The sequence below is a fragment of the Streptomyces sp. NPDC046557 genome, from assembly GCF_040645975.1.
In the GTDB taxonomy this organism is placed as follows: Bacteria; Actinomycetota; Actinomycetes; order Streptomycetales; family Streptomycetaceae; genus Streptomyces.
Genome location: NZ_JBEYZH010000004.1, coordinates 223235 through 441828 on the forward strand (window position 1 = coordinate 223235; position 218594 = coordinate 441828).

At 73.4% G+C, this 218594-nt stretch carries 197 protein-coding genes and 4 pseudogenes (1 of these 201 cut by a window edge); 92 read left to right on the forward strand and 109 right to left on the reverse strand.

Annotation, left to right across the window (positions count from 1 at the left end; translation table 11 throughout):
- The 3 genes from ABZ934_RS12205 to ABZ934_RS12215 all read left to right on the forward strand — a co-directional run.
- A protein-coding gene (locus tag ABZ934_RS12205) for a glycoside hydrolase family 16 protein (RefSeq protein ID WP_361311913.1) crosses the window boundary here: on the forward strand, positions 1-740 show its 3' portion. It extends 706 nt beyond the left edge of the window; 740 of the gene's 1446 nt are visible here — the last part of the coding sequence; its start codon lies beyond the left edge, outside the window; it ends in the stop codon at positions 738-740.
- A gap of 85 nt (positions 741-825) precedes the next feature.
- Positions 826-1860, forward strand: coding sequence for a LacI family DNA-binding transcriptional regulator (locus tag ABZ934_RS12210; protein WP_361311915.1), 1035 nt, complete (start codon positions 826-828; stop codon positions 1858-1860).
- 164 nt (positions 1861-2024) lie between these two features.
- A complete protein-coding gene (locus ABZ934_RS12215) occupies positions 2025-2180 on the forward strand; it encodes a hypothetical protein (protein WP_361311917.1) in 156 nt (51 codons plus the stop codon).
- 8 nt (positions 2181-2188) lie between these two features.
- Here the strand turns inward: ABZ934_RS12215 and ABZ934_RS12220 are convergent, their stop codons facing one another.
- Together ABZ934_RS12220 and ABZ934_RS12225 are read right to left on the reverse strand one after the other, a co-directional pair.
- On the reverse strand, positions 2189-2575 hold the full coding sequence (locus tag ABZ934_RS12220) for a hypothetical protein (protein ID WP_361311919.1): 387 nt from the start codon (positions 2573-2575) through the stop codon (positions 2189-2191).
- A gap of 182 nt (positions 2576-2757) precedes the next feature.
- On the reverse strand, positions 2758-3168 hold the full coding sequence (locus tag ABZ934_RS12225; protein ID WP_361311921.1) for an organic hydroperoxide resistance protein: 411 nt from the start codon (positions 3166-3168) through the stop codon (positions 2758-2760).
- Between the two features lie 143 nt (positions 3169-3311).
- Here ABZ934_RS12225 and ABZ934_RS12230 point away from each other — a divergent pair, with 143 nt between their 5' ends.
- On the forward strand, positions 3312-3791 hold the full coding sequence (locus ABZ934_RS12230; protein WP_361311923.1) for a MarR family transcriptional regulator: 480 nt from the start codon (positions 3312-3314) through the stop codon (positions 3789-3791).
- A gap of 61 nt (positions 3792-3852) precedes the next feature.
- Here ABZ934_RS12230 and ABZ934_RS12235 read toward each other — a convergent pair whose 3' ends face one another.
- Positions 3853-4305: a MarR family transcriptional regulator gene (locus ABZ934_RS12235; protein ID WP_361311924.1), complete on the reverse strand. Its 453-nt coding sequence runs from the start codon at positions 4303-4305 to the stop codon at positions 3853-3855.
- 137 nt (positions 4306-4442) lie between these two features.
- Here ABZ934_RS12235 and ABZ934_RS12240 point away from each other — a divergent pair, with 137 nt between their 5' ends.
- The 6 genes from ABZ934_RS12240 to ABZ934_RS12265 all read left to right on the forward strand — a co-directional run bounded on the left by ABZ934_RS12240 (position 4443) and on the right by ABZ934_RS12265 (position 9103).
- Entirely contained in the window at positions 4443-5948 is a 1506-nt protein-coding gene (locus ABZ934_RS12240; RefSeq protein WP_361311926.1) for an MFS transporter, read from the forward strand.
- Between the two features lie 205 nt (positions 5949-6153).
- Complete coding sequence (locus ABZ934_RS12245; RefSeq protein ID WP_361311927.1) at positions 6154-6867, forward strand: DUF1524 domain-containing protein; 714 nt, start codon at positions 6154-6156, stop codon at positions 6865-6867.
- Positions 6864-7139 (forward strand): hypothetical protein, encoded by a 276-nt coding sequence (locus tag ABZ934_RS12250; RefSeq protein ID WP_361311929.1) that lies wholly within the window; start codon positions 6864-6866, stop codon positions 7137-7139. Before ABZ934_RS12245 ends, ABZ934_RS12250 begins: the two co-directional genes overlap by 4 nt.
- An 88-nt stretch (positions 7140-7227) precedes the next feature.
- Positions 7228-7419, forward strand: coding sequence for a DUF5302 domain-containing protein (locus ABZ934_RS12255; RefSeq protein ID WP_361311931.1), 192 nt, complete (start codon positions 7228-7230; stop codon positions 7417-7419).
- 175 nt (positions 7420-7594) lie between these two features.
- Positions 7595-8005, forward strand: coding sequence for a rodlin (locus ABZ934_RS12260; RefSeq protein WP_361311932.1), 411 nt, complete (start codon positions 7595-7597; stop codon positions 8003-8005).
- 210 nt (positions 8006-8215) lie between these two features.
- Positions 8216-9103, forward strand: coding sequence for a glycoside hydrolase family 19 protein (locus ABZ934_RS12265; protein WP_361312187.1), 888 nt, complete (start codon positions 8216-8218; stop codon positions 9101-9103).
- 45 nt (positions 9104-9148) lie between these two features.
- On the opposite strand, the gene ABZ934_RS12270 is transcribed toward ABZ934_RS12265, so the two are convergent.
- The 3 genes from ABZ934_RS12270 to ABZ934_RS12280 form a co-directional block, all read right to left on the reverse strand.
- Positions 9149-11914, reverse strand: a complete 2766-nt coding sequence (locus ABZ934_RS12270) for a LuxR family transcriptional regulator (protein ID WP_361311933.1) — start codon at positions 11912-11914, stop codon at positions 9149-9151.
- A 246-nt stretch (positions 11915-12160) separates the two neighbouring features.
- Positions 12161-13924 carry a S8 family serine peptidase gene (locus ABZ934_RS12275; RefSeq protein ID WP_361312188.1) on the reverse strand — a complete coding sequence of 588 codons (1764 nt, stop codon included), beginning with the start codon at positions 13922-13924 and terminating at the stop codon, positions 12161-12163.
- 369 nt (positions 13925-14293) lie between these two features.
- On the reverse strand, positions 14294-15037 hold the full coding sequence (locus ABZ934_RS12280) for a DUF1838 family protein (protein ID WP_361311935.1): 744 nt from the start codon (positions 15035-15037) through the stop codon (positions 14294-14296).
- Between the two features lie 222 nt (positions 15038-15259).
- Between ABZ934_RS12280 and ABZ934_RS12285 the strand changes: the two genes are divergently transcribed.
- The 3 genes from ABZ934_RS12285 (at position 15260) to ABZ934_RS12295 (ending at position 17680) form a co-directional block, all read left to right on the forward strand.
- Positions 15260-16240 carry a DUF1996 domain-containing protein gene (locus ABZ934_RS12285; protein ID WP_361311936.1) on the forward strand — a complete coding sequence of 327 codons (981 nt, stop codon included), beginning with the start codon at positions 15260-15262 and terminating at the stop codon, positions 16238-16240.
- 100 nt (positions 16241-16340) lie between these two features.
- Positions 16341-16943 carry a sigma-70 family RNA polymerase sigma factor gene (locus tag ABZ934_RS12290; protein ID WP_361311937.1) on the forward strand — a complete coding sequence of 201 codons (603 nt, stop codon included), beginning with the start codon at positions 16341-16343 and terminating at the stop codon, positions 16941-16943.
- Positions 16940-17680 carry a zf-HC2 domain-containing protein gene (locus tag ABZ934_RS12295; RefSeq protein WP_361311938.1) on the forward strand — a complete coding sequence of 247 codons (741 nt, stop codon included), beginning with the start codon at positions 16940-16942 and terminating at the stop codon, positions 17678-17680. Before ABZ934_RS12290 ends, ABZ934_RS12295 begins: the two co-directional genes overlap by 4 nt.
- A 211-nt stretch (positions 17681-17891) precedes the next feature.
- Here the strand turns inward: ABZ934_RS12295 and ABZ934_RS12300 are convergent.
- The 7 genes and pseudogenes from ABZ934_RS12300 to ABZ934_RS12330 all read right to left on the reverse strand — a co-directional run.
- Positions 17892-18044: pseudogene (locus ABZ934_RS12300) on the reverse strand (transposase); the annotation flags it as partial.
- 8 nt (positions 18045-18052) lie between these two features.
- Positions 18053-19288 carry a cytochrome P450 gene (locus ABZ934_RS12305; RefSeq protein WP_361311939.1) on the reverse strand — a complete coding sequence of 412 codons (1236 nt, stop codon included), beginning with the start codon at positions 19286-19288 and terminating at the stop codon, positions 18053-18055.
- Entirely contained in the window at positions 19285-20523 is a 1239-nt protein-coding gene (locus ABZ934_RS12310; protein ID WP_361311941.1) for a cytochrome P450, read from the reverse strand. The genes ABZ934_RS12305 and ABZ934_RS12310 overlap by 4 nt, the downstream gene beginning before the upstream one ends.
- Positions 20520-21137: an ATP/GTP-binding protein gene (locus ABZ934_RS12315; protein WP_361311942.1), complete on the reverse strand. Its 618-nt coding sequence runs from the start codon at positions 21135-21137 to the stop codon at positions 20520-20522. Before ABZ934_RS12315 ends, ABZ934_RS12310 begins: the two co-directional genes overlap by 4 nt.
- Complete coding sequence (locus ABZ934_RS12320) at positions 21118-21471, reverse strand: DUF742 domain-containing protein (protein ID WP_361311944.1); 354 nt, start codon at positions 21469-21471, stop codon at positions 21118-21120. The genes ABZ934_RS12315 and ABZ934_RS12320 overlap by 20 nt, the downstream gene beginning before the upstream one ends.
- Positions 21468-21869, reverse strand: a complete 402-nt coding sequence (locus ABZ934_RS12325; RefSeq protein ID WP_136214855.1) for a roadblock/LC7 domain-containing protein — start codon at positions 21867-21869, stop codon at positions 21468-21470. Before ABZ934_RS12325 ends, ABZ934_RS12320 begins: the two co-directional genes overlap by 4 nt.
- On the reverse strand, positions 21866-23434 hold the full coding sequence (locus ABZ934_RS12330) for an ATP-binding protein (RefSeq protein WP_361311945.1): 1569 nt from the start codon (positions 23432-23434) through the stop codon (positions 21866-21868). Before ABZ934_RS12330 ends, ABZ934_RS12325 begins: the two co-directional genes overlap by 4 nt.
- Before the next feature lie 263 nt (positions 23435-23697).
- On the opposite strand from ABZ934_RS12330, the gene ABZ934_RS12335 reads away from it, so the two are divergent.
- Both ABZ934_RS12335 and ABZ934_RS12340 read left to right on the forward strand, forming a co-directional pair.
- Entirely contained in the window at positions 23698-24597 is a 900-nt protein-coding gene (locus ABZ934_RS12335) for a hypothetical protein (RefSeq protein ID WP_361311947.1), read from the forward strand.
- Positions 24594-25406: an alpha-L-glutamate ligase gene (locus tag ABZ934_RS12340; protein WP_361311948.1), complete on the forward strand. Its 813-nt coding sequence runs from the start codon at positions 24594-24596 to the stop codon at positions 25404-25406. Before ABZ934_RS12335 ends, ABZ934_RS12340 begins: the two co-directional genes overlap by 4 nt.
- 45 nt (positions 25407-25451) lie before the next feature.
- Here ABZ934_RS12340 and ABZ934_RS12345 read toward each other — a convergent pair whose 3' ends face one another.
- Positions 25452-26525 carry a DUF2330 domain-containing protein gene (locus tag ABZ934_RS12345; RefSeq protein WP_361311949.1) on the reverse strand — a complete coding sequence of 358 codons (1074 nt, stop codon included), beginning with the start codon at positions 26523-26525 and terminating at the stop codon, positions 25452-25454.
- Between the two features lie 115 nt (positions 26526-26640).
- Here ABZ934_RS12345 and ABZ934_RS12350 point away from each other — a divergent pair, with 115 nt between their 5' ends.
- Positions 26641-27120 carry a hypothetical protein gene (locus ABZ934_RS12350; protein WP_361311950.1) on the forward strand — a complete coding sequence of 160 codons (480 nt, stop codon included), beginning with the start codon at positions 26641-26643 and terminating at the stop codon, positions 27118-27120.
- A gap of 288 nt (positions 27121-27408) precedes the next feature.
- Here the strand turns inward: ABZ934_RS12350 and ABZ934_RS12355 are convergent, their stop codons facing one another.
- Complete coding sequence (locus ABZ934_RS12355) at positions 27409-28218, reverse strand: hypothetical protein (RefSeq protein WP_361311951.1); 810 nt, start codon at positions 28216-28218, stop codon at positions 27409-27411.
- A 145-nt stretch (positions 28219-28363) separates the two neighbouring features.
- Here ABZ934_RS12355 and ABZ934_RS12360 point away from each other — a divergent pair, with 145 nt between their 5' ends.
- Positions 28364-29824: a condensation domain-containing protein gene (locus ABZ934_RS12360; RefSeq protein ID WP_361311952.1), complete on the forward strand. Its 1461-nt coding sequence runs from the start codon at positions 28364-28366 to the stop codon at positions 29822-29824.
- On the opposite strand, the gene ABZ934_RS12365 is transcribed toward ABZ934_RS12360, so the two are convergent.
- Together ABZ934_RS12365 and ABZ934_RS12370 are read right to left on the reverse strand one after the other, a co-directional pair.
- Positions 29825-31045 (reverse strand): RNA polymerase sigma factor, encoded by a 1221-nt coding sequence (locus tag ABZ934_RS12365; protein ID WP_361312190.1) that lies wholly within the window; start codon positions 31043-31045, stop codon positions 29825-29827.
- Positions 31046-31114: 69 nt separating this feature from the next.
- Positions 31115-31474, reverse strand: coding sequence for a YciI family protein (locus ABZ934_RS12370; protein ID WP_361311953.1), 360 nt, complete (start codon positions 31472-31474; stop codon positions 31115-31117).
- Between the two features lie 220 nt (positions 31475-31694).
- Here ABZ934_RS12370 and ABZ934_RS12375 point away from each other — a divergent pair, with 220 nt between their 5' ends.
- The gene (locus tag ABZ934_RS12375) at positions 31695-32072 is read left to right on the forward strand and encodes a hypothetical protein (protein ID WP_361311955.1); all 378 of its coding nucleotides are present in this window, start codon (positions 31695-31697) and stop codon (positions 32070-32072) included.
- Positions 32073-32210: 138 nt separating this feature from the next.
- On the opposite strand, the gene ABZ934_RS12380 is transcribed toward ABZ934_RS12375, so the two are convergent.
- Entirely contained in the window at positions 32211-32480 is a 270-nt protein-coding gene (locus ABZ934_RS12380; protein ID WP_361311957.1) for a hypothetical protein, read from the reverse strand.
- Positions 32481-32622: 142 nt separating this feature from the next.
- Here ABZ934_RS12380 and ABZ934_RS12385 point away from each other — a divergent pair, with 142 nt between their 5' ends.
- From ABZ934_RS12385 to ABZ934_RS12395, 3 genes are all read left to right on the forward strand, one after another.
- A complete protein-coding gene (locus ABZ934_RS12385) occupies positions 32623-32961 on the forward strand; it encodes a thioredoxin family protein (protein WP_361311959.1) in 339 nt (112 codons plus the stop codon).
- 130 nt (positions 32962-33091) lie between these two features.
- Positions 33092-34279, forward strand: coding sequence for a cytochrome P450 (locus ABZ934_RS12390; protein ID WP_361311960.1), 1188 nt, complete (start codon positions 33092-33094; stop codon positions 34277-34279).
- Positions 34280-34284: 5 nt separating this feature from the next.
- Entirely contained in the window at positions 34285-34479 is a 195-nt protein-coding gene (locus ABZ934_RS12395; RefSeq protein ID WP_361311962.1) for a ferredoxin, read from the forward strand.
- Positions 34480-34545: 66 nt separating this feature from the next.
- On the opposite strand, the gene ABZ934_RS12400 is transcribed toward ABZ934_RS12395, so the two are convergent.
- A complete protein-coding gene (locus tag ABZ934_RS12400) occupies positions 34546-35559 on the reverse strand; it encodes a BtrH N-terminal domain-containing protein (protein ID WP_361311964.1) in 1014 nt (337 codons plus the stop codon).
- Between the two features lie 125 nt (positions 35560-35684).
- Positions 35685-35891 carry a cold-shock protein gene (locus ABZ934_RS12405; RefSeq protein WP_081524690.1) on the reverse strand — a complete coding sequence of 69 codons (207 nt, stop codon included), beginning with the start codon at positions 35889-35891 and terminating at the stop codon, positions 35685-35687.
- 465 nt (positions 35892-36356) lie between these two features.
- Here ABZ934_RS12405 and ABZ934_RS12410 point away from each other — a divergent pair, with 465 nt between their 5' ends.
- Positions 36357-37733, forward strand: coding sequence for a DEAD/DEAH box helicase (locus tag ABZ934_RS12410; protein WP_361312191.1), 1377 nt, complete (start codon positions 36357-36359; stop codon positions 37731-37733).
- Between the two features lie 19 nt (positions 37734-37752).
- On the opposite strand, the gene ABZ934_RS12415 is transcribed toward ABZ934_RS12410, so the two are convergent.
- The 4 genes from ABZ934_RS12415 to ABZ934_RS12430 all read right to left on the reverse strand — a co-directional run bounded on the left by ABZ934_RS12415 (position 37753) and on the right by ABZ934_RS12430 (position 41209).
- The gene (locus tag ABZ934_RS12415) at positions 37753-38685 is read right to left on the reverse strand and encodes a class I SAM-dependent methyltransferase (RefSeq protein WP_361311966.1); all 933 of its coding nucleotides are present in this window, start codon (positions 38683-38685) and stop codon (positions 37753-37755) included.
- Positions 38686-38884: 199 nt separating this feature from the next.
- Positions 38885-39382, reverse strand: coding sequence for a hypothetical protein (locus ABZ934_RS12420; RefSeq protein WP_361311968.1), 498 nt, complete (start codon positions 39380-39382; stop codon positions 38885-38887).
- A gap of 108 nt (positions 39383-39490) precedes the next feature.
- A complete protein-coding gene (locus tag ABZ934_RS12425) occupies positions 39491-40021 on the reverse strand; it encodes an SRPBCC family protein (RefSeq protein ID WP_361311969.1) in 531 nt (176 codons plus the stop codon).
- 96 nt (positions 40022-40117) lie between these two features.
- Complete coding sequence (locus tag ABZ934_RS12430; protein WP_361311971.1) at positions 40118-41209, reverse strand: NUDIX domain-containing protein; 1092 nt, start codon at positions 41207-41209, stop codon at positions 40118-40120.
- Positions 41210-42052: 843 nt separating this feature from the next.
- Between ABZ934_RS12430 and ABZ934_RS12435 the strand changes: the two genes are divergently transcribed.
- The 3 genes and pseudogenes from ABZ934_RS12435 to ABZ934_RS12445 form a co-directional block, all read left to right on the forward strand.
- Entirely contained in the window at positions 42053-42823 is a 771-nt protein-coding gene (locus tag ABZ934_RS12435; RefSeq protein ID WP_361311973.1) for a DUF2625 domain-containing protein, read from the forward strand.
- Positions 42824-42862: 39 nt separating this feature from the next.
- Positions 42863-43828, forward strand: coding sequence for a prolyl aminopeptidase (gene pip / locus ABZ934_RS12440; RefSeq protein WP_361311975.1), 966 nt, complete (start codon positions 42863-42865; stop codon positions 43826-43828).
- 371 nt (positions 43829-44199) lie between these two features.
- A pseudogene (locus ABZ934_RS12445) lies at positions 44200-44463 on the forward strand (response regulator transcription factor); the annotation flags it as partial.
- Between the two features lie 12 nt (positions 44464-44475).
- Here ABZ934_RS12445 and ABZ934_RS12450 read toward each other — a convergent pair.
- Positions 44476-45432, reverse strand: coding sequence for a WYL domain-containing protein (locus tag ABZ934_RS12450; protein WP_361311976.1), 957 nt, complete (start codon positions 45430-45432; stop codon positions 44476-44478).
- A 102-nt stretch (positions 45433-45534) separates the two neighbouring features.
- Here ABZ934_RS12450 and ABZ934_RS12455 point away from each other — a divergent pair, with 102 nt between their 5' ends.
- The 3 genes from ABZ934_RS12455 (at position 45535) to ABZ934_RS12465 (ending at position 51039) form a co-directional block, all read left to right on the forward strand.
- Positions 45535-46155 (forward strand): TIGR03086 family metal-binding protein, encoded by a 621-nt coding sequence (locus ABZ934_RS12455; protein WP_361311977.1) that lies wholly within the window; start codon positions 45535-45537, stop codon positions 46153-46155.
- A gap of 115 nt (positions 46156-46270) precedes the next feature.
- Positions 46271-48157 (forward strand): RNA ligase family protein, encoded by a 1887-nt coding sequence (locus ABZ934_RS12460; RefSeq protein ID WP_361311978.1) that lies wholly within the window; start codon positions 46271-46273, stop codon positions 48155-48157.
- Positions 48157-51039, forward strand: a complete 2883-nt coding sequence (locus tag ABZ934_RS12465; RefSeq protein WP_361311979.1) for a poly(A) polymerase — start codon at positions 48157-48159, stop codon at positions 51037-51039. The genes ABZ934_RS12460 and ABZ934_RS12465 overlap by 1 nt, the downstream gene beginning before the upstream one ends.
- Before the next feature lie 21 nt (positions 51040-51060).
- Here ABZ934_RS12465 and ABZ934_RS12470 read toward each other — a convergent pair whose 3' ends face one another.
- The 3 genes from ABZ934_RS12470 to ABZ934_RS12480 all read right to left on the reverse strand — a co-directional run bounded on the left by ABZ934_RS12470 (position 51061) and on the right by ABZ934_RS12480 (position 54009).
- On the reverse strand, positions 51061-51978 hold the full coding sequence (locus ABZ934_RS12470) for an NADP-dependent oxidoreductase (RefSeq protein WP_361312192.1): 918 nt from the start codon (positions 51976-51978) through the stop codon (positions 51061-51063).
- 114 nt (positions 51979-52092) lie between these two features.
- A complete protein-coding gene (locus ABZ934_RS12475; protein ID WP_361311981.1) occupies positions 52093-52848 on the reverse strand; it encodes a peptidoglycan-binding protein in 756 nt (251 codons plus the stop codon).
- An 840-nt stretch (positions 52849-53688) separates the two neighbouring features.
- Positions 53689-54009, reverse strand: coding sequence for a hypothetical protein (locus tag ABZ934_RS12480; protein ID WP_361311983.1), 321 nt, complete (start codon positions 54007-54009; stop codon positions 53689-53691).
- 95 nt (positions 54010-54104) lie between these two features.
- On the opposite strand from ABZ934_RS12480, the gene ABZ934_RS12485 reads away from it, so the two are divergent.
- Entirely contained in the window at positions 54105-54563 is a 459-nt protein-coding gene (locus ABZ934_RS12485; protein WP_361311985.1) for a hypothetical protein, read from the forward strand.
- A 112-nt stretch (positions 54564-54675) separates the two neighbouring features.
- On the opposite strand, the gene ABZ934_RS12490 is transcribed toward ABZ934_RS12485, so the two are convergent.
- Positions 54676-57414, reverse strand: a complete 2739-nt coding sequence (locus ABZ934_RS12490) for a DNRLRE domain-containing protein (RefSeq protein ID WP_361311987.1) — start codon at positions 57412-57414, stop codon at positions 54676-54678.
- A gap of 1203 nt (positions 57415-58617) precedes the next feature.
- Here ABZ934_RS12490 and ABZ934_RS12495 point away from each other — a divergent pair.
- The 3 genes from ABZ934_RS12495 to ABZ934_RS12505 all read left to right on the forward strand — a co-directional run bounded on the left by ABZ934_RS12495 (position 58618) and on the right by ABZ934_RS12505 (position 60257).
- Positions 58618-58920, forward strand: coding sequence for a hypothetical protein (locus ABZ934_RS12495; protein WP_361311988.1), 303 nt, complete (start codon positions 58618-58620; stop codon positions 58918-58920).
- A gap of 206 nt (positions 58921-59126) precedes the next feature.
- Entirely contained in the window at positions 59127-59588 is a 462-nt protein-coding gene (locus tag ABZ934_RS12500) for a cyclic nucleotide-binding domain-containing protein (protein ID WP_361311989.1), read from the forward strand.
- Between the two features lie 207 nt (positions 59589-59795).
- On the forward strand, positions 59796-60257 hold the full coding sequence (locus ABZ934_RS12505; protein WP_361311991.1) for an SSI family serine proteinase inhibitor: 462 nt from the start codon (positions 59796-59798) through the stop codon (positions 60255-60257).
- A 54-nt stretch (positions 60258-60311) separates the two neighbouring features.
- Here ABZ934_RS12505 and ABZ934_RS12510 read toward each other — a convergent pair whose 3' ends face one another.
- The 3 genes from ABZ934_RS12510 to ABZ934_RS12520 all read right to left on the reverse strand — a co-directional run bounded on the left by ABZ934_RS12510 (position 60312) and on the right by ABZ934_RS12520 (position 62679).
- A complete protein-coding gene (locus ABZ934_RS12510; protein WP_361311992.1) occupies positions 60312-61154 on the reverse strand; it encodes a GNAT family N-acetyltransferase in 843 nt (280 codons plus the stop codon).
- 10 nt (positions 61155-61164) lie between these two features.
- Positions 61165-62088, reverse strand: coding sequence for an ATP-grasp domain-containing protein (locus ABZ934_RS12515; RefSeq protein ID WP_361311994.1), 924 nt, complete (start codon positions 62086-62088; stop codon positions 61165-61167).
- 141 nt (positions 62089-62229) lie between these two features.
- The gene (locus ABZ934_RS12520; protein ID WP_361311996.1) at positions 62230-62679 is read right to left on the reverse strand and encodes a hypothetical protein; all 450 of its coding nucleotides are present in this window, start codon (positions 62677-62679) and stop codon (positions 62230-62232) included.
- A gap of 184 nt (positions 62680-62863) precedes the next feature.
- Between ABZ934_RS12520 and ABZ934_RS12525 the strand changes: the two genes are divergently transcribed.
- Complete coding sequence (locus tag ABZ934_RS12525; RefSeq protein ID WP_361311997.1) at positions 62864-63589, forward strand: Sir2 family NAD-dependent protein deacetylase; 726 nt, start codon at positions 62864-62866, stop codon at positions 63587-63589.
- A gap of 140 nt (positions 63590-63729) precedes the next feature.
- Here the strand turns inward: ABZ934_RS12525 and ABZ934_RS12530 are convergent, their stop codons facing one another.
- The 7 genes from ABZ934_RS12530 to ABZ934_RS12560 form a co-directional block, all read right to left on the reverse strand.
- On the reverse strand, positions 63730-64218 hold the full coding sequence (locus tag ABZ934_RS12530) for a VOC family protein (RefSeq protein ID WP_361311999.1): 489 nt from the start codon (positions 64216-64218) through the stop codon (positions 63730-63732).
- 136 nt (positions 64219-64354) lie between these two features.
- Positions 64355-67915: a bifunctional glycosyltransferase family 2 protein/CDP-glycerol:glycerophosphate glycerophosphotransferase gene (locus ABZ934_RS12535; protein WP_361312000.1), complete on the reverse strand. Its 3561-nt coding sequence runs from the start codon at positions 67913-67915 to the stop codon at positions 64355-64357.
- A gap of 175 nt (positions 67916-68090) precedes the next feature.
- Positions 68091-68465, reverse strand: a complete 375-nt coding sequence (locus ABZ934_RS12540) for a hypothetical protein (protein WP_361312002.1) — start codon at positions 68463-68465, stop codon at positions 68091-68093.
- A 48-nt stretch (positions 68466-68513) separates the two neighbouring features.
- Positions 68514-68945 (reverse strand): roadblock/LC7 domain-containing protein, encoded by a 432-nt coding sequence (locus ABZ934_RS12545; protein ID WP_361312193.1) that lies wholly within the window; start codon positions 68943-68945, stop codon positions 68514-68516.
- 86 nt (positions 68946-69031) lie between these two features.
- Complete coding sequence (locus tag ABZ934_RS12550) at positions 69032-69823, reverse strand: transcriptional regulator (RefSeq protein ID WP_361312004.1); 792 nt, start codon at positions 69821-69823, stop codon at positions 69032-69034.
- The gene (locus tag ABZ934_RS12555) at positions 69820-70248 is read right to left on the reverse strand and encodes a hypothetical protein (protein ID WP_361312006.1); all 429 of its coding nucleotides are present in this window, start codon (positions 70246-70248) and stop codon (positions 69820-69822) included. Before ABZ934_RS12555 ends, ABZ934_RS12550 begins: the two co-directional genes overlap by 4 nt.
- Before the next feature lie 188 nt (positions 70249-70436).
- Entirely contained in the window at positions 70437-70679 is a 243-nt protein-coding gene (locus ABZ934_RS12560) for a helix-turn-helix domain-containing protein (RefSeq protein ID WP_361312007.1), read from the reverse strand.
- Positions 70680-70960: 281 nt separating this feature from the next.
- Here ABZ934_RS12560 and ABZ934_RS12565 point away from each other — a divergent pair, with 281 nt between their 5' ends.
- Positions 70961-72151 carry a helix-turn-helix domain-containing protein gene (locus ABZ934_RS12565; protein WP_361312008.1) on the forward strand — a complete coding sequence of 397 codons (1191 nt, stop codon included), beginning with the start codon at positions 70961-70963 and terminating at the stop codon, positions 72149-72151.
- A 53-nt stretch (positions 72152-72204) separates the two neighbouring features.
- On the opposite strand, the gene ABZ934_RS12570 is transcribed toward ABZ934_RS12565, so the two are convergent.
- The 3 genes from ABZ934_RS12570 to ABZ934_RS12580 all read right to left on the reverse strand — a co-directional run bounded on the left by ABZ934_RS12570 (position 72205) and on the right by ABZ934_RS12580 (position 77121).
- Entirely contained in the window at positions 72205-74154 is a 1950-nt protein-coding gene (locus ABZ934_RS12570) for an APC family permease (protein ID WP_361312010.1), read from the reverse strand.
- Between the two features lie 211 nt (positions 74155-74365).
- Positions 74366-74821 carry a (2Fe-2S)-binding protein gene (locus ABZ934_RS12575; protein WP_361312011.1) on the reverse strand — a complete coding sequence of 152 codons (456 nt, stop codon included), beginning with the start codon at positions 74819-74821 and terminating at the stop codon, positions 74366-74368.
- A 65-nt stretch (positions 74822-74886) separates the two neighbouring features.
- The gene (locus ABZ934_RS12580) at positions 74887-77121 is read right to left on the reverse strand and encodes a molybdopterin cofactor-binding domain-containing protein (protein ID WP_361312012.1); all 2235 of its coding nucleotides are present in this window, start codon (positions 77119-77121) and stop codon (positions 74887-74889) included.
- A 300-nt stretch (positions 77122-77421) separates the two neighbouring features.
- Here ABZ934_RS12580 and ABZ934_RS12585 point away from each other — a divergent pair, with 300 nt between their 5' ends.
- Positions 77422-77670, forward strand: coding sequence for an SCO4226 family nickel-binding protein (locus tag ABZ934_RS12585; protein WP_361312013.1), 249 nt, complete (start codon positions 77422-77424; stop codon positions 77668-77670).
- A 183-nt stretch (positions 77671-77853) separates the two neighbouring features.
- Entirely contained in the window at positions 77854-79281 is a 1428-nt protein-coding gene (locus tag ABZ934_RS12590; protein WP_361312014.1) for a SpoIIE family protein phosphatase, read from the forward strand.
- Positions 79282-79362: 81 nt separating this feature from the next.
- On the opposite strand, the gene ABZ934_RS12595 is transcribed toward ABZ934_RS12590, so the two are convergent.
- On the reverse strand, positions 79363-80847 hold the full coding sequence (locus tag ABZ934_RS12595; protein WP_361312015.1) for a hypothetical protein: 1485 nt from the start codon (positions 80845-80847) through the stop codon (positions 79363-79365).
- Positions 80848-81078: 231 nt separating this feature from the next.
- On the opposite strand from ABZ934_RS12595, the gene ABZ934_RS12600 reads away from it, so the two are divergent.
- Both ABZ934_RS12600 and kstD read left to right on the forward strand, forming a co-directional pair.
- Positions 81079-82203, forward strand: coding sequence for an aminoglycoside phosphotransferase family protein (locus tag ABZ934_RS12600; protein ID WP_361312016.1), 1125 nt, complete (start codon positions 81079-81081; stop codon positions 82201-82203).
- Between the two features lie 193 nt (positions 82204-82396).
- Entirely contained in the window at positions 82397-84193 is a 1797-nt protein-coding gene (kstD, locus tag ABZ934_RS12605) for a 3-oxosteroid 1-dehydrogenase (protein ID WP_361312018.1), read from the forward strand.
- A gap of 26 nt (positions 84194-84219) precedes the next feature.
- Here kstD and ABZ934_RS12610 read toward each other — a convergent pair whose 3' ends face one another.
- From ABZ934_RS12610 to ABZ934_RS12635, 6 genes are all read right to left on the reverse strand, one after another.
- Positions 84220-84720, reverse strand: coding sequence for a hypothetical protein (locus ABZ934_RS12610; RefSeq protein WP_361312019.1), 501 nt, complete (start codon positions 84718-84720; stop codon positions 84220-84222).
- Positions 84721-85681: 961 nt separating this feature from the next.
- Complete coding sequence (locus ABZ934_RS12615; RefSeq protein WP_361312020.1) at positions 85682-85921, reverse strand: DUF397 domain-containing protein; 240 nt, start codon at positions 85919-85921, stop codon at positions 85682-85684.
- A 123-nt stretch (positions 85922-86044) separates the two neighbouring features.
- Complete coding sequence (locus ABZ934_RS12620) at positions 86045-87226, reverse strand: thiolase domain-containing protein (RefSeq protein WP_361312021.1); 1182 nt, start codon at positions 87224-87226, stop codon at positions 86045-86047.
- Entirely contained in the window at positions 87223-88293 is a 1071-nt protein-coding gene (locus tag ABZ934_RS12625; RefSeq protein WP_361312023.1) for a thiolase domain-containing protein, read from the reverse strand. The genes ABZ934_RS12620 and ABZ934_RS12625 overlap by 4 nt, the downstream gene beginning before the upstream one ends.
- Complete coding sequence (locus ABZ934_RS12630; protein WP_361312025.1) at positions 88293-89270, reverse strand: OB-fold domain-containing protein; 978 nt, start codon at positions 89268-89270, stop codon at positions 88293-88295. The genes ABZ934_RS12625 and ABZ934_RS12630 overlap by 1 nt, the downstream gene beginning before the upstream one ends.
- Positions 89271-90162: 892 nt before the next feature.
- Positions 90163-90963 (reverse strand): crotonase/enoyl-CoA hydratase family protein, encoded by an 801-nt coding sequence (locus ABZ934_RS12635; protein ID WP_361312026.1) that lies wholly within the window; start codon positions 90961-90963, stop codon positions 90163-90165.
- A 186-nt stretch (positions 90964-91149) separates the two neighbouring features.
- Here ABZ934_RS12635 and ABZ934_RS12640 point away from each other — a divergent pair, with 186 nt between their 5' ends.
- Positions 91150-92781 (forward strand): acyl-CoA synthetase, encoded by a 1632-nt coding sequence (locus tag ABZ934_RS12640; protein ID WP_361312027.1) that lies wholly within the window; start codon positions 91150-91152, stop codon positions 92779-92781.
- 19 nt (positions 92782-92800) lie between these two features.
- Here ABZ934_RS12640 and ABZ934_RS12645 read toward each other — a convergent pair whose 3' ends face one another.
- The gene (locus ABZ934_RS12645) at positions 92801-93448 is read right to left on the reverse strand and encodes a DUF2278 family protein (RefSeq protein ID WP_361312028.1); all 648 of its coding nucleotides are present in this window, start codon (positions 93446-93448) and stop codon (positions 92801-92803) included.
- A gap of 184 nt (positions 93449-93632) precedes the next feature.
- On the opposite strand from ABZ934_RS12645, the gene paaK reads away from it, so the two are divergent.
- From paaK to ABZ934_RS12660, 3 genes are all read left to right on the forward strand, one after another.
- The gene (gene paaK / locus ABZ934_RS12650; protein WP_361312030.1) at positions 93633-94985 is read left to right on the forward strand and encodes a phenylacetate--CoA ligase PaaK; all 1353 of its coding nucleotides are present in this window, start codon (positions 93633-93635) and stop codon (positions 94983-94985) included.
- A 187-nt stretch (positions 94986-95172) separates the two neighbouring features.
- The gene (locus ABZ934_RS12655; RefSeq protein WP_361312195.1) at positions 95173-95949 is read left to right on the forward strand and encodes a YhjD/YihY/BrkB family envelope integrity protein; all 777 of its coding nucleotides are present in this window, start codon (positions 95173-95175) and stop codon (positions 95947-95949) included.
- A 66-nt stretch (positions 95950-96015) separates the two neighbouring features.
- Positions 96016-96879: an oxidoreductase gene (locus ABZ934_RS12660; protein WP_361312032.1), complete on the forward strand. Its 864-nt coding sequence runs from the start codon at positions 96016-96018 to the stop codon at positions 96877-96879.
- A gap of 38 nt (positions 96880-96917) precedes the next feature.
- Here the strand turns inward: ABZ934_RS12660 and ABZ934_RS12665 are convergent, their stop codons facing one another.
- From ABZ934_RS12665 to ABZ934_RS12675, 3 genes are read right to left on the reverse strand one after another with little or no spacing between them, the layout of a single operon-like run.
- Complete coding sequence (locus tag ABZ934_RS12665; RefSeq protein WP_361312033.1) at positions 96918-98093, reverse strand: ionic transporter y4hA; 1176 nt, start codon at positions 98091-98093, stop codon at positions 96918-96920.
- Positions 98094-98128: 35 nt separating this feature from the next.
- Entirely contained in the window at positions 98129-99676 is a 1548-nt protein-coding gene (locus tag ABZ934_RS12670; protein ID WP_361312034.1) for an acyl-CoA synthetase, read from the reverse strand.
- A gap of 5 nt (positions 99677-99681) precedes the next feature.
- Positions 99682-100800 carry a nitronate monooxygenase family protein gene (locus tag ABZ934_RS12675; protein WP_361312036.1) on the reverse strand — a complete coding sequence of 373 codons (1119 nt, stop codon included), beginning with the start codon at positions 100798-100800 and terminating at the stop codon, positions 99682-99684.
- Positions 100801-100945: 145 nt separating this feature from the next.
- Here ABZ934_RS12675 and ABZ934_RS12680 point away from each other — a divergent pair, with 145 nt between their 5' ends.
- Positions 100946-103027 (forward strand): serine hydrolase domain-containing protein, encoded by a 2082-nt coding sequence (locus ABZ934_RS12680; RefSeq protein WP_361312037.1) that lies wholly within the window; start codon positions 100946-100948, stop codon positions 103025-103027.
- Positions 103028-103121: 94 nt separating this feature from the next.
- Positions 103122-103574 carry a nitroreductase family deazaflavin-dependent oxidoreductase gene (locus ABZ934_RS12685; protein ID WP_361312038.1) on the forward strand — a complete coding sequence of 151 codons (453 nt, stop codon included), beginning with the start codon at positions 103122-103124 and terminating at the stop codon, positions 103572-103574.
- Between the two features lie 38 nt (positions 103575-103612).
- On the opposite strand, the gene ABZ934_RS12690 is transcribed toward ABZ934_RS12685, so the two are convergent.
- Both ABZ934_RS12690 and ABZ934_RS12695 read right to left on the reverse strand, forming a co-directional pair.
- On the reverse strand, positions 103613-105205 hold the full coding sequence (locus tag ABZ934_RS12690) for an NAD(P)/FAD-dependent oxidoreductase (RefSeq protein WP_361312039.1): 1593 nt from the start codon (positions 105203-105205) through the stop codon (positions 103613-103615).
- Positions 105202-107271 carry a serine/threonine-protein kinase gene (locus tag ABZ934_RS12695; RefSeq protein ID WP_361312040.1) on the reverse strand — a complete coding sequence of 690 codons (2070 nt, stop codon included), beginning with the start codon at positions 107269-107271 and terminating at the stop codon, positions 105202-105204. Before ABZ934_RS12695 ends, ABZ934_RS12690 begins: the two co-directional genes overlap by 4 nt.
- Positions 107272-107582: 311 nt before the next feature.
- On the opposite strand from ABZ934_RS12695, the gene ABZ934_RS12700 reads away from it, so the two are divergent.
- Entirely contained in the window at positions 107583-108071 is a 489-nt protein-coding gene (locus ABZ934_RS12700) for a helix-turn-helix domain-containing protein (protein WP_361312042.1), read from the forward strand.
- Entirely contained in the window at positions 108064-108456 is a 393-nt protein-coding gene (locus ABZ934_RS12705) for a DUF4180 domain-containing protein (protein WP_361312043.1), read from the forward strand. Before ABZ934_RS12700 ends, ABZ934_RS12705 begins: the two co-directional genes overlap by 8 nt.
- Before the next feature lie 40 nt (positions 108457-108496).
- Here ABZ934_RS12705 and ABZ934_RS12710 read toward each other — a convergent pair whose 3' ends face one another.
- The 4 genes from ABZ934_RS12710 to ABZ934_RS12725 form a co-directional block, all read right to left on the reverse strand.
- Positions 108497-109987: a chloride channel protein gene (locus ABZ934_RS12710; protein WP_361312044.1), complete on the reverse strand. Its 1491-nt coding sequence runs from the start codon at positions 109985-109987 to the stop codon at positions 108497-108499.
- Positions 109984-111864 (reverse strand): glycoside hydrolase family 15 protein, encoded by a 1881-nt coding sequence (locus ABZ934_RS12715; RefSeq protein ID WP_361312046.1) that lies wholly within the window; start codon positions 111862-111864, stop codon positions 109984-109986. Before ABZ934_RS12715 ends, ABZ934_RS12710 begins: the two co-directional genes overlap by 4 nt.
- 2 nt (positions 111865-111866) lie before the next feature.
- On the reverse strand, positions 111867-112700 hold the full coding sequence (locus ABZ934_RS12720) for a class II glutamine amidotransferase (RefSeq protein WP_361312047.1): 834 nt from the start codon (positions 112698-112700) through the stop codon (positions 111867-111869).
- Between the two features lie 148 nt (positions 112701-112848).
- The gene (locus ABZ934_RS12725; RefSeq protein WP_361312049.1) at positions 112849-113268 is read right to left on the reverse strand and encodes an arsenate reductase ArsC; all 420 of its coding nucleotides are present in this window, start codon (positions 113266-113268) and stop codon (positions 112849-112851) included.
- 62 nt (positions 113269-113330) lie between these two features.
- Here ABZ934_RS12725 and ABZ934_RS12730 point away from each other — a divergent pair, with 62 nt between their 5' ends.
- On the forward strand, positions 113331-113645 hold the full coding sequence (locus ABZ934_RS12730) for a metalloregulator ArsR/SmtB family transcription factor (protein WP_361312050.1): 315 nt from the start codon (positions 113331-113333) through the stop codon (positions 113643-113645).
- Positions 113646-113847: 202 nt separating this feature from the next.
- Here the strand turns inward: ABZ934_RS12730 and ABZ934_RS12735 are convergent, their stop codons facing one another.
- The gene (locus ABZ934_RS12735; protein ID WP_361312051.1) at positions 113848-114219 is read right to left on the reverse strand and encodes a metalloregulator ArsR/SmtB family transcription factor; all 372 of its coding nucleotides are present in this window, start codon (positions 114217-114219) and stop codon (positions 113848-113850) included.
- A 149-nt stretch (positions 114220-114368) separates the two neighbouring features.
- On the opposite strand from ABZ934_RS12735, the gene ABZ934_RS12740 reads away from it, so the two are divergent.
- Complete coding sequence (locus ABZ934_RS12740; protein WP_361312052.1) at positions 114369-115733, forward strand: NAD(P)-binding domain-containing protein; 1365 nt, start codon at positions 114369-114371, stop codon at positions 115731-115733.
- Here the strand turns inward: ABZ934_RS12740 and ABZ934_RS12745 are convergent.
- Genes ABZ934_RS12745 through ABZ934_RS12760 form a run of 4 tightly spaced genes read right to left on the reverse strand, consistent with a single transcriptional unit; the run spans position 115634 to position 120508 of the window.
- Entirely contained in the window at positions 115634-116752 is a 1119-nt protein-coding gene (locus ABZ934_RS12745; RefSeq protein WP_361312054.1) for a GNAT family N-acetyltransferase, read from the reverse strand. The genes ABZ934_RS12740 and ABZ934_RS12745 overlap by 100 nt on opposite strands.
- Positions 116749-118002, reverse strand: coding sequence for an MFS transporter (locus tag ABZ934_RS12750; RefSeq protein ID WP_361312056.1), 1254 nt, complete (start codon positions 118000-118002; stop codon positions 116749-116751). Before ABZ934_RS12750 ends, ABZ934_RS12745 begins: the two co-directional genes overlap by 4 nt.
- Positions 117999-119240 (reverse strand): ATP-grasp domain-containing protein, encoded by a 1242-nt coding sequence (locus ABZ934_RS12755; RefSeq protein WP_361312058.1) that lies wholly within the window; start codon positions 119238-119240, stop codon positions 117999-118001. Before ABZ934_RS12755 ends, ABZ934_RS12750 begins: the two co-directional genes overlap by 4 nt.
- A gap of 14 nt (positions 119241-119254) precedes the next feature.
- Positions 119255-120508, reverse strand: a complete 1254-nt coding sequence (locus ABZ934_RS12760) for an ATP-grasp domain-containing protein (RefSeq protein ID WP_361312059.1) — start codon at positions 120506-120508, stop codon at positions 119255-119257.
- Positions 120509-120724: 216 nt separating this feature from the next.
- Between ABZ934_RS12760 and ABZ934_RS12765 the strand changes: the two genes are divergently transcribed.
- Together ABZ934_RS12765 and ABZ934_RS12770 are read left to right on the forward strand one after the other, a co-directional pair.
- A complete protein-coding gene (locus ABZ934_RS12765) occupies positions 120725-122164 on the forward strand; it encodes a radical SAM protein (RefSeq protein ID WP_361312060.1) in 1440 nt (479 codons plus the stop codon).
- Positions 122161-123213 (forward strand): DUF1152 domain-containing protein, encoded by a 1053-nt coding sequence (locus ABZ934_RS12770; protein WP_361312061.1) that lies wholly within the window; start codon positions 122161-122163, stop codon positions 123211-123213. Before ABZ934_RS12765 ends, ABZ934_RS12770 begins: the two co-directional genes overlap by 4 nt.
- 61 nt (positions 123214-123274) lie before the next feature.
- Here ABZ934_RS12770 and ABZ934_RS12775 read toward each other — a convergent pair whose 3' ends face one another.
- The 3 genes from ABZ934_RS12775 to ABZ934_RS12785 all read right to left on the reverse strand — a co-directional run bounded on the left by ABZ934_RS12775 (position 123275) and on the right by ABZ934_RS12785 (position 126556).
- Positions 123275-124465, reverse strand: coding sequence for an acyl-CoA dehydrogenase family protein (locus ABZ934_RS12775; protein ID WP_361312062.1), 1191 nt, complete (start codon positions 124463-124465; stop codon positions 123275-123277).
- 355 nt (positions 124466-124820) lie between these two features.
- Complete coding sequence (locus ABZ934_RS12780; RefSeq protein ID WP_361312063.1) at positions 124821-125657, reverse strand: class II fructose-bisphosphate aldolase; 837 nt, start codon at positions 125655-125657, stop codon at positions 124821-124823.
- Positions 125654-126556 (reverse strand): sugar isomerase, encoded by a 903-nt coding sequence (locus ABZ934_RS12785; RefSeq protein ID WP_361312065.1) that lies wholly within the window; start codon positions 126554-126556, stop codon positions 125654-125656. Before ABZ934_RS12785 ends, ABZ934_RS12780 begins: the two co-directional genes overlap by 4 nt.
- A 149-nt stretch (positions 126557-126705) precedes the next feature.
- Here ABZ934_RS12785 and ABZ934_RS12790 point away from each other — a divergent pair, with 149 nt between their 5' ends.
- On the forward strand, positions 126706-127494 hold the full coding sequence (locus tag ABZ934_RS12790) for a DeoR/GlpR family DNA-binding transcription regulator (protein WP_361312067.1): 789 nt from the start codon (positions 126706-126708) through the stop codon (positions 127492-127494).
- Between the two features lie 28 nt (positions 127495-127522).
- On the opposite strand, the gene ABZ934_RS12795 is transcribed toward ABZ934_RS12790, so the two are convergent.
- The 3 genes from ABZ934_RS12795 to tdh all read right to left on the reverse strand — a co-directional run bounded on the left by ABZ934_RS12795 (position 127523) and on the right by tdh (position 131337).
- The gene (locus tag ABZ934_RS12795; RefSeq protein ID WP_361312068.1) at positions 127523-128437 is read right to left on the reverse strand and encodes a LysR substrate-binding domain-containing protein; all 915 of its coding nucleotides are present in this window, start codon (positions 128435-128437) and stop codon (positions 127523-127525) included.
- Positions 128438-128944: 507 nt separating this feature from the next.
- A complete protein-coding gene (locus ABZ934_RS12800; RefSeq protein ID WP_361312070.1) occupies positions 128945-130147 on the reverse strand; it encodes a glycine C-acetyltransferase in 1203 nt (400 codons plus the stop codon).
- Positions 130148-130308: 161 nt separating this feature from the next.
- Positions 130309-131337 (reverse strand): L-threonine 3-dehydrogenase, encoded by a 1029-nt coding sequence (gene tdh / locus ABZ934_RS12805; protein WP_361312071.1) that lies wholly within the window; start codon positions 131335-131337, stop codon positions 130309-130311.
- A 216-nt stretch (positions 131338-131553) separates the two neighbouring features.
- Here tdh and ABZ934_RS12810 point away from each other — a divergent pair, with 216 nt between their 5' ends.
- Entirely contained in the window at positions 131554-132462 is a 909-nt protein-coding gene (locus ABZ934_RS12810; protein ID WP_361312073.1) for an alpha/beta hydrolase, read from the forward strand.
- 119 nt (positions 132463-132581) lie between these two features.
- On the opposite strand, the gene ABZ934_RS12815 is transcribed toward ABZ934_RS12810, so the two are convergent.
- On the reverse strand, positions 132582-133289 hold the full coding sequence (locus ABZ934_RS12815; protein ID WP_361312075.1) for a class I SAM-dependent methyltransferase: 708 nt from the start codon (positions 133287-133289) through the stop codon (positions 132582-132584).
- Positions 133290-133504: 215 nt separating this feature from the next.
- Between ABZ934_RS12815 and ABZ934_RS12820 the strand changes: the two genes are divergently transcribed.
- Together ABZ934_RS12820 and ABZ934_RS12825 are read left to right on the forward strand one after the other, a co-directional pair.
- Positions 133505-135556 (forward strand): GAF domain-containing SpoIIE family protein phosphatase, encoded by a 2052-nt coding sequence (locus ABZ934_RS12820; RefSeq protein ID WP_361312197.1) that lies wholly within the window; start codon positions 133505-133507, stop codon positions 135554-135556.
- Positions 135557-135854: 298 nt separating this feature from the next.
- The gene (locus ABZ934_RS12825) at positions 135855-137291 is read left to right on the forward strand and encodes an APC family permease (protein ID WP_361312076.1); all 1437 of its coding nucleotides are present in this window, start codon (positions 135855-135857) and stop codon (positions 137289-137291) included.
- A gap of 86 nt (positions 137292-137377) precedes the next feature.
- Here ABZ934_RS12825 and ABZ934_RS12830 read toward each other — a convergent pair whose 3' ends face one another.
- Both ABZ934_RS12830 and ABZ934_RS12835 read right to left on the reverse strand, forming a co-directional pair.
- Positions 137378-139171, reverse strand: a complete 1794-nt coding sequence (locus tag ABZ934_RS12830) for a glycoside hydrolase family 15 protein (RefSeq protein WP_361312078.1) — start codon at positions 139169-139171, stop codon at positions 137378-137380.
- Positions 139172-139204: 33 nt separating this feature from the next.
- A complete protein-coding gene (locus ABZ934_RS12835) occupies positions 139205-139783 on the reverse strand; it encodes a DoxX family protein (RefSeq protein WP_361312079.1) in 579 nt (192 codons plus the stop codon).
- A 111-nt stretch (positions 139784-139894) separates the two neighbouring features.
- On the opposite strand from ABZ934_RS12835, the gene ABZ934_RS12840 reads away from it, so the two are divergent.
- Positions 139895-140359 carry a MarR family transcriptional regulator gene (locus ABZ934_RS12840; RefSeq protein ID WP_361312080.1) on the forward strand — a complete coding sequence of 155 codons (465 nt, stop codon included), beginning with the start codon at positions 139895-139897 and terminating at the stop codon, positions 140357-140359.
- 51 nt (positions 140360-140410) lie between these two features.
- Here ABZ934_RS12840 and ABZ934_RS12845 read toward each other — a convergent pair whose 3' ends face one another.
- Both ABZ934_RS12845 and ABZ934_RS12850 read right to left on the reverse strand, forming a co-directional pair.
- Positions 140411-141055 carry a fasciclin domain-containing protein gene (locus tag ABZ934_RS12845; RefSeq protein ID WP_361312082.1) on the reverse strand — a complete coding sequence of 215 codons (645 nt, stop codon included), beginning with the start codon at positions 141053-141055 and terminating at the stop codon, positions 140411-140413.
- 65 nt (positions 141056-141120) lie between these two features.
- Complete coding sequence (locus tag ABZ934_RS12850; RefSeq protein ID WP_361312083.1) at positions 141121-142686, reverse strand: molybdopterin-dependent oxidoreductase; 1566 nt, start codon at positions 142684-142686, stop codon at positions 141121-141123.
- A 257-nt stretch (positions 142687-142943) separates the two neighbouring features.
- Between ABZ934_RS12850 and dhaK the strand changes: the two genes are divergently transcribed.
- The 3 genes from dhaK to ABZ934_RS12865 all read left to right on the forward strand — a co-directional run bounded on the left by dhaK (position 142944) and on the right by ABZ934_RS12865 (position 145072).
- Positions 142944-143942, forward strand: a complete 999-nt coding sequence (dhaK, locus tag ABZ934_RS12855) for a dihydroxyacetone kinase subunit DhaK (protein WP_361312198.1) — start codon at positions 142944-142946, stop codon at positions 143940-143942.
- A 111-nt stretch (positions 143943-144053) separates the two neighbouring features.
- The gene (gene dhaL, locus ABZ934_RS12860) at positions 144054-144665 is read left to right on the forward strand and encodes a dihydroxyacetone kinase subunit DhaL (RefSeq protein ID WP_361312085.1); all 612 of its coding nucleotides are present in this window, start codon (positions 144054-144056) and stop codon (positions 144663-144665) included.
- A complete protein-coding gene (locus tag ABZ934_RS12865) occupies positions 144662-145072 on the forward strand; it encodes a PTS fructose transporter subunit IIA (protein ID WP_361312087.1) in 411 nt (136 codons plus the stop codon). Before dhaL ends, ABZ934_RS12865 begins: the two co-directional genes overlap by 4 nt.
- A gap of 34 nt (positions 145073-145106) precedes the next feature.
- Here the strand turns inward: ABZ934_RS12865 and ABZ934_RS12870 are convergent, their stop codons facing one another.
- Positions 145107-145484, reverse strand: a complete 378-nt coding sequence (locus ABZ934_RS12870; RefSeq protein ID WP_361312089.1) for an RNA-binding S4 domain-containing protein — start codon at positions 145482-145484, stop codon at positions 145107-145109.
- 133 nt (positions 145485-145617) lie between these two features.
- Between ABZ934_RS12870 and ABZ934_RS12875 the strand changes: the two genes are divergently transcribed.
- From ABZ934_RS12875 to ABZ934_RS12885, 3 genes are all read left to right on the forward strand, one after another.
- Positions 145618-146013: a helix-turn-helix transcriptional regulator gene (locus tag ABZ934_RS12875; RefSeq protein WP_361312091.1), complete on the forward strand. Its 396-nt coding sequence runs from the start codon at positions 145618-145620 to the stop codon at positions 146011-146013.
- Positions 146014-146140: 127 nt separating this feature from the next.
- Positions 146141-146962 (forward strand): molybdate ABC transporter substrate-binding protein, encoded by an 822-nt coding sequence (gene modA, locus ABZ934_RS12880; RefSeq protein ID WP_361312093.1) that lies wholly within the window; start codon positions 146141-146143, stop codon positions 146960-146962.
- A 184-nt stretch (positions 146963-147146) separates the two neighbouring features.
- Positions 147147-149087 (forward strand): ABC transporter permease, encoded by a 1941-nt coding sequence (locus ABZ934_RS12885; RefSeq protein WP_361312095.1) that lies wholly within the window; start codon positions 147147-147149, stop codon positions 149085-149087.
- Between the two features lie 7 nt (positions 149088-149094).
- Here ABZ934_RS12885 and ABZ934_RS12890 read toward each other — a convergent pair whose 3' ends face one another.
- The 3 genes from ABZ934_RS12890 to ABZ934_RS12900 all read right to left on the reverse strand — a co-directional run bounded on the left by ABZ934_RS12890 (position 149095) and on the right by ABZ934_RS12900 (position 155732).
- A complete protein-coding gene (locus ABZ934_RS12890; RefSeq protein ID WP_361312097.1) occupies positions 149095-151818 on the reverse strand; it encodes a phosphodiester glycosidase family protein in 2724 nt (907 codons plus the stop codon).
- 353 nt (positions 151819-152171) lie between these two features.
- Positions 152172-154250, reverse strand: a complete 2079-nt coding sequence (locus ABZ934_RS12895) for a SpoIIE family protein phosphatase (RefSeq protein ID WP_361312099.1) — start codon at positions 154248-154250, stop codon at positions 152172-152174.
- 12 nt (positions 154251-154262) lie between these two features.
- The gene (locus tag ABZ934_RS12900) at positions 154263-155732 is read right to left on the reverse strand and encodes a DUF6777 domain-containing protein (protein WP_361312199.1); all 1470 of its coding nucleotides are present in this window, start codon (positions 155730-155732) and stop codon (positions 154263-154265) included.
- 90 nt (positions 155733-155822) lie between these two features.
- Here ABZ934_RS12900 and ABZ934_RS12905 point away from each other — a divergent pair, with 90 nt between their 5' ends.
- Positions 155823-157106: a streptophobe family protein gene (locus ABZ934_RS12905; RefSeq protein ID WP_361312100.1), complete on the forward strand. Its 1284-nt coding sequence runs from the start codon at positions 155823-155825 to the stop codon at positions 157104-157106.
- Positions 157107-157212: 106 nt separating this feature from the next.
- Complete coding sequence (locus ABZ934_RS12910; protein ID WP_361312101.1) at positions 157213-157581, forward strand: hypothetical protein; 369 nt, start codon at positions 157213-157215, stop codon at positions 157579-157581.
- Between the two features lie 35 nt (positions 157582-157616).
- Here the strand turns inward: ABZ934_RS12910 and ABZ934_RS12915 are convergent, their stop codons facing one another.
- From ABZ934_RS12915 to ABZ934_RS12925, 3 genes are read right to left on the reverse strand one after another with little or no spacing between them, the layout of a single operon-like run.
- Positions 157617-158633, reverse strand: a complete 1017-nt coding sequence (locus ABZ934_RS12915; RefSeq protein WP_361312102.1) for a serine/threonine-protein kinase — start codon at positions 158631-158633, stop codon at positions 157617-157619.
- Entirely contained in the window at positions 158633-159277 is a 645-nt protein-coding gene (locus ABZ934_RS12920) for a hypothetical protein (RefSeq protein WP_361312103.1), read from the reverse strand. The genes ABZ934_RS12915 and ABZ934_RS12920 overlap by 1 nt, the downstream gene beginning before the upstream one ends.
- A 13-nt stretch (positions 159278-159290) precedes the next feature.
- Positions 159291-161642 (reverse strand): FHA domain-containing protein, encoded by a 2352-nt coding sequence (locus tag ABZ934_RS12925; protein ID WP_361312104.1) that lies wholly within the window; start codon positions 161640-161642, stop codon positions 159291-159293.
- Between the two features lie 151 nt (positions 161643-161793).
- Between ABZ934_RS12925 and ABZ934_RS12930 the strand changes: the two genes are divergently transcribed.
- The 5 genes from ABZ934_RS12930 (at position 161794) to ABZ934_RS12950 (ending at position 167180) form a co-directional block, all read left to right on the forward strand.
- Positions 161794-162840 carry a cation diffusion facilitator family transporter gene (locus ABZ934_RS12930; RefSeq protein WP_361312105.1) on the forward strand — a complete coding sequence of 349 codons (1047 nt, stop codon included), beginning with the start codon at positions 161794-161796 and terminating at the stop codon, positions 162838-162840.
- Between the two features lie 30 nt (positions 162841-162870).
- Positions 162871-163404, forward strand: a complete 534-nt coding sequence (locus tag ABZ934_RS12935) for an NUDIX domain-containing protein (protein WP_361312106.1) — start codon at positions 162871-162873, stop codon at positions 163402-163404.
- 37 nt (positions 163405-163441) lie between these two features.
- Entirely contained in the window at positions 163442-164698 is a 1257-nt protein-coding gene (locus tag ABZ934_RS12940) for a Tm-1-like ATP-binding domain-containing protein (RefSeq protein WP_361312108.1), read from the forward strand.
- 164 nt (positions 164699-164862) lie between these two features.
- The gene (locus ABZ934_RS12945) at positions 164863-166479 is read left to right on the forward strand and encodes a serine/threonine-protein kinase (RefSeq protein ID WP_361312109.1); all 1617 of its coding nucleotides are present in this window, start codon (positions 164863-164865) and stop codon (positions 166477-166479) included.
- Positions 166476-167180 (forward strand): hypothetical protein, encoded by a 705-nt coding sequence (locus ABZ934_RS12950; RefSeq protein ID WP_361312110.1) that lies wholly within the window; start codon positions 166476-166478, stop codon positions 167178-167180. The genes ABZ934_RS12945 and ABZ934_RS12950 overlap by 4 nt, the downstream gene beginning before the upstream one ends.
- A gap of 186 nt (positions 167181-167366) precedes the next feature.
- Here the strand turns inward: ABZ934_RS12950 and ABZ934_RS12955 are convergent, their stop codons facing one another.
- The gene (locus ABZ934_RS12955) at positions 167367-168656 is read right to left on the reverse strand and encodes a bifunctional GNAT family N-acetyltransferase/ATP-binding protein (RefSeq protein ID WP_361312111.1); all 1290 of its coding nucleotides are present in this window, start codon (positions 168654-168656) and stop codon (positions 167367-167369) included.
- A gap of 283 nt (positions 168657-168939) precedes the next feature.
- Between ABZ934_RS12955 and ABZ934_RS12960 the strand changes: the two genes are divergently transcribed.
- Positions 168940-169707: a trypsin-like serine protease gene (locus tag ABZ934_RS12960; protein ID WP_361312113.1), complete on the forward strand. Its 768-nt coding sequence runs from the start codon at positions 168940-168942 to the stop codon at positions 169705-169707.
- Between the two features lie 3 nt (positions 169708-169710).
- Here ABZ934_RS12960 and ABZ934_RS12965 read toward each other — a convergent pair whose 3' ends face one another.
- The 6 genes and pseudogenes from ABZ934_RS12965 to ABZ934_RS12990 form a co-directional block, all read right to left on the reverse strand.
- Entirely contained in the window at positions 169711-170199 is a 489-nt protein-coding gene (locus ABZ934_RS12965) for an NUDIX domain-containing protein (protein WP_361312114.1), read from the reverse strand.
- 37 nt (positions 170200-170236) lie between these two features.
- Complete coding sequence (gene lnt / locus ABZ934_RS12970; protein ID WP_361312115.1) at positions 170237-171838, reverse strand: apolipoprotein N-acyltransferase; 1602 nt, start codon at positions 171836-171838, stop codon at positions 170237-170239.
- A 46-nt stretch (positions 171839-171884) separates the two neighbouring features.
- Entirely contained in the window at positions 171885-172400 is a 516-nt protein-coding gene (locus ABZ934_RS12975) for a hypothetical protein (protein ID WP_361312116.1), read from the reverse strand.
- 73 nt (positions 172401-172473) lie between these two features.
- Positions 172474-173099: pseudogene (locus ABZ934_RS12980) on the reverse strand (FAD-dependent monooxygenase); the annotation flags it as partial.
- Positions 173100-173431: 332 nt separating this feature from the next.
- Positions 173432-173779 carry a VOC family protein gene (locus ABZ934_RS12985; protein WP_361312118.1) on the reverse strand — a complete coding sequence of 116 codons (348 nt, stop codon included), beginning with the start codon at positions 173777-173779 and terminating at the stop codon, positions 173432-173434.
- Positions 173780-173901: 122 nt separating this feature from the next.
- Positions 173902-174693 carry an aspartate/glutamate racemase family protein gene (locus tag ABZ934_RS12990; protein ID WP_361312119.1) on the reverse strand — a complete coding sequence of 264 codons (792 nt, stop codon included), beginning with the start codon at positions 174691-174693 and terminating at the stop codon, positions 173902-173904.
- Positions 174694-175303: 610 nt separating this feature from the next.
- Between ABZ934_RS12990 and ABZ934_RS12995 the strand changes: the two genes are divergently transcribed.
- From ABZ934_RS12995 to ABZ934_RS13020, 6 genes are all read left to right on the forward strand, one after another.
- On the forward strand, positions 175304-176476 hold the full coding sequence (locus ABZ934_RS12995; RefSeq protein WP_361312121.1) for a glycosyltransferase: 1173 nt from the start codon (positions 175304-175306) through the stop codon (positions 176474-176476).
- A gap of 267 nt (positions 176477-176743) precedes the next feature.
- Entirely contained in the window at positions 176744-177274 is a 531-nt protein-coding gene (locus ABZ934_RS13000; protein WP_361312122.1) for a DUF6643 family protein, read from the forward strand.
- Between the two features lie 57 nt (positions 177275-177331).
- A complete protein-coding gene (locus ABZ934_RS13005; protein WP_361312124.1) occupies positions 177332-178156 on the forward strand; it encodes an MOSC N-terminal beta barrel domain-containing protein in 825 nt (274 codons plus the stop codon).
- A gap of 222 nt (positions 178157-178378) precedes the next feature.
- Entirely contained in the window at positions 178379-178993 is a 615-nt protein-coding gene (locus tag ABZ934_RS13010) for a hypothetical protein (protein WP_361312125.1), read from the forward strand.
- 127 nt (positions 178994-179120) lie between these two features.
- A complete protein-coding gene (locus tag ABZ934_RS13015; protein WP_361312126.1) occupies positions 179121-181577 on the forward strand; it encodes a right-handed parallel beta-helix repeat-containing protein in 2457 nt (818 codons plus the stop codon).
- A 104-nt stretch (positions 181578-181681) separates the two neighbouring features.
- The gene (locus ABZ934_RS13020; protein WP_361312127.1) at positions 181682-182158 is read left to right on the forward strand and encodes an SRPBCC family protein; all 477 of its coding nucleotides are present in this window, start codon (positions 181682-181684) and stop codon (positions 182156-182158) included.
- Between the two features lie 46 nt (positions 182159-182204).
- Here the strand turns inward: ABZ934_RS13020 and ABZ934_RS13025 are convergent, their stop codons facing one another.
- Positions 182205-183332, reverse strand: a complete 1128-nt coding sequence (locus ABZ934_RS13025; RefSeq protein ID WP_361312129.1) for a PLP-dependent cysteine synthase family protein — start codon at positions 183330-183332, stop codon at positions 182205-182207.
- Positions 183333-183650: 318 nt separating this feature from the next.
- On the opposite strand from ABZ934_RS13025, the gene ABZ934_RS13030 reads away from it, so the two are divergent.
- Positions 183651-184193 carry an ATP-binding protein gene (locus ABZ934_RS13030; RefSeq protein ID WP_361312131.1) on the forward strand — a complete coding sequence of 181 codons (543 nt, stop codon included), beginning with the start codon at positions 183651-183653 and terminating at the stop codon, positions 184191-184193.
- 76 nt (positions 184194-184269) lie between these two features.
- On the opposite strand, the gene ABZ934_RS13035 is transcribed toward ABZ934_RS13030, so the two are convergent.
- Both ABZ934_RS13035 and ABZ934_RS13040 read right to left on the reverse strand, forming a co-directional pair.
- A complete protein-coding gene (locus tag ABZ934_RS13035; RefSeq protein ID WP_361312132.1) occupies positions 184270-185568 on the reverse strand; it encodes an ROK family protein in 1299 nt (432 codons plus the stop codon).
- A 40-nt stretch (positions 185569-185608) separates the two neighbouring features.
- Positions 185609-186259 (reverse strand): alpha-ketoglutarate-dependent dioxygenase AlkB, encoded by a 651-nt coding sequence (locus ABZ934_RS13040; protein WP_361312133.1) that lies wholly within the window; start codon positions 186257-186259, stop codon positions 185609-185611.
- A 51-nt stretch (positions 186260-186310) separates the two neighbouring features.
- Between ABZ934_RS13040 and ABZ934_RS13045 the strand changes: the two genes are divergently transcribed.
- Positions 186311-187063, forward strand: coding sequence for a maleylpyruvate isomerase family mycothiol-dependent enzyme (locus ABZ934_RS13045; protein ID WP_361312135.1), 753 nt, complete (start codon positions 186311-186313; stop codon positions 187061-187063).
- Positions 187064-187073: 10 nt separating this feature from the next.
- Here the strand turns inward: ABZ934_RS13045 and ABZ934_RS13050 are convergent, their stop codons facing one another.
- Both ABZ934_RS13050 and ABZ934_RS13055 read right to left on the reverse strand, forming a co-directional pair.
- Positions 187074-187424 (reverse strand): spherulation-specific family 4 protein, encoded by a 351-nt coding sequence (locus ABZ934_RS13050; RefSeq protein ID WP_361312200.1) that lies wholly within the window; start codon positions 187422-187424, stop codon positions 187074-187076.
- A 613-nt stretch (positions 187425-188037) separates the two neighbouring features.
- Positions 188038-188745, reverse strand: coding sequence for a TetR/AcrR family transcriptional regulator (locus ABZ934_RS13055; RefSeq protein WP_361312136.1), 708 nt, complete (start codon positions 188743-188745; stop codon positions 188038-188040).
- 166 nt (positions 188746-188911) lie between these two features.
- Here ABZ934_RS13055 and ABZ934_RS13060 point away from each other — a divergent pair, with 166 nt between their 5' ends.
- Positions 188912-189376 carry a nitroreductase/quinone reductase family protein gene (locus tag ABZ934_RS13060; RefSeq protein WP_361312137.1) on the forward strand — a complete coding sequence of 155 codons (465 nt, stop codon included), beginning with the start codon at positions 188912-188914 and terminating at the stop codon, positions 189374-189376.
- 518 nt (positions 189377-189894) lie between these two features.
- On the opposite strand, the gene ABZ934_RS13065 is transcribed toward ABZ934_RS13060, so the two are convergent.
- Positions 189895-191085, reverse strand: a complete 1191-nt coding sequence (locus ABZ934_RS13065; RefSeq protein ID WP_361312202.1) for a geranylgeranyl reductase family protein — start codon at positions 191083-191085, stop codon at positions 189895-189897.
- A 269-nt stretch (positions 191086-191354) separates the two neighbouring features.
- Between ABZ934_RS13065 and ABZ934_RS13070 the strand changes: the two genes are divergently transcribed.
- Both ABZ934_RS13070 and ABZ934_RS13075 read left to right on the forward strand, forming a co-directional pair.
- Positions 191355-192719 carry a dipeptidase gene (locus tag ABZ934_RS13070; RefSeq protein ID WP_361312139.1) on the forward strand — a complete coding sequence of 455 codons (1365 nt, stop codon included), beginning with the start codon at positions 191355-191357 and terminating at the stop codon, positions 192717-192719.
- A gap of 135 nt (positions 192720-192854) precedes the next feature.
- Positions 192855-193562 carry an MBL fold metallo-hydrolase gene (locus ABZ934_RS13075; RefSeq protein WP_361312140.1) on the forward strand — a complete coding sequence of 236 codons (708 nt, stop codon included), beginning with the start codon at positions 192855-192857 and terminating at the stop codon, positions 193560-193562.
- Positions 193563-193686: 124 nt separating this feature from the next.
- Here ABZ934_RS13075 and ABZ934_RS13080 read toward each other — a convergent pair whose 3' ends face one another.
- Complete coding sequence (locus ABZ934_RS13080; RefSeq protein WP_361312142.1) at positions 193687-194724, reverse strand: NUDIX domain-containing protein; 1038 nt, start codon at positions 194722-194724, stop codon at positions 193687-193689.
- A 221-nt stretch (positions 194725-194945) separates the two neighbouring features.
- On the opposite strand from ABZ934_RS13080, the gene ABZ934_RS13085 reads away from it, so the two are divergent.
- A complete protein-coding gene (locus tag ABZ934_RS13085) occupies positions 194946-195932 on the forward strand; it encodes a LacI family DNA-binding transcriptional regulator (RefSeq protein ID WP_361312203.1) in 987 nt (328 codons plus the stop codon).
- A gap of 32 nt (positions 195933-195964) precedes the next feature.
- Here the strand turns inward: ABZ934_RS13085 and ABZ934_RS13090 are convergent, their stop codons facing one another.
- The 5 genes from ABZ934_RS13090 to ABZ934_RS13110 form a co-directional block, all read right to left on the reverse strand.
- Positions 195965-197263, reverse strand: coding sequence for an aldolase (locus tag ABZ934_RS13090; RefSeq protein ID WP_361312143.1), 1299 nt, complete (start codon positions 197261-197263; stop codon positions 195965-195967).
- 175 nt (positions 197264-197438) lie between these two features.
- Positions 197439-198401 carry an electron transfer flavoprotein subunit alpha/FixB family protein gene (locus tag ABZ934_RS13095; RefSeq protein WP_361312145.1) on the reverse strand — a complete coding sequence of 321 codons (963 nt, stop codon included), beginning with the start codon at positions 198399-198401 and terminating at the stop codon, positions 197439-197441.
- A 225-nt stretch (positions 198402-198626) separates the two neighbouring features.
- Positions 198627-199412, reverse strand: coding sequence for an electron transfer flavoprotein subunit beta/FixA family protein (locus ABZ934_RS13100; protein ID WP_361312146.1), 786 nt, complete (start codon positions 199410-199412; stop codon positions 198627-198629).
- Positions 199413-199613: 201 nt separating this feature from the next.
- Positions 199614-200150 (reverse strand): flavin reductase family protein, encoded by a 537-nt coding sequence (locus ABZ934_RS13105; protein WP_361312147.1) that lies wholly within the window; start codon positions 200148-200150, stop codon positions 199614-199616.
- Between the two features lie 264 nt (positions 200151-200414).
- Positions 200415-200741 (reverse strand): thioredoxin family protein, encoded by a 327-nt coding sequence (locus ABZ934_RS13110; protein WP_361312148.1) that lies wholly within the window; start codon positions 200739-200741, stop codon positions 200415-200417.
- 222 nt (positions 200742-200963) lie between these two features.
- On the opposite strand from ABZ934_RS13110, the gene ABZ934_RS13115 reads away from it, so the two are divergent.
- Together ABZ934_RS13115 and ABZ934_RS13120 are read left to right on the forward strand one after the other, a co-directional pair.
- Entirely contained in the window at positions 200964-201686 is a 723-nt protein-coding gene (locus tag ABZ934_RS13115; protein ID WP_361312149.1) for a lysophospholipid acyltransferase family protein, read from the forward strand.
- 89 nt (positions 201687-201775) lie between these two features.
- Positions 201776-203017 (forward strand): MFS transporter, encoded by a 1242-nt coding sequence (locus tag ABZ934_RS13120; RefSeq protein WP_361312151.1) that lies wholly within the window; start codon positions 201776-201778, stop codon positions 203015-203017.
- On the opposite strand, the gene ABZ934_RS13125 is transcribed toward ABZ934_RS13120, so the two are convergent.
- The 5 genes and pseudogenes from ABZ934_RS13125 to ABZ934_RS13145 form a co-directional block, all read right to left on the reverse strand.
- Positions 202953-203555 carry a transglutaminase family protein gene (locus ABZ934_RS13125; protein WP_361312152.1) on the reverse strand — a complete coding sequence of 201 codons (603 nt, stop codon included), beginning with the start codon at positions 203553-203555 and terminating at the stop codon, positions 202953-202955. The genes ABZ934_RS13120 and ABZ934_RS13125 overlap by 65 nt on opposite strands.
- A 43-nt stretch (positions 203556-203598) precedes the next feature.
- Positions 203599-204675, reverse strand: coding sequence for a low specificity L-threonine aldolase (locus ABZ934_RS13130; RefSeq protein ID WP_361312153.1), 1077 nt, complete (start codon positions 204673-204675; stop codon positions 203599-203601).
- Entirely contained in the window at positions 204672-205433 is a 762-nt protein-coding gene (locus tag ABZ934_RS13135) for an SDR family oxidoreductase (protein ID WP_361312155.1), read from the reverse strand. The genes ABZ934_RS13130 and ABZ934_RS13135 overlap by 4 nt, the downstream gene beginning before the upstream one ends.
- A 26-nt stretch (positions 205434-205459) precedes the next feature.
- The gene (locus tag ABZ934_RS13140; RefSeq protein WP_361312157.1) at positions 205460-206866 is read right to left on the reverse strand and encodes a DUF6421 family protein; all 1407 of its coding nucleotides are present in this window, start codon (positions 206864-206866) and stop codon (positions 205460-205462) included.
- Between the two features lie 153 nt (positions 206867-207019).
- A pseudogene (locus ABZ934_RS13145) lies at positions 207020-207725 on the reverse strand (LLM class flavin-dependent oxidoreductase).
- Between the two features lie 326 nt (positions 207726-208051).
- Between ABZ934_RS13145 and ABZ934_RS13150 the strand changes: the two are divergent.
- Positions 208052-208735, forward strand: a complete 684-nt coding sequence (locus ABZ934_RS13150) for a glycerophosphodiester phosphodiesterase family protein (RefSeq protein ID WP_361312158.1) — start codon at positions 208052-208054, stop codon at positions 208733-208735.
- Positions 208736-208755: 20 nt separating this feature from the next.
- Here ABZ934_RS13150 and ABZ934_RS13155 read toward each other — a convergent pair whose 3' ends face one another.
- Positions 208756-209295, reverse strand: a complete 540-nt coding sequence (locus ABZ934_RS13155; protein ID WP_361312159.1) for a GNAT family N-acetyltransferase — start codon at positions 209293-209295, stop codon at positions 208756-208758.
- Between the two features lie 131 nt (positions 209296-209426).
- Between ABZ934_RS13155 and ABZ934_RS13160 the strand changes: the two genes are divergently transcribed.
- From ABZ934_RS13160 to ABZ934_RS13180, 5 genes are all read left to right on the forward strand, one after another.
- Positions 209427-210014 carry a DUF5134 domain-containing protein gene (locus ABZ934_RS13160; protein ID WP_361312160.1) on the forward strand — a complete coding sequence of 196 codons (588 nt, stop codon included), beginning with the start codon at positions 209427-209429 and terminating at the stop codon, positions 210012-210014.
- A gap of 79 nt (positions 210015-210093) precedes the next feature.
- Complete coding sequence (locus ABZ934_RS13165) at positions 210094-211032, forward strand: M56 family metallopeptidase (RefSeq protein ID WP_361312161.1); 939 nt, start codon at positions 210094-210096, stop codon at positions 211030-211032.
- A gap of 22 nt (positions 211033-211054) precedes the next feature.
- Positions 211055-211474 (forward strand): hypothetical protein, encoded by a 420-nt coding sequence (locus tag ABZ934_RS13170; RefSeq protein ID WP_361312163.1) that lies wholly within the window; start codon positions 211055-211057, stop codon positions 211472-211474.
- A gap of 120 nt (positions 211475-211594) precedes the next feature.
- Complete coding sequence (locus ABZ934_RS13175; RefSeq protein WP_361312165.1) at positions 211595-212227, forward strand: helix-turn-helix domain-containing protein; 633 nt, start codon at positions 211595-211597, stop codon at positions 212225-212227.
- Positions 212228-212383: 156 nt separating this feature from the next.
- Positions 212384-213739, forward strand: coding sequence for an FAD-dependent oxidoreductase (locus ABZ934_RS13180; RefSeq protein WP_361312166.1), 1356 nt, complete (start codon positions 212384-212386; stop codon positions 213737-213739).
- A gap of 19 nt (positions 213740-213758) precedes the next feature.
- Here the strand turns inward: ABZ934_RS13180 and ABZ934_RS13185 are convergent, their stop codons facing one another.
- Together ABZ934_RS13185 and ABZ934_RS13190 are read right to left on the reverse strand one after the other, a co-directional pair.
- Positions 213759-214118, reverse strand: a complete 360-nt coding sequence (locus ABZ934_RS13185; RefSeq protein ID WP_361312167.1) for a helix-turn-helix transcriptional regulator — start codon at positions 214116-214118, stop codon at positions 213759-213761.
- 130 nt (positions 214119-214248) lie between these two features.
- Complete coding sequence (locus ABZ934_RS13190; RefSeq protein ID WP_361312169.1) at positions 214249-215349, reverse strand: NADH:flavin oxidoreductase/NADH oxidase; 1101 nt, start codon at positions 215347-215349, stop codon at positions 214249-214251.
- A 232-nt stretch (positions 215350-215581) separates the two neighbouring features.
- On the opposite strand from ABZ934_RS13190, the gene ABZ934_RS13195 reads away from it, so the two are divergent.
- From ABZ934_RS13195 to ABZ934_RS13205, 3 genes are all read left to right on the forward strand, one after another.
- Positions 215582-216673 carry an exo-alpha-sialidase gene (locus tag ABZ934_RS13195; protein WP_361312171.1) on the forward strand — a complete coding sequence of 364 codons (1092 nt, stop codon included), beginning with the start codon at positions 215582-215584 and terminating at the stop codon, positions 216671-216673.
- A 31-nt stretch (positions 216674-216704) separates the two neighbouring features.
- A complete protein-coding gene (locus ABZ934_RS13200; protein WP_361312173.1) occupies positions 216705-217391 on the forward strand; it encodes a uracil-DNA glycosylase in 687 nt (228 codons plus the stop codon).
- Between the two features lie 152 nt (positions 217392-217543).
- Positions 217544-218464: a hypothetical protein gene (locus ABZ934_RS13205; protein ID WP_361312174.1), complete on the forward strand. Its 921-nt coding sequence runs from the start codon at positions 217544-217546 to the stop codon at positions 218462-218464.
- The last annotated feature ends 130 nt before the right edge of the window (positions 218465-218594 follow it).

A 218594-nucleotide genomic window follows, 5' to 3' on the forward strand; every position in this document is an offset into this window, starting at 1 on the left:
CGGTGGAATGGGACCGGTCCACGGCCGTGGAGGAGATGCGCTTCTACCTCGACGGCGTCGACTTCCACACGGTGAAGGCGAATCAGGTCGACGCCACGACCTGGTCCAACGCCACCGACCACGGCTACTTCATCATCCTGAACGTGGCCATGGGCGGCGGTTTCCCCGACGCCTTCGGCGGCGGCCCCGACGCCGGTACCGAGCCCGGCCACCCGATGGTGGTCGACTACGTGTCCGTACTCCAGAAGACCGGCGGCTCCACCACTCCCCCCACCACCCCGCCGACGATCCCACCCACGACGCCGCCGACCACGCCGCCCGCCGGGGGACGGAACGCCTACGCCGCCATCCAGGCCGAGTCGTACGACGACCAGGCCGGCACGGCCAAGGAGACCACGTCGGACACCGGCGGCGGCCAGGACCTCGCCTCGCTCGCCAACGGCGACTGGGCCCTGTACAAGGGCGTGGACTTCGGCACCACCGCGGCCCGGCAGTTCTACGGGCGGGTCGCGAGCGGTGCGGCCGGCGGGGTCAGCGGGCTCGTCGAAGTCCGCCTCGACAGCCGGACGAGCCCGCCGGTCGGCAGCTTCTCCGTCGCCGGGGCCGGTGGTTGGCAGAGCTGGCGTACGGTACCGGCCAACATCAGCGCCGTCACCGGCACCCACGACGTCTACCTGACCTTCACCAGCGGCCAACCGGCCGACTTCGTGAACGTCAACTGGTTCGACTTCGGCCACTGAGCGGGCCGTACCGCCGGGGACCCCCGGCGGTACGGGTTAACCTGCTGCGCGGCAAGGCAACGCCCGGCCCGCGTGAGGAGCACCCGTGCCCGAACAGCTTCGTGTTCCCGGGGACCGCCCCACCCTGGAGGCCGTGGCCGCACTGGCCGGGGTGTCCCGCGCCACGGTCTCCCGGGTCGTCAACGGCGGCGACGGGGTCCGCGCGCATCTGGTGGACAAGGTCCGCGAGGCCGTGCGCGAGCTCGGCTACGTACCGAACCACGCGGCCCGCACCCTGGTGACCCGGCGCACCGGGGCGGTGGCCGTGATCATCCCCGAGCCGGAGATACGGATCTTCTCCGACCCGTTCTTCTCGCGCCAGATACGCGGTATCAGTCGGGAACTCACCGCGCAGGACACCCAGTTGGTACTGCTCATGGTGGAGGACCGGGGGGACTACGAACGGATCGGGCGATACCTGGCGGGAGGCCACGTCGACGGGGCGCTCGCCTTCTCCCTGCACACCGACGATCCGCTGCCCGAGATCACCCGCCGGATCGGCATGCCCACGGTGTACGGCGGCCGGCCGGGTTGGACGGCCGGCCCCGGCGAGCTCGGCGCCCCCTACGTCGACGCCGACAACCGGGGCGGCGCGCGGGAGGCGGTGCGTCACCTGCTCGCCCGGGGCCGGCGGAGCGTGGCCCACATCGCGGGCCCGCTCGACCAGACCTCCGCGACGGACCGGCTCGACGGCTACCGGGACGTGGTGGTCGGGGGCGATCCCGCGCTGGTAGCGGTGGGTGACTTCACGCCGGCGGGCGGGGCCCGCGCGATGCGGGAACTGTTGGAGCGCCGACCGGCCCTCGACGCGGTGTTCGCCGCGAACGACCTGATGGCGACGGGCGCCCTCGCGGTGCTCCGCGAACGGGGCTTCGACGTGCCGGGGGACGTGGCGGTCGTCGGCTTCGACGACACCGAGCGGGTGGCAGAGGCGGCGGATCCGCCGTTGACCACGGTCCGCCAGGACGTCGAGGGTATGGGCCGCCTGATGGCACGGCTGCTGCTCGGCACGCTGGGCTCTCGGCGACCGCCGCAGCCGGTGATCACACCGACCGTACTGGTGCGGCGGGCCTCGGCCTGAGGCCGGTGGAGCCGTCAGTCCGGGGCGGTGGTGCCGGTACGGGCCTCGGCCCGGCCCGACTCCGCCGAGACGGTCAGGGTGTGCGGGGAGGACGGGTCCCGCAGGGCCGGCCACCCGCTTGCGCGTCGATGCCCGCGCGGGCTCGGGCATCTGCGAGGTCGGCCGTGGACGCCTGGTTCGACGTCACGAACGCGCTCGTGACCGGCGGACAGGGGCTGGTGCTGCTGCCGGCGGCGGGTGCGGAACTGCCGCTCGCGGTGGCCTGCGCCGCGGTCGCGGCCCGGGGGCCGCGCCCCGGTAGGCGTGCGGCGCCCCGATAGGCCACCGGTCAGACGAGGCCCAGTCCGCGGGGCGGGACGAAGAGGTGCGCGGCCCGGTGTTCGGCGGCCACCTGGGCGGCCGCGAGAGCGAACTCCGTGCCGTCGGCGTGCGCCAGTCTGCGTTCGTGGTCGCCGCAGCGCTCGCATTCGGGTGCCCACTCGGGCAGCAGGCTCTCGTGGCTGACAGCCAGATGGCGGGCGAGCCGGATCCGCGAGCCGGGTCCGCTGTCCGCGGGGTCCGGGTCGACCCCCCGCGGCCCCGTCAGCCACATCTCCTCGGTGACCCGCTCGATGCGCTTCATGGACCGGTAGAGGCGGAAACAGTCGGTGCAGTCGAACATCCAGGCCGGCGGCAACGGCCACACGTCCCGGGGGTCGAGTTCATCGGCGCTCATGCCGCCACGGTAGTGGTGGGGCGCTGCCGCGTGCAGCCGATCCGGCACACTTCCACTCCCCCAACCAGGCGCGCCGTGCGGCGAGTTGACCGGAGCCGCAGACGCCTCCGGCGCCCCCGTGGACGGAGGCGCCGGATGGGCCGTCGCGGCGGGTGCGGCGCCGCGAGGGGCGCGGGGACCTTCTACTCGATGACGAGCTCGACGGGGATGTTGCCGCGGGTCGCCTTGGAGTACGGGCAGACCTCGTGCGCCTGCTTGACCAGCAGGGCGCCGGTCTCGCCGGCGAGGGACTCGGGGAGCTCGATGCGCAGGGTGACGGCCAGTCCGAAACCGGAGCCGTCCTGGCCGATGGAGGTTTCGGCGGTGACGGAGATGTCACCGGTGTCGACCTTGGCCTGACGGCCGACGAGGCCGAGCGCGCTGGCGAAGCAGGCGGCGTAGCCGGCCGCGAAGAGCTGCTCGGGGTTGGTGCCCTGCCCGTTGCCGCCGAGCGCCGGGGGCATGGCCAGCGCGAGGTCGATCTGGCCGTCGGAGCTGACTGCGCGGCCCTCACGGCCGTTGGCGGTGGCGACAGCGGTGTACAGCGCGTCCATCGGAGTTCCTCTCGGGAGGTGGCGAGGCGGTTCGAGGGTGAACCTCTGCGGCCGGTGAACCGACCGCTTCCACCAATAGACCACACAATTCAGTTGTACACAACTCAATGGCACGCAAGTACCCAACCGGTACACTGGCCCACATGACCCAGCAGCCCACCCCCGACCTCCGTGACCAGGACTTCCTGCGCCTGGACGGGCAGATCTGCTTCGCGCTCAACGCCGCGAGCCGCGCCTTCGGCGGCCTCTACCGGGTGGTCCTCAAGGACCTCGGCCTCACCTACCCCCAGTACCTGGTGATGCTGGTGCTGTGGGAGCACGGCGCGACGCCCGTCAAGCAGCTCGGGCAGCACCTGCGGCTCGACTCGGGCACGCTGTCGCCGCTGCTCAAGCGGCTCGAAGGGGCCGGCCTGGTGCGGCGCGAACGCAGCACCGAGGACGAGCGCTCGGTCCACGCCGTACTGACCGAGGAAGGCGCGGCGCTGCGCGCCCGCGCCGTGGAGGTGCCCCGCCGTATCGCGGTGGCGACGGGGTTCGAGCTGGAGGAGATCCGCGACCTCCAGGCGCGCCTGAGCCGTCTCACGGCGGCGCTGGACGCCGCCGCCCTCGACGAGGAGCTCTAAAGCCCTCGGAAACCCTCGGGCCGGCCGGGTCCGCCGGCTCCGCCCCCTCCGAGCGGCCCGCTCAGGCGTCCTTCTCCATGGCGGGCCGGAGCCGCTCCAGCAGGGCGTAGAGCGTCGCGCCCTCTTCCTCGTCGAGGGTGTCGAGCGCGCCGTGCGTCGCCTGCATCTCCTCGCGCACCCGCCTGATGATGTCCCGGCCCTCGTCCGTGGCGACCACGTGCTTCACGCGCCGGTCGACCGGGGACGGCTGGCGCCGCACCAGCTCGCGCGCCTCCAGCCGGTCGACGATGCCCGTGACGTTGGACGCGTCACACACCAACAGGGTGGCCAAACCTCGCATCGGCACGGGCCCCTCCAGCTGCGCGAGGACTCTGGCCTGGGTGGAGGTGAGCCCGTACCGGGCGGCGGCCGCCGCGAAATCCCGCCACTGGGCGGTGCCGATGGCGGCGAGCAGTTCCAGAAGCTGGAGCTTGGTAGGGCGGTGGGGGACGACCGGTCCGATGGTGGCACTCATACGCTCGAGCGTACGCAAGAAGGTTGGCATTATCAATTGTTTACTTGACCTCCTTAACTATTGGCGTCTACCTTCATCCATGTACTTGATGAGCTAAAACATCTGCGATCTGAAGCGTTAAGAAGGTCCTGCCAGCCATGAGCACCGCCGCATCCACCCCCTCCGCCGCCAGACCCGGGAACGAGACGGTCATCGTCTTCGCCCTGAGTCTCGCCGCCATGGTCGTGTCGATGATGCAGACCCTGCCCGTCCCGATCCTGGGCCTGATCCGCAACGACCTCGGCACCTCGACCGCCAACGTCAGCTGGGTGACCACCGCCACCCTGCTGTCCGCCGCCGTCTTCACCCCCCTGCTCGGCCGCTTCGGCGACCAGCACGGCAAGAAGCCGACCCTGGTGGCCGTACTCGCCGTCATGGTCGCGGGTTCCGTCGTCGCCGCCCTCGCGACCTCGCTGCCGCTGCTCATCCTGGGCCGGGTCCTCCAGGGCGCGGCCACCGCGATCTTCCCGCTGGCCCTCTCGGTCCTGCGCGAAGAGGTCCGGCCGCAGAAGCTGCCGGGTGCCATGGCGCTGGTCAGTGGCACGCTCGCGTTCGGCAGCGGCTTGGCGCTGGTCGCCACCGGCCTGCTGACCTCGGGTGACGGCGCCGACTACCGCAATGCCTTCTGGATGGCGACCGGCTTCGCCGCCCTCGCCCTCCTGGCGGTCGTGTTCCTGGTTCCGGCGACCCGCCACAAGACCGGCGGCCGCACCGACTTCCTCGGCGCGCTGACCCTGGGCATCGCCCTGCTCCTACTCCTGCTGCCCATCTCCCAGGGCCACGAGTGGGGCTGGTCCTCCGCCCGTACGCTCGGCAGCTTCGCCGGCGCCGCCGTGATGACCGTCGTGTGGGTCCTGGTCGAGCGCAAGGTGCGTGAGCCCCTGGTCGACATGCGGATGTTCGTCCACCGCCCGGTGCTGATGGCCAACCTCGCCGGCATCCTGGTCGGGTTCGGCATGTTCGCGAACTTCCTCGGCGTCTCCTACCTCGTCCAGATGCCGAAGGCGCTGACCGGGTACGGATTCGACGCGTCGATCCTGCGCGCCTCCGTCCAGTTCCTGCTGCCCGGTGCGATCGTCTCGCTGCTCGCGTCGCCCATCGGCGGCCAGTTGGTCCGCCACCGCGGCCCGCGCGTCGCACTCGCCCTGGCCGCCGGGCTCGGCGCCGTCGGCTTCGGCTGGCTGGCCGTCGACCACGGCCACACCTTCTCGGTGATCGGCGCCGGTGTCGTAGTCGGCGCGGCCGTCAGCTTCGGCTACGCCGCCATGCCCGCCGTCATCATGTCGAGCGTCCCTCACCACCAGAGCGGCATCGCGAACGGCATCAACTCGATCTCCCGCTCGACCGGCAGCGCGATCGGCAGCGCCATCGTCACCACGATCCTGGCCTCCAAGACGATCGAGCACCTCCCGCCGGGCGTTCCCGCCCTGCCCGCCGAGTCCGGTTTCACCCTCACGTTCGGCATCGGCGCGGCGGCCTTCGCCCTGGTCGCCCTGATCAGCTGGATCGGACTGCGCAACGGGCACGGCCCCCGCGTGTCGGAGCCCGTGGCCTCCGGCGAGACCCCGGCCCTGAAGGTGGCGGAGACGGCCGACGCCGTCTGATTCCCCCGCCCGTGCACCGAACCGCCCCCGGTCCTCTCGGCCCGGGGGCGGTTCGCGTCCTGCGCGGCGATTCGGTCATAGCCGATGTGCGTGATCCGGGTGAGGTCCCGTCACACCGCGGTTCGAGGGCGCCGGGCCGGTGGGAGGGGCTCGGCTGGGTAGGCTTCCCCGGGACAGCGCGCGGAGTTCGGGGCGGGGTGGGTTCATGGGTCGTCAGGCGGGGCAGCGGGGCGTGGCGGTGGCCGTGGTGCTGCTGTTCGCACTCGCCGGGTGCGGCGGGAGCGCCGGGAGCGCGGACGGCAAGCGGGACGGGGCGGGCGGCGGGCCCGCGGCCGGCGGCGCCGCGAAACCCGTCGCCGGCGACGTACTGCCCGGCATGGTCGGCGCGGCGGAGGCCCGGACGCGACTGGCGGCCCTGGTGGTCGCCAAACCGGGCACGATGGCCGGCTACAGCCGGGACAGGTTCACGCACTGGGCCGAGCAGGGCGACAAGTGCGACACCCGTGAGGTCGTCCTCAGGCGCGACGGCAAGAACGTCACCCAGGACGCGCAGTGCCGGGCGGTGTCCGGCACCTGGAAGAGCCTGTACGACGGCGCGGACATCACCGACGCCGCGAAACTGGACATCGACCACATGGTCCCGCTCGCCGAGGGCTGGCGTTCCGGCGCGGCCGGCTGGGACGCCGCCAAGCGCAAGGCGTTCGCCAACGACCTGACGCGCCCCCAACTGCTGGCCGTCTCGGCGGCCTCCAACCGTTCGAAGGGCGACCAGACCCCTGACCTGTGGCAGCCGCCGGACAAGTCGAGCTGGTGCCAGTACGGACGCGCCTGGACCACCGTCAAGTCCTTCTACAAGCTGACCGTCACCCCACCGGAGAAGGCCATGCTCACCACGATGATCGACACCTGCGCCTCATGAGTGCGCCCCGGCGGTGGGAGGACCACGTCCTCGCCGGACCCGGCGGCGCCATGACCGACGAGGTCGGCGTGATCACCGGCGACCTCACGCTGCGCACCGTCGCGGGAGCGGACGGCAAGGTCCGCTTCGAGATCCAGTACCTGGACGCCGACGAGTGGTACACCCTCACCGGCAGTCCGGTCGCCCACGGAGACCCCTACGCGCTCCACCTGGCGGCCCTGCGGGCCGTCCGTACGGGCGGCGGCGCCGGGGCTCCGCGACCCCGCGCCTGACCGGTCCGCCGCCCCGCGCGGGAACGCGCTGGTCAGCGCGGCTGTGGGCTGACAGACTGAGGTGGCTTCATCACTCCCAGGAGGACCTATGGCCGACGAGACCGACACCCCGCAGGACGAATCCCCCGCCGAGGAGGCCAAGCGCAAGTTCCGCGAGGCCCTGGAGCGCAACGCGGCGAACGCGCACGCCCAGCAGTCCCACCAGAGCCGGGCGAAGGTGCAGGGCTCCAGCAGCGGCCCCGGCGGCAAGAACAAGAAGGTGCGCCGCAAGACCGGCTGACGCGTTCCGCCGGGCGGTCCGGACCCCGCGCGGGGTGCGCCGCCCAGCGGACGCCGTCGCGTGGTTCCCGGATCGTTGGGCCGCATGGGTGACGGGTGATAACCCCCGGGCAGGTCGGTAGTTGATCTGGACGTACCCGCCGGGGACAGCTCATGCGACAGAAGGATTCCTCACCATGCTCAAGAAGTTCATGGCAACCGCCGCGGTCACCGCTTCCGTCATCGGCGCCGGGGCCGTCGCCGCCTCCCCGGCGATGGCGATCGGCAACGACAACGGCGTGAACACCGTCAACGGCAACGGTGCCGCGCAGATCTACGGCAACCAGAAGACCGATGGCGCCATGAGCCCGCAGCTGAGCCTGGTCCAGGGCTCGCTGAACAAGCTCTGCGTCGGCCTGCCCGCCAAGGTCAACGCCCAGTCGCTGGTCGCCCTGGTCAACGTCGGCGTCCAGGACATCAACGTCCTGTCCAACCCGCAGAACCAGCAGTGCACCGAGAACTCCACCCAGGCCAAGGGCGACGAGTCCCTCTCGCACATCGTGGACAACATCCCGGTCCTGTCCGGAAACCTGTCCGCCGGCAGCTGATCAGTTCTCACCCCGGACCGGCGTGACGACCTTCGTCGTCACGCCGGTCCCGTGTGTGCGCAGCCGAACACGCCAAAAGCAACAGCTTTGGTCTAGACCTTGACAGGTTCAGACCACTTTCGCTTCAGTGGCCGTAGTCGTCCCCACGACAACTCCCCCCACTGAAGGAGCACTTCCGTGATCCGTGCGCTACGTCGCCGCGCCCTGTCCATGGCCGCGGCCGCCGCCGTGACCCTCGGCCTCGCCGTCGCCCTGCCCGCCTCCCCCGCCGCCGCGGCCCCCGCCTGCGCGGGCTCCTGGACCGCCTCCGGCGTCTACACGAACGGCATGAGCGCCTCGTACGCGGGCCACAACTGGCAGGCCAAGTGGTGGACCCAGGGCGAGACACCGGGCACCACCGGACAGTGGGGCGTCTGGTCGGACCAAGGCGCCTGCGGCGGCGGTGGCCAGGACCCGGACCCGGGCACCGGCGACCCCTCCGGATTCGTCGTCAGCGAAGCGCAGTTCAACCGGATGTTCCCGAACCGGAACCCCTTCTACACCTACAACGGGCTGGTCGCGGCGCTCTCCGCGTACCCCGCCTTCGCGCACACCGGGGACGACACCGTCAAGCGGCGCGAGGCCGCCGCCTTCCTCGCCAACGTCTCCCACGAGACCGGCGGCCTCGTCTACATCGTCGAGCAGAACACCGCCAACTACCCCCACTACTGCGACGCGTCCCAGCCCTACGGCTGTCCGGCGGGCCAGGCCGCCTACTACGGCCGCGGCCCCATCCAGCTGAGCTGGAACTTCAACTACAAGGCGGCGGGCGACGCCCTCGGCATCAACCTGCTCGCCAACCCCTACCTCGTCGAGCAGGACCCGGCCGTCGCGATGAAGACGGCGCTCTGGTACTGGAACACGCAGAACGGCCCGGGCACCATGACCGCCCACGCGGCGATGGTGAACGGCGCCGGCTTCGGCGAGACCATCCGCTCGATCAACGGCTCCCTGGAGTGCAACGGCGGCAATCCGGCGCAGGTCCAGAGCCGGGTGAACGCCTACCAGAGCTTCACCCAGGTGCTGGGCGTCACCCCGGGCGACCACCTCACCTGCTGACCCGGCCCGGGAGAGGACCGGTACACAGCCGAACGCGGCCCGTACTCAGCGCGCGCGCAGGGCCGTCGCCAACTGCGCCCGCGAACGGACGTCGAGCTTCTGGTAGATGCGGGTCAGCCGGGACTCCACCGTCTTCACGCTGAGGAAGAGCTTCGCGGCGGCCTCCTGGTTGCTGGCGCCCTGGCTGACGAGCAGCGCGAGGCGGGTCTCGGCCTCGGTCAGGGCCGCCACCCCGGGGTGCAGGGCGGCGGCCTCGGGAGCGCTCTCGCGGGCGAGGTCCAGCCAGGGTTTCGCCCCGGCCCGGTCGAACACCTCGGCCGCCTCCCGCAGCGCGGTACGGGCGGGGGCTCGGCGCCGGCGGCGGCGTTCGACGCGGGCCAGGGCCAGGAGCGTACGGCCGCGTTCGAGGGGCAGGCCGAGTTCGTCGAAGCGTCGGGCCGTGGCCTCCAGCAGGGCCACGGCCGCCTCCGCGTCACCCCGCGCGGACAGGCACAGGCCCTGGGCCCGGTCGAGGGCGGCCAGCACACCGGTGCGTCCGAGCGCGCGCGCCACCGTACGGACGGAGTCCAGCAGTTCGGCGGCTTCACCGGGGGCGTCGGCCGCGACCAGGGCCTCGGCGAGTTCCCCGTGCCAGCGCAGGATCGAGGGGTCGACCACCTGCTGGGCGTCTTCCAGGCCCGCGACCCGGCGCAGCGTGGCCACCGCCTTCGCCGCCTCCCCCGTGGCCAGTTCCACCGAACCGAGGGCGAAGAGGGCGCGGGAGAGGAACACCTGGTCGTGTTCCTCCTCGGACGCCTGGATGCCTCGGCGGGCGTAGCCGGCGGCGCGGGCGAAGCTGCCGCCGGTGGCTTCGGCCGTCGCGGCGACGTACCACGCGGGGCCGGGCGAGAGGCCCGCCTCGATGGTCAGTTCCAGGGCGCGCCGGGCGTGCGCGGCCCCGGCCGCGCACCTGCCGCGCCGCAGTTCGACCTCGGTGAGGCTGCGCAGCACTTCGAAGACGTCCTCGGAGGATCCGGTGCGCTGCACGGCGGGCAGCAGGACGAGCAGTTGCCGGTGGGCTTCCTCCAGCCGGTCGTCGAAAAGGGCGTGCCGGACGGCGAGGTACTGCGGCGCGTTGCGCATGCCGAGCGGCACTTCGGGGACCGGCAGGGCGAGCGCCTCCGCGAGGATGTCCTCGGCTCCCGGGTCGCCGAGGATACGACCCATCCGGGCCCGCACGGTCAGGGCCATGGCCTCGGCCACCTGGTCGCCGCCGAGCGCGGCGAGGGCTCCCGCCTCGGCGGCCGCGTCGCGGGAACGTACCGGGTCGCCGTCGCTGAGGTTGTGCTTCCAGGCGACGCGCAGCCGGACGGCGGCCAGCAGGGCGGGGTCCCCGGCGGCGTCGTCGATGGCGTAGGCGAAGGTCTCGTCGAGGTCGGCCAGCGCCTGCCCGGCGGCGTCGATCACGGCGAGGCGGGCGCGGACCCGGTCGGCGGGTGAGGCGTCGCGGGCGAGGACGGCGCGGGCGGCGCGGCGGGCGAGGTCGGCGCGCCCGGCCCAGCCCGCGTCCTCGGCGGCCGTGACGAGCCGGGCCAGTTCCTCCTCGGGCCGGTCGCCGGGGGTGCGTTCGGCGGCGAGCAGTCCGAGTTCGGCGGCGAGGGCGCGCTGGCCGCGGCGCCGGCAGGCCGCGGCGGCCTCGGTGATCTCGGCGGCGAGTCCGGCGTCGGGGGTGTCCACCGCAAGGGCCCGGTGCCGTACGGCCTGGACGGGGTCGTCGACGGCGGCGGCGAGCGCGGCGTGCCCGGCGGCCCGCTCGGGCCAGCCGGCGTCGGCGGCCAGTGCCGTGGGCAGCGCGCCGGCGGTGAAGCGGACGGCGCCGTCCTCGCCCACGGTGACCAGGGCGGCCCGTTCCGCCTCGGCCAGTTCCGCCTCGGCGTCGGGGCTGCCGGCCCGGCGCAGCAGGGCGGTCGTGGGGCGGGAGGCGAGGGCGGCGAGGAGCAGGGTGCGCCGGGCCCGTGCGGGTGCTTCGGCGAGCAGCCGCCGGGCGACTTCGCGGGCCTGCCCGGAGACGGGCAGGGTGTCGGCGTGGTGGGCGCCGGGGCCGCCGTCGCGGGATCCGGCGGCTTCGGTGAGGGAGTGGCCGAGGGCGAGGGCCAGGCGCGGGTTGCCGCCGCTGGCCTGGTGGATGCGGCCGGCGAGGCGGGCGGGCAACCCGTGCCGCACGAGCAGTTCGGCGACTTCCTCCGCGCCGAGCGGGGGCACCCGCACGGTGGGGGTGCTGGGGCCGCAGAGCGATACGGCGACGGGGGCGCCGCCTTGGACGCATTCGGCGACGAGGACCCGGACCCGGGGTGGGGTGAGGCGCAGGGCGAAGCGCAGGAGGTCGGTGCTTTCGGCGTCGAGCCACTGGGCGTTGTCGACGACGAGCAGGACGGGATTGCGGGTGGCGAGGGTGCGCAGTACCTCGACCACGGCGAGGCGCAGTGCGACGTGGTCGCGGCCGGCGCCCGGGGTGTCGGTCTCGCGGCGCAGCAGGGCGATGGCGGTGCGCTGGGGTCCGGCGAGCCGGTCGAGGGCGGCGCGGGGTACGGAGGCGAGCAGGGCGGCGGCCGATGCCTCGGGTATCCACTGGTCGGCGGCTTCCGGGGCGAGGTGGAGCACGGTCTCGCGGCGGGCCTCGGCGCCGGCCGCGACGGCGCGCACCACTTCGGTCTTGCCGGCTCCGGCCGGCCCGGTGAGGATCGCCCGGCCGTGGGTGGTCAGCGCGCGGTCGACCGCCTCGATGAGTTCACCGTGTCCGACGCTTGTGTCAGCGTTCCCCGTCGCCGCCACGCACAGCCACCAGCCTTTCGCGCCCCTGCCCTGTGCCTTTCCTGTGAGACGCGACAATACGAGGTCGGCCGGGGGGTGGACCCTCTTTGTGACGCAGAAATCAGTCGGTCGGCCGGAATGCCCGAGGGACCTGCCGGTACGTGGGGTACCGGCAGGTCCGGGGGCTGGTGTTGGTCCGTACCAGCGGGTCCGTCAGGGCCGGGTTGGGGGCTCCGGTGGCCTGACGGGCCGGGGTGGGGGCCGGGCTCAGAAGCCGAGGCTCCAGGAGTCGATGTAGCCGGTGTCGGCGGCGGCGACGTCCTGGACGCGCAGCTGCCAGGTGCCGTTGGCGGGCAGGGCGGAGGCGTCCACGGTGTAGGTGGTGAGGATGTTGTCCGCGCTGTCGCCGGAGGAGTTCTGCAACCGCTTGACGGTGCCGTTCGGCGCGACCAGGTCGATGACGAGGTCACCGCGGTAGGTGTGCTTGATGTCGACGTTCACCTTGAGGGCGGCCGGGGCGTTCCCGGTGATGCCGGAGACGGTGACCGAGGAGGAGACGGCGCCGCCGTTGTCCGGAATGGCGACGTCCGTGGTGTTGGTGAACACCGGGGTGACCGGGGCGGAGATCACGGCGTTGACGGTGGCTGCCGCGTCGGCGAGGCCGGCGCCGCAGCCGCCGGTGCAGGTGCCCGCGAGCGGGCGGGCGTTGGCCTTGATGGCCGCCTTGACCTGCGCCGGGGTGAGGGACGGCTTGGCGGCCACCAGGAGCGCGGCGAGGCCGGCGACGTGCGGGGAGGCCATGCTGGTGCCCTGGTACGGCTTGTAGATCTCCGCGCCCGGGGTGGTGGCGCCGTCGTTCAGCGAGGAGAGGATGCCGTTCTCGGGGGTGGTGACGGTGCCGGGCGTGTCGGTGGCGCGGCGGGTCTCACCGCCGGGGGCGGTGATGTCGATGCGGGTACCGAAGTTGGAGTAGAAGGAGCGGTCGCCGGTGCGGTTGGAGGCGGCCACGGTGATCACGTTGTTGCAACTGGCGGGGGTGAAGCCCGCCGCGTCGGCGTTGCTGTTGCCGGCGGCGACCACGACGGTGGTGCCGCGGGCGACGGCCGCGTTGATGGCGTTCTGGTAGCTGGTGCCGCAGGTGCCCGAGCCGCCGAGGCTCATGTTGATGACCTTGGCGGGAGTGGCGTTCGCCGGGACGCCGGGGACCGAGCCGCCGGAGGCCCAGGTGATGGCGTCGACGATGTCCGAGGTGGCGCCGCCGCACTTGCCGAGGACGCGGACGGGCTGGATCTTCGCGTTGTACGCGATGCCGGCGACGCCCTTGGCGTTGTCGGCGGCCGCGGCGATCGTGCCGGCCACGTGGGTGCCGTGCCAGGAGGAACCGCTCGCCGCGGAGCCGGTGCCGCACTCGCCCGCCGCGCTCCAGTCGCCCTGGTCGGCCGGGTTGTTGTCGCGGCCGTTGCCGTCGCGGGCGGCGGTGGAGTCGCTGATGAAGTCGTAGCCCGCGACGATGTTGGGGGCGACGTCGGAGTGCGTCACGTAACCGGTGTCGATCACGGCGACGGTGACGCCGGAGCCGGTCGTCTTGTCCCAGGCGGCGGGCACGTTCATCCCGGCGGTGGGCTCGAAGAGGTCCCACTGCTTGGCGTACTCGGTGTCGTTCGGGGTGGCCATGGCGTAGGCGCGGGAGTCCGGTTCGACGTAGGCGACGTCGGGGTCGGCGCGGAACTGGGCCATCACGTCGGCGGCGTCGGCGGGGGCGGTCGCACCGCCCAGGTTGACGAGCGCGGCACCGGTACCGAGACGGCGGTCGAACTTCGCCTTCTTGCCGGCCTTCTTGCCCTTGGCGGTGGCGTCGGCGGCGGCGGCGGTGTTGGAGCCCGCTTCGGCGGCGGAGGGCTTGTAGCCGACGATCAGGTTCTGCACGGGCGCGGCGGCGGGGGCCGCGGCGGCCGGGAGGGTGGTGGCGGGGTCCGAGGAGGCCACGGCCACGGCGGCGGTGGCGGAGCCTGCCAGCAGCGTGACGGACATGGCCACCACGGATATGAGCCGGCGTCTGGATGCGTGCACGTGTTCCCTTTCGCGGGCCGTTTCCGGGCAGGCCGGAGCGGCCGGTTCGAGCTGTGTGGGAGGTGAGCCGGCGGCCGGGCGGGTCGGGAGCGGGCTGGTCAGACCCGCTCCGGACACCACCGCGCGCCGCGTTGCCCGACCGCGACGGCGGGGCAGGGCAACGGCGGTACCGGCGATCCCACCCGGCCTCGGAAGGCTTCACACCATGTGGGGTTGGTGCGGGGGCAGTTCGTGACGGGGGAAGACCGCCGGTGGGCAGACAGTAGGCAACGCCCGGATGAACTCGATACGGGGAAAACCCTTGTCCGGCCCCTCTCCTGGGTGAAGAGGCTACCGGGGCGGGTGGAGTGCTCGGAAATACGTCCAGCTGGTCTCGTTCGGCTCGGTCCACTTCTCCGGGGCGTGCGCGAACTCGGGGTGGTGGGCTGCGATGTACGCGCGGGTGCGTTCGGGGGCGTCTTCGTAGGAGGTGAGTTTGCGACCGCGACAGTGGAACGTGAGGCCGCCGGGGCGCGCTCCCTGTTCCATCCAGGGCAGCCACGGGGACATCCGGGTCCAGGACATGGTGGCGGGAACGCTCGGCGCGTCGGTGGTCAGGGCGGTCGTGGGCGCGAAGAACTGGAACAGTTCCAGGGCCCGGTAGGTGTCGTCGGCCGAGTTCAGCGGGTACTGCGCGACGGACAGGGGCGAGGGGTAGGCCAGGGGGATCTCCAGGCTGAAACACACCTGGTCGCCGAGTTCCGTCGCGGGCACGGGGAAGGGCCGCCACCTCTGGTTCGCCGGGTCGTTCCAAACGTGGGCGACCGGCTTGTCCTCCCACGTCTCCAGGATCTCGCGGCTCCCCGGGTCCAGGTAGAAGGCGGCTTCCCTGGTGAGCAACCGGTACGCGCCCTCCTCCTCGCCCTCGCCGATGACCAGCCGGGCCACGTTGAGGCCCTCGAAGCCGAAGAGGCGGCGGTAGGGCTCACCGGGCGCCCAGGAGTACACGTCACCGGTCCACCAGAAGGTCACCTCGGCGCCGTCGAGCGAGGCGCGGGTGCGGGCGAATGCCTGGAAGCGTTCCGCGGGAGTCATACGGGGTACTGTGCGCGGTCGCCGGCCGCGCGGGCAAGGGACGCCCCGGCCAACCGGCTTCGACGCCGCGGGACGCGCGCCGGGACGCGCGACAGGATGTGCAAGGGGATGGCGACGGCGCCCGTGCGCGGGGGCCGACGGGGTGCCCCCGGGAGGGCGTGGCCGTCCGCCCTGCGGATGCCCGGTTGACGCGGGTGGCGGCCGGCGGCAACGGTGACCGCCATGGGGAACGAACAGCGACTGCTCGCGCTGCTGGTCTGCCTGGTGCTGGGTGGTGGGTTGACGGCCGCCGTGGTCGGGGCGTCACGGGCGGCCCGACCGCGCGCGGGCTCCGTCGCGGCGGATTTCGCCACCCCGCGCGACATGCTGCCCGAGCCGGGACGGCCGGCCGCCGGTCCGGACGCCTCGACCGGAACGATGACCGTGGATTGCGGTCGCAATGGTGAAGGGCACTACAACCAGGACAACCTGGTGGTCTCGCCTGGGCTGCGGGCCGGCGCCCACCACACCCATTCCTACGTCGGGAACCTGTCCGCCGACGCCCTGTCCACGGACGCCTCCCTCGCCGCCGCCCCCACCAGTTGCGCGGGCGGTGACCGGTCGACGTACTACTGGCCGGTGCTGCGCCGCACCGACCGCCCGGGGCGGGACCCGCACGAGAACGGGGCGGGGCACGGCAACGCGGGCGAGATCATGCCCGAGGCGGCGGTGACGGTGGAGTTCCGCGGCAGCCCGGTCGGCAAGGTGGTGCCCATGCCGCGCTTCCTGCGCGCGGTGACCGGCGACGCGGTCGCGTACACGGCGGGCGCAGAGGCGGACGTCCGGGCCCGCTGGGGGTGTTCGGGCTCGCCGGGGCTCGCCTCCCCGCACTATCCGCGGTGTCCCGCCGGGCAGCGCGTCACCCGGACGCTGGTCTTCCCGAGCTGCTGGAACGGCTTGGACACCGACAGCCCCGGCCACCGCTCACACCTGCGGTTCCCCACCGCGAGCGGCGTCTGCCCCGCGGACACCTTCCCCGTGCCGCAACTGCGCGTCTCGCTGGCGTACGACGTGCCGGCGGGCACGCCCTTCGCGCTCGACGCCTTCCCCGAGCAGATGCACAGCCCGAAGACGGACCACGCGATGTTCGTGAACGTGATGGCCGACGAGCGGATGAGGGTCGTCGTGGACTGCCTCAACGAGGGCCGCACCTGCCGGACCTGAGGCGCCGCGGCCGCCGAGTGACGCGGGTCACATGAACCCGGTTCGGCCGGGGCTCGTGTTCGGACCGCACCACGCAAGCGAGGAAGACGGAGAGGGTGAGATGGCCGGACCACTGTGGCCCCGCACTCGGCGGGGCTCGACCGATGAGGCACTGATCACATCGGTGTACGAGGAGCACGGCCATGCCCTGCTCGCGTACGCCACCCGGCTCACCGGGGACCGGGCCGCCGCCGAGGACGTGGTCCAGGAGACCCTCCTGCGGGCCTGGCGGCACTCCGAGGTCCTGGTCAACGGGAAGGGTTCGGTGCGCGGCTGGCTGCTCACGGTCGCCCGGAACATCATCACCGACCGCTACCGCGCGAAGGCGGCCCGGCCGCCGGAGGTGTCGGGCGCGGCGGCCGCTCCCCCGGTCGAGGTGGACCACGCGGACTCCGTGGTCGACGCCATGACGGTGCTCGGCGCGCTGGACCGGCTGACTCCGGAACACCGGGACGTGCTGACCGAGTTGTACTACCGCGAGCGCAGCGTCGCCGAGGCCGCCGACCGGCTGGGCATCCCGGCGGGCACGGTCAAATCACGCGCGCACTACGCGCTCAAGGCCCTGCGCGAGGTCTTCACGGAGGGCGCCGGGGAAGGCAACAGGAGCAAACGATCGGGCAGGCCGCCCCAGCAGCCCGGCGGACTGCGGGAGGTGGTGGCATGAGCCGGCAGCGGCACGAGGAGGAACTGCTCGGCCCGTACGTGCTCGGAGTCCTCGACGAGGCGGACGTACGGCGCGTCGAGGAGCACGTCGGCGACTGCGTGCAGTGCCGGGAGGAGGTGGCCGCGTTGCGCGAGATGGAGACGGCCCTGGGCGAGGTTCCCCCGGAGGCGTTCCTCGACGGACCCCCACAGGGGGGTGACCTGTTGCTGCGGCGCACGTTGCGGCAGGTCCGCGGCGAGCGGGCGGCCCGGGCCCGCCGACGCTACGGGATGGCGGGACTGGCGGCGGCCGCCGCGTTGGCCGCGGTGTTCTGGGCCGGTACGCAACTGGGCACGGGCGGCGCCGAGAACGTCGCGCGGCCCGCGCCGCCGTCCCCGACGCTCTCGCCGGCGCCGGCGCCGGCGCCGTCGGCGGTGCCCGGGACCCGGGTGGCGTCCGCGACGGACGGGGGCAGCGGTGCGCGGATGACGGTGCAGGTGGTGCCGGCTGCGGCGTGGGTGCGGGTGCACGCGGCCGTGACCGGTGTGCCCGCGGGCGAGCGCTGCCGGCTGGTGGTGGTCTCGCGGGACGGGACGCGCAGCACGGCGGGCGGTTGGGTCGTGGGCACGACGGAACATGGTGAGGGCAAGGGTGCCTCGCTGGACGGTTCGGCGGCGGTCGCGGCGGCCGACATCAAGGAGGTCCTGGTCGAGAACGAGGCGGGGAAGACCTTCGTGTCGGTGCCGGTACGGGCATAGCCGGGGCGTGACGGAGCCCGGGAGCGTATCCAGCTCCCGGGCTCCTGTGGTGCCACCCGATTGCGCGCACCGGCGGCGTTTGAGAATCGCGGAAATCGACTTGTTCTACCTCTGATCTTGGCCAGTGCTCCGCCCTTCAGGGCGGGGGTGAAGGCCCTCTTTGGCCCGGAGGCGCGGAGCGCCGGAGTGCCCTGCGTCTCCGGGGTGACGGTCAGAGGGGACGCTGCTGGTTTTCGATGTACTGCTTGACGACGGTCAGGGGTGCGCCGCCGCATGATCCCGGGAAGTGGGAGCCGGACCGGAAGTGTCCGCCCCACAGGTAGCGGCGGACGTGGCTGTCGTACTCCTGGCGCGGCCTGCGGGAGCGGGCGCTCAGCGCAGGCGGACCGGGAGGTCGAAGAGGTCGTTCTGGGTCAGGATGGGCTTGTTGCGCAGTTCCTCGCGCGGGACGGCGAGCGCGAGGTCGGGGAAGCGGGCGTAGAGCGCGGGGAGGGCGACGAGCGCCTCCAGGCGGGAGAGCGCCGCGCCGGGGCAGACGTGCGGGCCGTGCCCGAAGGAGATGTGCCGGTTGGGGGTGCGGGTGACGTCGAAGTCACCTGCGTCCAAACCGTGTTGGCTCTCGTCCCGGCCGATGGCGCCGAAGGAGACGATCAGGCCCTCGCCCTTCGGCAGGGTCCGGTCGCCCACCTCGATGTCCTCGGCGGCGAAGCGGATCAGGACGTGCGAGGTCGGGGTGGACCAGCGCAGGGTCTCCTCGATGACGTTCTCCCACGGCACCTCGCCCTTGAGGACGCGTGCGCGCTGCCCGGGGTGGGTTTCCAGGGCCACGACGGCGTTGACGATCAGGCTGATGGTGGTCTCGTGACCGGCCGCGACCATCAACTGGAGGGTGTTGGTGATCTCCTCGGTGGTGAGGTGGTCGCCGTTCTCCGAGGCCGCGAGCAGGGCGCTGGTCAGGTCGTCGCCAGGGTTCTTCCGCTTGGACTCCACGATCCGGGAGAACAGCGCCGACAGGTCGGCCATCATCTGCGGCACCTCCTCCGGCAGCGTCTGCGTCGAGAAGAACTTCTCGAACAGCGCCTTGAGGCGCGGGTGTTCCGCGGCGTCCACGCCCATGAGCTCGCTGATGACGTTCATCGGCAGCGGGTAGGCGAACTCCGCCTTGAGGTCCACGGTGGCTCCGGCCGGGTGCTCGGCCAGCCGGTCGAGCATCCCGTGCGTCAGGGCCTCGATGCCCGCGCGCAGCTTCTCCACCCGGCGGACGGTCAGGGCCTGCGCGACGAGGGTGCGCAGGCGCCGGTGCTCGTCGCCGTCGACGGTGAGCATGGAGCGGCCGGGGTTGGCGAGGCCGATCAGCGGCCAGTCGGCGGGTATCTCGCCGCGCTGCCAGGCGCCCCAGACGTTGATGTCCTTCACCAGCCGCGAGTCGGTCAGCAGCGCCCGGGCCTCGGCGTGGCGGGTGACGGCGTGGACGGCGACGCCGCCGGGCAGGACGACCCGGGCCAGCGGTCCGGCGGCGCGCAGCGCGGCGCTCTCGGCGTCGAGGTCGGCGACGAAGGGGTCCAGGGTGATGGCGGCGGGTCCCGTGTGGTCGATCGGGCACGTCATCCGGAGGCTCCAAGGGCGGGGGTCGGGGTGTAGGTCACGGGCAGCGCGGAGAGGCCGCGCAGCCAGGGCGAGGGCCGCCGGGCGAGGTCGGCGGCGGGCACGGCGAGGTCGACGTCCGGGAGCCGGTCGAGGAGGACCTCGATGCCGGTCCGGGCGATGGCCTCGGCGATCTCCTGCGCGGGGAACGGACAGCGGTGCTCGCCGTGGCCGAAGGAGAAGAAGGCGTTGTTGCCGCCGGTCAGGGCCCCCGCGTCGGTGCGTACCTGCGGATCGGCGTTGGCGGCGGCCAGACCGAGCAGCACGAGGTCGCCCCGGTTGATGCGCTGTCCGCCGAGGCGGGTGTCCCGGGAGGTCCAGCGGCCGGCCACGTTCTGGGTGGGGGTGTCCTCCCACAGGACCTCGTTCATCGCTTCGCCGACGCTGTGCCGGCCGCCCGCGAGGGAGGCGGCGAAGCGGTCGTCGGTGAGCATGAGGCGCAGCGAGTTGCCGATCCAGTCGGCGGTGGGCTGGTGGCCGGCGGCCAGCATCACCATCAGGTCCTGCGCGATCTCCTCGACGGTGAAGTCGCCGCGTCGGGCGAGCATCCGGGAGACGACGTCGTGTTCGGGGCGCACCAGCTTGTCCGCGATCAGCGCGAACATGGACTCGGCGAGGTGGCGCTGGCCGTCGAGGGCGCCCTCCCTGCCGTTGATCATGTCGTTCATGGCGGTGACCAGGCCCGGACCCTGATCGTCGGAGAAGCCGTAGATCCGGGCGAGGACGCGCAGCGGCAGCAGCATCGCGTACTCGCCGACGATGTCGCACTCGCCCTTGCCGCACAACCGGTCGATCAGCTCGTCCGCGAACCGCTCGGCGTGCCCCTTGAGTTCGAAGGGGTCGACGGCTTCCAGCGCGCCGGAGACGACCGCCGCGCGCTCGCGATGGCGTTCGCCGACGGTGTAGAGGATGGAGGGCTGCTTGCGGCCGATCATCGGGAGCAGGGGCCAGTCGGCGGGGATGCGGTCCCACTGGTTCCACAGGTCGGAGTCGCGGGAGAAGAGCTGCGGGTCGCTGGTGACCTGGTGCAGTTCGCGGTAGCCGAGGACCAGCCAGGCCGGGACGTCGCCGTCGAGGACGACCGGGGCGACCGCGCCGTGGTCGCGCCGCATCTCCCGGTACAGCGCGAGCGGGTCGGTCTGGAACCGCGGGCCGCCGAGGTAGACGGGCTGCGGTGCGCGGTCGGTGGGGGTGGTCACGGGGTGGGCTCCGGGGTGTGGGGCGGGGCTGCCGTCTGGAGATGGCGGACGAGGGAGATCAGGACGTCCTTGCTGGACGCGCGCGAGCGGGCGTCGCAGAAGACGAGCGGCACCTCGGGCGGCAGGTCGAGGGCCTCGCGGATCTGTTCGGCGGTGTGGCCGGGGCCGCCGAAGTCGTTGCAGGCCACCACGAAGGGCGTGCCGTGGTGTTCGAGGCGGTCGATGGCGTACCACGAGTCGGCGAGACGGCGCGTGTCGACGAGGACGACCGCGCCGAGGGTGCCGGAGAACAGCCGGTCCCACAGGAACCAGAAACGTTCCTGCCCCGGGGCGCCGAAGAGGTAGAGCACGTTGCGCGCGTCGAGCGTGATCCGGCCGAAGTCGAAGGCGACCGTGGTGGCGCTCTTCCCGATGACGCCGTCGGTGTCGTCGACGCCCTCGCCCGCCTTGGTCATGGTCTCTTCGGTGTTCAGCGGCCGGATCTCGCTGACCGAGCGGACCATGGTGGTCTTGCCCACGCCGAAGCCGCCCACGATGACGATCTTCAAGCCGTTGTCGGCGGTGCTGCTGAGGGTCTGCCGGGTTTCACGCCGGTCAGAGGTTGCGGAGTCCAACGAGCACCTGCTCCAGGATGTCGGGGTCGGGAAGGCGGTACGCCGCACGCGGGTGTCGGGCGCTGATCCGGCCGGTGCCGAGGAGGTCGGCGAGCAGGATCCGTACGATCGACACCGGTAGGCCCAGCTCGGCGGCGATCTCGACGACCGCCGTCGGGTAGTGGCACATCCGCAGGATCGCCGCGTGCTCCGACTGCATGCCGGGCACCGGATCGCATTCGGCGACGATCAGCGTGACGAGGTCGAAGGCGTCCGAACCGGAGCTGCTGCGACCGCCGGTGAGGGTGTAGAGCCGGTCCGGGGAGTCGTCCCGGCCCGGCCTGGTCCGGCTCAACCCCGGGGCCTCGCGATCAAATGCTCGCTGAGCTGCTCCACCAGTTCGGACATGTTGTGGCCGACCAGGCCCGCGTCGGCGTCCTCGGCGGCGACGAGCGCCAGGTGCGCGCCTTCCCCGGCCTCGACGATGAACAGGATGCCGCCGTAGAACTCGGCCATCGCGGAGCGCACTCCCCCGGTGCCGTCGCCGAACTCGATCGACGCGCCGTGCGAGAGGCTCTGGATACCGGCGGCGATCGCGGCGAGCTGGTCGGCCTGGTCGACGGAGAGCTCGGGGGTGCGGCACAGCTTGAGGCCGTCCCGGGACAGCACGAGCGCGTGGCGGGCGCCGGGGGTGCGTTCCAGGAGTCCTTCCAGGAGCCAGCTGAGCGTCTCGTCGGTCGTGGAGCCGGTCATCGCGTGTTGCCTTCCGGGTGCGGGGTGTGCGGGGGCTGCTGCGCCGACGCGCCGCGCACGGCCTGCCGGAAGCTGCCGAAGCGGGCGGCGGACTGGGAGGCGCCGGTCGGGGCGGCCTGGGTACGGGACGCGCGGGCGGCGGCCTCTGGGCCTTCGGGGTGGGCGGCGGCGAGGGTACGGCCGCGGCGGCGCCGGGGCAGTTCCGGGTCACCGGGCCGGGGGTCCCCGTCGGCGGTCGCGGGGTCTTCGGCGGGGGCCGTGCGTACGGCGTCCGGGGCGTCGCCCGCCGTCCAGCGGGTACGGTCCTTCGCGCGCCCGGCGCCACCGGTGTCCGCGCCGTCACCGCGCGGGCGGGACCCGTGGTGCACGGCCGGTTCCCCCGTCCGCTCGCCGGCGGCTCCGGCCGGAGCGGCCACGAGGGCCGGTGTCGGCCCGGCGTCGGCCGGGGCGCGGCTGATCAGCTCCTGCGGCAGCATCATCAGCGCGCCGGTACCCCCGCGCGCGGAGGGTCGGAAGGACACCGTCAGCCCGTGCTTGCGGGCGAGGCGGCCGACGACCGCGAGACCGAGGCGGGTCCCGGAGAGCCCGGCCAGGTCCAGGGACTCGCCCGCCACGGCCTGTTCGGCACGGCGCAGCTGGACCTCGCTCATGACCAGGCCGCTGTCCTCGACGGTGATGCAGACCCCGGCCGGCACCTCCTCCACGTAGACGTGGACTTCGGCGGTCGGCGGGGAGAAGTTGGCGGCGTTGTCGAGGAGTTCGGCGAGGGCGTGCATGACGCCTTCGGCGGCGTGCCCCGCGACGGCGGCGTCACTGGTGGAGTGGAGCCGGACCCGCTGGTAGCCGCCGATCCGGCCCATGGCGCCGCGCAGGATCGACTCCATGACGATGGGCTTCGCCCAGCGACGGCCCGAGCGGGCTCCGGTGAGGACGGCGATGGAGTCCGCGAGGCGACCCGCCTGGGCGGTGCGGTGGTCGAGGTGCAGCAGGTCGCCGAGTACGTCCTCGTCGGCGTGGCGGTGTTCCATCTCGCGCAGGTCGGCCAGCATGCCGGTGGCGAGCGCCTGCATCCGGCCGGCGGCGTTGGCGGCGGCGGCCATGGCGGCGGCCCGTCCGGACTCGGCGCGCCGCAGTTCCTCGCCGAGCCGCTCGCGGTCGGCGAGCCGCGCGACGGTCACCAGGTCGAGCTCGACGGTGTGGGCGGTTTTCAGCCGCTCCAGTTCCGTGGCGTGCTCCAGGGTGAGGCGTGCGTGTTCGGCGGTGCGCGCGGCCGCGTCGCGGGCGGCGTCGGCGGTGAGCCGGGCGAGGTGGCCGTCACGCGTCGCGATGTCGGCGCCCAAGGCGGCGATGCGGCGGCGCAAAAGGCGGCTGGTGCGCGTCAGCCAGGTGACGGCGAAAGCGGCGACGGAGAGCAGCAGCACCCCGAAGACGGAGAACCAGCCGAGGGGGACGCGAACGGTCGACGGGGCCGCGGCCACCGCCGCCGTGCAGAGCACTCCGGCCGGCACGGCCGTGACGAGCAGCGCGAGCGCGGAAGGGCGAAGGGGGGAGGGCGACGCCGTCATCAATCAAAGCCTCAAACCGGGGCGTAAATGGAAGAGAGGGTTCCTGTGGCAACAAGCCCTCACTATAAGAGAATTGTTGATCAGTTTGGAAAGTTCTTGGCGACCGTGACGCTGAGTAATGGCCACTTAAGGCAGTTCTCATGCGTTTTCTGCGGAATCCCCCGCCGCCACCGGACGATCATCACATTGCGGCCATGGCATCCTGTGACGTCACAACTCGCCGGGCGGGATCGGCGGACGTCCGGAAAATATGGGGAAGGTCCATGAGGCTCTGCTTCCTGGTGGAGGAGCACTACCGCCACGACGGCATGCCGAACGAGGTGATCCGGCAGCTGACCGCATGGGGCCACCAAGTGGACGTGCTGCGGCCGGGCGGCTCGCTGCTGCGCATGACCGACCTGGTGCGTACCGGGGTTCACGACGCCTGGGTGCTCAAGACGGTGTCCGGCGGCCCCGGGCTGACCCTGCTCGAAGCGGCCGCCGCCACCGGCATGACCACCGTCAACGACGCCCGGTCCATCCGCGGCGTACGGGACAAGGCGCTGGCCGCCGCCCTGGGACGTGCCCGGGGCCTCCCGCTGCCGCCGACGTACGCCGTGGCGCGGCCCGAGCTGCTCGCCGAGATCCCGGCGTCCGAGTACCCCCTGGTCGTCAAACCCGCGGACGGCAGCTCCGGCCGGGCGGTGCACCTGGTGGCTTCCCCCGACCGGCTCGCCGCGCTGCTGCCCCGGCTTGCCGGCGAGGGCATGCTCATCGCCCAGCCGTACGTGCCCAATTCGGGCACCGACATCAAGGTGTACTGCGTCGGCGGGGAACTGTTCGCCACCGAACGCCGCTCACCCCTGCACCCGGACCGTTCGGTGCGCGAGCGCCGGGTGCCGCTCCCCGCCGAGGTGGCCGCGATCGCCGCGCAGGTGGGCGCGGTGTACGGACTGGACCTGTACGGCCTGGACGTGCTGCTGGGCCCCGAGGGGCCGGTGGTGGTGGACGTGAACGACTTCCCGAGCTTCCGTCAGGTACCCGAGGCCGCCGCCCGCGTGGCCCGGGCCGTCCTCGACCTGGCCCGATCCGGTGGTGCGGGGCCGTGCCCGCCACCGCTTCCCACGTCCCTCCGCCTGTCGATCCCGGCACAGGTCGCGGCCCGGGCGGGTGACGGCGCATGAGGGTCGGTCTGATCACCGCCGACGCCGGGCATCCCCTGCTGGCGGGGGCGGCGGCCGCGCTCGGCCCCGCCCACGATGTGGTGGTGGTGGATCCGCGCGATGCGCAGGGACGGGCGCCGGAGGCCGGGGCATGGGCCGACGTGTACCTCCTCAAGGCCCGCGATCCCCGCGCGCTGGAACTGGCGCGGGCGCTGGAGGGTCGGGGCGCGCCGGTGGTGAACACAGCGGCGGCCACGGCCCGCTGCCAGGACCGCAGGGACATGGCGGAGCTGGCCCGCCGGGCCGGGCTGCCCTTCGCGGCGACCACGGCCTTCCCCTCCCTGGACCGGCTGGCCCGGCAGGTCGGTGCCGGGCCGGGGCTGCCGGGGTTGCCCTGGCCCCTGGTGGTCAAGAGCCGGCGCAGCCGCAAGGGCGACCTGGTGGCACGGGTCGACGACGCGGCGCGGCTGCGGGCGCTGGCGGCCGGGTGGGGCGAGGAACCGGTGGTGGTACAGGGCTTCGCCCCCAACAACGGCTGGGACCACAAGCTGTACGCGATCGGCGACCGGGTGTTCGCGGGCATCCGGCGCTCGGAAATGGCCGCAGATGACCCGGAACCCGCCCTCATCCAGGGGGAGCCACCCTCGGCCTGGACCGAGTTGACGCTCCGCGTCGGCGAGGTGTTCGCGCTGGACGTCTACGGGGTGGACATCATCGACACCGGCGACGGGACCCCGCTGATCGTGGACGTCAACGCCTTCCCGGGCATGCGCGGCCGCCCCGGCGCCCCGGAGGCCCTGGCGGCCCTGGCCCTGCACCGGGCCGGCTAGTGCTGTGACCGGCGCGCCCGGCCCCAGCCCGGGCGCGCCGGGGCACTACGTCCCGGAAAGGGGCCGGACGCTCCGGGCGCCGCGGCGCTTGGCCCGGAGCGCGAGGAGCAGGACGAGGGCCGCCGCGAGCACGACCGCCGCCACGGTGAGGAGCCAGGCGGCGACGCCGCCGACGGTGAGGAGTTCGTCGTGGTAGACGGCCCGCCGGTACGGGGTGTCCTTGGCGGTGGCGCGCAGTTCGTGGTCGCCGTCGATGCGGGCCGGTTCGGGGAACTCCTGCTCGATCGCCGTGAGGAACACCGGCCCGGTGCCCCCGGTGAGTTCCGCCACCGAGCCGCTCGGGGTGACGGTCCCGGCGAAGGCCACCTTCGGCGCGGCTCCGCCGATCGGGGAGACGGGCTCCATCCGGTGGTCAGCGAGGACGTACAGCCCGAGCGACTGGGGCTTCTTGGCCCGCCGGGAGAGCCGCATCGGGTAGACGAGCCGGTCGCTGTCGAAGCGGATGCTCAGCGGGTCCAGGTCCCCGCCCAGCGCCTTGGTCCGGTCGCGGGGGGCGAGGCGGACGGCGACGTACTCCCACTTCTGGTCGACGTACGGTTTGAGCTCGGCGGAGAGCCCGTCCGGCAGTTTGAAACCGTTGGTCTCCAGCCACCGCCGCAGGGCGTCGGGGTCGGTGGCCGTCAGCCGCGCGACATCGAAGTCGCCGAGCTGCTCGCGTCCGACGACGCCCACGGACGGGGCGCCGGCACCGGGCATCGGGGCGCCGACCGCGTCACCGCTCCCGGAGGAGAAGGGCCAGTCGTTCTCGCGCGGCCAGAAGTAGCCGCGCGTCCTGCGCTCGGGCACGGTGAGCCGGGCGAGGTCGGTGAACAGCTCCGCCTTGGCCGTCTCGACCGTGGCCCGCCCGGGCACCGGCATGATCCAGGCGGCCTTCTTGGCGTCCCCGTCGACCCTGAACCGCATCACGATCTGTTCGGTCCGGCCGTCCCAGCGCAGGACGGAGGTCTCCCGGGCGACACCGATCCGGGAGAAACCGTCGGGGATCATGGCTCCGCAGCCGCAGGCGTACGCCGGGCCGACGAGGGACCCCAGTTGCGTCGCGAGCAGGGCGAACACCAAGGTCAGGACTCTTCGTCTTATCTTTGCGTTCCACACGGCCACTGGGACGAACGACCACCGGATCCGGTTCCTCGCCCCCTGGTACGGCCGGGTGCCGGGATCTCATAATTGCGCCATGAGACGGACGGACAAGCCGCTGCGCAGCCCGCTGGTACCCGAGGCGGTGGAGGCCGAGATCGCGCGACACGACTGGGAGTCCCTCCTGTGCGGTTGCGGGCGTTCCGCAGGTCATCTGGAGGAGATGTTGTGGGACGCGGCGGAGGGGCATCCGGCCGCCTTCCACGCCCTGGCCGGTCATGTCTTCACCGAGACCAGGCTCCAGCCGCCCGCGCCCGCGGCCTGTGGGGTGCTGATGGCCGTGTGGGCGGCGGGCCCGCCGCGCGAGACCACCCGGGAAGCCCTGCTCTGGACCCTGCTCGCCCTCCTGGGCACGGAGGACGACGGGGGCTCCCACGAGGCCGGCCTGTACGGACAGTGCGCGGCCTTCGTCCGCAGGGCGCTGCCCACGCTGCGTCGGGAGGCCGCGACCGGCTCCGGCTCGGTGACCGGGGCGTACGCGAAGGGCGTGGTGGAGATCCTCGACCTCTGCGCCTGACGGCTCGGCCCGTCCGTACGGTGGCCCTTCCGGGTGCCGGACCGTACCGGCGCGGTGTCCGTCGTCCGCTGCGGGGGCTGCCGGCCGCCGCCGAACCGACGGCGGCGTTCGGCGGATCGGTGGCCGGTGGCCGGTGGCCGGATCGACGGTGTTCGGCGCCGGGCCGCGCCGATCAGGCCGCCGACCCGGCCCGGTGCCGCTCGACCCGGCCCCGCTGCCGGTGGCGGCCGGTCAGACCGGAGCGCCCCCGTGCGCAGCCGGGCCGGGAGGCGGTGTGGCGGGGGGCGCCTACCGCCGGTCGGTGCGGTGGCGGGGGTGTCGTGCGGCGCGGCGGCGCTTCTCCGCCTCGGCGAGGTCCGCGTGGGCCTGGTCCCGCGCCGCGCGGGCCCGGGCGGCGTCCCGTTCCAGCCGCTCCACCTCCGTGTCCGCCTCGGCGACCCGTTCCAGCGCCCGCTGCCGGGCCTCCTCGGCCGAGCGCAGCTCCTCCTCCCGGCGCTCCTCCTCCCGCCGCGCCTCGGCCTGCCGTTCCGCCTCCCGGGCTCGGGCCGGCGCCCGCTCGGGCCCGGGCCCGGGGCGGGTCCCGGCGGCCCGCGCCACGGCGTCCGGGGAGGCCACCGGGAACGCCGTCCCCACCGCCGGAGCCTTCGTCAGCCGCCCCGACGCCCAGTCCTCGGCCACCCCCGGATCGCCGAGGACCGCGTGCAGGATCTGCTCGACCTCCCGCTCCACCGCCTCCGACACCGGTGTCCCCGCCTCCTCGGCCAGCCGTACGGCCTCCCGCGCTAGCGCCCCGATCACCACGTGCTGCTCGTGCGAGAGGCTTCGTAGCTGCTCCCCGTCCAGGGCCCGGTGCGCCTCCCGCAGCGCCTGGCCCAGCTGCAGGAACTGCTCGGCCTCCTCCGGATCGGCCCGCACCAGCGTGTTCGACGCCCAGGCGGCCAGCGTCGGCCGCCGCAACCCCGCGACCCGTTTCGCGGCGGCCTTGTCCCCCGCCGCCTTCAGCCGGGCCGCGGCCGCGTCCCGCGCAGCGGTGAACCCGGCCGGCGCCGACACGTACAGGGCGTCGATGACCTGCTCGACCTCGTCAGAAGCTTCCACGCCGACCACTGTCGGTCATCACCGCCCTGGTACGACGGATCCCGTCCCCCGCGCGCCGCCCGGTGCGCCACCCCCGTGCGTCACTTCCACGGGTCGGGTGTCGTTAGGCGCACGGGGTTGACTCGGGGGGCGAAGGGATGACGGAATGCGGCAGTTTCCTCTGGAGATGCACACCTTGGCGCCCGGACGGGTGGTCGAGTGGCGGGTGCGGTCCACGGCCGCCCAGGCCACCGGCCCGGGCGGCCCCGCGGGCAGGAGGGCGTCCTTCAATCAGGACAAGCACTTCACGGTGGCCGAGGAGAGCCGTGGCGCCGACCACCCGGTGGCGTCCTGGCTCGCGGTGACGTTCGATGTTCGGGGTCCGCTCGACGAACGGGCCCTCGCCCAGGCCCTGCTGGCGTTCGTCCGCCGGCACGAGGTGCTGCGGTGCGAGTTCCGCCGGCTGGCCGGGGAGTTGGCGTGCGAGCCCCTCGCGGCCGACGAACTCACCCTGGACGCCGTACCGGTGGGCGACTTCCCCACCACCGAGATGCTGCGCGCCTTCCTCGTGGAACGGTTCCGGCGGAGCATCGACACCCTGTCGTGGCCCCTGTTCACGATGGGCGCGGTGTCGCGCGAGGACTCCGCCACCGTCTACCTCGCCTTCGACCACATCGTCTGCGACGGCATGTCGATGCCCATCGTGGTGAACGAGGTGCTCACCTCCTACGAGGCGCTGTGCCGCGGCGAGCGCTCCGCCCTGCCCGCCACCGCGCCCAGCTACCTCGACTTCGCCGAGGAACAGCGGCGCCGCTACCTCTCCATCGACGCGAACGACGAACGGCTCGGCTACTGGAAGTCCTTCATCGCGCGCAACGGCGAGTTCTTCCCGAGGTTCCCGCTGGACCTCGGCGTGGAGCCGGACCGGATGTACCCGATCGTCAACGAGGCGTCGCCGTTGCTGGACGCCGGTGAGGCCGAGGTCTTCGACAAGTCCTGTCTGGCCGTCGACGGCAAGCCGTTCATGGGGGTGCTCGCCGCCGTCGCGCTGGCCCTGCGGGAGGCCGGCGGGCCGGGCGTGTACCGGGGTTTCATGCCGGTCAGCGAGCGCGGTCGCGAGGGCTGGTCCGACTCGGTCGGCTGGTTCGTGAACACCATGCCCATCGAGTTCGACGCCTCCCCCGGGCGGGACTTCGCGGAGGTGATGGCCGGGATCCGGTCGGGGTTCCGGGAGTTGCTCCGCAACATCGACGTGCCGTTCGTACGGGCGTGGGAGCTGCTGGCACCGCAGGAGTTCGCGGCCCGTTCCTGGCCCTACCCGGTGAACTTCTTCTCGTACATCGACATGCGCAAGTGCCGGGGCGCCGAGCGGCACGAGGACTGGCGGCCCGCCACGCACGTGTGGTCGGCGCGCGCGAACGGGGCCTGCTCCTGGTACCAACGCGACGCGGACGGGCTGCACATGAACTCGATCTACGTCGACACCCCGGCCGCGCGCCGCACGATGGGCGCCTTCCAGGAGGCGCTGCGCGAGACGGTACGGGACATCGCGCGCTCCGGCGGTTTCCGGCGCCCGATCGCGCTCACCGCGCCCCGACGGCCATTGGACGCACCCGTCCGGGTCTGATCACAGGGACCGGGCCCGGCCCAGCAGCAGGTCCCGCTCGCGCGCGTTGCGCGTGAGGGAGGCGGCCCGCTCGAACTCGGCGCGGGCCTCGGCGCGGCGGCCGAGCCGCTCCAGCAGGTCCCCCCGTACGCTCGGCAGCAGGTGGTAGCCGCGCAGCGCGGGTTCCTCCGCGAGGGCGTCGACCAGCGGCAGGGCCGCCTCGGGGCCCTCGGCCATGGAGACGGCGACCGCCCGGTTCAGTTCGACCACCGGTGACGGGATCAGCCGGACCAGGCCGGCGTAGAGCGCGGCGATCGTCCGCCAGTCGGTGTCCTCGTACCGGACGGCCGTGGCGTGGCAGCCGGCGATGGCCGCCTGGAGGGAGTAGGGGCCGGTGCCGGCGCGGCTCACGGCCTCGAACCCGCGCCGGACGAGCATGCGGTTCCACTTGGTCCGGTTCTGGTCGGCGAGCAGGACCGGCTCGCCGTCGGGACCGGTGCGGGTCGCCATGCGGGAGGCCTGGAACTCCAGCAGCGCCACCAGGCCGTGGACCTCCGGTTCCCCGGGCATCAGCCCGGCCAGTACGCGCGCGAGCCGCAGGGCGTCCTCGCACAGCGCGGGGCGGACGAGGTCGTCCCCGGCGGTGGCCGAGTAGCCCTCGTTGAAGACGAGGTAGATCACTTCCAGGACGGAGGCGAGCCGCTGTTCGCGGTCGGCTCCGTACGGGACCTCGAAGGGCACGCCGGCCTTGGCGAGCGCCCGTTTGGCGCGGACGACGCGCTGGGCGACGGTGGCGTCGGAGGTGAGGAAGGCGCGGGCGATCTCCTGTGTGGTCAGGCCGCCGACCAGGCGCAGGGTGAGCGCGATCCGGGCCTCCGCGGCCAGGACGGGGTGGCAGGCGGTGAAGATCAGGCGCAGCAGGTCGTCGTCGATGTCGTCCGGGGCCGACGGTTCTGGCGGGGGCGGTACGTCCTCCAGGGCGCGGCCGACCTCCGCGAGCTTGCGCGCGTAGGTCTCCTTGCGGCGGACGAGGTCGACCGCGCGGTGCCGGGCGGTGGCCATGAGCCAGGCGCCCGGCTTGTCGGGAAGCCCGTCCCGCGGCCACTGTTCGAGCGCGGCGACCAGGGCGTCCTGGGCGAGCTCCTCGGCGATGCCGACGTCCCGCACGATCCGGGCCACGCCGGCGATGATCCGCGCGGACTCGATCCTGAACACCGTCTCGACCGCTTGGGCCGGGGTCACTGCCGTCACGGCCACCCATCAGAGCAGCCGTGACGAGGCGGGGCAAACACGGCTCGACCCGTGGCGGGATCAGCCCTCCGCGATCTGCCGGAGTTCGGCGCCCACGGTCCAGTGCTCGGGGTGGACCTCCAGGAACCGCTTGGTCCACTCCAGGGCCTCGGCCTTGTCCTTGGCCTGGAGGATGGCGTAGCCGCCGACGACCTCCTTGGTCTCGGTGAAGGGGCCGTCTGTGTAGCTGAGCTTGCCTCCGGACCAGGTGACGCGGGTCCCCTCGGAGGTCGGGAGCAGCCCGGCGGTGTCCAGCATCACTCCCGCCTTGGTGATCTCCTCCAGCAGGGCGCCCATCCGCTGCTCGAAGTCCGGCGGGAAGGCTGTGTCCGCGGGGAGGCTCTGCTCGTCGATGCGGATCAGGGAAAGGAAGCGCGGCATGGTGACTCCTCGGTCGGTTCGGCGGGGCTTTCCCGCCTTTCACTCCTGTGTCGAACGGGAGACGTCCGGATCGACAGCTCCCGGGAAAGTTCTTCGGATTCTTTCCGGGCCGCCCGGGCAGTTCCCCATCACAGCCGCTTCCTACCGGCGAGTAGGATCGCGGGGCCGCCCTCCCGCCCCTCAGCTCCACCGCCCTCCGTCCCCCTCCGAGAGGAACCTCATGCCGCGCATTCCCTCCTCGCCCGTGCTGCTCGCCGGCCTGCTGGCGACCGCGGCGGTGGCGCACGCGGTCGCGCCCAAGCAGTTCGACGCGATCGTCCCGCGCTCCCTGCCCGGCACCCCCCGCCAGTGGACGTACGCGAGCGGTGTGGCGGAACTCGCCCTCGCCGCCGGGGTCGCCCATCCGCGCACCCGTCGGGTGGCGGCGCTCGCCACGGCGGCGTTCTTCGTCGGCGTCTTCCCGGCCAACGTCAAGATGGCGGTCGACGCCCGCCGCGGCGCCCCCGCCCGACGGGCCGTGACCCTGGCCAGGCTGCCGCTCCAGGTGCCACTGGTGCTCTGGGCGCGCAAGGTCGGCCGGAGTGCCACGGCCGTCTGACGTCCGGCGCATCCGATCCGGCCCCCGCGGCGGAAGTGCCGCGCAGAGCCCCCGGTCACACGTCGGCGGACCGGGGGCTCGCCCCACGCCCCGCGCCCCCTCCCCCTCCACCCCTTGCCACATCTCAGGGGCCCCACCTCAGGGGCCGTCCCCCGACCAGTCCCAGTGCCTCGGGTCCGCCGCCCGGCGCCGGTAGTGGGCGCGGCCGCCCGCCCCGTAGCGGCCTATCTCCGTGGGGAGGCGGGCCTCTTCGGCCAGTTGGGGCCCGCTCCAGCCGGTGACGTCGAGCAGGAGACCGTCGAGCGGGCCGCCCACGAGCTCGCCGTAGACATGGCCGGGGCGCGGTCCCGGGTCGGGGTCGTCGTGGTCGGCGCCGTAGACCCGGCGCCGCAGCATCCTGTCGTCCATGGGTCCAGGCTGCCGGCCACCACTGACAACGGGCCGCCCCACCGGGGGGATGATGAGGGGCGCGGACCGCCACGAGGAGCCGACCGCGCGGGACACACCGGGACACGGCGGCAGACGCCGGGACGCACAGGGAGCAGCACGCATGGCACGTCGGGTACACCAGCCGCTGGAGGACCAGGAGTTCGATTTCATCCTGGACATGTCCCCGGGGCCGGTTCTCGCCTACTTCACGGGCACCTGGCCCAAGGCCGTGGCGGCGTGCCGGGCCATGGACGTACTGGTCGGCGAGCTGGCGCAGGAGTACGGGACGCGTCTGACCGCCGTACGGACCGACATCACCCGCTGTCCGGGCCCGACCAGGCGTTACGGCGTGACGGGCGCGCCGACCACGGTCCTCGTCAAGGACGGCGAGGCCGTGGCGACCCACGCCGGCCCGATGACCCGCGACGAGTTCCGGGCGTTCCTCGAAGCCCACCTCTGACCCGGCCCGACGGGCCGCTGGGCCCTTCGAGGGACTTGCGCCCGGTCTGGCCGAAAGTGGCATAGGTGAGATAGGTGCCTGGGGCATGTAATGGAGCCGGCAAGACGGACCATCGCTCGCGAGGTGCTGCATGACCGAAACCGTTGCCTTTCCTCAGGACCGAACCTGTCCCTACCACCCTCCGGCGGCCTACGCGCCCTTGCGGGAAACCCGGCCGCTCTCCCGCGTCACCCTCTTCGACGGCCGCTCGGTGTGGGTGGTCACCGGCCACGCCGAGGCGCGAGCCCTGCTCTCCGACAGCCGGCTCTCCTCCGACCGCCGGAACGCCGCCTTCCCCGCCACCACCAAGCGCTTCAAGGGGCTGACAACCCGCCGGACCGCCCTGCTCGGCGTCGACGACCCCGAACACAACGTCCAGCGCCGCATGTTGATCCCGAGTTTCTCCGTCAAGCGCATCGCCGCCCTGCGCCCGCACATCCAGCGGACGGTGGACCGGCTGCTCGACGAGATGACCGCCCAGGGTTCACCGGCGGAGCTGGTCGGCGCCTTCGCCCTGCCCGTGCCGTCCATGGTGATCTGCGCCCTGCTGGGGGTCCCGTACGAGGACCACGAGTTCTTCGAGGCCCAGTCGAGGCGGCTGCTGCGGGGGCCGGAACTCGCCGACGTGGAGGACGCCCGCCGCAACCTCGACGGCTACCTGGGCGAGCTGATCGCGCGCAAGCGCACCGACCCGGGCGACGGGCTGCTGGACGAGCTCATCGCGCAGCGCCTGGAGACCGGCCAGACCGATGTCGAGGAGCTGGTCGCCCTGGCGGTCATCCTGCTCATCGCGGGACACGAGACCACGGCGAACATGATCTCGCTGGGTACCTTCACCCTGCTGCGCCACCCGGAGCAGCTGGCCGAGTTGCGCGCGGACCCCTCGCTGATGTCGGAGGCGGTGGAGGAACTGATGCGGTTCCTGTCGATCGCCGACGGCATGCTGAGGGTGGCGACGCGGGACATCGAGATCGGTGGGGTCACCATCGGCGCCGACGACGGGGTGGTGTTCTCCACGTCCGTCATCAACCGCGACGAGTCGGTCTTCGCGGACCCCGACTCCCTGGACTGGCACCGCCCGCCCCGCCATCACCTGGCGTTCGGCTTCGGCATCCACCAGTGCCTGGGCCAGAACCTGGCCCGTGCCGAGATGGAGATCGCGCTCGGCTCGCTCTTCGCCCGGCTCCCCGGGTTGCGGCTGGCGGCCGAACCGGAGCTGATTCCCTTCAAGCCCGGCGACACGATCCAGGGCATGATCGAACTCCCCGTGGCATGGTGAGGCGTATGCGGATCTCCATCGACCAAGGCGTCTGCATCGGCGCCGGACAGTGCGCGCTGACCGCGCCCGAGGTGTTCACCCAGGACGACGAAGGCTTCAGCGAGCTGCTGCCGGGCCGCGAGGACGGCCACGGCAGCCCGCTGGTGCGCGAGGCCGCCCGCGCCTGCCCTGTCGCGGCCATCTCCGTGGAGGATGCCTGACGGGGCGCGCGGGTCGTGCCGGACGACGGCCCGGCGCGGCGTCGCGCCGCTCCACCGGGCAGCGGCCTACGGAGCGGTCGTCTGCTTGGCGAGGACCTCGACGGCGTCGCGTTCGAGCGCGGCGCAGCGGTCCACCAGTTCGGCGCAGGCGTCGAACAGGGTGCGACGCTCCGCCGCGCCGGCTTCCGGCGCGGCGGAGCGGGTCAAGGCGGCGAGTTCCGACCAGTACCGGCCCGATTCCCGGAAGAGCCCGGCCGCCTCGGGTCGGCCGGCGAGGTCGAGGAAGTCGGCGTAGAGCGGCCGGGTGGCTCCGGGCGCGGTCCACTCCTCCTCCAGGGAGGCGCACAGCCGCCGGGTGGCGGTGCGGAAGGCTGCCGGTGAGGCGCCGAACCGCTGCTCCCAGCCCGCGGCGGTCTCGGCGTCGCGCAGGTCCGCGGCGAGTCGGTCCATGCCCGAGAAGCCGAAGTTCACGTCGAACTCGTTGCCGAGCACCGGTCCGGTCAGGCGGGTGACGGTGGCGGCGACGGCCCCGTCGACGTCCGGTTCCGCCTCGGCCGGCCCCGTGGGCACGACCAGCTGGTGGCGGGCCGTGGGGTGGGCGCTCCAGGCCGCGCCGAACTCCTCGCGGTCGATCCGGTACGGCGCCGCGGCGCCGTCCTCGACGAAGAGGTCGTCGCCCTCGTACCCGGCGATGACCACGGTGTACGCGTCGGCGCCAGGCATGGGGGCCACCGCTTCGTGCCAGGGCAGCGAGGCACGGTCGACGACACAGAAGACGGGCTGCCCCTCGTCGAGCGCGGCGCGGACCCGGCCCCAGCGGGGTTTGGTGCTGCGGGTGGCGTCGTAGGGGACGTGCAGCCGGCCGAGGGCGACCTGCACCCACGGCTCGGGGTGGGCCTGGGCGACGATGGTGGCGACCGGCGGACGCTGCGGGTACTCGAAGACGAAGTACATGAAGCCGATACCGCCCGCGAGCCCCGCGACCAGCGCCTCGTCGTGGGAGTTGCCGAGCGCGTGGCGGATCAGCGAGCTCTCGCGGTGGCGTCCGGTACCGAATTCTTCGTACAACAGCACAGTCATGCGCTCAGCGTAGTCGCGCGCGGGGCCCCGGCCGCCCGGCCCGGGTGATCGGCCGTGGACGGCGTGGGCCCCGCCGGATGGTGCTTCCGGCGGGGCCCACGGACGGCTCGGCTCGTGAAGCGGGGTCAGCCGATGGGGACCACCTGCTCCGCCTGCGGGCCCTTGGGGCCCTGGGTCACGTCGTACTCGACCTTCGCGCCCTCCGCCAGCTCCTTGAAGCCGGTGGTCTGGATCGCGGAGAAGTGCACGAACACATCAGGACCGCCGTCGTCCTGCTGGATGAACCCGAACCCCTTCTCCGAGTTGAACCACTTCACGATGCCAGTTGCCATGGGTACTGATCCTTCTCAACGTGCCTCTCGGGCCGCATACGCGGCCGTCTCGATAGTGCCCAACCGCCCCGCGCGCCACACCCCAGGCGCGGCCAACCGGGGTCGTTCGAACATCTGGTCGCCTTGTCGGTGGTAGGAGTGATCACTCCCTCCGGCGGAGGCCCTCACCCCGCGACTGGTAAAATGGGCGGGAAACTTGATGCGCGGGCCGCTCTCGCCCGGTGCGGACGTGTACGACGAGCCGGGGCCCGTACCGAGGGGTACGGGCCCCGGCTCGTTGCCGTCCGGTGACGCCGCCGCGCGCACTCGCTCTCGTCACAGACTCCTCACGGAAGGTTCTGCATGAAGAACCCGTCAGCTCACGGGCGTTTCGGCGTCAAGGCCGGAGCCAAGGCAGGCGGCAAGCCGGGCGCCAAGGGCGCCGGCAAGGCCCCTCGGACCCTCGGACCGCAGGGCGAGTTCGCCATGCCCAAGACGGTCTCGCCCGCGCTGGCGCCGGTGGCGTCGTTCGCGGAGCTCACCCTGCCCGTCGAGCTGGTGAAGACGATGGCCGACCAGGGGGTGCGCGAGCCGTTCCCGATCCAGGCCGCCACGCTGCCGAACTCGCTCGCGGGCCGCGACATCCTCGGCCGCGGTCGGACGGGCTCCGGCAAGACCCTCGCCTTCGGGCTGGCCCTGCTGGCCCGTACGGCGGGGCAGCAGGCAGACCCCAAGCGTCCGCTGGCCCTGGTCCTCGTACCGACCCGTGAACTGGCGCAGCAGGTGACCGAGGCGTTGGACCCGTACGCGAGGGCCCTGAAGCTGCGGTTGGCGACGGTCGTCGGCGGTCTCTCGATCGGCCGGCAGTCGGGCGCGCTGCGTACCGGCGTCGAGGTCGTGGTGGCCACCCCGGGACGGCTGAGCGACCTCGTGGGTCGGCGTGACGTCCACCTGGAGCGGGTGCGGATCACGGTCCTCGACGAGGCCGACCAGATGTGCGACATGGGGTTCATGCCGCAGGTCACGGAGATCCTGGACCAGGTGCACCACGCGGGTCAGCGGATGCTGTTCTCCGCCACCCTGGACCGCAACGTTGACCAGTTGGTGCGCCGCTACCTGAAGGACCCGGTCTCCCATTCGGTGGACCCGCAGTCCGCCTCGGTGGGGACGATGGACCACCACGTGCTGCACATCCACGCGGCGGACAAGATCTCGGCGGCGACGGAGATCGCCGCGCGGGAGAATCGGGTGCTGATGTTCCTGGACACCAAGCACGGCGTCGACCAGTTCGTGAAGCACCTGCGGGCCATGGGCGTACGCGCGGAGGGCCTGCACAGCGGGAAGTCGCAGCCCCAGCGCACCCGGACGCTCGGGCAGTTCAAGGACGGCCTCGTCAACGTGCTGGTCGCGACGAACGTCGCGGCCCGCGGCATCCACATCGACGACCTCGACCTCGTCGTCAACGTGGACCCGCCGGCCGACAGCAAGGACTACCTGCACCGCGGCGGCCGCACGGCCCGGGCCGGCGAGTCCGGCAAGGTGGTCACGCTCGTCACTCCGAACCAGCGGCGCGACATCGTCCGACTGATGGCCGACGCCAAGATCCGGCCGACCATCACGCAGGTCCGCTCCGGCGAGGCGGCGCTCAGCCGGATCACCGGCGCCAAGGCCCCGTCCGGCGTCCCGCTGGCCGGCTCGGCGCCGACGGACGCCAAGGGCCGGCCGAGCGGCTCGGACCTCGGCTTCCGGGGCATCGGGACCCGCCCGGGCCGGCCCGGCAAGGGCAAGGAGTCCCGTAAGACCATCGAGGCCCGGCAGGCCGCCGAGGCCCGCCGCGCGGCGCGGGTGCGCAAGGGCATCTGACGCCGCGCGGTGGCCTCGCTCAGCGGCGGCGGCGCCGTGCGGCCACGATCGCCCGGGTGACGACCGGCGGGAGCAGGTCCTTGGCCAGTTTGCGCCAGCGGGCCGTGGGCCTGCGGACTCCGGCGGGGGCGGCCGCCGCCACGGGCGGCGCCTCCTCGGCCGGCCGCAACGGCTTCGGCGGGGCGAGCGGGACCACGCCTTCGTCGCCGATCCGCACGAGCGGACCGCCGGCCACGATGTCGACGCCGTGCCACAGGTCGGAGCGGCCCTCCAGCCAGCCGAGCAGCGCGGCCTGGTGGGGCGCTGGGTCGCCCCAGGTGGCGTAGAGCTTCGACGCCGATACGGCGATCACCCGCAGGCCCTCGGTGACGACGGCGGCCCACACCGCCGCGGCGACGCCGGGACAGTGGGCGGAGCGGTAGTCGTCGAAGACGACCACCGCGTCCGGGGCGGCCACCAGCCGGGAGGACGCGATGTCCTGCACGACGTGTTCGTAGAGGTGCGAGGCGTCGATGTGGATGAAGCGGCAGCTCTTGGCGCGCACCCGGTCGGCGACCACGGAGGTCGGGGCCTGGATGAGGGTGGGCAGCTTCTCGTGGAAGGCGAGGTAGTTGGTCTCGAAGCCGCGCCGGGTGAGCGTGGGGTACGAGTCCCGCACCTCGCTGAGGTTGTCGTCGTCCGGCGGGGGCGAGTCGAAGAGGTCGCAGACGGTGAACTCCTCACCGTCGCGGAGGTATCCGGCCAGGAAGATCGCGCTCTTCCCCATGAACGCGCCGAGCTCCAGGAGGTCGCCCGAGGAGGCGGCGTCACTGTTCTGCCGGGTCAGGAACCAGTCGAAGAGCACCTGATCATAGGCGGAGAACCACCCCTTGACCTCGCTGAAATCGCGGGGGGTGGGCGGAGTGGGCTCGGCCTCCGAAGTGCTGACGGGAGCCTGTGAAAGGTGCGACACGGAGAGTCATCCTCCAGCGGAATGGCATGGTCCAACGCTGATACCCGGCCAGGTGAGCCGACCTTAAGCCCCCGAACGCGCGTGTGACGAGGCCTCGGTGAGAGAGCGTCCGCAATCCGTGCCCCGGGCGCGCCGATACATGCTTTACATTCCAGTATGTCCGGTTCGCTCCACCGCTGCCCGGACGGCCCGTCCTCGCTCAGACGCCGGCGCGTCCGCGCAGCCGCCGGGCGGCGGCGGCGCGGACCCGGTGGGTACGGGCGGAAGCGGCGAGCACACCGAGCGCCTCGTACGAGGACGACGTCTGGGCCGCCGTGCGCTGGCACCAGTCGGAGGCGGCGGTGAGGTCCGCCGCGGACCAGGGCTCGTCGGCGGCTATGGCTTTGAGCAAGGTCCATTCGCGCAGCCGCCGGGACGCGAACGGCCGGCCGTGGAGCGCCGTCTCCATGGCCCGGGCCCAGGCGGGGAACCCCGCGTCGGCGAGCAGGCGTACGGCCCGCCGGTCCAGGTGCGTGACGACGGCGCTCTCGGCCATCACCGGGTCCGGGTCCCGCAGGACCACGGCGACCGCCGCGGCCTCGGCCGCTTCGCCGGACGCGGCCGCGAGCGCCACGATGTGGCGGGCGTAGCGCCACCGCTCCGGCGGCTCCTGCGCCCCGCTCCCCGCGCGGCGTATCTCGTGCTCACTGCTCCCCATGCCCCCATTCCACACGACGCGGGCGACCGTGCGCCGCCCAGGGGTGCGGGGCCGGGTCCCCGGCCCGCGCTCGCCCGCGCGGGGACGCACGGGGGCCGAGGTGCCCGGTCAGCGTTCGTAGGTCTCGTGGCCGCCGCTGCCCTGTTCGCCCTCGTGGCCGGGTTCGGGCAGCGGGGCGCCGGTTTCCAGCAGGGTCTTGAGGCTGGAGGCGAGGAGCGGCCAGGCCCGCGAGCACATCCCGATGAGGGTGCCGCCGGGTTCGAACCCGTCGTGGATGACGGTCAGTCGGGCGAGCGTGTCACCGACCGGCTCGATCTCGTACGTGACCTTCGTGCGCCGCTCGCGGGCCAGCTCGGCGCGCAGCTCCTCGCCGATGCCCACCGAGGCGGCCCACTGCGGCGTGAAGGTGTGCCAGGTGTAGGACAGCCTGCGGTTCGGGACGCATTCGAGCACCACCTGGGCCGGGTCGCCGGTGCGGGCTCCGCGTTCGATCCAGTCCATGCGCGAGCCCACCGCCCAGTCGGTCTCGAAGCTCACGCCCCAGTAGCGGCGCGTGAGGGCGGGCTCCGTCAGCGCCTGCCAGACGCGGTCGGGGTCGGCCTGGATGTAGACGGTGTAGGTGATCGCGCTGTCGCTCATGGGCTCCATGCTGCGGGACCGCGCCCCGCGTGACCAGGATTTGCGGACGCGGCGGCGCCCCGGCCCCCTCGGCGCCCTTTCGCCTCGTTCGCCCCGTCACCAGCGCGCGCCCTCGCGGGGCAGTTCGGTGGGCGGGACACGGGGTGGGGCGGGGAGCGAGAGCTGCGCGCGGGCGGCGTGGACGGCCGCCAGTTCGGCCCGGCCGGCGGCGCCCCAGTCGCTGAGCTCGCGGACCTGTTCGGGGGTGGCGAGCAGCCGCGCGTACGCGGGGTCGCGGTGCGCGGACACTGCCGTGAGACGGGCGACGGTACGGGCGTGCGCGCCCTGGTCGGCGTACCGGTACCCGAGCGGGACGGCCCCGGCGGTGGGTTCGGCGTTCGGGGGCGGCAGGTGCGCGGCGCCCGTCGCGCGGGCGATCAGCAGCAGCACCCGACCGTCAGGGGCGAACAGCCATCCGGAGCGGTGCCGTACCGGCAACCCGGCGGGTACCGGGCCGGGATGCCAGGCGCCGCGCGCGGGGGTGCGGCGGGTGCGCAGCACGCCGAGCCGGTCGAGGGCGGTGGGGGCGATCGGCCGGCCGTCCTCCAGCAGCACGGGGCCGGCGCCGGCGATCCTGGCGCGCAGGGCGGAGAGGGTCCGGCGGGCGTCGCCCGCGTCCATCAGGGCCGGCAGGTCGGCGGGCTCGGCGAAGTCGATGCCGGTGATCTCCTGGGCCGGGAGACGGACGGTCCCGATCCGGTCGGGGGTCCAGGTGCCGCCGTCGTAGACGTACAGGATCTCTCCGGGGAAGCGCATCTCGGGCGGGAACCCGGGGGTGTGGGCGGGGATCCAGTCGACGGCGAGCCCGCGCGGGTAGTGGCCGTCGACGCCGAGCTCCTCACGCACCTCGCGGGCGGCCGCGGCGGACGGCGACTCGCCCGCGTCGACGGCGCCGCCGGGCAGCAGCCGGTCGGGCCGGTAGTCGACCGTCTGGACGAGTACGCGGCCGTCGGGGTCGGTGACGAGGACCACCGCCCCGGTCCAGAGCGCGGCGCGCGAGGCGCCGTATTCGGCCGGGGTCATCCAGGTGCCGGCCTGAACGGTCTGCCGCCTGCCGGCCTGGCCGCCGGCTTGCCCGCCCGACTGGCCGTTCGACTGCCCGGTGGCCTGCCCGGCGGCCTGGCCGGTGTCATCGGTCAGCTCGGGCATGGGGACTCCGTTTCGCCGTGGGGGGACCCGCCGGCTGTGCAACAGCGCCCGCCGACGTCCGGTTACGGCGCACCGCGCGGATACGGAATCGTCTGCGCCACTTTGCCGCGCCGATACCTCCTTATGGCCGGATTATGTCGATCTTGCTAGCTTCCCTGATGCGGACAGGCGGCCTGAAAACCGCCCGTCCGACCACGTGACCGGCCAGTGGGGGCGCAGCCGGGTGTGAGGAACGCCGACGGTGGGACGACCGTCGGCGGACGGCGCGGCCGGCTTCCGCCAAGGCGCAGCGGACCGAGCGTCTCGGGCGGCTCGGGCGGCTCGGCCATCGATGCGAAGGGTCCGGCCCGTCGCCGCGTCGATCACCGTGCTGCCGCCCAAGGCCGTACGGAGCGCGAGACTCACCGGCTCCAGCCTGATGTCGGCCGGGCAGACCTTCACCGGGCCTCTCCCGCATGCGGACCGACAGCGCCAAGGTGACCGACGTACCCGACACACTGCCGTCGAGCCGCCCCTCCTGACACCCCCCCGACGGGCATCACGGTGGTGAGCGTCCGCCCGTCCTCCCACAGTCGCACCGCCCGCCGGGTCGCGGAGGAGGGAACGGAGACCGGGCCGTCCGCCACCCCGGGCACCGTCCCGCAGGCAGCCAGGGCGAGTCCACCGGCGAGGACGGCGGCCATACGGGCACGGGCACGGGTACGTGACGGTCGGGACATGGCACTCGGACGCGTCGACGGCGCTCCCGGTTCCCCATGCCGGAAGGCTGCGCCGGGTTCGTGCCGTCCGGGGCTTTCCGGCCCCGGGCGGAGGGAGTTCGGCCGGCGCTGCGAGGATGTGCGGATGCGAGGACTGACGGAGCTGGTCGATGTGGACGACCCGGCCTGGCCGCCGCTGCTGGAGGCGTTCGCCGCCAGTGAGACGCCGATCGAGGTCCTGCCGGGCGACACCGAGCAAGGAGGTGCCTGCCTGGTCCAGCTACAGGTGAGCGCCCGCTCGTACCTCGGGGCGATGGCCCTGCATTCCGGCGGGATCATCGTCGACGGGGGGTGGCTGCGCGTGTTCGGCGGTGTGGCGGGAACACCCGCCGCCGGGCTGCCGAGCCTCGGTCAGGTCAACCGCTTTCCCCGCGACGTCGACCCCGCGTGGCGGCCGACCCACGGCCTGGTCGTGGCGCACGACGCCCTCGGCGGGGTCTTCGCCCTCAACGGGCATGACTCCGCCGACGCCGGCCGTCCCGGCGCTCCCGGACAGATGGTCTACTTCGCGCCGGATTCCCTGGGGTGGGAATCCTTGGAGGTGGGCTACGGGACGTGGTTGACCTGGCTGTTGTCGGACCGGCTGGAGCAGTTCTACGAGGGGCTTCGTTGGCCCGGTTGGCAGGGTGAGGCATCCCGGTTGACCTCGGACCGTGGAATCTCCGTCTTCCCGCCCCTCTGGTCGAAGGAGGCCCACGCGGATCTCGCGGCCACGAGTCGGAGACCGGTCCGCATGGCGGAACTCCTCGGCGTGAGCCGGGACTTCTGTGCCCAGATGGGACTGCCCGACCCGGGGTTCCTCGGATCCGTCGAGCGGCCGCCGGCCTCCGCACGGGCCGCCCGCGGCGTAATGTGACGGCGCTGTGGTGCGCGGATGTGAAGGGGGGGACCGGTCTTGGCTGAGCTCTACCCGGCGATCGAGCCGTACGACACGGGGATGCTCGATGTCGGTGACGGCAACCTCGTGTACTGGGAGGTCTGTGGCAACCCGGCGGGGAAGCCGGCGCTCGTCGTGCACGGCGGCCCGGGATCGGGCTGTGACCCCGGCGCGCGACAGTACTTCGACCCGGAGCGGTACCGCGTGGTGCTGTTCGACCAACGGAACTGCGGCCGCAGCGCACCGCACGTGAGCGACCCCGGCACGGACCTGCGGTACAACACCACGGCGCACCTGATCGCCGACATGGAGCGGCTCCGGAACCACCTGGGCATCGACCGGTGGCTCCTGCACGGCTGGTCGTGGGGCTCCACGCTGCTTCTGGCCTACGCCGAACGACACCCGCGGCGGGTGACGGAGATCGTCGTTTCCGGCGTCACCACCACCCGGCGCTCGGAGATCGACTGGCTCTACCGAGGCGTCGGCCGGTTCTTCCCCGAGCAATGGGAGTGCTTCCTCGCCGGCGTCCCGGGCACACCGCGCGACGGCGACATCGTCGGAGCCTACGCACGCCTCATGGAGCACCCCGACGACGCGGTCCGCGCCGAGGCCGCGGCCCGGTGGTGTGCCTGGGAGGACGCTGTTCTGTCCGGCGAGACGAAGGGCACGTCCCGCCCGTACGGGGATCGTGCCCCGTCCGCCCGCCTGGCGCTGGTGCGCATCTGCTCCCACTACTTCTCCCACGGGGCATGGCTGGAGGAAGGGGCGCTGCTGCGCGATGCCGACCGTCTGGCCGGCATCCCCGGCGTCCTCGTCCACGGCCGACTCGACATGGCGGGACCGCTCGACACCGCGTGGGAGCTCTCCCGCGCCTGGCGCGACGCGGAGCTGAACGTCGTGGAGGACGCGGGTCATCTGGGGAGTACGACGACCCGCGACCACGTACTCGGAGCTCTCGACCGCTTCGCCGCCGACTCCGCCTGACCACGGACCGCCCTACGGGGCCCCGGCCCGGCCCCGGCCCCGCCGCCGGGTCCTCACGCCGGGTTCGTCGGCCCCCGCTTGTCCTCGACGTGGACGACTTGGAGTTCGGTGCCGTCCCGATGGCGCTTGGCGCGTCCGAACAGTCCGACGGCGATCTCCGTTCACGCCGCGGGGCGCCGACACGGGGCGCGATCGACGCAGCCTTCCTCTCGACGACGGTGCGGCCACGGCCGTTGGGGCCGGGGAAGCCCGGGGCCGCCCGGCCGGTCATGGGGCCGCGGGCGGCAATCGCTGCGCCGACTTCGCCCGCGGGCGTACGTCCCCGGGCCGATGTCGTGCGTACGGCGGCCGGCTAGTCTCACCGCATGGATCGGCTGATCGCGGAGTTCGCCGGGCGCCCCGCCGCCCCGGAGCGCTCACCGCGACCGGTCGAGGGCATCACCGAGCGGGAACGGGAAGTCCTGACCCTGATCGGGCGCGGCCGGTCGAACACCGAGATAGCGGAGGACCTGTTCATCACGGTCGCCACCGCCAAGTCCCACGTGTCACGCCTGCTCGCCAAGCTGGCCGCCCGGGACCGCGTCCAACTCGTCATCACGGCCTACGAGATGGGTCTGGTCACGCCGCCCCGCTGAGGCGGGCGGTGGTCAGGCGGAGGCGTCGGACGCGTACAGCGCCGTCAGTTCGGCGCCGATCCCGGCCAGTGTCCGGCGCAGCTCCGGCGGTTCCAGGACCTCGATCCACGCCCCGAACCCCGAGAGCTGGGCGGCCAGGGCGCGCAGGGCCGGTCCGTCGATGTGGCACTCCGTCCAGCCGTCGGCCGTCGGCTCGCCGACCCTGACCCGGCCACGGAGCAGCCGTTCCAGGCGGGCCAGCGCCTCGGGGGCGACGCGGGCGCGGGCCGTGACCGCGAACATGCCGCTCTCGATCACCTCCGCTCGTTCACGCCACACGGAGGCGAGGTCGAAGTCCGGTGGCCGGACCACCGGTTCACCGGTGGGCTCCACCGACGTGACCCGGCCGAGCCGGAAAGTCCGCAGTCCCGCCTCGGTGCCCGCGACGAGGTAGTCCGCCCCCGCCTTGGCGACGAGCCCGAGGGGGTCGACCACCCGCACGCCCGGCGGCTTGCCGACCCCCGCGTACCCGAGCCGGACCCGCTTCCCCTCCACCACGGCGCTCTGGAGCAGCGCGCGATGGCCCGCCTGCGCGGTGGGGGCGTTGCGGGACCAGTCCGTGTCGTCGGTGACGCCGGCGCGGGCGGCGGCCTCGGCGTCGGATCGCAGCTCCGGTGGGAGGGCGCGTACCAGCTTGCGCAAGGTGGTGCGTAGTTCCGGGGTGGCCGCGAGCGGCCCGGTGAGCAGGAACAGCGCCCGGATCTCGGCGGCGGTCAGGCCGGTGAGGTTGGTGCGCGCCCCGCCGACCAGGGACCAACCGCCGCCCCGGCCGCGTTGCGAGTAGACGGGGATGCCGGAGGCGGCCAGGGCCTCCAGGTCGCGGCGGGCGGTGCGCTGGGACACCTCCAGTTCGGCTGCGACTTCGGGCACGGTGACCCGGCCGCGCTCCTGTAGGAACAGCAGGGTCGCCACCAGACGGTCAGCCCTCATGCCCGCTCCCTCCACACGGCTCACTGCCTCCGGTGGGCACCGGAGCAGAACGGCCCGGAAAACTGGCCGGAAGATGGCCACTTTAGCCGCAAGGATGAATGCATGAACGAGAACACCGCGCAGCTCGCGGCACCGCAGGCCCCTTCCGCTCCTGCCTTCGACCCCCGCCGGGACCTCTCGACGGCCGTCGCCCTCGCCGGACGTACCCTCGCCGCAGTCCGTCCCGACCAGTACGACTCCCCCACTCCCTGCGAGGAGTTCGATGTCCGGCGGTTGTCGAGCCACCTCGTCGCCGTGGTACGTCGGATCGCCGTGATCGGGCGGGGCGAGGACCCGTTCAGCGTGCCGTCCTTCGCCGACGAGCTGCCGGACGGCGCCTGGGCGGCGGCCTGGGCACCGGCCGCCGCCGAGGCGGAGGCCGTGTGGGCGGACGAGGGCATCCTCGACCGGGAGCTGCTGTTGCCGGTCGGGCCCAAGCCCGGAGCGGTCGGCGCGCTGATCTACACCAATGAGCTCACCGTGCACGCCTGGGACTTGGCGCAAGCGACCGGGCAGCGCCCGGTATGGGACACGGCTCTGGTGGAGCGGGTGCTGGAGGTCGTACGCCGGTCCCTGCCCGCCGGCACGCGCGGCGGCCGAGTGCCCTTCGGTGAGGTCGTCACGGTGACCGACGACGCCCCCGCCATCGACCGGCTGGTGGCGTGGGCGGGCCGCCGACCGTAGGCCCTGTCCTGCTTCGACGACAGGGCCCGGCCCCGCCGCTCCGGATATCGGGTGGATTCACGCCCGCCGCCTACCTAGAGTGACGGTGGAGGACGTCGTCGAGCAGGAGCGGATCATGCGCACGCATTACCCCCGTACGGCGCACCTGCCCTGGTCCCCCGGGGCGACCCCTGACGACGTGCGGGTCTCCGGTCCGGTCGCGTTGGCCGGGCGGGAGGTCGTCGTCACGGAGAAGCTCGACGGCGAGAACACCACCCTCTACCGGGACGGGCTGCACGCGCGCTCCCTCGATTCGGGACACCACCCCTCCCGGGCCTGGGTGAAGGGTCTCCAGGGCCGCATCGGCCCGGGGATACCGGCGGGTCGTCGGGTGTGCGGGGAGAACCTGTACGCCCGGCACTCCCTCCCGTACGAGGACCTGGACAGCTGGTTCTACGGGTTCTCGGTGTGGGACGGGGACCACTGCCTGGACTGGGACCGGACCGTGCGCTTCCTGAGGGACCTGGGCGTCCCCACCCCGCGCGTGCTGTGGCGGGGCGTCTACGACGAGCGCGCGCTGCGCAAGTTGCGGATCGACACCGCGCGGCAGGAAGGGTACGTCGTACGGACGGTCGACGGTTTCGCGCGGGCCGACTTCGGGCGGTGCGTGGCCAAGTGGGTGCGCGGCGGCCACGTACGGACCGACACGCACTGGATGTACGCGCCCGTGGTGCCGAACGGGCTGGGGCCGGTCGCCCCGCTGTGGGCGGTCCGGTCGGGGTCCGAGCCGGACCCGGCGGCCCTCCTGGGTGCGCTCGGCATGGATCGGGGGCCGGTGCCCGACAACGCCGAAAACGCCGCGCCGACCGCCGTGGCGGCCGTGGCCCAGGCGGTAGCCGAGGCGGTCGCCGACGTGGCCGCCCGGCTGGACGGGCTGGGGCGGACCGGCGAGAGCCGGCTGACCGGGGTGCTCGCCGCCGCGCTGCACGGCGTGCCGCGGGCCCGGCTGGGCGCGCGCCTGGCGGCGGGGCCGCTCGGGATGCCCGCGGCCCGGCGGGTGGCGGACCTGGTCGGGCTGTATCCGACGCTGCGCCGGCCGTTCCCCGACGCCGAGCGACGGGCCGGCCTGGTGCGCCTGGCGGAGGCCGCCGACCTGGGCGTCCTGCACGCGCTGGCCGGGGCCCTGGGGGACACCGATGACACGGCGGGGCAGGACTGCGTGGAGTGGTCGGCCTTGTACGCGGAGGAGGCCGGGTTGCTGGGGCCGGACCCGCTGGGGCCGTTGCGCGTGGGGTTGCGGGAGGCGTTGGCCGGACTCGGGCAGCGCGCCGCCGACCGCTGTTGGGCGCAGGCCCGGGAGGCGTTCGGGCAGGGCAGGGTGCGCACCGCCGAGGAGGCGGTCGCCGCGACGTGGCGCCGGCGCGACGGCGCCTTCCCGCACCTTCTGCAGTTGTGCGGGCCCTCGGGCAGCGGGAAGAGCACCTTCGCCGGGAGCCTGACCGGGGTGGAGGCGTACGTCAGTCTCGACGATCTGCGCACCGCCCGGGGTTCCCGCTCCGATCAGCGGGCCAACGCCGACGTGCTGCGCGAGGGCCTGAACCGGCTCGACACCGCTCTGGCGGCCGCCGCGCGCTCCGGCGGGACGGTGGTGTGGGACGCCACCTCCCTCACCGGGCAGCAGCGGGGCCTGGCCGGCGCGGTCGCGCGCCGCCGCGACGCGCTGGTCACGCACGCCGTGGTGTGGGTCGAGGAGGCGGAACTGGTGCGGCGCAACCGGTCGCGGGCGCATCCCGTACCGGAGGGGGTACTGGCCTCGCAGGTGCGCCGGTTCGCGCCGCCGTACCCGGGCGAGGCGCACCTGACCTGGTACGTCGGCGCCGACGGGACGGTCGCGGACACCGCCGGGTCCATCGGCCCGGTCGGTGCGGACCTACCCGCGGCGGGCACGGACAAGGCGGATGCGGAGAAGGCGGATACGGGGAACCACGCGGCGCACGCCGCCACACCGGGTGAGGTCGGCTGATGCGCACCAGCGAGGAGCTCTACCACCAGGTCCGCTGGGACCCCCGCTTCGACCCGGCTCGGTTCACGCTCGGGCTGCTCCAGCGCGGAGCCGCCCCCAAGCGGGTGCCGCTGCCGTCCTTCGTGCCGGGCGGCGACATCCCCTGGCACCGGGTGCTGTTCGTCGAGGCGGACGGCGAGCTGGTGTGGGACCGGGCCACCGGTGTGGACCGGATCGACGTGACGCGGGCCGGGCGGGTGCGTGACCCCCGGCTGCTGCGGGCGCCGTTCTTCACCGCCCGTACCCCGCACGCCTGGGACCCGGCCGACGGCGGCGGTTGGCGGCCGGTGGACCCGCCCGGCACCGGGGAGTCGACCGGGCCGGAGCGGGTGCGGCTGCTCACCTGGAACACGCTGTGGGACCGCTACGACGCCCCGCGCATCGCGACCGCCCGGCGCAGGCCGCTGTTGCTGGCCGATCTGGCCGCGGCCGACGCGGACGTGATCGCGCTCCAGGAGGTCGAACCCGCCCTGCTCGTCCTGCTGCTGGCGCAGCCGTGGGTGCGTGCCGGCTACACCCTGGGCACCGACCCGGGGTGCGCCGATGTGGCCGAGAGCGGACTGCTGCTGCTGAGCCGCCTGCCGGTGCGCGAGGCGGCCCTGCATGTGCTGGGTCCACACAAGGCGGTCACCGCGGTGAGCGTCGACACGGCGGGCGGCCCGCTCGTAGTGGCCGCGACCCACCTGACCAGCGACCACACCGAGCACGGCGCGGACCGGCGCGCGGCCGAACTCGCGCGGCTGGCGGAGGGGCTGGGCGGCGTGGCGGCGGCGCTGGCCCTGGTCGGCGACTTCAACGACGGCCGGTCCGGGGCCGAGGGACCGGCGGCCGCGCTGGGGTTGCGGGACGCGTGGAACGACGTGCGCGGGCCGGAGGACGACACCCCCACCTTCGACCCGGTGGTCAATCCGCTGGCGGCGGTGGGTTCCCTGTCGGGGCGTGCGGCCCGGCTGGACCGCATTCTGCTGCGGTCGGCGGGCGCGCGGGTACGCGAGGCCGCGCTGCGGGGCGATTCCCCCACCGCCGAGGGGCTGTTCCTCTCCGACCACTATGGGGTCGAGGCCACGGTCGAGTTCGGGGCGGAGGGCGCCGGCGGCTCCCTCGACGTCCCGGCGACCGCGCGGACGGCGGTGGCCTGGCTGCCGCCGCCCGACCCCGCGGTGGACGCGCTGCGGCGGGAGCACGACCCGGGGGCCGACCGCTGGCCGGCGCACGTGAACCTGCTGTTCGGCTTCGTACCGGAGTCCTCCTTCGAGCAGGCGCTGCCGGTGCTGGCCGAAGTCGCGGCGAAGACCGCCCCGTTCACGGCCCGGCTGGCCGGGGTGCACAGTTTCGGGCACCGCGAGGACGCCACCCTGTGGCTGGATCCGGCGGCCGACGGTGACGCGGTCTGGCAGGAACTGCGGCGGGCGCTCGTGGAACGCTTCCCCGGGTGTCCGGGGCGGGGCGCGGCCGAGCGGGGGTTCACCCCGCACCTGACGCTGGGGCGCAGCCGCGATCCGCAGGAGGCGGTCCGCGCGTTCGGGGCCCGGCTTCCGGACAGGGGCTCGGCGGCGCGGGTCGGATCGCTCGCGGTGCTGTCGCGGCGCGGGGACGAGCCGATGCGGGCGCGGGCGACCGTCGAGTTGGGGACGGGGGCGGTGCGGTGGCTTCCCGAGGAGGCTCCGCCGCCACAGGACGCGGAGACCCCCGGGCGGGACGTCGCCGGGCGGGACAGAGCCGAAGCGGTCGCCGCCCGGGTCGCGGCGGCGCTCGCCGACGGGATGGTGCACCTGGCCGGATCGCGGCGCATGGGCTGTGAGCTGCCGGGAGCGGACCTGGACCTGGTGGCGGCGCTGCCGGGCGAGGTGAGCCCCGAGCGGCTGCGGGAGCGGATCGCGGCGGCGCTGCCGGAGGCCCGTCGGCTCCGGCTGGTCACGGGGGCGCGGGTGCCGGGGCTGCGGTTCCGGATCGGCGGCCTGGACGTGGACCTGGTGGCCGTCGGCACGGGCGGAACGGCCCCGGCCCGGGCGGTGTCCCGGCGGGCCGGGCTGGGCCAGGCCGCGGCGGTGGCGCTCAGCGCGGTGAGTGACGCCGACGCGGTACGGGACGTCGTGGGCACGCGATCCGAGGCCTCCACGGCGTTCGCGGGGCTGGCGCGCGAGGTGAAAGCCTGGGCGCGGTCCCGTGGCCTGGACTCGGCGCCGTTCGGCGGCCTGCCGGGGCTCGCCTGGGCGGTCCTGGCGGCGCGCACGGTGGCGGAGGCCACGGACCTGGCCCCCGCCGCCCTGCTGCGGGAGTTCTTCGCCACGTGGGCGGCATGGGACTGGCGCGTCCCGGTCAGCCTGAGCACGCCGAACGGCCCCGACGACGCCGCCGAGGACACCGGCGCGGCGGTCACGGTGCTCACGCCGTCCTACCCCGTACGCGGCTGCACGGCCGACGTGGGCGCCGGGATGCGGGACCTGCTGGCGCGCGAGCTGTACGCCACGTGGGAGGAGTTGGAGGCCGACCCCGGTCGCGTCTCCCCCGCCGCCGCCACCCCGCCGCACCGGCGGCACGCGGCGTGGGCGGTGGTCACCGTACGGGGCGCGGGGTCCGGGGAGTTCGAGGAGAACCTGGGTCGGATGCGGGGCCGGATGGGCGCCCTGCTCGGGGGGCTCGTGGACGCCGGAATGCCCGACGCCCACGCCTGGCCCCGCCCGTTCGAGCGCGGCGACACCCTGGCCCGGTACGCGATCGGCCTCGGGACCGCCCCGCCCGACGCGACCGGGCTCGCCGCCCTGGCCGCGCCTTGGGCCCGGGGGCTGCGGGGCGTCGAGGTCACCTGGGCCGAGTGCGGGGCGGTGCCCTCGCTCACCTGACCCACGCGGGTCGTGCGCGGCTCAGAGCTCGATGACGATCTTCCCGGCCGTGTGCCCGGCCTGGCTCAGCTCGAAGGCGGCCGCCAGTTCGGCCAGCGGGAAGGTCTCGGCGACGGGCACCGTCAGCAGCCCGCTGTCGGCGAGCCGGCCGAGTTCGGCGAGGTCGCTCGCGACCGGCCGCACCCAGATCCACTGGCCGCCCGCGCCGAGCACCGTGTGGTCGGTGATGGAGGCGTGCCGCCCGCCGTCCACCAGTACGGCCCGGGTCACGTCCAGCACCCCGCCGACGAAGTCCGCGACGACGCTGACCCCGTCGGGGGCCAGCTCGCGGACCCGGTCGGCGAGGCCGTCGCCGTACGCGACGGGCTCGCAGCCCAGCTCGCGCAACCGGTCGTGGTTGCGCGGCGAGGCGGTGCCGATGACGCGGGCGCCGAGCGCGCGGGCGATCTGCACGCCGAGGGAGCCGACCCCGCCCGAAGCGCCGTGCACGAGGACGGTGTCCTCCTTGCCGGTGCCGAGGCGGGTGAGGAGCTGGTACGCGGTGAGACCGGCCAGCGGCATCCCGGCCGCCTGCTTCCAGTCGAGCGAGGCGGGCTTCGCCGCCAACGCCCGTACGGGCACGCTGACGAACTCGGCGAAGGTGCCGCCGTGGACATAGTCCTTACGGGCGTACGCGATGACCTCGTCCCCGACCTCGAACTCGGGGACGTCGATGCCGACCCGCTCGACGGTCCCGGCGACGTCCCAGCCGGGGACCACCGGGTACACGACGTCCATCAGCGCGTCGAGGCCGCCCGACATGATCTTCCAGTCGACGGGGTTGACCCCGGCGTACTTGACGCGGACGAGCACCTCGCCGGGCGCGACCTTGGGGACCGGCATCCTGGTTTCGGCGAGTACCTCCGTACCGCCGTACGTCTCGTACGCCATGGCCCGCATCGTTTCCTCGGACATGTACCGACCTCTCCGTGAGCTGGTGCGATCATCTGCGTGTCGCCATCCCATCACGGACGCCGGGACCGGCCCCGGCAAGCCGCGCCGCCGGGGGCCGGCTCAGCCGAAGGCGGCCCGCGTGGCCGGGCCGTAGACCCCGGGCGGGTCGCCCTTGATGTCACGATCCCTCTGGAGCTGTGCGACACCGCGGCGGGTGCGCCCGTCGTAGACACCGGTGACGGCGACGTACGTGAACCCCTGGTCGTACAAGCGCTGTTGGAGCTCGCGCACCTCAGGCCCCTTGTCTCCCTGGCGCAGGGTACGGGAGTCGTCGGCCGGGGGCGGCGGGGCGGCGGAGGGGGCGCCCTGGATCGGGCCCCTGGGTCGGGCGTCCGGGCTCGCCGCGGACACGGCCCCGGAGGGCGTGGTCGAACCCGGCGTCGGAGCGGGGGTCTTCGGCCGGGTGGGCACGGCGGAGGAGGGGCCCGGTTCGGCGTCGGGGCCGCGTGCCGGGAGCACCGGCACGGTCAGACCGGGTGGCGCCGCGGCCCGCGGGCGTTCCGGATCGGGGCCGCTCAGCAGGAAGACCAGCCCGCCGGCGCCCACGAGGGCGAGCAGGGCCAGGGTGATGGGCACGGCCGGGCCGCCCTGCCCGCCACCTCGGCGCCGGCCGTGCGCGCCGGACCCCTGGCCGGCGGACCACGTCGCGGTGGACCGCGCCGCGGTGGGGGAAGGAATCGGTCCGGGGATGGCGGACGGTTCCGGGCCCCGGACCGCGGGCGCCCCGCCCTCGGGCCAGGTCTGGGCGTGCGTCGCCGGGGACGGGTGGTCCGGCGGGGCGACGTAGGGGCGGGCCAACGGGCCGTCGTCAGGCATGGGCCCGCTTCCGGCAGGTGGCACGGGGAACCGCCGTGCGGGCGGGCAGGGGCATGGATGCGTCTTTCGAAGTGCGGGTCGCGCCGTGGTTCTGGATCGGGCGCACTCTTGCCGCCCGGGACGGCCCAGGTCAAGCCCGTTGTCCGTTCCGCCCGTTCCCTCCGGTCGGAAGATCCGACCCGAATCGGTTTCACCCGGACGCGTGAGGGGCGCGGCTGGGTCGTCCGGGGGTACGGCATGGTGGGGGAATGCAGTTACGCCGGGCCGCCCTGCCCCTTTCCCTCCTCGCCCTCCTGGCGGCCACCGGTTGTATGTCGGTCGGATCGGAAGAGCCTGCCGGGGTCCCCCGGCGGGCTTCCCGGCCGCCCGTCGGCGCACCGGACGCGCCTCCCGCCGCGCCCTCGTCCCGGCCCGTGCCGCTGCCGCTGCCGCTGAGCCGGCTCCCCGACGCCGGTCCCGCGCCGGTGCCCGCAGCCGCCGCCGGGCCGGGCTCGGAACCGGCGCCGAGGGGGACACCCGGCGCGCGGCCCGCCCGCCGGGGAGGTGAGCGGGCCGCGAAGCCCGCCGGCCCACGCCGGGACCGGCCGCCCGCCCTTCCGCGCGGGGCGGTGCCGCGCGGGCAGCGTGGGGAAGAGCCGTGCGCGGCGGCGGAGGGGGTCGTACCGCCGTCCGTCGTAGACCTGTGCGTGCGCCAGTACGGCCGCTGACCGGCCGCAACACGGGGCTTGGGCTCACGGGGCTTGACCCTCACACCGTCAGGGGTCACCGAACTCCAGGAGCCGCTGGTCCCCTGACGGGCCGGAGCCGGCCGGGCGCCCGCGACGGGCTACGGGCGGCGGGCTACGGGCGGCGGCCGCAGGCGGCGGCACAGCGCCGGGCCGAGCGCGCCGTGCCCTCGCGGGCGGTCCGCAGCCGGCGCATGGCGGTGTGCCCACGCCGCCGCCACTCGGCGCGGGGCAGCCCGGCGCGCTGTCCACCCCCGGTGATCAGGGCGTTGACCGGGGTGTGCGGGTCGGGGGCCATCCCCTTGGCGACGAGGACCCCGACCACCAGCGGTACCAGCGCCACCGCCAGCGCCGAACCGGCGATGGTCACCTGGCGCAGGCGCGGGCGGTGCGGGGGCTGCGGCAGGTGCGTGCCGGGCGCGGCTTCGTACGTCATGCCGCCATTCGACCAGCGCGGGCCGGGCGGGGAATCGGTACGGATACTCAGGCCGTTGGACGTGAGGTACTCAGACGGGGCGGGTGGTGTGCGTGATGGAAGGGCCTGGCGGGCAGGGCTTCGAGGCGGCGACCGGCGACGGCCCGGCGCCGCCGGCGGGCCCCGGGCGGGCGGCCGAGGTCCGGACGGCGTACGAAGGGCTGTTGCAGATCCGCCGTCTGGTGAACGGTCCGCCCGGCCCGGCGGTTCCCGCCCCGTGGGAGCTGCGCCGGATGCCGCGCGCGGTGGCCCTCGTACTGGAGGCGGCGGGCTTCGCTCCGTCGGCGGTGGACCCGGACGGGCGGCGCACGCACACCGGTTACCGGGTGGCTGTCGCGCCGGAGCCCGGACGGGTGCACGTGTCCTGGCTCGGCCCGCCGGGCGGTGGCGCGGCGGAGGAGGAGCAGGAGCGGCTGTCGGAGTGCGGGCGGGTGCTGGAGCGGCACGGCTGGGAATGCCTGCTCTACCGCGGCCCCCGCCGCCGGCGCTTCCTGGAGGTCGAACCGCCCCGCTGAGCCGCGCCCGTCCCGCTTGGCAGCAGCCCGAAAAGGCCTGAGCGCCGTCGGGTTCGCCGGTGCGGCGGTACGGGCGGGGGCGGCCCCGTACCGCCGCGGCCTCATACGCCGGTCACGGCGCGCCGAAGGTCAGCGTCAGGCGGGGGGTGCCCTCGTTGGCCGCCGCTTCCGAGGACCACAGCCACAGGGCGTCCGTTCCGGTACTGGTCATTGCCAGACCGTAGGCGCCGCCCAGGGCGGACGCGACGGTGGCAGTGTCGAGTCCGGCGGTGTGGACGGCCGAGCCGTCCGGGACGCCGGGGAAGCCGCCGAGCGCCGGCCCGCCCAGTCCCGGGCGGTTGTCGTACGTCGTTCCGCCCTCGGTCCACGCGCCGGTGACCGGGACCACCGAGACGGTGTCCGTCGTACCCGCTCCGCTCATGGTGCTGGTCTTCACGCTGAGCGTCGCCGACTTCAGCACGGTGCCCGTCGGCGCGGTCGGCAGGTTGAAGCGCAGGTAGCTCGCGTAGAACGAGCTCCCGCGGACGGCGAGGGAACCGGAGGTCCCGTAGTTGGTGTCGGGGGCTCCCGCGTTGGCGTAGGTGTCCTCCGCCGCCGTGAGTTCGACGACCGAGTCGGCGGGTGCGGAGGCGAGGGCGTAGTGGTTCTGGACCTGCGCCGCGCTCAGCACGCCGGGGTAGACGGCTGTCTCGTCGAGCAGGCCCGCCCAGTAGTCGCTGCTCGGGCGGTCGGGCCAGGCGTTCAGGTTGTCGCCGCCCGCGTGCCAGTAGCCGGCGAAGTTCTCGTGCGTGGTGACGTTGAGGGTGCCCTTCTGGGCGCCGTCCACGTACAGGGTCATGCCGCCGGGACCCTGGGTGGCGACGACGTGGTGCCACTTGTTGTCGTTGTAGCGGTCGGTGCCACCGGCGGTGATGGTCCGCGTGGCTCCGGTGTAGACGCCGTAGACCAGCCGGCCGTCATTGGTCATGTAGATGTGCTTGTCGTACTGGCTGCTGCCCCGGTCCTGGTTGTTGCCGAAGCCGACGAGCTTGCCGCCCCGCGTCGTGTTCGTCTTGAACCAGGTCTCGATGGAGTAGCTGCTGCCCACGGTCTGCCGCTTGTCCCCGTACACCTGCGTGTTGGTGCCGTTGAAGCCGATCGCCGTACTCGCGCCGGTGAGCGCGCCGGGCGTCTGGCGCAGCGCCGGTCCGTTCAGGTGGACGCCGCTCCGGTCACCCGCGACGGAGGAGTCCGCGACGAAGGGCGCGACCGACTCGTCGTAACGCCAGTACTGCTGGGCACCGTCGGCCCGGACCGCGTCGGGGTACGCGTCGACCGAGGTGGGGACGGTGACGGACGCGGTGGTGGAGAGCGCGCTGGTGTTGCCGGCCGCGTCGGTCGCCGTCACCCGGTAGGTGTAGGACTGCCCTGCGGCGGCGGTGGTGTCCGTCCAGGACGCCTGCGGTCGCCTGAAGAACAGCGAGTCGGCCATGACCGTGCCGATCGGGGTCGCGGAGCCGTTGCGGTAGATCCGGTAGGTGAGCGCGCTGTCGTCCAGGTCGAGGCTGGTGCGCCAGCGGACCTGGACTTCGCCCGGCTTGAAGCTGACGGCGCTCGCGACGGGCACGGTGGGCGCGCCGGTGTCGCCCGTCGAGGCGAAGCGGGTCAGGCTCTGCTGCGCGGCCCCGTTGACGGTGGTGAATTCGCCGCCGACCCACAGGTACTGCACGCCGGCCTTCGAACCGACCGTCAGCACGCGCGGGCCGATGCCCTCGCCGATGCCGTCGTTGGTGTCGGGCGCCCAGCCCAGCTTGCCGACGGAGGTGGTCGGTTCGGCCAGGAGGTGGTGGCGCTGCCCGTCGGGGTACTCGCCGATACTGGAGCAGTCGTGTGCGTGCGAGGCGCTGTAGAGCACGTTCTGGTAGGGCAGCACGGCCTGGGTGGCGCCGAGGCAGGTGTCGCGCCAACGTTGGTTGAAGTCGCTGAGGTCGAGGGCGATGCGGCCGTCGAAGACGCCGCCGCCCGTGCCCTCGTTGCCGGTGTAGAAGCCGGTCGCGTCGGTGGCGATGTCCTTGACCACCGAGTTGGTCTCGATGAAGCCGGGGTACGCCTTGGTGAGCGCGCCGCTCGTCGCGTTGACGACGGCCAGAGCGTGCGTGTTCGTACCGTTGACGGTGAAGAAGTCACCGCCGAGTACGACGTCGGCGCCGTCCGGGGTGACCTCGACCGCGCGGCCCGGTTCGTCGGCGTCGGCGGTGAAGGGCTTGAGGGCGCCGTCGCCCGCGCCGACCGCCGCGAAGCGCTTTCGGGGTTGACCGGAGACGGTCAGGAAGTCGCCGCCCGCGTAGACCGTGTCGTCGGTGACGGCGAGGGCCCGCACGGTGGCCGCGAAGGCCGGGCGGAAGGAGGTCTTCACGGTGCAGCTCGCCACGTCGATGGCGACGATGCTGGAGACGGGCGTGCCGTTGACGGCCCCGAAGTAGCCGCCCGCGTAGAGGGTCTTCTTGTCGGGCGAGAGGGTGAGCGCGCGGACGGTCGCGGTGCCCCCGCCGACGGTGAAGTCGAGCGAGCAGGAGGTCGGGGCGCCGGTCGCCGCGTCGAGCGCCACGAAGTTCACGGCCGACCGTTCGCTGCCGCCGCCACCCGCCGGGGGGCGTACGGCCGAGAAGGTGCCGCCGACGAAGACCGTGCCACCGATCTCGGCGAGGGCCCAGACGACACCGTTGGGCTGCCAGGTGGGCAGCGCGTCGGCGGTGAAGGCCACGGGCGGGGTGACGGCCGCCGCAGGCGGGACGAGGCCGAGGCCGATGGCGGTGCCGGTGCTCGCCAGGGACAGGGCGAGCGCGGTGGCAAGCGCTCTGGATCTACGCATGAACCCCCCAGTTCGGTGTGCGTCGCGCCGCGCGGGCGCCACGCCGGGCCGTACGGCCACCCGGCCCTGGAGCGGGCCGGGGGCCGTGCGTACGGGCGCACCCTAGGGCGGATCGGCCGCTCGGGCACGGCACTTGACACATCGGATGCCGAACCGGGGCCGGGGGTGTATGGCCTGCGTCGGGCGGCCTGCGTCAGACGGTCCGCGTCAGGTGGGCGGCAGCGGGCGGCAGAGGAGGGCCGCCGCCGAGGGGCGGGATCCCGGGTGGTGAAGGCGATGGCCGACGCGTACTCGGTCGGCAGGTACTGGCCCTTGTAGCCGCCGTACGCGAAGTCCCCGCCGTCGGGGGACGGTGGGCGGTTTTCTCCCCGGTCGAACCAGACCGTGCGACCCGCCCCGGCCGGGAGCGCGGTCCGGGCCGGCGCGCACAGGGCCGCCGAGACGCACTCGCCCCGCAGGCCGTACCCGATCAGGAACCGTCCGGCCGGACGCTGGGCTTCGTGTACCCGGAGGCCCCGTCGCCGCCCGGCGGCACGCACGTCTCGTGCGTCGGGCCGCGTGCCGGTCGTGGCTGTCGCCGAGGCCCCAGCCGGGGCACCGGCCGGTCGCCGCCCGAGGAAGGCACGCGCGCCCGCTTCCCGCGACGGCTTCGGCGGCGACCGGCCGACGGGGGGCGCGCCCCGGCGGGAACCGTTCCGCTCCTCCGCGCCCGGCGGGCTGCCCGGCTCCTGCGGAGCCGTTCCGCCGGGACCCGACAGGCCCACGCGGGACGGCCTCGGCAGGCCGGTTCGCGCGCACGGCGCGTGGCCCCCACCCCGACTGCCGCGCGACCGGCCTCCGGTCGCGCGTGGCAGCGCCACGCCGGCCGACGTGGGACGGGCCGCCTCCGTCCGGCGCGGCCGGGGCGGCCGGGGCGGCCGGGGCGGCCGGCGTGGGCGGCGTGGCCGGCGTGGGCGGCGTGGCCGGCGTGGGCGGCGTGGCCGGCGTGGGCGGGGTCGTCCCCGCCGGCCGCCCCGCCGAAGGGCTCGGCCCACGGTTCGCCCGCGGCACGACCGGCCATGGCCGGCGCGGCCGGCCGGAATCGTGCCGGCGGGGGGCGCGGGGTCGTTCGGGTGGGCGGAGACCGTGGAAAACCGCCCCGAGGGGGGTCGGGCCGCTCTACCGTGCCCTCAGCGTGTTCGGCACGGCACCGGAGGTGGGCGGATGGACGACGAAGAAGACATGCGGCTGGCGCGGATGACGCCGGAGATCTCCCGCCGGACCCTCGCGATGCTGCGCGGCCTGGCCGGACTGGAGCCACCGGAGCAGGTGCCCGAGGAGGCCATGATCGTGGCCGACGAGATCCTCGCCGAGCACGGCACCGACGGGCTCCGGGTCCTGGTGATGACCCTCGCCGCCTGGACCACGGCACAGATCGAGAACGTCGCCGAGCTGAGCCGGCGCAGCCACGAGGCGGTCCTCGATGCGATGGAGCTGGCCTGCCTGGAGGCGACCGCCGAGGACTGAGTCAGGGGCGCCCGGCGGAATCATGGGCGGCCCCGGCCATGATTCCGCCGGGCACCCCCGGCCCCACGGGCACCCCCGGCCCCACCGCCACCCGTCGCGGACACGGCTCGGCGCCGCCATAGCGGCGTCGCACCACCTCCCGCGCCGAAGTCGGCGACACTGAGGTGAGAGCAGCACCACGTGGGGGGTCGTGATCGGAGGCCGTCGTGAGCACACCTTCCCCCATCCGGCTCGCCGCCGTGCTCTCCACCGAGCACCGCGGGCGGCTCATGGCGCTGGCCCGTGAGGTCAATTTCCGCGAGGGCACGCGGATCTTCGACGAGGGCAGCCGCGCGGAGTCCTTCTGGATCGTGCGCTCAGGCACCGTCACGCTGGAGCTCCCCGTCCCCGGCCGCCGCGCCGCTCCCATCGAGAGCCTCGGCCCGGGCGAACTGGTCGGCTGGTCCTGGCTGTTCCCGCCCTACGCCTGGCAGCTCAGCGCCGAGGCGATGACCCTGGTCCGGGCCTACCAGTTCGACGCGCCCACGGTACGGATGCTGATGGACGCCGACCCCACCTTCGGCTCGGCCATCGGGCACTGGGTGGGGCGCGTGCTGGCGACGCGGCTCCAGCAGACCCGCACCCGACTCCTCGACCTGTACGCGCCGCGCATCGCCGCCACTCGCTGATCAGGCCCCCGAAGCGGGTGTCTTCGGCCGTTTCGGCGCGCCCCTTCCCCACAGGTCAACGGCCCCCCATCGGCCCACCACCGCTGCGGAGTGCACTCATGCGCTCACGAACGGTGACGCGATTTCGCGGCCCGAACGAGCGTTCTGGCGTCGCATGGGCAAGACTCCGTCCGTTATCCGGCACGACAATCCCGAGGAGTGTTCGAAATGCGGTCCATCAGCAGGAGCCGGTCCATCAGCAGGAGCCTGGGACTGGCTACCGGAGCCATGGCGCTCACCGCCCTCACCGCGCTGGCCGGGTCCGGAGCCGCCGACGCGGCGCCGACCGGAGCGGAAACCCTCTACGCCCCGTCGGCGCTCGTGGTCGCCGTCGCCTCCGGAGAGGACCCCGCCCAGGCCACGGTGATGCGCGCGACGACGCTGGTGTGCGCGCCGCGGCCGGCGGGCACGCACCCGGACCCGGCCGCCGCCTGCGCCGAGTTACGGGTGAACGGCGGTTCCCCGGACCCGCTGACCGCACCGCGCGCCAACGTGCGGTGTACGAGGGAGTGGAACCCGGTGACGGTGACGGTCGACGGGGTGTGGCAGGGCCGCCGCATGAACTACGCGCACGTCTTCGCCAACCCGTGCGAGCTGCGCAGCAGCGAGGGCGTCCTGTTCCACGTGTAGGGCGGCGCGCCGCTTCCCGCCGGGCGGCGTCGTGCGACCGCCGTCCGGCCCGCGTCACCCCAGTTCGAGGCTCGTGACCCCGTACAGGCCGGACAGGTCGAGCGCGGGCGCCGGGCCGGTGTACATGCGGGCGGTCTCGAAGGTCGCCACCATCCCCAGCCCGGTCACCAGCTTGACCGCGGCCGGGTTGGCGTCCGGTACGTCCACGGCCACCCGGCCGCCGGGAGCGTGCCGCGCGAGGCCCCGCAGCAAGGCGCCGGCGACCTCCGGGCCGGCCGCGTACAAGGGGCCGATCCGGGCGGCAGCGCTGCCCGGGCGGATCACGCCGAGGCCCTCGACCCGTCCGTCCCGGACGGCGGCGAGGGCCGTCCGCCCGGGCAGCCCGGTCCACGCGGCGAGGAAGGAGTCCCGGGGCTCCGGGAAGAACCTCCGGTCGTAGGAGGCCAGTTCCGCGAAGGGCAGCGAGGCGGCGTCCACCACCCGCACCCCGTCGTCGGCGCCGGCCTCCGGCACCCCCTCGTAGCGGGCGTTGTTCCAGGCGTGGCGGAACCCGGACCTGCGGTAGTTGTCCTGTTGCTCCACCACCCCGTCCAGGCCCACGAGACGCCCGTCCAGCCGCGCCATCCCCGCGTTCCACAACCGCATCCCGTAGCCCTGGCCGCGCACCGTCGGCCGGGCGATGTAGAAGCCGACGAACCCGAAGCCGGCGCCGTAGCGGACCGCCGAGATGCAGGCCACCGGCTCCCCGTCGAGCCGGCCGACGAGGAAACCGCCGGGGTCCGCGACGGCGAACGCGTAACGGTCGCCGACACCGGGGTTCCAGCCCTCCTCCTCCGCCCAGGAGCGGATCAGTTCCATGTCGCAGGCGCTCGCGCCGGTGATCTCGAAGCCCGTCATGTCCGGTGTTCTACCAGACGCCACCGCGGCCGCGCAGCCCCGCCGGACCCGCCTGAGCCTCCGTCAGGAGACTGACAAGAGCCGCCGGATCGGCGTCCCGGTGCATATCGCTGACCTGCCCGTCCCCCACCTCGACCACCCGCCGGACGCCGTCCGCGCGCAGTGCGAGATCGGTGGTCACGAAGCGGCAGTCCAGTGCCTCGACGGCCGGGCGCAGCGGCCCCAGGTCGGGCGCCTCGACCGCGCCGCAGACGCTGTCCGGGTGGGCGGTGACCAGCCGGGGCGTGCCGTCCAGCCACCAGACCCGGATCTCCGCGGGCCCCGCGTCCGGCGTCACGAAGTCCTCGAAGGCCCGTAGCACCACACCGCCCGCCAGGTCGTCGCCTTGGAGCTCCACGAAGCGGCTCACCACCCGGTGCAGGGCGTCCGGCCGCCGCGTGTCGGGGATGTGGCACGCCTCGGCCCACTCGTGCTTGCGGGACTTGACGTAGTCCTTGACGATGGCGGCGCCGGACGGGAGTCGGGCGGCGAGCGCCGACAGCGCGGACGGGTCGGGGACCTCCCCCGGCGCCGTGGGCAGCCAGGCGCTGTACGGGGTGTGGTCGGCGAAGGTCGCGTACCAGCCGGGCAGTTCGTGCGCCCGCCGGTAGCGCTCCGGATCGACGACGAGGCGGGCGCCGCGCTCGCGCAGGGCGGCGTCGAGGGCGGTGTACCGCGCGGCCGGGATCATCCATCCCCGGTACCAGAGGGCGCCGGTGCCTTCGGGGATACGGGACACCGCTTCGCGGGTGTCCCCGGCGAGGAGGGCGTCGTGGTCGAGGAGCAGCGCCTTCCCGCCGGTCGCGCGCAGGTGCCGGGCCTCCCCCGCGAAGTGGGCGTCGGTACGGCGCCCGTCCAGCGGGTCGCGGCAGTAGAGGACGGCGGTCGTTGGCATGCCGCCCACCCTACGGACCGCCTCCCGCCCCGGCGCACCGGTTTTCCCCGGCCCTTTCCCCGTCTCCCGAGCCCTCCCGCCCGCTCTCCCCGGCTTCCGTGCCCCGGCTCCGTCATCGGCCGGCGCGGGGCGGGGTGGATTTCAGCCGGCGCAGATCACGTCGTCCACCCGGATCGGCCTGCTGTCGAGCCGTACGTAGGCGGTGAAGGTGTCCGTGGCCCCGCCGTCCCAGTGGGTGGTGACGGTGGCCCAGCCGACGCCGGCGTTCTGGGCGACGGTGGCGGGGCCGACGGTGATGCGGTTGGGCTTGCTCCGGGCGCAGAGCAATACGTCGCTGTCGGGGTAGTTCTTCTGTTTGTCCTTGAGCTGCTGGGAGACCCGGTGCCGTCGGTCGTGGGCGGAGGGTCCGTGGTGCCCGTAGAAGCCGATCAGGAAGCCGCTGATCTGGGCGGCGGTGTGCCGGTGGGCGCGGGCGGTGATCTCGCCGAACGGCGGTGCGTCGGCCAGGGCCGGGGCCGCGATCGCCGCGGGGAGCACGAAGGCGGTCAGGGCGAGCAGCAGGGCGCCGGGGAGGCGAGGGGTGAGCTTCATGTCCGGTTTGTAACCGTCCGCGTCGTCCGGCCGGGCGGGACGCGGCGGGGACCTCACCCCAGTGGGGGCGGGATTCACCACTGTGGGCCTTCGGGCCGGTTCGCCCGCCCGGCCGAGGTGCGCGGGAACCGGGATCGCGCGAAACCGTTCGCGCTCCGGGACGCGGGCTGCGTAGGGTCGGCTCATGGGGAAGCCGCTCGTCGCAGTGTTCAGTGGGGCCGGACTGTCCACCGATTCCGGGATTCCGGACTACCGGGGGCCGCAGGGGTTGTGGCGGCGCGAGCCTGATGCCGAGAAGCTCGTCACGTACGCGTACTACATGGCCGATCCGGAGATCCGGCGGCGTTCCTGGCTGATGCGGGCCGAGATCGGAGCCCTCGGGGCGCGGCCCAACGCCGCGCACGTAGCGGTGGCCGAGCTGGAGCGCGGCGGCACCCCGGTACGGGTGATCACGCAGAACGTGGACGGTCTGCACCAGCTCGCCGGGATGCCCGCGCGAAAGGTGTTCGAGCTGCACGGCACGGCCCGGTCGGTGGTGTGCACGGCGTGTCACACCCGGTCGGGGATGGACGGTGCGTTGGCCCGGGTCGCCGCCGGGGAGCCGGATCCCGCGTGTCTCGCCTGCGGGGGCATCCTCAAGGCGGCGACGGTGATGTTCGGGGAGCGGCTGGACCCCGAGGTCTTGGGGCAGGCCATGGCGGTGGCCAAGGGGTGTCAGGTGTTCATCGCCGTCGGATCGACCCTCCAGGTGCAGCCCGCCGCCTCGCTGGCCGGGATGGCGGCGGAGGCGGGGGCCCGCCTGATCATCGTGAACGCCGAGGAGACCCCGTACGACCCCCTCGCGGACGAGGTGATCCGCGAGCCGATCGGGACGGCCCTGCCGGCGCTGCTGGCCCGGATCGGCGCCTGAGGCACCTGCTTGCGCCTGAGCCACCTGCTTGCGCCTGATGCGGCTGCGCGGGCCCGGACCGGCTGCCGGCGGCTGCACGACCGCTGCCGGCACCGCCGGCCCGGATCGCCGTCTGCCGGGCCCGGACCACGGAACCCCGCTCAGCCCTCCCCGTCGGCCGCCCGGCGCATTTCCGCGACGTCGAGCTTCTTCATCGTCATCATGGCTGCGGTCGCGCGAGTGGCCCGTCCCGGGTCCGGGTCGGCGATCAGCTCGATGGCACCGGGCGGGATCACCTGCCAGGACACCCCGAACTTGTCCTTGACCCAACCGCAGGCGGATTCCGCGCCACCGTCCTTCGTCAGCTCGTCGTAGTAGTAGTCCGCCTCCGCCTCGTCGGCGCAGTGGATCTGGAAGGAGATCGCCTCGGTGAAGGGGAACTCCGGGCCGCCGTTGAGGCCGACGAACCTCTGCCCGTTGACCTCGAACTCGGCGATCAACACCTCACCGGCCGCGCCGGGCATCGCCTCGTTCTTGTAGGCGGTGCGTCCGCGCTTGCCGTCCTTGAAGACCGACAGGTAGTAGTCGGCGGCGGCCTCCGCGTCGCCGTCGAACCACAGACACGTGGTGAAGCCGGTGCTGCTGCTCATGACTGCCTCCAGAGTGGGTGCGCGGGACGGGCCCGGGGCCGGGTTCCGTCTCACACATACAGACCGGTCCCCGGCCCGGAACTCATCGGTGGGCCGGGGACCGGTCTGTGTCCCCTCGTGAATGCACTCGTCCGCACTACATGGCGAGCATCCGCTCGACGACACGCTCGGTCGCGTGGCCGTCGTCGAGGTCGCAGAACTCGGCTCGGAACGCCGCCCGCGCATCGGCGTGTTCGGCGGCGATCGCGTCCGCGTTCCGTACGGCCTCGATCAGGCTCGCCGAGTCGGCGATGAGCGGTCCGGGAGCCTTCTTCTCGAGGTCGAAGGTGAAGCCGCGCAGCGTGTCGCGGTAGTGCTCCAGGTCGTACGTGAACAGCAGGATCGGCCGGTCGGTCAGCGCGAAGTCGAAGATCGCGGACGAGTAGTCCGAGATCAGGACGTCGGCGACGAGCAGCAGGTCCGTGGTGTCGGGCCAGCGCGACACGTCGATCACGAAGCCGTCCCGGGCTCCCTCGCGGACCTGCTCGTTCACCTTGTGGTGGCCGCGGATCAGCAGGACGTGGTCCTCGCCGAGCGCGCTGCGGGCCGCGTCCAGGTCGATCTGCAGGTCCAGCTTGTAGCCGTTCGACCAGCCCTCGCGGTTCTCGCGCCAGGTCGGCAGGTAGAGGACGACCTTCTTGCCCTCGGGCAGGCCGAGCCGCCGCCGGACCTCGGCGACGCGCTGCTCGTCCGGGCGGACGAGGGCGTCGGTGCGCGGGCTGCCGGACTCGATGATCTCGCCGTCGTAGCCGAGTGCGCGCTTGAGGACCGGGGTGGCGTACGAGCCCGGGGAGGCGAGCAGCGACCACTGGGCGGCGTCGTGCCGCAGCGCGTCGAGCGCCTCGGGGCTCGTGTAGTAGTCGTGCAGGTAGTCGTGGCCGATCTGCTTCAGCGGCGTTCCGTGCCACGTCTGGACGACGGTCTGGCCCGGGCGGCGGCGGAAGTGGTTCGGCACGCTGTCGTTGACGACGTAGTAGCGGGCCCGGGCCAGGACGTCCCATGCCTCCAGGCTGTCGTACTGGACGGCGCGGGCGGTCGACGGGACCTCGGCGCGGCCGTCGCGGACCAGCCAGACGTGGTCCAGCTTCTCGCCGCGCCGCACCAGTTCCTCGTGGATGGCACGGGGCGAGTCGCCGGCGCCGTTCCCCTGGAAGGTCTCGTACACGACCATGTCCTTGACCGGCAGGGCGCACTGGGCCGGGTAGGTGATGTCGCGGGCCACCCGCTGGGCGTACCGCGAGCGGTCGTGCGGGCTGATCAGCGGGTCGCTGACCAGCACCAGCCGGTCGTACAGACGGGCCTCGACACGCATGCGGCGGCCGTCGGTGGTGACGTGGTGCGGTCCGGAGAACAGGACCGGCGGCAGGAGCTGGAGCGGCGCGCCGCGGTCGACGCCGAGCAGGCTCGCCGTGGTGCCGCCCTGACTCACCGGGCGCAGGGTGGGCCACCAGCGGCCGTGCGGAAGGCTGGTGCGGCCGGCGTACGGCTCGGGCAGGACCGGTTCGAAGGACGCCTCGAAGCGGTCGCCGTCACGGGTGACGGGGTAGCTGAACTCGGTGCCGTGGTGGTTGTGGAGGACCAACTCGTACGGCTCGTCGGCGGCGTCCGCGGGCGCGTGGAAGCTGCCCCCGAGGGTGAGGGTGCCGTTCTTGGACGTGACGGTGTCCACGAGCGGCGGCGACGCCTGGACGGAGAGGACCAGGTGGCCCGACGTGCCGCGCTTGGCGAAGACGGCGCGGCCGGTGGCGTCGTCGGGCACGGGCATGACCAGTCCGGTGAACCCGCCCCGTTCGTCGAGGGCCAGGGGGTGTTCGGTGCCGTCGGCGCGGACGACGGCCAGGTTCCATGCCTGCGGCCCCCACTCGCCGGGACCGGGCAGCGGTACGTCCGCCAGCTCGGCCAGGCGCAGGGCGGCGGTGAACGGGACGCGGCCGTTCGTGGCGGCGTCGGCCGTGTCCAGCGGGACGGTCAGCGCGTTGCCACTGCCGACGTGCGTCGCCCGCAGGGAGGCACCCCGGCCGATCTCGGAGGACAGCTCGCCGGACACCTCGACGGCGCCGTCGCCGGACGGCAGGACGTCCAGGGCGCGGGCGCGGACGACCTCGACCTTGATCGTCAGGGAGCCGGCGACGGTCGGGACGATCCGGACGTCGGGGGTCGCCCAGTACGAGGGCGGGTTGTGGCCGCTGTCGTGGTCGCCGCCCCTGAGGCGGGCGCGGTGCAGGCCGCCGGCGCCGGTGACGGCGATGGAGGTGGTCCACGTACCGTCGTTCCACTTGCCGCCCGTCTGGAAGACGGTGGGGTCGACGACGGCGGTGAACCCGGCCCAGTCCGCGTGCCGCAGCGCGAGGTGCGGCTCGTTGACGGTGGCCATCGGGGAGGCGACGGTGCGGGCGGTGACGACGCTGCGGCGGCGCTTGCCCTGCTCGCGGAAGACCAGCATCTTGCGGGAGCCCAGACGGCTTTCGGCGCCCAGGTGGCCGGGCAGCGCGTACCCGCGCAGGAGCAGCTTGCCGTCGCTCCAGGCGGCCTGTTCCAGACGGCTGACCACGCGGCGTTCGCGCGGGCCGAGCGTGAGGAGCTTGGGCGGAACGGGGGCCGTGAGGAAGGGGTAGTCGGCCTGCGGGCGGGCGAGGCCCTTGACCGGCACGCTGTAGGAGTAGTCGCTCTGGTGCTTGTTGAGGGCGATGAACTCCTCGACGCGGCCCTCCCGGGCGAGGTACGCCTTGAGCCGGTCGGCGACGGTGAGGTCCGGCCAGGGGCCGGGGCCGATCTCGCGGATGAGGCCGCCGACCTCCTTGACGAAGGCCGCCCGGAAGTCGGGGCCGCCTTCACCGACGTACTTGTAGATGAGCGGCAGCTCTTCGCTGAGTACGTTGTGGTCGTACTCGCGCAGGTAACGGGCGTACTTCTCGCCCTGCTTGGCCTTCAGCGCGTCGCGGACCATACGGATGGAGGTGACGCGGTCGATGACGGAGACCGGGTCGGTGGAGCGCTGGGTGATGGAGCGCTCGCCGGTCTCGCGCACCCGCCAGTGGTAGACGCAGTCGTTGATCACGTCGACGCTGGTGGCGAAGTAGTGGGCCGGGATGCTGACGGGGGCGTCCTCGTAGAGGATGCCTTCCGGGTACTGGAAGCCGTGCTCGTCCCAGAAGCTGCGCCGGTAGACCTTGTTCCACGCGGTGCGGTCGGTGACCAGCGGCGCGAACTTGGAGATGTGGGTCTTCAGCCGCGTCGTGGCGAAGGGGGCGCGGTGGCCCCAGGACTGCTGCATGCCGACGGAGCGGAACCGCTTGACGTTGCCGCCGGCGAAGTCGGAGCCCGTCTCGTCGAGGGCGTCGATCAGTAGCTGGTAGGCGTTCGTCGGCATGGTGTCGTCACTGTCGACGAAGGCGAGGTACTCGCTGCCTTCGGATATGTGACGGGCGCCCGCGTTGCGGGCGGCACCGAGTCCGGCGTTCTTCTGCCGGACCAGTCGGAACCTGCCGTCCCGCGCGGCGAACGCCTCGCCTATCGCGGCGCTGGCGTCGGTGGAACCGTCGTCGACGAGGACGACCTCGAAGTCATCGAAGGTCTGGGCGGCGATGGACTCCAGGCACTCGTCGAGGTAGAGCTCGACGTTGTAGACCGGTACGACGATGCTCAGGCGCGGGGGCATGGGTGGCAGGTTCTCCAGCTTTTTGCTTTGTTGATGATCAACCGATTAGAGCATCTTACTCGGTAACGGGATGATAAATTCCGCCCATCTCGGACATATCGCCCCTGGTCGCTGGGCGGACGGCAAAGAATTCAACCGCCCGCCACCGCGCCGTCGCGACCCTCGCGGGTCCTCCTCAGATCTCCAGCATGCTCTCGACCTTCTTGAGCTGGTGCCGCGCCATGGCGAGATTGGCCCTTCCCCGGTCGAGCGCGAGGTAGAGGAAGAAGCCGCCGCCTCCGTGCGCCTTCAGCAGCCGGATCAGGTGGTACTGGCTGCCGAGGGTGATCAGGATGTCCTCGATCTCGTCGTTCAGGCCGAGCATCTCCATGGTCCGCACCTTGGCCCGCACCACGTCCGTATTGCCGGCCGCGGCGATCTGGAGGTCCAGGTCCTTGCCTCCGCCGACGGTGCCGAGCGCCATACCGCTGCCGTAGTCGACCAGCGCCGCACCGAGCGCGCCGTCGATGGTGGTGGTGGCTTCCTTGAGGGCGGTCTCCACGTTGGCCATGAGTGGTTCCTCTTTCTGCTGTCGTTTCTACGGGGGGTCGTACGGATCTCAGGGCGAGGGCGCCTCGGTCGGCATGGGCGGGGCGACCGGGCCCCGCCGGCCGAGGGCGTGGTCGACGAGTTCCGTGATCCGCGAGGTGGAGCGGCGGGCCTCAAGGTGGAGCCGGCCCACGTTGACCCGCGGCTCGGCGATCAGGGTGAGGACGGCCGTCTGCCCCGCGGCGTAGGTGGCGACGTAGCCGTGCTCGCCCCGGACCAGTAGCTCCAGGAAAGCCCCCTGGCCCGTGCAGTCGCTGAGCCGCTGGGCCACACCGAGGGCCGCGGCGGTGAGCGCGGCGACGGATTCCGCTTCGGTGGCGGCGCTGTCGTGGGCGAGCACCAGGCCGTCGGCGCTCGCGGCGAGGGCGCCGGTGAGCTGAGGGACGCGGGCCCGCAGCCGCCGCAGCTCCGCGCGTATCTCGGCTTCGGTCTCCGCGGTCATCACGACCGTGTTCATGTCGGCCGGCCTCCTTTCGGGCTGCCTGCGCTCGGAGCGGTCGGCGCGCAGGACCGGTCGCAGCGGGAGCCTCACAGGCTTGCCTCCAGTGCGTCGCGTAACCGGCGGAGCAGCGCCACGTCCGGGGATTGGGTCTGGGTCATCCAGTCGGGCAGGGCCCCGGCCACCGGTGCCGGGGCGGGCTCGTGCGGGGTCTCGACCAGGCCGGCGGCCGCGAGTCTGCGCACGTCGAGCAGCGTGTGGAAGGCGGGCCGGCCCAGCGCCCAGGCGAGGTCCGCGGGGGTGCGTACGCCGTCCGCCTGCCGGAGCAGGAGGCGCTGGCGGGCGGTGATCGTCTGGCCGGGGGCGGCCGGGCGGGGCACCACGGGGGCGGTGTCCAGCCGGGGGTACGGCCACACCGCGTCCAGCAGTTCCCGGCGCCGACGGGTCTCCCGCTCGACGGCCGCCGCGGGGACCGACCGGACCGAGCCGATCCAGTGCGTGGCCCCGCGCCGGAACCGGGAGGGACCGCTGCCCGGCGAGAGGGCGAAGAAGGCGGCGTCGAAGATGGCGGCGAGATGGCAGATCTCCAGCTCCCCGCCCGCCATGCCGCCGCTGTCCACCAGGAACCGGGCGACCTGCCGGCGGGCTCCGGCCTGGTTGACGGCCTCGTTCCAGCGTTCCGGGGCGAGGCCGCCTCCGGTGGTGAGCAGGACCTCCAGGCCGGGCGTCGAAGGACTCTCGGCGTGCACGATCCGGCCGTCCTCCAGGAAGAGGGTGCCGCGGTCGCGCAGCAGGGCACCGGTGGCGCGCTCGGCGGCGAGGCGGGTGAGCAGCGGCGAGACGGCGGTGGCCGAGGTGACGGTCGCTGTCGCGGCGGTCATCTGAGCACCAACCCCTCGGCGAGGGCGCGGAGCCGGTGCCGGGCGAGGGCCAGGTTGCCGTCGGCGCGGTCGAGCCAGAGATGGAGGAAGACACTGCTGTCGAAGCTGGTCTCGACGAAGCGCAGGACGTGGTAGCCGGTGCGGGTGGTGACGATCAGGTCCTCCACGGGCGGTCCCGCGGCGGCGACGGGCCCGGAGCCCGCTTCCGCGCCTGTTCCCGTTCCAGGTTCCGTAGGGGCGAAGGACTCGTATTCGGCGGCCGCTCGGGCCAGCTCGGCGGTCTCGGCGGCGGTGGTCTCGTGGTCGCCCACGGGCGAGTCCCCCGCGGTGCCGAGGGCCAGTCCGCTGCTCCAGTCGACCAGCGCGGCGCCCCGCGCACCGGGCAGGGCCATGGCTTCGAGCAGACATTCGTCGATCCCGGGCACGCGGGCTCCCCTCCCGGCTGGACGTGCTGGGTGCACGGTCGTTCGGCGCGACAGGAGGGAACTTACTCAACTTCCACAGAGCGAAAAGGCGTTCTGGCATTTTCCGCTGGAACATGCGCGATAGCACCTGCCGGGTTGGCCGGATCGCGTCTACTTCTGATCAAGAGAGCCTGATCAAGGCGGTCTGATCAAGAAGCGAGCGGCAGGTGCTCCGCGAGCCGGAACGCCCCGCCCTCGCGCCGGACATACCCCTCGTGGCTGAGGGTACGCAGCAGGTGGTAGACGGTCGGCAGCGGAATCCCGGTGATCCGCGAGAGCCGCTTGGCCGTCGCGCCGCCCTCGGCGTGCATCGCCTCCACGAGGCGCAGCGCCCGCTGCACGGAACCGATCAGGGTGGGTGCGCTTTCCTTGTGGATGTGGTCGGTGCCCATAGTGAGTCCCCCTGCTCCGTTACGAGGCTGGCAAACCCATCAAAGTCGCTCACCGGCCACAAAACCAGCCGACCCGCGTAAACCTGAGCATAAGATCAACCACCGCCACCTCGTGCGCGGCCTGTTTCCGGGCCCGGGCCTACGCCAAGGGAACGCGCCGGTCGGGCGGTTGAGGGGGGACCGGGCAGCCGGATCGCACCCGCCGCACTCGAACGCCCCGCCGTACGCGGGCATCTCCCGGGCCTCCCCACCGCACCCTCGCGCGTGTCAGGCTGCCCGTCATGGAGCGGATCATCGAGGAGATACGCGAGGACCTGGGACGCCGGATGGCGGTGGCGGCGGACCGGCTCGCCGATCGCACCCTGGCCGAGGAGCCCGCCTACGCCGGGCAGTTCGATCGGGCCGAGCTGCGCGAGCGGATCCACCGCACGCTGGAGCGGGCCGTCGCGGCCCTGGTCGGCGTGGACCGGGGCCTGCCCCCTGACCCGGCCGACGTCCGCGAGGCCGGCGCCGAGGGGGCGGACGCGGCGGAGCGGGGCCTTCCGCTGGAGTCCCTGTTGCGCGGGTACCGGCGGGCCGGGCGGCTGCTGTGGCAGACGCTGACCGAAGCGGTGGCCGCGCACGACCGGGCCGCACTGCCCCGGTTGCTGCCGGGCGCGACAGCGCTCTGGGAGGCGGTGGACCGGATGTCGGACGCCGCCTGCGGGGCGTACGTTCAGACCGAGGCCGGGCGCGCCGATCGGGACCGGGAGCGCAGGGCGGCCCTGCTGGACGCCCTGCTCGACGGTACGGCGAACGCCGCCGGAGTCGCGGACGCCGCCGTCCGGCTGGGGCTGCCGGAGCGGGGCCGGTTCGCCGTGCTCGCGTTCGGGCCGGGCGGGGCCCCGACCGCCGCCGTCGCGGCGTCGGGCGGGGGTCCGCGCGTGTGGTGGCGGATGCGCGCCGACGGCGAGAGCGGCCTGGTGGAGCTGGGCGCCCTCCCGCTGGAGTCCGTACGGGACCTGCTCGCGCCGGCCGGCGCGCGGGCCGGGGTCAGCCCGGTGGTGGAGTCCCCGGCGGAGCTGGCCGGCGCCCGCAGGCTGGCCGCGCTGGCGCTGCGTACCGCCCCGGCGGTGGGCGGCCCGGGCGCCGCCCTGCTGGACGAACGGCTCCCGGCGGCGCTGGTCGCGGGTGACGCGGAACTCGCGGGCCGGCTGCGCCGGGTGGTGCTGGGCCCGGTGCTGGCGCTGCCGCCGGAGGACCGCCGGGTGCTGCTGACGACCCTCGGGACCTGGCTGGCCTGCCAGGGGTCGACCACCTACGCCGCTCAGCGCCTGTACTGCCACCGCAACACCGTCTCGAACCGACTGCGCCGACTGGAGCGGCTCACGGGCCGGTCGCTCTCCGATCCTGCACAGGTGGTGGAACTCGCGCTGGCGCACGCGGCCGTGCTCCAACACACCGCCTCGCTCCACCACACCGGCAAGCGCTGAGCCGTCGCCGTGGGCTCGGTCACCGTCGCGCCGGCCGGGGGCCCCGCGCCGGGTCACGACCCCGATGCGCGGCCCCCGTCCACTTCCCCTGCCTTCGCCGACTCCAGCAGGTACGGCACGTCGATCACGGCGACGCCCGGCGTGAACAGCAGTCTGGCCTTGAGCCGCAGGGCGTTCTGGTTGTGCAGCGGCTGCTCCCACCAGTGGCCCACGACGTACTCCGGGATGACGACCGACAGGACGTCCGCGCCCTCGGAGGCCGCCAGCTCCTGGATGTGGGCCATCACCGGCCCGACGACCTCGCGGTACGGCGAGTGCAGCACCTTCAGGCCGATCCCGGGGGCATGATCCGCCCAGGCGTCCCGCAGCCGGCGCATGTCGTCCTCGTCGGCGGCCACGGAGACCGCCGTCAGCGTGTCGGGATGCAGGGCCTGCGCGTAGCCGAGGGCCTTGAGCGTCGGGGCGTGCACCGAGGAGACCAGGACCAGCACGTGATGGCGCGCCGGCATCCGGGGACGGGCCCCGGCCGGGACGATGACCTGCGCCGAGACGGCGTCGTAGTGGCGGCGGACCCCCTTCATGCCGAGGAACAGGGCGGGCATCGCGATGCAGACGAGCCAGGCGCCGTGGGTGAACTTGGTGACGAGGACGATGATCAGGACCAGGGCGGTGAGGGTGGCGCCGACCGCGTTGATGGCGAGCCGGCGGTGGATGTGGATGCGTTCCCCGACCGCGGTGCCGGACGACGCCAGCTCGCGCCTCCAGTGCCGGACCATACCGGCCTGGGAGAGGGTGAAGGAGACGAAGACGCCGATGATGTAGAGCTGGATGAGGCGGGTCAGTTGGGCGTCGAAGGCGACGATCAGGGCGATTGCGGCGATCGCGAGCAGCACGATGCCGTTCGAGTAGACGAGCCGGTCACCGCGGTTGTAGAGCTGGCGCGGCGCGTACCGGTCCCGGGCGAGGATGGAGGCGAGCATCGGGAAGCCGTTGAAGGCGGTGTTGGCGGCGAGGACGAGGACGCCCGCGGTGACGGCCTGGAGCAGGTAGAAGAGGACGTGCCAGTCCCCGAAGGTGGCGCGGCCGATCTGGGCGAGCGCGGTGGACATCGGTGTTCCCGCGGGGAGGCCTAGCTCGGTGGGGTCGGCGGCCACGTGCACCTCGTAGACCATGGCGAGGATGGTGATGCCGAGGAACATGGTCACGGCGAGGGCGCCCATCGCGGCCAGTGTGGTGGCGGCGTTGCGGCTCTTGGGTTTGCGGAACGCGGGCACGCCGTTGCTGATGGCCTCGACGCCGGTCAGAGCCGTACAGCCGGAGGCGAAGGCGCGCATCGCGAGCAGCACGAGGGCGAACCCGGCGTACGTCCCCTCGGCGGTGATCGGGAGCGTGGCCGACTCGGCCCGGATGGCGTCACCGGTCCCGATCCGGAACGCGGCGACGGCGAACATGAGGTAGATGACGAGGACGAAGCCGTACGTCGGTACGGCGAAGACCCGTCCGGACTCCCGCACGCCCCGCAGGTTCATCAGCGTGATCAGCACCACGAAGGCGACCGAGAGGGCGACTTGGTGGTCGCTGAGCGAGGGGATGGCCGAGGTGATCGCGGCGACGCCGGAGACGACGGACACGGCGACGGTCAGCACGTAGTCGACCAGCAGCGCGCTGGCGGCGGTCAGCGCGGCGGTCTGGCCGAGGTTCACCGCGCTGACGACGTACGCGCCGCCGCCGCCGGGGTAGGCGTGGCAGGTCTGTCGGTAGGAGGCGACGACCACGACCAGCAGGAAGACGATGGCGGCGGCCGCGTACCAGGCGAGGTGGAGGAGGGCGACGCCGCCGAGGGCGAGGGTCAGCAGGATCTCCTCGGTGGCGTAGGCCACGGAGGAGAGCGGGTCGCTGCAGAAGATCGGCAGGGCGAGTCGCTTGGGCAGCAGCGTCTCGCCCAGGCGCGCGGTGTCGAGCGGCTCACCGACCAGCATGCGTTTGGCATTGATACGCCTCATTCAGGCATGATCATCCATAGCTGTCGCATTCCCGCCTCTATCGGCGCTGTGTCCCGGATCGGGCGCGCGCCGCGCGTCCGGAGCGAACAGCAGTACGACCGGTCCGGCGCTCCGGGCGGCCGGCTCGACGGCGGCCGAACCGCGCGATCCGGCGTGTTCCGGTGGTTCCGGTGTGTTCCGTGCGCTCCGGACCGCTCGCCGGCGCGCCGTCTCACATCTTGGCCGCCGCGGCGCGGATGGCCTCGCGGATGCGGAAGTAGGTGCCGCAGCGGCAGATGTTGGCGATGGCGTCGATGTCCTCGTCCGTGGGGTCGGGAGTGCGCTTCAGCAGGGCGACCGCGGCCATGATCTGGCCGGGCTGGCAGAACCCGCACTGCGAGACGTCCTGTTCGAGCCAGGCTTCCTGGACCGGGTGGAGCCGTTCGCCGTCGGCCAGACCTTCGATGGTGGTGACCGTCTTCCCGGCGCAGGCGGAGACGGGCACGACGCACGGGCGGACGTCCGCTCCGTCGAGATGGCTGGTGCACGCCTTGCAGACGTCCACGCCGCAGCCGTACTTCGGCCCGCGCACACCCAGCATGTCGCGGAGCACCCACAGCAGGGGCAGGTCGTCGGGCGCGTCGACGGTGACGCTCCGCCCGTTGACGGTGAAGGTGTGCGACGGCATGACGGGGGCTCCTGAACTGACGCGGCGGACTACGGCTTTGGCGACGGGCGACCGGGCGACCGGGCCTAGCGCGGGTAGGGGGTGAAGTCGACGTCGAAGGAGAGCGGGAAGGAGCGCGGCTTGGAACCGGTCGCGCGGGCCCAGGCGTTGGCGATCGCGCCCACGGCGGCGGGCACCCCGAGCTCACCGGCGCCACCCGGGTCCGTACCGGTGGCCGGGAGCACGAAGACCCGTACGTCTCGCGGGGTGTCCCGCTGCCGCGCCCAGTGGAACTGGCTGTAACTGCCCTCCAACGGCAGCCCGTTGTCGAGGTGCAGACCCGCGCGCAGGGTGGTGGAGATCGCATCGGTGAGGCCGCCGATCATCTGGGCCTCCACGCCGCGCGGATTCACGGGCAGGCCGACGTCGACCGTGATGACCGCCTTGGTGACCCGCACGCGCTTCGGGTCACGGGCGTCGATCTCGACCAGGCAGGCGGTGCGGGACTTGTACTCCTCGTGGAAGGCGATGCCCTGGGCGCAGCCGCCCGGCATCGGGCGCCCCCACGCGCCCTCCCGCGCGGCCTTGTCCAGGACCGCACGCTGCGCATCGGTCTTGAGGAACGCCCGGCGGAACCGGTAGGGGTCGCTGCCGGTGCGCGAGGCCAGTTCGTCGACGACGATCTCCTCCGCGCCCCGGGTGTTGGCGGAGTACACCGAACGCCAGGAGCCGGTGGGGACTCCGGTGGGGACCTCGGTGAGCGTCTGGGTGGTGAGTCCGAAGTGGTACGGGGACTTGATCGTCGTGAGGAACAGGATCTGGGCGAGGGTGGCGTTGCCCAGGCCCGGTGGCAGGCCGGCCGCGGTGGCGGTGATGATCTCGCCGAGTCCGTGCCGGAAGTCGGTCTCGGCGGCGGCGACGCGGTGCTCGAAGCTCAGCACCTCGCCGAGGGCGTACGTGGCGCGTATCCGGTGGTGGGTGGCGGGGCGCATCCGACCGTGACGGGTGTCGTCGACGCGGGTCCACATCAGCCGTACCGGCCGGCGGCACAACCGGGACACCCGGGCCGCCTCCAGGGCGGCGTCGAAGAAGAGTCGGCGGCCGAAGGACCCGCCGGCCTGGACGACGTGCACGGTGACCTTGTCCAGGGGCAGCCCGAGGTCGGCGGCGATGGTCTCGCGCGCGAGGATCGGGGATTTGAGCCCGGACCAGATCTCGGCGCGGTCCTCACGCACGTCGGCCACGGCCGAGTTGGTCTCCATCGGCGCGTGGCTGACGAAGGCGAAGTCGAATTCGGCGTCCACGTACGGGGTCGGCAGCGGCGGCAGCAGCGGGGACGGCGGGTTGACGGCGCGCAGCTTCGTACGGACCTGGGCGTCCGAGAGCCGGTCGGCCGGGCCGGGGCCCCAGGTGACCTGGAGGGCGGCCTTCGCGTCGAGGGCCTGGCCGAAGGTCTCCGCGACGACGGCGACCCCGGTCGGGATCGTCACCACGTGCAGGACGCCCGGCATGGCCTGGACGGCGGCGCGGTTGGCGATCTCGCGGACGCCGCCGCCCAGCGTGGGCGGGCGGCGTACGACGCACGGCTTGGCACCGGGTACGTCGACGTCGAGCGTGTACCGCTGGGCGCCGGTGACCATGGCGCGGGCGTCGATCCGCCCGGCGGACTTCCCGACGAGGGTGTGCCGGGCCGGCGGCTTCGGGCTCGCACCGAGCACCGGCAACGCGGGGTCTGCGGCGGCAGCGGCGAGGCTCCCGTAGTCGGCCGTGCGGCCGTCGGGGGCACGGACCGCGCCGTTCGCGGTGGTCAGGAAGGAAGGGGCGAGGTTCCAGCGGGCGGCCGCGGCCGCGACCAGCCGGGCCCGGGCGGTGGCGGCCGTCTGCCGGACCGGCCCATACAGGGAGCGGATGGAGTTGGAAGAGCCGGTGAGCTGGTTGAACAGCAACTCGGGGCGGGCGTCGTCGAGTTCGACCCGTACGTCGGCCAGGGGCGCGTCGAGTTCCTCCGCGACGAGGACGGCGACGGCGGTGGTCAGACCCTGCCCGACCTCCTCGCGCGGCAGCCGGAAGCGGATGGTCCCGTCCGTCTCCACAGCGAGGGCGAGCAGAGCGGCGGTGGGGGCTCCGGCGAGGATGAACAGGTCTCCGAGGTCCACCAGGTCGGCGATCGCGGGCAGGGTCGGTATCGCGGCGTCGGCGCGCTGCGGGGCGAGGGCGTCCGATCCGGCTCGGGTGACGAGGGCGAGGGTCGGCGCCGCGACGAGACAGGTGAGGAAGGAGCGCCGGCTGCGCCGGTCCGCGCTGGGACTCTGTCCGGTCATGTCGTCGTGTCCCCACCCTGCGCGGATCCACCGACGTGGACGCCATCGATGCGTTACCGGTGCGTAGCGTAGCGATCACCGGACGGGGTGGGAAGTGATCGCGCGGAGCGGGGTCCTTCGTTCGAGGGTCCCGCTGCCGGGTGATGACCGGCGCCCGGGAGCACCCGGAGCGCCCGGGGGCTCGCACTCCTCGCGCGTGTGCTCGAATCCACCCGATCGGACAGCGGTTTTCCGGCCGCAGGTGGACGATGGGAGGTGCGGGAATCGGACTCGACCGCGACAGCGAGGAGGTGTGGGGCGATGGCCACGTTCATGGACGTCCACACCGGCATGCAGGGAATCACCGCCGACCAGCTGATGGAAGCGCACCGGGCGGACCTGGCGATCGAGGCGCAGGAAGGCGTGCACTTCAAGCAGGCGTGGGCCGACCCCGAGTCGGGCACGGTGTACTGCCTGTCCGAGGCGCCGGATGCCGAGGCGGTCCGGCGCATCCACGAGCGGACCGGGCACCCGGCGGCCGAGATCCACCCGGTGCCGCTGGAGGTGTAGCCCCCAGCGGGGGGGTGACCGGAAACATTCGTACATACGAAGGAGGCCCCGAAGGCCTGCGGCATATGCCTTGAGCAACCCCGTAGCGGATGTTGCCAAACGCCTTACAGGCCGTCGCGGCCTGTGCAACAGTCGTTACCGGTCCTTCCTTCATGGCCGTGCCGCGCCTGTATCGGAGTTCTCATGCCGTCCCACCTGTTCGCGGACCGTCCCGCGCAGCCGCCCGAGCCGGGGTCGGTGGACGCACTGATTTCGCAGACCCGGCGCCTGCGGGGCGAAGTGGACGCCGTGCGCCGCGACACCGTCGTGGACGACGACGACGCCCAGGGCCGCTGGCAGCGGGCGCTGTGCGACCTCGCCGTCCACCACCTCGACGACCTGGGCCAACACCTCGGCCAGCTCAAGGAGGGCCTGCCGCCCGCGCCCGAGCAGTCCGTCGCGCCGCCCGGAGCGACGCCCGAACCCCCGGTAGAGGACCGCCAGACCCGGGTCGGCAGCGCCGAGTGGAATCTGCTGACGGACGAGGTGACCTGGTCCGAGGAGCTGTTCCAGATCTTCGGCCGGTCCCCCGAAGCCGGCGCGCTGCCCCTGGACGAGCTGGGTTCCACCCTGTTCTCCGAAGACCAGCCGCTGCTCACCGCGATGGTCACCGACTGTCTGGTGGACGGCAAGCCCATAGACGGCGAGTTCCGCATCGTCCGGGCCGACGGGCGGGTCCGGACGCTGCACATGAGGGGCGAGCCGGTACTCGACTCCGACGGCTGTACGGCATCGATGTGGGCCGTACTGCGCGACGTGAGCGAACTGCGCCGCAGCCAGCGCGCGGTGCGCGAATCGCGCGACTCGCTCCAGCGGCGCCGGGAGATCGCGCGGACCGAGCACCGGCTGGCGGTCGAGCTACAGGAAGCCGTACTCCCCCCGTGGCGCGGCTCCCTGCGGTTCCCGCACGACAGCACCGGCGCCCTGGACGTGGCGGCGCACTACATGCCCTCCGCCAGCAGCGCGCTGATCGGCGGCGATTGGTACGACGCCCTCGAACTGACCGACGGCCGCTCGCTGTTGACGGTCGGTGACCTGACCGGCCACGGGGTGACCGCCACGTCCGGGATGGCGATGATGCTCGGCGCCCTGCGCGGGATGGCCATGGCCGGCATCGAGCCCGGCCCGTTGATGGGCTGGCTCAACCAACTGCTGGAGACCTCCGTGCAGCCGGCGCTGGGTTCGGCGGTCTGCTGCCGTTACGATCCCGAGCTGCGCGTGCTGTCCTGGGCGCAGGCCGGCCACCCCGCGCCGTTGCTGTTCCGCGGTGGCCAGGGCCGCTCGCTCCGGCCGCCGGAAGGGGTGCTGTTGGGGGCGACCTCCGGGGCGGTGTACGGCCAGGCCGAGGAACGGCTGGAAGCGGGTGACGTGGTGGTCCTGCATACGGACGGACTGACTCCGCGCAGCATCGAGTTCAGCCGGGCGGACGGGAGCGAGCGGCTGCTCGCGCTCGCGCCGCGGCTCTCGGCGGCGCGGTCCGCGCAGGACTGCGTACGGATCGTGCTGGAGGAGTTCGGGGACAACGAGCGCGAGGACGACGCCTGCGTGCTCGTGGCCCGGATCGGCTTCTGACCACGCCCGACGGTCTACGGGCAAGAACCTTCCGAGAACCGGGTCTTCTCCGGGCCGCGCCGCCGGGCGCGGCCTTTCCCCTCAGACCGTGCTCGCCGCCACCGGGGTGTCCGGGAGGGCCAGCTTGATCTCCTCGCGCAGGTCCTCGATCCGCGGGTAGCCGGAGTACTGGCCGGTGAGCCGGTACATCTCGCGCAGTCGGTCCCATGTCCGGTGCGAGGACGTCTCGTTCATCGACACCAGGGCGAGCCGGGCGTACCGGTCGGCCTGCTCCGGGTCGTCGGCGATGAAGCAGGCCGAGGCCATGGAGATGTAGTCGAAGATCTGCGAACGCTGGTGTCCTTGGGCGCGCAGCCGCAGTGCCTCCTTGGCGTGGCGCTGGGCGATCGGCGCGGCCGTGGGGTCGTGGTCGGCCAGCGTCCGGAAGGCCAGCGCCTGCATCCCGTGCAGGTCCGCCTCGTCGAAGTGCTGCATCCAGGAGGGCGGCGGAACGTCGCCCTTGTCGGAGACGAAAAGGTCCTCGGCCTCCCCTAGGGTGCGGCGCATGGCCTGGCCCTTGCCCATGGCCGCCTGTGCCCACGCCTCGATGGTCTGGAGCATGGCACGGGTGCGCGGCAGGGTCTCCTCCCCGGAGCCCGACTTCGCCAGCTTCATCAGGTCCAGGGCCTCGTGGGGCTTGCCCAGGTGCACCATCTGACGGGCCGCCCGGGACAGGGCCTCGCCCGCCCGCGGCCGGTCCCCGCCCTCGCGGGCGGCGTGCGCGGCGATGACGAAGTACTTCTGCGCGGTGGGTTCGAGGCCGACGTCGTGGGACATCCAGCCGGCGAGGACTGCCAGGTTGGCGGCCACTCCCCACAGTCGGCGCTGGAGGTGGTCGGGATGGTGGTAGGCCAGCATGCCGCCCACCTCGTTGAGCTGGCCCACGACGGCCTTGCGCTGGAGTCCGCCGCCCCTGGAGGCGTCCCAGGCGCGGAAGACCTCGACGGATCGCTCCAGGGCGTCGATCTCCTGCGAGCCGATCGGGGCCGCCTCGTAGCGGTCGTACCCGGCGGGGTCGGCCTGGGCGTCCCCGCCGAAGCGGTGCGCGTCCTTGGCGGTGGCGGGATCGGTGTGCAGCCAGTCGTACATGGCGTTGCTGAGGACTGAGCCGGCGGTGAGCGCGGCTCCCGCGCCCATCAGACCGCGACGGTTGAGCATGAGGTCCATTCCCGTGAATTCGGTGAGGACCGCGGCTGTGCGTTCGGGCGCCCAGGGCACTCCGTCGGGGTTCTCCTGCACCCCGTCCGGCTGCCGCTTCGCGGTGCGCCGCTGCCGTACGAACCCGAGGTCCTCGATGGTCACGACACGACCGAGCCGCTCGGTGAACAGTGCTGCCAGTACCGTGGGCACCGGTTCGCGCGGGGTCTCCCCCATGTCGATCCAGCGCCGCACCCGCGAGGTGTCGGTGGCCAGTTGGTGGTGACCCATGGCGGCCGCCTGCCGGTTGACCATCCTCGCCAGTTCGCCCTTGGACCAGCCGGCCAGGCCGAACAGGTCGTTCAGACGGGTGTTTGGACCTTTGCTCACGTCAAGCCCCCAGGTTCTCGGCTGACTTGACACTAGCCCGCCGTCAGGTGCCCAGCGACTATTCGCCAGGGTTCGCCAGGGTCCGCCAGATGGTGTGCCACCCGCGACGGGGTGTCATGTAGGAATGCGCCTCCCCGACCCGGCCCCCGGCGGAACTCCCCAGGGTGAAGTACGGGATCCGGCGGGGCGGCGTACGCAACTCGTCGGCGCACGAAGGGAACCGTAAACGCCATGTACGCAGCAACGACCTCCGTGTCCGCCCCGGTCCGGCCGCACCGCACGCTCCAGGCGGGCGGCGGCCCCTACCTCGACCCCGGCCGGCCGGCCGCCCCGGCGCAGGGCGCCGTACGGGCCCGGCGGATGCCGGGGACCGGGGCCCAGCCGCTCAGCGGAAGAATCGACCTCTCGGGGCCGCAGGGCGCCCAACTGCGCACGGCGCTCGCCTCGGTGCAGCGGATCTGTCCCGAGTTCGCGCCCGTGCAGGTGCTGCGGCGCAGCGGCCGGTCGGTTCTCCTGGTGGGGACGACGGGCCGGATGACCGCCGTCGCGAAGGTTTTACTGGACCATTCGCCCGAGTGGCGCGAGCGGTACCGGCACGAAATAGCTGCGTACCGGGCGTTCGTCCGGCACCGTCCGCCGGTCCGGGTGCCGCGGCTGATCGCCGCCGACCCGGAGAACTGCGTCCTGGTCGTCGAGCGGATGGCGGGTCGGGTCGCGGCCCTGCAGCGGCATCCCGTCGAGGCCCCGCCGCGGGCCGACGTACGGGCCGCGCTGGGAGCGGTGTGCCGGGTGAACCAGTGGCGGCCGCCGGCCGAGTTGTTCGGGCACCCGCTGGACTACACGCGCCGGATCGCCCGCGACCACCAGCTCGGCTTGCTGACCGACCGGGATTTCGGCGACCTCCAGAAGCTGCTGCACGGCCTCAAGCTGGCCGGGACCTCCTGGCAGTTCAACCACGGTGACGCCCTGCTGTCGAACCTGCTGCTCTCCCCGGCGGGGCCCGTCCTGCTCGACTGGGAGCACGCGGGCTGGTACCTCCCGGGCTACGACCTGGCCACGCTGTGGACGGTACTGGGCGACGCACCGGCGGCGCGCGGCCAGATCAGCCGGCTGGCGCAGCAGCAGGGACCGGCGGTCAGGGACGCGTTCCTGGTGAACCTGATGCTGATCCTGACCCGGGAGATCAGGATGTCCGAGACGGCGGTGCAGCGCTCCATGCAGGCCACCGCCCCGATGCAGCCGCTGCCGGCGGGTGCCTTGTCCTCGGGCGAGGAGCAGCGGCTGCTGCTGCGCCGACTGCACGACGACTGCGGGATGGCCCGCAGGGCGGTCCGTGCGGTGGTCGGCACCCGCTGACGCACCGCGCCCCCCGTACGCGAGGTCCCGTGGCTCCCACCGCCGCGGGGCCTCGCTCGTGTGCGTACCGGGGCGGCGCCATCAGGGTGGCCGAGTCGAGGGCCTTGACATCACATGATCCTCCGAACAGGTTTCTGACACAGCATCAGACGTGCTGGAGCCGTCACCCCCTCCCACTCCCCGGAGCCCGCCCATGTCCGCACGGTCCGATCACGCACGCGCCCCGTTCCCCGCCCGCCGGACGGTCCTCGCCGGTACCGGGGCCGGGGTGCTCGCCGCCACCGTGCTGCCGGCCGCCGCCGCGCCGGCCACGGCCGACAGCGCCTCCGACGGGGCTCCGCTCGGCGAGTACGACGTCGTCGTGGTCGGGTCGGGGGCGTCCGGGATGACCGCCGCGCTGACGGCCGCCGGGCGCGGGCTGAGCGTGCTGGTGGTCGAGAAGGCCTCCACCTTCGGCGGGTCAGCGGCCCGTTCGGGCGCCGGGATCTGGCTGCCGAACAACTCGGTGATCCTCGGGGCCGGTGTGCCGGACACCCCGGAGAAGGCCGCGACGTACCTCGCGGCGGTGGTCGGACCCGACGTACCGGTCGACCGGCAGCGGGCGTTCCTCGCCAACGGGCCCCGCATGCTGGACTTCGTCATGGCCCACAGCCCGCTGAAGTTCCGCTTCATGGACGGTTACAGCGACTACTACCCGAACCTGCCCGGCGGTCTGTCGAACGGGCGCTCCGTCGAGCCCGACCAGATCGACGGGAACGTGCTCGGCGCCGAACTCGCCCGGCTCAATCCGGCGTACATGCCGGTGCCCGCCGGGATGGTGGTGTTCAGCCAGGACTACAAGTGGCTCAACCTCGCGGCGGTCACCGCGAAGGGGCTCGCGGTCTCCACCGAGTGCCTGGCGCGGGGCGCGAAGGCGGCGCTGCGCGGGGAGAAGCCGCTGACCATGGGCCAGGCGCTGGCCGCCGGGCTGCGCGCGGGCCTGATGCGGGCGGGGGTGCCGGTGTGGCTGAACAGTCCGCTGGTCGATCTGGTCCAGGAGGGCGGGGCGGTCACCGGGGTGGTGGTGGAGAAGGAGGGCGTACGGGGGGTCGTGCGCGCCCGCAAGGGCGTGATCATGGGTTCCGGCGGCTTCGAGCACAACGCGTCGATGCGGGCCCAGTACCAGCAGCAGCCGATCGGCACCGAGTGGTCGGTGGGCGCGAAGGAGAACACCGGCGATGGCATCCGGGCAGGTCAGCGGGTGGGGGCGGCGCTCGCACTGATGGAGGACGCCTGGTGGGGGCCGTCGATCCCGTTGCCAGGCGAGCCGTACTTCTGCCTGGCGGAGCGGACCCTTCCGGGCGGACTGATGGTGAACGCGAACGGCACCCGGTTCGTCAACGAGGCGGCCCCCTACAGCGACGTGGTGCACGTGATGTACGAGAAGGACCGGGGCGCGACCGGCTCGCACATCCCGGCCTGGCTGATCGTGGACCAGAACTACCGCAACAGGTACCTCTTCAAGGACATCCTTCCGACGCTGGCCTTCCCGGACGCCTGGTACGAGGCGGGGGCCGCGAAGAAGGCCTGGACGTGGGACGCGCTCGCCGGGCAGATCGGGGTGCCGGCCGCTGCGCTGCGGGCGACCTTGAACCGCTTCAACGCACAGGCGTGGAACGGCTCCGACCCGGACTTCCACCGCGGTGACACGGCGTACGACCACTACTACACGGACCCCAACGTCCAGCCGAACTCGTGCCTGGCGCCGATCTGGGCGCCGCCGTTCTACGCCTTCAAGATCGTGCCGGGGGACCTGGGGACCAAGGGCGGCATCGTCACGGACGCGCGGGCGAGGGCGCTGCGGGCGGACGGCTCGGTGATCCGGGGCCTGTGGGCGGCGGGCAACGCCAGTGCGGCGGTGATGGGCCACAGCTACGCGGGAGCCGGATCGACGATCGGCCCCGCGATGACGTTCGGCTACGTGGCGGCGAACGACATCGCGGACGCGTAGGGGCGCACGGCGCCGCGCCGGGCCTCTCAGCCCTGCTGGAAGAGCTCCGCGGGGAGGGGCTTCAGCAGGGCGTAGAGGTCGTCGGTGATCGGGCGGTCCCAGCTGGCGATGGTGACCAGCACGTTGTCGCTGCGGTCGAACTGGACGCAGGAGATGCGGGACTCCGAGAGCTTGACCTTGCGCACGATGAGGAGGTTGTCGCCCTGCATGACGGGGCAGTCCTCGACCCCGGTGACCTCGACGTCCTCGTCGTTCTCCAGGGCGTCCAGGAGCTGGGCCACCTCGAAGGGGACCTGCTTGTCGGCGAGCTCCCGGGCGGGTGAGCCCTCGGGGAGGTTACCGATGATCATCGCGGGGCCGCGGCCGCCGAAGAGGTCGTAGCGGAGGAAGACACCCTGGCAGCTGCCGTCGGGGGCGGGGAGCAGCCCGGCCCCGAGGTTGCCCGGCCAGTCCCCCGGGTCCATGGCGAGGACGTCGAAGTCCGGGCCGGCGGGGGTGGCGGCGCGGTGGCGGCGGAGGAAGGACATGCCGCCATGGTACGTGTCCGGGCGGCTTTTCCGGCCCCGGGCCCCGCTTCCGCGCCGCGGCCGCGCCGGGGGCCGCCCCGGGGCGGGGCACGGCCTCGGCGGGGGCTCGGCGGGTGTCTCGGCGGGGGGGGCTCGGCGGTCCCGCCCGTGCCTAGACCGGCGGGACCAGCGTTGAAGTAGTGGTCGAGGCGGTCGGGGTCGCCGGTGACCGTCAACGCGGAGGCCTGCAGCCGTTGCCAGAGGAACAGCGCCGGCTCCGAGGCCGTCCCGGCGGCTTCGACGTCCACCGCACCGGCGGCACCGCGCTCCAGGAGCACCTCGTCCCCGGTAAAGGTGACCGCCCGGGACCCGGCGGCATCGGTTCGCCGGAAGCGGTACCGCTCCCCGGCGCCCGGTGGGGCGGACTTCCAGCCCCGCCGGGCCGGGGCCATCACCTCGAAGGTGTGGGGTACGGCCTCGGCCGCGATCCGGGCGCCGACGGGCGTCGGGGTGCCCGTGCCGGCCTCCGCGTCCCAGCGGTGAGCCCCAGGGCGGACCGCGCCCCGGGCGGCAGCCCGCCGCCCGGGTCCAGCGCCCTGCGGGCCGCCTCCCCGATCCCGCACCCGGGCAGGCCGGGACGGTCGAGCGCACCAGGAGGAGCCGGCCGCCGGGACGGTCCAGGAAGGCGCGGTACAGCGCGAGCAGGACGGCCAGGTAGGGGGCACGACCGCGCAGCACGTGGTGGATCAGCGCGCTCGCGGCGGGCGACAGCCGGTCCAAGGGCGGCAGTTCACGGGTCCATGCGGGCGGCCGGCGGCCGTCGAACGGTCCTCGTCGGGCGCGTAGAGCGCCGGGACGGTTACGCGACATCGCCCTTTCGGCGGTTGATCGTCATGCCGGCCATGATGGCAGAACGGGTCCGACCCCGCCAGGCACCGGGCCGCGGCTCCGCGCCCGGTGCCGGCGGTGGACCGCGCGGGCGTCAGGTCAGGTCGAATTCCCCGCCCCGGGCGTCCAGGACGAACTTGCGCCACTCGTCCGGCGCGAAGATCAGCGACGGGCTGTCGGGCCGCTCGCTGTTGCGCATCGCGATGAACCCTTCTACGAAGGCGATCTGTACGTCCCCCGCGCCCCGGCTGCTCGATCGCCAGTCGGCCCCGCTGAGATCCAGGTCCGGCTTTCCCCAGCCGGCGGGGGCCTGCGAAGTCATGCTCTCAGCCACGTGCGTGCTCCTCCCGGTACGTCGTCCGAGGGCCAGGTTAACCACGCGGACGGGCGCCGCACAGGCCCCGCAGAACGGGTCGCGCCGATGGGATCCCGCCGGGGCCGTCCGGCGCAACGTCCCTCAGGAGGTGGGCGGTTCGGACCCCACCAGCCACATCGCGAAGAACTGCGCCCCGCCGCCGTACGCGTGCCCGAGGGCCCGGCGGGCCCCCGCGATCTGGTGTTCCCCCGCCTGACCGCGTACCTGGAGGGCCGCCTCGGCGAAGCGGATCATGCCGGAGGCGCCGATTGGGTTGGTGGACAGGACACCGCCCGACGGGTTGACGGGCAGGTCGCCGTCGAGTTCGGTGACCCCTGCCTCGGTGAGTTTCCAGCCCTCGCCCTCCGCGGCGAAGCCCAGGTTCTCCAGCCACATCGGCTCGTACCAGGAGAACGGTACGTACATCTCCACCGCATCGATCTCCCGGCGCGGGTCGGTGATCCCGGCCTGCCGGTACACGTCGGCCGCGCAGTCCTTGCCCGCCTGCGGAGACACGAAGTCCTTGCCGGCGAAGAGGGTCGGCTCACTGCGCATCGCCCCGCCGTGGACCCAGGCCGGCGGCCGGGGCGAGCGCGCCGCGCCCGCCCGGTCGGTGAGCACCATCGCGCAGGCCCCGTCCGAGGAGGGGCAGGTCTCCGAGTACCGGATCGGGTCCCACAGCATCGGTGACGCCTGGACCTTCTCCAGGGTGATGTCGTGCTCGTGCAGGTGCGCGTACGGGTTCTTCAGCGCGTTGCGGCGGTCCTTGTACGCGACGAGCGAGCCGACCGTGTCGGGAGCCCCGGTGCGGCGCATGTACGCGCGCACGTGCGGCGCGAAGAACCCGCCCGCGCCCGCCAGCAGGGGCTGTTGGAAGGGCACGGGCAGCGAGAGGCCCCACATGGCGTTGGATTCGGACTGCTTCTCGAAGGCCACGGTCAAGACGGTGCGGTGCACGCGGGCCGCGACCAGGTTGGCGGCGACGAGCGCGGTGGACCCGCCGACCGAACCGGCGGTGTGGACGCGGAGCATGGGTTTGCCGACCGCGCCGAGGGCGTCCGCCAGGTACAGCTCCGGCATCATCACCCCCTCGAAGAAGTCGGGTGCCTTGCCGATGACGACGGCGTCGATGTCCGCCCAGGTCAACTCGGCGTCGGCGAGGGCGCGTACGGCGGCCTCGCGGACCAGACCGGCTATGGAGACGTCGCGGCGGGCGGCGACGTGCTTGGTCTGGCCGACGCCGACGACGGCCACGCGCTCCTTCGATGTGGCGGCCTTGCTCATGCTCGGTCCCCTTCCAGGACGGCGACCAGGTTCTGCTGGAGGCAGGGGCCGGAGGTGGCGTGCGCGACGGCCCGGTCGGACGCGCCGCGGTGGATGCGGGCGGCGGCTTCACCGATGCGGATCAGGCCGGCGGCCATGATCGGGTTGGCGGCCAGGGGCCCGCCGGACGGGTTGACGTTCACGCCCTCGTCGAGCCCGAGGGCCTTGCGCAGCACGACCTCCTGGGAGGAGAACGGCGCGTGCAGTTCCGCGGTGTCCACCGGGGCGTCGAAGAGGCCCGCGTGTCCGGCGGCGATGCGGGTCGAGGGCGAGTCGGTGAGGTCGCGCAGTCCCAGGCCGTGCGCTTCGATCCGGTGGTCGATGCCGGTGATCCAGGCGGGCCGCTCGCACAGCCGGCGGGCGGTGTCGCCCGCCGCCAGGATGACGGCGGCCGCGCCGTCGCCGATGGGCGGGCAGTCTCCGGTGCGCAGCGGCCGGACCTGGTAGTCGCCCTGCGGGACGGCGCCGGTGAGCTGGGCGTGCGGATTGCCGACCGCGGCGGAGGCCCGGCTGCGGGCGCCGATGGCGGCCAGAGCGGGCTCGTCGGTCTCGCCCGCGTCGATCAGCGCCTGCGCCTGGAGGGCGGCCAGGGCGACGGAGTCGGGCCAGAGGGGGGCGAGGTAGTAGGGGTCGAGCTGGCGGGTGAGGACGTCGCGCACCGATCCGGGGGAGGACTTCCCGTACGCGTAGACGAGCGCGGTGTCGGCTTCCCCGGTCTGGATCTTGACCCATGCCTCGTAGAGGGCCCAGGCGCCGTCCATCTCGACGTGGGACTCGGAGATGGGCGGCCAGGCGCCGACGCCGTCGAGGGTCATGGTGAACGAGAAGGCCCGGCCGGCCAGGTAGTCGCTGGAGCCGGAGCAGGTGAAGCCGATCTCGCCGGTCTTGAGGCCGGTGCGGGCCAGCACCTGGTGGAGGACCGGCATGACCATCTCGACTTCGCTGAGTTCGTCGGTGCGGCGCCGGTGGTCGCTCTGCGCGAAGGCGACGACCGCGACCTCGCGGGCGTACCTGTTCGTCGTGGGCATCAGATGAGCTCCTTGTACGCGTCGTAGTCCGCGTCCGGTTCGCCGGTGGGGCGGTAGTGGTCGGGGTACCGGCCGCCTTCGGTCCACACCGGTTCGACGCGCAGGCCCATGCGGACCTGGTCGTAGGGGATGCCGCCGATCCGGCCGTGGAGGGCGAGTCCCGCGCCGTCGAGGGCGATGTGGGCATACACGTAAGGGACTTCGATGTCGAGGTTGCGGGCCTTGATGTTGACGACGCAGTACGTGGTGACGGTGCCGGCCGGGCCGACCTCGACCTGGTCGGTGGTGGCGACGCCGCAGGTGGGGCAGGCGCCGCGCGGGGGCACGTACACCTTGTGGCAGGAGGGGCAGCGTTCGCCGACGGTCCGCCGCCCGGAGAGGGCGTTGATGTACGCGGTCTGCGCGCGGCCGGGGCTGTAGGTGTAGTCGAGCCGGGCCTCGGCGACGATGCCGGCGACGGGATCGGCGAACCGTCCGTCGTGCGGGGCGGGTCGTGGTTCTGCGGGGACGGGGCCTTCGTGGGGCTCGAAGCAGGCGATGTCGGTGATCGCACCGGTACGTTCGGCGGCCCAGCGGACGCGGACCCGCATTCCGGTGTGGACGGCCTCGGGGCCGGGTGCGTCGAGGGCGTGGAGGAGGGCGGTGTCGGCGCCGTCGAGCGTGACGAGCACCCAGGCGAAGGGCCGGTCCAGGGGCTGGTTGGGGCGCGGCTCGTCGTTCCAGGCCCAGGTGGTGACCGTGCCGGTGGTGGCGACCTGGACGAGCTCGCGGATCTCTTCGGCGGTGACGGGGTCGTACTCGACGGGCGGGACCATCACCTGTCCGGCGGTGGTCCGGACGCCGAGTACGACGCGGTCGCGCAGACCGGTGAGGAAGGCGCTCTGCACGGGCCCGAGGGACCGGGTGAACGGGAACTCGACGACGAGGGGTGCGCGCAACACCTCGGGCGGCGGCGCGGCGGCTTCGGCTGTGGTCATGGGCTGGGCTCCTATCTGAAGACACGACGGGTCACACCCCGGACACGGCCGGGCCGGTCCGATCCACCGGCCGGGACCGGGTCGGCGGTCGGCCGGGCCGGGTCGCCGGCCGGTCGGCCCGCGGCCGGGACCGGGTGGTGGGGCGATCGGGCCCCGGGTCGGTTCGGCACTCCGGCCAGGCGGCCGGGGATGGGTTGGCCGGTCGGTCGGCCGGAACAACCCGGGTGGTTGGTGCGGGTGGTCCTGCCGACCGGCGTCGGCCGTCCGGCCCGGCAGCCGAAGGAACCGGGTCGTTCCCCCGGTCGGTCGGACCGACCGGGGCGGCTGGAACGGCCGATCGGCAGGAGCCGTCCGGCGCGGCCGTCGCCCCTGCCCCGTCGGCGCAAGCCGAGGAACCCGACCGCCGGTCGACCGGGGTCGAGCAATCCGGCCCCGGGGTTGCTCCAGCCACCCGGCCGGCCGCGACCAACACGAGTGGCCGTCCCGCAGATGGGCGCGGGCCGGGCCGCGCGGCCGTCGGCTTCCGTCGTCCGCGCGGCCTCCCGGCAGGTCAGGGCGGCCGGGACGACCGGGGTCGGGCGATCCGGACAGGCGGCCGGATCCCAAGGGCCGTCGGTGCCGCAGGTGAACGATCGGGGCGGGTCGCTCCCGGTCCACGGCGATCGTCGGGAGGCGGACGCGCGCCATCCCGGGCGGGGCCCACCCGAGCCGCACGGGCGCGGCCGACGGCCGGCCCAACGTCGTACGCGACGCAGCGACTCGCCCCGGCCGCCCAGCCGTCCCGGTACCGGCCACCCGGCGGGCGCGCCCGCCGCGCCCCGGAATACCGACCCGGCCAGGCGGTACCGGCGTACCGGCCACGCCGCCCACACGCCCACCGCGCGGCCGGCGCTCAGGCCCGGCGGTAGCGCGGTGGGCGTTTCTCCGCGAACGCCCGGGCCCCCTCCTTCGCGTCGGACGTCTCGAAGATCGGCCACCCCCGCTTCAACTCGGCGGCCAGCCCCTCCGTCTCGGTCAGCTCCGCGGCCTCGTACACCGACGCCTTCACCGCCTCCACCGCCAGCGGTCCGCACGCGTTGATCTGTTCGGCGATGTCCAGGGCCCGCTCCAGCGCGGAGCCGTCCGGCACCACGCGCCCGATCAGGCCGATCCCGGCCGCCTCCGCCGCCGTGTACGGCCGGCCGGTCAGCAGCATCTCCAGCGCGTGGGTGCGCGGGATCTGCCGTGGCAGCCGTACCGTCGAGCCGCCGATCGGGAACAGGCCCCGCTTGACCTCGAACAGGCCGAACGTGGCCCCTTCGCCGGCGACCCTGATGTCGGTCCCCTGGAGGATCTCGGTGCCGCCGGCGACGCAGTATCCTTCCACCGCCGCGATCACCGGTTTGCGCGGCCGGTGGTGGCGGAGCATGGCCTTCCAGTGCAGGTCGGGGTCGGCCTTGAGCCGGTCCCGGTACTGGTCGCCCGCCATTCCTTGCCCGGCCAGCGCCTTGAGGTCCATCCCCGCGCAGAAGTCCCCGCCCGCACCGGTCAGGATCACCGAGCGCACAGCGTCGTCCGCGTCCGCTTCCAGCCAGCCGTCGTACAGTCCGACCAGCAGCGGCAGCGAGAGCGCGTTCTTCGCCTCCGGCCTGTTCATGGTGAGCACCAGCGTGGCGCCGTGGCGTTCCACGGTCAGGTGTTCCGTCCCACCCATTGCCGTCCTCCCGTCTGAAGACCTAGAACAGGTTGCAGGAGGGGAGGATGCAGTTCAATAGTTTTCTGACACACAGTCAGTTTTCTTGTTGCGCGCCTTCCCAGTTGACCGTCCCGCCGCTCTAATGACCGCCGAGCCGGGCCGGCCGTGGGGTCAGCCATGGACACTTTCGGGTCAGGAGGAACGGTGGAGTACAACCTTGCCGACCTGTTCGAGTCGGTCGTCGACGTGGTTCCCGACCGGGAGGCCCTCGTCTACGTGGACCACCCGGGCACCGGCGCCGAGCGCCGCCTGACGTACGCGGAACTGGACGCGGCGGCGAACCGCCTCGCGCACCACCTCCTCGACAGCGGTCTGAAGGCCGGCGAGCACCTGGGGCTGCACCTCTACAACGGCGTCGAGTACCTCCAGACGGTGCTGGCCTGCCTCAAGGCGCGGCTGGTCCCGGTAAACGTCAACTACCGCTATGTCGAGGAGGAGTTGGTCTACCTCTACAACGACGCCGATCTCGCCGCGCTCGTCTTCGAGGGCGAGTTCACCGAGCGGATTGCCGCCGCCCTCCCCCAGGCGCCCCGGCTCCGGCACCTGATCCGGGTCGGCGCGGCCCCCGAGGGCGCCCCGGAGCCCGGCATCGCGCCCGTCGCGTATGCGGACGCGGAGGCGGCCGGCTCCCCGGAGCGCGGCTTCGCGCCCCGCTCCCCCGACGACTTGTTCATCATCTACACCGGGGGAACCACCGGGATGCCCAAGGGCGTCATGTGGCGGGCCGAAGACCTCTTCTTCGCCGGGCTGTTCGGTGGCGAGCCGTCGGGCGAGCCGGTGAAGCGGCCGGAGGAACTGGCCGAACGCGTGGCGGCGCGCGGCGCGGGGCTCACGTTCTTCCCGGCGCCCCCGTTGATGCACGGCACGTCGACGCTGACCTCGTTCATCGCCTTCAACTACGGCCAGCGGGTGGTCATCCACCGCAAGTACGCGCCCGAGGAAGTGCTGCGCACCATCGAGAAGGAGAAGGTCTCCAGCGTGTCCCTGGTGGGCGACGCGATGCTCAGGCCGCTCATCGACGCGCTGAACGGCCCGCTCAGGGGGACGGACCTGTCCTCCCTGTTCAGCGTCTCCTCGTCCGGGGCGATCATGTCGGAGACGGTCCGGGCAGAGTTCCAGCGGCTGGTGCCGCACGTGGTGCTGCTCAACAACTTCGGTTCCTCGGAGTCCGGTTCCAACGGCCGCGCGGCGAACGACTCGGGGCCGGAGAAGGGGTTCCGGCTGGAGGTCAACGACCGTACGCAGGTGGTCGATCCGGTGACCCACGAGCCGGTGCCCGTGGGCCGGCCGGGACGCCTCGCGCAGCGCGGGCACGTGCCGCTCGGCTACTACAACGACCCCGTGAAGACCGCCGAGACCTTCTTCCGCAAGGGCGAGGAGCGGTGGGTACTGCTCGGCGACATGGCGACGGTGGACGAGAACGGGATCGTCACCGTGCTCGGGCGCGGCTCGCAGTGCATCAACACCGGGGGCGAGAAGGTCTATCCGGAGGAGGTCGAGCAGGCGTTGAAGTCGCACCCGGACGTGTACGACGCCTTGGTGGCGGGGGTGGCGGACCCGACGTGGGGCAGTCATGTCGCGGCGGTGGTCCAGGTGCGCGCGGGGGCGCCGGAGCCGACGCTGGAGGAGATCCAGGCACATTGCCGGACGCGGCTCGCGGGGTACAAGATCCCGCGCCAGCTCGTCGTCGCGCCCGCGATCCAGCGCTCCCCGAGCGGGAAGGCGGATTACCGCTGGGCGAAGGCGGTGGCCACGGAGGCGGACGCCACCAGCTGAGACCGCGGGTGGGCCGGCCTCACGCGGGGTGGCCGTCGGGACCGGTCCGGTCGGCCTGGGGGGAGAACTTGGAGAGGAAGACGTCGTACCAGCCGTCGTCCCTCCTGGTCATCGTCGCGCCGTCCTGCCAGGTCCCGTTGTCCGCCCACCACCGGCTGCCGTACGGATCGCCCTGGTTCTGGTGGATGTTGCGCATGCCCGGGCCGCCGTGGTCGAAGGCCTCTCCGAAGACCAGGACGGGCCGGCCGGGTACGAGGAGCGGCTCCAGCGCCTGTGAGGCTTCGAGGCAGGAGCCCGAGATCCAGGGGTGCGACGGGCCCGGCCGGCCAAGGAGGGTGCGCAGCCGGGCGATCGCGCGGCCGGGCCGGCCGGCCAGTGCGGGGTGGCGCTGGAAGTCGACGGCGCCCGATCCGGAGGTGCGGGCGAGGTCGTGATGGCCCGGCGCGAGCGCGGAGGCGGGTTCGAGCACGGAGGCTGCGAGGGTGAGGACCTTCCACTGCACGCAGATCGTGGGGTGCACGCTGTCGACGTCGACGGCGCACCGGTAGCGGCCGTCGGGCGTGTCGACCTCCAGGTTGACGCGGAACCAGCGGCCCCGCGCATCGGGTTCGCCGCGGAAGTGGCGGTGCAGTGTTCCGGACAGCACTCCGTAGTCGGCGAGCGGCATGCGGACAGTGAACCACCGCCGGACCCGAGGGGCGAACCGGGGCGGGGGCACCGCTCCCGCACCGCTCCCGCCCGGTCCTGCGGCACCGGCGGCACCGATCACTCGTTCGAGTCATTGCTTTGGCCCACGCTCTCCGGCAGGCTACCGAATGATCGGTCGGTACGTTTCACGATGGGGTGAGGACATGTCGGACTTCGCTGGTGAGGAGCGGGAACGAGACGGTCTGCCGGGGCGCGGCCCCGGGCTGGACGCGGGCGAGTCGTTGAGCGGTGACGAGCTGGCGGCCCTCCAGCTCAGCCGGTTGCGTGCCACCTTGCAACGGGTCTACGAACGGGTGCCCTTCTACCGCGACGCCTTCGACAAGGCCGGTGTGCACCCCGACGACTGCCGTTCCCTCGCCGACCTCTCCCTCTTCCCCTTCACCACCAAGGCCGACCTGCGCGACCAGTACCCCTTCGGGATGTTCGCCGTACCCCGTCCGGACGTGCGCCGCATCCACGCCTCCAGCGGAACCACCGGCCGGCCGACGGTGGTGGGGTACACCGAGGGGGACCTGTCGACCTGGGCCGATGTCGTCGCCCGCTCCATCCGCGCGGCGGGCGGACGACCGGGGCAGGTCGTGCACATCGCCTACGGGTACGGCCTCTTTACCGGCGGCCTCGGCGCGCACTACGGCGCCGAACGGCTCGGGTGTACGGTCGTGCCCGCGTCCGGGGGCATGACGGACCGCCAGGTCCGACTGATCCAGGACTTCCGGCCGGAGGTCATCATGGTGACCCCCTCCTACATGCTGACGCTTCTGGACGAGATGGAGCGCCAGGGCATCGACCCCCGCTCGACCTCGCTCCGTACGGGGATATTCGGCGCGGAGCCGTGGACGGAGGGGATGCGCCGGGAGATCGAGGACCGGCTGGGGCTCGACGCCGTGGACATCTACGGGCTTTCGGAGGTGATGGGGCCCGGGGTGGCGCAGGAATGCGCTTCGACGAAGGACGGGCTCCACATCTGGGAGGACCACTTCTATCCCGAGGTGGTCGACCCGATCACCGGGGCGGTACTCCCGGACGGCGAGCCGGGGGAGCTGGTGTTCACCTCGCTCACCAAGGAGGCCATGCCCGTCGTCCGGTACCGCACACGGGACCTGACGCGGCTGCTGCCGGGCACCGCCCGGCCGGCCTTCCGCCGGATGGAGAAGATCACGGGCCGCAGCGACGACATGATCATCCTGCGGGGGGTGAACCTCTACCCGACGCAGATCGAGGAGATCCTGCTGCGCGTCCCGGCCCTGGCCCCGCACTTCCAGCTCCGGCTGACCCGCGAGGGTCGGATGGACGCGCTGACCGTCCGGGTCGAGGCCCGGCGCGAGGTGGACCCCGCGCAACGGGAGGCGGTGGCCGCCTCGGTTGTCCGGGCCGTGAAGGAGGGCGTCGGGGTGTCCGTGCGGGTCGAGGTGGTGGATCCGGAGACGCTGGAGCGGTCGGTGGGCAAGATCAAGCGGATCCGGGACCTGCGGGAGGAGAAGCCGAGACGGGCCTGACGGCCACCGGGGAGCGGAGCCCGCCGCGCGGGCGCCGGAAACCACCCCTTCGGGCCGTTTTCACCGGCGCCTCCGAGGCAATCGGGGTGCGGCCGGGTAGGTGAAGGGTGTGACCTCGAAGCCCCGTCCGCCGCACGACCGGCTCCGGGCCTCCCTCGTCGGGCTGGCCTGGAGCCGGGGGCGCCAGATGGAGCTGATGCACCGGGCGATGGGCTTCGCGGCCCTGGGGTTCCTGACCCTCGTACCGCTGCTGGTGGTCGTCGCGGCCGCCGCACCCGGCAGCGGCTCGGGCTTCGGCCGCTGGCTGGGCCAAGCCCTGGGGGTGACGGAGTCTTCGCGGGCCCGGGTCGAGATGCTGTTCAGCGCCGCCGACCTGGCGCTGGAGCGGACCACCGCCTTCGGTCTGGCCGCCCTCGCCGTCTTCGGCCTGACGTTCGGCTCGGCCGTCCAGACCGGCTACGAGAAGGTCTGGGACCTCCCGACCGCCCGCTGGCACACCATGTGGCGGCACGTCGTCTGGCTCGCCCTGCTCGTCTGCTACCTCGCCCTCCTCGTCGAGATCCCCGCCCCGTCGGAGGACGCGCTCGGCATCGCCATCGGCACCGTGAGCGACCTCGCGGGCACGGTCCTCTTCTTCTGGACCTCCCAGCGCCTCCTGCTGGGGGGCCGGGTGCGCTGGCGGGCCCTGTTCCCCGGGGCGGTCGCCACCAGCCTCGGCCTGCTCGGCCTGCGTGCCTTCTCCCAATTGGTGTTCTCCCCGCTGATCGCGTCCAGCGCCGTCACCTACGGGCCTTTCGGCACCCTGCTCGTCGTCCAGTCCTGGCTGGTCGGTGTCGGCTTCGTCGTCTACGGCGGCTCCCTCGTGGGCCGCCTGGCCCACGAACGGCTCACCCTGCGCCGGCTGCGCCGGTCCGGCGCGGTCACCGACGAGGGGCCGGATGCCACCGGTCCCGGAAGCGGCTGACGCGGCGGCCCCTCCGGTGCGAGGATCAGCGGTGATCACTAACGCCGGTCACTCACAGGGGGATTGATGACGACGCAGTATCCGACGGGCGCGTCCGAAAGTCGGGTCTGGCTGATCACCGGGGCGTCCTCCGGGTTCGGCCTGATCCTGGCCGAGGCGGCGCTGGCCGCCGGTGACACGGTCGTGGCGGCCGCCCGCCGCACCGGCACCCTCGACGACCTGGCGGCCGAGCACCCAGGCCGGCTGGTCCCGCTGGCCCTCGACGTGACGGACACGGCCCGCGCGCAGGAGGCCGTGGGCGGCGTCGTGGAGCGCTTCGGCCGTATCGACGTCCTGGTCAACAACGCCGGCCGGGGTTTGATCGGCGCCGTCGAGGAGTCGACCGACGCCGAACTCCGCGAGCTGATGGACCTGCACTTCTTCGGCCCGGCGGCGCTCGTGCGCGCCGCGCTCCCCCACATGCGGTCCCGGAAGTCCGGCGCGATCGTGCAGATGAGCAGCATGGGCGGACGGCTGGCCTTCCCCGGCGTAGGGGCCTACTGCGCGACGAAGTTCGCCCTGGAGGGCCTGACCGAGGCGCTCGCGGGCGAGGTGGCCCCCTTCGGGATCAAGGTGCTGATCGTGGAACCCGGCTCGTTCCGTACGGGCTTCGCGGGCGGCGGCGCGCTGCGGTCCACGACCCCGCTCCCGGCGTACGAGGAGATCGTCGGCCCGGTCCGCGTCGGGCTCCCGGCGAGCGACGGCCACCAGCCCGGGGACCCCGTCAAGGCGGTCGCGGCGATCCTCTCCGCCCTGGACGCCCCGCAGACCCCGCTACGGCTCGTGCTGGGCAATGACGCCGTCGACTTCATCCGCGCCCACGACGAAGCCGTCCGCGCCGAAGCGGGCGCCTGGGAATCCGTCAGCCGGGGCACGGACTTCGGCGCCTGACCCCGCGACCCGTGAGCCCGTAGCCGCGGGACCCCGGGCTACGGGCTCACGGCCAGGAACAGGTAGGCGGCGAGGAGCACGACGTGCACCCCGCCCTGGAGCAGCGTCGCCCGCCCCGGCACGATCGTCAGGGCGCTGACCACCACCGTCAGCGTCAGCAGGACCATGTGGACTGCGCCGAGACCGAGCAGCAGTGGTCCCGAAAGCCAGACCGAGGCCAGCGCGATGGACGGGATGGTCAGGCCGATGCTGGCGATGGCGGAGCCGTAGGCCAGGTTCAGGCTGGTCTGCATCCGGTCCCGGCGGGCGGCGCGCACGGCCGCCAGGGTCTCGGGGGCCAGCACCAGCAGCGCGATGATCACACCGACGACGGCGTGCGGCAGTCCGGCGTCGGCGACGCCCCGCTCGATGGTCGGCGAGACGGCCTTGGCGTTGCCGACCACGGCGACGAGTGCGACCAGCAACAGACCGAGGCTGATCAGGGCGGTGCGGAAGCTCGGCGGTACGGCGTGGTCCCCATCCCCGTCGCCGTGCCCGTCCGCGTCGCCGTCTCCGTGACCGGCCACCGCCCGGGCCGCCGCTCCGACGGCCGGCCCCGACGCGCTCCCCCGCGTGTCCACCGGCAGGAAGTAGTCGCGGTGACGGACCGTCTGGACGGCGATGAACAGACCGTAGAGCGCGAGCGAGGCGCAGGCCGCGAAGGTCAGCTGGGCGCTGGAGAACTGGGGGCCGGGCTTCGATGTGGTGAACGTGGGCAGCACGAGGCTGAGCACGGCGAGCGTCGCGACGGTGGCCAGCGCCGCACCCGAGCCCTCGGCGTTGAAGACGGCCACCCGGTTGCGCAGCGCGCCGACCAGCAGGGACACACCGACGATGCCATTGCAGCTGATCATGACGGCGGCGAAGACGGTGTCCCGGGCCAGCGAGGAGGTCTTGTCGCCGCCGCCGGCCATCAGGGTGACGATCAGGGCCACCTCGATGATGGTGACGGCGACGGCGAGGACGAGGGAACCGAACGGTTCACCGACCCGGAGGGCCACCACCTCCGCGTGGTGGACGGCCGCCAGGACCGCGCCCGCCAGGCAGAGGGCGACCAGCGCCACCGCGAAGGCGGGCAGGTCGCGTCCCCAGCTCAGGACGAGCGCGACGAGGGCCACCACGGGGACCACGACGGTCCAGTCGGCCAGGGGCGTTCTGCGCGTTGCCGTACTCATATCGGCCAACTTGCCAGAACTGTCCCCCCGGTGCGTCACATGGCGCGCTCACGCCCCTCCCAGTACGGGTCACGCAACCGTCGCTTGTAGAGCTTGCCGTTGGGGTCGCGGGGCATCGTCTCGATGAAGTCGACCGTCTTGGGGCGCTTGTACGCGGCCAGCCGCCGCTCGCAGTGGTGCAGGATCTCGGCGGCGAGCGCGTCGCCCGCCTCGAAGCCCTCGGCGGGCTCGATGACGGCCTTGACCTCCTCGCCCCAGTCGTCGTGCGGGATGCCGAAGGCGGCGGCATCCGCGACCGCCGGGTGGGTGAGGAGGGCGGACTCGATCTCGGCCGGGTAGATGTTGACCCCGCCGGAGATGATCATGTCGATCTTGCGGTCCCGGAGGAAGAGGTAGCCCTCCTCGTCCATCAGCCCCAGGTCACCGACGGTGAAGAAGTCGCCGATGCGGTTCTTGCGGGTCTTGCCCTCGTCCTTGTGGTAAATGAACCCGCCGGTGTTCATCTTGATGTACACGGTGCCGAGTTCCCCGGGCGGCAGCCGGTTGCCGTCGTCGTCGAAAATGGCGAGTTCGCTGATCGGCCAGGCCCTGCCGACGGTTCCCGGCTTCTTCAGCCAGTCCTCGGCGGTGGCGAAGGCGCCCCCGCCCTCGCTGGCGGCGTAGTACTCCTCCACACAGCCGCCCCACCAGTCGATCATCGCCCGCTTGACGTGGTCGGGGCAGGGCGCGGCGCCGTGGACGGCGTGCCGCATGGAGCTGACGTCGTAGGCGTCCTTCGTCTCCTGTGGGAGCGCGAGGAGGCGGTGGAACTGGGTCGGCACCATGTGGGTGTGGGTGCACGCGTACCGGTCGATCAGGCGCAACATCTCGGTGGGGGTCCACTTGTCCATGACGACCAGAGGGTGTCCGATGTGCAGGGCGGCGCCCGCGAACTGGAGGACGGCGGTGTGGTAGAGCGGCGAGCAGACGAGGTGGACGTTGTCGTCGAAGGGCCGGATGCCGAAGATGCCGAGGAATCCGCCGAGGTACGTCTCCTCGGGGAGCTTGCCGGGCAGCGGGCGGCGGATGCCGCGCGGCCGGCCGGTGGTGCCGGAGGTGTAGTTCATGACCCAGCCGAGGGTGCGGTCGGCGGGGGGCGTGGCCGGGTGTCCGGCCAGGAGGTCCTCGTACGGGCGGAAACCGGCCACCGTCCCCACGGCGTAGCGGTGGCTCGCGGGCAGGCCGGCCTCGTCGGCCGCCGCGGTGGCGGCCTGGGCGAAGCGCTCGTGCGCGATGAGCACCTTGGCCCCGGAGTCGGCGACGATCCAGGCGATCTCGGGGCCGACGAGGTGGTGGTTGACCGGGACGAGGTAGAAACCGGCCTGGGAGGCGGCGAGGTAGGCGGTGAGGAACGCGACGCCGTTGGGCAGGACGACGGCGAAGACGTCGCCCTGTTCCATCCCGGCGGCGCGCAGCCCGTGGACGAGCCGGTTGACGTCGGCGTGCAGCCGGCCCGCGCTCCACTGCTCGCCGTCGGGGGTGGTGAGTACGGTGCGGTCGGGCTCGGCGGTGGCCTGGGCCCAGAAGCCGTTGGTGTCGGTCATGCTGCTCACGCCTCTCGGGTCCGGCGGCCGGCTATGCGGTTGACGCGGTCGATGGCCTGCTCGAAGCCGCTCGTCAGGTCGTCGAAGACGGCCTGGACGCTGCGTTCGCTGTTCATCCGGCCGACGATCTGGCCGACCGGGGTACCGAGCAGCGACTGGACCTCGTACTTCTGGATGCGTGACACGGCCTCGGCGACCAGCAGGCCCTGGAGCGGCATGGGGAGCGCGCCGGGCCCGTCCGGGTCGTCCCAGGCGTCGGTCCACTCGGTGCGCAATTGGCGGGCGGGCTTGCCGGTGAGGGCGCGGGAGCGGACCGTGTCGCCGGAGCCGGCGGCGAGGAGCTTGGCGGTGAGCGCACGGGAGTGCAGATCGGCTTCGGTGGTGGTGAGCCAGAGGGAACCGAGCCAGACCCCTTGGGCGCCGAGGGCGAGGCCTGCGGCGATCTGTGCGCCGCTGCCGATGCCTCCGGCTGCGAGGACGGGCAGGGGCGCGACGGAGTCGACGATCTCGGGGACCAGCACCATCGTGGCGATGTCGCCGGTGTGGCCGCCGGCCTCGTAGCCCTGGGCGACGACGACGTCGATGCCGGCCTCGGCGTGCCGGCGGGCGTGTTTGGCGCTGCCGGCGAGGGCGGCGACCAGGACGCCGTGATCGTGGGCGCGGCGGATGACGTCGGCGGGCGGGGAACCGAGCGCGTTCGCGAGGAGTTTGATGGGGTAGTCGAAGGCGACGTCGAGCTGGTCCCGGGCGACCTGTTCCATCCAGCCGGTGATCCGCCAGCCGGACGCCTCGCCCTCGGCGAGCTCGGGTACGTGGTGCTTGGCGAGGGTGTCGCGGACGAAGGCGCGGTGTCCGGCCGGGATCATCGCCTCGATGTCGGCTTCGCTGATGCCGTCGACGGCCTTCTTGGCGGGCATGACGACGTCGAGGCCGTAGGGCTTGCCGTCGGTGTGCTCCTGCATCCAGTCGAGGTCGCGTTTGAGGTCGTCGGGCGCGGTGTAGCGGACGGCGCCGAGCACGCCGAAACCGCCCGCGCGGGTGATGGCAGCGGCGACCGCCGGGAAGGGCGTGAAGCCGAAGATGGCGTGCTCGACTCCCAGTTTCTTGCTCAGCTCCGTCTCCATGGGCGTGAGGATGCCGCAGCGCGCCGGTCGAGGGAAGAGCTTTTCTGAAGCTGCGTCAGATTCTTTGGGGGCCGGGCGGTGCGGGAGGCACGGGCCGGGCGGGCAGATACTGCGAGAGGGTGCGACGCGGACGGGAGGACCGGTTATGGACGAGTTCACGGGGGCGGTCGGGGGCTACGACGGGGGAACGGCGGGCGCGGGCCCGGTCGATGGGACCGGAGCCGGCGGGGCGTGGGCCGGTCCGGCCGGCACGGCCGGCGGAGCGGGACCGGCCGGCGGCGGCGCGCAGGCGGGACCGGCGAGCAGGGCGCAGGCGGGACCGGCGAGCAGGGCGCAGGCGGGACCGGCGAGCAGGGCGCAGGCGGGACCGGCGAGCAGGGCGCAGGCGGGACCGGCCGGCGGCGCGGCCGCCGCCCGCCGGGGGCGGGGCGCCGTCGGGGCGGCGCCCGGCGGGCTGAGCCGCAGGCGACTGGGGGCGCGGCTGCTCGCCCTCGGGGGTGTACTCGTCCTCCAGGCCGCCCTCCCAGGGGCGGCGGGCGCGCGCGGCAACCCGGCCGAACGGCGCGCCCTTCAGGGGCTGAAGCTGCGGTACGGCTCCGCGCGCCAGGCCGGCCTGCTGGAGAAGCACCTCGAAGGAGTGGCGGAGGAGGCCCGGCGCTTCCTCGGCCCCTCCCCCGAACACCCGTACTACGCCGGGGCCGTCGTCCTCGCCGGCCGCGGCCGCACCGTCGCGCTCCACCGCGCCATGGGCGACGCGGTCCGCTACGCGGACTACGACGGCCGCACCGACCGGGTCCGGGAGTTCCCCGCGGCCGAACGGATCGCGATGGCCGAGGACACGGTCTTCGACCTGGCCTCCCTCAGCAAACTGTTCACCTCGCTGCTGGCCGTGCAGCAGATGGAGCGGGGGCGCCTGGAGCTGGAGGCTCCGGTGGTCAGCTACCTGCCGGAGTTCACCGGAGGCGGCAAGGAGCTGGTCACGGTTCGACAGTTGCTCACCCACACCTCGGGGTTGCGCTCCTGGGCGCCGTTCTACCAGGAGTCCACGCGCGAGGGGCAGCTGAGGCTGCTGTGGTCGGTGCGACCTCAGGACACGCCCGGGACCGTGTACCGGTACTCCGACCTGAACCTCATCGCGCTCCAGCTGCTCCTGGAACGGATCACCGCTCGCGCACTGGACACCCTGCTCCGCGAAGAGATCACTGCTCCGCTCGGGATGCACCGCACTCGTTACCGCCCACCGCTCTCCTGGCGCCGGAGCATCGCCGCCACCGAGGTCCAGCGGCCGCCTTGGTCCGGCCTGGACCGCGGTCTGGTGTGGGGCGAGGTGCACGACGAGAACGCGTACGCCCTCGGCGGTGTCGCCGGCCACGCGGGCGTCTTCGGCACCGCCTGGGACCTGGCCGTCCTCGCCCGCGCCCTGCTCGACGGCGGGGTCTACGCCGGGAAGCGCATCCTGCGCCCCGCCTCCGTCGAGCTGCTCTTCACCGACTTCAACACCGCCTTCCCCGGCGACGACCACGGCTTGGGCTTCGAGCTCTACCAGCACTGGTACATGGGCGCCATGGCCACCCCGCACTCCGCCGGCCACACCGGGTTCACCGGCACCTCCCTGGTGCTGGACCCCTCCACCGACTCCTTCCTGATCCTGCTCGGCAACTCCGTCCACCCCGTGCGGACCTGGCGGGCCGGCAGCGCCCCCCGCGTCGCCACGGGCAACCGCTTCGCCCGCGCGGTACCCGTCCGCACCCGGCACGGCGGCCCCGCCTGGTTCTCCGGCATGACCCCGGGCGGCTCGGGCACCCTCACCCTGCCCCCGCTCACCCCCACCACCGCGGCCGCCCGGCTGCGCTGCGCCCTGTGGTGGGACACCGTGCCGGGCGAAGGCGCCTTCCACCTGGAGGTTTCCCCCGACGGGCAGAGCTGGCAGCCGCTGCCCTTCACCACCGTGCGCTCCACCGGCGGCCTGGCCGAGGCATGGCCCCTGGGCCGCGCCGACGGCTGGTCGGGCCGCATCTGGCACCGCCTCGAAGCCTCCCTCACGCCCTGGGCGGGCCGCGAGGTCCGGCTGCGCCTGCGCCACGCCGCCACCGGTCGCTATGTGGGACGCGGGGTCTACCTCGACATCATCCGCGTCGCCGAACCGGGCCGCCTCCTCTTCGCCGAGGACCGCCCCGCCGACGCCGCCCGCCTGGAGGCCAGGGGATGGACGCGCTCGACCGACTGAGCGGCGCGGGCGTGCGGAATGCCCGTATCCCCACCCGCGTTGCGGTTCAATGCCGAGGTTCGTTGACCTTTCAACACGCGAAGGCAGGCAGAACATGAACGACATCGACTGGGACCACCCCATCGACCCCAAGCCCGGCTGGACGCTCGACCACGTCAAGCTGTACGTCGGCTCCAACGGAGCCCAGGGCCAGTTCTGGAACGGGACCCAGACCCTGCTGCTCACCACCCTCGGCCGGGTCTCCGGCAAGCCCGTGCGCACCCCGCTCATCTACGGGGAGGCCGACGGCCGGTACTTCGTCGTGGCGTCCAAGGGCGGCCACCCCGAGGACCCGCTCTGGTACAAGAACCTGACCGCCCACCCCGAGGTCCGCGTCCAGGTCGGCCCGAAGATCCTCCACGCCACCGCGCACACCGCGAACTCCGAGGAACGCGCCGCGTACTGGCCGCTGATGGTGGGCCATTGGCCCGCGTACGACGAGTACCAGGCCAAGACGGACCGCGAGATCCCGATCGTGGTCATCGAGCCGGTCGAACAGCTCGCGTAAGGGCCAGGCTCCCGTAAGGGCCGGGCTCCCGTAAGGGTTCAGCGTCCGAGGACCGCCATGGCGGCGTTGTGACCGGGAACCCCGCTCACACCGCCGCCGCGCACCGCACCCGCCCCGCACAGCAACACGTTCGGGTGGGCCGTCTCCACCCCCCAACGACCCGCACCCGTGTCCTGGCCGTCCGCGTAGGGCCACGACAGGTCGCGGTGGAAGATGTGCCCTCCGGGCAGGCGCAGCTCGCGGTCCAGGTCGAGCGGGGTCTTGGCCTCGATGCAGGGCCTGCCGTCCGCGTCGAGGGCGAGGCATTCGGTGAGGGGCTCGGCCAGATGCGCGTCGAGCTGGGCGAGGATACCGGCCAACAGCACCTCCCGCGCCGCCGTATTGCCTCCGTGTCCCCTCTCGAAAAGCCGGGCCGGGGTGTGCAGACCGAACAGGGTCAGGGTCTGATAGCCGCGAGCGGCGAGTTCGGGCCCGACGATCGAGGGGTCCGTCAGCGAGTGGCAGTAGATCTCCGAGGGCGGCACGGAGGGCAGCTCACCGGTCGCGGCCTCGGCGTGGGCCCGCGCGAGCTGCTCGTAGCCCTCGGCGATGTGGAAGGTGCCGCCGAACGCCTCGCGCGGGTCCACCGAGGTGTCCCGCAGCCGGGGCAGTCGCCGCAGCAGCATGTTCACCTTGAGCTGGGCGCCCTCCGCCGGAGCGGCCGGGGCTTCGCCCAGCAGTTCCGCGAGCGCCCGCGGCGAGGCGTTCACCAGTACCGTGCGTCCCGCGACGGCTCCCTCCCCGGTCGCCGTCCGGAACGTCACCTCCGCGGGCGCGCCCGTTCCGTCCGTGTCGATCCTCAGTGCCTCGTGCCCGGTGAGGATCTCCGCTCCCGCCGCCCGAGCGGCCCGCGCGAGGGCGTCGGTCAGCGCGCCCATGCCGCCGACGGGGACGTTCCAGTCGCCCGTTCCGCCGCCGATGACGTGGTAGAGGAAGCAGCGGTTCTGTGCGAGGGACGGGTCGTGGGCGTCGGCGAAGGTGCCGATCAGGCCGTCCGTCAGGACCACGCCCCGCACCAGGTCGTCGGCGAAGTGCCGTTCCACGGCCCGGCCGAGCGGTTCCTCGAACAGCATCCGCCAGGCGGCCTCGTCGTCGATGCGGGCCCGCAGTTGCGCGCGCGTCGGCAGCGGCTCGGTGAGGGTCGGGAACACGTTGCGGGCGAGCCGGCCGGTCGTCGCGTAGAAGGCGCGCCAGCTCTCGTACTCGCGGTCGGAGCCGGTCAGCCGGGCGAAGGACTCCCGCGTGCGGGCCTCGGAGCCGCCGACGAGCAGTCCGCCCGGACGGCCTCCGCGTTCGACGGGGGTGTACGAGGAGACCGTGCGCCGGCGTACCGCGAAGTCCAGCCCCAGATCGCGCACGATCTTCGCGGGGAGCAGGGAGACGAGGTAGGAGTAGCGCGAGAGCCTGGCGTCCATGCCCGCGAAGGGGCGGGTGGAGACGGCGGCGCCGCCGGTGTGACCGAGCCGTTCGAGGACCAGTACGGACTTGCCCGCCCGGGCCAGGTAGGCGGCGGCCACCAGGCCGTTGTGTCCGCCGCCCACGATCACCGCGTCGTAGGCCGCCTGCCGGAAGGGCGCCGAGGTCGTCGTCATGGCTCTTGGTAGCACACCTGGCCGAGCCGCTCCAGACAGTACGCCTCGTCGGCGTGGGCCAGCACCGTGTCGGGATGCCCCTCGCCGAGTGACCGTTCGCGGATGCCGGAGAGTTCCCGGTACAGGGGCAGCGCTTCGTGCCAGCGGCCCAGCCGGCCCAGTCCCACGGCCAGTTCACGGCGGCTGACCAGCGTGTCCGGGTGCTCGGCGCCCAGCACCTCGGCGCGCGCCCGCTCGACCTGACGGGCCTCGGCCACCGCCTCCTCCCAACGGTCCAACCGGCCCAGGTTCACGCCGAGGACGTGCCGGGCGCGCAGGGTCTCCGGGTCGGCGGCCCCGTAGGCACGGGTACGGTCGCGGACCAGGACGCGGAACACTTCGAGGGCCTCGGCGGCGCGCCCGGTGCGGCCGAGCGCGATGCCGGTCTCGTAGCGGGCGGCGAGGGCGTCGGGGTGGTCGCGGCCCAGGACGCGTTCGCGAACGGCGGCGACCTGCCGGAAGCCGGCCAGCGCCTCGTCCCAGCGGCCGAGGCGGCCGAGCGTGTACGCGACCTCGTACCGGGTCAGCAGCGTGTCGGCGTGTTCGGCGCCGAGCACGGCCGCGCGGTCCGCCGCGACCTCGGCGGCGGTGCGGTGGGCGTCCTCGTACCGGCCGAGGGAGCCCAACGCGCAGGCGAGGTTGTGCCGGCAGCGCAGGGTGTCGGGGTGGCGCGGGCCCAGGGCACGGGTCCGGGCGGCGACCACCTCGCCGTAGATCTCGCACGCCTCGCGGTGACGCCCGAGACGACCCAGCTCGTACGCCTCCTCCTGACGGGCCGCGAGGGTGTCCGCGTGGTCGGGCCCCAACAACCCGGCCCGCCCCCGGGCCACGGCTGCGTAACCGGCCAGCGCCGCCTCGGGCCGACCGGCGCGGCTGAGGGCGTGCGCGCGGGCGTGGGCGGCGTCGAGCGCGTCGGGGTGCTCCGGGGCGGCCGTGGTCGCGCCGCGGGGCACGGCGATTCCCACGGCGAGGGTGAGCCGAGGGTCGGCGGCGGCGTCGGGCCGCTCGATCGGCCGGGTCACGCCGGGCCGGGCGGTGGTCCAGGAACCGGTGAGCACGGCCCATTCCCCGCTGGCGGGGCGGGCGTCGATCCCGGCCTTGCGCCCGGCGGTCATCCCCCGGGCCCACTCGGGCAGCGGGGCCTGTGCGCCGGGCGGGCCGCCGGAGCCGAGCCGGTGCTCCACGAGCCGTCGGTGCAGGTGGCGGGCGTCACCGGGGCGGTCCTCGGGCCGTTTGGCGAGCAGTTCGAGGACCAGCCGGTCGAAGTAGTCCGGCAGTTCGGGACGGTGCTCGCGGGGCGGTACGGGCGCGGTGTCGCGGTGGCCGACCAGGACGGACCAGGAGTCACCGAGGTCGAAGGGCGGGGCGCCGGTGGCGATTTCGTACAGGACGCAGCCGAGGGAGTAGAGGTCGCTGCGGTGGTCGACCTCGCCGCCCGCGATCTGTTCGGGCGACATGTAGTGGGGGGTGCCCATGGCCATGCCGCCGCCGGTGAGTTTGGCGGTGAACCCGATGTCGTGGGCGAGGCGGGCGATGCCGAAGTCACAGATCTTCACGGTGCCGTCGGTGAGCCGCATGATGTTGGCGGGCTTGAGGTCGCGGTGCACGACGCCCTGGTCGTGGGTGTAGCCGAGCGCCGCGGCCATCTGCTCTGCGACGTCGACGACGACGTCCACCGGGAGCGGACGCGACTCGTTGTCCTCCAGGAGCTGGCTGAGGTTGCGGCCCTCCAGGAGTTCCATGACGAGGTAGAGCGGTCCACCGGCCGCGCTGTCGTCGCCGAAGTCGTGTACCACGGTGACGCCGCGGTGTTGGAGCGCGGCGGCCACGCGCGCCTCGCGACGGAAGCGTTCGCGCAGCACCTGGGTGAAGTGGTTGTCCTGCTCGGGGCCGAGGGGCTTGAGGCACTTCACGGCGACCTGGCGGCCCAGCGACTCGTCCCGGGCGCGCCATACCTCGCCCATGCCGCCGCGCCCGATCAGATCGAGCGACCGGTACCGGCCCTGGATCAGTCTGGACTCCGCCATGTCTTGCAGCCGCCCCCGTGTCGTGTGATACGCCCTCCCCGGACGGTCCAGTATGGCCGCTGGCGTTCGCCCTGTGTACGTCGAGGGGCGACTCCCGGGGCCCGTGCGGCGCATCGCTCTCAAGATGTGACCTGGCGGCGACCGTCGGCGCGACCTGCGGGGATGGTGCGCGGCAGGCGTCCGGTGAGGCGCGGGTGACGGGTGGCCGTGGGCCCGTCCGGGCTGGGCCTGGCGTGCGATCGCCGCACGTCACACTCCCTATTCTTCCCTATGGCGACGATGGAAGGCACTTTAGGGTACGATGCATACCCATGGAGAGTGCTGAACGAGAGCTGTACTCGGTCGGTGAGGTGGCGGAGCGCCTCGGGTTGCACGTACGGACCGTCCGTGCGTACGTGCGCGAAGGCCGGCTCAAGGCCGTGCGCATCGGCAAGCAGTACCGGATCGCCCGCGAGGACTTCGAGGCGTTCACCGCCGGGGCGTCCGACGGGCCGGCACCCGGGGTCGGGGCCCCGCGCGGGCACGTGGAGGTGTCGAGCATCGTCCAGATCGACGCGATCGGCCCGGACGCGGCGAGCCGGTTGGGCACCCTGGTCACCGCCGCGGGTCAGTCCGCCCGCGGCACCCCCGAACCCCTGCGCATCCAGACCCTCTACGACAAGGAGCGGGCCCGAATGAAGATCGTGATCCTCGGCAACCCCGGCGCGAGCGCCGACCTGCTGCTGCTCATCGACGGCGTGCTGGGCCCCGGCAACGGCATCCTGGCGGACGACACCGCGCGGGAGGCCGACCGTGGCTGACGTGGTGGTGGAACAGCACGGCGTGCCCGTCCTGGTGTGCGACGCCGAAGGGGCGCGGATCGCCACCGAGCAGGACGCCCTCGACCATTTGATCGGCAGTGCCTTCCAGAACCCGGACGTGGTCGCCGTCGCCGTCCCGACGGCCAGGTTCGACGACCGTTTCTTCGACCTGAGCACCGGCCTGGCCGGGGCGATCATGCAGAAATTCGTCACCTACCGCCTTCGGCTGGTGATCGTGGGGGACCTCTCCCCCCACCTGCGCTCCGGTACCGCCCTGCGGGACCTCGTGCGCGAAGCGAACCGCGGTCCGCACGTCTGGTTCCTGCCCGACCTCGCCGCCCTGACCGCCCGGCTCGCCCTGGAAGCCCCGCACGCTCGGGGATGAACGACTCCGGGCGGTCCTTTCGCAGGCGGGGCGATCACCGTCAAGGCGCCCGGCCCGCTCCGGCGCCGGCGCCCGCGGGCCGGCCCGCGGGCGCCGGCTCGGGCTCGGCCGGCGGCAGGACGGGGAGCGCGGGCAGCAGTTCGGTGGTGACGAAGGCGATCACGGCGGCGAGGATCGCGATCGGCATCATCGCGGGACTACCCATCAATAGGACCACGAGCACCACGCTGCTGACGGGCAGTCGCAGGACCGCGACGGTGGTGGCGGCCATGCCCGCCGTCATCGCCGGTACGACGCCCAGGCCGGGCAGGGGCGCCAGCAGTACGCCGGCCGCGGCACCCAGGAAGAGCGCCGGGAAGATCGGACCACCGCGCAGACTGCCCAGGCACAGGGCGTAGGCGACGCCCTTGAACAGCAGGATCGCGATCAGCGCGCCGATTCCCCAAGCTTGCGGATCGGCGGCCAACTGCGCCAGCGTGGCCTGACCGGACAGGGCGGCCTCCGCCGAGGAGCGGCCGGTGATCAGGGCGTAGAGGGCGGCGCAGGCGGCTGCGCCGATCGCGCACAGGACGGTACGCGGCCAGCCGCCACCGGCGACGAACACCGCGACCCGGCGCGCCACGAGCTGCACCGGCCGCATGAGGAGGGCGCAGCCGAGGGCGATGGCCATCCCCCAGAGCACGTCCGGAGCATCCAGTCGGACCGGGCCGGAGACTTTGAGACCGAGTTTGCCGGTGCCCAGACCGGTCCACCGCCCGAAGCCGGTGAAGACCAGGGAGCCGATGCCGCTGGAGAGCAGGGCGGGGAGCATCACGGCGAACAGCCTGGGTCCGCCCACTCCCGCCACCTCGATCAGCAGGACGGCGGCGACCAGCGGGTTGCCGAAGATCGCCGCGATGGCCGCCCCCGCTCCGGCCGCGCCGAGCACCGCGGTGGTCAACGGGCTCGTCGGGGCCCTCGTCAGGTCGCGCAGGAGCAGCGCCAGACCGCCGCCGAGTGCGATCAGGGGTGCTTCCGGTCCCAGGACCGCGCCGAGCGGCAGGCCGGCCGCCGCCGCGATCAGCACGCCCGGCAGTGCTACCGGCTTGGTGCCGCCGGTGGCCAATCCCGCCGCCGGGATGTGCCCACCGGCCCCCGGTAGGTGCCGGACGACCAGACCGACGGCGACCCCGGCGATGAGCAGCAGGGGCAGGGGCCACCACCACGGGGGCGCGTCCCGGCCCATGGCGTTCGGGAGGGACACCCATACGGCGTGTTCCAGCGCGTGCAGCCCGGCGAGGAACCAGAACGCGACCAGGGACACCGGAATGCCGACGAAGGCGGAGAAGACGAGGGCCTTGAGGTAGCCGGGTGCGCGCAGGATGGTGCGCAGGAGCTCCGCCTCCTGCGGCTCACCGCCCTTCCCCGGTCCGCCCGGACCCACCGGCCCCACCGGCCGGGCGGGTGGCGTCGGTTCGCCGGCGTCAGGGTCAGTGGTGCCCGCGGGGTCAGTGGGGACCCTGGGCTCCGTCGGTTCCGTCGGTTCCGTCATGGTTCCTCGTCGAGTTCGGCGTCGAGCGCGAGGGCCGCGGTGACCAGCGCGAGGTGGGTGAACGCCTGCGGGAAGTTGCCCAGTTGCTCGCCGGTGGGCCCGATCTCCTCGGCGAACAGGCCGACGTGATTGGCGTAGGTGAGCATCTTGTCGAAGGCGTAGCGGGCCTGCTCGACCCGTCCGGCTCTGGCGAGGGCGTACACGTAGAGGAAGGAACACAGTGAGAACGTGCCCTCGGAGCCCCTGAGACCGTCCGGGGACGCCTCGGGGTCGTAGCGGTAGACGAGGCTGTCGGACACGAGTTCGCGATCCATGGCGTCCAGGGTGGACAGCCAGCGCGGGTCCTTCGGCGGGATGAATCCGACCAGCGGCATCATCAGCAGCGAGGCGTCCAGGACCGAGCTGTCGTACCGCTGGACGAACGCCCGGCGCTCGCGGCTCCACCCTCGCGTCATGATCTGGTCCAGCAGGACGTCGCGGACGGCGGTCCAGCGCGTCAGGTCCGCCGGGCGGGCGGTGGCCACGGCTTGGCGGATGCCCCGGTCGAGGGCGACCCAGCACATGAGCCGGCTGTAGGTGAAGTCCTTGCTGCCGCCGCGGGTTTCCCAGATGCCGTCGTCGGGGCGGTCCCAGTGGTCGCAGAGCCAGTCCAGCAGGGCGGCGGAGCGCCGCCAGTCGTCGTATCCCACCACGTCGGGGGTCTGGCCCGCCTGGGCGAGGGCGTAGACCGCCTCACCGTAGATGTCGAGTTGCAGTTGGTCGGCGGCGCCGTTGCCGGCGCGCACGGGGGCGGAGCCGCGCCACCCCGACAGATGGCCGAGGACCTCCTCGGGCAGGTGCGGGTCGCCGTCGACGCGGTACATGATCTGGAGCGGCTCGCCGTTGGGTGCCCCGCCGTCCTGGAACCGGTCGGCGAGCCAGCCGCGGAAGGCGTTGGCCTCGGCGGTGAACCCCAGGTCGCGCATGACCCGTACGGCGAGGGACGCGTCCCGCACCCAGGTGTAGCGGTAGTCCCAATTGCGCTCGCCGCCCTCCTGCTCGGGCAGGCCCATGGTCGCGGCGGCGATCGGGGCGCCCGTCGGCCCGTAGGTCAGGAGCTTGAGGGTGATGGCGGAGCGGTTGACGATCTGCTGCCAGCGGCCGCGGTAGCGGCAACGCCCGATCCAGCGGTGCCAGAAGCGGCTCAGGTCGGTGAACTCCCGTGCCATGTCCTCGGCGTCGGGCGGTGGCGGGGCCGGCACGCCGGCGTCACACACCGTCAGGACGACGGCGGCGCGTTGACCCGCCGTCAGCGCGACCGTCGCGCGTACGTCGTCTCCGTCGGCTTCGAGCGGTACCCGGCCGGCGGTTTGCAGGTGGGCGGTGACGCCGGGTCCGTCGAAGCGCGCGGCGTGGTCGTGCAGGGTCAGGGTGTGGGGGGCGCGGCCGTAGTCGAAGCGGGGTCGGCATTCCAGGGCGAAGCACATGGATCCCCGTACCACCCTCATGACGCGCACCACTTGGTGGCGATCGGTGGGTGCCCGCTCCTCGCGGACGGGCATGAAGTCGACGACTTCACCGACCCCTTGGGGGGTGAGGAAGCGGGTGATCAGGACGGCGGTGTCGGCGAGGTAGAGCTGGCGGGTGACGACGGCCGCTCCGGGGTCCGGCGTGCCGGGCGCGACGCCGTGCGGTGTCCCCGTCCGCGCCGGCGCCCCCCGCGCGGTGAGGGAGAAGTACCCGCCGCGGTCATGATCGAGGAGCCCGGCGAAGACGCTGGGAGAGTCGAAGCGGGGGGAGCAGAACCAGTCCAACACCCCCTCGGAGGAGACGAGGGCGCAGGTCTGCAGGTCGCCGATCAGGCCGTGCTCGGCGATCGGCGGGTACGGGCGCGGCATCGCTAAGCCGGCTCGGGGGTGAAGCGGTACAGCTCGTCGGCCCCGGGCTGGACGACCCCGTAACTGCCCTCCGGGACCTCGTTCCAGGCGCCGGGCAGATCGGAGAGGGGTTCGGAGACGATGAGGCGGGTCTCCTCGGACACGGACTGCAGGAAGGCAGCGTCGGGATGCAGTTTGCGCAGCGCGTCCACCCGGCTGCTGTAGTACAGCGATCGTGAGGCTCCCCGGCTGGAGTACCGGAAGGCCCATACGCGCTCCCCGTCAGTCACGGCGACCGTCATCTGCATCGGGAACTCCACACCGTGCTCCCGGCCGCTGTGTTCCACGACCCCCACCATCCGGGCCACGGCGCCGGCTGGGTCCCGGTCCAGGCCGAGGGTGATCGCGAGGTAGAACATCACCTCGGAATCGGTGGTTCCCTCGATGTCGGAGAACAGGGCCGGGTCCACGAGGAGGCAGAGGTCCCGGCGCAGCAAGTGGAAGTCCGCGATGGCGCCGTTGTGCATCCACATCCAGCGACCGTGCCGGAACGGGTGGCAGTTGGACTGCTGAACCGCGGTACCGGTCGACGCGCGGATGTGGGCGAAGAACAGCGGCGAGCGGACGTGATCCGCGATCTCCCGCAGGGTGCGGTTGTTCCAGGCGGGACCGGTGTCCCGGAGCACGGCCGGAGTGGCGTCCTCGCCCGTGTACCAGCCGACGCCGAACCCGTCACCGTTCGTCGTCTCCACACCCATGCGCGCGTGCAGACTCTGGTCGATCAGCGAGTGTGCGGGCTTGTACAGCAGGGAGTCGAGCAACAGCGGCGTTCCCGAGTACGCGAGCCATCTGCACATGGGCGATCACCTGTGTCCCTCCCTACACCGCCGTGGGAGGCAGCGGGGAGACGGGAGTCCGTGGGTCGGCCGGGGGCGCGCCCTCCCGGCAGATCCATTCTCCCGTCCCCCCGCGGTGATCGCCACGCAGGCGGGGGGACGGCCGCGCTCAGCCTTGCCTCGGGGCGTCGATCTCGGCGATCAGGCCCTCGATGAGGCCCTTGATCTCGTCGCGGATGGGGCGGACGGCCTCCACGCCCTGCCCGGCCGGGTCCTCCAGCCGCCAGTCGAGGTACGTCTTGCCGGGGAAGTGCGGGCAGGCGTCGCCGCAGCCCATGGTGATGATGTAGTCGGACGCCTGCGCGGCCTCGGGGGTGAGGACCTTCGGCTTCTGGTCGGAGATGTCGATGCCCAGCTCGGCCATCGCGGCGACGGCGGACGGGTTGATCCGCTCGCCGGGCAGGGAGCCGGCGGAGCGGACCTCGACCCGGTCCCCTGCGAGGTGACGCAGGAAGCCGGCCGCCATCTGGGAACGGCCCGCGTTGTGGACGCAGACGAACAGCACGGACGCGAGCGGGGTGGAGGGCATCGATTCTTCCTTCATCGGGCCCGGACTGTTGTCGGCCCTGGCCGGTGTGAAAATATCAGTCAATGATGACGTCAGTCGACACTGACCTGCTCCGGGTGCTGGCCGACCCGCTCAGGCTCCGGATCGTGACCCTGCTGGCCGGGGAAACGCTCTGCACCACGCATCTGGTCGAGGAGACCGGCGCGCGCCAGACGAACCTCTCCAACCACCTGAGGGTGCTGCGGGAGGCCGGTGTCGTGGAGACGGAGCCGTGTGGACGGTTCACCTACTACCGGCTGCGCCCCGATGTCATCGAGGCGCTCGCCGGTCGGTTCGCCGACCTCGCGTCCACCGCGCGCCTGACCGCCGAAGCGAACGTCAGGCGGTCCTGCCCGTAAGCCCCTCAGTACCCGTGGGTGCTTGCCCCGCTGCCCCCGTAGTGGAGTCGTTCCCCGCCGCCGAGGTGCCGCGGCGCGCCCCCGACCGGCTGCGCTTCGCGCCCGTCGCGGTCGCCTCGTACATCGGCGCCGCCCTACTGGTTCACCTCTTCCGCGCGGCCGATCGTCACCGCCGGGTTGGCGAAGGAGGTGCGCAGGCGGGTCAGGCCGTCCGGGGCGCGCCCGTCAGCAGTGCGCCCATGGCCGCGAGTACGGAGGGCTCGACCCGGTAGTACACCCAGGTCCCGCGCCGCTCGGAGGTCAGCAGACCGGCTTCCTTCAGCTTCTTCAGGTGGTGGGAGACGGTCGGCTGGGAGACGCCGACGTCGGAGATGTCGCACACGCAGGCCTCGCCGCCCTCATGGGAGGCGACGGAGGAGAACAGACGCAGGCGGACGGGGTCGCCCAGGGCCTTGAACATCTTCGCCGCGACCTCCGCCTCGTCCGCGGACATGGGGCGCTCGGTCAGCGGCGGGCAGCACGGCGCGACCGCCTGATCGGCCTCCAAGAGCGGCAGAACCTTCGAATTTGACATACATCTATGTTGACATACGTCGAAGCAGGGACGCAGGGCGGCGAGCCGGGTTTCCTATTTCGATGATTGTCTATGTTGACGCTCATCGAAGCAGCTGCCATGCTGATCCTGCAAGCCATCGACACATGTCGAAACAAGAGGAGCCCGTCGTGAACGTGCCTGCCACCACCGACCTCCCCGTCATCGTCATCGGGGCCGGTCCCGTCGGCCTCGCGGCCGCCGCCCACCTGGTCGACCGGGGCATCGAACCGCTGGTCCTGGAAGCCGGTCCGGCGGCGGGCGCCGCCGTCCGCGAGTGGTCGCACGTACGCCTCTTCTCGACCTGGGGCGAGGTCGTCGACCCGGCCGCCGAGAAGCTCCTCGCACCCACCGGCTGGGCCAAGCCCGACCCGAACACCTACCCCTCCGGCGGAGATTGGGCCGAGCTCTACCTCCAGCCCCTGGCCGGCGTCCTGGGCGAACGGGTCCGCTACGACGCGACCGTCACCGGCGTCTCCCGGACCGGCCGCGACCGCATCGTCGACGCCGACCGCGACACCCAGCCCTTCGTCATCCACTACACCGCCGCCGACGGCGCCGAGGCCCGCGTCTTCGCCCGCGCCGTCATCGACGCCTCCGGCACCTGGTCCACCCCCGGCCCGGCCGGCGGCAGCGGGCTCGCCGCCCTCGGCGAGAAGATCGCCGCCGACCACATCGCCTATCGCGTCCCGGACCTCAAAAACCCGGCCGTCCGCGCCCGGTACGCCGGCAAGCGCACCGCCGTCATCGGCTCCGGCGCCTCCGCCTTCACCGCACTCGCCTACCTCGCCGACCTCGCGCAGCACCAGCAGGGTACGCACGCCCTGTGGATCCTGCGCCGCGGCATCTCCGGCTCCACCTTCGGCGGCGGCGAAGCCGACCAACTCCCCGCCCGCGGCGCCCTCGGCCTCGCGGCGAAGGCCGCCGTCGACGGCGGGTACGCCGACGCGGTCACCGGCTTCCGCACCGAGACCATCGAGCGCGACACCCACGGCCGGCTGATCGTCGTCGGCGAGGACGGCCGCCGCCTCGACCCCGTGGACGAGGTCATCGTCCTCACCGGCTTCCGCCCCGACCTCACCTTCCTGGACGAGCTGCGCCTCGGCCTGGACGAACGCCTCCAGGCCCCCGTCGCCCTCGCCCCGCTGATCGACCCCAACCAGCACTCCTGCGGCACCGTCTACCCCCACGGCGCGGGCGAGCTGTCCCACCCCGAGAAAGACGTCTACCTCGTCGGCATGAAGTCCTACGGCCGCGCCCCCACCTTCCTCGCCATGACCGGCTACGAGCAGGTGCACTCCATCGCCGCCCACCTCGCCGGCGACCACGAAGCCGCCGAACGCGTCGAACTCACCCTCCCCGAGACCGGGGTCTGCGGCGGCGCGGGCCTCTTCGATCAGCCGGAAGCCGCCGAGGAGACCGGAGGTGGTGGCTGCTGCGCCGCCCCGGCCGCCCTCGCCATCGGCTCCCCCGTCACCGTCTCCGGCGGTTGCTGACCGGGGCGGTCGACCAGCGCGTACAGACCGGACACCACGGCGCCCCGCCGCCGCTTCGCCTCGACGGTCGTCATGCCCGCGTGCAGGCACGTCGTGCCATGGGCGTAGGCGTCCTCGATGGGCAGGTAGTACATGAGGTTGAAGTACAGGTGGGGTGCGCGATGGTGCCGGTCGACGGCGACCGCGCGGATCCACGTCGTGGTCCCGTAGTGGTAGTACAGGCAGAACCCGATCATCCGCTGCCCGTCGTGGGCGGTCACCACCCGCGCCTCGCTGCCCATCGCCGCCGCCTGCCTCTTCAACAGCCCGGTCATCGCGTCGATCCCGTCCCGGTCGTGCCCGTGACCCTGCTGATGTCCGGCCAGCAGCACTCCGGCGTCCTCGAAGCAGTCCCCGAGCAGTCGGTGGCGCACGTCGAGCCCGGCGGCGGCGAAGGCGCGGCGTTCGCGGCGTATGCCGACCCGGCGCTGCGAGGGCAGGGAGGCGATGTAGTCGTCGATCCCCGCGCCGGGGAGGGGGATGAGGGCGTCGTCCTCCAGGTGGAGGGGGCGTTCGGGGTAGAGGGGGGCGAGCCGGGTCGCGGCCGGTGCGGTGAGGTAGGGCCACCAGTGCGCGGTGTGGTGCCCGGTGGCGAACTCGCGTGCCGCGTCCCGTAGGAGGACGAGGCAGGCGTCCCGCCGTGCGGCGTCGAGGCCGGGGGCGGTGAGCGGGGTGTTGTGGTAGCCCCGCCGGGCCCCGGCGATCACGCGCGGCGGCGAATGGGTGGGCCGCGGGGGTGGGGGCAGCACGGTGCCGGGCCGGTAGGCGTCGTTCGGTTCGTCCCGCACCAGCGAGAGGGGCGCGGCGGCGAGCAGGCTGCCTTCGCGGTCCCGCACGAGTACGTACGCGCGGGTGGCGGTGGGGTCCTCTTCCTCGCCGACGAGCCACTGGTGGGAGAGGTAGAGGCCGGCCGGTCGGGCGAGCTGTTCCCACTCGGCGGCGGGGACGGCGTGAATGGATTCGACGACGCTCGTGATCAACGGGGTTTCCTCCGGCGGTGGCGGTTGGGGGTTTTCAGGGCGGGCGCGGCGCACATGGCGATCAGGCAGGCGGCCGCTTCGACGCCCCACGGCAGGAGCGGCCCGGCCTCCAGCAACCGGGTGAACAGGGCCGGTGCGGCGACCATGCCGATGGCCCAGGACAACTGGTAGAGGCCCTGGGTGAAGCCCCCGGCGGCCTCGGGGGTGAGGCTCACGGACAGTTCGCCGAGCGCCGGACCGAGGAGGATCTCCGCCACGCTGAACAGTGCGATCGCCACCACGAGGGCCGTCCAGGCGGTGAAGGCGAGGGAGGGCACCGCGGGCAGGGCGAACGCCCCCATCGCCCCGGCCATGACCAGGTATCCGGCCGTCACGGCGCGGCGGGCCGCCTTGGGCGCGACGTACGCGGTGACGACCGTCGAGCACCCTGAGACGATGACGGTGTTGATGACGAACAGCGCGCTCGCCGCCGAAGCGGGAAGCCCCAGCCCGTGGCTGGTGTAAAGGGCGACGAGCACGGCGAGGATGGCCTGGGCGAGGACGTAGGGGATGTTCACGGCCACGAGCAGCAGGTAGCGGCGCGCGTTGTCCAACCGGCTCACCAGCGCGCTCGGCGGCGCCTCCTGCGGCAACGGTGGGACCGTGGTGAGGGCGGCGAAGCAGGCGGCGGCCAACAGGTAGGTGGCGGCGTCGACCGCGATCATCCACCACAGCGCGCCCTTGCCGAACACCGTCAGGGCCCCCGCCGCGGCGGCGGCCCCCGCGGCGAGGCCGATGTTGCGCAGGGAACCGGTGAACGCGAACCAGGACCGGCGTTCGGCGGGTGCGGTGACGTGGGTGATCAGGATGCGCTGGGCGGTGAAGTACATGTTGATCCCGGCCTGCACCAGCACGTACACGGCGGCGACGTGCCACAGCGCGCCCGCGAACAGGAACAGGGTGAATCCGGCGGCGGACAGGACGTTCGCCCACACCACGACAGGTCGGGGGCCCACACGGTCCATGAGGCGTCCGGCGAGGAAGGTGACGGGCAGCGCGACGGCCTGCCCCACCGTCATCGCCAAGCCCACCTGCGCCGGCGCCAGGCCCCGTACGTCGGTGAAGTAGAGCAGCCCCAACGGCAGGAGCATGCCGTTGCCGACGGAGTCGATCAGGTTGCCGGTGATGAACAGGCCGTGCCCCCGCAGCGCGGGCACCCCGAGGCGGTTCGCGGCACCGGGGCGGCGGCGCGTGTCCGTGGCCGCGCTCACGCGGTCAGCAGCGAACTGATCTTGCGCATGACACCGGCCGAGGGGAAGCCGGTCCTCTCGTGCAGTTCCGTCAAGGCCTTCACGGTGTTGGCCTCCGCGCCTTCCCCGAGGGTGATCACGACGATGTCGCCGTGGGAGACGCCGTCGATGACCAGCTCGTGCGCGGTGGCCACCGTGACGTGTTCCCGGAGGCCGGCCACCACCGCCGGCGGGATGCGACCCCCGGCGAGGAACTCGATCGCCCACCCGACCCGCGGCGCGATGCCGCCGGCGACGGGAAGGCCGCGGGCCATGCGGGCGAGGGAGGTGAAGGTGTTGGTGTCCGACGCGGCGCAGGACAGGGTGGTGGCGCCGCCGATGCGCGGGTTGATCTCCAGGATCACGAACCGACCGCCGGTGTGGACCATGTCGACGTTGACCGACCCGCTGACCCCCAGCTTCCCGCACAGGGCGACCAGGGCGCCGGCCACGTCGACGAACGCGGCGTCGGCGTCCGTTCGGGGCCCGCACCAGCGCAGGTCGGCGAAGGTGAACACCGGCTCCGCGCCGGCGCGTCCGGTCCAGCACAACGGCAGGACGCGGTAGCAGCCGGGCCGTCCCACGATGTCCACGCTGCACAGGTCGCCTTCGACGACCTGCTCCACCACCGCCGAGACCTCCGGCGGGGAGGCGAGGTAGGCGTCCAGGTCGGCGGGTGAGCGCAGCGGGCGGATGCCCATACTGGTCGAGTCCCATACGGGCTTCGACAGCAGCGGGTAGCCGATCTGCCCGGCCCGCACGCGCAGTGCGTCCGGGTAACCGGGCACCGGCAGGCCCCGCCCCGCCGACAGGTCGGAGTCGACACGGAACCCGTCGGGCACCTCCAACCCCGCCTGCCGACAGAGCTGCTTGGTCTCCCACTTGTCCACCAGCAGCATCGTCGCCGCGAGCGGCGTCATGAGCGTCGGGACGCCCGCGGCGTCGAGGAACGTCTTGGCCGCCGCGTCCCGCAGGGCGTTCTCGCACGGCAGTGAGATCGACACCGCCGCGTCCGCCCCCCACGCGACGACCGCGTCGGCGAGCTCCCGCGGCGTCACACCCCGGTCGAGCCGCTGCCGATGGCCGGGGAAGTCCTCGTCATCGGCGGCGCCGCCGGTGTGGAACAGTCCGGCCTCGATCCCGTCGGCCGCGAGCCCGCGTATGGCCTGCTGGATGTAGGGGTCTGCGCGCCGGATCCCGACCGACCGCAGGAACGCCATCTTCCGCACCTGTTTCAGCCCACTTCCACTCGGGACCGGGCAATCACCCGGTCCGCCAGCTCACGTGCTTCCCGCACCGTGTGCGCACGGGCCACCACGTGCCCGATCCGGCAGGCGGAGTCCGCCGGCTCCGGCACCGTGTCCCCCGGCCGAAGATGCCACTCACTGTGCGTGCCGGGTTCCTCCGGGATGAACACCTGTCGCAGCACCCCGCCGTGCTCGGGCAGCAGGAACCGGATCGTCGCCGCTTCCGTCAGGGACGGGACGGTTTCGGGGACCCGGCCGAGCACGGCCTGTAAGTAGGCCACGGCCTCGTTCACGCCCGTCGCGGCCTCGACGATTTCGCACAGGTTGTCCCCCGGCAGCCGGGCGCCGGTCTCGATCACGTACGGCGTCCGCGTGCCCGGGGGGATCTTCACCTCGGTGTGCGCGATGCCGTTGCGCACACCGACGGCGAGGGCCGCCCGCGCCGCGATGTGCTGCACCGCCCTGGCGAGCGCCACCGGCAGACCGGAGGGGCAGGTGTGTCCTGTCTCGATGCGGTAGCGGCCGTCGGTGGTGTCCTTCCTGACGACCGGCAGGGGGTAGGCCACCCCGTCCGCGACCACCGTCTCGCACGAGTACTCCTCCCCGGGGATGTACTCCTGCACCAGGGCCCGCGCGTCGAGTTCGAGCCCGTGCGGCCGGGCGTGCGTGTACTGCCGGGCCGCGCGGACCGCGGCGGCGAGCCGGTCCGGGCCGTCCACCACCGTTACGCCCCACGAGCCGCCCTGCTCCGCGGGCTTCACCACCAGCGGCCACCCCAAGTCGCCGGACCGCGCGACGTGCCGCGCCTCGGCCACCTCGTTCACGACCCGCCCGCGGGGGGCGGGAATCCCGGCCGCGGCGAACACCTCTCCCATCAGGATCTTGTTCCTGGCCGCCCGCGCGAGCAGCGGGTCGTTGCCCGGCAGGCCCACTCGTCGGGCGAGCAGCGCGGCGAGCGGGGTGAAGAGCTCGAAGCAGGCGGCGATCCCCGCGATGGCGTGCCGCCGGCAGAAGGCTTCCATGTCCCCCAGGGCCCTCGGGGCATCCGCGAGGTCCGTCGCGCAGACCCCCGCGAGCGCGGAGCGCAGCCAGTCCGGGTAGCCGTCGTGGATGTCCTTGTGAGTGGCCGCGTACAGGCGCAACCCCAGCCGGTCAGCGGCCTCGACGAGGAAACGTCCCGCGTTCCCCATCGGCTCGATGACCAGCACTCCCGGCCCGTGCGGGCCCGCACCGATTGTCATTCGCCCAGCAAAGCCGGGGGGCGAGGGTAGCCGCTATGGGCCTGACAGACGAAAACAACTCGCCCTACCGCATGCGCTTTTGGAGCAAGCACCAGTCAACTGACCAGTAACCCCGCCACATTTGGTGCGCCCACCCCATGGAGACGCACAAGCGTCCCGTGATCGGATCGTCACGCCAGGTACTTCTCACCCGCAACCGAACGGGGACCGAGCACCGTGACCAGCCCGCACCAGCAGCTCGCCGACCACATCGAGCAGGGCGTCATCCCGCCCTACCAGTACTCCTACCCGCCCCGCTCCACCTACCGCCCTCTGCCGGAGGGCAAGTGGAGCATCCCCGATGTGTGGGCCACGGACCGCGCCAACCACCAGGTCCCCGAGCTCAACCTGTACCTGCACGTCCCCTTCTGCGACCGCAAATGCGGGTTCTGCAACCTCTACACCGTCATCAGCACCGACGAGGACGTCTTCGACGCCTACACCGACGCCTTGTGTACGCAAATCCGCGATCATGCGGAGATCATCCAAGCCCGGCGCCTGCGCACCGTCTACATAGGCGGCGGCACCCCCGCCCTGCTCAAGCCCCGCCACTTCGAGCAGATCTTCACCACCATCGGCGACATCTATCCCAACTGGCGCTCCACCGTCGAGGAGGTCGCGGTGGAGGCCACCCCGTCCTCCATCGCCGACGCCCCCGACGAGTTCCAGGCCCTCATCGGGATGGGTCTCACCCGCGCCAACGTCGGCATCCAGTCCCTCGTCCCCCGCGAGATCCGCGAAGCCGGCCGCGGCGGCGAGGACGAGGGCGTCATCCGCCGCGCCATCCACACCGCCCACGAACTCGGCCTGCCGGACCTGTCCACCGACCTGATCATGGGATTCGCCGGGCAGACCTCCGAAACCTGGCGCCACAGCGTCAACGAACTGGCCAAGCTCCAACCCACCACCATCAGCACCTACTTCCTGACCGTGCGGCCGGACGCCTGGTTCTCCAAGACCGGCGCCTACCAGTACATGTGGCAGCCCGAGCTGTACGACCGCTACGACTACGCCCGCCGCGTCTTCCTGGAACACGGCTACGTCCAGGAAGGCTCCGTCCGCTACAAGAAGCCCGGCCGCGGCGGCTACGCCCAGAAGGTCCTCACCTTCCACGGCGTTCCCCTGCTGGGTCTCGGCGTCGGCGCCCGCTCCTACACCAGCGTGCTCGACTACATGACGGGCAGCGTGAAGCCCTCGACCGCCGAGGTCGCCGACTACATCAAGAAGGCCAAGAACCACGAGATCGTCCCCGTCACCGGCATCGAACTGACCGGTGAGGAGCTCGTCCGCAAGCGCCTCGTCCTCGACACTTTCGACCTCGACCTCACGGAACTCGACCGCTTCGGATACCAGAAGCACGCCGCCGAGTTCGAGGCCGTCCTCGACGCGGCCGAGTCCAACGGGCTCCTCCACCGCATCGGCCGCCGCGTCCAACTCACCCCCAAGGGCTTCAAATACCGCGACGTCCTCTCCTGGATGTTCTACTCCGAGCCCGTCAAGCGCCTCGACCGCGAGTACTACGAGAACCTCCACGCGGCGAACAAGCGCGCCCGACGCAACATGGGGGCGACTCCCGTACGCATCACCGGCATCGACCTGCGCGACGGAGCCGCATGACCGACCTGTACGTCGCCGCGGGCGGCGGAGGCGACCCCATAGGTGCGCTCATCGCCGCCCGCACGATCACCGTGGACCCGGCGCCGCCGCTGATCGCCACCTACGCGTGGGAGCGGCCCGAAGTCGACCCGACCTCGACACCGCTGGGGGAAGGGGACTTCACCGGGCTCGCCCGCGGTGCCGGCGGCGCCGCGGCGTTCACCTCCGCCACGCGGCCCCGCCTCCCGGCCGGATCCACCCTGCCCGAACTGGCCCGGGACCTGCCCGCCCGACTGTTGCTGCTCGACCCCGCCCGCGGGCTCTCCCGCCTGTCACGACAGGTCGCCTCCATCGCCGAAGCCGCGGGCGGCCGGATCCGGATCGTCGACATCGGCGGCGACATCCTCACGCACGGCGACGAGCCCACCCTGCGCAGCCCGTTCGGCGACGCCCTTACCCTCGCCGCCTGCCACCTCACCGGCATCCCCACCACCGTCTACGTCGCGGGCCCCGGCCTCGACGGGGAGATCGGCGAGCAGCACCTCCTCGAACGCCTCGCGGGGTGCAACCCCCTCACCCCCGGCCGGGACGCCGCCTCGGCAGCCGCCCCCGCACTGGCCTGGCACCCCTCCGAGGCATCCGCGCTGTGGGCCGCCGCCATCCACGGTGCCCGTGGCACCGTCCGCACCGTCAACGACGCCATCGCCCTCACGGAGGCCTCCGCACGGCTGTACCACCTGCCGCTCGCGGAGGCCATCGGCCACAACCCGGTCGCACAGGCCCTGCTCGACGAGCGCCCGGCAACCCTGGGCGCGGCAGCCGACCTGTCCCACCGGCTCACCGGCATCCACGGGCTGGAGCCCGAACGGAGCTCGCCGCACGCCCCGCCCACCGGCAGGGCCGGCTTCCCCCACCGGGACGAGGCGATGAAGACCTTGCGCGAAGCCGCCGACGGAGCCGACCACGTCACCCTCCGTTACGCGGCCCGCGCCCTCGGCCTCCCCTGGACCCGCATCCCGGCCCTCCGCGCCACCCTCGCTCCGAACACCCCCCTCCTCCGCCTCGGCTGACCGCCCCGCCACCGGTCCCGGCACACCCTCCCGTGTGCCGGGACCGGTGGGTACCGGTTCTTCAACGGCGGACACGGGGCATGCCGAGGCCGATCCAGGAGATGATCTCGCGCTGGATCTCGTTGTTGCCGCCGCCGAAGGTGAAGATCACGGCGCTGCGGTAGCCGCGTTCGAGTTCGCCGTGCAGGACCGCGCCCGCGGAGCCGTCCTTGAGGGAGCCGGCCGCGCCGACCACCTCCATCAGCCAGGCGTAGGCGTCGCGGCGCGCCTCCGAGCCGTAGACCTTGACGGCGGAGGCGTCCTGGGGCGTGAGGGTGCCGGATTGGACGGCGTTCACCATCTGCCAGTTGAGGAGCTTCATCGCGTCGAGGCGGGCATGGGTGCGGGCGAGTCGGCCGCGTACCCAGGAGAGGTCGATGACCCGTCGGCCGTCGGCGAGTTCGGTCTCCGCCGCCCAGCGTTGGACGTCGTGCAGGGCCCGGATGGCCATCGTGCCGTGGGCGGCGAGGGTGACGCGCTCGTGGTTGAGCTGGTTGGTGATCAGGCGCCAGCCGTGGTTCTCCCGGCCGACGCGTCGGCCGGCGGGGACCCGGATGTTCTCGTAGTAGCTCGCGGTGGTGTCGTGCGAGGCGAGCGTGTTGATCAGGGTGCACGAGTAGCCGGGGTCGGAGGTCGGCACGAGGAGCATGCTGATCCCCTTGTGCGCGGGGGCGTGGGGGTCGGTGCGGACCGCGAGCCAGACCCAGTCGGCGGTGTCGCCGTTGGTGGTCCAGATCTTCTGGCCGTTGACCAGGTAGGTGCCGGTCTCCTCGTCGCCCTCCCGCACCGCCTTGCACTTGAGCGCGGCGAGGTCGGTGCCGGCGTCGGGCTCGCTGTAACCGATGGCGAAGTCGATCTCGCCGGAGAGGATTCGGGGCAGGAAGTACGCCTTCTGCTCGTCCGTGCCGAACTGCATGAGGGTCGGGCCGACAGTGTTCAGCGCCATCAGCGGGAGCGGTACGACGGCCTGCGCGGCCTCGTCGAAGAAGATGAACTGGTCCATGGGCGACATCCCGCGGCCGCCGTACTCCTCGGGCCAGCCGACCCCGAGCCAGCCGTCGGCCCCGAGCCGGCGGATGGTCTCGCGGTAGAAGCGCTTCTGCGCGGCGGGGTCCTGGTAGCGGGCGTAGACGTCCTGCGGGACCAGCTCGGCGAAGTAGGCGCGCAGTTCGCCGCGCAACCGCTCCTGCTCAGGCGTGTATTCGAGGTGCACGGCCCCTCCGGGTCTCTCGCGGTCCGTTCTTCGGCGGTCGGTTCGTCGGCGGGGGCAGAGTAGAACCTGTTACAAGAATCCGGAAGGGCGACGACGAACCAGGCTCTCGGCATGGACACGCGAAACGCGGCCCTCGCCGCGGTCGGCGACGTCGTCGTCGAATGCCACGGGTGAAGGACTACTACCGGCAGACGCCGGTCCGGCTCAGGCTGAGGCGGCGGCCGCAGGACGGGGCGCTGCTGTTCGAGGCGGGTACGGCCGCCCCCGCCCTGACCGCGGCGGTCGGCGACCGGTGCGGCGCGACCGGTCGCAGCGGCGGCCGGTCGCAGCGGCGGCCGGGCCCGGGTGGCTCGGTTCAGTCGAGGGCGGCGATCATGGCCGCGGCCGTGGCCGCCATGGCGGTGCGGGCGGCCGTGAGGTAGGGGCGGGGGTCGGCCTGGGTGAGGTGGGCGCGGATCGCCCCGGTCATGGCCACGTTCAACGCGGTGCCGATGTTGACCTTGCGGATGCCCCCCGCGACGGCCGCCGCGAGTTCGGCGTCCGGGAGCCCCGAGGAGCCGTGGAGGACGAGCGGCACCTCCACCGCCTTCGCCAGGCGGGCCAGGAGCCCGTGGTCCAGCGACGCCGTCCGGCTGGTCATGGCATGACTGCTGCCGATGGCGACGGCCAACGCGTCCACCCCCGAGTCGGCCACGAACCGCCTCGCCTCGTCCGGATCGGTACGCGCGCCCGGCGCGTGCGGATCCAACGGGGCGGCGCCGTCCTTGCCGCCGACCTCGCCGAGCTCCGCCTCGATCCACAGGCCGTTGGCGTGCGCCCAGTCGGCGGCGGAGCGGGTGGCCTCCAGGTTCTCGGCGTACGGCAGGTGCGCGGCGTCGTACATCACCGACCCGAAGCCCGCGTCGACGGCCTGCCTCAGCAACTCGGAGCTCTTGACGTGGTCGAGGTGCAGTCCGACGGACACCCCCGCGGCCTCGGCTGACGCGGAGGCCGCCCGCGCGATGGGCAGCAGCCGGCCGGACCTGAACTTCACCGCGTTCTCGCTGAGTTGCAGGATGACCGGCAGGCCGACCCGCTCCGCGCCTTCGATGACCGCCTCGGCGTGCTCCAGCGTGATGATGTTGAAGGCGGCGACGGCGCGGCCGGCGGCGGCCGCCTCCGCCACGAGCGCGCCCGCCGGCACGAGGCTCATCGGACCGCCTCCTCGCCCGCCGTCAGGATCACGGAGCGGGTCAAGTGTCGCGGCGCGTCCGGGTCGAGTTCGCGGTGGGCGGCGACGGCCAGGGCCAGCCGGTGGACCCGGACCAATTCGGCGAGCGGGTCGAGCCGCCCGGCCACCCACGTGGCGCCGGTCGCCCGGACTTGCTCCGCGAGCCCCTCGGGGGTCTCGCCCAGGGACCAGGTGACGGTTCCGGGCCCGGTGACGCTGATCGGTCCGTGCCGGTATTCCATCGCCGGGTAGGACTCGGCCCAGGAGAGCGACGCCTCGCGCATCTTGAGCGCGGCCTCGTTCGCGAGGCCGACGCTCCAGCCGCGTCCGAGGAAGGTGAACTGTCGGCGGGTTTCCAGCCCTTCGGGCAGCGGTTCGGCGAGCGCGATGCGGGCGTCCGCGACGGCGGCGGGCCCGTGCGCGCCGACGTGCGCGCGCAGCAGGGTCAGGGCCGTGGTGGCGAACCGGGTCTGTACGACGGACCGCTCGTCGGCGAAGTCCAGTACGACGAGTTCGTCCGCGAGGGTCATCACGGGGGTGTCCGGGTCGCCGATGACGGCGGTGGTCGCCACGCCGGCGTCCCGCAGGCCGCCCAGCAGGTCGAGCACCTCGGTGGTGGTCCCGGACCGGGTCAACGCCACGACCCGGTCGTAGCGCCGGTGGCGGGGGAACTCCGAGGCGGGGAAGGCGTCGGTCTCGCCCTGTCCGGCCTCCTCGCGCAAGGCGGCGGCCGCCTGCGCCATGTAGTACGACGTCCCGCATCCGACGATCGCGGTCCGCTCCCCCGGCCGGGGCAGCACCGCCCGCCGCGCCGGGGCCAGTTCGGCGGCCCGCTCCCAGCAGGCGGGTTGCGTGGCCAACTCGTGCGCGACGTGAGTCATACGGGCTCCCTGGAGCAGCGGTGCGACGGATGCGTTTTCTTGCACGGTATCGGGCTGTTTCACGCAACTTCAAGCATGTACTGCTCGAACGTCTGGGTTAATCTCAAGCGGCGGGCCGACGGGCGGGCCGGGAAAGTGGGAGTGGGGTCATGACCCGCAAGGAACGCTGGCAGAGACTGCTGGACCTGCTGGTCGAGCGGGGCGGGCTGGAGGTGGAACCGGCCGCCGAGCTGCTCGGCGTGTCCGCCGCGACCATCCGGCGCGATCTCGACCAGTTGGCCGAGCAGCAGATGCTGGTCCGTACGCGCGGCGGTGCCGTACCGCACGGGGTCTCCTACGAGCTGCCGCTGCGCTACCGCACCTCCCGCCGGGCCGCCGAAAAGGCCAGGATCAGTGAGGCGGTGGCCGCCCTGATCGCCCCCGGCGAGGTGATCGGCCTGACGGGCGGGACGACGACCACCGAAGTCGCCCGGGCCCTCGCCGCCCGTCCGGACCTCGCCACCGGCTCACCCGGCTCGCCCGCCCTGACCGTGGTCACCAACGCACTCAACATCGCGGGCGAGTTGGTGATCCGGCCACAGTTCAAGATCGTCCTGACGGGCGGGGTGGCCCGGCCGCAGTCGTACGAACTGACCGGCCCGCTGGCGCAGCAGGTGTTGGGGCAGCTCAGCATGGACACCGCCGTCGTGGGTGTCGACGCCTTCGACCCGGCGGACGGCGCGGCCACCCGGCACGAGGACGAGGCCGCGATGAACCGCCTGCTGTGCGAACGCGCCCGCCGGGTGGTGATCGCGGCCGACTCCAGCAAGTTGGGGGTGCGCGCGTTCGCCCGCATCTGCGCGACCGACGCCGTGGACGTCCTGGTGACGGACACCGGCCTGCCGGAGGCGGTCGCGGACGCCTTCACGAAGGCGGGGGTCGAGGTGCGCAGAGTCTGAGGCGGCGCCGGGGCTCCGCTGCGGGCACTCAGTGCGCCGGGACGTGTTCCGCCTCGCGGGCCAAGGCGGCCAGGACCGGTGCGATCAGCGGGTGGGTCTCCGAGCCCCGGCGGGTCGCCGCGAAGACGCGTCGGGTGGCGGCCGGGCCGGAGACGGGGCGGACCTGGACCTCCTTCAGGTCCATGCCGCGCAGCGCGGAGCGCGGGACCAGGGCGACGCCGGCGCCCGCGCCCACCAGGGCGGTCACGGCGCGGAAGTCGTCGGAGGAATGCGCGAAGCGGGGCTGGAAACCGGCCAGTTCGCAGGCCAGCAGCGTCACGTCGTGGCAGGGGTTGCCGGGGTACTGGCCCACCCAGTCCGAGTCGGCCAGTTCCGCGAGCGACAACGAGGGGAGCCCGGCCAGGGGGTGCCCCACCGGCAGGACCGCGTCGAAGGGTTCGGCGTACAGCGGGAGGACCGACAGTCGGCCGTCGTCCGCGCCGGGTGCGCCGCGGTACTCCACGGCCAGGGCCAGATCCGCTTCGCCGTCCAGCAGCAGCGGCAGACTCTGGTCGCCCTCCGCGTCGCGGACCCGCAACCGGATGCCCGGGTGGTCCACGGCCAGCCGGACGATGGCCGGGGCCAGGACCTCGGCGATGCCGGTGGCGAAGGCGGCCACCGTGACCTCGCCCGCCGAGCCGCCCGCGTAGGCGGCGAGTTCGGCTTCCGCCCGCTCCAGTTGGGCCAGCACCTCGTGGGCGTGGCCGAGCAGGATCTCCCCGGCGGCGGTGAGGCGCACGCCCCGGCCGCTGCGGGTCAGCAGGGCGTGCCCGGTCTCCTGCTCCAGCGCCGCGAGCTGCTGGGAGACGGCGGAGGGGGTCAGGTAGAGGGCCGCGGCCGCGGCGGTCACCGTACGGTGGTCCGCTACGGCCCGCAGGACGCGCAGCCGGCGGGGGTCGATCACCCCGCCATTGTCGCAGGCCGCGAGCCTCCGGAACCCCGGGAGGCCCGGGGGTGCTGCGGCTCGGGCGCGGGGCGCCTCCCGGGTACGGACCGCGCCGGGCGGACCCGGGCCCATGCGGCCAAGGCCCCGGCGTTGCGGGACGGGCGGCTCAGGCACGGGCGGGCGCGGGTGCTCCGGGGGCAAAGGGTCCCGGGCGCCGGGCCCCCGCCAGGGAGGCTCCCGGGTACGAACCGCGCCAGGCGGCCCCGGCCCGGGAGGCTCACGGCCGGCCGGCGCGGACCGCGCCGGGCAGTCCCGGACCGTCCCGGGCAGTTCGGGGCGGCTCGGCCCCGGGCGGTCCCGGGCGAGCTGATCCGGGCGCCGGGCGGGCCCGCCCGCCGGCCGACTCCGCAGTGCCGCACCGGGCCCGTGCGGCCAAGGCCACGGGCGGCCCGGGCCCCGCCGGCGGCAGGCCCCGGAACTCCGGGCACCGCCGGTCTCAGGCCACGCCGGTCGGCACCGCCGGTCTCAGGCCCCGGCGGTCGCGAGGGCCGCGCGGGCGTCGACGAAGGCGGCCACCGCGCGCTCGACGTCCGCCGTGGAATGGGCGGCCGACAGCTGGACGCGGATGCGGGCCGCGCCCATCGGCACCACCGGGTAGGAGAAGCCGATCACGTACACGCCGCGCTCCAGCAGGAGTTCCGCCATGCGCGCCGCCTCCGCCGCGTCGCCGATCATCACGGGGGCGATGGCGTGGTCCCCGGGCAGGATCTCGAACCCGGCCGCGCCCATCTTCGTACGGAACAGCTCGGTGTTGGCGGCGAGCTGTTCGCGCAGGTCGCCCGCGGACTCCAGCAGGTCCAGGACCTTGAGGGAGGCGGCCGCGATGACCGGGGCGAGGGAGTTGGAGAAGAGGTACGGGCGCGAGCGCTGGCGCAGCAGCTCGACGATCTCGGCGCGGGCGGCGACGTAGCCGCCGGAAGCGCCGCCGAGGGCCTTGCCGAGCGTGCCGGTGATGATGTCGACGCGGTCCATGACCCCGTGCAGTTCCGGGGTGCCGCGCCCGCCGGGGCCGACGAAGCCGACGGCGTGCGAGTCGTCCACCATGACCATGGCGTCGTAGCGCTCGGCGAGGTCGCAGATCTCGGCGAGGGGGGCGACGTAGCCGTCCATCGAGAACACGCCGTCGGTGACGATCAGGCGGCGGCGGGCGTCCTGGGTGTCCTTGAGCCGGCTCTCCAGCTCCCCGAGATCGCGGTTCGCGTAGCGGTAGCGGCGGGCCTTGGACAGGCGGATGCCGTCGATGATGGAGGCGTGGTTGAGGGCGTCGGAGATCACCGCGTCCTCGGCGCCGAGCAGGGTCTCGAAGACGCCGCCGTTGGCGTCGAAGCAGGAGGAGTAGAGGATCGTGTCCTCCTGTCCGAGGAACGCCGAGAGCCGGGCCTCCAGTTCCTTGTGCACCTCCTGGGTGCCACAGATGAAGCGCACGGAGGCCATGCCGTAGCCCCAGCGGTCCAGCGCGTCCTTGGCGGCGGCGACCACCTCGGGGTGGTCGGCGAGCCCGAGGTAGTTGTTGGCGCAGAAGTTCAGGACCTCTCCGGCGGAGCCGCCGGAGGTGACGGCGACAGACGCGCTCTGCGGTGTGCCGATGACGCGCTCGGGCTTGTGCAGGCCGGCGGACCGGATCTCGTCGAGGGTGGTGCGCAGGTCGGCGCGGACGGTCTCGAACATGGGGCGGTGCTCTCTTTCTCCTGGTCGACGGAGGGAGGGGGGCCGGGCCCCGCAGGGGGGGTGGGTGCGGGACCCGGCCGGAGGGGGATGGCACGGGGGGCCGGGCAGGGCCGGGGAGGTCGGGACGGCGGTGGGGCCGTCCCTCGTGCCCCGGGCGGCGGTCAGGCCGTCCAGTCCAGGATGATCTTGCCGCTGCGCGCGGTCGCCGCCTCGTCGAAGGCGGCCTGGAAGTCGGTGTGGGAGTAGCGGCCGGTGATGACGGGGCTGAGGTCCAGCCCGCCCTCCAGCAGCACCGTCATCGCGTACCAGGTCTCGAACATCTCGCGGCCGTAGATGCCCTTGATGGTGATCATCGAGGTGACGACCTTGGCCCAGTCGACGGGGAACTCCTGCGCGGGCAGGCCCAGCATCGCGATCCGGCCGCCGTGCGTCATGTTGTCGATCATGTCGCGCATGGCCTCGGGGCGGCCCGACATCTCCAGGCCGACGTCGAAGCCCTCGCGCAGTCCGAGCTGCGCCTGCGCGTCGGCGATCGTCGCCTCCCGCACGTCCAGCGCGAGCGTGGCACCGGCCTTGCGGGCGATGTCGAGGCGCTCGGGGCTGACGTCGGTGATGACGACGCTGCGCGCGCCGGCGTGCCGGGCCACGGCGGCCGCCATGATGCCGATCGGGCCGGCGCCGGTGATCAGCACGTCCTCGCCGACCAGCGGGAACGACAGCGCGGTGTGCACGGCGTTGCCGAACGGGTCGAAGATGGCCGCCACGTCCAGGTCCACGGCGGTCCGGTGCACCCACACGTTCTGCGCGGGCAGCACCACGTATTCGGCGAACGCGCCGTCCCGCCCGACGCCGAGGCCGACGGTGCTGCGGCACAGGTGCCGGCGCCCGGCGAGGCAGTTGCGGCACTTGCCGCACACCAGGTGGCCCTCGCCGCTGACCAGCGCGCCGACCTCGATGTCCCGGACGTCGGCGCCGAGGGCCGCGACCTCGCCGACGAACTCGTGGCCCAACACCAGCGGCGTCTTGACGGCGCCCTGCGCCCAGCCGTCCCAGGCCCGGATGTGCAGGTCGGTCCCGCAGATACCGGTCCGCAGCACCTTGATCAGCACGTCGCCGGGGCCGTACTCGGGCTCGGGGACGTCCATGAGCCACAGCCCGGGTTCGGCCTTGTGCTTGACGAGTGCCTTCATGCGGTGGCTCCAGGCATGCGAGGGGTGCCGTCGCGGGCGTGCGGGCCCGCGCGGCGTCGAGGGTGACGGGACCAATCTGCCGAGCGGCCCGGTGATCAGTCCATCGAGACTTTCTTAAGCGGGTCGACAGCGCAGCTTCACGCCTATGCTCCTCACGTGACGGGGCAGGGCCGGCCGGGACCGGGCCGGAAGCAGGGGAACGGGGAGGTGGGGGGCGTGCCGAGTCTGCGCAGCAGGGCGCTGTCGGTCGCGCTGATCGCGACGGGGCGGCGAAGACGGTTCGCGAGCGCCGAGGCGGTGCGCGCCAGGGTGGCGCAGACCGCCCGGCGGCCGGCGTCGCATCTGCCGCCCCGCTCGCTGGGCCGGGTCGCGGAGGTCTCGCGGGCCTTCGTCGGGGCGTGGCCGGTGTACGACATCTCGCCGCGCGGGGCAGAGGCGGTGGCGCAGGTGCTCTACGTGCACGGCGGCGCGTACATCAACGAGTTGGTCCGGCCGCACTGGGCGATGATCCGCACCCTGGTCGAGCGGGCCCGGGCCCGCGTCGTCGTACCGGCCTACATCCTGGCGCCGCGCGGGACCGCCGACCGGACCGTCCCGGTCGCCGCCGACCTGCTGAGCGGCCTCATCGAGAGCGGTGGCGCGGGCGGGACGGTCCTGATCGGGGACTCCGCCGGGGCCGGTCTGGCGTTGGCCGCCGCGCAGCGGTTGCGGGACCGCACCGGGGCGCAGCCGTCCCGGATCGTGTTGATCTCGCCGTGGCTGGACGTGACGATGAGCCATCCCGCGCAGCCGCGCATCGAGCGGACGGACCCGTTGCTGGCGCTGCCCGGGCTGGCCGAGGCCGGGCGGCTCTACGCGGGCACCCTGGCCGCCGACGACCCTCGGGTGAGCCCGCTGCACGGGTCCTTCGAGGGACTGGCGCCGTTGACGGTGTTCACGGGGACCCGGGACGTGCTGACCACCGACAGCCGGGAGCTGGTGCGGCGGGCCCGGGAGGGCGGTGTGGAGGTGGAGTTCCACGAGGCGGCGGGGCTGCCGCACGGCTACCCGTTGCTGCCCGTTCCGGAGGGGCGGGTGGCCCGTGACCGGATCGTGGACCTGGTCAGGGCCGCCGCGGAGCTGTGACGGGCGTCGGGGTGTCCCCGCTGTGACGTGCGGGCGGCACGGGCGGCGCCGCGTCGCCGGCCGTACGCCCGGGCGGTACGGCGGCCCGCACGGGCGGCGCCGCGTGACCGGCCGCACGCTCAGGCCAGGCAGGTCATCAGGGAGCTGACAGGCCGGGCCCGGTAGGCCGCCCAGAACGCCTCGTCACGTTCCGCGTCGGGCGGCGGGGTGCGTACGGGCTGCCAGCCGGCCGTGGCGAAGCCCGCCTCGACCGCCGCTTCACAGAAATCGGCGTGGGTCCAGGCGCGGAACTCGAAGTGCGCGTCCGGTCGGTTGACGAACTGGGCCCGGACGAGCGGGGCCTCGTCGTGCGGTTCGCGGTCCAGGACGCGTACGCCGTACGGGGCCCAGTCCGGGCAGGGGAACGCCCCCGGGTTCGGCACGATCGCCAGCAGCCGGCCCCCGAGCCGCAGGTTGGCCCGTACGGATCGGAACAGGGCGTGCAGCCCCTCCCGGTCGGGGGCCCGGTTGAAGAGGTAGACGGCGGTCGCCAGGTCGAAGGGGCCCAGCTGGGGCATTCCGGCGGCGTCGGCGACGACGTACTCGATCCGCGCGTCGGGGTGGGTCTCGCGCGCCCGGCGGATGCGGTCGGGGCAGTCGTCCACGCCCACGGTCCGCCGGGCGCCGCCGCTCGCGAGCAGTCTGGCGGTGTCGCCGTGCCCGCAGGGCAGGTCGAGGGCGTCGAGCCCGCGGACCCCGCCGAGCGCGTCCAGCGCGGTCCGCAGGGTGAGGGCGTCGGCCTCCGAGAAGGCGGGCGGGGGCTTCGACGTGTCGTACTGCTGTCGCATGCCGGAGAGCCTCCCCGGCACGGGCCCGGCGGACAGCCGCCGGCCGCGGACCGTCCCCCGCACGGGGGAGGCGTTCGGGTCAGTCGGTGCGGCGTACGGGCCGGCGCGGCGGTGCGGGTCCGTCGCACCGGGCGCATCCTGGCTGTGTGACGGCGAGACCCGATTCCGGCAGCCCGGCCACCGACGCCTTGGTCCGGGTGCTCGCACGGGCCGCCATGTCCGCCGTGGAAGCCGTCGGCGGTTATGCGGGCGGGGTCTACCTGCGTTCGCGTACGGACGGGCTGCTGCGACTGGCCGCGCTGGACGGGCTCCCGGGCCGACTGTTCCGGCCCTGGTGGCGGATTCACGTGAACCGGCCCTACCCCGTCGCGGAGGCTTACCGCTCGGGGCAGGCGGTGCACCTGCCCGACGCCGAGTCCGCGATGCGGTGCTTCCCCCAGCTGGCGGCCGGGCTGCCCTTCACGTTCGGGTCGCTGTACGAGCCCGTCACCGCCGGGGAGGAGCGGTTCGGGGTCCTGATGGTGCTGCGCCCGGCGACCCCGGGCGTCGCGCTCGGCCCCGCGGATCGGGAACGGATGCGGAACATCGCGGCGCGGCTGGCGGCCGAGTTGGCGGCGCTCACCGCGGGCGGCGAGCCGGTGGTGTGGGACGGCGACCCGTTCTGCCCGGCGCCGACCGTCCCCCGGGTCGGTGCGGAGACGGCCGTGGACCGCCTGGCGCAGGCCGTGCTGTCGATGGACCGGCAGGGCCGGATCCGTTACGCGAACGCCGCCGCCGTGGCCCTGTTCGCCGCCGAGGGGCGGCCACTGCTCGGGGAGGTGTTGTGGGTGGCGCTGCCCTGGCTCGGTCATCCGGCGTACGAGGACCACTTCCGGGCGGTGTTCATGGCCCCCGATCCGGTGTACTTCGTGGCGCGGCAGGGCCACCCTCCGTCCGGGACGTGGCTGTCGGTCGGCCTGCACCCGGGGCCGGACGGGGTGACCGTGACGATGGGCCCCGCCGGATCGGACCCGTACACCTCCCGTCCGGAGGGGGCCGGCTCGGACGGTGAACGGCCCACCGCCCTGTACCGGCCCGTGGCCCTGGCGATCGCGCTGACCGAGGCGGTGACCGCCCGCCAGGTGTCGGCGGTGGTCACCGACGAGCTGCTGCCGGCCTTCGGCGGTCGTCAACTGGCGATCTACCTGCTCGACGAACGCCACCTGCACCTGGCGTGGGAGACGGGGTTCCCCCGGGGTTTCCTGGACCGCTTCGACGGAGTGGGCCTGGACGCGCGGTTGCCCGGCGTGGAGACCCTCACGTCGGGCCGTCCGCTGTTCTTCGAGTCGATGCAGCACCTGGCCGCGGCCTACCCGGGTATCCCCCTGGACACCCACGTCGGGGCCCGCGCTTTCCTGCCGCTGATCGCCTCGGGCCGCCCGGTGGGCTCGTGCATCCTCGGCTTCGACACGCCGCGCGGCTTCAGCGCGGAGGAACGTACGGTCCTCACCGCGCTCGCCGGGCTCATCGCGCAGGCCCTGGAACGGGCCCGGCGCTACGACAGCGAGGCGGCGCTGGCCCGCGGCCTCCAGTCGGCGCTGCTGCCGCACCGGCTGCCCGTGCGCGACCACGTGGTCACGGTGGGCCGGTACCTGCCCGGGACGGTCGGCATGGACGTGGGCGGTGACTGGTACGACGTCACCGAGACGGGACCCGACACGCTGGCCCTGGTCATCGGCGACGTCCAGGGCCACGGGGTGGCGGCCGCGGCCACGATGGGGCAGCTACGCAGCGCGGTACGCGCCTTCGCGCTGGGCGGCAACACCCCGGAACAGGTGGTGAGCGGCACCAACCGGCTGTTGATCGATCTGGACCCCGGCCAGTTCGCCAGTTGCTGCTACGTCGAACTCGACCGGACGACAGGACGGGCCCGGGCCGTCCGCGCCGGCCACCCCCAGCCACTGCTGCGCCATCCCGGCGGCCGGACGGAGGTGCTGAACCTGCGCGGCGGGGTGGTGCTCGGCGTCACCGCGGACGCCTCGTACCCGGTGACGGAGTTCGTGCTGGAGCCGGGCGCGCTGCTCGCCCTCTACACGGACGGGCTGGTGGAGCGGCCGGGCACCGACATCGACGCCGGCGTGGAACGGCTGCGGGCCACACTGGCCGCCGCCCGCCCCGTCCCGCTGACCGAGACGGCCGACCGGTTGGCGGGCGGGGCCGGCGCCACCGGAGACCGGCCGGACGACATCGCCCTGCTGCTGGCGTGGCGCATCGGACCGACCGACTGAGGCCCGCGCCGGTCACGGTAGGGCGCCCGCTCGGCAAAGCGGAGGAAAATTCACGCTGATCTACCTGCGGTTTGCGTACCCCCGCGCGGGCAGTGTTTACGCGCTCTTGACGCCGGAAACGGGTTACCGGCGGTCCGCGGACAAGGGAATCCGCACATGAACAGCTCTTGACCTGCGGATCTCGCGGAGATTGCATGACGGCTCGGGAGCCACCGAAACACCTTGCTCACCACCGCCCCGGAGGCGATACCGCTCCCGCGCTCACTCCCCCGCTTCTGCCGATCGGAACCCCGCACCGATGACTGACACGATCAGCGCCCCTCAGGCCCTCGCCCCAGCGACCGCGCCCGTCCCCCAAAAGCTCAAGCGTTCCATCGGCGTGGTCGGCGGAACGCTGCTCACGCTCTCGTGCGTGACCCCCGCCTCGACGCTTTTCGTGGTCGTTCCCGATCTGTTCGCCGGCCTCGGGACCTGGACCGCCCTCACGATCGCCATCGGCTCACTGCTCTGTATCGGCGTGGCGTTCTGCTACTCGGAGCTGGGAACGCTCATCCCCAGCGCCGGTGGTGAGTACGCGATGGTGTCGACCATGGCGGGCAAGCTCGCGGGCTGGCTGGTTTTCGTGCTCTCGCTGCTGGTCGTGATGATCGTGCCGCCCGTGATCGCCATGGGCACGGCCGACTACCTGGCCCCGGTCGTCCACATACCCGCCCCGGTCGCCGGCGGCGCGGTGATGCTGCTCGCGACCCTCGCCGGTCTGCTCGACCTGCGGGCCAACGCCTGGATCACCGGCATCTTCCTGGTGCTGGAGGTCGTGGCGGCCGCACTGGTCGCCGTACTCGGCTTCGCCCACAGTGAGCGGGGAGTCGACGCGCTGGTGCACGGCTCGGTGGCCGCCGAGGGCGGCGGCACGTCGACCGTGACGGCGATGATGGTGGTCTCCGGCCTCGCGATCGCGCTGTTCGTCACCCAGGGCTTCTCGACGGCCGTCTACCTGTCGGAGGAGCTGGAGAAGCCGCGGCGCAACGTCCCGCGGACCGTGCTCGCCACCCTCGCGATCTCCACCGCCGTGATCCTTGTCCCGGTCATCGCCATCACCGTGGGCGCCCCCGACCTCGACGCGCTGAGCGCCGGGGACCTCGGCGCGATGGTCACCGCCTGGTCGAACTCGGCCGTCGGCACCTTCGTGAGCCTGTGTGTCGCCCTCGCCATCATCAACGCGGGCATCGTCATGGTCATCCAGAACTCCCGGGTGCTGTTCGCCTCCGCCCGCGACAAGGCGTGGCCGGAGCCGGTCAACAACGCGCTGGCCAAGCTCGGCCGCTTCGGCTCGCCGTGGGTGGCGACCCTGCTGGTGGGCCTGCCGGGCGCCGCGATGTGCTTCGTCAACCTGGACACGCTGTACGGGGTCACCGGCGTCTCGGTGACCGGCATGTACCTGCTGGTCGCGGTGGCCGCGCTGTTCTGCCGCCGTGGCGCGCACCGCGAGAAGGCCGCCTGGCGGATGCCGCTGTGGCCGGTCGTGCCGGTGCTGCTGATCGCCGTGTTCGCGTACATCCTCACGCAGCAGGAGACCCGCTACCTGCTGTGGACGGGCGGGATCACCGCCGTGGCCACCCTGTACTGGGGCCTGTACCTGCGGCCGCGCCAGGACAGCCGCTGGCTGGTCAGCATCCCGGAGGACGCCGAGGGCGAGGACGACGCCGAGGCGGAGGCCCTGGTCGCCACCGCGTAGGGTCCGCGGAGCGCGGGGCCCGGGCCGGGGCGGAGCGGCCATCGACAGCGCCGGTGCCGGGTTAACCCGGCACCGGCGCTGTCGTGTCAGTCCCGGGGCGGGCCCCAGCCGAGCAGGAGCGCGGTGCTGACCAGCCCGATGTGGCTGAACGCCTGCGGGAAGTTGCCGAGCTGGCGTCCGGCGACGGGGTCGTACTCCTCGGCGAGCAGGCCCACGTCGTTGCAGACGTCCAGCAGCCGCTCGAACAGCTCGCGGGCCTCCTTGCTGCGGTCCGTCAGGTGCAGGGCGTCGGCGAGCCAGAAGGAGCAGGCCAGGAAGACGCCCTCGTCGCCGGGCAGTCCGTCGACGGAGGGGCCCTCGGTGCTGTAGCGGCGTACGAAACCGCTCGCGCCGAGTTCCTCGCGCACCGCGTCGACGGTGCCGATCACGCGCGGGTCGTCGGGGGGCAGGAAGCCGACCCTGGGGATCAGCAGGGTCGCGGCGTCCAGTTCGCGCGAGCCGTAGTACTGGGTGAAGGTGTTGCGCTCGGGGTCGTAGGCGTTCGTGCAGACGTCGGCGTGGACCTCGTCCCTTATGGCCCGGAAGCGTTCCACGTCACCCGGCATCGAGGGGTCGTGCTCCAGCGTCCTGACGGCGCGGTCGGCGGCGACCCAGGCCATCACCTTGGAGTGGGTGAAGTGACGGCGCGGGCCGCGGACCTCCCAGAGCCCTTCGTCGGGCCGTCGCCAGTTGCGTTCCAGGAAGTCGAGGAGCGAGAGCTGGATCTTCCAGGCGTGTCGTTCGGTGGGGAGCCCGCCGGCCCGCGCCAGGTAGAAGGCGTCCATCACCTCCCCGTACACGTCGAGCTGGAGCTGCTCCACGGCCGCGTTGCCGATGCGCACCGGGGCGGAGTCGGCATAGCCGCGCAGCCAGGGCAGGTCGGTCTCGGGAATCCTGCGTTCGCCGGCGATCCCGTACATGATCTGGAGGTCGGCGGGGTCACCGGCCACGGCGCGCAGCAGCCAGGCCCGCCAGTCGCGGGCCTCCTCGTGGTAGCCGGTGGCGAGCAGGGAGCCCAGGGTGAGGGTGGCGTCGCGGAGCCAGCAGTAGCGGTAGTCCCAGTTGCGTACGCCTCCGAGCTCCTCGGGCAGGGAGGTCGTGGCGGCCGCGACGATGCCTCCGGTGGGGGCGTAGGTCAGGGCTTTGAGAGTGATCAGGGAGCGGACGACGGCTTCGCGGTAGGGGCCCACGTAGGTGCATCGGGCGGCCCAGTCGCGCCAGTCTGCGAGGCTCTGTTCGAGAGCCTCGTCGGGGTCGAGGGGGTCGGGTCGGGGCTGATGGGAGGGGTGCCAGGTCAGGACGAAGGCGACCTTCTCGCCGGCGGTGACGGTGAACTCGGAGCGGGTGCTGTTGTCCTCGCCCCAGGTGCGGACGGGCGGCTCGCTGCGGAACCACGCGGAGTCGGGTCCGGCGATGGCGACGCGGTCGCCGTCGCGCCGCCGGACCCAGGGCACGATGTTGCCGTAGTCGAACCGCAGGCGCAGGGTGCTGCGTACGGTGACCGCGCCGGACAACCCTTCGACGATCCGCATGACGTCGGGCATGACGTCGCGTTGCGGCATGAAGTCGGTGACCTTGATCGTGCCGTCCTCGGTTTCCCAGACGGACTCCAGGATGAGCGAGTCGTCGACGTAGGCGCGGCGCGTGCACCCTTCGCCGTCGGCGGCGCCCGCCGGGGCGATGCGCCAGTGGCCGTTCTCCTCGTCGCCCAGGAGGCGGGCGAAGCAGGCGGCCGAGTCGAAGCGGGGCAGGCACAGCCAGTCGATGGACCCGTCTCGGCCGACCAGCGCACTGGTCATCAGATCGCCGATGAGTGCGTAGTCTTCGATGGGTTGTGTCATTTGTGCGCTCTTCCCCCGAAGGGCGGGGGCCAATCAGGTCCGCACGAGGAGCAGGGCGGCCCCGATGACCACGCCGAGGGCGACGGCGAGCAGGCCGTGGGCCGGGCGGGGCGTCCGCACCACCGGGACGGGCAGCAGGCGGTCGGCTGCGTACCGGCCGGGGCCGGTGAGGGCGAGGGTCGCGGCGCCGACGGTCAGCAGCAGTTCGTATTCGATGCTCTTGGGGGCGAAGAACGATCCGGCGCCGTGTACGGCGATGGCGTTGATCATGGTGCCGACGACGGCGGCGCCGGCGAGCGGGGTGAGCAGCCCGGCGGCGAGGCCGAGGCCGCCGAGGGTCTCGGTGAGTCCGGCGAGGGCGGCCATGGCGTCGCCGGCCGGGTAGCCGCTCGCGGTGAAGAAGCGGCCGGTGCCGCTGATGCCGCCGCCGTCGAACCAGCCGAACAGCTTCTGGGTGCCGTGGGCGGCCATGGTGAGGCCGAGGACCAGGCGCAGGAGCAGCAGGCCGGTGTCGTGAACGGTGGTCGGGGTCGCGTGGGCGGTGGGGGCGGGGGTGGAGGCGGCCGGTGCGGCGGCCGGGGCCTGCGTCGTGGCGGCGGAGGCGCTGGTCATGGGGTGGTCCTTCCGGTCGGGCGGCGGTTCGGCAGGTAGTTCAAATTCGAACCGAGGATCACGACCCTAAGGCATTGATTCAAATTGGAACAACACGTGTAGGCTGGTGTCATGGCTGCAACGAAATGGCTGGACGACCGCGAGATGCGCGCCTGGAACGGCTTCCTCGCCGCATCCGCCCTGGTGAACCGCCGCCTCGACCAGCAGCTCAAAGAGGACGCCGGGCTTTCGCACCCCCAGTACGAGATACTCGTCCGCCTCGCCGCGGCGCCCGATCGGGAACTGCGGATGACCGAACTGGCCAACGGTCTGATCAACTCCAAGAGCGGGCTGACCTACCAGATAACCCAGATGGAGAAGGCGGGACTGGTCCGCCGGCGAAGCTGCCCCTCCGATGTGCGCGGCGTCTTCGCCGTCCTCACCGAGGCCGGCCTCGCCCGGCTGGAGGAGGCGGCGCCGGGGCACGTGGCGACCGTCCGCGAGATCCTCGTCGACGTCCTGACCCCCGAACAGCTCGACGCGCTGGCGGCCGGCCTCGGTGAGGTCGGCCGCCGGCTGAGGGAACAGGGCGCCTGAGGCGCCGCCGGCCCGGGGCCCCGCCCCCCGTGTCCGCCGCCGCCCGGGCCGCTACTTGGGCATCAGGACGGTGTCGACGATGTAGACCTTGGCATTCGCCGTCGAGACGTTGCCGCAGACCACGTCGGACGTGCCGTTGACCTTGTAGGACTCGCCGGAGCCCGCCGTGGTGAGCGTTCCCTTCTCCAGGGTTTCGAAGGAACCGGACTCCAGCTGCGCCGGCGTCAGCTCCTGGCCGACCACGTGGTACGTGAGGATCTTCGTCAGGGTGGCCTTGTCGGCGAGGACCTTGTCCAGGTCGGCCTTCGGGATCTTCGCGAAGGCGTCATTGGTCGGCGCGAACACCGTGATGCCCTTGGCGTTGTTGAGCGTGTCCACCAGCCCGGCCTTCTTGACGGCCGTGACGAGCGTGGACAGCGCCGGATTGTTCGAGGCGGCGGTGGCAACCGGGTCCTTGGCCATCCCGTCGAAGCTGCCGGCGCCCTGTCGGGGTACCCCGGCGCAGGCCGGACCGAACGGAGCGTCCGTCGACGTGGCGGGCGAGGCGGCGCCGGCGGCGGGATCGGCCGGCCCGGAGGCGGCACCGGCCGCGCCCGACTCCTGGCCGGAGTCCGAGGAGCAGGCGGCGAGGGCGAAGGGCAGGACGGCCGAGGCGGCGAGGGCGAGGGCCGTACGGCGCAGACGAAGACTGTTCATGTGGATGGTTCTCCTTGGTCGTGACGGTATGTGGTGCGCGGGTCCGTACGCGGAGTGGGACGTGGTCAACCGACGCTGACGACGACCGAGTGCCGGCCGCTCGCCCCGTCGGGGATGGTGGGGGTGCGTTCCTCGGTCTGGGTGGTCCCGGACCGGTCGGTGGCGCGGACGGTGAGGGTGTGTCCGCCGGGGGCGGCCTGCCAGCGGTAGGACCACTGCCGCCAGGTGTCGGCGGTGGCCTCGGCCGCGAGGTCGGCCGCCTCCCACGGGCCGTCGTCGACGCGTACCTCGACCCGGTCGACTCCGCGGTGCTGCGCCCAGGCGACCCCGGCGACCGTGACGGCGCCGGGCGCGGGTCGGGCGAACGGCTTGGGGGTGTCGATCCGCGCCTGCGTCTTCACGGGTGCCTCGCGGGCCCACTTCCGGCGGACCCAGTACGGGTCGTAGGCGGCGAAGGTGGTCAGTTCGATGTCCTCGATCCACTTGCAGCCCGAGACGTATCCGTACAGGCCCGGCACGAGCATGCGGATTGGGAACCCGTGCGCGAGGGGCAGGGGTTCGCCGTTCATGCCGACGGCGAGCATGGCGTCACGGCCGTCCATGACGGCCTCCACGGGGGTGCCGAGGGTCATGCCGTCCACCGAGCGCGCCACGAGCTGGTCGGCCGGACCGCCCTGGGACGGGGGCCGTACGCCCGCCTCGCGCAGCAGGTCGGCCAGGGGTACGCCGAGCCAGCGGGCGGTGCCGACGTACGGGCCGCCGACCTCGTTGGACACGCAGGTCAAGGTGATGTCGCGCTCGATGAGCCGGCGGCCGAGCAGGTCGGCGTAGCCGTAGGTGCGAGGCCGCGTGACGCCCTTGCCGTGGACGCGCAGCCGCCAGCCGTCGGTGGTGACCGCGGGTACCACCAGGGCGGTGTCGACGCGGTAGAAGTCCGCCGTCGGCGTGGTGAACGGGCTGATGCCCGGGATGCGCGGGGACGCGCCGCGGGCGACGGCCGGGGCTGGAGAGGCGGGCGCGGGCAGGCGTACGGCGGCCCGGGAGGCGGCGGCGTCCTGGCCCCGCGAGGAGTTCAGCAGGCGGCCGAGGGCTCCCGCGGCCGTGGCGGCGACGGCCGCACCGCCGGCCGTCAGCAGGAACCTCCGGCGACCGGGACCGGCGCCGGTCCCCGCGCCCGGGGCGCCGGCGGGCCGGCCACTGAGCGCGGACAGCAGCGCCGCCCCGGCGAGGGCGCCCACCAGGGACGGCAGGGCGTCGGCGGGGCCGCCGGAGTCGGGGCGGGTGACGGCGGCCGTCCCGCCGACGACACCGAACAGGAGGACCCCGAGGGAACCGGAGCGACGGTGGCGCAGGGCGAGGAGGCCGAGCGCGACGGCCGTCAGCGCGAGGACGGCGAGGATCCCGAGCCGCAGGACGAGTTTGTCGTCGCTGCCGAAGTGCCGGATCGCCCAGTCCTTGAGCGCGGGCGGCGTACGGTCGACGGCCGCCCCGCCGACCGCGGTCACCGGGCCGGCCTCGGGCCGTACCGCGGCGGAGGCCAGTTCGGCGACGGCCAGGGCGGCGTAGCCGGACAACAGGCCGCTCAACGTGGCGCGGGCGGAGCGGACGACGGTGGCTCGGTGGATCCTCACGCCGGGTCTTCGGCGCCGCCGGGCCGCCGGATTGCCCGTCGCCCGAAGAACATCCACGGCCCGAACCGGACCCCGCCCGCAGGGCGTCCCGCCCGCCGAAGTGGGACGCTGGAAGTGGCTGTCCCCGCCCCGGAGCCCGGCTCGCCCCACCCGGTCGGCGCCGCCCAGTGGGGTGTCGTCCCCCGGACCGGGCCGCCTACCGTCAGCATGGGCAGACACACGCACCACTCCAGCCGCACCGGGAGAACCTCGTGAAGATGCTGATCAACAGTGCCGAGACCGTCGTCGCCGACGCGCTGCGCGGGCTGGCCGCCGCGCACCCCGACCTGGACGTCGACGTCGAGCGGAGGGTCGTCGTACGGCGGGACGCCAAGACCGGCGGACGCGTCGGGCTGGTGTCCGGGGGCGGCTCGGGGCACGAGCCGTTGCACGCCGGGTTCGTGGGCCCGGGCATGCTGTCGGCCGCCTGCCCCGGAGAGGTCTTCACATCGCCGGTGCCCGACCAGATGGTGCGGGCCGCCGCCGCGGTCGACTCCGGGCAGGGCGTGCTGTTCGTCGTCAAGAACTACACCGGGGACGTGCTGAACTTCGAGATGGCCGCCGACCTCGCGGGCGAGGACGGCGTACGGATCGAACAGGTACTGGTCAACGACGACGTCGCCGTCACCGACAGCCTCTACACCGCCGGACGGCGCGGCACCGGCGCGACCCTGTTCGTGGAGAAGATCGCCGGGGCGGCCGCCGAGGAGGGCGCGCCGCTGGAGCAGGTCGCGGCGCTCGCCCGCCGGGTCAACGAGTCCTCGCGGAGCTTCGGCGTCGCGTTGAGCGCCGTGACCACGCCCGCGAAGGGCAGTCCCACCTTCGACCTGCCCGTCGGCGAGCTCGAACTGGGCATCGGGATCCACGGCGAGCCCGGCCGTGAGCGGCGCGCGATGATGACGGCGCGGGAGATCGCCGACGTGGCGGTGGGCGCCGTACTCGACGACCTGGCGCAGGTGGGTCCCGCCGACGGGCCGGTGATCGCGCTGGTCAACGGGATGGGCGGGACCCCGCTGCTGGAGCTGTACGGGTTCCACGCGGAAGTCGCCCGGGTGCTGTCCGAGCGGGGGGTGCCGGTCGCCCGGACGCTCGTCGGAAACTACGTCACCTCCCTGGACATGGCGGGCTGTTCGGTGTCCCTGTGCCGGGCCGACGAGGAACTGCTGCGCCTGTGGGACGCCCCGGTCCAGACCGCCGCTCTGCGGTGGGGGCGGTGAGCGGCCGTCAGGCGACCGCTCCGGGCCGCCGTCAAAGCCCCGCCGGCGCGCCCGCGGATCGTATGGTGGCGGTACGGGACCGGTCGGGCGGACGTGAGGCGAGGAGATCCGGTGCGTGACACAGACTTCTTCCGGCGCTGGATGGACACCGCCACGGCGGCCGTCGAACGCGAGGCGGACCGGCTGACCGAACTCGACTCCCCCATCGGAGACGCCGACCACGGCAGCAACCTGTTGCGCGGCTTCATGGCCGTGCGGGCGTCCCTCGCCTCCGGCGAACCGGCCGTGGCCTCCCCGGGCGAGGTGCTCCAGCTGGCCGGACGGACCCTGATCTCCACGGTGGGCGGGGCGTCCGGACCGCTGTACGGGACGCTGCTGCGCCGGACGGGCAAGGAACTCGGCGACGCCCCCGAGGTCTCCGACGACGCGCTGCGCGAAGCGCTGTACGCCGGTGTGGGCGCGGTGGCGCAGCTCGGCGGCGCGGCGCCGGGCGACAAGACGATGCTGGACGCGCTGGTGCCGGGGGTGGCCGCGCTGGGCACCTCCTACCGCGCGGCCGCCGACGCGGCGGAGGAGGGAGCGCGGGCCACCGTGCCGCTCCAGGCGCGCAAGGGCCGGGCCAGCTACCTGGGCGAGCGCAGCATCGGGCACCAGGACCCGGGCGCGACCTCGTCGGCGCTGCTGCTGAACGCCCTGGCCGAGGTCGCGGAGGACGGGGCGTGAGCGCGCCGCGGGCCGGTGTCGGCATCGTACTGGTCTCGCACAGCGCCGAGGTCGCGCACTCGGTGGCCGGCCTCGCCCGGGGTCTGGCCGGGGGCGCGCCGGCCGTGCGCATCGCCGTCGCGGGCGGCACCGGGCACGGCGGGCTCGGCACCAGCGCGGAGCTGATCGTGGCCGGCGCGCGGGAGGTGGATCAGGGCGCGGGCGTGGCGATCCTGGCGGACCTGGGCAGTTCTGTGCTCACGGTCAAGTCGCTGTTGGTGGACGGCGAGTTGCCGGACGGCTGCCGGTTGGTCGACGCCCCGTTCCTGGAGGGGGCGGTGGCGGCGGTGGTTGCCGTCTCCGCCGGCGCCCCGATGGACGCGGTCGAGGCCGCGGCCGGCGAGGCCTACGCCTACCGCAAGAGCTGACCGGGCCGGCCCGGCCGGCCCTGGCGCCACCGCTCTACCGGCCGCGCAGGATCTCGATCTCGCGGCGTTCGCGCTTCGTCGGCCGGCCGGCGCCGCGGTCGCGGATGCCGACCACGGCCGCCTCGACGGGGGTGGGCGGCGGCGGGCTCTTGTCGATGTAGCACTCCGCGGCCACCGGCGCGCCGACCCGCTTGGCCACCGGCCTGCGCACCACCACGATCCGCTCGCGGCCCGCGTGGAAGAGCCGGATCTCGTCGCCCTCGCGCACGGCCTGGGCGGGCTTGGCGCGTTCGCCGTTGACCTTCACATGACCCGCGCGGCAGGCCGTCGCCGCGATCGAGCGGGTCTTGGTCAGGCGCACCGACCAGATCCACGCGTCCACCCGGACCGTTCCCGTTACCTCATCAGCCATGTACCGACCCTACCGAGACGGGCGGCCGGGCGCGGAACGACTTTCGGCGGATACCACAACACCCTGGCAACTGCCACGTACAACCTGCCGAGGGAATTGCAAATGCGCCGACTGTGCCCCTACCTTGTCGCACATGCAGTCCTACACGATCGGACAGGCCGCGCGTCTGCTGGGCGTCAGCCCGGACACGGCGCGCCGCTGGGCCGACGCCGGCCGGGTCGCGACCCATCGTGACGAGGCCGGGCGCCGGCTGATCGACGGCCGCGCCCTGGCCGCCTTCTCCGTCGAGGTGGGCCAAGGCACCCACAGCGACGAGGAGGAGCCGTACACCTCGGCGCGCAACGCCTTCCCGGGCATCGTCACGGCCGTCACGCTCGGCGACGTGGCCGCCCAGGTGGAGATCCAGGCCGGCCCACACCGCCTGGTGTCGCTGCTCACCCGTGAGGCCGTCGAAGAGCTCGGCCTGGAGGTCGGCATGCAGGCCACTGCCCGCGTGAAGTCCACCAGCGTGCACGTGGACCGCGCCTGACCGCGGTCGCGGCCCCCGCCCACACCACCGAAACGCCCCACCCGCTCCGCCCGTCCCCGGCGCGGGTCACCACCGCGCGGCCCCGGCACCCGAGCCGACCGCCGACCCGACCGAGGAGCACCCGCTCATGTCCCCGACCCTGACCCGCCGCCGCGCCGCTGCCGCCGCCCTGACGGCCGCCCTCCTGGGGCCGGCCCTCGCCGCCTGTGGCGCCGATGAGAAGAGCGACGCGACGGCCTCGCCGAGCGCCTCGTCCTCCGCGCCTGCCTCCGCCGAGACCAAGGCGGCGAACCTCACCGTCCTCGCCGCGTCCTCGCTCACCGACGTCTTCAAGACGGCGGGCGCCGCGTACGAGAAGGCGCACCCCGGTACGAAGGTGACCTTCTCCTTCGCCGGGTCGCAGGAGCTCGCCGCGCAGGTCAAGCAGGGCGCCCCGGCCGACGCGCTGGTGACCGCCGACACCAAGACGATGGACGGCCTCAAGGCCGAGACGAACGACGCGACGGTCATCGCGAAGAACCGCCTGGTCATCGCCGCCGGCAAGGGCAACCCGTTCAAGATCGACGAGCTGAGGGACCTCGCGGACAGCAAGCTCAAGGTCGTACTCGCCGCGCCCGAGGTACCGGTCGGCCGGTACAGCAAGCAGATCCTGGACGCGCAGAAGATCGAGGTGAAGCCGGTCTCTCAGGAGGCCAACGTCCGCGCCGTGCTGAGCAAGGTCGAGCTGGGCGAGGCCGATGCCGGTCTCGTCTACAAGACGGACTCCGCCAAGTCGGGTGACAAGGTCGTCACCGTGGACATCCCGGACGACCAGAACGCGGTCGCCTCCTACCCCGCCGCCACGATCAAGCAGTCCGAGAACGGCGAAGCCGGCGCCGCCTTCGTGGCCTGGCTGAGCTCGCCCGAGGCGCAGAAGATCCTTCAGGACGCCGGCTTCCAGAAGCCGTAACGGCGCGCACGGTCGAACGCGGCGGGAGGGACTGCCCGGTCCGGGGGGACGGGCAGTCCCTCCGGGCCGTTGCCGCGCCACCCGCGCGCGGACGCCCGTACAGGCCCTACCCTTCCCCTTCCGGAAGCCGCCCGGCAGACACCGCGACCCGGCCCCGCCGGGAGCCCCAGCCAGGAACCGCCTCATGAGCAGACTCCGTACCCGCGTCCGGCCGCCCGCGGCCCTGGCGCTGCCCGCGCTCCTCGCCGTGGCGTTCCTGCTGTTGCCGCTCGTCGGCATCCTGAGCCGCACCCAGTGGGGCGAGTTGGGCACCCATCTGGGCAGCCCCGGCGTGGAAGAGGCGCTCAAGCTGTCACTGCTCGTCTCCTTCTGGGCACTCGGGCTCTCGCTCCTCCTCGGTGTGCCGCTCGCCTGGCTGCTGGCCCGCGTGGAGTTCAAGGGAAAGGCGTTCGTACGGTCCCTCGTGCTGCTCCCGATGGTGCTGCCGCCCACCGTCGGCGGCGTGGCACTGCTGTTGGGCTTCGGCCGTCGGGGGCTGCTCGGGCCGTGGCTGGAGGGCACCTTCGGTATCACGCTGCCGTTCCACACCTCGGGCGCCGTCGTCGCCGCCACCTTCGTCGCGATGCCCTTCCTCGTCATCAGCCTGGAGGGCGCGCTCGGCGGCCTGAAACGCAGCTACGAGGAGACCGCCGCCTCCCTGGGCGCCACGCCGGTACGGGTGTTCTTCACCGTGACCCTGCCCATGGTGGCGCCCGGCCTGATCGCGGGAGCGGCGCTCACCTGGGCCCGGGCGCTCGGCGAGTTCGGCGCCACGATCACCTTCGCCGGGAACCTGCCCGGTACCACCCAGACGCTGCCGCTCCAGGTGTACCTGCTGCTCCAGGACAGCCCGGAGGCGGCCACCTCCGTGTCGCTGCTGCTGCTCGCGATCGCGATGGGTGTGCTGATCGCACTGCGCGGTCGCTGGACCGGCACCCCGGGCGCGGGTACCTCCGCCAAGGGGGCCACCACCGTCGCCGGGGAGGTCGCCGAGCCCCTCGCCCCGGTCGCGCCGGCCACCACGCACCGGGACGGGGGGCCGAACGAGGGCCGATGGCCGCTGCACGCCGAGGTCACCGGCTTCAACCGGCTGACCCTGGACGCCGGGCCCGGCACCACGATCGCCGTCGTCGGCGAGAACGGCGCCGGCAAGACCACCCTGTTGCGCGCCCTGCTCGGCCTGACCCCGCGCGCCCACGCGACCCTGCGGCTCGGCGACACCGACGTCACCGCCCTGCCCCCGCACCGGCGGCAGGTGGCCTGGGTCCCACAGGACGGCGCGCTGTTCCCGCACCTGAGCGCCCTCGCCAACACGGCGTACGGGTTGCGCGCCCGCCGGGTGCCGCGCGCTGCGGCCCGCGCGCAGGCGCAGGAGTGGCTGGACCGGCTCGGCGTCGGTCATCTGGCCCGGCGCAAGCCCGCGCAACTGTCCGGCGGGCAGGCGCAGCGCGTGGCGCTGGCCCGGGCGCTCGCGGCGCGGCCCCGGCTGCTGCTGCTCGACGAGCCGCTCGCGGCCCTCGACCAGACGACGCGGGCGCGCGTCCGGCACACCCTGCGCACCCACCTGGCCGGCTTCGGCGGTGTCTGCCTGATCGTCACGCACGATCCCGTCGAGGCGGTGTCGCTGGCCGACCGGGTCCTCGTGCTCGCCGACGGGCAGACCCTCCAGGACGCTCCGCCCGCCGAGGTCACCCGGCATCCGCGCTCCCCGTGGGTGGCCCGGATGCTGGGCCGCAACGCCTGGCCGGGCACCGCCACCGCGGAGGGGCTGAGGCTCGCCGGAGGGGGGCGGCTGGTGGTGCCCGAGGCGCTGCCCGAGGGGTCGGAGGCGCTGGCGATCATCGCCCCGGAGGCGGTGTCCGTGCACCGGACGCGACCGGATGGCAGTCCCCGCAACGTGTGGCCCGGCACCGTACGGGAGGTCACCGCGGTCGGCAGCCGGCTGCGCGTGCTCGTCGCCTCCGCCGAGGCGCCGGACCTCGTCGCGGAGATCACCCCGGAGGCTGCGGCCGAGCTCGGCGTGGTCGACGGCGCCGAGGTGTGGACCAGTGTCAAGGCCACCGAGGTGACCATCGTGCGGCTCTGACCGGATGTCAGGCGCCGGGCCGTACCGAGAGCCAGTCCCCGGCGGCGAAGGCGTCGACGCCGATCAGGGTCCGCTCGGCGCGGGCCGCCGAGACCGACAGGACCCCCTCGGAGCGGCCGGCGGCGAAGCGGGGCGCGTCGAGGGCGAGCAGCGCCGCGCGTTTCCCGGTGGTGCGGCGGAACTCGGCGAGCAGCCCCTCCAGCAGGGCGGTCTCCTTGCGGTCGACGCTCTGGGGCGCATGACGTTCCACGACGGCCACCGCGCCCGTGTCCGGCTCGCGGGCGGCGGTCGCCAACGCCTCGCGCACCGCCCTCATCCGCGCCAGCCCGGCGCCCGCGTCCAGCGTGCGGTGGCCGCTGTCGAGCGTCAGGAACCGTACACCGCGGTGCACGTCGCCGGGGCGGGACCGGCCTCCGCCGAGGACGAAGTCGACGCCCGGTGGCGGTGCCTGCCCGGCCGGCACCACCGCGAACCGCCAGGGCCGCGCCGCCACCCGGGCGGCGGTTCCCACGACGGGGTCGGTGGCCGCCGGCGCGGCGGGGGCCGGTCCGGTCGGCGGGGTCGCGGCCGTCAGGGTGTCCAGCAGCAACCGGCCGGGCCGGGTCCCGGGCGCCGCCGAGAGCCGGGTCACGCTCAGCGGCGGCTGCGCCCCCTTCGGCAGCGGGAAGGTGACCCGGCGCCGCCCGGACCAGGTCACGGCGGGTCCGCGCAGGGCGACGGCGGCCCCGTCGGCGTCGGCCAGGTGCACGGTGGGGCGGGCTCCGGAGCCGTCCCCCGTCACCCACAGGGACACCGAACGGGCGAGCTCCGGCACGGGGACCGGGCCCGGCGCGGTGGCGGACGCCGGGCCGCGGGCGGGCGTCAGGGCCAGCGCGCCGCGGGCCGCCGCCGCGCCCGGCCCGGTCCAGCGGGCGGTGTCGTCCGGGGTGGTGAGCGGCAGCTCCTCCATGCCCACGCCGAGGGCGAGTTCGGCGGTGGCCCCGGTGGCCGGGACGGTGATGCCCAGCCGTCCGGTGGCGTGCGGGACCCGGGCGCTCACGCGGAAGGCGCCCCGGCCGTCGTCGGTGACGTTCCAGCGGGAGCGGTCGAACCGGAGCGTCACGTCCCGGGGTTCGATCGGCGCGGCCGCGCCCTGGGCGTCGTAGCCGGTCAGCCCGAACCCGGCGTCCTCGGCGGTCCCGGCGAGGCCGATCCGGTCGCTGGTGGGCCGGATCCGGGCCGGGGGGCCGAGGACGTCGAGGCGCAGCGCCCCGGCGGCCGGGTCGCGCCGGGCCGTGACGGTGGCGGGACCGGGCCGCAGTGCGTGGAAGACCCCGTCGGGGTCGACACGGCCGCCGGTGGCGGACCATCGCGGGGCGCCGGGGGCGGGGCCGAGCGCGGAGTCGTGGCCGGTGGCGTGGAGCGTGCGGGTGAGGCCGGGGAAGGCGCGGGCCGGGCCGGTCACGGGCTCGACCCGGTACCCGGCGAGCCGGCCCGAGCCGGCGGGGGCGGTGAGGACCAGGCCGTTGGGGACGGGGCGGAGCGTGCCGTCCGACGGGGAGTTCTCGACGGTGAGCGTGGTGGCGCCGGTCCGTCCGGCGAGCAGGGTCGAGGAACCGCCGCCGTCCAGGTTGAGGGCGTCGAACGCGCCGAGTCGGCGCATCATCCGGCCGAGTCCGGTCAGGGTGAGGCCGCCGCTGTCGCGTTGCCGGCCGTCGACGGTGACCAGGTGCAGCCGTCGCCCGTCCGGCGAGAGGCCGACGGCGGTGCGCGGGGCGGCGGCGTTGTTGCGTTCGCCGTCGTGGTTCTGCGGGATTCCGGCCAGAACCAGCGGTTCCCGGCCGCCCAGGGCCGTTACGGGGGCGGGTCCCCCGGAGGCGGCGACCGGGCGGGCCGTCACGGCGACCGGGTCCCCGGACCGCAGGGCGGCGAGTTCGGCGGCGGCGGTCCCGGTCGCGACGAGCAGGGTGGTGCCGGGGTAGGGGCGGCCCGGCGGCTGCCGGACGGGGCCGGTCGCCCGGCCGTCGCGGAGTTCCACGGCCCGCGTCGCCGCTGCGGGCAGGGCGGTGCCGGCCCAGTCCCCCGTGTAGAGGGCGAAGCCGTCGGTGGGAGCCCGGGCGGCGTTGTAGCCGGCCAGGGGCCGCACCGCGCCGCCCGGCAGGGTCACGGTCCCGGCGAGGCCGAGGCGCAGCAGCCGGCCGTCGCCCTCGGGGCCGAAGCCGATGGCCGGACCGCCGCCGGGGCCGGGCGAGGCGGAGTGCAGGAGCCGTCCCGCGCGCAGCCCGGGGCCGAGGGGGGCCCTGGTGGCCCGGATGTCGAAGAAGTCCCCGTTGACCGCGCCGACGATCCGACGCCCGGGCCCGACCGGATGCCGGGCGGCGGCTTCGGCGAGGGTCTCGGGGTGCGCCGGGTCCCGTCCGGGGCCGCCGAGGTACTCGGCCCGTACGCCGTCGGGTCCGTCGAGCTCCGCGACGAGTTCGTCGATCCGCAGCCACCGGTCGGCCTGGAGGCGGTCGTAGGACTCCAGGCGGACCCCGGGGGCGATCTGCCGGGAGGTACGGGCGGTCTCGATGCCCTCGTCGTCGGCGGCCCGCGCGGCGGGCGCGATGAGGGCGGTGCACAGCAGAGAGGCGAGGAGGGAGGTGAGCAGGGGGACGAGTCGGGGGACGAGCGGGGCGGTCGGGGAAGCGGGGTAGGGCAGGCGGAAGGGAACCGGGAGGCAAGCGCGGAGCGGCGGACGTCGGTTCGACACGCGGGCAGCATCGAACGGGAGACCGGCCGACGAGCGCGTGTTCGCCGTGCCACGCCCGCTTTTTCAGCCATTCGACCCTCCCGGGCGGGGCCGCAGGTGGTGGCGGCGCGGGCCGGGAGCGGGCGCCGCCTACCCCCCTTGCTCCGGCGCCGACCCCGCCGTCCGGCCCCTGCCCCGCGGTCCCGGGCGGCCCGTGGGGCACCGCACCGAGCCGGCGCTACGCCCAGGCCCGGCGCTACGCCAAGCCGGGCGCTACGCCCGAGCCCGGCACTACGCCAAGCCCCGCGCTGTGCGCGGCCGGCCGCTCGGCGACCGCGCGGGCCACCCCCGCCCCGGCGCTCGGGCCGGTCCCCTCAACCGGACGGCGGTGGAACCTCGAACTCGCACCACACGCATTTCCCGGCGCCCCTGGGTTCCACGCCCCAGGCGTCCGCCAACCCCTCCACCAGCAGCAGGCCGCGCCCCGACATCGCCCACTCCCCCGCCTCCCGGCGGTGCGGCAGGGCGCTGCTGGAGTCCTCCACCTCGACCCTGATCCGCCCCTGCGCGGTCTGGCGCATGCCGACGTGGCCACCGCCGTCTGTGTGGACCAGGGCGTTGGTCATCAGCTCGTCGGCGGCGAGCACGATCTCGTCCGCGCGGGCCCGGGCGCCCCACGCCTGCGCCGCCGCGCGGATCAGGTGCCGGGCGTGCGCCGGGGCCGCCGGATCGCCCGGGTCGAGCCGGTGGCGCAGCGGGCCGCCGCCGCGCGGGGCGGGCGTACCGCGACGACGCAGCAGGAGCAGCGCCATGTCGTCGCCGCCGCCCGCGTCGCCGATGAGGTCGCAGAGCACGTCGGCGAGTTCCTCGACGTCCGTCGGACCGGCGCGGACGGCGTCCATCAGCTCGCGCATGCCCGTCTCGGAGTCCCCTCCGGGCCGCTCGATCAGGCCGTCCGTGCACAGCACCAGGGTGTCGCCCGGGTGCAGGTCGAGGGCGGTGACGGGGTACCCGGTGCCGGACCCGGGCAGGGCGCCGGCGCCCTCGGGCGGGCGCAGCCCGAGCGGTAGGCCGCCCGCGGCCTGGACCCGGTGGGCGCTGCCGTCGCCGCGCCGCAGGACCGGGTCGAGGTGACCGGCGCGGACCATGCGCGCGGTCCCGGTGTTGAGGTCCACCTCGGCGTAGGTGCAGGTGGCGAAGCGTTCCGTCTCCAGCTCGCGCAGGAACGCCGAGGCCCGGGCCATCGCGGTGCCGGGCGTGTGCCCCTCGGCGACGTAGGCGCGCAAGGCGATGCGGAGCTGGCCCATGACGGCCGCCGCGTCCGTGTCGTGCCCCTCCACGTCGCCGATCATTACCCCGACCCGGCCGTCGCCGAGGGGGATGACGTCGTACCAGTCGCCGCCGATGTCCCGGCCGACCCTGGCGGCCCGGTAGCGGACGGCGATCCGCACCCCGGCGACCTCCGGGATCCGGCGCGGGAGCATGGCCCGCTGGAGCCCTTCGGCGAGGTCGTGCTCCTGTTCGAAGAGCATGGCCCGCTGGAGGCTCTGCGCGATGCCGCTGCCCAGTGCCATCAGCACGTTGCGTTCCTCGGCGGTGAAGTCACCGGCGCGGGTGTAGAGGAGTCCGAGCGCGCCGATGGCCCGGCCCTGGGCGATGAGCGGCAGATAGACGCCGCTGCACACTTCGAGCGGCTCGATGTAGGGCCACAGCAGGGGGTAGCGCTCCCGGAAGTCGTCGCGCGAGGCGATGAAGACCGGGCTGAGCCCCCGTACGGCCTCGCTCATCGGGAAGCGCGCGTCGATGCGGGTGTACTCGATCTCGGGTACGTACGAACCCAGTCGGCCCTCCGCGACCAGGTGGATCCGGCCCCCGTCGACGACGCCGAGCATGACGCTGACCGCCCCGAGGTGTCCGAGCGCCTCGGGGTCCTTGAGGACGTCGGTGACGTCGTTGACGGTGCGGGCGTGCGCGAGGATCGCGGTGGTGCGCTCGACGACGCCGGTCATCCGACGCCGGCCTTCGTCGTGCGCCCCGTCCGCCCCCGGCTCGCCCGGGTCGTGGGCGGCGTCGCGCAGGATGCCGATGATCCGGTAGGGGCGGCCCCGCGGGTCGCGCAGTATGTGCCCCTGGATGTGGGTCCAGCCGGCGCTGCCGTCACGTCGCCGGCTGCGGAAGTAGGCGCCGTAGTGGCTGCGGCCCTCCTTGAGGGCCTGCGCGACGCGCGCGTCGACGCGCGCTTCCTCGCCGGACACCAGGCGGGCGCGCAGTCCGTCGGGGGTGCCGTTGAACTCGTCGGGGCGCAGGTCGAGCACCTCGAGGGCGGTCGGGTCGAGGTGCATCTGCCCGCTGTCGAGGTCCCAGTCGAACGTGCCCATGCGGTTCAGCGCGAGGCTGGTGTCCGGCCGCGCGGGCCAGTCGACTTCGGGGGCCGTCTCTCCCCGCTGGTCCATACAGCCAGCGTCTCACGTGTTACCGGACGTCGCCGGTGTGGAGGGGTCGAAGGCGTCGGCTGAGGGCGGTGCGGGATGCGCGGGCTCCGCCGGCGCGGCGTGGCTGGGGGTGCCGGTGCTCGGGGTCGCCATGCTCGGTGTGGCCGTGCTCGGGGTCTCCGCACTCGCCGTGGCCGTGCTCGCCGTGGGGTGCGAGGTGTGCGGCTCGGGTCGCACCAGCCCGGGTGCGGGTGCGGAAGAGGTGCCCGGGGACTCCGGAGGGGGGCTCGGCGTGGACTCCGGTGGCGAGAGCGGCGACTCGGGGGGTGAGGCCGGCGACCCGGGCGGTGAGGTCGGCGGGGACTGCGGCGGCGAGAGCGTGGGCGGCTTCGACCCCGACGGCGGCTCCTCGACCACCGGCGGCGCGACCGTCTTGTCGTGCTTGCCCTGGTGGTCGTGCCGGTCGCGCTCGACCCAGCGCCCGTCGTGGTGGTCGTAGATCACGAACTTGTTCACGACGGTCACCGACGGCGCGATGACCACGACCCGGGAGGGCCGGTACGAGGGCCACGGCTGCCCGGTCCGCTTCGGTTCGCCGCCCTTCAGCGCCACCGGGGGCGCCAGCGGGTTCCCGCAGGCGCAGCGCACCCGGGGTACGCCCCTGTCGTCGACCAGCACGGCCGTCCCGGCTTGGAGCACGGCCTGGTAGGCGATGGGTTTGCCGTCGCGGTAGCCGTGGTTCGTGACACGGGTGTCGACGCCCAGTTGGAGCGGGGTCAGCGAGCGCAGGTACCCGGGAACGGAAGCGGGTTCGACGGCGAGCGCCGAGGCGAAGGCCGCGTTCTTCGCGGGCTGGGCGGACAGCGCCTTGATCTGCTTCTCCACGTCACAACTGGCGACGTCCTTGGTGCCGCCGTAGAGCCCGGGCGCCGCCCCGCTGACGCTGCGGGTGACCGTCGTCCCGGTCGTCGCCGCGCCGGTCGCGGCGGCGCTCGGCGCTTGTGTCGACGGGCTGCGCGGGGGCGGCGTGCCCTGGTCGGCGGCGGTGGATTCGGTGAAGGGGTCGGGTCCGGTCGCGGAGGCGGGCTGGAGGAAGACCTCACCACCGGCCTTGCCCGACGGGGTACCGCCGGGCCGGGTGAGGACGACCACGAGGGCCGCGACGGCCGCCACCGCGACCACGGCCGTGGCCAGCCGGGGTACGGAGCGCCACCACGGCCCCTTGGGCGGCGGTGCGCCCGCACCCGAGGGGGGTCCGGCGGGGGGCCCGGAGGGGGACGAGGGCGGCGGACCGCCCTGTCGGCCGCCGCCACCCGAAAGGGGGCCCGAGGGCGGCCCGGACGGAGGTGGGGCGGACGGCGGCCGTGGGGCGTTCCACGGCTGCCGGGATTGGGGTGGCCGCGGCGGTTCCTCACCTGAGGGTTGCGTGGTCACGGGCTCTTCTTCCCCTGCGGAGGCGGCCCGGGACCCCGTGGACGTTCCGCAGCTGCCGTACGGACATATCCGAGTACATCCGCGTGTATCGCACTCCTGCGGACCATTGTGTGCGCCCTTCGGGTGGTGGCCGCAAGCCGGGGGTGCCACCTTTGCGGGGTGAGCAGTCCCTCGACGACGACGGCCTTCGGCGGCGCGAAGTCCTGGCGTGACGGCCTCGCGGCCGTACTGGCGGGGTTCGCGGTCATGTTCGCCGTCGCCGCGGCCGGGGCGGCCTGCGCGGGCGCCGGCGGCCTGCCGGACGGCGCCTACCCGCGCGTGGTCGCCGCCGTGGTCGTGTTGGCGGCCGGCGGATCCGTCGACGCCTCCGGCGGGGTCGGATCCTTGGCCGGGGCCGCGCTGGATCTCTCCGTGCTGCCGCTGTCGGTGGGCCTGGCCGGGGCGCTGACCGCGGGCTGCGCCTTCCTGCGGCCCCTGCGCGGCCGGGCGGTGGCCGGTCCGCGCGAACTCCTGGGCAGAGCCGTGCCCTTGATCGCGTTCTGGCTGCTCGCCCTGCTGGGTACCGGCCTCGCGGCCCGGCAGTCCTTCGCCCTCTCCCCCGGCGACTCCCTGCTCCCGGACATCGGTAAACTGACGGACTCCAGCCCGACAGTGGGCTTCGAGGCCGACCTGCCGGCGACCCTGCTCGGCGGACTGGCCTGGATCGTGGGCCTGTCGGTCGTGTCCCTGCTGGTGTCGCGGCGCGCTCCGCTGCCGGCCGCGCTGGTCCGCTTCCACACGGCCGTGCGGCCGGCCGCCTTCGCCACCCTGGTGCTGCTCCTCGCGTACGTCGCGCTCGGGGTCGTCATCGGACTCGTGGTGGCGGCCACGCGGGGGCATGCCGAACGCACCTTGGCGGTCGTGTTGCTGGGCCTGCCGAACCTGGCGTGGCTCGCGCTGTCGGTGGGGTTGGGCGGGGTCTGGGAGGGCAGGGTCGAAGGGCCGTTCGGGCTGCCGCTGCCGCACGCGCTCGACCAGGTACTGCGCGGCCCGGGGCGTTCCACCGTCGACGTGTCCTCCCTGGCGGAGCGGGACTCCCGCTGGTGGTGGCTGGTCGTGGTCGCCGCCGTCCTGTTGTTGGGCACGGGCGTGCTGGCCGCCGTGCGCTCCCCGGCCGGGATCCGGCCCTGGCGGCACGCGCTGCACCTGGGCGTGGCGCTGGCCCTGGCCGTCCTGACGATCTGTCTACTGGCGGGCGTACGGGCGGGTTTCGGTCTGTCGCTCCTGGGGATCGGCGACGTGGGCGGCCTCGGCGGCAGGGTCGAACTCACCCCGGTCCTGTGGCGCACCGTCGGCCTGGCCCTGCTGTGGGGCGCGGTGACCGGCTACCTCGGCGCCCTCTTGGCCCGTCCGCTGCGCCACCGGGGGCCGGTGGACCGGGCCGAGCGTCCCGCGAGGCCCTGACCTGAGGGGCTGCCCGCCCGCCCGGCGGCCAACCGATGGTCCGTACGGGTGAACCGGCCCGGATCGATTCGGCGGCGAATCGATTCCGCATGCCAATCTCACCTCCGTGAACACGTTTAAAGGCTTGTTCCGGCCGCTCCATGCCGGCGGCCTGCTTGCCGTCTCCGCAGTCGCCCTGACCCTGTCCACCGCGCTCCCCACCGGAGCGACGCCCACCGGCGCCCGCTACCTCGCCGGTCCCGTCGGGGTGCGGGACGCGACACCCCGGGAGATCGCGGCCAGTGCGGTCTACTGCCCCGACGGCATGCTCGTGCAGTCCGGCGGCTACTCGCTGGAGAACGGCAACTCCGGTCCCCTGCTGGCCAGTCACCCCGTGGTCGGGCCGGACGGCCGCAAGGGCTGGTACGCCTCCGCCTCGCACGCCGATGTCAGGGCGTACGTACTCTGCCGCTCCGCCCTCGTCTCCGACTCCTGACCGCGCCCCTCCGCGGCGCCCCTCCCCGATCCTCCTCACGCACCGCCGCCGCGCGCCCGGAACACCGGCATGGCCCAACGCGGCGGTGGCGGTGCGGGACCCCGGTCCGCGCGGGCCCCGAGGGCGTCCGCGAGCCGGGTCGCCGGGCGTGCGGAAGGCGCCGTCTCCCCCACCGGCGTCATCGCCTCCCCCGCCCGCCGCAGCGCCCCCGTGAACTCCAGGCAGTCCCGCCAGCGTTGCTCCGGCGACTTGGCCAGCGCCTTGCCCAGCACCTCGTCGACGGCCGGCGGGAGGTCGGGCCGCAGCGAGGTCACCGGAGGCGGCTGATCGAACTGGTGGGCCCAGAGCAGGGCCATGTCGTCGTCACGCCGGAACGGCGGGACACCGGTCAGCATCTCCTGCACGACGCATCCCAGGGCGTACACGTCGCAGCGCCCGTCGACCGGCTTGCCGGAAATCTGCTCCGGCGCGACGTAGTCGAGGGTCCCCACGAACTGTCCGACGCTCGTGAACCCGGTCAGCGACAGCGACTTCTTCGTCAACCCGAAGTCCGTCAGGTACACGTGCTCGGGGTGGTCGCTGTCGGTGCCCTCCGCCACCAGGATGTTGCCCGGCTTGACGTCCCGGTGGACCAGGTCGTGGGCGTGGGCCGCGTCCAGCGCGGACGCCACCTGCGCCGCGATGCGCGCCGCCGTACGGACCGGCAGCGGGCCCGTCCGGTCCAGCAGGGCCCGTAGGTCCTGCCCGGCGACGTAGCGCATCGCGATGTACAGCAGGCCGTCCGTCTCGCCCGCCTCGAAGACGGGCACGATGTGTGGGTGGTCGATGGCGGCGGCCACCTTCGACTCGTGGGCGAACCGCTGCCTGAACGTGTCGTTGCGGGCGAGTTCGGGCGCGAGCAGCTTCAACGCCACCGTCCGGTCCAGCCGTAGGTCCAGGGCCCGGTAGACGACCGCCATCCCGCCGCGCCCGATCTCGCTCTCCACCCGGTACCCGGCGATCCGCTTGCCGCGCAGGTCGGAGGCCCGACCGCCGAGCGGTTCGACGGACATCACCGGTCGCCGCTCTCGGGGATCTCCACGACCAGGGTCGACTCGTGTCCGGCGTCGTCCGGCGCCCCCTCATCCGGCGCGGGCGCTCCCCCGTCGTCCGGCGCACCGGATCGCGACCCGTCGGGCGGCCGCGGCCCGGCCGCGGAGCCCGGCCCCGAGACGACGGCGTAGGTCGCCGCCCGACCGCCTTCGCCGTACAGCCATCGCCCGACCGCCTCGTCGTAGAGCCACACCGACTCACCGTCGATCACCACGCCCGCCCGCAGTCCCCGCGTGCCCCTGCGGAAGCCCTCGGTGTCCACGCGCCCGGCGGCGAGTTGGTCCGCCGCCCTTCGGTAGCGCTCCAACACGTCGGCGCTGCGGGCGAGCAGCGGCGTGGGGTCCTCGCTGCGCGCGAGGGGCCGCCCGCCCGTCGGCGGGGGCTGCGGCACGGCCACCAGCAGGCGGCCGTCCACCCACGCGGACCATCCGTTGGCGCACAGGATCTCGCCCCACTCGCCCTGCCGGGACAGCAGTTGCACGGGCAGGAACGGGTCCAGGGCGGCGGTCGGCCGGGACACGTCCGGCGCTTCCCAGGCGGGCAGTCCCTCCTGCGGTACGACGTGCGTGGGCCGGAAGTCCGCGGTGTCGCCAGGGCTCGTCATCGAGGTCACCGGGCTACTTCCGCATGATGGCGGGTTCGTGGCGGCGCAGCAGCCGGGAGACCAGCACGCCGAACAGCACGGACAGCGCCACGAGCATCCCGATGTCGAGCAGCCACACCCCGGCGGAGTGGGCGAACAGCGGGTCGTCGGTGACCTTGCCCGGAACGATCGCGCCGAGGTCGATGGTGGCGGCCATGGCGCCGAGCGCCCAGCGCGAGGGAACCAGCCAGGCCAGTTGCCCGATCACCGGCACGCCGTTCAGCTGGAGCAGGGCGCCGCAGAAGACCACCTGCACGATGGCGAGGAGGACCAACAGCGGCATGGTGACCTCCTCCTTCCGGACCAGCCCGGAGACCAGCAGGCCGAGCATCATCGCGGTGAACGACAACAGGCCGACGGCGATCGTGATCTCCACGAGCGGGGGGAGGAAAACCCCTTTGCCGCCGGGGGCGTCGAGTTTCACCCCGAGGAGCGCCACCAGGGTCAACACCACGGCCTGCGCGACGGTGACCGTGCCCAGGACCACCACTTTCGACATGAGGTAGGCGGAGCGCGACAGCCCGACGGCCCGCTCGCGCTGGTAGATGGTCCGCTCCTTGACCAGTTCGCGTACCGCGTTCGCCGCGCCGGTGAGGACGCCGCCCACGCACAGGATGAGGAGGGCGTTGACGGCCGTCTCCTGGGTGAGGGAGCCGCCGGCCAGCGCGCGGGCCATCGCGCCCATCACGAAGGGCAGCGCGACCATGATGGCGAGGAAGGTGCGGTCGGCGCCGAGTGCGGCGGCGTAGCGCCGGACGAGGGTCGACAGTTGAGCCCCCCAGCTCTGCGCCTTCGGCGGCGCGGTGACGAAGCCGGCCGGTCCGGCGGGGCCGCCGGCCGACGCGGGTTGCCGGCCCGGCCCTCGGACGTAGGTCCGGTACTGGGTCGAGGCGTGGTACTCGGCCGCCCAGTCCCGGTCCTGCTGGTTCTCGAAGGCTTCGAACGCCTCCGGCCATTCGGCGAAGCCGAAGAAGCCGAGGGTTTCCCCGGGCGGCCCGTAGTAGGCGACGCGTCCACCCGGGGCGAGGACCAGCAGCCGGTCGCACACGTCCAGGCTGAGCACGCTGTGGGTGACCACGATCACCGTCCGGCTGTCGTCGGCGAGGCCGCGCAGCATGTGCATCACGGAGCGGTCCATGCCGGGATCGAGTCCGGAGGTCGGTTCGTCGAGGAAGAGCAGGGACGGCTTCGTCAGCAGTTCCAGCGCGACGGAGACCCTTTTGCGCTGGCCGCCGGAGAGGCTGTGGATGGGCTGGTCGGCGCGTTGCACGAGTCCGAGTTCCCGGATGACCTCGTCGACCCGGGCCTGCCGCTCGGCTTTGGCGGTGTCCTGCGGGAAGCGCAGTTCGGCGGCGTAGGTCAGGGCCCGGCGCACGGTGAGCTGGGCGTGCAGGATGTCGTCCTGGGGGACGAGGCCGATGCGGCTGCGCAGTTCGGCGTAGTCGCGGTAGAGGTCGCGTCCGTCGTAGAGGACGGTGCCCCGGTCGGCGGGGCGCAGCCCGGTGAGCGCGCCGAGCAGGGTGGATTTGCCGGCGCCGCTGGGGCCGACGACCGCGAGCAGGCACTTGGCGCCCACGGGGAAGGAGACGTGGTCGAGGAGGACCTTGCGGCCGTGGTCGACGCTGACGGCGAGGTCCTGGACGTCGAGGGATACCTCGCCGGTGTCGACGTACTCCTGGAGCTGGTTGCCGACGAGGCAGAAGGCGGTGTGACCGATGCCGACGATGTCCCCCTCGGCGACGGGGGCCCGCTCGACGCGGGAGCCGTTGAGGTAGGTGCCGTTGTGGCTGCCGACGTCGACGATCTCGTAGCCGCCGTCGGGCAGGGCGCGCAGTTCGGCGTGGCGGCGGGAGACGACGAGGTCGTCGACGACGAGGTCGTTGTCGGGGGCGCGGCCGATGCGGACGGTCCGGGCGGGCAGCCGTCGTACGGAGGCCGGCCGGTGGAAGGTGCCGGACAGGGCGGGGTTCGTGACGGAGGACGGGCGGGCGGGGGTGCGCTCGGGTGCGGGGCCGAGGAGGACGGCGCGGGGACCGTCCTCGGCGCTGCCGAAGCGCAATTCGCTGCCGGGGCCGACGCTCCATTCGCGGATGCGGTGGCCGTCCGCCCAGGTGCCGTTGGTGCTGCCCTCGTCCTCGACCGTCCAGTGGTCTCCCTCGGGGCGCAGGATCGCGTGGTGCCAGGAGACGCGGGCGTCGTCCAGACAGATCTCGCAGAGGGGGTCGCGCCCGACGTGGTACGTCCGGCCCGGGCTGATCGGCGTGGAGCCCCGGGCGGTCTCCAGCACGAGTTCGGGTGCGGCAGGCGCACCGGGTCGCTGGACCATGGACAGATTTTCCCACGATCCGGGCGGCGCGGCATAACACCTGGTCAGCGACCCGTTATGGGTAATGACAACGGTCCCCGTTGCAGCCTTTGCCGATGCGCGCGAGGTGCGCTTCACTTCAGGCGTCGGAACCGAACAAACGGGGGACGCCATGACCGGGCACGACCACGGGCACGACCACCGGCACGCCGGGGATACCGGGCACTCGGATTCCGGGCACGGTGGGCACGCCGGGCACGGCCACGGGGTGGCCGCGGACGCCGACCGGCGCTGGCTGGCCATCGCCCTCGGCCTGATCGGCGGCTTCATGGCCGTCGAGGTGGTCGTCGGCGTCCTGGCCCAGTCGCTGGCACTGATCTCCGACGCCGCCCACATGCTGACCGACGCCGTCTCGATCGTCCTCGCGCTGATCGCGATGCGGCTCGCCGCCCGCCCGGCGCGCGGCGGGTTCACCTACGGCCTCAAGCGCGCGGAGATACTCTCCGCCCAGGCGAACGGGCTGACCCTGCTGCTGCTGGCGGTGTGGCTGGCGTACGAGGCGGTGCGGCGGCTGATCGATCCGCCGGCGGTGGAGGGCGGCCTGGTCCTGGTCACGGCGCTGGCGGGCATCGTCGTCAATGTGGCGGCGGCCTGGTGCATCTCGAAGGCGAACCGGACCTCCCTGGCCGTGGAGGGCGCCTACCAGCACATCCTGAACGACCTGTTCGCCTTCATCGGGACCGCCGTGGCCGGTTTGATCGTGTTGACCACCGGTTTCCGCCAGGCCGACTCGATCGCCTCGCTGGTCGTGGTGGTGCTGATGGTCAAGGCGGGTTACGGCCTGGTCCGCGAGTCCGGCCGGATCCTTCTGGAGGCCGCCCCGGCGAGCACGGACCCGGACGCGGTCGGGGACCGCCTCGTCGGGCACCCGCCGGTGACCGAGGTGCACGACCTGCACATCTGGACGATCACGTCCGGGCAGGCGGCGCTCTCCGCGCACGTGCTCGTGGAGCCGGCCGGCGACTGCCACGCCGTACGCCGGGACCTGGAGCGGCTGCTGGAGAAGGAGTACGGGATCACCCACACGACCCTCCAGGTGGACCACGTCCAGGAGGCCCTGCTGTCGGTCGGCCGCGCCGGGGAGGACGCGCGGGGGCTCGATCCGCACTGCGCGGACGCGCACGGGCCGGTCCACCGTGAAGGCCCGCACGATCATTGACGGAACGCGCGGCGGGGCATACATGGCCCCATGACGCAAAAGCGCAGCGCCGGGCTGCTCCTGTTCCGCGAGGTCGGGACCCCTGCCGACACCGGAGCCGACGACGCGGTCGAGGGCGGGGCCACGGCGGAGGCCGGGGTCGAGGTACTGCTGGGCCATCTGGGCGGACCACTGTGGGAGCGGCGCGACGCCGGGGGGTGGGGCATCCCCAAGGGCGAGTACGGCCCGGACGAGGAACCGCTGGACGCGGCCCGCCGCGAGTTCACCGAGGAGATCGGCCTGCCCGCGCCCGAGGGCCCGTACCTGCCGCTCGGCGAGATCCGGATGGCCGGTGGGAAACTCGTCACGGTCTGGGCGGTACGGGCCGACCTGGACCCGGCGCTGATGGCGCCCGGCACCTTCACCATGGAGTGGCCTCCACACTCCGGCCGGCAGGCGGAGTTCCCGGAACTGGACCGGGTGGCCTGGTTCCCTCCCCCGGTGGCCAGAAACAAGCTCATCGCAGGCCAAGTTCCCTTCCTGGAGCGGTTGTTGCACGAATTGGAGAGGTTGACCCGACCTTGACTTGCCAACAAACGACCCCTGCCTGGACATTGCACATATGACGAATGTCGTGCTGGTGGGAACCCTGGACACCAAGGGTGTCGAGTACGGCTGGCTGCGCGAGAGGCTGCTGCGCGCCGGCGTCGAAGTGATCACGGTCGACACAGGAATCATGGGCGAGCCCCGGATCCCCGCGCAGGTACCGCGTGAGGCGGTCGCGCGGGCGGCGGGGACGGAACTGACGGAACTACGGGCTGCCGCCGACCGGGGCGCCGCCGTCACCACCATGGCCCAGGGCGCCGAGGCGACGCTGTTACGCCTGCACGCCGAGGGCCGGCTCCACGGGGTCCTCGCGATCGGCGGCAGCGGGGGGACCTCCATCGCCACCCGGGCGATGCGCGCCCTGCCCCTGGGCGTACCGAAGCTGATGGTCTCCTCCATGGCCTCCGGCGACGTGGCCCCGTACATCGGCTCCGCGGACATCACGATGATGTACAGCGTCGTGGACATCGCGGGGATCAACAGCGTCTCCGCCCCGGTGCTGACCAACGCGGTGGAGGCGATCGCCGCCATGGCCAAGGGCTATGCCCGGGCCGGGCTGGAGCAGCGCCGTCCGGCCCGGCTGGGAGCGGGTTCACGGCCGCTGATCGCCGCGAGCATGGCGGGCGTCACCACGATCGGCGTGGACGCGGCCCGGGAGCGGCTGACCGAACTCGGCTACGAGGTGCTGGTCTTCCACGTCAGCGGCAGCGGCGGGCGCACCCTGGAGAAGCTGGCCGGTCAGGGCATCTTCGCGGGCGTCCTCGACCTCACCCTCAGCGAACTCGCCGACGACCTGTGCGGGGGCATCCTCACCGCCGGCCCCGACCGGCTGAGCGCGGCCGGGCGGGCCGGTGTCCCGCAGGTGGTGAGCCTGGGCGCGCTGGACATGGTGAAGTTCGGCCCGTTGGAGAGCCTTCCCGAACGGGTCCGCTACCGGCGGGTCCGCGTCCACAACCCCTCGATCACCGTCATCCGTACGACCGCGACCGAATGCGCGGAACTCGGCCGCCGGGTCGCCGCCAAGCTCCGGGTGGCGACCGGGCCCACGGAGGTGTGCGTCCCACTGCGCGGACTGTCGACCCTGGGCGCCCCCGGCGGCCCCTACCATGACCCCGGCGCGGACCGGGCCCTGTTCACGGCACTGCGCGACGGATTGCGGGGCAGCGCCGCCCGGCTGCACGACTACGACACCCACATCAACGATCCGTCCTTCGGACGGGCCGCCGCCGATCGGCTGCACGCCATGATCGGCGCGGAACGCGCCGTGGCCTGACCCCTACCGCCTCACCCCTTCCGCCCGACCCGTTCCGCTTCCGCCCGACCCGCCCCGAGACACCCCGTCCTGGCGGGAACCGGCCATGGCGGAAACCGTGTCACAGGGGGTGGCCGGCCGTACGGACCGGCGCCGGGACAGGGTGGGACCACGGAGGGGGAACGATGAACGACGTGTGGACGGTTCCCGGGTACACGCCGGTCCGGGAGTTGGGCGCGGGCGGCAGCGGCCGGGTGGTGCTCGCCGTCCACGACGCCACCGGCACGCCGGTCGCGGTGAAGTACCTCGGCGAGCGGTTGCGCGAGGACCCGGCCTTCGTCCGGGAGTTCCGGGCGGAGGCCCGGCTCCTGGGCGGCCTGCGCTCCCCGCACGTGGTGGCGCTCTACGAGTACTGCGAGTACGCCGAGGCGCCCGGCGGCGCCGCCATCGTGATGGAACTCGTCGACGGGATCTCCCTGCGCGCCCTGCTGAAGCAGTCCGGCGGCACCGTCCCGGAGGCCGCCCTGGTGCTGCTCAAGGGCTCCCTGCTGGGGCTGGCCGCCGCCCATCGGGAAGGGGTGGTGCACCGCGACTACAAGCCGGAGAACGTGCTGGTCGCGGCGGACGGCTCTTCGAAACTGGTGGACTTCGGGATCGCGGCCGGGCGCGGCACCACCCCGGGTGTCGCGGGCACCCCGGCCTACATGGCGCCCGAACAGTGGCAGGGCCGGCCGGCCTCGCCCGCGGCCGACGTGTACGCGGCCACGGCGACGTTCTTCGAGTGCGTGACGGGACACAAGCCGTTCCCGGGGACGAACTTCGCCGAGCTGGCGGTCCAGCACGTGGAAGGCCCGGTGCCGGAGTCGGAGGCGCCGGAGCCGGTCCGCCCGCTGATCCGCCGGGGTCTGGCCAAGGCGCCGGAGGAGCGGCCGGAGAACGCCGAGGCGTTCGTGGCGGAGTTGGAGCAGGTGGCGCTGGCCGGTTACGGGGCGGACTGGGAGGAGCGCGGGCAGCGGAAACTGGCGGCCCTGGCGGCGCTGCTGCCGCTGCTGTTCCCCTCGGCCGGGGCCACGGCGGCCGGCACCACCGCGCTCGCGACGACGGTCCTCCCCCCTGCGCCCGCCGGTTGGTCGCCGGGGCGGCGGGGCGCGCTCGCGGCGGCCGCGGTGCTGGTGATCGGGGCGCTCCTGGTGTTCTCGTACGAGGCCGTCGCCGGGGAGTCCGGCGGGGCGGCGCTGAGCGCGTTCGCGACGTCGAGCGCGGGCCCGCCGGGCGGTGGGGGGCCGGGGCCGGTCACGGGTGCCTCCGTGTCCGCGACGCCGACGCCCTCGGCGTCGATGTCGCCGTCGCCGTCCTCGTCGCCTTCCGCGTCCGTCTCCCCTTCGGCCTCGGCTTCGCCGTCCGGGACGCCGAGTTCGAGCCAGAGCCCGACGCCCACCAAGCCGACCCCCACCGTGAAGCCGAGCCCGAGCCCGACGGTCACCGTCTCCGGGATCGAGGCCACCTTGCTGACCGGCCCGAGCACCGGACAGGTGACGGTGTCCCTCGATGTGAAGGGCGGCCCGGCGACGGTGGTACTGGAGTGGTTCCTCGGAAATGACCTCGCGGACCTGCGCGTCGCGGACGGCACGGACTCCGTGCCCGTGCGGGCCGGTACGGGGCCGGTGACCCGCGCCCACACCTTCACACGTGGGGCGGGCTGCTACCTGAGCGTCCGCGTCACCACGACACCGTCCGCCGGAAAGCCCGTGATCGTCTCGAAGCCCATCCCCAGGTGCGTGAAGCCGGAGCCGCCGCGATGAACGATCCCCACCCCCCGGAGGGCGACGACTACAGCGCCACGGTCCTCGGCAGCCACTGGTTCAGCGGCCCGCCGCAGCCGCCGACCGACGCACGGCGCCAGGACGTTCCCGCCCAGCGGCACGACGGCGGCCCCACCGACAGTGGGCTGCCGGGCGGCACCCTGCGGTTCGACACCCCCCGGACCGTCCCCGGCGCCGCGCCCGACCGGGTCGACGGGCCGGTGCTGCGGTTCGGCCCCGGGGTCACCGCGGCGATCCCCGCGCCGTTCCCGGTGACCGTGCCGGCGGCGGCCCCGGGCCGCCGCCGGGGCCAGTGGCGTCGGTACACCCTGGCCGCCGTGGTCCTGGCCGCGGTCCTCGCCTACCTGGGCTGGCAGCGGTTCGGCCCCGCCCTCGCCGTCCGGGACGTGGCGGTGACCACCGACCCCGAGGGGCCCGGCTGCGACGCGGCCGCCGACGTGGTGGCCGTCGTACGGACCAACGGGCGCCCCGGAACCTTGACCTACCACTGGGAGCGCAGCGACGGGACCCGATCCGAGCAGCTCACCGAACGGGTGCCGAGCGGGCAAAAGGAGGCCCGACTGCACCTGCTGTGGACCTTCCAAGGGGTCGGCACGCACGCCGCGCGGGCCGAGCTGCGCCTCGATGCGCCGGGGCGGCGCGCCGACGCCGTCGAGTTCACCTACCGCTGCCGGGCGTAGGCCCGGTCCGGCTCCCGGGCCGCGGTATCCGGCGTCCGGGTTCCGGGTTCCGGGTTCCGGCAGGGGCCCGCGCGCGGGAAGGCCCGCGACCGCTCGGGGGAGCTGCGGCCGCGGGCCGACCTGGCCGGCCTGTCCGTGGCAGGCACGTCTGTGGTGGGCACGCCGGTGACGCGCGTGCCCGGCGGGTCAGAAGCGGGCGTGCGCCGTGATGTCCGCCGCGAACTCACCCGTCATGGCCGGGGTCACCGTCGGCCGGCACTGCGCGACCGCCGCCAGGTAGTCCCCCGTGCTCGCCCCCGGTTGCGCGGCCGCCGCGCCGCGCGCGCCCACCGCCTCCAGGTCCCGCTCGAAGGAGACCTGTGCCGCGATGCGCGCCGCGTGCTCGATGTCGGCCGGGGTGAACAGTTCGGTCGCCTCCACCAGCGCCGCCACGTCGACGTCCGGGCGCCCCGCCGTGTGGCGGGACCAGATCGCGGCGCGCGCCCCGGCGTCCGGGGTGCCGATCGGGATCAGGTAGTCGAAGCGCCCGGGCCGCAGGAAGGCGGGGTCCAGGGAGCGGATGGAGTTGGTGGCGCATACCAGCAGCCGCTCGTCGCCCTCCCGGAAGCCGGGGATGAGCTTGAGCAGCTCGTTCGTCACGCCATGGATGCCGCCGGGCTGCGCCGGCTCGGTCCGTACGGGTGCGATCTCCTCGACCTCGTCGATGAAGACGAGGACCCGCTCCAGCTCGGCGATCCGGGCGAAGGCGTCGCGCAGCGCGGCGGCCAGGTTGCCCTCGTCGGCGAGCCGGGAGGGCAACAGCTCCACGAAGGGCCAGCCGAGGCGGGAGGCGATGGCGCGGGCGAAGGTGGTCTTGCCGGTGCCGGGCGGCCCGAAGAGGGTGATGGCGCGCGGCGGTCGCACCCCGTGCGCGGCGGCCCGTTCGGGCTCGGCGAGCGGGAGGACCACCCGGCGCTCGATGAGGTCCTTCTCCTTCTCCATCCCGGCGACCTTCGCCCACAGGTCGTTGGGCAGGAACCGGCCGCCGAGGTCGTCGAGGAGGCCGGCCGCCGGTCCGTGCAACGGCTCGGTCTTCTCGAAGTAGGCGACGGCGGGCTGACGGGTGTAGCCGGCGTTGAGCAGCCCTTCGCCCAGCAGGTCCTCCTCGGGCAGGACGTAAGCGATCCGCCCCACGCGGGCGGCGATCAGCCGCCGCTCCAGCTCGACGAGCAGTGCGCTGGCCAGGCCGCGGCCGCGCCAGCCCGCTGCGATGGCGATGCGCATCACCCAGGCGCGTTCCCCGGTGACACAGGCGAGGGCGGCGCCGATCGGGACGCCCTGGTGGACGGCGACCACACAGGGCTGCCGGTCGGTGAGCGCGCTGATGCACTCGGCGAGCGAGAAGACGGACTCCTGGCCGAGTTCCGCCGTGGTGTCGATCAGATGGACGACCGCGGCGAGATCGCTCTCGCGGTAATCGTGGATCAGCCAGTTCACCGGGTACCGCCCCTCGTTCGTGCTCCTGCGGCGAGGCTAGGGGCGCCCGGGCCACGTGATCACCCTCCGCAGTGCACAACACCGGCGCCGGAAACCGTCCGGGTCGTCCATAGACTCGCCGGTTCCGTCCGCGGACTCGTGCCTTTCGTCCGGGGACGTGTCGGAAATGCGCGCCGTTTCGGCACTTCCCACATGCCCGATCCGGGATTCACAGCGGATTCTTATGGAATCGGGGGCGCCGGCCACAGGCTTGCTGGGCAGGCTCAGGTGCATGATCCGCCGCATGCTCCCCCGACAGGCCGCCCCCACCGGCTCCTCCCGCGTCCGGCGGGCGTCCCGGGTCCTGCTCGCGCTGGCGGCGATGGCCGCGCTGCTGAGCGTCGATCTGCCGGACGCCGGGGCCGCGCCGCCGCTCGGCATCACCGCGCGGGCTGACCGCGGCATCGCCGCCGACCGGGTGGGCGCGCTGTTCGCGGGTGGCCTGGACGGGGGGCACTTCTGCACCGCCGCCGTGGTGCACAGCGACGACCGGAGCGTGATCGCCACCGCCGCGCACTGCCTGGACAACCCCGACAGCACGGTGTTCGCACCGGGCTACCGGGACGGGAAGGCCCCGTACGGGCTGTGGAAGGTGACCGGCGTGTACGTCGCGCCACGCTGGACGCAGGAGCGGGATCCGGACGAGGACGTGGCGTTCGCGTCGGTCGCCCCGACCTCGGGGTCCCGGCAGGTGGAGGACGCGGTGGGCGGCTTCCCCGTGGCGTCCGAACAGCCGGCGGACGCGACGGTGACGATCGTCGGCTACCCGAGCGGTGACGATTCCCCGCTGCGCTGCACCAACGCCACGAGCCTGTTCTCGCCGACCCAGCGCCGCATCGACTGTCCCGACCTCAGCAGCGGCACGAGCGGCAGCCCCTGGCTGGTGAACGGCGCGCTGGCCGGGGTGCTGGGCGGGTACGAGGAAGGCGGCCTGGCCCCTGAGGTGTCGTACAGCGCGGTGATGGGCGACCAGGCCGTGGAGCTGTACCGCGAGGCGGCGGTCGCGGGCTGAGCCTCAGCCGGCGGTCGGGTCCGGGGGCTGGAACCAGGTGGGTTCGTCGCGCAGTGCCCGCCGGACGCGCCGCACGGCGAAGGGCTCCAGCGGGGGCAGGGCGTCCGCGGCGAACCAGCCGACTTCCAGCAGCTCGCCGTCGTGCGGGCGGGCCTCACCGCCGGTGGCGCGGCAGCGGAAGGTGATGTCCTGGAACTGGCAGACGTCCCCGTTGGGGTAGGTGATCGGTTCCAACATCTCGACGAGAACGACCCGCTCGGCGACGCACCGCACGGCGGTCTCCTCGTACACCTCGCGCACCGCCGTCTCGGCGGGCTGCTCCCCCGGTTCGGCGATGCCGCCGATCACCGACCAGAGGCCGGTGTCGGCGCGGCGGCCGAGCAGGATCCGGTCGCGGTCGTCGACGACGATGGCGGTGACGCCGGGCAGCAGGAGCAGCAGGTGCCCCGCGCCGGCCTCGCGGATCGCGCGTATGTAGTCAGGTGTGGTCATGGCCCGACCCTACGAGGTCGGGTGTCGGTCACCCGCGTCATGCGGCCCGGCGGGCGCGAACCCGGCGGATCGGCACCCAGGCGAGCGCCCCGGCGGCCACCAGGAGCAGCGCGTACTCGGGCAGCGGTCCGAGCCGGGTGGCCGGGGTCGACGTCGAACGCAGCGGGATCTCGGCGACCAGCGCGTCGGCGGTGAACATCTTCGTCTGCCGGACTACCGTGCCGTCGGGCCGGATGACGGCGCTGACGCCGCTGGTGACGGGGACGAGCACGGTCCGGCTGTGTTCGACGGCCCGCACCCGGTCCATGGCCAGTTGCTGGTAGGTCATCTGGCTCCGGCCGAAGGTGGCGTTGTTGCTCGGTACGGCGATGACCTGGGCGCCGGCCTGGACGGTGGAGCGGACGGCGTCGTCGAAGGCCGCCTCGTAGCAGGTCACCATGCCGACCCGGCTGCCCGCCATGTCGAACACGCCGGGGACCTTGCCGGGGCCGAAGTCGCGGCGTACGCGGTCCACGTCCTTGCTGAAGATCCGGACGAAGGAGCGCATCGGCATGCGCTCGCCGAACGGCTGGATCTTGCGCTTGTCGTACGTCGCGGTCGGTCCCTTGACCGGGTCCCACAGGATCATCGTGTTGCGCAGCGGGCCGGTCGGCGGCTCCAGGACGGAGCCGATGGCGACGGGCACGCCGATGCGCTTGACGGCCCGGTCGATGACGTCGTGGGCGTCCTGCTGGCTGAAGGGGTCGATGTCGGAGGAGTTCTCCGGCCAGACGACGAAGTCGGGCTGCCGGACCCGGCCGGCCTTGACGTCGTCGGCGAGCAGGAGGGTGCGGTTGGCGTGGTTGTCGAGTACGGCGCGCCGCTGGGAGTTGAAATCGAACCCGGCGCGCGGAACGTTGCCCTGGACGACGGCGGCCACGGCGGTGCCGTCCTCGGCGCCGTCCGAGACCAGGGGCCGCGCCGCGAGGGCCGCGCCGACCGGGAGGGCGACGGTGAGTGCGGCGGCCGCGGCGGCGGTGCGGCTCGGCCGGGAGCGGGCGACGCGCGCGGCCTCGTACAGGCCGAATCCGCACAGGGCGATCCCGAAGGAGAGCAGCGGGGTGCCGCCCAGCGCGGCGAGCGGCAGGAAGAAGCCGTCGGCCTGGCCGAAGGCGAGCTTGCCCCAGGGGAAGCCGCCGAAGGGCGCCCGGGCGCGCAGCGCCTCGCCTGTGATCCAGAGGGCGGAGGCCCACAGCGCCCGGCCGGGAAGGGTGCCGACCAGGGCGATGCCGAGGCCGGTGAGCCCGAAGAGGAGCGCTTCGAGGGTGACGAGGGCGATCCACGGGACCGGGCCGACGCCTTCGCTGGTCCACACCAGCAGCGGCAGCAGGTAGCCGAGCCCGAAGACGAAGCCCAGGCCGAAGCCGGCCCTGGCTCGGCGGCCGCGCAGGCAGCCGGCCAGCAGGGCGAGGGAGAAGGGGGCCAACCACCACAGGGGGCGGGGCGGGAAGCTGAGGTAGAGCAGGGCCCCGGCGAGCGCGGCGAGCGCCGCCCGGGTCGGCCAGGCGCCCCGAAAGCGGTGCGGGGCGGTGGCGCCGCTCTCCGGTGCGCTGGACTGCGCGGGCTCGTTCCCGGCCGCTCGGGTGACACTGGTGCTCATTGGGCGGAGTGTACGTCCCCGCGCGCCGCGCGGTCCCTCGGGAGGCTCAGTGGGCCAGGGCGCGCAGGTGGGTGCGGATGACCCGGACGGCGTTCTCGGCGTCGTCGACGGTGACGGTGAACAGTTTGCCGTCGTCCATGCGCAGCTCAAGGCCCTCGCCCCGGCGGACGATGACGGCGGTGCCCCGCTCGGGGCGCCAGCGGTAGCCCCATCCGCCCCAGTGCTGCGGGGTGATCCGGGGTACGAACTCGGCGGAGGCCACCTCGGCGAGCCGGATGGTGCGGCGGGGCAGCCCGATGTGGCCGCAGCGGACCTCCACGGCCTGGGAGTCGACGGTGACGGCGACGTGGACGAAGGCGAGGGTGCCGAAGAGGATGAGCAGGCCGGCCGCGAGGCAACCGATCACGGACATGATCAGCGGCACCGTCCCGGAGGTCCAGCTGGCGTCGACGGCGAGCTCGATGCCGAGCGCGAGGCAGGCGGCGCCGGCCGCGGCGAGCAGCCACTGCACGCGGTTGGAGGCGCGGCCCGTCCAGAGCGGACCCGGGGGGTGACCCGTCATGGGTGCAGCGTACCCACGTCCCGCGCCGACGCCCCCCGACACGGCGCCGGCACCCCTGCCTCCTCGTGGGTGCCTACCCGGGCAGCAGCCTGACCAGGGCGTCCCGCAGCGCCGGGCGGCGGCCGGTGACGATCCGGTGCAGGCTCCGGGAGGCGAAGGCGACGCGTTGGGCGCTGCGTCGCCGCTCCTTGTCGTACGCGCGCAGGGCCGCGGGCAGCGCGGCGACGCCGTGGTCGGCGACCGCGCGGGTCGGCGCCTCGGCATCGAGCAGGGCGGTGCAGGCGCCCTGGCCGAGAGTGGGGGTCATGGCGTGGGCCGCGTCACCGACCAGGGCCGTCCGGCCGGCGGTGACGAAGGCGGGCAGGGCGGGGTGCGGGTGGCGCATCTCGTAGCGGATCCAGCCGGCGGGATCGGTCTCGGCGAGGACGCGGGGGATCGGGTCGTGCCATGCGGCGAAGGCTGCCCGCACGTCCTCTGCGGTGGTGGCCTCGGGAACGGCGGCGTACCAGTTGGTGCGACCGGTTCCACGGGGGTCATGCCGAAGAAGCGGCCCGCGCCCCAGGTTTCGCCGTAGGTCCCGGTCTCGACGTCCGCGATGCCGATCCAGGCGGCCGTGCGCAGGGTGCGTACCCGGCTGCGCGCGCTGAAGTGTGAGCCGCGGACCGCGCTGTTGATGCCGTCGGCGCCGACGACGAGGTCCGCGTCGACGGCGGCCGGGGCAGCGAGCCGGACCGGGCCGTTGCACGTGCCGCTGCCCGGGTTCGGCGGGCGGGTGCTGGACGCGGACGGACTGCGGCTGTTGGCTCAGCGGCTCGCCGGGGCCGGGGCCGGGGCCGGGGGGCGGATGGGGCGGGGTCGGCGGCGCGGGCCCGGGTGGGGTCCATCGTCGATCGACCGATGAAACGAGACGTATCGTCTCGCATCAGCCGCACGATACCCAAGGGCCGCCGCAGAGGGCCACCCGTTTGGCCCCGTCGGGCCGGAGAAGGGAGGTTGCACAGCGTTGGTTGCACAGCGTTGGTTGGACGGTGTCACGCCACCGGGTTCTCGATCAGGGTGATCCGGTTGCCGTCGGGATCGTGGACGGCGGCGAACCGCACCGCCCGCGCACCCGGCTGCACTTCCCCCGCCGTGATGCCGCGACCGGCCAACTCCGCCAGCGCCCGGTCCAGGTCGTCCACCACGAGGTTGAGCAGGGTCGTCCCCGCGTGCTCCGGGGACTGGAAGACCTGCACCCAGGCGGATGGGGAGACGTGCCAGTCGGCGAGGCCGGCCATGGGCCGCGCGTCGGCCGGCCTGCCCAGGAGCCGCTCGTACCAGGGGACGGCGGCCTCGATGTCGCCGACCGGAGCCACCGCGAGTACGTGGGTGAAGATCATGGCCTGCCGCCCTTCGGTCGCGTGAGGTTCCCGTCCCCCTTACGACTCCGTCAGGGCGGGAAACTCATCGCCGGCGCGACACGCCCGAACAGGCCGGGCCGGGACCGGGGCCCCGGGTCGGCTCAGTGCGCGAGCGGCGCGCCCTCCGCGAGCAGCCGGCCTTCGGCGTAGCCGAGTGCGGCGGCCGGGAGGGGCCCCTGCTGCCCGCCGAGCAGGACGGTCAGCCCGCCGGTGCGGGGCAGACCCGGCTCCGGGCGGGCGCCGATGCGGCGCAGCGCCTGTACGGCGACCGCCTCGGCGGAGCCGTGGAAGACGAGCTCCGCCCCGCCGGTCCGTTCGGCGAGGGCGGCCCGGATCGGCGCCTCGACCAGCTCGTAGTGCGTGCAGCCGAGTACGACGTCGGTGACGTCGGCCGGGGTCAGCGCGGCGGCCGCGGCGACGGCCCGCACGACGGCCTCCTGGTCGCCGCGCTCGACGGCGTCGGCGAGGCCGGGGCAGGGCACTTCGGTGACCTGGGCTCCGGCGGCGAACTCGGCGATCAGCCCGCGCTGGTACGGGCTCCCGGTGGTGGCCGGTGTGGCCCAGATGGCGACCCGGCCGCCCGAAGCCGCGGCCGGCTTGATCGCGGGCACGGTGCCGATGACGGGGATGGCGGGTTCCAGCGCCGCGCGCAGGGCGGGCAGGCTGTGCACGGAGGCGGTGTTGCAGGCGACGACCAGGGCGTCCGGGCGGTGCTCGGCGGCGGCCCGGGCCACGTCGAGAGCCCGCCCGGTGAGATCGGCGGGAGTACGCGGCCCCCAGGGCATCCCGTCGGGGTCGCTGGACAGCAGCAGATCGGCGTCGGGCCGCAGCCGTCGCATCGCGGCGGCCGCCGCGAGGAGGCCGATTCCGGAGTCCATGAGGGCGATCTTCACCTGGTCACCTTAAACGACGCGGACCGCCACCCCCGCGACCTCGCCCCCTCGCCCGGCCTCCCCCCACCCCCGCGCCACTCCACGACCGAGCGTGCCGCACCGGCCTGCCGGCCCGGACGGGCCGCCTCCCCGAGGCCGTCGTCTCGACGCCGTCACCTCGACGCCGTGGCCCTCGGCTTCGATGCCTTCGTCCTCGCCTTCGCCACGCCGCGCCTCCGGGCGACCACCGGTAGCCCGCCCAGGCGCAGGCAGCCGGCCGGCGGGCCGCACCGGACCTGCGGCCCGCAGACGCGGGCCCTGCCGGCCGTCCCCGTGGGGCAGGCCTTCGGCCGGGCCGTACCTGGCGCACCGCGGCGCGGCGCCCGCTCCGGCCGCGCCGGCCCGACCGCCCGGCCCGCGGCGCATCGGCCGACGTGCCCGGTGCCCGGGGGTCTCCACCGGTGACCACCGAGCGCCCCCGGCGCCGTCGCCCCCGCGTGCGCTCAGCCCCACTGCCGGGACGGCGACCACCCGGCCCCCGCACGCCGCCCACCCCTCACGCCCCGCACGCGCGGGGCGCCACGGCGTCCGGGTGCGCGACAGGCCGCTTCCGGTTCGGCACACTGCGGCCATGGGCCTCCTCCTCACCGCCGCCTACGCCTCCCTCGCCGCCTGGCTCTGGCTCACGTTCGCCCAGGGCATGTTCTGGCGCACCGACGTCCGCCTCCCCCCGCGCACCGCCCCCGCCCGCTGGCCGTCCGTCGCGATCATCGTCCCGGCCAGGGACGAGGCGGAGGTGCTGCCCCGCAGCCTGCCCTCGCTCCTCGCCCAGGACTACCCAGGCGCCGCCGAGGTGATCCTGGTGGACGACGGCAGCACGGACGGCACGGCGGACCTCGCCCGGCGCCTGGCCGGGGAGCTCCCGGGGCTGCCCCTCACCGTCGTCTCCCCCGGCGCCCCGGAGGCCGGCTGGACCGGCAAGCTCTGGGCGCTGCGCCACGGCATCGCGCACGCGCGCACCGCCCGCCCCACCGAGCCCGAGTACCTCCTGCTCACCGACGCCGACATCGCGCACGAGCCGGACAGCCTGCGCGAACTCGTCGCCGCCGCGACCTCCGCCCACCTCGACCTGGTCTCCCTGATGGCGCGGCTGCGGGTGGCCACGTTCTGGGAGCGGCTCGTCGTACCGGCCTTCGTCTACTTCTTCGCGCAGTTGTACCCCTTCCGCCGGATCAACCGCCCCGCCGGGCGCACGGCCGCGGCGGCCGGCGGCTGCGTGCTCCTGCGTACGGAGGCCGCCGTCCGCGCGGGGGTGCCCGACTCGATCCGGCAGGCGGTGATCGACGACGTCTCGCTCGCCCGGGCCGTCCGGCGCTCGGGCGGCCGGATCTGGCTCGGGCTGGCGGAGCGCGTGGACAGCGTGCGCCCGTACCCGGAGCTGGGTGACCTGTGGCGGATGGTCTCGCGGAGCGCGTACGCCCAACTGCGCCACCAACCGCTGCTGCTGGCGGGGACGGTGGCCGGGCTGGCGCTCGTCTACCTGGTGCCGCCGGCCGCGCTGTTCACCGGGCTCGCCCTGGACCGTCCGGCCGTGGCGTGGGCGGGGGGCGCGGCCTGGCTGCTGATGACCGGCACCTACCTGCCGATGCTGCGCTACTACCGCCAGCCCGCCGCCCTCGCGCCGCTGCTTCCGTTCACGGCCCTGCTCTACCTCCTGATGACCGTCGACTCGGCCGTCCTGCACTACCGGGGCCGGGGCGCCGCGTGGAAGGGCCGGACCTATGCCCGGCCGAGCGACGCCTGACCCGGCGTCGGCCGGTCGCGGGCCGACTGAAGGGGCGTCATACGAGGTCACACGAGGGATTCCGGATCGTGACGGTGCGTCAACAGCAAGTGTGTGCAACACCCAACCGGTGAGTACGAGTAGGAACAAGGTGGGATGGAAGTGGCGAATCGTGCACGCGAACGTGAAGTGAAAGCTGTGGCCCTGACCTGCGAATATGCAGGTCAGGGCGGTGTTGACGACACCTCGCTATGGACCCCGTGAAGTCGTGGGCTTAACTTAGGTCCCATGACCTCCCCCCGCTCCACTTATGGCGGCGGTTACTACTCCGCGCCCTCCTTCCCGGACACCCCCATCTACGACTCCCTCGTCGCCGAACGCGGCACTCCGCAGATCGCCCCGATCCGCGTTCCGGCCGCCTACGACACCCCCGGTTCCGGTTACTCGAGCGGTGGGTACCTGCCGGCCCTCCCGTCCGCCCTGCCCGCCCTGCCGTCCGCGCCCTCGATGCCCCAGCAGCAGAGCGCCCCGGCGTACGGGTACCCCTACCAGCAGCAGCCCGCACCGCAGATGCAGATGCAGATGCAGTCCCAGATGCCCGTGCCCCTGCAGCACGCGCCCGCTCCCTTCGTGCCGCAGCAGCAGCCGGTAGGCGCCCGCGCCGGATACGCCCCGCAGCCGCAGCAGCCGCGCCCGGTCGCTACCGGCACCGGGTACGAGGCCATGCGCCCGGCCGCCCCGCGACCGATGCAGGCGCCCGCGCAGGTCCCCTCGTACGAGGACCCGTACGGCCGGCCGTACCAGGGGCGCGGCTACTAGGCGGGGCCGCTCGGAGGTGCCGGGGTCCGCGGGGGCGGCGACTGGCAAGATGCACTCATGTCGAACTTGTACGTCCAGTCGCTCCACGTCCATCCCGTCAAGTCGGTGGCTGGGATCGCTCCCGACGCGGTGGCCGTGGAGCCCTGGGGGCTCGCGGGTGACCGCCGATGGGCCGTGATCGACGTCGAGGGCGCGATCATCACGCAACGCCAACAGGCCCGGCTGGCGTTGGCTTCGGCCCGCCCGCTGGAGGGCGGCCGGGTGGCGCTTTCGGCCCCGGGCATGGCGGATCTGATCGTGGAGGTGCCGGAGGCCGGTCCGCTGGAGCCGGTCGTCCTGTTCGGCAAGAAGATCGAGACCGTGGTCGCGGCGAGGACCGCGGCCGACTGGTTTTCGGCCTACCTCGACCTGCCGGCCCGTCTGGTGCACCTGGACGACCCCGCCGTACGCCGGCCCGTGGACCCGGACTACGCGTTGCCGGGCGAGACGGTGAGCCTCGCGGACGGGTATCCGCTGCTGGTCACCACCCTCGCCTCGCTGGACGCCCTGAACGCGTTGATCGCCGAGGGCGATCATCCGGAGGAGGGGCCGCTGCCGATGAACCGTTTCCGCCCCAGCCTGGTCGTGGCCGGCGCCGAGGCGTGGGCCGAGGACGGATGGCGGCGCGTCGCCGTCGGCGACGCCGTGTTCCGCGGGGTGCGGGAGTGCGGGCGGTGCGTCGTCACGACCACCGACCAGGTGACCGGGGAACGCGGCAAGGAGCCGCTGAAGACACTTGCCAGGCACCGGCGCATCGGGAAGTCCCTGGCGTTCGGACGGCAACTGGTGCCGGTCCGGCTGGGGACGGTGCGCGTCGGCGACGAGGTCCGCGTTCTGGAATAACACCTTCGAGGGGCTCCGCCCGCCCCGGGGAACCAGCGGGCACGGCGGCACCGTTGGATCATTCGAGACGCTGGGGCAGCGGCCGGGGTCGGGGCACGGGGGAACGTGTTCCGGACCGGGCGCGGCCGGATGCGCGCGTCTCTCGCGTTCCGGAATGCGCGTCCGCCGGGCATGCGGGAAGCTGGGACGCGCAGGCAGGCGGAGGCGAGGGGGTGCCGGACCGTGTGGACAGCAGTGGGTGTGTGGCGTTGGCGGCGCAATCCGCTGCGCCGCAGAACTGATCTTTTCGAGGCGTGGCTGGCGTTGGCCGCGGCGGTGTGCGTCCTCGTGCTCGCCCCGGCCATCGGCTGGTTCGCGGGCACGCGGGTGGACGACACGCTCCAGCACGCCGTGCGCGAGCAGCGGCAGGAGCGGTACCTCGTCCCGGCCGTGGTGCTCCGGCCGGCGCAGAGCACGCTCGCGGACGGCATGACCGCCGACAAGTCGGCGGGGCCGCAGACACCCCAGCGGACGCGGATCCTCGCCTCGTGGACGGCGCCGGACGGCAGCAGCCACCAGGGGACCGTGCCGGCCGCCGAGGAACCGCCCCGGCCCGGGGACAGGTTCCGGATATGGACGGACACCAGCGGCAGGCTCGTCGGGCAGCCGCTCGCCTCCTCGGCCGCCGCGTTCCACTCCGTGATGGCGGGCCTGGCGGCCGCCCTGGGCGTGGCCGCGCTGGTGGAGACGATCCGCCGGCTGATCGTACGGCGACTCATGCATCGGCGGTACATACGCCTGGACCGGGCGTGGGCGGCGGTCGGGCCGGATTGGGGCCGGACGGGCGCGGGCAGCTGACCTGGCAACTCACCGGCCCGGCTCGCGCTACGGTGGACCGGGCAGGCCGGTCGCGGACGGATCGCGGCGCCGGCCGCGGCGGTGACTGCCGTCGACGCGAAGACGAGGGTGGGGGCACGACAGCACCATGGCTCAGGGCACGGTCCAGCTGACACACGGCGGGTCTTCGCGCTGGCGGCGCCGCTCCGGGGAGTACGCGACGCTGACCGCCGCGCTCGCCGTCGCCGGGGACGGAGACGTCCTGTCCATCGCGCCCGGCACCTACCGGGAGAACCTGGTGCTGCGCCACGCCGTCACCCTGCGGGGACCGGAGGGCGCGGTCGGGTCCGTGCGCATCGCCCCGCCCGACGGCGTCGCCCTGACCGTGAGCGCCTCTGCCGTGGTGCAGGACCTGTACCTGGAGGGCCAGGACCGCACGGCGCCGGCACTGCTCGTCGAGGACGGTTCGCCCGAGCTGACCGACCTGAGGGTCAACACCCGCTCCTCGGCCGGCATCGAGGTCCGCGGCGCCGGCGCCCGGCCCCTGGTGCGCCGCTGCACGGTGGAGAACCCGGCCGGGATCGGGATCGCCGTACTCGACGGCGGCGGCGGTGTGTTCGAGGAATGCGAGGTGGTGGCGGCCGGGCAGAGCGGGATCTCGGTGCGGGGCGGTCACCCGCGCCTGGAGCGCTGCCGGATCCACCACGCCACGGGCGCGGGCATCGCCGTCACCGGCGAGGGCTCCGGCCTGGAGGCTCTGGGGTGCGAGGTGTACGAGATCAAGGGCACCGGCGTGCAGGTCGCGTCGCGTGCCTCGGCCCGCCTCACCGACTGCGCGGTGCACCGCACTTCGGCGGACGGGGTCACCCTCGACACGGACGCGGTTCTCACGCTCGACGGATGCGACATCCACGACATCCCGGAGAACGCGGTGGACCTGCGCTCGCGTTCGGTGCTCGCGCTGAGCCGCACCACCGTGCGCCGCTTCGGCCGCAACGGCCTGTCGGTGTGGGACCCGGGGACCCGGGTCGACGCCCGGTCCTGCGAGATCCACGACAGCACGGGTGACTATCCGGCGGTGTGGATCAGTGACGGGGCCACGGCCTCGCTGGACTCCTGCCGGGTGCACGACGTCCCGGACGCGTTGTTCGTGCTGGACCGGGGCTCGCGCGTGGACGTGGTCGACAGCGACCTGTCTCAGGTGCGCAACACGGCCGTCTCGGTGAGCGACGGGGCCACCGCGCAACTGGACGACTGCCGCATCCGGGAGGCGGCGACCGGCGCCTGGTTCCGTGACCACGGCAGCGGCGGCACCCTCGCGAACTGCGCCGTCGACTCCGTCCAGACGGGCGTGATCGTCACCAAGGGAGCCGACCCGGTCCTGGAGCGCTGCGTGGTCACCTCGCCCTCCGAGGCCGGCTTCTACGTCTCGGCGGGCGGTCGCGGCACCTTCACCGCATGCCGGGTGAGCGGCAGTTCCGGCTTCGGCTTCCATGTGATCGACGGCAGCCGTACCTCGCTCGCCAAGTGCCACACCGAGCGCTGTGCTCGCGGCGGCTACGAGTTCGCGGAGGACGGCCCCGTCGCGGAGGACTGCACCAGCGACGAATCCGGGCCGCGCCTCGCCGCCCAGTCGGCCGCCGGCGGCGGCCCGGCCCGCGAGCGCGCGGGAATCCGTACGGTGACGGCGGCGCCCGGCCCCGTACCGGGGGCCGTCGAGGTACCGGCGCCCCGCCCCGCCGACGAGCCGGACCCCGCCGCCGCGCCCGCCCGGGGATCCGGTGAGGTGCTGGGCCAACTCGACGCGCTGGTGGGCCTGGACAGCGTCAAGCGTGAGGTGCGTGCCCTCACCGACATGATCGAGGTGGGGCGCAGGCGGCAGCAGGCGGGCCTCAAGGCGGCGTCGGTGCGCCGGCACCTGGTCTTCACCGGGTCCCCCGGCACCGGCAAGACCACCGTCGCCCGGCTCTACGGGGAGATCCTCGCCTCCCTCGGCGTACTGGAGCGGGGTCATCTGGTCGAGGTGTCCCGGGTGGACCTCGTCGGCGAGCACATCGGGTCCACCGCGATCCGGACGCAGGAGGCGTTCGAACGGGCGCGGGGCGGGGTGCTGTTCATCGACGAGGCGTACGCCCTGGCTCCGGAGGACTCGGGCCGCGACTTCGGGCGCGAGGCGATCGACACGCTGGTGAAGCTGATGGAGGACCACCGGGACGCGGTGGTGGTGATCGTCGCCGGGTACACGGCGGAGATGGAACGGTTCCTGACCGTCAACCCGGGTGTGGCGTCCCGCTTCTCCCGGACCATCACCTTCCGAGACTACGGGCCGCAGGAGCTGTTGCGCATCGTGGAGCAGCAGGCGGAGGAGCACGAGTACCGGTTGGGCGAGGGGACCGCGCAGGCGCTGCTGGCGTACTTCACGGAGCTGCCCAAGGGCCCGGCCTTCGGCAATGGCCGCACCGCCCGGCAGACCTTCGAGTCGATGGTCGAGCGGCACGCGGGACGCGTCGCCCAGCTCAGCGACCCGGGGACGGACGAGCTCACCCTGCTCTTCCCGGCGGACCTGCCGGCGCTGCCGGCCGGGGTGGTGGCGGCCACCTCCTGAGGCGAGGGGGCCGCCCTGGAGACATCCGACAGGTGGGCGGGTAGGGTGCCCGCACCGCCGTTCGGCGCCGCCGCTTCGCACCGCGTTCCGCAGGGGGTATCACGATGGTTCGCCGACTCCGTGCCGTGGGGCTGGACTTCACCGGGACGGCGCCGGTCCGGCTGGTCTTCGCCGCGCACGTGACCCAGCCGCCGGCTCCGGTCTACCGGGCGCTCGCCGAGCAGGTGGCGGACTGGCCCGCCTGGTTCAAGGCCGTCACTCTGGCCCGGTCCACGCACGACGGCGCGGGCCGCGAGATTGGGCTGGTGGGCGGGGTCCGGTTCCGGGAGACCGTCGTGGCGGCCGAGCGGGAGCGGTGCTACGCGTACCGGGTGGACGAGACCAACGTCCCCGGAGTGCGTGCGTTGTTGGAGGAGTGGCGGCTCAGCCCCTCCGGTTCCGGCACCCGGGTGCAGTGGACCTTCGCGGCGGACGGACCGGCCCTGTTCCGGTTCGCCCTCGCCGCCGCACGCCCCGGGCTCGGGCGCTCGTTCCGCTCGGCGGTCGGCGCGCTCGACGCCCGGTTGGAGGCGGGGCGGTGACCGTACGCCGGCCGCGCGGTCGGGCCCGGCGGCCTGCGCGGGCGGGTCAGGCCGAGGGCTCCCGCCACGCCCCCGTCGTCAGCAGCGTCTCGATGGTCTTCGTGTACGGGGCGGTGTCCAGGTTCTGGGCCGCCAGCCAGTCGTCCGAGTAGTACTTGTCGAGGTAGCGGTCGCCCGGGTCGCACAGCAGGGTCACGACGCTGCCCGTGCGGCCCTGGGCCACCATCTCCGAGACGATCTTGAGCGCGCTCCACAGGCCGGTGCCGGTCGAGCCGCCCGCCTTGCGCCCGATGGCCTGCTCCAGCGCCCGGCACGCGGCCACGCTCGCGGCGTCCGGCACCTTCATCATCCGGTCGATGGCGCCCGGCACGAAGCTCGGTTCCATCCGGGGACGGCCGATTCCCTCGATGCGCGAGCCGCAATCGCTGCTCGCGTTCGGGTCGCCCTGGGTCCAGCCGTCGAAGAAGCAGGAGTTCTCCGGGTCCGGCACGCAGATCCGGGTGTCGTGCTGCATGTAGTGGACGTAGCGCGCGATCGTCGCGGAGGTGCCGCCGGTTCCCGCGGTCGCCACGATCCAGGTGGGTTCGGGGTATCGCTCCAGGCGCAGCTGCTGGTAGATCGATTCCGCGATGTTGTTGTTGCCGCGCCAGTCCGTGGCCCGCTCCGCGTACGTGAACTGGTCCATGTAGTGCCCGCCGGTGCGGGCGGCCAGTTCGGCGGACTCCTCGTACATCTTCATCGAGTCGTCGACGAAGTGGCAGGTGCCGCCGTGGAATTCGATGAGGCGGCACTTCTCCGGGCTGGTCGTGCGCGGCATGACGGCGACGAACGGGACGCCGATCAGCTTGGCGAAGTACGCCTCGGAGACGGCGGTCGAGCCGGAGGACGCCTCGATGACCGGGCGGCCGGGACGGATCCAGCCGTTGCACAGCGCGTACAGGAAAAGGGAGCGGGCCAGGCGGTGCTTGAGGGAGCCCGTCGGATGCGTCGACTCGTCCTTCAGGTACAGGTCGATGCCCCACTCCTCGGGGAGCGGGAAGCGCAGCAGGTGGGTGTCGGCGGACCGGTTGGCGTCGGCTTGGACCTTGCGCACGGCTTCGTTCAGCCAGGCCCGGTACTCGGCGTCGCTGCGGTCGACGTCGTCGGCCCTGGCGGTGGTGCTGGTCGTGCTCATGCGCCTTGCTCCTTCATCACTTCCATGACCCCCTGCCTTCGCAATGTACCTCCCCCACCTGCGCAAACACTTCCTTTGGGTCTCCATGCGAATTGCTTTTGGGCCGACGCGGAGAGGGCACGGGAGGGCCGCCCGCGGCCGCCTGCCGGTGGCCGCGGGCGGCTTTGAGACGCCCGACGATGGCTTTCGGACGGGACGCGGAGGCCCGGCGCAGATCGTCATGCCCGTTCGGTTGCACACCGGCCCACCGTGGGTGACCCTGGTGAGGCGTCACAGAGGGTGCAGCACCCGTAACACTCATGTCGGGGAGTCGCAGCCGTGATAAGTCATTCCCGCAGGCACTGCGTCGTCGAACTGCAGGCCCTGCCCGCGCGGATCGGCCAGATCCGCAGAATCGTTTCGGCGCAATTGCGTCACTGGCAGCTCGACCCCCTCATCGATCGGGCCGCGCTCGGAGTGACGGAGCTGCTCAGCAACGTGCACCGGCACGCACAGCCGGACAAGGTGTGCCGGGTGGAAATCGAGTTCCGGCTCGGCCGGCTCACCGTCTCGGTGCACGACAGCGATCCCCGGCTGCCCGTGGTGCGCGAGTCCGCCGCCCTGGAGACCTGCGGACGCGGTCTCGCGCTCGTCGCGGCGATCAGCGAGGCATGGGGCGCCCGGCACCAGCAGGACGGGCCGGGCAAGGTCGTGTGGTTCTCCATGCGGGCCGCCCCCGCCCCGACGGCGCCGACCCGCACCGTGCGGATCTCCCCCAAGGCCGTACGGGAGCACGCCCCGGCGGCGCTCTACGCCGTCGAGCCCGCGGCCGTCGCCACCACCGTGCCGGTATCGGCCCGGGCCGGAGCCCGGCCCGGGTAGTCCGGGGCCGCCGCGGCCGGGTCTGCGCGGGGCCGTCGCGTGCGGGGGCCGTCGCGCTCCCCGCCGCCGGTCCCGGTCAGGCGGCCGCGCCCAGCGCCCCCAGCGGGTCGTCCAGCACCGGCTGCCAGGCCAGCTCCGCCGCGCCGACCAGGCTGTTGTGGTCCAGGGTGCAGGGCAGGATCGGCACCCCACCGCTGCGCCCCCACAGGCTCCGGTCCGCGACCACCGCGCGCAGCCGCTCGGGATCCGCGTGGAGCAGTTCCCGGTGCAGACCGCCCAGGATGATCCGGTCCGGGTTCAGGATGTTCACCAGGCCCGCGAGCCCCAGTCCCAGCCGGTCGATGAGTTCCTCGGCGGCCGTCCGTACGGTCGGGTCCGCGAACTCGGCGCGCAGCAGGTCCCGCGCCTGCTGGAGCAGTGACACCTCGGGGCCGGGCGTACGCCCGGCCGCCGTCAGGAAGGCCAGCGGGTCCGCCTCCACGTCCAGGCAGCCCCGGCTGCCGCAGTGACAGGCCCGGCCCTCCGGGTTCACGGTGAGGTGGCCGACCTCCAGGGCTAGACCGGCGCTGCCGCTGTGCAGGCGGCCGTCGAGCACCAGCGCCCCGCCGACTCCCCGGTGGCCGGTGGCCACGCACAGCAGGTGCTGAGCGCTGCGACCCGCCCCGTGCCGGTGCTCCGCGAGCGCGGCGAGGTTGACGTCGTTGCCGGTGAGGGCGGGGCCGTCGATCCCGGCCGCCTTCACCCGTTCGGCGAAGATGGCCCGGACCGGCGAACCGGCCGGCCAGGCCAGGTGCAGCGGGTTCAGTGCCGTGCCCTCCGGCTCCGCGACCGCCGACGGCACGGCGAGGCCCGCGCCGATGCAGCGCCTCCCGGACTCCGCGAGCAGCGCGGCGCCCGCGTCGACGACCGCGCCGAGGACCTGCGCCGGGTCGGCGGACACGGTGACCTTCCCGGGGGCGGTGGCCACGATCCGGCCGCCGAGACCGACGAGTGCGGCCCGGAAGCCGTCCGAGTGCACCTGGGCGGCGAGCGCGACGGGGCCGTTCTCCTCCACCGCGAGCCGGTGCGAGGGCCGGCCCTGGGTGCCGCCGGCGCCACCGGGGCGGGAGTCGACGCGGATCAGACCGAGCGCCTCCAGTTCGGCGGCCACGGCTCCGGCGGTGGCGCGCGTGACGCCCAGCTCGGCCGTCAGCACCGCCCGGGTCGGGGCCCGGCCGGTGTGGACGAGTTCCAGTGCGGGGCCCAGCGCGCCCCGGCCCCGCTCCAGTTTGGTCCTCGTGGCGGCGGCGCCCCGGTCGGCGGCGGAGCCCGCCGATGAGACCGTGGACACCGTGGACGCGTCCCCCACCCGCCGCGGGGCCCCGTTGCCGTTCATGACAGCGATCCTCGCACGAGCGGGGGGCGCCGGACGCCGCTCACGGCAGGAGGCCACCGACCCGCAGTGTGATGTTCAGCCGCCCCATCAGACCCAGCTCGGGCGGAGCGGTGCCGGGCAGAACCTTCGGCACGCCGTGGTAGGCGAGCCGGCTCGGTCCGCCGAAGACGAACAGATCACCGCTGCGCAGTTCGACGTCCCGGTACGGGCGGCCCCGCGAGGTGGTGTTGCCGAAGCGGAAGAGACAGGAGTCGCCCAAACTAAAAGAGACGACGGGCGCCGGCGACTTCTCGTCGGAGTCCCGGTGCATGCCCATGCGGGAGTCACCCTCGTAGAAGTTGACGAGGGCGATGTCGTACACCTCGTCCGGTGGCCGCCCGTAGACGTCGGCGACTGCGCTCCGCCCCAGTTCGGCGAGCCATGCGGGCATCGGCTTGACCGGCGTCCCGTCGCCGTCGACGGCGGTGCGCGCGTATCCGTACGGGTACCAGTGCAGCCCCAGGCACACCTGGCGGGCGGTCATCGTCCCTCCGCCCGGGGTGTGTACGGTGCGCAGGCCCGCCGGCGGGCGCGCCCACGCGCGGCAGGCGGCGAGCAGCTCGCGCTGTCGGCGCCGGTCCAGCCAGTCGGGCACGTGCACCGCGCCGGGGGCGATCTCGGTCCGCTCGCGCGGGAAGAGTTCGCCTTCCATGTCCCCATTGTCGGGTGACCGGTGTCAGTGGTGGCCGGCACACTTCCCTCCGTGAAGATCATCGACTTTGTGGACACGCTGGCCCGCGAGGGCGAACTGATGGCGGAGGCGGCCGAACAGGCGGGCACGGACGCCCTCGTACCCACCTGCCCCGACTGGCGGGTCACCGACCTGCTGCGGCACACGGGAGCGGTACACCGCTGGGCGGCCGGGTACGTCGGCGGCCGGGTCATGGAGCCGGGTCCGTTCCCGGACACCCCCGAGCTGACCGGACCGGAGCTGCTGGCCTGGTTCCGGGAGGGGCACGCGGCGCTGGTGCGGACGCTGGCCGAGGCCCCGGCGGATGTCGAGTGCTGGACGTTCCTGCCGACGGCGCCGTCACCCCTGGGGTTCTGGGCCCGACGTCAGGCGCACGAGACGACCGTCCACCGGTTCGACGCGCAGGCGGCGTCGGGCGTCCCGTTCTCGGCGGTGACGCCCCGGTTCGCCGAGGACGGGGTGGACGAGTTGCTGACCGGCTTCCACGCGCGCTCGCGCAGCCGGGTGCGCAGCGCTGAGCCGCGCGTCGTGCGGATACGGGCGACCGACACCGGCGCGGTGTGGACGGTGCACCTGTCGCAGGAACCGCCGCGCACGGTGCGGGGTGACACGGACGGCCCGGCGGACCTCGACCTGACGGGCGAGGCGGCCTGGCTGTACGCGGCCCTCTGGAACCGCCTTCCCCTGACCGGCACCGGCGACGGCCGGGACGACACCGACCACCCGCTCGCGCGGCTGTGGACGGAGACCTCCCCCATCATCTGACGGCACTGCCTCACCCCCTGGTCCCCCTCGTCCGACACCACCGCCGCCCGGTTCGCCGGGGCGGCGGCGCCGGGCCGTCCCCTCCCGGTCGGGCCGAGGACGGGGGCGGCGCCGAAGTCGGTGCCGGGAGCCGGGCCGGGTAGCAGTCGGCTACGGCGGTGCCGGGGTTGTTCACCACCAGGTCGGGCAGGGCCGGGTCGACGGCGTGCACGGTGTCCGCGACGTAGCGGCGCAGCCGTTCGTAGAGGTCGCGGGTGGCGTTGGCCGGCCCGCAGTCGCGGCTGACCACGTCGAAAAAGATGCCGTCGACGTGCAGGCGGCCGTCGGGCGTCTTCAGGTAGTTGTCGACGGAGGCCAGGATGGCGGCGGGGTCGCGGTTGCCGTGGTCGGCGTGGACCGTAGCCGAGCACCTTGGTCCGCTCCCCGGTCGCCGTGGTGCCGCCGCGCAGGGCGTCCGCGCGGGCCTGCCGGCGGGCGCTGAACGGGGAGTCGCCGTTGCCTGGGTTGAGGACGACCACCGAGACGGCCGGGCCGGCGGCGGTCAGGCCCCACAGCATCGGGTCGTCCGCCCACACGTCGGCGGGGACGGCGATCTCCAGGCCCCGGACGCCCGGAGCCCGGGGGGTGGGCGGCGCGACGGGTGCGGGAGCGGGCTCGGAGGCGGACGGGCCCGGTGGAGCTGATGGGGCCCCGGCGGGGGCTTCCGCCGGCGTGGAGCGCCCCGACGCCTCGCAGGCCGGCGCCGGGGCGCTCCAGTAAGAGGACGGTCATAACGGCGTACAGCGCCTTCGCGGCGCGGGCGCCGGCGCGGGCCATGGCTATCTCTCCGACGGCGGCAGGGGTGACCCGAGGAACACCAGACGCGCGGCAGTGCGGAAGGGGCCGAACTCCTCGGCGTTCATGCGACGAGCAGAAGAGCGACGAATCGTTTCCATCAGCCCGTCGCCGGGCCGGATCACGGTGCGACCGTCGCCTCAGCCGCGCGGGTCGGCGGACAGCCCCACGTCGCGCGCCAGTCGGTCCACGGCGTGCGCGAAGAAGGCGGCGCGGTCCTCGACGACCCGGTTGAACTGACCGAACAGCTCGAAGGAGATGAGGCCGACGAACTGCGCCCAGGCGGCGACCAAGGCCACGGTCACCTCGGGCGGCAGGCCCTCGGCGAAGTCGGCGGTCATTCGCAGGCCCTCGGGGCGCAGGGCTTCGGGCAGCGGAGGCAGGGCCAGGCCGTGGCCGGTGTGGGCGGTACGGAGGATGTCGATGAAGGTGTTGGCGACGCGGGAGGCGGGGCCGACGGTATCGAGGGGCGCACTGTAGCCGGGAACCGGGGAGCCATAGATCAGCGCGAACTCGTGCGGGTGCTCCAACGCCCAGGCGCGGACCGCCTCGCAGACGGAGACCCAGCGGGCGCGGGGCGCGACGCCGGCCGCACGACCGGTGGCGTCGGCTTCCTCGGCGGCGGCGCCCGCGCTGTCGTAGGCGTCGATGATCAGCGCGGTGAGGAGTTCGTCCCGGCTGGGGAAGTAGCGGTAGAGGGCGGAGGAGACCATGCCCAGATCGCGGGCGACGGCGCGCAACGAGAGCTTGGCGGCGCCCCCCTCCGCGAGGTGGCGGCGCGCTTCGTCCTTGATGGCGGTGGTGACCTCGGTGCGGGCCCGTTCGCGGGCCCCTCGCACGGTGCTCATGACGGTCAGTGTGTCATGCGAATGGAGCAGTGCTCAAGAAAGGGAGCGCTGCCCCGTTCGCAGCGCGTCGCTCACTTTAGAGAGCACCGCTCTTGCTTTGGAGCGACGCTCCGTGCACACTGGTCTCAACCGAGAGCGCCGCTCTCCCACCGCCGCGGAGGCCGTCATGAGCGCGTCCACTCCCAAGCCCTACTACGCCGGGCGCAGCCGGCTCGGCATCCGCTTCAACGCTCTTTTCGGCAAACTCGCCCGACTGGGCATCAGCCTGGCCGGCAGCGCCGAGTTGTCGGTGCGCGGCCGTACCTCCGGCCGGATGCAGCGGATCCCGGTCAATCCGCACGCCTTCGAAGGCTCCCCGTACCTGGTCTCCGTCCGCGGCCACTCCCAGTGGGTCGACAACGTCCGCGCCGCCGGCGGCGGCGAGCTGCGCGTCGGTCGCAAAGTCCGCACGTTCACCGTCATCGAGATCACCGACCCGGCGCAGAAGGCCGCGGTGTTGCGCACCTACCTGGAGCGGTGGGGGTGGCAGGTGGCCCAGTTCTTCCAGGGCGTCACCGCGAAGTCCTCCGACGCCGAACTGCGGGCCATCGCCGCGGACCACCCGGTCTTCCGCCTCACCGTGTCGCACTGAACCGGCCTCGCACCCGGGGAAGGCACGAGCGACCTTCGACCGTGCGGGCGATCCGGGACACTCACACGGCCCGACGACCTGCGCCGAGCCGCCGTTCCCCTGACGTTCCGTCATGCTCTCGTGGGCCTTCGTCAGCCTCACGGGCGTCGCCGACTTCGCCTTCGCCGGGCACGACGGGACGGTCCTCGCCGCCCTGAACCCGAGCAGCCGACTCGCCCTGGTACGGCCCGACGGCACGCACCGCATCGTGCTGACGGCGCGGGACGGACTGTCGAACCCGACCTCGGTTGCGATCCGTCACCACCGGGTCTACGTGCCCAGTGCCGCGTACACCACGCAGCGCGACCCGAACCTCCGGGTCGCCCGCCTCTCCGGCCGCGGCGCCAACGGCCACGCGCCCCGCACCAAGCACCAAGCACCAAGCACCAAGCACCAAGCACCAAGCACCAAGCACTTGCGACCAGGCGAGGTGCCGCCCGCGCCCGTGGCAGGGTCGGGCGGCGGCCTCCCGCCCCGCCTCAGTCCTGACGCCGGCGCGCCTGGCGCGCGTCCAACACGTGCAGCGCCTTGCGGGCGAGCGGGTACGAGCGGACCAACTCGGCCAGCGTCGTGGACCCGCGGGTGATCCGGGCGAAGGCCATCCAGGCCGGGCGCAGCCCGGTGATCGCCGCGTGCAGCAGCCCCGGCTTCGCCTCGAAGAGCGCCAGCATGCGCTTGCCCACGCCCATCTCCACGCCCAGCCCCGCCTTGACCGCGAAGGCGTAGTTCAGCGCCTGGCGCCGGGCGTCCACCGCGTCCTGCGCCTCGGAGATCTTCACGGCCCACTCGCCCGCGAGCCGCCCCGAGCGCAGCGCGAAGGAGATGCCCTCCCGCGTCCACGGCTCCAGCAACCCGGCCGCGTCCCCCGCCACCAGCACCCGGCCGCGCGAGAGCGGCGATTCCGGTGTGCGGCAACGGGTGAGGTGCCCCGAGGAGACGGCCGGCTCGAAGCCCGCCAGGCCCAGACGGGCGATGAAGTCGTCCAGGTAGCGTTTCGTCGCGGCACCCTCGCCCTTCGCCGAGATGACGCCGACCGTGAGGGTGTCGCCCTTGGGGAAGACCCAGCCGTAACTTCCGGGCAGCGGGCCCCAGTCGATGAGCACCCGCCCCTTCCAGTCCTCGGCGACGGTCTCCGGGACCGGGATCTCCGCCTCCAGACCGAGGTCGACCTGCTCCATCTCGACGCCGACATGGGCACCGATCCGACTGGCGCTGCCGTCCGCGCCGACCACGGCCCGGCCCAGTACCGTCTCTCCGTCCGCGAGGACCACGGCCACCGTGCGCCGGTCGGGCACCGCCGCCCCGTGCTGCTCGACGCGGCTCACGGCCGTTCCCGTACGGACCGTGGCGCCGGCCCTCTCCGCCTCCGCGACCAGTGCCGCGTCGAACTCGGCCCGGTTGACCATCCCGAACAACATGCCGCGCGAGCGCCGGGTTCGGGTCAGCCGCCCGTTCATCGAGAAGGTGACCGCGTTGATCCGGTCCTTGAAGGGAAGGACGAAGCCCGGCGGCAGTGCGTCGCGGGAGGGGCCGATGATTCCGCCGCCGCAGGTCTTGTACCGGGGCAGTTCGGCCTTCTCCAGCAGCAGGACCCGCCGCCCGGCCGCAGCCGCCGCGTGGGCCGCCGAGGCCCCCGCCGGACCGGCCCCGACCACGACCACGTCCCACACCTCGCCGGTCGCCCCGGCGCTCTCCTCTTCGGCCCGCCCGGCGTCGTTCTGCTCCCCGCTCGGGCCCTGTACCTCGTCGTCGCTGCTCACGATGTGCTGCTGCTCCTGATCAGGCTGTTCCTCGGATGCCGGGGAAATCCTACGGCGGGAGATCGTCTCGCCTCGCTGTGCGAGGATCGATGCTGTCTTTCGCCGTACCCCTTACGCGCACCACGCGGATGCGGGAGGCGTACACGTACACCAACGTCGCACCCAAGAGGAGCGTGCCCATGTCGCCGATTCCGGTCGCCGAGACCATCGCCTCGCTGATGCCCCGTGCCCGGCAGGAGCTGGCCGAGCTGGTGGCCTTCCGGTCGGTGGCGGACTTCTCGCAGTTCCCCAGGAGCGAGAGCGAGGCCGCCGCGAACTGGGTGGCGGACGCCCTGCGCGCCGAGGGCTTCCGGGACGTGGCCCTGCTCGACACCCCCGACGGCACGCAGTCGGTCTACGGGTACCTGCCCGGCCCCGAGGGCGCGCCGACCGTCCTGCTCTACGCCCACTACGACGTACAGCCGCCGCTGGACGACGCCGCCTGGATATCCCCCGCCTTCGAGCTGACCGAGCGGGACGGCCGCTGGTACGGGCGCGGCGCCGCCGACTGCAAGGGCGGCTTCATCATGCACCTGCTGGCGCTGCGGGCGCTCAAGGCCGACGGTGGCGTGCCGGTCGGGGTGAAGGTGATCGTCGAGGGCTCGGAGGAGCAGGGCACCGGCGGCCTCCAGCAGTACGCCGAGGCGCAGCCGGAGCTGCTGGCCGCCGACACCATCGTCATCGGCGACGCCGGCAACTTCCGGCTGGGCCTGCCGACGGTGACGGCCACGCTGCGCGGGATGACCCTCCTCAAGGTCAAGATCGACACCCTGGCCGGGAACCTGCACTCCGGCATGTTCGGCGGTGTCGCCCCCGACGCGCTGGCCGCGCTGATCCGCCTCCTGGACTCGCTGCGCGCGGCGGACGGTTCCACGACGGTGGACGGGCTGGCCTCGGACGCGGTCTGGGAGGGCCTCCAGTACCCGGAGGCCGACTTCCGCGCCGACGCGAAGGTCCTGGAGGGCGTGGGACTCATCGGGGAGGGCACGGTCGCGGACCGGCTGTGGGCCCGCCCGGCCGTCACCGTCCTCGGCATCGACTGCCCGTCGGTGGCCGGCGCGACGCCTTCGGTGCACGCGAGCGCCGGTGCGTTGATCAGCCTGCGCGTGCCGCCGGGCGTGGACACCGCGGAGGCCATCAAGCTCCTCCAGGCCCACCTGGTGGCGCACACCCCGTGGCAGGCCCGACTGGAGCTGGAGGTCGTGGGTCAGGGGCAGCCGTTCCAGGCGGACACGAGCAGCCCCGCGTACGCGTCGATGGCGGCGGCCATGGAAGTCGCGTACCCCGGCCAGGAGATGCAGGTCAGCGGCATGGGCGGGTCGATCCCGCTGTGCAACACGCTGACGTCGCTGTACCCCGACGCGGAGATGCTGCTGATCGGCCTGAGTGAGCCCGAGGCGCAGATCCACGCGGTGAACGAGAGCGTCTCCCCGCAGGAGTTGGAGCGCCTGGCGGTCGCGGAGGCCCTGTTCCTCGTGAACTACGCCCGCTCCAAGCGCGCCTGAGAAACGGCGGGGCCCGATCCACGCGGGCCGATCCACCGCGGCCCGATCCACGGCGGCCCGATCTACGCCACGGGTGAACTCCGCTTCCGGTGAACCGCGCCCCGGAAGCGGAGCCTCCCCGCCTACGTTCGACCCATGACCGAACTCGAACCGGTGGAGGTCGTACCCCACCGTCTGCACATGCTCCGATTCCCCATCGGCCAGGCGTACCTGTGGCGCGACGGCGCGGCCCTGACGCTGATCGACGCCGGGCACGCGGGGGCCGCGGACGCGATCGAGGGGGCGATCCGTTCGCTGGGACTGCTCCCGGAGCGACTGGAGCGGATCGTCCTGACCCACTGCCACCGCGACCACGTGGGCGCGGCGGGCGAACTCGCCGACCGGTGGGGCGCGCGGATCGTGGCGCACCGCCTGGACGCCCCCGTGATCAGGGGCGAGGAGCCGGTGCCGGAGCCGGTGCTGCTGGACTGGGAAGTCCCCTTGTACGCGCACGGCCTGACCGTCCCGGAGGCGCCGCCGACCCGGGTGGACCAGGAGGTGGAGGACGGGGAACGGCTGCCCTTCGGGGACGGCGCGGTGATCGTGCACGCGCCCGGACACACGCCGGGCAGCGTCGCCGTGCACCTGCCGGAGCACGGCGTGCTGTTCACCGGGGACTGCGTCGCGGGAGTCGGCGGGGTCATGCTGGGCGTGTTCAACGTGGACCGCGCCCGAGCCGTCGCCTCTTTCCGGCGCCTGGCCGATCTGGCGCCGTCGGTGGCCTGCTTCGGCCACGGCGACCCGCTGACCAGCGCCGCGGCCGACACCCTCCGGGCCGCCGCCATGGCCACCACCACCGCCTGACGTGCCCGGCGGGACCCGGCGGTACTGCGCGTCCACCGGATCTGCCGGGACTACCGGCCCGGCAGGACTACGGGCCCGGCAGGACTACGGGCCCGGCGGGTCTACGGGACCCCGGCCGGGCGGCTTACGGGGCCGGGCGGCCCGCCTCCAGGTACAGGGGCCGGCCGCGTTCGCGGGCCCGCAGGGCCCAGCGGAGGCGCTCGAAGCGGACCGGCGGCAGCATGCCGGCGGCCTCCGCCTCGGTCGCGAACCGCCACTCCCGCAGCTCCGGCCCCGGCAGCCGCAGCCCCGCGATCTCCCGCTCCCCCAGCCGCCCCCCGTCGAACAGCAGCCGCAGCCCCCCGTACGCCGGGGACACCGGCGGTTCCCAGTCGACCACCAGCAGCTCGGGCGACCGCTCCAGCGTTAGGCCCAGCTCCTCCGCGACCTCCCGCACCCCCGCGCACGCCGGCGCCTCGCCCGACTCCACGACGCCGCCCGGGAACTCCCAACCCGGCTTGTACGTCGGATCGACGAGGAGCACGCGGCCCGCCTCGTCGAAGAGCAGCACCCCCGAGGCGACCGTCTCCCGCGTCGGCTCGGGCGTCTGGACGATCTCGCAGACCGTCGCCGCCCCCGTCCGTACGGCGTCCGCGATCCGCTCCGCGGTCTCCCGTACCGTCAGCCGCCCGTTGTCGACGACGTGGGCGTCGGCCGTCAGCCAGCCCAATGCCTGTCGGTAGGCGGGGATGTGGTCGTACGCCCACTGCCTGACCCGGGCGTCGACCTGCTCCGGCGCCCCCGGCTCCTCCCGAGTCGCGATCCGTTGGCGAAGAATCGTTTCCGCAGGGGCCAGCAGCACATGCCGCACCGGTATCCGCCGCGCCGCGAGGCCGCCGAAGATCTCGTCGCGGTACTCCTGGCGCAGCAGCGTCATCGGCACCACCAGGACCCCGCCCAGCTCCACCAGCATCGCCGCCGCCGTCTCCACGACGAGCCTCCGCCAACTCGGCAGGTCCTGATAGTCGTCGACCTCCGCGAGCCGCTTGCGGGGCAGCAGCGCCCGCAGCGCGTCCCCGACGAACTCCGGGTCGAACACGGTGCTGTCCGGCAGGAGTCCGGTCAGTTCGCGGGCCGTGCTGGTCTTCCCGGCACCGAACGTGCCGTTGATCCAGACAATCACGTCTACCCCTCTCCGATGGTTCGCCTCGAAGCCCCCAGTGGCTTGCCCGCCTCACCCTGCCACGGAAACCCGCTCCCCGGTGGAGTGCTTATCCTCAAGGTCAGAGCCTTGTCCCGGGTCCCTGCCCGACGCCCGCCCGTGTCCCGCCCGACCGCTCCGCCGGAGGTCCCGTGCCCCACACCCGCCGCCCGTCCGTACCCCGTTACGGCAACCGACCGACCATGAAGGACGTGGCCGCCCAGGCGGGCGTGGGCCTCAAGACGGTCTCGCGGGTGGTCAACGGCGAGCCGGGCGTCACTCCCGACACCGAGCGGCGCGTGCAAGAGGCCATCGACGCCCTGGGGTTCCGCCGCAACGACAGCGCCCGCGTGCTGCGCAAGGGCCGCACCGCCACCGTGGGCCTGGTCCTGGAGGACCTCGCGGACCCCTTCTACGGGCCGTTGAACCGGGCCGTGGAAGAGGTGGCCCGCGCCCACGGGGCGCTGCTCATCAACGGCTCCAGCGCCGAAGATCCCGAGCGGGAGCGCGAGTTGGCCCTCGCCCTGTGCGCCCGCCGGGTGGACGGCCTGATCGTGATCCCGGCCGGGGACGACCACCGGTACCTGGAGCCGGAGATCCGCGCGGGCGTGGCCACGGTGTTCGTGGACCGCCCCGCGGGCCGCATCGACGCGGACGTGGTCCTGTCGGACAACTTCGGCGGCGCCCGGAACGGCGTGGCGCACCTGATAGCCGCGGGTCACCGTCGGATCGGCTTCATCGGCGACCATCCCCACATCCACACGGCGACGGAACGCCTGCGCGGCTACCGCGCGGCGATGGCGGCCGCCGGCCTGCCCGTGGACGAGTCCTGGGTGGCCCTCGGCCCGACCGCCCCGGCACCCGTCACGGCCGCCGCCCGCCGGATGCTGGCGGGCCCGGACCCGGTCACCGCGCTGTTCGCGGGCAACAACCGGGTGACGGTCACGGTGGTACGCGTCCTGGCCGTCGAGGTGCGCCCCGTCGCCCTGGTCGGCTTCGACGACTTCGAACTGGCCGACCTGCTGCGCCCCGGCGTGACGGTGGTCGCCCAGGACGCGGCGGCCCTGGGACGGGTCGCGACCGACCGGCTCTTCCGGCGCCTGGCGGGCGCCGATCTTCCCCCGGCCCGCGTCGAACTGCCGACCCGCCTCGTCCCGCGCGGCTCGGGCGAACTCCCCCCGCCGGCCTGAACCCCGCGAGGGGGGTTCAAGGCCGCCTGGGCTCAGGCGTTCGCCTTCAGCGTCGCGGAGCGGCGCGGGATGGCGAACGCGTCGAGTTCGGCGCGGGTGAGGCCGGTCAGCGCCGTGACCTCGTCGGTACCGACGGCCCCGCAGTCGAGGCCGCGGACCAGGTAGCCGGCCAGGGCCTTGGCGGTGGCGGGCTCGTCCATGACGTCGCCCTCGATCTTGGCCACGTACGCCTTCAGCCGCGCCGCCGCGGCTTCGAGCCCCTCGCGGTAGAAGGTGAAGACGGCCGCGTAACGCGTCGGCAGGTGCCCGGGGTGCATGTCCCAGCCCTGGTAGTAGGCGCGGGCGAGGGCGCGCCGGGTGAGCCCGTAGTGCAGTTTCCAGGCTTCGTGGACGTGTTCGGTGGTGCCGATCGGCAGCACGTTCGTCGAGCCGTCGGAGACGCGTACGCCGGTGCCCGCGGCCGCGACCTGCATGATCGCCTTGGCGTGGTCGGCGGCGGGGTGGTCGCTGGACTGGTAGGCGGCGGAGACGCCGACGCAGGCGCTGTAGTCGAAGGTGCCGTAGTGCAGGCCGGTGGCGCGGCCCTTGGCGGCCTCGATCATGCGGGCCACGGTGGCGGTGCCGTCGGAGGCGAGGATGGACTGGCTGGTCTCGATCTGGATCTCGAACCCGATCCGGCCCGGGCGCAGGCCCCGGGCGGTCTCGAACGCCTCCAGCAGCTCGACGAAGGCGGTGACCTGCTCGGCGTAGGTGACCTTCGGGAGGGTGAGGACGAGACCCTCGGGCAGGTCACCGCGTTCCAGAAGCCCGGAGAGGAAGACGTCCGTGGTGCGGATGCCGCGGTCGCGGACGTTGGACTCCATGCACTTCATGCGGATGCCCATGTACGGGGCGCTCGTGCCGTTGGCGAACGCCTCCGAAACGAGGCGGGCGGCGCGCGCGGCGGCCTGGTCCTCCTCCTCGTCGGAGCGGACGCCGAAGCCGTCCTCGAAGTCGACGCGGAGGTCCTCGATGGGCTCGGAAGCGAGCTTGGCGCGCACCCGCTCGTAGACGGGTACGGCCAGCTCGTCGGAGATGCCGAGCACCTTGGCGAAGGTGACGGCGTCCGGGGCGTGCTCGTCGAGGGCCGCGAGGGCCTGGTCGCCCCAGGAGCGGATGGTGTCGGCGGCGAAGACGTCACCGGGGACGTAGACCGTGTGGATGGGCTGACGGGTCCCGGGGTCGCCCGGGTAGTGCCGCGCGAGTTCCGCGTCCACCGGGGCGAGGGAGGCGCTGATGCCCTCGCTGACCGCGCCTGCGAGGCTCGTCGCCACCTTCTCCTGCTGACCCATCGTGCACTCTCCTCTTTTCCGCTTCACGGAAGCTTAGATCCGCATAGCAGAATTTAGCCACGGGGTTCCGCTCCGTCAATGGTCCCTCCGCCGCTCGGGACAAACGACTCGGGGCCGTGTGGTGAGAAACACCACACGGCCCCGAGGGCGCACGACGACAGAGGAGAAGCGCAGGTCAGCCCTTGCGCGCCTTGATCGCCTCGGTCAGCTGGGGGACGACCGTGAACAGGTCGCCGACCACGCCGTAGTCGACCAGGTCGAAGATCGGGGCCTCGGCGTCCTTGTTGATGGCCACGATGGTCTTCGAGGTCTGCATGCCGGCCCGGTGCTGGATCGCGCCGGAGATGCCGGAGGCGATGTAAAGCTGCGGGGAGACCGACTTGCCGGTCTGGCCGACCTGGTTGGTGTGCGGGTACCAGCCGGCGTCGACGGCGGCACGCGAGGCGCCGACCGCCGCGCCGAGGGAGTCCGCGAGGTCCTCGATGAGGTGGAAGTTCTCGGCGCCGTTGACGCCACGGCCGCCCGAGACGACGATCGCGGCCTCGGTCAGCTCCGGACGGCCGGTGGACTCGCGCGGGGTGCGGGAGACGATCTTGGTGCCGGTGGCCAGGGCGCCGAAGGTGACGGCGAGCGCCTCGACGGCGCCGGCGGCCGGGGCGGCCTCGACCGGAGCCGAGTTCGGCTTGACGGTGATGACCGGCGTGCCCTTGGAGACGCGCGACTTGGTGGTGAAGGACGCGGCGAACGCGGACTGCGTCGCCACCGGACCCTCGTCACCCGCCTCCAGGTCGATGGCGTCGGTGATGATGCCGGAGCCGATGCGGACCGCGAGGCGGGCCGCGATCTCCTTGCCCTCGGCGGAGGACGGGACGAGCACGGCGGCCGGGGAAACGGCCTCGTAGGCGGCCTGGAGCGCGTCCACCTTCGGTACGACGAGGTACTCGGTGAACTCGGGGGCGTCGGCGGTGAGCACCTTGACGGCGCCGTGCTCGGCGAGTACGGCGGCGGTGTTCTCGGCGCCGGCGCCGAGGGCGACCGCGACGGGCTCGCCGATGCGGCGGGCCAGGGTCAGCAGTTCGAGGGTGGGCTTGCGGACCGCGCCGTCCACGTGGTCGACGTAGACGAGAACTTCAGCCATTACTACTCCTGGGCGAGAATCCCGAACTTCATCCGGGGAAAGACGTGTTGACTGCTGGGCTCAGCCCGCGCCCTGGGCGCCGGGCAGGGCTTGTCCGTCACGAGGCCGTCTCGACGGTCGAGTGATAAGCCCCTGCGGGGGAGGAGTCACGGGAGTGCTCCTGCGAGAGAGCAATGCGCGCCGCGCGGGGCGTGTCGCAACCGGCCCCCCGCGCGGCCACCTCCGCTAGATGAACTTCTGGCCGGCCAGGAACTCGGCCAGCTGCTTGCCGCCCTCGCCCTCGTCCTTGACGATCGTGCCGGCGGTACGGGCCGGGCGCTGCGCGGCGGAGTCGACCGCGGTCCAGGAGCCCTCAAGGCCGACCTCGTCGGCCTCGATCTCCAGCTCCTCCAGGTCCCAGGACTCGACCGGCTTCTTCTTCGCCGCCATGATGCCCTTGAAGGAGGGGTAACGGGCCTCGCCCGACTGGTCGGTCACCGAGACCAGCGCCGGCAGGGACGCCTGGAGCTGCTCGCTCGCGGTGTCGCCGTCGCGGCGGCCGGTCACGGTGCCGTCCTCGACCTTGACCTCGGAGAGCAGGGTGACCTGCGGGACGCCCAGGCGCTCGGCGAGGATCGCCGGGAGCACGCCCATGGTGCCGTCGGTGGAGGCCATGCCGGTGATGACCAGGTCGTAGCCGGCCTTCTCGATGGCCTTGGCGAGCACGAGCGAGGTGCCCATGACGTCGGAGCCGTGCAGGTCGTCGTCCTCGACGTGGATGGCCTTGTCGGCGCCCATGGAGAGCGCCTTGCGCAGCGCGTCCTTGGCGTCCTCGGGACCGACGGTCAGGACGGTGATCTCCGCCTCGTCCGCCGCGTCGGCGATCTGGAGCGCCTGCTCGACCGCGTACTCGTCGAGTTCCGACAGCAGACCGTCGACGTCGTCGCGGTCGACGGTCAGGTCATCGGCGAAGTGCCGGTCGCCGGTGGCGTCGGGTACGTACTTCACACAGACAACGATCCTCAGGCTCACGCCGGCTCTCCTACCGCATCGTCTTTTTCTGGTACCGCCTTGTGCAGGCAGCATAGGCGCCTTGTCGGGCGGATCCCGATCGGGGCGGCCCGCGCCCCGAACGGAATGTTACTCGTCAGTACACAGTGGGTCTTCCCCGGTTGCAAGGCCGTCGAACTGTGATCTGGCCAACGCCACCCAACCCGTCCCAGCAGGGGCGATTCAGTCCCGCAACGCGTTGAAGCGACCCTGGTGGTAGAGGAGCGGACGGCCTTCGCCGCCGGGTGGCACCGCGGGGTCCCCGGACACCACCTCGGCGATGATCACCCGATGCGCGCCGGCGGGCACCCGCGCCACCACCCGGCACACCAGCCAGGCCAGCACTCCGGACAGTACCGGTACCCCGTGCGGGCCCTCGGCCCAGTCGGTGTCCGGCCCGAAGCGGTCGGCGCCGCTGCGCGCGAAGAGTCCGGCCAGCTCCCGCTGGTGCTCGGCGAGTATGTGTACGCCGAGGTGCTCGGAGTCGCGTATCGCGGGCCAGGTGGAGGAGCCGGTGCCGATCGTGAAGGAGAGCAGCGGCGGGTCGGCGGAGACGGAGTTCAGGGACGTCGCGGTGAACCCCACCGGGGCGCCGCCGCTCGTGGTGGCGGTGATGATCGCGACTCCGGCGGCGTGCTGCCGGAAGACGGAACGAAGGAGATCGGGCGATCCGGCCGTGCCGGTGGCGAAACGGGGGGACGGAGCCGTCGGGGCCGTCATGAGGGGTCTTCCTTCTGCCGCGCCGGGCGCGGGCACGATCGGGGGTCGGGGGTCGGGGGCGTTCAGTGATCCCGACAGCGCGCGCTCGCACAGCGGACCAGGTCCACATGCACCCGTCCGTAAAGCAGGAGTTCGTACCTCATGCGGTCAGCCTGGCGATCTCCCGTGTACACAGTCAAGCCGCACCGGCCAGATGTCGGGAGCGTCACGCCGTGTACGGGCGCGCGCACCGGCGCGTACGGAACCCGCCGCCCGCCCGGCACGTCACAGGACGGCTCCCAGGGCGGCGATCACGTCGGCCTTCCTCGGCAGCCCGGCGGCCTGCCGGGCGATCCGCCCGGTGGCGTCCAGCACCAGCACGGTGGGGGTCTTCTCGATGCCGAGGGCGCGCACGAGTCCCAGGTTCGACTCGGCGTCCACTTCCACGTGTGCGACGCCGTCCACCATCGAGGCGACATCGGCGAGGATCCGCCGGGTCGCCGCGCAGGGCCGGCAGAAGGCGCTGGAGAACTGGACCAGGGTGGCCCGCTCCCCCGGCCGCGCGCCCAGTTCGGCCGCGCCCAGCCGTGCTCCGTCCCCGCGCACCCGCACCCCGGCTCCCTTCGGTACCCTGCTCCGGCTTCGGTCGTACGCTGATCCGAGCGCCCCGTCGGTGCGCCGCATTCCCGGCGTGACGAGAATCTCCCCGGGCATACGCGTCCGGGCTGGCTCATCGGCCGGTATGTGGGGCACCATCCCCATGGTCGCGTACCTACGCTTCCGTAACTTCCAGCCGGGAGCACCTCCCCAGGCAGAAAGCGGGGTCTCCCCACCATGGCTGAGCTCGTCTACCCTCCCGTGATCGGCGCCGCGCACACGCTCTTCCGCGCGTTGGACATCCGTATCGACATGAAGGGCACGGAGAACATCCCGCGCAAGGGCGGGGCGGTCCTCGTGTCCAACCACATCGGCTACCTCGACTTCATCTTCGCCGGTCTGGCCGCGCGCCCGCAGAAGCGGCTGGTGCGGTTCATGGCGAAGGAATCGGTGTTCCGGCACAAGGTGTCCGGCCCCCTGATGCGCGCGATGAAGCACATCCCGGTGGACCGCGCGCAGGGTGAAACGGCGTACGAGCACGCTCTGGAGTCCCTGCGCTCCGGTGAGATCATCGGGGTCTTCCCCGAGGCGACCATCTCCCAGTCCTTCACGCTCAAGAGCTTCAAGTCGGGTGCGGCCCGGATGGCGCAGGAGGCCGGCGTCCCGCTGATCCCCGTCGCGCTGTGGGGCACCCAGCGGCTGTGGACCAAGGGCCGCCCGAAGGACCTCAAGCGCAGCCACATCCCGGTGACGATGCGGGTGGGCGAGCCGATGGAGGCCCCGACCGACCAGTACGCCGGGGCCATCACCCGGCGCCTGCGCGAGCGGGTGCAGGAACTGCTGGACGCCGCCCAGCGCGCGTATCCGGCCAAGCCCAAGGGCCCCGAGGACTCGTGGTGGCTCCCGGCGCACCTGGGCGGCACCGCCCCGACCCCGGCCCAGGTCAAGGAAGCGGGCTAGGCCTCCGGAGGCCGTTGCTTTCGCCCTACACCCGTCTGCCGTAGCGTTCGGGCCGTCGGCACGTCGCAGCGCCTCAAGGGGGTTCACCGGTGCGGGGGTTCGGGCGGTACCTGGGGGCGGCACTCGCGGCGCGGTTCGCCTCCGAGGGCATGGGGATGGCCGTGGTGCTGCTGGCCTTGGAACGGACGGGCAGCGCCGCGCACGGGGCGTTCGTGCTGACCGCCTGGTTGGCGCCGCACGTCCTCGCCGCTCCGCTCGCGGGGGCGGCCGCCGCCCGGGCGCGCCGGCCCCGGCTGTTCTACGCGGGCGCGCTGGCCGGATTCACGGCCGCGGTGGCGGGGTTGGCCCTGCTGCTGGGCCGGGCTCCGACCGTGGTGGTGCTGGCGGTCGCGCTGTTCGGCGGCACCTGCGGGCCGATGGTGACGGGCGGGCTGTCGAGTCTGGTCGCCGGGCTGGTCCCGGCAGGTCCCGCGCGGGACCGGGCGTACGGGTGGGACGCGTCGACCTACAACGCCGCCGCGGTCACCGCCCCGGCGGCCGTGAGCGTGGTGGCGGCAATGGGTTCCGCGGGACCGGCGATGGGCCTGCTGGCCACCTCCGGCGCGCTGGCCGCGGCCCTGGCGGCGAGCCTGCGCTACGAGGACCGGGGCGCGGGCTCCACGCCCGACGGACCCCGGGTCGGGATGGGCGCGGGGCTCGCCGCCCTGTGGCGGGTGCGTCAGCTACGGGCCATCACCTCGGCGACGACCCTGGCCTTCGTCGGCGTCGGCTCCCTCACCACCACCTCGGTGCTCCTGGCTTCGGCCTTGGGCATTCCGGACGCCGGCGGGGTGCTGATGACGGCCTTCGCGGTGGGCGCGCTCGCCGGTTCCCTGACGCTGGGCCGGGTCACGACCGTCGCGCCGGGCCGGCTGGCATGCGGGGCGCTGGCCGGGACCGCGGTGGCCCTGGCCGCGGCCGCGTTCACGCCCTCGGTGGTGTGGACGGCGGCCGCCTTCGCCGCGGCCGGGGTGTGCGACGGCCCGCTGCTCACGGCCACCCTGCGGATCCGCTCGGAGTACGCGCCCGACGCGGTGCGGACGCAGGTGTTCACCTTGGGCGCCGGGCTCAAGCTGACGGCCGCCTCGGCCGGCGCCGCCCTGGTCGGGCTGGCGGCCGGTGCACCGCCCCGGACGCTGCTGCTCGGGATCGCCGGGCTCCAGGCTGCCGCGGCCCTGCTGCACCTGTGGCTGGCCCGGCCCGGGCCCGCGGTGGCGGCCGCGGCGGTCACAGGGCCGTCGGGAGCCTCCGCCACAGCTCCGACCGGTCCGCGGACTCCCGGAGCGCCGTGAGCACGCCGGCGTGCGGGGTGGCGTAGAGCGTCGGGTAGTCGACCTCGCCGAGCTCGGGGCGGACGGGGAAGGCGAGTCGCTCCCGTTCGAGGTCGAACCGGGCGTCCACGCCCGGCTTGTTGCCGCGCGGGTCCAGCCGCGCCCAGCGGTCGCCGCCGGGCAGCCGGAGGGCGACGAGCCCGTGGAGGAGGGGCTCGGAGCCGTCGTCCTCGGTGAGCCGCTGGTAGCACAGCGCGGCCGGCACCCCCTGGGCACGCAACAGGGCGACGAGGGCGTGGGACTTGGCGTGGCAGATGCCGTTGCGGGTGCTCAGCACGTCCGAGGCGCGCCAGGTGACGCGCGGGTCCCCGGCGTCGCGGGAGTGCGGGATCGTGTCGCGGACGAACTCGAACGCCGCTTCGGCGTAGGCGTACGCGTCGCCGCCGGTGGCGGTCCACAGTGCGTCGGCGGTCTCGACGACGAGGGGATGCCCGTGGTCGATCGCCTCATCGGCGGCGAGATAGGCGGGAACGTCGGGATGCTCCTGGATCAGTTCCATGACCCAGGAGCATACCTATGCAGAAAGCCGCATGACTATCGATTTATCGGGCGAGTTCTTCCTTCAACGCCTGGAGGAAGCCGTCGACATCCTCTTCCTGCGTGTCGAAGCTGCACATCCAGCGGACGTCGCCGGCGATCTCGTCCCAGAAGTAGAAGCGGTAACGCTTCTGCAGGCGCCGCGACACCTCGTGCGGCAGCCGCGCGAACACCGCGTTCGCCTGCACCGGGTAGAGGATGCGGACGCCGTCCGTCTCGCGGACGCCCGCCGCGAGCCGCTGCGCCATCGCGTTGGCGTGGCGGGCGTTGCGCAGCCACAGGTCCTTCGCGAGCAGCGCTTCGAGCTGCACCGACACGAACCGCATCTTCGACGCCAACTGCATCGACATCTTGCGGATGTGCTTCATCTGCCGTACGGAGTCGGGGTTCAGCACGACCACGGCCTCGCCGGCCATCATGCCGTTCTTGGTACCGCCGTACGAGAGCACGTCCACCCCGACCGCGTTGGTGAAGGCGCGCATCGGCACATCGAGCGAAGCCGCGGCGTTGGCTATCCGGGCGCCGTCGAGGTGGACCTTCATGCCGAGCGAGTGCGCGTGCTCGCAGATCGCCCGGACCTCCTCGACGGTGTAGACCGTACCGAGCTCGGTGTTCTGGGTGATCGAGACGACCTGCGGCATGGCGCGGTGCTCGTCCTCCCAGCCCCACGCCTGCCGGTCGATGAGCTCAGGGGTGAGCTTGCCGTCGGGCGTCGGAACCGTCAGGAGCTTGAGTCCGGCCATCCGCTCGGGCGCGCCGCCCTCGTCGACGTTGATGTGCGCCGACTCGGCGCACACCACGGCGCCCCAGCGGTCGGTCAACGCCTGAAGGGCGGTGACGTTGGCGCCGGTGCCGTTGAAGACGGGGAACGCCTGCGCGTACGGGCCGAAGTGGCTGCGGAAGATCTTCTGCAGGTGTTCGGTGTACTCGTCGTCGCCATAGGAGACCTGGTGGCCCCCGTTGGCCAGCGCGACGGCCTCCAGGATCTCCGGATGCACCCCCGCGTAGTTGTCGCTGGCGAATCCGCGCACCGCCGGATCGTGGTGGCGGCGCGCATCGGTCGTCCCGCTCGCGGTTCTCACGGTTGCGGAGTGAGCCACAGACGCTGTCCGTTCACATCGGGGGCGGACTGGTCCCATACGCCGGTGATGGCCTCGGCCAGCTCCTTGACGTCAGTGAAGCCCGCGAACTTCGCATTGGGGCGCTCCGCGCGCATGGCGTCGTGCACCAATGCCTTGATGACCAGGATGGCAGCCGCGGCCTGCGGGCCGTCCTCGCCCCCCGCCTTGCGGAAGGAGTCCGCCATGGCCAGCGTCCACGCCTCGGCGGCCGCCTTGCCCGCGTTGTAGGCGGCGTTGTTGGCGACCGGCTTGTGGGCGCCGGACTGGCTGATCAGGACGTAACGGCCGCGGTCGCTGCGGAGCAGGCCGTCGTGGAACGCGAGCGAGGTGTGCTGAACGGTGCGGATCAGCAGCTTCTCCAGGAAGTCCCAGTCCGCCAGGTCCGTCTCGGTGAAGGAGGTGCTCCCGCGCCAGCCGCCGACGAGGTGGACCAGGCCGTCGACGCGGCCGAAGTCCTTCTCGATCCGCTCGGCCCACGCCTTGGTGGCGGCGAGGTCCAGCAGGTCGACCGTGTCCCCGATGACGGTGGCGCCGCCGTGCGCGTACCGGGCCGCGTCCACGGCCTCGGCCAGACGCGCCGGGTCGGCGTCCGACGCGACGACGGTCGCGCCCGCCTCGGCGAGGCGCAGCAGGGCGGCGCGCCCGGCGGGCCCGCCGGCGCCGGCCACCGCCACCACCGCTCCTTGGAGGGTCGCGTTGTCGTTCCCCGAGCCGTTCATCCGTGCAGCCTCCTGAGGGCGAGTGGTCACGCGGCCACTCGCTGCGCGTCGTCAGCGTTCACAGCAGTGATGCCCTTCGTGGAGGCGATCACTCCCTTGAGCTTCTTGGCGAGCGCCTCGTAGAACATGCTCAGCGGAAACTCGTCCGGAAGCACGTCGTCCACGAGCTTGCGCGGCGGCAGCGTCAGGTCGAGGGCGTCGGGGCCCTTGGCCCACTTGGAGCCCGGGTGGGGGGCCAGGTAGGTGGAGACGAGCTCGTACGCCTTGAACCAGTGGACGAGTTTCGGGCGGTCGATGCCGGCCCGGTAGAGGTCCTCGATCTCGGCGCAGAGCTGGTTGGTGACCTGCGGGGCGCGCATCCAGTCGATCTTGAGCGTGTTGTCCGTCCAGCGCACCACGTCGTGCTTGTGCAGGTAGGCGAAGAGCAGCTGGCCGCCGAGCCCGTCGTAGTTCCGGTTGCGGTCACCGGAGACGGGGAAGCGGAACATGCGGTCGAAGAGGACGGCGTACTGCACGTCACGGCCGTGCTCGTTGCCCTCGGACTCCAACTTCACGGCCTCCTTGAAGGCGGTGAGGTCGCAGCGCAGCTCTTCCAGGCCGTACATCCAGAACGGCTGGCGCTGCTTGATCATGAAGGGGTCGAACGGCAGGTCGCCGTGGCTGTGGGTGCGGTCGTGGACCATGTCCCACAGGACGAACGCCTTCTCGCAGCGCTCCTGGTCCTCGACCATCCGGGCGATGTCCTCGGGCAGCTCGATGCCCAGGATGTCGACGGCGGCCGCGGTTACCTTGCGGTAGCGGGCGGCCTCGCGGTCGCAGAAGATGCCACCCCAGGTGAACCGCTCCGGGGCCTCGCGGACGGCGATGGTCTCCGGGAAGAGCACGGCGGAGTGGGTGTCGTAGCCCGGGGTGAAGTCCTCGAAGGTGATGCCGAGGAACAGCGGGTTGTCGTACCGGGTGCGCTCCAGCTCGGAGAGCCACTCGGGCCAGACCATCTTCAGGACGACGGCCTCGAGGTTGCGGTGCGGGTTCCCGTTCTGCGTGTACATCGGGAAGATCACCAGGTGCTGGAGGCCGTCGGCGCGCTCGGCGGCCGGCTGGAAGGCCAGCAGGGAGTCCAGGAAGTCCGGCACGGGGAAACCGGCCTCGGCCCACTTGCGCAGGTCCGCGACGAGGGCCCGGTGGTAGGTGGCGGCGTGCGGGAGCAGCGGCGACAGGGCTTCGACGCCCGCGACCACCCGCTCGACGGCGGCGGCGACGTGGGCCCGTTCGGGGGCGCCCTCCGCGTCGAGGTCGATGGAGCCGTCCGTGGCCTGCCAGGGGCGGATCTCCTCCACGGCGGCCTTGAGCTCGGGCCACGCCGGGTGGTCGACCACCCGCGTCCCGGCGGTTATCACGGCGCCACCGGTGCCCGGCACAAGAGTTTCCGTCATGTCACTTCCTCCACAGGAGAACCTCACGTCAGGGCAGCGTAAGCGCGCGAGGCTCTCCTGTTCAAGAGGAGACTCGGGAAAATATCCTGCGCTACCCCCCACTCCACGGGAATTCTTCCCGTCCTATGGCGCGGATACGGTCGTCCCGGTCTCTCATCCGGCCTTGCCCGCCGCCGTGTTCCGGAAGTGCGGGATCACCGTGTCCCCCCACTGCCGCAGCGTCTCCAGGCATGCCTCCTGGGGCGCCGTGCCCATCTGTATGAGGCACATCACCTCGTCGGCCCCGGCCGCACGGAGCCGTTCGACGTACGCGATGGCCTCCTGCGCGCTCCCATAGGCGTGGTCGGCGTTGAAGGTGGCCGTCGATGTGGGCCGCACCGGGATCTCCAGTTCGTGGAGGCGGGCCACCACCTGTTCGGCCGCCTCGCGCATCCCCGCCGCCTCGTCGGCGCCCGTCACCACGGCCTCGTCGGGGACGCCCGCCCCGCCGTACCAGTGGCCGATGGACTGGGCGAAGAACCGCTGGCCGCGGATGCCGATGCGGCGGGCGGCCTGCTCCAGCGTCTCGGCCCGGCTGCACGCCAGGAACAGCGGCGGGTGGGGGGTCTGGGTCGGTCGGGGCAGGATCGGGTGCGGGCCGATGTCCAGCAGCTCGCCTTGGTACTCCGGCTCCTCCGCCTGCCAGGCCCGCCCGATGATCCGCAGCGCCTCCTCGACCTCGGCGGTGGTGTGGTCCTTGTCCACAGGACTGGACATGTGCGCGTACCACTTGAGCGAGCACGGCCTGTTCCACGCAGTCGCGGATGACCTGGTGCTCGCGTTCCACCGTCGGGTCGGCCAACTGTGCTTCGAAGATCACGAAAACTTCACGATGCCTCCGGCGGGACCGCGCCGGGCACGTCCCGAGTCAGAATGTGCTTCGAATAGGCATATGACTGGTAGTCATAAGTGGAAGAAGCAAGAGTCGGCGCGTCAACGCGTGGGGGACGCGCCCACCCGCGGGTGAGGCAGCCGCGACGCGACGGGGCCCCCGACCCCGGCGGGAAGCGGCCGGGCGGCCCTTCCGGGTCGGCGCACGGGCGGTCCCCTCGCGCGCGCGGCGCACTAGCATGCGTCCTCACCGCGCGCGGCCGGTCGGGACACCGGGACCGCGCGGCAGCCGCCGTCGACGGAAGCGAGAGAACCTTGACTTTCCTCACCATCGGTCACCGCGGGGTCATGGGTGTCGAACCGGAGAACACCCTGCGGTCCTTCGTCCGCGCGGAACGCTGCGGCATGGACGTCGTCGCGCTGGACGTCCGCCTGAGCAAGGACGGCGCGCTCGTCGTCCTCCACGACGGAGAGGTCGACCGCACGACCGACGGCGTGGGCGCCGTCGCCGAACTGACCCTGGCGGAACTGCGCGAGCTGGACGCCGGCGACGGCGAACGCGTGCCGGTCCTGGACGAGGTGCTGGAAGCGGTGCGCACCCCGCTCCAGGTGTCGGTTCAAGACGAGGCCGCCGCGGGGGTGCTCGCGGAACTGGTCCTGCGCCGGGACCTGAGCTCCCGCATCGAAGTGGCCTCGTACCAGGACGCGGTCCTGGCCGGGGTGGCCCGGCGGGTGCCGGGCCTGCGCACCGCCCTCTACGCGGATCCGCACGGGGCCGACATCGTGGACCGGGCGCTCGCCGCCCACGCCCGGACGCTCGCCCTGAGGCTGCGCCGGATCACGCTGGAGACGGTGGAGGCGGCGCACACGGCCGGGTTGCGGGTGACCGGCTGGACGGTCGACTCCCTGGACCACCTGCGGCTGGCGCGGGCCCTGGAACTGGACGGCGCGCTCACCGGCTTCCCCGAGATCCGCAGCACCGGCCGCTTCACGGCCTGAGGCGGGCCGGCCCGGTTCCGCTACAGCGACTTGACCAGCAGCTCGAAGGCCAGGTCGGTGCGGAGCGGGATGCCGAAGCGCTCGTCGCCGTACGGGAAGGGGCTCAGCTCGCCGGTGCGCCGGTAGCCGCGGCGCTCGTAGTAGGCGATGAGTTCCTCCCGTACGTTGACCACCGTCATCCGCATCTCCTTGGCGCCCCACTGTTCGCGGGCGCGCCGCTCGGCCTCGGCCAGGACATCCTTGCCGAGGCCGCCGCCCTGGAGCCCGGGGCGTACGGCGAACATGCCGAAGTAGGCGTGGTCGCCCCGGTGTTCGAGCTGGCAGCAGGCGACGAGTTCGCCGGCTCGCTCGACGACGAGCAGCATGCCGTCGGCGGCCCCGATGATCTGGCGGACGCCCTCCGGGTCGGTGCGTTGGCCGTCCAGGTAGTCCGCTTCGGTGGTCCAGCCGGCCCGGCTGGCGTCACCGCGGTAGGCCGACTCGACGAGCGCCACCAGGTCCGGTACGTCCGTCTGGACGGCGGGCCGGTAGCTCAGGGCGGCGGGGTGTGCGGTCGACATCGACGACTCCGTTCATCTGATCGGCATATGACATGCCGGGTACGGCACACAGAGCCTATCCCGGGGCGGCGTGCGGGCCCGTCCGCAGGGGCATCTCTTCCCCTGACGCCGACGAACCGGGAGGTTCCGCCGTGCACGGATCCGCGCTGCCCTCCGCCGCCTCAGCCGTCTCCGGCTGGCTGCTCGTCGCGCTCTGCGCGACCAGCGGTACGTACTGCCTGCTGCGGGCGCGCAGAGCGGGCCGGGCGGCGGGCGGCGCGGCGATGGGCGAGGCCCTGATGGGATTCGGGATGGCGGCGATGGCCGCGCCGTCCGGCATCGGACCGTGGGGGCCCGCGATCTTGCTGGGGGGCTTCTGCGCGGCCACCGCCCACGCGCTGTGGCTGCTGCGGGGCCGCCCGCGCCACGGCCACCACGCGCACCACGCGGTCGGTTCGCTGGCCATGGCCTACATGGCGTACCTCGGGCTGTCGACGGGCGCCGGGCACGCGCACGGGCCCGGGCACGGACAGGGCGCGGGGCTACCCCTGGTGACCGGCGCCCTGCTCGTGTACTTCGCGGCGTACATCCTGCTGGGCGGGGCCCGGCTCGTGGCGGCCGGCGGGGCGCAGCCGGTCGCGGTGGGTGGGGGGCCGGCCGCGGACGCGCCGAGCGAGCTGACGCGGGCCTGCCGACTGACCATGGGAATCGGTATGTTGGCGATGCTGCTGAGCATGTGAGCGGCGGCGAAACGTGTCCTGCGTCACCAATGGCGCGGACCGTACCCGCAGGTAGTGCCTCGCTCATAGGGTGGCGGCCATGATGGTCCCCGCCGCTCTCCTGCTGCTCGGCGCACTGACCGCGGTGTTCGCCCCCCGCCTGCTGGCCCGGGCCGAGTGGCCCGAACGTGAGCCGGTCGTGGCGCTGTGGGCGTGGCAATGCGTGGTGGGCGCGGTGCTGCTGTGCCTGGCGCTGTCGATGCTGCTGAGCGCGGCGGCGGCCTGGCAGGCGGTACGCGGGCGGCTCTTCGCCGTCGCGCCGCGCGGGGTGGTCGACGCCTACGCGCTGGGGGCGGCGGGCGGGGTGTGGGCCGCCGCCACCGCGCTGGCACTGGCGGGCGGGGGGCTGTGGACCGGCGCGATGCTGACCCGCGAGGTGCTGCGGGCACGCGCCCGGCGGCGCGTCCGGGGGGCCGAACTGCTGGAGCGGGCCCCGCTGTTGCCAGGAGAGGATCCGCAAGCCGCGCGGCTCGTCGTCCTGGAGGGGCCGCGGCCCGAGGCGTGGTGGCAGCCGGGTACGGTCCCGCAGCTGGTGGTCACGACGGCCGCGCTAACCCGGTTGAAGGGCAGCCAGCTCGACGCCGTGCTGGCGCACGAGCAGGGCCACGTCGCGGCCCGCCACGACTGGCTGCTGCACTGCTCACGGGCGCTGGCCGGGGGCTTCCCACAGGTACCGGTGTTCGCGGCGTTCGAGGCGGAGATACACCGCCTGGTGGAACTCGCCGCCGACGATGTGGCCTCGCGGCGGTTCGGAAGGCTCACCGTCGCGCTGGCCCTGGTCGGTCTCAACGAGGACCGCGGGGTGTTCGGTCTGGGCGCCGCCCCCGAGGCGCACGTGCCCCAGCGGGTGCGGCGGCTGCTGTCGGCCACCCCACGGCTGTCCCCCGCCCGGCGGCTGCGGCTGACGGCGCTGGCGACTTTGATCCCCGCCCTCCCGCTGGCGGTGGCGCTCGTCCCGGGCCTGAGCGCGATCGCGTAGTCCCGGCCGGCAGGGTGGGGGAATGGACGCACCCACCCCCGGCGCCTGGCTGCGCGCCGGAATCAGCCGAGACGGCGGACCGTTGCGCGAGGACGAGCACGTCGTATGGCTCCAGAGCGGGGTCTGTTACGCCGACAGCCGCGGCTTCGCCGGGACCACCTCCTACGACGGCCGGCAGGTCACCTTCCACCATGAGGTCGGCTCCCCCGGCGAGGACGTCGGAGCCCTCCGCCCGGAGGGCGACGGCCTGGTCGAGACCGGCACGAACACCGACGGGAGCACGTTCCTGGAGGTGTGGACGCCCCTGGGCGGCGCCGAGGGCCCCGAGGGTTCTTGGCGCGCGGGCGGAAGTCAGACGGTCCGCGTCGGCCGGCACGTCGTCCATGTGGACCGTGCGGGCGTCGGCGCCCACTTCGAGCTGCCCGGCTTCGGGCAGGACTGAGCGGTGCCCCGCCCGGTCCGGCTGCCGAACCGGCCGTTCTGGGCGATCCCCCGCGTCGCCCAGAACGGCAGACCGCGCGCTGAGTATATTGGCTCGGAGCCAGTCAACGCAGGAGTAAGCATGGTCCCGCGCAGCGCATCGGTCAATGAAGAATTGCGCAGACGTTCCCGGGAACGGCTGCTCCAGGCGACGGTGGAGCTGGTCGGCGAACGCGGCTACGAGGCCACCACCCTCGGCGACATCGCCGACCGGGCCGGCGCCGCCCGGGGCCTCGTCTCGTACTACTTCCCGGGCAAACGCCAGTTGCTCCAGTCCGCCGTCCACCGGCTGATGCACCAGACCCTGGAGGCGGCCCTGGAGCGGCCGCCCCGCACCGACGACGGCCGCGAGCGCATGGCCCGCGCCATCGACGCGATCCTGGGGCTCGCCGTGGACCGGCCCCGGCTGATGCGCACCCACATGGCGGGCATCCTCCAGGCAGAGGGCTTCGTCCGCTGCGCGGAGCAGCAGCGGCTCGCGGAGCTGCTGCGGGACACCGTCGTCCGCTACGGCTCGGCGGACGTGGACACCGACTACCCCCTCCTGCGGGCGCTGCTGATGGGTGCCGTGGTGGCGGTGCTGTTGCCGGGCGCGCCGATGCCCTCGGCGCGCCTGCGGGCGGAGTTGTTCCAGCGGTACGGACTGGACTGGGAGCTCGGCGTCCCACCGGCCGGAGGACCGCCCGGCGGAACCTTTCCTCCGCTGAACCGGTGAGCCGGGCCGGCGAGGTGCCGGCACAGGTGCAAGGCGCAGTGCAGGTGCAGGCGCCGGTGGCCGACCGGTGCGCCGGGATCCACGGATGCGCGCGACGGGCTGACGGCTACGGCACCCGGTGTCATGCTGGGAAGCACCTGCGGGAGGAGCTCCGCCGTGCTTCGTGTCGCCGTCGTCGGTTCGGGCCCCAGCGGGGTCTACGCCGCACAGACCCTCGTCCAGCAGCGCGAGGTGCCGGGCGTCCGGGTGGACGTACTGGACCGGCTGCCGGCTCCGTACGGGCTCGTGCGGTACGGGGTGGCACCCGACCACGAGAAGATCAAGTCGTTGACCGGAAGCCTGCGCTCGGTGCTGGAGGACGAACGGATCCGCTTCCTCGGCAACGTGGAGGTGGGCGGTCCGGCCCTGCCGACGGAGCGGCTGCGCGAGTTGTACCACGCGGTGGTGTACTGCGTCGGCGCCGCCCAGGACCGGCATCTGGGCATCCCCGGCGAGGAGTTGCCCGGCGTCCACTCCGCGACGGCCTTCGTCTCCTGGTACAGCGGGCACCCCGACGCGGCGGACGCGGCCTTCGACCTCTCCGGCGTGGCGTCGGCGGTGGTGATCGGCGCCGGCAACGTCGCGGTCGACGTGACCCGGATCCTGGCTCGCGGCGTGCCCGAGCTCGCACCGACCGACATGCCCCAGGGCGCATTGGGCGCCCTCGCGGCCAGCGGGGTGCGCGCGGTGTCGATGGTGGCCCGGCGGGGGCCCTCACAGGGCAAGTTCACGACCAAGGAACTCCGGGAGTTGGGCACGCTGCCGGGCGCGGGGGTCCGGGTGGATCCCGCCGAGCTGGCGCTGGACCCCGCGTACGAGGACCCGGGGGCGGCGTCCGCGCTGCCCGCGGTGGCCCGGCGCAACCTGGAGGTGCTGCGCGCTTGGGCCGGGGCGGCCCCGGCCGGGGCGGAGCGGGACATCAGGCTGCGGTTCTACCTGCGGCCGGTGGAAGTGCTGGCCGGGCCCGACGGGTGGGCCGGCGCGGTGCGGTTCGAGCGGACCGCTCCCGACGGCCGGGGCGGGGTGGCCGGCACGGGCGTGTACGAGGACGTCGAGGCGCGGCTGGTGTTGCGCTCGGTGGGCTACCGGGGCGTGCCGCTGCCCGGGCTGCCCTTCGACCCGGCGACGGGCACCGTCCCGCACGCGGCGGGCCGGGTGCTGCGCGAGGGCCGGGCCTCGGTCGGCGAATACGTCGCGGGCTGGATCAAGCGGGGCCCGACCGGGGTGATCGGCACCAACCGCCCGTGCGCCAAGGAGACCGCGTCCTCCCTGCTCCAGGACGCGGGCGTACTGGCCCGCCGCGAGCGGGGGCCGGACCCGCTGGACGCGATGCGCGCGGCGGGACTGCGGCCGGTGCGGTGGCCGGGCTGGCTGGCCATCGAGACGGCGGAGGCGGATCTGGGCCGCTCCCTGGGGCGCCGCTCGGTCAAGATCCCGGATTGGGCCGGCCTGCTGGGCGCGGCGGGAACATAGCGCGCGGCGTCCGCGCCGGTCAGGCGCCCGCGCCGGTCAGGCGGGCCGCTTCGGCGCCGGCCGCCGTGAGGACGGTGTCGAGGAGACCGGGGAAGAGGGATTCCAGGTCCGCGCGGCGCAGGTCGTTGAGTTTGGTGGTGCCGCGGTAGGTCTGTCGGACGACACCGGCCTCGCGCAGGACGCGGAAGTGGTGGGTGGTCGTGGACTTGGTGACCGGGAGCACGAAGAAGGAGCAGGCCAGCTCCTCGGTGGCCGCGGCCAGTTCGCGGACGATGGACAGCCGGACGGGGTCGGACAGGGCGTGCAGGACGCCCTCCAGCCGGATCTCCGCGGTCTCGGGATGGGCGAGCGGGCGAGTGGTGGCGGCCGGTTCTGGCATCTGGTCCTCCACTCGCTCGCTCACTCGTCCGGTCGGTCGGCCCGGCGGCGCGGGGCGTTCCTCCGAGGTACGAGAACCATCGTAGGACACGGACGGGGCCGGGCGGGCGGCGATCGGCGCCGCCCGCGGTTCACCAGGCCCGGTGGTACGGGGAGGGCGTGCGGGGTTCCACGCCCAGCTCCACGGCGGCGCGCCGGGCCCAGTAGGGGTCACGGAGCAGTTCACGGCCGAGCAGGACCGCGTCCGCCTCGCCGTTGGCCAGGACTTTCTCCGCCTGCGCCGGCTCGGTGATCAGCCCCACCGCCGCCGCCGGCAGGCCGGTTTCGCGCTTGACCCGGGCCGCGAAGGGCACCTGGTAGCCGGGGCCGACCGGGATGCTCACGTGCGGGGCGAGGCCGCCGGTGGAGACGTCGAGCAGGTCCACGCCGTGTGCTCGGAGGAGGCCGGCCAGCCGGAGGGTGTCGTCGGCGGTCCAGCCACCCTCCTCCAGCCAGTCGGTGGCGGAGATCCGGAAGAACAGCGGCAGTTCCTCGGGCCACACCTCCCGCACGGCGTCCACGACGTCGAGCGCGAGGCGGGTGCGGTTCTCGAAGGAGCCGCCGTACTCGTCGGTGCGCCGGTTGCTGTGCGGGGAGAGGAATTCGCCGATCAGGTAGCCGTGGGCGCCATGGATCTCCAGGAGTTCGTAGCCGGCCGCCAGGGCGCGCCGCGCGGAGTCGGCGAACTGGCCGACGATCGTGCGGATCTGCTCGGTCGTCAACTCGTGCGGCACGGGGTCGCCTTCGTCGAACGGCACCGGGCTCGGGGCCAGGGGCCGCCAGCCGTGCGCCTCGGCGCCGACCGGTCGGCCGCCCTTCCAGGGGCGCTCGGTGGAGCCCTTGCGGCCGCTGTGCGCGATCTGGATGCCCGCGACCGCGCCCTGCGCCTTGACGAAGGCCGTGACGGGCCGCAGCGCCTCGGTCTGGGCGTCGTTCCAGAGTCCGAGGTCGTAAGGGGTGATCCGACCCTCCGGGGAGACGGCGGTGGCCTCCTGGATGATCAGGCCGGTGCCGCCTACGGCACGGGCCGCGTAGTGGGCGAGGTGCCACTCGTTGACCACGCCCGCGCGAGGACCGGTGGGCTCGGCGCTGTACTGGCACATCGGGGCCATCCACACCCGGTTCGGGATGGTCACCGATCGCACGCTGTAGGGCTGGAACAGGGCGGCGAAGTCGGCGGGGGCGGCACTCATCAGCTCTCCAGGGGTAACCGGGGACGCGCGCCGGGGCGACCGGCGGCAAGTACGAGAATCACCGTACTACGAATTCTCTCGTACTACGAGAGTTCTCGTACTACCCGGGCACCCGAGACCCCTCCGGGACCCGCGACATCGCCGTGGGGCGCCGCTCCGCGCCGCTGTCAGTGGGCGGGTGCACACTGGCCGAAAGCTGCCGTGCAGGACGGAACGTCCGGAGGTGTCGGCCATGTCCGACGTGCTACTGCTCGTGGGTACCCGCAAGGGGCTCTTCATCGGCCGGCGCGCCGACGCCGACCCCTGGAAGTTCGACGGGCCCCATTTCAACGCCCAGGCGGTGTCCGCCGTCGCCGTCGACGTACGGGGCTCCACACCGCGACTGCTGGTGGGCGGCGACAGCGCGCACTGGGGGCCGTCCGTCTTCACCTCCGACGACCTCGGCGCCACCTGGCGTGAGCCGACCACCGCCGCAGTGAAGTTCCCGCAGGACACCGGCGCCTCGCTGGAGCGGGTCTGGCAGCTCCAGCCGGCGGGGCCGGAGGCCCCGGACGTGGTCTACGCCGGGACGGAACCGGCAGCGCTGTTCCGCTCGACCGACCGCGGCGAGTCCTTCGAACTGGTGCGCGCCCTATGGGAGCACCCCACCCGCTCCCGCTGGGTACCGGGCGGCGGTGGTGAGGGCCTGCACACGGTGATCACCCACCCGGCCGACCCGGACGCGGTCACGGTGGCCGTCTCCACCGCCGGCGTCTTCCGGACGAAGGACGGCGGAGCGAGCTGGGCGCCGTCCAACCACGGGGTCTCCGCCGTGTTCCTGCCCGACCCGCGGCCCGAGTTCGGGCAGTGCGTCCACAAGATCGCCCGGGACGCCGCCGACCCGGACCGGTTGTACCTGCAGAACCACTGGGGGGTGTACCGCAGCGACGACGCGGGCGGCGCCTGGACCGACATCGGCACGGGGCTGCCGTCCGACTTCGGCTTCGCGGTGGCCGCCCACCCCCACCGACGCGACACCGCCTATGTCTTCCCGCTCAACGCCGACTCCGACCGGGTCCCGGCGGAGCACCGCTGCCGGGTCTTCCGCACCCGGGACGCGGGGGCGAACTGGGAACCGCTGTCGCAGGGCCTGCCGGCCGAGGACCACTACGGAACGGTCCTGCGGGACGCGCTCTGCACGGACGACGCGGACCCGGCGGGGATCTACTTCGGCAACCGCAACGGCGAGCTGTACGCGAGCCATGACGACGGGGACAGTTGGCAGTTGCTGGCGGAGCACCTGCCGGACGTGCTCTGCGTGCGGGCGGCGGTCATGCGTCGATAGGACTGCGGATCGGCCAGTAGAGTGACTGCCCGTGGCAGCACGACCGTTGAACGAGATCGTCGAGCCGGGCTGGGCCCGCGCTCTGGAGCCGGTGGCGGCGCAGGTCGCCGCGATGGGCGACTTCCTGCGCGCCGAGATCGCGGCGGGCAGAACCTACCTGCCGGCCGGACCGAACGTGCTGCGCGCCTTCCAGCAGCCCTTCGACGAGGTCAAGGTGCTGATCGTCGGGCAGGACCCCTATCCGACGCCGGGACACGCCATGGGCCTGTCCTTCTCCGTCGCGCCCGACGTCAGCCCGTGGCCGCCGAGCCTGGACAACATCTTCCGCGAGCTGAACGCGGACCTCGGCGTGGCCCGGCCGGCGAACGGCGACCTGTCCCCGTGGACCCGCCAGGGCGTCCTGCTCCTCAACCGCGCGCTCACCACAGCCCCGCGCAAGACCGGCGGTCATCGCGGCAAGGGCTGGGAGGCGGTCACCGAGCAGGCGATCCGCGCGCTGGCCGCGCGCGGCAAGCCGCTGGTGTCGGTGCTGTGGGGGCGGGACGCGCGCAACGTGCGGCCGCTGTTGGGCGAACTGCCGGCGGTGGAGTCCGTGCACCCCTCCCCCATGTCGGCCGCCAACGGGTTCTTCGGCTCGCGGCCGTTCAGCAAGGTGAACGACCTGCTGGTACGGCAGGGCGCGGCCCCGGTGGACTGGCGCCTGCCGACGGCGGGTTGAGCCGTTCCGGCCGACGCATGACCGATACATGGCCGATACATGGCCACTACAGCCGACCGTGTCTCACATTCAGCGGATAAATACGGACAGAAGCCGCCGGAAATGACCCTGCTTGAACAACTGGTTCCGATAAACCAGTAGCATGCGGCGCCATGAGCTCCCCCACTGGGCCCGCAAATGGCCTGCCCGTACGAATGCCGCGACCCCGCCCTGCCGGACGGCACCGCCGCCCCGAGCCCGCGGTGGCGCCCGAGGGCGCGCCCGCGCTGGTGCTCGCCGTGCCCGGTGCCCCCTCGGCCGCCTCGCGCGGGCTCGCGGAAGAGGTCCTGAGCATCGGCCGCTCCGAGCTGCCCGGCCTGGACGGCCGGATCGGCTACCTGGAGGGTGACGACTCCGAAGGCTCCGAATTCCCCTCCCTGGCCGGTGTGCTCACCGCCGTCGCGCGGGAGCGCGCCGCCCGCGCGGAGTTCGCCCGCGCCGCCGGCCACGAGGTGCCCGCGCCGACCGGCCCGGACGCCGTGGTCGTGCCGCTGCTCGTCGGCCCGGACAGCGACCTGCTGCGCCGCGTCCGCCAGGCGCTGATGGACTCCTCGGCCGCCGCCGAACTGGCCGATGTCCTCGGTCCGCACCCGCTGCTCGCCGAGGGTCTGCACGTGCGGCTCTCCGAGGCGGGGCTGGCGCGCGCCGACCGGGCCAGGCTGTTCACCGTCACCACGGCCGCCGACGGGATCATCCTGGCCACCACCGGTGGCGAGGAGGCCGTCCAGGCCGCCGGGATCACCGGCATGCTGCTGGCCGCGCGCCTCGCGGTGCCGGTGAAGGCCGCCGCGCTGGACCAGGAGGGTTCGGTGGCCGCGATCGCCGAGCAGCTGCGCACCGAGGGCTCGACGCAGCTCGCCCTGGCGCCTTACCTGATCGGCCCGGAGGCGGCCGAGGGGCTGCTGGACACGGCGTGCAAGGAGGCCGAGTGCGCCACCGCCGAGGTGCTCGGCGCCTACCCCGCGCTCGGCAAGCTGGCCGTCGCCCAGTACAGCGCGGCCCTCGGGATCACCCTGGGCGCCTCCGCCCACTGATCCGGCTCCCCGGCACACGCACGAGGGGCCGCGCACCGGTGATCACCGGTGCTCCGAGCTTCCTGAACCGGTGTGGTCACCAACGACGTTAGACATCACATCCGACGAATGGCCTGTCCGATGACCCATC

Bases quoted from the DNA above. Each gene is read 5' to 3' on its own strand.
- ABZ934_RS12220 (WP_361311919.1), bottom strand. From the start codon at position 2,575: ATGAGCGCCGATGAACTCGACCCCCGGGACGTGTGGCCGTTGCCGCCG.
- ABZ934_RS12225 (WP_361311921.1), bottom strand. From the start codon at position 3,168: ATGGACGCGCTGTACACCGCTGTCGCCACCGCCAACGGCCGTGAGGGC.
- ABZ934_RS12230 (WP_361311923.1), top strand. From the start codon at position 3,312: ATGACCCAGCAGCCCACCCCCGACCTCCGTGACCAGGACTTCCTGCGC.
- ABZ934_RS12235 (WP_361311924.1), bottom strand. From the start codon at position 4,305: ATGAGTGCCACCATCGGACCGGTCGTCCCCCACCGCCCTACCAAGCTC.
- ABZ934_RS12240 (WP_361311926.1), top strand. From the start codon at position 4,443: ATGAGCACCGCCGCATCCACCCCCTCCGCCGCCAGACCCGGGAACGAG.
- ABZ934_RS12245 (WP_361311927.1), top strand. From the start codon at position 6,154: ATGGGTCGTCAGGCGGGGCAGCGGGGCGTGGCGGTGGCCGTGGTGCTG.
- ABZ934_RS12250 (WP_361311929.1), top strand. From the start codon at position 6,864: ATGAGTGCGCCCCGGCGGTGGGAGGACCACGTCCTCGCCGGACCCGGC.
- ABZ934_RS12255 (WP_361311931.1), top strand. From the start codon at position 7,228: ATGGCCGACGAGACCGACACCCCGCAGGACGAATCCCCCGCCGAGGAG.
- ABZ934_RS12260 (WP_361311932.1), top strand. From the start codon at position 7,595: ATGCTCAAGAAGTTCATGGCAACCGCCGCGGTCACCGCTTCCGTCATC.
- ABZ934_RS12265 (WP_361312187.1), top strand. From the start codon at position 8,216: ATGGCCGCGGCCGCCGCCGTGACCCTCGGCCTCGCCGTCGCCCTGCCC.
- ABZ934_RS12275 (WP_361312188.1), bottom strand. From the start codon at position 13,924: ATGTCCGTCACGCTGCTGGCAGGCTCCGCCACCGCCGCCGTGGCCGTG.
- ABZ934_RS12280 (WP_361311935.1), bottom strand. From the start codon at position 15,037: ATGACTCCCGCGGAACGCTTCCAGGCATTCGCCCGCACCCGCGCCTCG.
- ABZ934_RS12285 (WP_361311936.1), top strand. From the start codon at position 15,260: ATGGGGAACGAACAGCGACTGCTCGCGCTGCTGGTCTGCCTGGTGCTG.
- ABZ934_RS12290 (WP_361311937.1), top strand. From the start codon at position 16,341: ATGGCCGGACCACTGTGGCCCCGCACTCGGCGGGGCTCGACCGATGAG.
- ABZ934_RS12295 (WP_361311938.1), top strand. From the start codon at position 16,940: ATGAGCCGGCAGCGGCACGAGGAGGAACTGCTCGGCCCGTACGTGCTC.
- ABZ934_RS12305 (WP_361311939.1), bottom strand. From the start codon at position 19,288: ATGACGTGCCCGATCGACCACACGGGACCCGCCGCCATCACCCTGGAC.
- ABZ934_RS12325 (WP_136214855.1), bottom strand. From the start codon at position 21,869: ATGACCGGCTCCACGACCGACGAGACGCTCAGCTGGCTCCTGGAAGGA.
- ABZ934_RS12330 (WP_361311945.1), bottom strand. From the start codon at position 23,434: ATGACGGCGTCGCCCTCCCCCCTTCGCCCTTCCGCGCTCGCGCTGCTC.
- ABZ934_RS12335 (WP_361311947.1), top strand. From the start codon at position 23,698: ATGAGGCTCTGCTTCCTGGTGGAGGAGCACTACCGCCACGACGGCATG.
- ABZ934_RS12340 (WP_361311948.1), top strand. From the start codon at position 24,594: ATGAGGGTCGGTCTGATCACCGCCGACGCCGGGCATCCCCTGCTGGCG.
- ABZ934_RS12350 (WP_361311950.1), top strand. From the start codon at position 26,641: ATGAGACGGACGGACAAGCCGCTGCGCAGCCCGCTGGTACCCGAGGCG.
- ABZ934_RS12360 (WP_361311952.1), top strand. From the start codon at position 28,364: ATGCGGCAGTTTCCTCTGGAGATGCACACCTTGGCGCCCGGACGGGTG.
- ABZ934_RS12370 (WP_361311953.1), bottom strand. From the start codon at position 31,474: ATGCCGCGCTTCCTTTCCCTGATCCGCATCGACGAGCAGAGCCTCCCC.
- ABZ934_RS12375 (WP_361311955.1), top strand. From the start codon at position 31,695: ATGCCGCGCATTCCCTCCTCGCCCGTGCTGCTCGCCGGCCTGCTGGCG.
- ABZ934_RS12380 (WP_361311957.1), bottom strand. From the start codon at position 32,480: ATGGACGACAGGATGCTGCGGCGCCGGGTCTACGGCGCCGACCACGAC.
- ABZ934_RS12385 (WP_361311959.1), top strand. From the start codon at position 32,623: ATGGCACGTCGGGTACACCAGCCGCTGGAGGACCAGGAGTTCGATTTC.
- ABZ934_RS12390 (WP_361311960.1), top strand. From the start codon at position 33,092: ATGACCGAAACCGTTGCCTTTCCTCAGGACCGAACCTGTCCCTACCAC.
- ABZ934_RS12395 (WP_361311962.1), top strand. From the start codon at position 34,285: ATGCGGATCTCCATCGACCAAGGCGTCTGCATCGGCGCCGGACAGTGC.
- ABZ934_RS12400 (WP_361311964.1), bottom strand. From the start codon at position 35,559: ATGACTGTGCTGTTGTACGAAGAATTCGGTACCGGACGCCACCGCGAG.
- ABZ934_RS12405 (WP_081524690.1), bottom strand. From the start codon at position 35,891: ATGGCAACTGGCATCGTGAAGTGGTTCAACTCGGAGAAGGGGTTCGGG.
- ABZ934_RS12410 (WP_361312191.1), top strand. From the start codon at position 36,357: ATGCCCAAGACGGTCTCGCCCGCGCTGGCGCCGGTGGCGTCGTTCGCG.
- ABZ934_RS12420 (WP_361311968.1), bottom strand. From the start codon at position 39,382: ATGGGGAGCAGTGAGCACGAGATACGCCGCGCGGGGAGCGGGGCGCAG.
- ABZ934_RS12425 (WP_361311969.1), bottom strand. From the start codon at position 40,021: ATGAGCGACAGCGCGATCACCTACACCGTCTACATCCAGGCCGACCCC.
- ABZ934_RS12430 (WP_361311971.1), bottom strand. From the start codon at position 41,209: ATGCCCGAGCTGACCGATGACACCGGCCAGGCCGCCGGGCAGGCCACC.
- ABZ934_RS12435 (WP_361311973.1), top strand. From the start codon at position 42,053: ATGCGAGGACTGACGGAGCTGGTCGATGTGGACGACCCGGCCTGGCCG.
- ABZ934_RS12450 (WP_361311976.1), bottom strand. From the start codon at position 45,432: ATGAGGGCTGACCGTCTGGTGGCGACCCTGCTGTTCCTACAGGAGCGC.
- ABZ934_RS12455 (WP_361311977.1), top strand. From the start codon at position 45,535: ATGAACGAGAACACCGCGCAGCTCGCGGCACCGCAGGCCCCTTCCGCT.
- ABZ934_RS12460 (WP_361311978.1), top strand. From the start codon at position 46,271: ATGCGCACGCATTACCCCCGTACGGCGCACCTGCCCTGGTCCCCCGGG.
- ABZ934_RS12465 (WP_361311979.1), top strand. From the start codon at position 48,157: ATGCGCACCAGCGAGGAGCTCTACCACCAGGTCCGCTGGGACCCCCGC.
- ABZ934_RS12470 (WP_361312192.1), bottom strand. From the start codon at position 51,978: ATGCGGGCCATGGCGTACGAGACGTACGGCGGTACGGAGGTACTCGCC.
- ABZ934_RS12475 (WP_361311981.1), bottom strand. From the start codon at position 52,848: ATGCCTGACGACGGCCCGTTGGCCCGCCCCTACGTCGCCCCGCCGGAC.
- ABZ934_RS12480 (WP_361311983.1), bottom strand. From the start codon at position 54,009: ATGACGTACGAAGCCGCGCCCGGCACGCACCTGCCGCAGCCCCCGCAC.
- ABZ934_RS12485 (WP_361311985.1), top strand. From the start codon at position 54,105: ATGGAAGGGCCTGGCGGGCAGGGCTTCGAGGCGGCGACCGGCGACGGC.
- ABZ934_RS12490 (WP_361311987.1), bottom strand. From the start codon at position 57,414: ATGCGTAGATCCAGAGCGCTTGCCACCGCGCTCGCCCTGTCCCTGGCG.
- ABZ934_RS12495 (WP_361311988.1), top strand. From the start codon at position 58,618: ATGGACGACGAAGAAGACATGCGGCTGGCGCGGATGACGCCGGAGATC.
- ABZ934_RS12505 (WP_361311991.1), top strand. From the start codon at position 59,796: ATGCGGTCCATCAGCAGGAGCCGGTCCATCAGCAGGAGCCTGGGACTG.
- ABZ934_RS12510 (WP_361311992.1), bottom strand. From the start codon at position 61,154: ATGACGGGCTTCGAGATCACCGGCGCGAGCGCCTGCGACATGGAACTG.
- ABZ934_RS12515 (WP_361311994.1), bottom strand. From the start codon at position 62,088: ATGCCAACGACCGCCGTCCTCTACTGCCGCGACCCGCTGGACGGGCGC.
- ABZ934_RS12520 (WP_361311996.1), bottom strand. From the start codon at position 62,679: ATGAAGCTCACCCCTCGCCTCCCCGGCGCCCTGCTGCTCGCCCTGACC.
- ABZ934_RS12525 (WP_361311997.1), top strand. From the start codon at position 62,864: ATGGGGAAGCCGCTCGTCGCAGTGTTCAGTGGGGCCGGACTGTCCACC.
- ABZ934_RS12530 (WP_361311999.1), bottom strand. From the start codon at position 64,218: ATGAGCAGCAGCACCGGCTTCACCACGTGTCTGTGGTTCGACGGCGAC.
- ABZ934_RS12535 (WP_361312000.1), bottom strand. From the start codon at position 67,915: ATGCCCCCGCGCCTGAGCATCGTCGTACCGGTCTACAACGTCGAGCTC.
- ABZ934_RS12540 (WP_361312002.1), bottom strand. From the start codon at position 68,465: ATGGCCAACGTGGAGACCGCCCTCAAGGAAGCCACCACCACCATCGAC.
- ABZ934_RS12545 (WP_361312193.1), bottom strand. From the start codon at position 68,945: ATGACCGCGGAGACCGAAGCCGAGATACGCGCGGAGCTGCGGCGGCTG.
- ABZ934_RS12550 (WP_361312004.1), bottom strand. From the start codon at position 69,823: ATGACCGCCGCGACAGCGACCGTCACCTCGGCCACCGCCGTCTCGCCG.
- ABZ934_RS12560 (WP_361312007.1), bottom strand. From the start codon at position 70,679: ATGGGCACCGACCACATCCACAAGGAAAGCGCACCCACCCTGATCGGT.
- ABZ934_RS12565 (WP_361312008.1), top strand. From the start codon at position 70,961: ATGGAGCGGATCATCGAGGAGATACGCGAGGACCTGGGACGCCGGATG.
- ABZ934_RS12570 (WP_361312010.1), bottom strand. From the start codon at position 74,154: ATGAGGCGTATCAATGCCAAACGCATGCTGGTCGGTGAGCCGCTCGAC.
- ABZ934_RS12575 (WP_361312011.1), bottom strand. From the start codon at position 74,821: ATGCCGTCGCACACCTTCACCGTCAACGGGCGGAGCGTCACCGTCGAC.
- ABZ934_RS12580 (WP_361312012.1), bottom strand. From the start codon at position 77,121: ATGACCGGACAGAGTCCCAGCGCGGACCGGCGCAGCCGGCGCTCCTTC.
- ABZ934_RS12585 (WP_361312013.1), top strand. From the start codon at position 77,422: ATGGCCACGTTCATGGACGTCCACACCGGCATGCAGGGAATCACCGCC.
- ABZ934_RS12590 (WP_361312014.1), top strand. From the start codon at position 77,854: ATGCCGTCCCACCTGTTCGCGGACCGTCCCGCGCAGCCGCCCGAGCCG.
- ABZ934_RS12600 (WP_361312016.1), top strand. From the start codon at position 81,079: ATGTACGCAGCAACGACCTCCGTGTCCGCCCCGGTCCGGCCGCACCGC.
- kstD (WP_361312018.1), top strand. From the start codon at position 82,397: ATGTCCGCACGGTCCGATCACGCACGCGCCCCGTTCCCCGCCCGCCGG.
- ABZ934_RS12610 (WP_361312019.1), bottom strand. From the start codon at position 84,720: ATGTCCTTCCTCCGCCGCCACCGCGCCGCCACCCCCGCCGGCCCGGAC.
- ABZ934_RS12620 (WP_361312021.1), bottom strand. From the start codon at position 87,226: ATGAGCAAGGCCGCCACATCGAAGGAGCGCGTGGCCGTCGTCGGCGTC.
- ABZ934_RS12625 (WP_361312023.1), bottom strand. From the start codon at position 88,293: ATGCCCACGACGAACAGGTACGCCCGCGAGGTCGCGGTCGTCGCCTTC.
- ABZ934_RS12630 (WP_361312025.1), bottom strand. From the start codon at position 89,270: ATGACCACAGCCGAAGCCGCCGCGCCGCCGCCCGAGGTGTTGCGCGCA.
- ABZ934_RS12635 (WP_361312026.1), bottom strand. From the start codon at position 90,963: ATGGGTGGGACGGAACACCTGACCGTGGAACGCCACGGCGCCACGCTG.
- ABZ934_RS12645 (WP_361312028.1), bottom strand. From the start codon at position 93,448: ATGCCGCTCGCCGACTACGGAGTGCTGTCCGGAACACTGCACCGCCAC.
- paaK (WP_361312030.1), top strand. From the start codon at position 93,633: ATGTCGGACTTCGCTGGTGAGGAGCGGGAACGAGACGGTCTGCCGGGG.
- ABZ934_RS12655 (WP_361312195.1), top strand. From the start codon at position 95,173: ATGGAGCTGATGCACCGGGCGATGGGCTTCGCGGCCCTGGGGTTCCTG.
- ABZ934_RS12660 (WP_361312032.1), top strand. From the start codon at position 96,016: ATGACGACGCAGTATCCGACGGGCGCGTCCGAAAGTCGGGTCTGGCTG.
- ABZ934_RS12665 (WP_361312033.1), bottom strand. From the start codon at position 98,093: ATGAGTACGGCAACGCGCAGAACGCCCCTGGCCGACTGGACCGTCGTG.
- ABZ934_RS12670 (WP_361312034.1), bottom strand. From the start codon at position 99,676: ATGACCGACACCAACGGCTTCTGGGCCCAGGCCACCGCCGAGCCCGAC.
- ABZ934_RS12675 (WP_361312036.1), bottom strand. From the start codon at position 100,800: ATGGAGACGGAGCTGAGCAAGAAACTGGGAGTCGAGCACGCCATCTTC.
- ABZ934_RS12680 (WP_361312037.1), top strand. From the start codon at position 100,946: ATGGACGAGTTCACGGGGGCGGTCGGGGGCTACGACGGGGGAACGGCG.
- ABZ934_RS12685 (WP_361312038.1), top strand. From the start codon at position 103,122: ATGAACGACATCGACTGGGACCACCCCATCGACCCCAAGCCCGGCTGG.
- ABZ934_RS12690 (WP_361312039.1), bottom strand. From the start codon at position 105,205: ATGACGACGACCTCGGCGCCCTTCCGGCAGGCGGCCTACGACGCGGTG.
- ABZ934_RS12695 (WP_361312040.1), bottom strand. From the start codon at position 107,271: ATGGCGGAGTCCAGACTGATCCAGGGCCGGTACCGGTCGCTCGATCTG.
- ABZ934_RS12700 (WP_361312042.1), top strand. From the start codon at position 107,583: ATGGAGAGTGCTGAACGAGAGCTGTACTCGGTCGGTGAGGTGGCGGAG.
- ABZ934_RS12710 (WP_361312044.1), bottom strand. From the start codon at position 109,987: ATGACGGAACCGACGGAACCGACGGAGCCCAGGGTCCCCACTGACCCC.
- ABZ934_RS12715 (WP_361312046.1), bottom strand. From the start codon at position 111,864: ATGCCGCGCCCGTACCCGCCGATCGCCGAGCACGGCCTGATCGGCGAC.
- ABZ934_RS12720 (WP_361312047.1), bottom strand. From the start codon at position 112,700: ATGTGCAGATGGCTCGCGTACTCGGGAACGCCGCTGTTGCTCGACTCC.
- ABZ934_RS12725 (WP_361312049.1), bottom strand. From the start codon at position 113,268: ATGCCCTCCACCCCGCTCGCGTCCGTGCTGTTCGTCTGCGTCCACAAC.
- ABZ934_RS12730 (WP_361312050.1), top strand. From the start codon at position 113,331: ATGATGACGTCAGTCGACACTGACCTGCTCCGGGTGCTGGCCGACCCG.
- ABZ934_RS12735 (WP_361312051.1), bottom strand. From the start codon at position 114,219: ATGTCAAATTCGAAGGTTCTGCCGCTCTTGGAGGCCGATCAGGCGGTC.
- ABZ934_RS12755 (WP_361312058.1), bottom strand. From the start codon at position 119,240: ATGGCGTTCCTGCGGTCGGTCGGGATCCGGCGCGCAGACCCCTACATC.
- ABZ934_RS12760 (WP_361312059.1), bottom strand. From the start codon at position 120,508: ATGACAATCGGTGCGGGCCCGCACGGGCCGGGAGTGCTGGTCATCGAG.
- ABZ934_RS12770 (WP_361312061.1), top strand. From the start codon at position 122,161: ATGACCGACCTGTACGTCGCCGCGGGCGGCGGAGGCGACCCCATAGGT.
- ABZ934_RS12780 (WP_361312063.1), bottom strand. From the start codon at position 125,657: ATGAGCCTCGTGCCGGCGGGCGCGCTCGTGGCGGAGGCGGCCGCCGCC.
- ABZ934_RS12785 (WP_361312065.1), bottom strand. From the start codon at position 126,556: ATGACTCACGTCGCGCACGAGTTGGCCACGCAACCCGCCTGCTGGGAG.
- ABZ934_RS12790 (WP_361312067.1), top strand. From the start codon at position 126,706: ATGACCCGCAAGGAACGCTGGCAGAGACTGCTGGACCTGCTGGTCGAG.
- ABZ934_RS12800 (WP_361312070.1), bottom strand. From the start codon at position 130,147: ATGTTCGAGACCGTCCGCGCCGACCTGCGCACCACCCTCGACGAGATC.
- tdh (WP_361312071.1), bottom strand. From the start codon at position 131,337: ATGAAGGCACTCGTCAAGCACAAGGCCGAACCCGGGCTGTGGCTCATG.
- ABZ934_RS12815 (WP_361312075.1), bottom strand. From the start codon at position 133,289: ATGCGACAGCAGTACGACACGTCGAAGCCCCCGCCCGCCTTCTCGGAG.
- ABZ934_RS12820 (WP_361312197.1), top strand. From the start codon at position 133,505: ATGTCCGCCGTGGAAGCCGTCGGCGGTTATGCGGGCGGGGTCTACCTG.
- ABZ934_RS12825 (WP_361312076.1), top strand. From the start codon at position 135,855: ATGACTGACACGATCAGCGCCCCTCAGGCCCTCGCCCCAGCGACCGCG.
- ABZ934_RS12830 (WP_361312078.1), bottom strand. From the start codon at position 139,171: ATGACACAACCCATCGAAGACTACGCACTCATCGGCGATCTGATGACC.
- ABZ934_RS12835 (WP_361312079.1), bottom strand. From the start codon at position 139,783: ATGACCAGCGCCTCCGCCGCCACGACGCAGGCCCCGGCCGCCGCACCG.
- ABZ934_RS12840 (WP_361312080.1), top strand. From the start codon at position 139,895: ATGGCTGCAACGAAATGGCTGGACGACCGCGAGATGCGCGCCTGGAAC.
- ABZ934_RS12845 (WP_361312082.1), bottom strand. From the start codon at position 141,055: ATGAACAGTCTTCGTCTGCGCCGTACGGCCCTCGCCCTCGCCGCCTCG.
- dhaK (WP_361312198.1), top strand. From the start codon at position 142,944: ATGCTGATCAACAGTGCCGAGACCGTCGTCGCCGACGCGCTGCGCGGG.
- ABZ934_RS12870 (WP_361312089.1), bottom strand. From the start codon at position 145,484: ATGGCTGATGAGGTAACGGGAACGGTCCGGGTGGACGCGTGGATCTGG.
- ABZ934_RS12875 (WP_361312091.1), top strand. From the start codon at position 145,618: ATGCAGTCCTACACGATCGGACAGGCCGCGCGTCTGCTGGGCGTCAGC.
- modA (WP_361312093.1), top strand. From the start codon at position 146,141: ATGTCCCCGACCCTGACCCGCCGCCGCGCCGCTGCCGCCGCCCTGACG.
- ABZ934_RS12885 (WP_361312095.1), top strand. From the start codon at position 147,147: ATGAGCAGACTCCGTACCCGCGTCCGGCCGCCCGCGGCCCTGGCGCTG.
- ABZ934_RS12895 (WP_361312099.1), bottom strand. From the start codon at position 154,250: ATGGACCAGCGGGGAGAGACGGCCCCCGAAGTCGACTGGCCCGCGCGG.
- ABZ934_RS12915 (WP_361312102.1), bottom strand. From the start codon at position 158,633: ATGTCCGTCGAACCGCTCGGCGGTCGGGCCTCCGACCTGCGCGGCAAG.
- ABZ934_RS12920 (WP_361312103.1), bottom strand. From the start codon at position 159,277: ATGACGAGCCCTGGCGACACCGCGGACTTCCGGCCCACGCACGTCGTA.
- ABZ934_RS12925 (WP_361312104.1), bottom strand. From the start codon at position 161,642: ATGGTCCAGCGACCCGGTGCGCCTGCCGCACCCGAACTCGTGCTGGAG.
- ABZ934_RS12930 (WP_361312105.1), top strand. From the start codon at position 161,794: ATGACCGGGCACGACCACGGGCACGACCACCGGCACGCCGGGGATACC.
- ABZ934_RS12935 (WP_361312106.1), top strand. From the start codon at position 162,871: ATGACGCAAAAGCGCAGCGCCGGGCTGCTCCTGTTCCGCGAGGTCGGG.
- ABZ934_RS12940 (WP_361312108.1), top strand. From the start codon at position 163,442: ATGACGAATGTCGTGCTGGTGGGAACCCTGGACACCAAGGGTGTCGAG.
- ABZ934_RS12945 (WP_361312109.1), top strand. From the start codon at position 164,863: ATGAACGACGTGTGGACGGTTCCCGGGTACACGCCGGTCCGGGAGTTG.
- ABZ934_RS12950 (WP_361312110.1), top strand. From the start codon at position 166,476: ATGAACGATCCCCACCCCCCGGAGGGCGACGACTACAGCGCCACGGTC.
- ABZ934_RS12960 (WP_361312113.1), top strand. From the start codon at position 168,940: ATGCTCCCCCGACAGGCCGCCCCCACCGGCTCCTCCCGCGTCCGGCGG.
- ABZ934_RS12965 (WP_361312114.1), bottom strand. From the start codon at position 170,199: ATGACCACACCTGACTACATACGCGCGATCCGCGAGGCCGGCGCGGGG.
- lnt (WP_361312115.1), bottom strand. From the start codon at position 171,838: ATGAGCACCAGTGTCACCCGAGCGGCCGGGAACGAGCCCGCGCAGTCC.
- ABZ934_RS12975 (WP_361312116.1), bottom strand. From the start codon at position 172,400: ATGACGGGTCACCCCCCGGGTCCGCTCTGGACGGGCCGCGCCTCCAAC.
- ABZ934_RS12985 (WP_361312118.1), bottom strand. From the start codon at position 173,779: ATGATCTTCACCCACGTACTCGCGGTGGCTCCGGTCGGCGACATCGAG.
- ABZ934_RS12995 (WP_361312121.1), top strand. From the start codon at position 175,304: ATGGGCCTCCTCCTCACCGCCGCCTACGCCTCCCTCGCCGCCTGGCTC.
- ABZ934_RS13000 (WP_361312122.1), top strand. From the start codon at position 176,744: ATGACCTCCCCCCGCTCCACTTATGGCGGCGGTTACTACTCCGCGCCC.
- ABZ934_RS13005 (WP_361312124.1), top strand. From the start codon at position 177,332: ATGTCGAACTTGTACGTCCAGTCGCTCCACGTCCATCCCGTCAAGTCG.
- ABZ934_RS13015 (WP_361312126.1), top strand. From the start codon at position 179,121: ATGGCTCAGGGCACGGTCCAGCTGACACACGGCGGGTCTTCGCGCTGG.
- ABZ934_RS13020 (WP_361312127.1), top strand. From the start codon at position 181,682: ATGGTTCGCCGACTCCGTGCCGTGGGGCTGGACTTCACCGGGACGGCG.
- ABZ934_RS13025 (WP_361312129.1), bottom strand. From the start codon at position 183,332: ATGAGCACGACCAGCACCACCGCCAGGGCCGACGACGTCGACCGCAGC.
- ABZ934_RS13035 (WP_361312132.1), bottom strand. From the start codon at position 185,568: ATGAACGGCAACGGGGCCCCGCGGCGGGTGGGGGACGCGTCCACGGTG.
- ABZ934_RS13040 (WP_361312133.1), bottom strand. From the start codon at position 186,259: ATGGAAGGCGAACTCTTCCCGCGCGAGCGGACCGAGATCGCCCCCGGC.
- ABZ934_RS13055 (WP_361312136.1), bottom strand. From the start codon at position 188,745: ATGAGCACCGTGCGAGGGGCCCGCGAACGGGCCCGCACCGAGGTCACC.
- ABZ934_RS13060 (WP_361312137.1), top strand. From the start codon at position 188,912: ATGAGCGCGTCCACTCCCAAGCCCTACTACGCCGGGCGCAGCCGGCTC.
- ABZ934_RS13070 (WP_361312139.1), top strand. From the start codon at position 191,355: ATGTCGCCGATTCCGGTCGCCGAGACCATCGCCTCGCTGATGCCCCGT.
- ABZ934_RS13075 (WP_361312140.1), top strand. From the start codon at position 192,855: ATGACCGAACTCGAACCGGTGGAGGTCGTACCCCACCGTCTGCACATG.
- ABZ934_RS13085 (WP_361312203.1), top strand. From the start codon at position 194,946: ATGAAGGACGTGGCCGCCCAGGCGGGCGTGGGCCTCAAGACGGTCTCG.
- ABZ934_RS13090 (WP_361312143.1), bottom strand. From the start codon at position 197,263: ATGGGTCAGCAGGAGAAGGTGGCGACGAGCCTCGCAGGCGCGGTCAGC.
- ABZ934_RS13095 (WP_361312145.1), bottom strand. From the start codon at position 198,401: ATGGCTGAAGTTCTCGTCTACGTCGACCACGTGGACGGCGCGGTCCGC.
- ABZ934_RS13105 (WP_361312147.1), bottom strand. From the start codon at position 200,150: ATGACGGCCCCGACGGCTCCGTCCCCCCGTTTCGCCACCGGCACGGCC.
- ABZ934_RS13115 (WP_361312149.1), top strand. From the start codon at position 200,964: ATGGCTGAGCTCGTCTACCCTCCCGTGATCGGCGCCGCGCACACGCTC.
- ABZ934_RS13125 (WP_361312152.1), bottom strand. From the start codon at position 203,555: ATGGAACTGATCCAGGAGCATCCCGACGTTCCCGCCTATCTCGCCGCC.
- ABZ934_RS13135 (WP_361312155.1), bottom strand. From the start codon at position 205,433: ATGAACGGCTCGGGGAACGACAACGCGACCCTCCAAGGAGCGGTGGTG.
- ABZ934_RS13140 (WP_361312157.1), bottom strand. From the start codon at position 206,866: ATGACGGAAACTCTTGTGCCGGGCACCGGTGGCGCCGTGATAACCGCC.
- ABZ934_RS13155 (WP_361312159.1), bottom strand. From the start codon at position 209,295: ATGTCGACCGCACACCCCGCCGCCCTGAGCTACCGGCCCGCCGTCCAG.
- ABZ934_RS13165 (WP_361312161.1), top strand. From the start codon at position 210,094: ATGATGGTCCCCGCCGCTCTCCTGCTGCTCGGCGCACTGACCGCGGTG.
- ABZ934_RS13170 (WP_361312163.1), top strand. From the start codon at position 211,055: ATGGACGCACCCACCCCCGGCGCCTGGCTGCGCGCCGGAATCAGCCGA.
- ABZ934_RS13175 (WP_361312165.1), top strand. From the start codon at position 211,595: ATGGTCCCGCGCAGCGCATCGGTCAATGAAGAATTGCGCAGACGTTCC.
- ABZ934_RS13185 (WP_361312167.1), bottom strand. From the start codon at position 214,118: ATGCCAGAACCGGCCGCCACCACTCGCCCGCTCGCCCATCCCGAGACC.
- ABZ934_RS13190 (WP_361312169.1), bottom strand. From the start codon at position 215,349: ATGAGTGCCGCCCCCGCCGACTTCGCCGCCCTGTTCCAGCCCTACAGC.
- ABZ934_RS13195 (WP_361312171.1), top strand. From the start codon at position 215,582: ATGTCCGACGTGCTACTGCTCGTGGGTACCCGCAAGGGGCTCTTCATC.
- ABZ934_RS13205 (WP_361312174.1), top strand. From the start codon at position 217,544: ATGAGCTCCCCCACTGGGCCCGCAAATGGCCTGCCCGTACGAATGCCG.